Below are 175,067 nucleotides of genomic sequence, written 5' to 3'. Positions count from 1 at the left end.
CATCACCGCCTTGCTCTCTTCGTTGATGATGCGCGGGCCGGTCACGTACTCGCCGTATTCGGCGTTGTTCGAGATCGAGTAGTTCATGTTGGCGATGCCGCCTTCGTAGATCAGGTCGACGATCAGCTTCAGTTCGTGCAGGCACTCGAAGTAGGCCATTTCCGGCGCGTAGCCGGCTTCCACCAGGGTTTCGAAACCGGCCTTGATCAGTTCGACGGTACCGCCGCACAGCACGGCCTGTTCGCCGAACAGGTCGGTTTCGGTTTCTTCACGGAAGTTGGTTTCGATGATGCCGGCGCGACCGCCGCCGTTGGCGGTGGCGTACGACAGGGCCACGTCACGGGCGCTGCCGGACTTGTCCTGGTACACGGCGATCAGGTGCGGCACGCCGCCACCCTGGCTGTAGGTCGAACGCACGGTGTGGCCCGGCGCCTTCGGCGCGATCATGATCACGTCCAGGTCGGCGCGCGGCACCACCTGGCCATAGTGAATGTTGAAGCCGTGCGCAAACGCCACGGTGGCGCCCTGCTTGGCGTACGGCGCCACGTTCTCGGCATACACCTGGCCGATGTTTTCATCCGGCAGCAGGATCATGATGACGTCGGCTTCCTTGACCGCGTCGTTGACTTCGGCAACCTTCAGGCCGGCCTTCTCGGCCTTGCTCCACGATGCGCCGCCCTTACGCAGGCCAACGGTCACCTTGCAGCCCGAATCCTTCAGGTTCAGCGCGTGCGCGTGACCTTGCGAACCGTAACCGACGATGGTCACGTTCTTGTTCTTGATCAGGGACAGGTCTGCGTCTTTGTCGTAAAAAACTTTCATGATTTTTCCTATGTTCCGAATAACTTGATTTGAATGTGTGTGATTGCGTTGCTTGCTGCGGCCGTTCAGATCTTCAGGATCCGTTCGCCGCGGCCGATGCCGGAGCCGCCGGTACGTACCGTTTCCAGGATCGCCGTGCGATCCATGGCGTCGATGAATGCGTCCAGCTTGCTCTTGTTGCCGGTCAGTTCGATCGTGTAGGTCTTCTCGGTGACGTCGATGATGCGGCCGCGGAAAATGTCCGCGGTACGCTTCATCTCTTCACGCTCCTTGCCCACTGCGCGCACCTTGATCAGCATCAGTTCGCGCTCGATATGCGCGCCTTCCGTCAGATCGACGACCTTCACCACCTCGATCAAGCGGTTCAGGTGTTTGGTGATCTGTTCGATCACATCGTCCGAGCCGGAAGTCACGATGGTCATGCGCGACAGGGTCGGGTCTTCGGTGGGTGCAACGGTGAGCGTTTCGATGTTGTAGCCGCGTGCGGAGAACAGGCCCACGACGCGGGACAATGCGCCGGCTTCGTTTTCCAGCAGCACAGAAATGATATGGCGCATGATTACAGATCCTCCGAACCCAACAGCATCTCAGTCAACCCCTTGCCCGCCTTGACCATCGGCCAGACGTTCTCGGTTTGATCGGTGATGAAGTTCATGAAGACCAGCCTGTCTTTCATTGCAAAGGCTTCGCGCAGGGCGCCATCGACGTCGCCCGGCTTCTCGATTTTCATGCCGACGTGGCCATAGGACTCCGCCAGCTTGTTGAAGTCGGGCAGCGAATCCATGTAGGACTCGGAATAACGGGAGCCGTAGTCGATCTGCTGCCACTGGCGCACCATGCCCAGGAAGCGGTTGTTGAGCAGAATGATCTTGGGCGTCAGGTGATACTGCTTGCAGGTCGCCAGCTCCTGGATGCACATCTGGATCGAGGCTTCACCCGTAATGCAGGCCACGGTGGCGTCGGGATTGGCCTTCTGCACGCCCATGGCGTACGGCAGGCCCACACCCATGGTGCCCAGGCCGCCGGAGTTGATCCAGCGGCGCGGCTTGTCGAAACCGTAGTATTGCGCGGCCCACATCTGGTGCTGGCCGACGTCGGAGGTGATGAAGGCGTCGCCCTTGGTGACTTCCCAGACCTTCTGAACCACCGCCTGCGGCTTGATGAATTCATCGGACGTAGCGAACTTCAGGCAGTCGCGCTTGCGCCATTCGTTGATCTGCTTCCACCAGTTGTCCAGCGCGGCGCCGTTCTGTTTGGTTTCCGCGGAATCCAGCTGGGCCAGCAGCTCTTGCAGCACGTCCTTGACGTTGCCCACGATGGGGATGTCGACCTTCACGCGCTTCGAGATCGACGAGGGGTCGATGTCGATGTGGATGATCTTGCGGGCGGTGGAGGCGAAGTGCTTGGGGTTACCGATCACGCGGTCGTCGAAGCGCGCGCCGATGGCGATGAGCACGTCGCAGTGCTGCATGGCCATGTTGGCTTCGTAAGTGCCGTGCATGCCGGGCATGCCGACGAACTTGTCGCTCGAGGCGCGATAGGCGCCCAGGCCCATCAGCGTATTGGTACAGGGATAACCCAGGCGGTCGACCAGCTTGTTGAGCTCAGGCGCCGCATTGGCCAGGATGATGCCGCCGCCGGTGTAGATCATCGGGCGCTCGGCCGCCAGCAACAGCTGCAGCGCCTTGCGGATCTGGCCCGAGTGGCCCTTGTCGACCGGCTTGTACGAACGCATCTCGACGCTCTTCGGATACTCGAAGGCGCAGGTATGCATCGTGATGTCTTTGGGGATGTCCACCAGCACCGGACCCGGACGACCTGTCGTGGCGATGTAGAACGCCTTCTTGATCGTTTCCGCCAGGTCCTTCACATCCTTCACCAGGAAGTTGTGCTTGACGCAGGGACGGGTGATGCCGACGGTGTCGCACTCCTGGAACGCATCCTGGCCGATGGCGGTCGACGGCACCTGGCCGGAGATCACCACCATCGGGATGGAATCCATATAGGCTGTCGCCAGGCCGGTCACCGCATTGGTGACGCCGGGGCCGGAGGTGACGATGCACACGCCGACCTTTTCCGAGCTGCGCGAATATGCGTCCGCAGCATGCACGGCAGCCTGTTCGTGACGAACCAGGATGTGCTGGAATTTGTCTTGTTTGAAGATTGCGTCGTAGATATAGAGGACGGCGCCACCAGGATAGCCGAAGACGTGTTCAACACCTTCTTCAGCCAGGCAACGGACGAGTATATCCGCGCCGGTGATTTGCTCAGCACTCATGCTGCTTCCTTTCAAGGTCCATTGGAAATTGATCGGATGTTCTCTCCTGACGGAATCGTATTGGTCGTCTTGCCGGCGGCGTCCCTTTTTTGTGCGGTCACGTCATTTCTGCGCCTCAACCGTAGTGAGGTTCGAAATGCCGCTCAACGCGACTCGTTCAGCCTTGGTACAAGATGGACTACTACTGATTCCTCGCGCTTGTGGCACGGGTTAGAACAAACAAGCTTTAAATCTTAAAGCGGCGTCTCCGGACCGGCACGACCTTATGTGAAGCACCGGCGAAGAACATAAACGCCCCAAGTGTGGGAGGCGGGAGATAGGACAGTAATGCGTTGCATCATTTTGGTCAAGCGAAATCCTTCGAAGGTCGCCCCGCCACTCGCGTTTTATGCGGCGTTTCGGGATAAACACCACGACAAGCATGGCCATTTTTGCTAGGATTCGGTCTGCTTTTTGAAGAATTTTTGCATTTTTCTGCACTTCCCAGCCGGATCGCGGCTCTCACGAGCCCACCGATGTCCGACTGCCCCATCCGGCAACCTCAATGCATGGCAACTGACAAAGAACTCTCCGATTTTCTTGAAAGTGTCGAACGCCGCGCCTTCAAACAGGCGGTGTATGCCGTACGCAAGGACGAGGCCGCGCTGGACATTGTTCAAGATGCCATGATCAAGCTCGCCGAGAAATACGGCGACAAACCGGTGGACGAACTGCCGATGCTGTTCCAGCGCATCCTGCAGAACACCATCCACGATTTCTTCCGGCGCGAAAAGGTGCGCAACACCTGGGTCAGCCTGTTCTCCAGCTTCGGCGACGGCGAGGGCCAGGAGGATTTCGACGTGCTGGAAAGCCTCGAGTCCGAGGACGGCTCCCAGGCCGCCGAGTCCAGCGCCGACAAGGTCGAGCGCGAGCAGACGCTGATGCTGATCGACGCTGAAATACAAAAGCTTCCGACGCGTCAACGGGAAGCCTTCCTGATGCGTTACTGGCAGGACATGGACGTGGCGGAAACGGCCGCCGCCATGGGTTGCTCCGAAGGAAGCGTCAAGACCCATTGCTCCCGTGCAACTCATGCGCTGGCTCAAGCCCTCAGAGCCAAAGGAATCACATTATGAACAACAAGGAACTGCAATTCGCCTATAAGGTGAAGCTGGCGCTCGACGCCAACCTGGACAACCTGTCCGACGACACCCTGCAAAACCTGGCGGCTGCCCGCCGGGTGGCGTTGGCTCGCAAAAAACACGTGCCGATGACGGTGCGCGTCGAGCAGCCGGTCTTCGCGGGCGCCTTCGGCGGCACGATGTCGTCCGACAAGAGCTCCTGGCTCGGACGCCTGGGCGTGATGCTGCCGCTGCTGGCGGGCATCATCCTCTTCGCCGGCATCTACCAGCACGAAAACGCCAAGCGCGTGGACGACCTCGCCGAGATCGACGCGGCCGTGCTGTCCGACGAACTCCCGCTGTCCGCTTACCTGGACCACGGCTTCAACGCTTTCCTTGCTGAAAAGGGCGAATAACACGATGCGCAACACCACCGGCTCCAAGACTCAGGTTTCCGTCCGCCTTTCGCGTATTGCGTTGGCGATGGCAATGCTGGCCGGTGGCTTGACCTGCGCATGGTCGCTGGCGCAGAACGCGCCCGCCGCCGCCCCTGCTCCCGCCGCGGCACAGCCGGCTGCGGCAGCGCCGGCCGCTGCACAGACGCCGGCCAAGGCCGGCGCCAGCGCCAAGGCCATCGCAAAGAAACCGGACAACAAGCTGGCTTGGCCCAGCCTGTCGGCGCCACAACAACAGGCGCTGGAGCCGCTGTCGGGCGAATGGGCCAAGATGAGCGACCTGCAGAAGGAAAAATGGCTGGTCATCAGCAAGAAGTACGCGCACATGAAGCCCGAGGAACAGCAGCGCCTGCATGACCGCATGCGCGACTGGGTCAAGCTGACGCCGGCACAGCGCAGCGCGGCGCGCACCAACTACGCGCGCGCCAAGAAGCTCGATACCGAAGAAAAGAACGAGCAGTGGAACAAGTACCAGCAGCTGTCCGCCGAGCAGAAGAAGAAACTGGCCCAGGCCAAGCTGCCCAAGCGCGTGGCCAAGCTGCCGTCCACGCCGGGCAATGCCGCGCCCACCATCCAGTTACCGGCTGAAGCACTGGATCGCCCGCTGCCTCCCGCCCCCGCTCCGGCGCCGGTGATCGCTCCTGCCGTCGCCCCCGGCTCCCAGGCCGCTCCGCAGCCCGCAGTTGCGACGCCGGCTCCGGCTACCGCGGTCGCGCTGGGCGGCGTCATTCCGGCATCGGCCGCGGTCGCCGACAGCAAGTAAGCGAGTCGCCAGCTTCTCGCCTCGCCGGCCGGCGCATCTGCCGCCGCCCGCCCCTCTCCCCCGATCAAACCGTACAACCGCACAACCGCGCGATCGCATGCCGCATCCGCGGATAGCATGCTTTGCCATCCCTCCTCGCCTTGCGCTCGGTCAATCCATGCCATAGGCAAGTCCCGCCGATTGCTTTACCATCTGCAAGCCCGATGGGGAGCCACATCGCCTGCCGGGAACCACCACCACACCACCGCGAGACTCCATGCAGGACATGACCACGCCTTCGCTGCGCCGCCGCCTCAGCAGCATGCTCTACGAATCCATGCTGCTGTTCGGCGTCCTGTTCATGTCCGGCTGGCTGTTTTCCACGCTGCTGCAGCAACGCCATGCGCTCTACCTGCGCCACGCGATGGAGGCCTGGCTGTTCCTGGTGCTGGCGGCGTATTTCATCTGGTTCTGGACCCATGGCGGGCAGACGCTGGCGATGAAGACCTGGCGCTTCAGGCTGGTCGATACGGCCGGCAACCCGGTCGGGTTGTGGCGCGCGACCTTCCGCTTCCTGCTGGCCTGGCTGTGGGTGCTGCCCGGACTGGCACTGGCCTCGGCCGTGCACGGCAGGCAATGGGCGCTGGTGCTGATTCCGGCCGCCAATGTGCTGCTGTGGGCGCTGGCCATCCGGCTCGACCCGCAACGCCAGTTCCTGCACGACCGCATCGCCGGCACCCGCCTGGTCAACGCGGCGCTGCCGGCCAAGCCGCAAAAGCCGGAATCCGCGCCGGCCGGCACGCCCGGGAAGGGCGAAATCCCGCCGGAAATGTCTTCATAAAAATGTCTTCATAAGACGGTCACAGGGCTCTGCTATGCTCCCCGGCAACCGCATGCTTCGGCATGTCCGCCCACCTGATCGCATCGGACCCGGCCACGCATGATTTCGCGCATCTCCAGAACCCTGCTCCTGATCCAGCTCGGTATTGCGGTCCTGTTCTACTTCCTGCTGCGGCATTTCGACTGGCCCATCGTCGTGGCGGCGCTGGGCGGCATCTGCATCGTGCTGCTGCTGCGCGCGCAGATCACCGCCAACAGCTTTTTCCTCACCTGGCCCTATCGCGGCCGCACCGCCAACCCGGTCGAGATCACCTGGCTGCAGATCAGCCGGCTGTTCCTGCGCGAATTCCGCGCGACCATGTTGTGCTCGTCCTGGGCCATGCCCTTCCTGCGCTTCGACCAGTTCACCTACCCCGACACCACCTCGCTGCCGGTGCTGCTGATCCACGGCTACGGCTGCAACAGCGGCTACTGGCGCTGGATGAGCCTGGAGCTGCGTGAAGCGCACATCACGCACTATGCGCTGGACATGGAACCCGTGTTCGGCAGCATCGACGGCTATGCCCCGCTGGTCGACGCGGCAGTGCGGCGCGTGCTGGAAGAAACCGGGCAGAAGAAGATCGTCATCCTCGCCCACAGCATGGGCGGCCTGGCCGCACGCGCCTATCTGCGCGACCACGGCGGCGACCGGGTGGCCAAGGTGATCACCCTGGGCTCACCGCACCACGGCACGGCGATCGCCAACTTCGGCATCGGCATCAACTGCGGTGAAATGAACTGGCTGGGCCGCTACGAGGAAGGCCAGAGCAGCCCGTGGCTGCAGAACCTGGCGGCCACGGAAGACGCCGATGGGCTGGCCTCCATCGTTTCCATCTACTCCCAGCACGACAACATCATCTCGCCGCAGAGCTCGGCCCACCTGGAAGGCGCCTGGAACATCCCGGTCATCGGCATCGGCCATGTGGCGCTGGCGCTGGAGCCGTCAATCCAGAAGATGGTCATCGAAATCATCCACAACACGCGCGACTGAATGCCGAATGCCGGCCCGATACGGCGCCCCAAAAGAAAAAGCCTCCTGACGGAGGCTTTTTTTCATCGCCGGCGCGCAGCGCAATCGGCACAATCGGCACAATCGGCGCAGCTTACTTCTTGGACGCGTCCTGGATCTTCTGGCCCGCTTCTTCCATCTTCTCGCCGGCCTTCTGGGTCAGCTCCTTGGCGCCTTCCTTGGTTTTCTCATAGGCGCTCTGGGCGTCGGCCTTGGCCTTGTCCATCGCCTCGCCCAGCTTGCTGCCGGTATCCGAGGACTGTTCCCTGGCCTTGCCGGTCGCCTCTTCGATCTGCTTGCCGGCTTCCTGCACGGCGCCGTCGATCTTCTTGCCCAGCGCCTCGGCCGGGCCGGGTTCTTCCTTCTTCTGGCAGGCGGCCAGCAAGGTGGCCGCGGCGCCGACCATGGCGATGCCGATCAGCAGCTTGGATATTTTCTTCATCTTGTCATCCTTTCCTGGAAAAACGGCCCTTGTGGACCGCAAACCCGGCGACGATAGCACAGCCTTGCAAGCTGCTTGGCCCCAAAAATGAAACACCGGTGTAAAAACAGCAGCTTTCCATTTCACACCTGAAACCCTTTGAATAAAGCCGGAGAGCGGCGGCCCGATCAGCCCGTCACATCCTTGAACATCAGCAGCTCCTCCTCCGAAAACCCGGCCGCCTTGCGCGCCTCCAGGTTGAACGGACCGCGCAATGGCGGCGCCTTGTACTTCACGCACATGGCGGCGAAGGTCGCGATAGGATCGAGCCCGCGCTGCTCGCACAGCCAGTTGAACCAGCGGTTGCCGATCAGCACATGGCCGATCTCGTCGCGCATGATGATGTCCAGGATGTCGGCAGCCGCCACGTCGCCCGCCTGCGCCAGCTTGGCGCGCACCGGGGGCGCCGCGTCCAGCCCGCGCGCTTCCAGCGTGCGCGGCACCAGGGCGATGCGGGCCAGCACGTCGGCGCCGGTCTTCTCGGCCATTTCCCACAGACTGTTGTGGGCGCTGAAGTCGCCATAGGCGTAGCCCAGCGCCTGCAAGTGGCCGGCCAGCAATGAATAGTGATAGGCCTCTTCGGCCGCCACCTGCAGCCAGTCGGCGTAAAAATCGCGCGGCATGCCGGGGAAGCGCCAGACCGCATCCAAGGCAAGGTTGATGGCGTTGAACTCGATGTGGGCCAATGCGTGGATCAGCGCCGCGCGGCCTTCGGGCGTGGCCATGGAACGCAGCTTCACCTGCAGCGGCGGCACCAGCTCGGGTTTTTCAGGCCGGCCGGGAATGCCCTTGCCCGATTCGGCCGCCGCCAGATCCGCCTCTTCCAGCGCCAGGGCGCCGCCGTGCCAGGCCGCATGCAAGGCCTGCACGGCGGCGCATTTCACGGCCGGCGTAATTTCCTTCAGGCAATACAAGGCGCCGGCGCGCAGGCCGGTGAATGAAAAGTCTTCAACTGGGGATGAGGCGTGATCCAAGGATGCTTCTTTCAAGGGACGGTAAAATATGCGGTTGATGACGCCGGCATTGCCACCATATGAGGTGGCAAGCGACAGAGGCGGGTTCGCAACAGGCTGCACAAAGGAGACAATTTTATTATGGCCATCTATCAGTTGGAGCAGGACATCCCCGAAATCCACGAAACCGCTTTCGTGGCCGAATCGTCGACCGTGGTCGGCAAGGTCAAGATGGAACCGCACTCCAGCGTCTGGTTCAACGTCGCCATCCGCGGCGACAATGAACTGATCACCATCGGTGAAAACAGCAACGTGCAGGAAGGCGCGGTGCTGCACACCGATATCGGTTATCCGATGGTCATCGGCAAGAATGTGACAGTCGGCCACCAGGCCATGCTGCACGGCTGCACCGTCGGCGACGGCGCGCTGATCGGCATCCAGGCCGTGGTGTTGAACGGCGCAAAGATCGGCAAGAACTGCCTGGTCGGCGCCGGCGCGCTGGTGACCGAAGGCAAGGAGTTTCCGGACAACTCGCTGATCATCGGCGCCCCGGCCAAGGCCGTGCGCCAACTGTCCGAAGAAGATATCGCGCGCATGCATGCCGGCACCGACAGCTACGTGCTGCGCGCGCAACAGTTCAAGGCCAAGCTCAAGCGCATTGCTTGAATGGCAACCCAGAAGGAAACGATGAAAGACACGCTGCAAAAATTCCTGGTCGACAACGCCCCCATCCGCGGCGAACTGGTCGAGATCTCCGACACCTGGCGCCAGGTGCAGGCCCGCCGCGAGTATCCGCCGGCGGTGAAGACCCTGCTGGGCGAGATGCTGGCGGCGGCCGCCCTGCTCTCGGCCAACCTGAAGTTCAACGGCATGATCGTCATGCAGATCCATGGCGACGGCCCGGTCAAGCTGCTGGTGGTGGAGTGCGACTCCGAGCTGCACCTGCGCGCCACCGCCAAGCTGGCCGACGGCGCGCAGATCGCCGATGACGCCTCGCTGGGCGACCTGATCAACGCCGGCGGCAACGGCCGCTTCGTGATCACGCTCGATCCCAAGGACAAGCTGCCCGGCCAGCAGCCCTACCAGGGCATCGTGCCGCTGGACGGCGAGAGCGTGGCCACCGTGATCGAAAACTACATGCTGCGCTCCGAGCAGCTCGACACCAAGCTGTGGCTGGCCGCCGACAGCCAGGTCTCGCGCGGCCTGCTGCTGCAAAAACTGCCCAGCGAAGGCGGCGTCAACGCCCCGACCGCCAAGGCCGAAGGCAGCGAGCACGACGCCTGGGAGCACTTCGTCATGCTGGGCAATACGCTGCGCCGCGAAGAGCTGCTCTCCACCGACATCGCCACGCTGATGCATCGCCTGTTCTGGGAAGAGACCATCCGCGTGTTCGACCCCGCGCATCCCGGCTTCCATTGTTCCTGCTCGCGCGAGAAGGTCGGCAACATGCTCAAGATGCTGGGCCGCGAAGAGGTGGAAGACGCGCTCACGCAGATGGACAAGCTGGGCATCGACTGCGATTTCTGCGGCCAGCACTATGAGTTCGACGCCGTGGACTGCGCCCTGCTGTTCGCCAGCGATGTCGCCGGCAGCACCGAGGCGGGCCAGGCGCGTCACTGATTCGCCGCTCCCGGAAAACAAAAACGCCATCGTGAACACGATGGCGTTTTTTATGGCCGGCGAACCGTCGACGAACGACGCTGAACCCGGATCAGTCCGGCACCAGCAAGGCCATCTGCGCCTCATCCAGGAAGATCCACTCGCCCTCTTCCAGCTCCAGCGCCTCCAGCTTCAGCCCACCGATGGCGGTGCGGCACAGCGCGCTGCAATGGTTGCCGGCGGCGGCCAGCATGCGTTTGACCTGGTGGTACTTGCCCTGCTCCAGCACGATCTCCAGCAGGTTCTCGCCCAGCTTGCGGCAGCGCGTGGCGGCCAGCGGCGCGGGCTCGTCGTGCAGTTGCACGCCGCCGAGCAGCTGGGCGACCAGGGCGTCGGTCACCGGTTCGGCGGTGGTGGCCGCGTAGACCTTGGGCACGTGGCGCTTGGGCGAGGACTGCGCATGGATGAAGGCGCCGTCGTCGGACATCAGCAACAACCCGGTGGTGTCGTGGTCAAGCCGGCCCACCGGCTGCACGTCGCGCCAGGTGAACTGCTCCGGCAATATCGTCAGCACGCCGGGATGGTGGCTGGGCTTGCGCGAGCATTCGATGTTTGGCGGCTTGTTGATGGCGATGTAGACGTGTTCGCGGTACGCCCACTCCTCCTCGAAGATGGTCAGCACCAGGCCCTTGGTGTCGGGCGTGGCGCGGTAGTCGTCCACCACCTCGCCGTTGACGGCGACTTCGCCGTCGTCGATCAGCTCGCGGCAGTACTTGCGGGAACCGAAGCCCTGCGATTGCAGGATGCGGTCCAGGGTCAGCTTAGCCATGTTCAGGCCCTCCTTCTTCGTTCTTGCGGGCCTTCGCTTGCTTGGGCTCCAGGATCTGGCGGGCGATGCCGCGCAGGATGTTGACTTCCTCGGTTTCCAGCTGGGCGCGCGCGAACATGCGCTTCAAGCGCGGCATCAGCTTCTTCGGGTTGTCGGGGTTGAGGAAATCGATCGCCACCAGCGCTTCTTCCAGGTGCGCGAACATGCCTTCGATCTCGGCGACGCCGGCGCTGCTGCCCTGGAAACCGACCTCGCCCGGCGCGCGCGCGTCGCCGCTGGTGCGCATCGGACCGCCGCGCAGTTCCAGCTCGGTCATGCGGCACTCATAGGCCAGCACCTGCACCGCCTGCGACAGGTTCAGCGAGGAGTAATCGGGATTGGCCGGGATGTTGATGAGCGCCTGGCATTTCTGCACCACCTCGTTGGGCAGGCCGAAACGTTCGTTGCCGAACAGCAGCGCCGCGTTCAGGCCGGTGTCCTGCGACAGCTGGCCGGCCAGCTCGCGCGGGGTGACCACCGGCGGCGAAAATTCGCGCAGGCGGGCGCTGACGGCGGCGGCGAAGTTGCAACCTTGCAACGCTTCTTCCACGCTGCCCACCACGCGCGCATTCTGCAACACGTCCAGTGCGCCGCTGGCGAAAGCCACGGCCTCGTCCTCCCGGACCGCGTCCGGAAAGCGCGGATTGACCAGCACCAGCTCGGAAAAGCCCATGGTCTTGATGGCCCGCGCGGCCGAGCCGATGTTGCCCGGACTGCTGGTATTGACCAACACAAAGCGCAGGCGAGTGAAAAGAGAGTGTTCGGATTCTTGCTTGTTCATTTAAAATAGCGGGATTCGCGCCCGGAAAGCCGAAGTTGGCAAAGCGCCAACCAAGCCATTTTCCGGCAAGCCCGCAAGCATACAGCCTGCGGATGGCGCATCGCTCATTAATTTCATTGTCGCAAGGTCGCAAAGTCGTTTGCAACTGCTGTGCTTTCTTTCGCACGCATGCCGGCGCCGTGGTTTCACGGCAACGCATTCGCGAAAGGGAGACGGGGTCGACGGTCAGCAACGCAGTCACCGGGGACGGTGACGCAATTTTAACGGAACCATCGGAATGATCATCCCACCCATGCTCAATACGGCGATCAAGGCAGCTCGCCGCGCCGCAACCATCATCAACCGGGCGTCCTTCGACGTTTCCCTGTTGAAAGTCTCCAAGAAATCGCACAACGACTTCGTCACCGAAGTCGACAAGGCTGCAGAAGACGCGATCATCGAAGTGCTGAAGAACGCCTACCCTGACCACGCCATCCTGGCCGAAGAGTCCGGCGCGTCCGACAACCTTCACGACGAGAATGAAAACGTCTGGATCATCGATCCGCTGGACGGCACCACCAACTTCATCCACGGCTTCCCGCAATACTGCGTCTCGATCGCGCTGCAGCAGCGCGGCATCATCACGCAGGCCGTAGTCTACGACCCCACCCGCAACGACCTGTTCACCGCCTCCAAGGGCGCCGGCGCCTACCTGAACGAAAAGCGCATCCGCGTGGGCAAGCGCGACAAGATCGCCGACGCCCTGATCGGCACCGGTTTCCCCTTCCGTGACCTGGACGGCCTGAACGAATACGTCAAGATGTTCAAGGTCATGACCGAGCACAGCGCCGGCCTGCGCCGCCCGGGCGCCGCCGCGCTGGACCTGGCTTACGTCGCCGCCGGCCGCCTGGACGGCTTCTTCGAGAAGGGCCTGAAGCCCTGGGACATCGCCGCAGGCTCGCTGCTGGTGACCGAAGCCGGCGGCATCGTCGGCACCTTCGAAGGTGAATCGGACTACCTCTACAAGGGCGACGTCATCGCCGGCAGCCCGAAGATTTTCGCTCAGCAAGTGAATCTGCTGTCCGAATTCGCCTAATTTGCATACACTGCTCTCCTGATCATTCGCCGGCAGGCCCCTGCGACAAGATGGGCCACCGGCGATGACCGAGGAGACGACATGCCCATCCAGCCTATCCAGCCTGTTGCGCCCGCCGGCGCCAGCCAGACCTCCCCGCCCTCCCCCGACGCTTCCTGCGTCCTGCCGCCCGGCTACCATAGCGTCACCCCTTATCTGATCGTCAACGGCACCGCTGCGGCCATGGACTTCTACCGTCGCGCCTTCGGCGCCGAGGAAATCATGCGCCTGGACGGTCCGCACGGAAAGATCTGGCATGCCGAAATCCAGATCGGCAATGCGCGCGTGATGCTGGCCGACGAATATCCGGAAATGGGCTTTGTCAGTCCGCAGACGCTGGGCGGCGCGGGCGTGAGCCTGCTGGTCTATGTGGCCGACGTCGACGCCGTGTTCGCCCAGGCCGTCGAGGCCGGCGCGGTGCAGCTGCGCGCCGTGCAGAACCAGTTCTACGGCGACCGCTCCGGCATGCTGCGCGATCCCTACGGCCACGTCTGGTCGATCGCCACCCACGTGGAAGACCTGAGCACCGAAGAAATCTGCGCGCGCTCGCGCGAACTGCTGGCGCGGCGCTGCAAGAAGAGCGCCGAAAGCGCCTGACCGGCAGAAGGACGACGATGCCATTTGCGCTGAGCGACGGACGCAGGATTCACTATCAGGTCGAAGGCGAAGGTCCGCCGCTGCTGCTGCACCACGGCTTCACCAGCAGCCTGGAGGCGTGGCGCTTCTTCGGCTTCGCCTCTGCCCTGCGCGAGCGTTACCAGGTCATCATGTTCGACGCGCTGGGCCACGGACTAAGCGACAAACCCCACGACACCGCCGCCTACAGCCAGCCGCAGCGCTGCCGCGACGCGCTGGCGGTGCTCGATGCGCTGGGCATCGCGCGCGCCCATTTCTTCGGTTATTCGCTGGGCGGCTGGGTCGGCTACGGCCTGGTGCGGCACGCACCCGAGCGCCTGGCCAGCCTCATCCTGGGCGCCGCCCATCCCTATGAAGACCGCAGCTGGGGCGGCTTCGCCGGCATCGACGGACGCGATCCGGAGCAGTTCATCTCCACCTTCGAAACCCTGCTCAATGAAGCCATCTCGCCGCAGGTGAAGATGCTCATCCGCGGCAACGACCTGGTGGCGCTGGCCGCCGCCGCCCAGCAGCCGCGCCCTTCGCAGGAAGACCTGCTGGCGCGCATGGCGCTGCCCTGCCTGCTGTTCTGCGGCGACGCCGACGCCCGCCATGGCGCCGTGCAGCGCACCGCGGCCTTGCTGGCGCAGGGAGAGTTCGTCAGCCTGCCGGGCGTGACGCACTTCGGCGGCCTGATGCAAAGCGAGCTGGTCCTGCCGCCGGTGATGGATTTCCTGGCGCGCCGGCGCTGATTCAGCGCAGCCGGTGCACGAGGCGCCCGGCAGTCTCCTGCGCCGGCGACTGCGCGTCGAAGCGCTCGCGCGCCGCCTGCAGGTCGCCGTGATGGCGTTCGGCCCAGTTGTCGAGGGCGATGAGGGTTTCCGACAGGGACTGGCCCAGCGGCGTCAGTTCGTACTCCACATGCAGGGGAGACCGGCCCGTCCCCTTCAGCTCGCAACGCAGCACCAAGCCGTTGCGCTCCAGCTCCTTGAGCGTGTGCGTCAGCACCTTTTGCGAAATGCCTTCTATCCTGCGCAACAGCTCGCCGTTGCGCGCGGGTCCCGCGGCCAGGGCCGGAAAGATCAGCAGCTGCCACTTGCCCGCCACCAGCTCCAGCGCGCGACGCGAGGGGCAGGCCTCGGCGAAGACGCTGGCCGGCGCGCCGGTGGCGGCTTCAGGGGTGGCGTCGGGGACGGCGATCGGCTCGTTGGAATTCATGGTCGCTCATGGTTACCAAAAGGTGCGTCATTGCGGGGCTGGCGGCCGTCGCCTAAGCTGGCCGCCTGTTCAATCATGCATCGGAGGAATCGATGGCCTGGATCTACCTGGCACTGGCAAGTGTAGTGGAAATCATCATGGCGATCTCGCTGAAGTACGCGCTGGGCTGGACGCGCCTCGTGCCCAGCATGGTCGGCGTGGCGGCCGCGGCCGGCAGCGTACTGTTCCTGACGCTGGCCATGCGCAGCCTGCCGGCCGGCACCGCCTACGCGATCTGGACCGGCACCGGCTCGGTGGGCGTGGCGGTGCTGGGCATCTGGCTCTTCAACGACGCGCTGTCGCCGCTGCGCATCCTGTGCATCGGCCTGATCGTGGCCGGCACCATCGGGCTGAGGATGCTGGACGCCTGAGTGGCCGGACGCGTGCGGGCTCGTGCGGAACCAGGCGCCAGGGTCGCAGACGGCCGGACGGTTGAGCTGGAGAAAATAATTCCCTGCCGATGCGGTGACGGCTGTTATACTGCGGCCTGCGCGGCACACCACCAGTCAAGTCCGCCGTCCTCTCCAAGTTTCAACCCCGTCTGCCTGCGACTGGCGCCCATTGCGGCGACAGGCCGAACCCATTTTCAGAGTCTCATGTCATTTTCCGCGCTCGGCTTGTCCGACGAAATCGTTCGTGCCGTTTCCGAACAAGGCTATACCTCCCCCACCCCGATTCAAGCCCAGGCCGTCCCTGCCGTGCTCACCGGCGGCGACCTGCTGGCCGGCGCCCAGACCGGCACCGGCAAGACCGCGGGCTTCACCCTGCCGTTGCTGCAGCGCCTGTCGTCCATGCCGCGCAACAAGGTCAACGGCCAGATTCCCATCCGCGCGCTGATCCTGGCGCCCACCCGCGAACTGGCGGCCCAGGTTGAAGAAAGCGTGCGCCAGTACGGCAAGTACCTGCCGCTGACCTCGGCCTGCATCTTCGGCGGCGTCGGCATCAACCCGCAGATCGCGCTGCTGAAGCGCGGCGTCGACATCCTGGTCGCCACGCCGGGCCGCCTGCTGGACCACATGCAGCAAGGCACCGTGAACCTGCAGCACATCCAGATCCTGGTGCTGGACGAAGCCGACCGCATGCTGGACATGGGCTTCATCCGCGACATCCGCAAGGTGCTGGCCGCGCTGCCGCCCAAGCGCCAGAACCTGCTGTTCTCGGCCACCTTCGCCGACGAAATCAAGAAACTGGCCGACAGCCTGCTGTCGAACCCGGCCCTGATCGAAGTGGCGCGCCGCAACTCCACCGTCGAAGTCATCGCGCAGAAGCTGCACCCGGTCGACCGCGACAAGAAGCACCCGATGCTGGCGCACCTGATCAAGACCCACCAATGGAAGCAGGTGCTGGTCTTCACCCGCACCAAGCACGGCGCCAACAAGCTGGTCGAGCAACTGGGCCGCGACGGCATCACCGCCATGGCGATCCACGGCAACAAGAGCCAGTCGGCGCGCACCAAGGCGCTGGCCGAGTTCAAGGACGGCAAGCTGACCGCCCTGATCGCCACCGACATCGCCGCCCGCGGCATCGACATCGACCAGTTGCCGCACGTGGTCAACTATGACCTGCCCAACGTGCCGGAAGACTACGTCCACCGCATCGGCCGTACCGGCCGCGCCGGCGCAACCGGCGAAGCCGTGTCGCTGGTGTGCATCGACGAACGCGACATGCTCTACGACATCGAGCGCTTCATCAAGCGCGAGATCCCGGTGGAAGTGATCCCCGGTTTCGAACCCGACCCGACCGCCAAGCCGCAGCCCATCCAGCTGCGCAGCGGCGGTGGTCGCCACCAGAACGGCGGCGGTCGCGGCGGCCAGCGCAATGCGCCGCGCGCCGGCGGCCAGCCGGCCAAGCCGGCCCAGGGCCAGGCGCCGCGCAATGCCGGCGGCAACGGTAACGGCAATGGCAATGGCGGCGGCAATCGCAACGGCAGCGGCCAGCAGGCCAAGCCGCGCGCTCCCGGCAACGGCGGCCCGAACGCTGGCAACCAGCAACGCAAGCCGGCGCGTGCGCCGGGTGCGCACTCGGCCTCCGGCAATGGTGGCGGCAGCGGCGGCGGCAATCATGGCGGCGGTCAACAGCGCAGCCACGGCCAGCAGCAACGCCAGGGCGGCGCCAAGCCGTCGGCATTGACGCACGGCGGTCCGCGCAAGTAACCTGCTTCGTCTTAAGCAAATACGAAGAAGGGAAGACATGGGTATCGACATCGTGAAGGCAGATCTGGGCAATCCGGCGCACGCCGAGGCCCTGTTCGAAACGCTCAACGCCTACGCGTCCGACGCCATGGGCGGCGGCAAGCAACTGACTGATTTCGTGCGGGCCAACCTCGCCGCGGAACTGAAGAAGCGCCCCACCGCCCACGTCTTCCTGGCCTTCGACGGTGCGACGCCGGCCGGCCTTGCGACCTGCATCGAGGGTTTCTCGACCTTTGCCTGCAAGCCCCTGCTCAACATCCACGACCTCGCCGTCATGCCGCAGTACCGCGGCCAGGGCATCGCCCGCCGCCTGCTGGCCCGCGTCGAGGACGAGGCCCGCGCGCTGGGCTGCTGCAAGGTCACGCTGGAAGTCCTGGAAGGCAATGCCGTGGCGCGTTCGCTGTATCGCTCCTGCGGCTTCGACGGTTACGAGCTCAAGCCCGAAACCGGCAAGGCGATGTTCATGCACAAGCCGCTGGCCTGACCGATCCCCGCGCAAGAAAAAACGCCCGCATCAGCCGATGCGGGCGTTTGTTTTTGCGCGACCGGCATTCAGCAGCGATACGTCGCGCCCTCGGTCTCGATCAACCGCAGCGCAGCCTGCCACGCCAGGTCGATGATGCCGCTGGCGTTGTCGTTGCCGAACTGCCCCGCCGTGCGCAGGCGCACCGCCTCCGGCGGCAGGTTCAGCTCCTGCCCGCCCGCCAGCGCCGCCACCTGCGCCTGGCAGGCGCGTTCCAGGAAATAGATCTCATGGAAGGCCTCGGCCACCGTCGCGCCCGCGGCCAGCAGGCCGTGGTTGCGCAGGATCATCGCCTTGTGCGCGCCCAGCGCCGCCACCAGCCGTTCGCGCTCCTCCAGGTCGAGCGCGATCCCTTCGTAGTCGTGATAGCCCAGCTTGCCGTAGAACTTCAGCGCGTGCTGGCTGATCGGCAATAGCCCCTGCCGTTGCGCCGCGACCGCGATGCCGGCCGTGGTGTGGGTGTGGATCACGCAATGCAGGTCGGGACGCGCCTTGTGCACCGCCGAGTGGATCGTGAAGCCGGCCTTGTTGACGCGCTGCGCGGGTGTCGCCCCGGGACCGGTCTGCAACGCGCGGCCGTCCTCGTCGACCTTGACCAGGTCGGACGCGCGCATCTCATGAAACAGCACGCCGTAGCGGTTGATCAGGAACTGCCCGCCCTGGCCCGGCACGCGCGCCGAGACATGGGTGTCGATCAGGTCGGTCATGCGGAAATGCGCCAGCAGCCGGTACAGCGCGGCCAGCTCGCAACGCGCCAACCATTCCGCGTCGCCCGCGCCTCCCAGGCCCAGCGCGCGGGCAGCCGCGTCTTCTGCGCGCAATGCGTCCATGGGCTTATTTCCCCTGGTTCAGCGCGGCCGGCATGGCGCTGCTCTGCAGCTTGTACTTGGCCAGCAGCTTGTCGTAGGTGCCATTGGCCTGCAGGCGCTTCAAGGCCGCCAGCACCGCGTCGCGCAGCGCCGGTTCGTTCTTGGAAACGGGGATGCCGGTTTCCTGGGCGAACAGCGGCTGGCCCAGCACCACGTAGGTGTTGGCTTCCATGGTCTGGAAGTACGGCAGGGTCTCGCTGCCCTGGACGGCGACGTCGATGCGACCGGTCTTCAACTGGGTGCGAGCATCCACCGAGCCTTCGGTGCCGATCACGGTGATGGCCGGCTTGCCCTTGGCTTCGCAGTTGTCCTTGCTCCAGCCGGCGATCTGGCCCGGCCAGTTGGTGTTGCGGCTGGCGCCGACCTTGGTGCCGCAGACGTCGGCGACGCCCTTGATCTTGCCGGCGTTGGCCTGCAGCGTGAAGAACTGCGGGCCGGTCTTCATGTAGTCGATGAAATCGGCGACCTTCTGGCGTTCGGCGGTGTCGCTGATGGCGACCATGGCGATGTCGACGCGGCCGGTGGCCAGCGAGCTGAACACCTGGGCGAACGCGGTTTCCTGGTATTCCACCTTCAGGCCCAGCTCCTTGGCGATGGCCGCGCCCAGTTCGATGTCCAGGCCCATCAGCTCGCCGGTGGCCGGGTCCTTGTAGGCGATGGGCGGGTAGTTGGCCTGCGATGCGATGACCAGCTTGCCCGCTTTCTTGATGCGATCCGGCAGGTCGGCGGCGTGGGCGGCGACGGATGCGGCAGCCATGGCGAAAGCGGCGAGGCCGAACAAGGTCTTGTTCTTCAGATTCACGGGATTCCCCTTCAGGTTAATAAGGACGGCAACAGACGGTTCAAGACAATACGATCAACAGGCTCACGCCAGGATGGCCGCGATGAATTCCTGCGTGCGGCGATGCTGCGGCCGCGCCAGCACTTCGGAGGGCGTGCCCGATTCCAGCACCTGGCCGCCGTCCATGAACACCACCCGGTTCGAGACCTCGCGGGCAAACCCCAGCTCGTGCGTCACCACGATCATGGTCATGCCGCTCTTTGCGAGGTCCTTCATCACCGCCAGCACTTCGCCGACCAGCTCCGGGTCGAGCGCCGAGGTCGGCTCGTCGAACAGCATCAGCTTGGGCTTCATGGCCAGCGCGCGGGCGATCGCCACGCGCTGCTGCTGGCCGCCCGAGAGCTCCGAGGGATAGGCGTCGGCCTTGCCGGCCAACCCCACCCGCGCCAGCAGCGCCAGCGCCTCTTCCTTCACATCTGCGCGGCGGCGCTTCTGGACCACCACCGGGCCTTCCATGATGTTCTGCAACGCGGTCATGTGGGCGAACAGGTTGAAGCGCTGGAACACCATGCCGCTGGCCAGGCGCTGGCGGGCGATCTCGGTGTCGGACAGCTCGACCAGCTGCTCGCCGCGGCGGCGATAGCCCAGCAGCTCGCCGCCGACCCAGATGGCGCCGCCGTCGGTTTTCTCCAGCTGGTTGATGCAGCGCAGGAAGGTGCTCTTGCCCGAGCCCGAGGGCCCGACGATACAGGTCACCGCGCCGGCCTCCACCTGCAGGTTCACACCCTTGAGCGCGTGGAAGGCGCCGTAATACTTTTGCACTTCGTGTGCGACGATCATCGGTTCGCTCATGCCTGTTCTCCCTTGGCGGCATCGGCTTTCCTGAGCGCGGAGCGGGGCCGCACCACGCGGCGCTGTTCGCGCGAGAAGGCCTTTTCCAGGAAATGCTGGCCGATCGAGAAGATGGTCACCACCGCCAGGTACCAGACGGTGGCCACGATCAGCAGCTCGATCACGCGCGCGTTGGCGAAGTAGATGGTCTGGGCGTTGTGCAGGATCTCCGAAAACTGGATCACGCTGGCCACCGAGGTCAGCTTGATCATGCTGATGACTTCGTTGCCCACCGGCGGAATGATCACGCGCATGGCCTGCGGCAGCACGATGCGGCGCAGCGCGGTCAGGCGCGTCATGCCGATGGCCTTGGCCGCTTCGGTCTGGCCGTTGTCCACCGCCAGGATGCCGCCGCGCACCACTTCCGCGGTATAGGCGCCCTGCCCGATTCCCAGGCCCAGCAGGCTGGCGATGAAGGGTGTGATGACGTCCACCGTGCGCGCCTCGAACAGGCCGGGGATGCCCATGGTCGGGAACACCAGCGCCAGGTTGAACCACAACAGCATCTGCAGCAGCAGCGGCGTGCCGCGGAAGAACCAGATGTAGAACGCCGCCACCGCGCGCAGCAAGCGGTTGGGCGACATCACCATCACCGCGAACACCACGCCCAGCACGATGCCCACCACCATGGCATAGATCGTCATCAGGATGGTGTTGAGCAGGCCGTGCATGATCACCTTGGCGGTCATGAACTGCGCCACCACCTTCCACTCGATCTGGCCGTGCACGAAGGCGTTGGCGATGAAGCCCAGGCACAGCAGGATCACCAGCGCCGAGAACCAGCGGCCGTAGAAGCGCCGCGGCACCACCTTCAGGTGGTCGATCGCGTACGGCGACGGGGAAGATGTGGTGCTCATGCTGCCTCTCCTGCGGGTGGCATTGGGGATTTCTCGGTCCAGGCGCGCTGCAGGATGACGGTCGCGGCCAGCCGTTCGAGCTGGGCCTGCACCTGCTGCGGCGCGGTGCCGCCGTAGCCGCTGCGGGCGTTGACCGCCGCTTCTGGCGTCAGGACCTCGCGCACGGCGGGCTTGAGATGTTCGCTGATGGCGCTCATGTCGGCGTCCGACAGCTGGTGCAATTCGACGCCCAGGTCTTCGCAGCGGCGCACCATCTCGCCGGTGATCTCGTGCGCCTGGGCGAACGGCACGCCGCGGCGCGACAGCCAGTCCGCCACTTCGGTGGCCAGCGTGAAGCCCTGGGTGGCGTCGGCGCGCATGCGCTCTTCGTTCACGCGCAGGGTGCGCATCATCCCGGCCATGGCCGGCAGCACCATGTGCAGCACGTCGATGGCTTCGAAGGCGGAATACTTGTCTTCCGACAGGTCGCGGTTGTAGGAGAACGGCAGCCCCTTCAGCGCCACCAGCATGTCCATCATCAGCGCGATCAGGCGCGCCGAGCGGCCGCGCGTGAGTTCGGCGATGTCCGGGTTCTTCTTCTGCGGCATGATGGAGCTGCCGGTGGAGAACGCATCGTCCAGTTCCACCCAGCGGAACTGGCGCGAGGTCCACAGCGTGACTTCTTCCGCCAGGCGCGACATGTGTGTGCCCAGCATGGCGCAGACGAACAGGAATTCGGCCACGTGGTCGCGGCTGCCGACGGCGTCGATGGAGTTTTCACAGGGCGCGTCGTAGCCCAGTTCGGCCGCCGATATCTCCGGATGCAGCGCGATCGCCGAACCGGCCATGGCGGCCGCGCCCAGCGGCGAGCGCGCGCTGCGGCGGTCCCAGTCGGCCAGGCGCGAAAAGTCGCGGCTGAAGGTCTGCGCATGCGCCAGCAACTGGTGGGCGAACACGATGGGCTGCGCCGCCTGCAGATGGGTGAAGCCCGGCGCCAGCGTCTGCGTATGGCGCCCGGCCTGCTCCATCAGCGCATCCTGCAGGTCCAGCAGCATGGCGCCGATCACGCGGCTTTGCTCGCGTAGGTAGAGCTTGAGGTTGTTGGCGGCCTGGTCGTTGCGCGAGCGGCCGGCGCGCAGCTTGGCGCCGGTGGCGCCCAGCGCCTCCACCAGCACGCGCTCCATGAAGGTATGCACGTCCTCGTCGGAGGGCTTGGGCTGGACCTCGCCGCTGGCGATGGCGGCGTCCAGTTCGGCCAGCTTGGCCACGATGGCGGCGCACTCGGCGTCGTCGAGCACGCCGGCGCGCAGCAGCTCGCGCGCGTGGGATTGCGAGGAAACGATATCAAAACGGGTCAGGCGGAAATGATCCAGCCCGCCGCGCGACAGCCTCATCAGGGCTTCAGCGGGCGGCGAACGGAAACGCGCTCCCCACAGCCGGGTCTCACTCATTCTGTATTCCTTGTCATCTGGTCGTGGCGGATGTTGCGAAACGATCTATCCGGCGTGCGTTCTGTGGACGCATCCTGCGGCAGTGACGGTGCCGTTCTGCGGCGGCATTCACGCACGGTACTTCACTCCGGGGAAAATGCACAGCATTTCGTATGCCAGGTTGGCCGCCACCAGCGCGGTGGTGCCGGCCTGGTCGTACGGAGGCGACACTTCGACCACATCGGCCGACACGATGTCCAGCCCCTTGCAGCCACGGATGATCTCCATGCCCTGCTGCACCGTCAGGCCGCCGATCTCGGGCGTGCCGGTTCCGGGCGCGAAGGCCGGGTCGAGGCCATCGATGTCGAAGGTCAGGTAGACCGGGCCGTCGCCCATCTGCGCGCGCACTTCTTCCATCAGCGGCGCCAGCGAGCGGTTCCAGCACTCCTCGGCCTGCACCACGCGAAAGCCCTGGGCGCGGCACCAGTCGAAATCGTCGGCGTGGTAGCCGGTGCCGCGCAGGCCGATCTGCACCACGCGCCCGGCGTCGAGCAGGCCTTCTTCGAAGGCGCGGCGAAACGGCGTGCCGTGGGCGATCTTCTCGCCGTTCATGGTGTCGTTGACGTCGGCGTGGGCGTCGACGTGGATCAGGCCGACCCGGCCGTACTTCTTGTGGATGGCGCGCAGGATGGGCAGCGTCATGGTGTGGTCGCCGCCCAGGCTGATGGTCTTGCAGCCGCCGGCGTAGATGCGGTCGTAGCCTTCCTCGATCATGCGCACCGAATCCAGCAGGCTGTACGGGTTCAGCGCCACGTCGCCGAGGTCGGCCACCTTCAGCGAATCGAAGGGCGCGGCGCGGGTGGCCATGTTGTAGGGGCGCAGCAGCACCGATTCGGTGCGAATCTGGCGCGGGCCGAAACGCGTGCCGGACCGGTTGGAGGTGCCGATATCCAGCGGCACGCCGACGAATCCGACGTCCAGGCCGGCCGGTTCTTCCACGTAGGGAAGGCGCATCATGGTGGCAATCCCCCCAAAACGGGGCATCACATTGCCGCCGAGTGGCTGATACAGTGCATGTTCCATCGATCTCCATCCTTGTATGGCTGCTAGGGTTGAATGCATTCTAGCGAGCCGGGATTGACGAAAATATATCGATGTCGCGACGTTTACATCGATTTCCGTCAATGTAAAAATCAGGCTGGAAATCCATCCTGCCCCCTCGCCAGCCGCCGCCATGCTCAACAACGTCTTCGATCTCGACCTGCGCCTGATCCGCGTCTTTCTCGCCGTGGCCGACTCGCACGGCGTTTCCGCCGCGCAAGCCAAGCTCAACGTCGGCCAGTCCACCATCAGCGCGCAGTTGAACACGCTGGAGACGCGCCTGGGCTTTCGCCTGTGCGAACGCGGGCGCGCCGGCTTCCGGCTGACCGCCAAGGGCGAGAAGTTCGCCGACTCGGCGCGGCGCATGATGGATGCCTTGTCGGAGTTCGGCATGGAAGCCCGCAACCTCGACAAGCGGCTGGTCGGCACGCTCTCCATCGGCCTGATCGGCCACACGCCGGCGCATCACAACACGCGCCTGTCGGAGGTGATCCGGCGCTTCCGACAGCGCGACGAAGCGGTGCGCATCGAGCTCCTGGTGCGCACGCCCAGCGAACTGGAGGAGATGCTGTTGAACGGCAGCATCCAGGTCGCCATCGGCTATTTCTGGCGCCGCGTGACCGCACTGCAATACACGCAGCTGATGCTGGAACGGCAGGTCGCCTACTGCGCCCCGCCCCATCCGCTGTTCGACAAGCCAGGCGACATCGAGCCGGAAGAAGCCGCCGGCCACGCCTGGGCCTGGCGCGACTACCCGGTGCCACCCGGCCACGTGCCCATCCACCGCCGCAACATCATGGCCGTGACCGGCAACATGGAAGCCATGTCCATCCTCATCCTCTCGGGCCAGCACCTGGGCTACCTGCCCGACGAGATGGGCCGCGAGTACGTGGCGCGCGGCCAGATGCGCGCGCTGAACCGGGCCAAGCTGTCCTATGAGGTGGGCATCAGCGTGGTGACCAACCGCCAGCATGCCGACGAGCCCATCGTCGCGGCGTTCCTCGAGGACTTGAAGTCGATGCAGCTGTAGCTGCCGACCGCGGCGCGCCAGGCGCAAAAAGAAAGAGGGACGATGCAATGCATCGTCCCTCTTTCCTCTTGCCGTTCTCGCGCTTCACGCGCTGTGCCGCGCTGCGGCATCAGACATCAAATATCTTCTGTCTTATATCGGTGTGTCGCGCATCACGCCGCCAGCGCCATGCCGCGCGACTTGCCCGAACTCAGGTAGCTGGCGATGGAGTCCTGCGTGACCTCGCCGACATAGCTGCCGTCGTTGTCGATCACCGGCATCCAGCTGGTGCTGTGCTTGTACATCTTGGAGAGCACCACGCGCAGGTTTTCGTCGGGGGCGGCGTTCATGGTGAACGGGCGCACCTTCTCCTCGGCCACGCCGGCGCTGCCGCGCACGTCGCGGCGGGTCAGGTAGCCGAGCGCGCGGTTGTCGGCGTCGGTGATGGTCAGGTAGCGCGAATCCTGGTCGTCCATCAGCGCCAGCGCCTGGTCGCAGGAGACGTCCGGACGCGCGGTGGCCGGGGTGGTCGCGGCTTCGCCGGCGCGCACCAGCAGCAGGCGCTTGAGGGTGTGATCCTGGCCGACGAAGGCGCCCACGAAATCATCCTTGGGGCGCGCCAGCAAGGTGTCCGGATTGTCGAACTGCACCAGCTTGCCGGCGCGGAACACGGCGACCTTGTCGCCCAGCTTGATGGCCTCGTCGATGTCGTGGCTGACCATGATCACGGTCTTGTTCAACTGGCGCTGCATCTGGAAGAACTCGTTCTGGATCGACTCGCGGTTGATCGGGTCGACCGCGCCAAAGGGCTCGTCCATCAGCAGCACCGGCGCATCCGCCGCCAGTGCGCGGATCACGCCGATGCGCTGCTGCTGGCCGCCGGACAATTCGCGCGGATAGCGCTTGAGGAATTTCTTCGGATCCAGCGCGACCATCGCCATGAGCTCTGTGGCGCGCTCCTGGCAGCGTTTCTTTTCCCAGCCCAACAGGCGCGGGACGATGGTGATGTTTTCCTCGATGGTCATGTTGGGGAACAGGCCGATCTGCTGGATCACGTAGCCGATGTGGCGGCGCAGTTCGACCTCGTCGATGCCGGAGGTGTCTTCACCGTTCAACAGCACGCGACCGGAGGTCGGGCGGATCAGGCGATTGATCATCTTCAGGGTGGTGGTCTTGCCGCAGCCCGAAGGGCCGAGGAAGACGCAGATCTCGCCTTCGGCCACCTTCAGGCTGACCGAGTCCACCGCCTTGACCGGCGTGCCGTCCTTCTGGTTGTAGGTTTTGCTGAGTTGGTCGAGTTCGATCATTTTTGCACTCCTTTAGGTGTCAGGATTTTCTGCAGTCGTTGCAGCAGGGTGTCGGCGATGATCGCGAGTACGCTGATCATCACGGCGCCGACCACGAGTTTTTGCATGTTGCTCTGGCTGATGGCGTGCAGGATCAGCACGCCCAGGCCGCCGGCGCCGATCACGGCGGCAATGGCCATGACGCCGATGTTCATCACCACGGCGGTACGCACGCCGCCCAGGATCACCGGCACCGCCAGCGGCAGGTCCACCATGCGCAGGCGCTGCCAGAAGGTCATGCCGATGCCGATGCCGGCCTCCTTGATGCCGGCTTCGATGTTGTCCAGCGCGAGATAGGTGTTGCGCATGATGGGCAGCAGCGAATAGAGGAACACCGCGGTGATCGCCGGCAAGGGGCCGATGCCGGCGCCGAACTTGGAAAACACCGGGATCATCAGCCCGAACAGCGCGATCGACGGCACCGTCAGCACCACCGTGGCCAGGCCCATCAGCGGGCCGGCCAGCCAGCGCAGGCGCACGATCAGGATGCCCAGCGGCACGCCGATGACGATCGCCAGGCTCACCGCGATGCCCACCAGCTTCAGATGCTGCAGCGTCAGTTCAAGGATGTTGTGCCAGTCGGACTGGAGGTATTGGAAGATGTCCATGTGCGCCTCCTCAGATCAGGCCGGATTCTTTGAGGAAGTCGGCGGCGACCTTGCCCACCGGTTCCTGGTCGATATCCACGCGCTTGTTCAACTCGGTCATCTTGGCGGTGTCGATCTTGGCCGCCAGCTCGTTGAGCTGCCCGGCCAGCTTGGGGTTCTTGTCCAGGATGTCCTGGCGCACCACCGGCGTGGCCTTGTAGGCGGCGAAGTAGCCCTTGTCATCATCCAGCAGCTTCAGGTCGAAACCCTTGATGCGGCCGTCCGACGCATAGGTCAGGCCGACGAACAGCTGCTCGTTCTTCAGCGCCGTGTAGACCAGGCCCGGGTCCATCTGCTTGACCTCGCCGCGTTCCAGCTTGAAGCCGTACAGCTCCTGCATCGGACCCAGGCCGTCGGGGCGCGAGGCGAACTCGTAGTCCACCCCCATCAGGTGCGGCTTGCCGCCTTCCTTGTCGTCGGCGTTGATGCGGTTGGCCAGGTCCTGCAGCGAATTGATGCCGTATTGGTCGGCCAGCTTCTTGGGCATGGCGAAGGCATAGGTGTTGTTCAGCTCCGACTCGTTCAGCCACGCCAGGCCGCGCGGGGCGTCGAGCTCCTTGACCTTGTCGTAAATCTGCTCGGGGTCGAGCTTGTCTTCGATGTGGTTGTAGACGATCAGCGCAGTGCCGGTGTAGTCCCAGACGATGTCGAGCTGGCCGCTTTCCAGCGCCGAGCGCATCAGCGTGGTGCCCAGGCCGTTCTTGAGCTCGGTGTCGTAGCCCTTGGCGCGCAAGTACTGCGCGGTCATGTCCGACAGGATCAACTGTTCGGTGAAGTTCTTGCCGCCGATGACCAGGTTCTGGGCACGGGCGTTGGCCGCGCCGAACATGGCCAGCGCCATGGCCAGCGCACAGGCGGCGTATTTCGCGATGCTTGGGTTGTTCATGCTTGTCCTCTCTGCCGCTTCGCCTCGTGGGCGGCGGCCATTCTTGTGATGGAAGAAGCTGCGGCCGCGCTTATGCGCGCAGGCCGCGGCGGGCGAGGTAAATGCCGGAGAGCGTCGTCACCAGCGCATCCAGCACCAGCGCCAACAGCGCCGTGGCGGCCGCGCCCAGCAGCAGCTGGCCGTGGTTGTTCAGGTAGATGCCGGGGAAGATCAGGCCGCCCAGGCTCTCGCCGCCGATCAGCATCGACAGCGGCGCGGTGCCGACGTTGATCGCCAGCGCCGTGCGCACGCCGCCGACGATGATGGGCAACGCGTTGGGCAGCTCCACCCTGAACAGGATCTGGTGCGGCTTCATGCCGATGCCGCGCGCGGCTTCCTTGAGCGAGGCCGGCACGTTCTTCAGGCCCTCGTAGGTGTTGCGCACGATGGGCAGCAGCGAGGCCAGCCACAGCGCCAGGATCGTCGGCCAGTTGCCGATGCCGAAGAAGGCCAGCGCCAATGCCAGCACTGCAATCGAGGGGATGGTGTTGCCGATGTTGAAGACCTGGATGAAGGACTCCGCGGTGCGCTGGGCCGAAGGCCTGGAGAGCGCGATGCCGGCCGGAATGCCGGTGGCAAGCGCCAGCGCCATCGAACAGAACACCAGCTCGAGATGCTTGCCGGTGTAGTAGGCCAGGTCGCCCCGGTACTTGTGGATGACGTCGGGACCGATCCACCAGACCAGGCCCGCGATGACCAGCGCGAATGCAGCTGCGCCGGCGAAGACGTGACGAACACGTGTCATGTTACCCCCTGTTGTTGGTATAGCCGGCACGACATGACGCCGCGACGACGGGTTCTGAGATTAAGTTTTAAAAGGTTCGCTTGCCCTCGAGTGGGCCAATCGTTTGGATGCGAACCGAAAGCTGCAGGGCAGCGATGAAACCGAAAAAAGCTTCGGCGATGATGCATACCGGACAGGGATGGGTTCGTCGTGATGACGATCGCGCTGCCAGCCGGAAATTTTGGACAACCCGCTAACGGGTCTGGAACTGCTGAGAGTCGTTGTTGAACAAATAATGTCGCTAGGACAAACGATAGTTTAACGCAATCGCTTAATGAAGTCCAGCAATGTAGGAATTTGAATCCATAACCAACTGATCTTAAGGCACGAAATTAGTTCCCAGAAACAATGAAAACGATATAAATCAATCAAGCCTCCGGGCCCGCCGGCGCCTGCGCAATCCCTTGCGCCAGGCGGCCAGCGTCGGGCTTGGCAAGCATCGGCGAGGGCAAAAAAAATCGCCGGCGCGTTGACGCAGCCGGCGATACGTATCGTGTCGAATGGGCCGGATGTTCGCGCATCCGGCCGGCGCGTCATTTGATCGCGCCGAACACCTTGCCGATGATGGCGCTGCCGCTGCCGACCGGATCCTTGCGGATCGCCTTTTCTTCTTCGCCGATCATCAGGAACAGCCCGTCCAGCGCGCGCTGGGTGACGTAGCCTTCGACCGTGCTCTGGTCGCCCGATACCAGGCCGGTCTTGGCGACCTGGCCCATGGTGGCGTTGTAGCGTGCCGAGAGACCGTTCTTGTCGGTGATCTTCTTGACGATGGGCAGGAACTTGGCGGCCAGGTCGCCCGAGGTCTTCTGTCGGAAGAAATCGGTCACCGAGGTATCGCCGCCGGAGAGGATGTTCTTGGCGTCGGACACCGACATCGATTTGACGGCATTGACCAGCAAGGGCTTGGCCATCGGCACCGCGGCCTCGGCGGCGTGGTTCATGTCGACCACCAGGTCGTCCACCTTCTGCCCCTGGCCGGTCATGCGGATGATGGGCATGGCCTGCTCCAGCGCGCCGGGCAGCTTGATCTTGACCTTGTCGTTGTTCAGGAAACCGTTCTGCTGGCCCAGCTTCTCGACGGCCACGTTGGCGCCCTTCTCCAGCGCCGCCTTCAGGCCGCTGGTGGCGTCCTGGTTGCTGAGGTCGGACAGGGAAAAGGCGAAGGCGGAACAGCTCGCCAGCATGAGCGCGCCCAGGGCGATGCGGCGCATCGGGGAAGAAATCGTTGGCATGTGAACTCCGGTCGATGAAGAAACGGCGCCGTCAATCTTGCGGCACCGCTGCGATGATACCGGGCTTGACGCCGCCCATGCGCGATTTCATCGCCCCTGCGACAGCTCCAGGCCGGCATTGCGCGGCAGCTTGCCGCTGACCGGCACCGAGGCGATCGAGAACAGCCCGATCACCAGGAAGGCCGGCCAGAAGTCCGCCTCGACGATGGTGGCGTGGCCCTGCAGGTGACTCGACAGTTGCAGCACGATGCCGGCGATGGTCACGCCCATGCCCAGCGAGAGCTGCTGGATCACGCTGGCCAGGCTGGTGACGCGGCCGGCGTCGCGGTTGTCGATGTCGGCGTAGGCGATCGAGTTCAGGCAGGTGAACTGCAGCGCCGGGAACACGCCGCCCATCAGCACGATCAGCGCGATCAGCAGGTACGGCGTATGGATGCTGAACACGCCGTAGGCCGCCAGCGCGATGCCGGCGAACACGGCGTTGACCATCAGCACCGTGCGAAAGCCGTAACGGCGCAGCACCTTGGTGGCGATCAGGCGCATGAACAGCGAGCCGAAGGCCGATGCGCAGGTGATCGTGCCGGCCTGGAACGCGCTCATGCCCAGGCCTTCCTGCAGCGCCAGCGGCAGCAGGAAAGGCACCGCGCCCAGCCCGATGCGAAACAGCGAGCCGCCCACCACGCTGGCGTGCAGCGTCGGAATGCGCAGCAGCCGGAAGTCCAGCAGCGGGAATGCGATCTGGGTCGAGTGGCGGTAGTACATCGCCAGCGCGATGGCGCCGATGGCGCACATGGCGATCGGCGTGGCGCCGTCGACCAGGTGATTGCCGAACAGCGACAGGCCCAGCATGATCATCGCCGCGCCCACCGAGGTCAGCACGAAGCCCTTCACGTCCAGCGGCGCCGGATCGTCTTCGGTGAAATTCTGGATATAGCGACCGGCCAGGTACAGGCCCAGGAAGCAGATCGGGATGTTGATCAGGAACACCCAGCGCCAGTGGAAGTAGGTGGTGATGAAGCCGCCCAGCAAGGGACCGACCACCGGCCCCAGCAAGGCCGGCATCGTCAGGTAGCTGACCGCCTTGACCAGCTCGGACTTGTCGACCGAACGCGCGATGATCACCCGCCCCACCGGCACCATCATGGCGCCGCCGATGCCCTGCAGGAAGCGCGCCGCCACGAAGGTCACCAGCGAGCCCGAGACCGCGCACAGGATGGAGCCGGTCATGAACACGATCATGGCCGCGCGAAACACCTTGCGCGCGCCCAGCTTGTCAGCCATCCAGCCCGAGATCGGGATGAACACGCCCAGCGCCGCGACGTAGGCGGTAATGGCCAGCTTCAGCGTGACGGGGTCTTGGTTGAGGTCGCGCGCGAGCGCGGGAAGCGCGGTTGCCAGCACCGTGGCGTCCATGTTCTCCATGAACAGGGAACAGCCCACGATCAGCGGAATGAGCAGCGAAGGTCGCACGATTGCAACGTAGTGGAAGTGGATGAAGCGGAGGTTCTGCGCCTCCGACAAGCCGACAGTTTACACCAGCTGGCGTTTCCTTGCGGGAAGCCCGGCCGTTTGGCGCACACAGCGTGGCGTGCGCGCATCGCCCGCTCTCAGTGGCCGGGAAGGCTGCCGTTGCTGAAGAAGCGGCTGGGCACGCTGCCGAAATGCTTGCGAAACATCGCCGCGAAGGCGCTCTGGCTGGTGTAGCCGTGGGCCAGCGCGACGTCGATCACCTTGTCGCCGCGCGCCAGCTGCTCCAGCGCCAGCAGCAGCCGCGCCTGCTGGCGCCAGTGGCCGAAGCGCATGCCGGTGCCGGACAGGAAACGCCGGTGGAAGGTGCGGGTGGCGATGTCCAGCCGGGCCGCCAGTTGCTCCACCGTGACCAGTTGGTCGGGCTCGCGCATCAGGTCTTCGCAGATCGCCCGCAGGCCGGCATCGGCCGGCAGCGGCAGGTACAGCGGCAGCACCGGCACCGTGCGCAGCTCCAGCACCAGCAGCCGCAGCAGGTGCCAGGCGCGCGAATCGGGCGCCAGCTGCGCGCCCAGCCCCAGGCCGACGGCCGAGACGATCAGCTCGCGCAGCAGCGGCGGAATATCCAGCACGCAGCTCTGTTGCGGCAGGTTGGGCAGCTCCGGCGTGTTGATGAAGACGGTGCGCATCTTGACGTCGCCGCGCATGCGCACCTGGTGCTCCACCTCCGGCTGCAGCCACACGCCGCGGGTCGGTGGCACCACCCAGCGCCCGTCGGCGGTCTCCACGCACAGCACGCCTTCGATCGCATACAGCAGCTGGGCATGCGGATGGCGGTGCGGCGCGATCACATGGCCGTGCGGATAGTCGATCGCCAGCGCGCCGCAGGGGGCGTTGGCGGCGATCAGGTCCTGGTAATGGTCGTCGTTGTCCACGCGATGTTGGCGTTTGCGCCGGGATATGTCACTTTTGAGACAAGAACCGGCATCTTAGCACGCGAACGACTCATCAAAGCCGGGCAGGATGACACTGGTCGGGCGGCATCCTGCCGCATCCGGCACTTCATCCATCGTTCTTTTTCATTGACCGCCATGCCATTGACCTCCTATCTCTATCCCTTCCTCGCCATCGTGCTGTGGGCCGGCAACGTGATCGTCTCCAAACTGGCCGCCTCGGCCATCTCGCCGGTGGCGATCACCTTTTACCGCCTGATCCTGCTGCTGGTGCTGATGAGCCCCTTCGTGCTCAAGCCGCTGTGGAACAACCGCGCCCTGATCCGCCGCCACTGGTGGAAGCTCGCCCTGTCGGGCCTGCTGGCGATGGCCTTCTTCCAGAGCCTGTCCTACCGCGCCGCGGAGAGCACCACGGCCACCAACATGGCCATCGTCACCGCGCTGATCCCGCTGCTGACCGCCCTGCTGTCGGTGCTGGTCCTGGGCGAGGCGGTGACGCTGGGCATGGCCGGCGGCGGCGTGCTGTCCTTTCTCGGCCTGCTCTATCTGGTCGGCCAGGGCGACATCTCGCAGGCGCTGCGCGGCGGCGTGCATATCGGCGACGCGCTGATGCTGCTGGCCGCGCTGTCGTACTCCCTCTACGGCGTGCTGCTCAGGCACTGGAAGCTGACGGTGCCGGCCTGGCAGGCGATCTACGTGCAGGCCATCGCCGGCCTGGTGTTCATGCTGCCGCAGTTCCTGCTGCTGGCGCCGGGCACGGCGGCGCTGGATGCGCGCACGCTGCCGCTGATCGGCTACTCCGGCATCGGCTCGTCTATCCTGCTGTCCTACCTGTGGATCGAGGGCGTCAAGCGCCTCGGCCCCAGCCGCTGCAGCATCTTCATCAACCTGCTGCCGGTGATGACGGCGGGCCTGGCCATCCTCTGGCTGCATGAGGAGATGCACGCCTACCACCTGATCGGCGGCGGCGTGAGCCTGGTGGGCGTGCTGCTCACGCAGATGGTGCAAAAGCCGCTGCTGGGCGCGCGCCGCCTGCCGGCCAACCGCGCCTGACAGGAACCAAGCGCGCAATCCCGGCTCTAGAACGTGTCACGGCATCGCGCGATGCCGGCGCTTCCGGGCAGGCACTACAATGCAAGGCCTGCCCGCCAAAACACACACATCACATATGGAGCCTGGATGACCAACGATACCCACAGCAAAACCCTGGGCTACCTGCTCTGGATCTTCGGATTCACAGGTGCGCACCGCTTCTACTACGGCCGTCCGGTGACGGGCACGATCTGGTTCTTCACCTTCGGCCTGCTGGGCATAGGCTGGATCGTCGACCTGTTCCTGATCCCCTCGATGGACCGCGACGCCGACCGGCGCTTCGTCGGCGGCGACAGCAATTACTCGGTGGCCTGGCTGCTGCTGACCTTCCTCGGCCTCTTCGGCGCGCATCGCATGTACATCGGCAAATGGCTCACCGGCATCCTGTACCTGCTCACCGGCGGCGTGTTCCTGCTGGGCGTGCTGTACGACTTCTGGACGCTGAACTCGCAGATCTCGGAACGCAATTTCGGCGACCGGAAACCGGCCTGAGGCCGCGCCGCAAACGGGCGCAAAGAACAAACGCAAAAACCGGACGCGAAAACAAGCGAAAAAAAAAGCCCGCATCCTTGCGGATGCGGGCTCCCCACTCCATTAACAACGTACTTCAGTCGCCGGCTTCCCCCACGAGTGTTTCCAGCTCAAAAGCAGGCGACCGATGCAAGTATGCTTGCCGCCCCCTCGTTTGGACATAAGAAAAGTCTCAAAATAATTCCGTTTTTAACGAGTATTTGATCTGCCCCTCTATTCGTTCCGCTGCCGCAGCAAGGCGGCAAAGCGCGGCTTGCCGCTGCCATGCAGGCCACGGTAGCGATAAGTGACGATACTGCCGACCGGCGGCGGATCGCGGCGCTGGGCGTCGGACAGGCCGCTGCCGATGCTGAAGCGCAGGCCCTGCGGCGTCTCCACCACCAGCGCGCCGACCATGCCCTGGTACTTGCCCTTGCCGGCCAGGTAGTCGACCACCCGGGCCTCGGCGTCTTCCATGGACTTGAACTTGAGCAGGTCGTCGTTGCGTTCAGGCTTGTAGAGCGATGCGCCCCGATGCAGCACCAGTCCTTCGCCGCCCTGATGCTCCACGTCTTCCAGGAGCTGCTGCAGGGCCTGATGGCTGGCCACCTTGCGCTGGCGCACCGCCTCGACCCACGGCTGGCGCAGCGACGCCACCAGCGGCCCCAGCGCCGCCAGGCGCCGGTCGAAGCTGCCCGGTTCGCGCGGCAGGTCGAACACCATGAAGCTGATCGCGCGCCATGCCGCCTCATCGGGCGTCTGCTGGCGCACGGTGGACACCGTCTCTTCGAAACGGCCGCGGCCGCCCCACAGCTCACCGTCCATGGCCTGCGCCGGCCAGCCGCGCACGAACCATGACGGCGCCTGGATCACCTCGCCGCCGCGCGTGAGCAGCCGGGCGCCGTCCCAGAAGGCGCGGATGCCGTCGTATTTTTCGCTGACCCAGTAGTCCTGCAGCAGCACGCCTTCGCGGTAGGAATTGGCCAGCATCAGCGGCGGCTTGCCGGCGACAGCCAGCGCGCCGGGAAACAATGCGGCCACCGGCAGCAGGCGCAGCCAGGCGCGCCTGCCGGCGTCATGGCCGCGGCGTCGCGAGGGAAAATCGAAGAAGGGAAAATTGCGGGAGATATCCATGCGGGGCTCCGTGAAGCATCGGGGTTCCCGCCCTGAAGCCGCGCCGCACCGGGCTGCGCGCTCCCGCCTTGTGTTGTCTTGTTCTGTGTGGCTTTGTCTTGTCGCCGGCCGGTCGGTGATTGCCGGCCTTTTCCGCGATGCTACTTGACGACCGCCGATTCGCCCTTGTCCTGCTTGAAGCGGGTCACCAGCAGCTGGTTGATTCTATTGCCCTCGATGTCGACCACCTCGAACTTGAAATCGGAAAAGAGCACAAAGTCGGTTTTCTTCGGGATCTTGCGCAGCATGTACATGATGAAGCCGGCCAGGGTCTCGTAACCCACGGGGTTCGGATACTCCTCGATGTCGAGCTCGTTCATCACGTCGTTCAAGGGCGTCAGGCCATCCATCAGCCACGAGTTCTCGTCGCGCCGGACGATCTGCTGCTCCTCCTCGGCCATCGCCAGCAGGTTGCCCATCAGCACGCTGGTGACGTCGGTGATGCTGATGATGCCCACCACCAGCGCATATTCGTTGACCACGATGGCCAGGTCCTCGTCCATCGCCTTCATGCGCTCCAGCACTTCCCACAGGTTCAGGCTGTCGGGAATCGACAGCGGGCTGTGCACCAGGCCCTTGTCGGCCAGCGAGAACTGCTCGCCCTTGAGCAGGCGCTTCAACACGTCCTTGCTGTCGATGTAGCCCAGCACGGCGTCGATGTGGCCGTCGCACACCAGAAAGCGCGAATGCGGATGGTCGATGATCTTCTGGCGGATGGTCTCTTCGCCGTCGTTGAGCAGGAAATAGACGATGCTGTCGCGCGGCGTCATGGCCGACGGCACGTAGCGGCTTTCCAGCTCGAACACGTTTTCGATCAGGTGATGCTCCTGCGTCAGCAGCACGCCGGCCTGGGCGCCGGCGTCGACGATGGCGTGGATCTCGTTGGGCGTCATCACCTCCTGGCGCACCTGCGGCAGGCCGAACAGCGTGAAGATCCACTTCGACAGATTGTTGAAGAACCACACCAGCGGCCTGAACAGCGTTTCCAGCAGCAGCATGGGCTTGACCAGCACCACCGCCGCGCGCTCGGGCGCGACCATGGCCAGCCGCTTGGGCATCAGGTCGGCGAACAGGATGAAGAAGGACGTCACCACCATGAAGGACATGGCGAAGCTGATGTTCTCCAGCCACGGCCCCTGGTAGAACGGCGAAATAAGCTCGCGCATGTGCGGCGTCAGGGCCGGCTCGCCCACCACGCCGCCGAGAATGGCGACCGCGTTCAGGCCGATCTGCACCACCGTGAAGAAGTTGCCGGGCTGGGCTTGCAGCGACAGCACGCGGTCGGCGTTGCCGTCGCCCTCCTTGGACATCATCTCGAGGCGGATCTTGCGCGAGGCGGCAATGGAAATCTCGGCGCAGGAAAGGAAAGCGCTGACCACGACCAGCAACAGGATCAGCAACAGGCTGGTAAATATGCTCATTTTGTTCTTATCTCTTTGATTTGATGCCCTATTTTCTCGCGCAACGGGGAGAAAACGCAAATCAGCGACAAGAACGGCCTGCAAATCCGCGCAATCGTCGATCAGTAGACATCGCGGCGGTAGCGTCCCTGCTCGGCCAGCGCGATCAGCATGTCTTCGCCCAGCACCTCGCGCAGCGCATCGGCCACGCCTGCCGCCATGCCCTGCAGGCTGCCGCAGACGTAGAGGGCGGCGCCCTGCCCGACCCACGCGCGCAGGTCATCGGCGGCCTCGCGCAGCTTGTCCTGCACGTAGACGCGCTGCGCCTGGTCGCGCGAGAACGCCAGGTCCAGCCGCTCCAGCACGCCCTGGGCCTGCCAGGCCTGGATCTCGTCGCGGTGGAAGAAATCATGCGCGCGCGAACGCTCGCCGAACACCAGCCAGTTGCGACGATGCCCGGCCGCCGCCCGCGCGCGCAGGTGGGCGCGCAGGCCGGCCAGGCCGGTGCCGTTGCCGATCAGGATCATGGGGCGCGGATCATGCGGCGCATGGAAGCCGCTGTTGCTGCGCACGCGCAGCGCGAGCTCGCCGCCTTCCGGCGCGTGCAGCGTCAGCCAGCCCGAGCCGATGCCGGGGCGGCCGTCGGCCTGCGTCATGCGCCGTACCAGCAGGTCGAGCGAACCGTCCTGCGGCAGCGAGGCAATGGAGTATTCGCGGTGCGGCAAGGGTTTCAGGCGCGCCAGCAATTCGTCCGTCGGTAGTGCGCGCAGGGCCGCGATATCGGATGGCGCCGACGGCAGCAGGCGCGCTTGCAATGTCGCCGCCAGCGCCTCGTCCTCCAGCGACAGCGCCTGCATGAAGCGCCTGACTTCCCCGGCATCGTTGCGCGGTCCGATCTCGGCGATGTCGCCGGCCTGCCATGTCGGCGCGGGCAGGTCCAGCGGCGTGAGCGCCAGGTGGAACGCCGGATCGCCGGCGCTGCCGGCATTGAGCAGCACGCGTCGCGCCAGCCGCCAGCGGCCATAGCTGGGGGCGCTCCAGTCGGCGTCATCGGTGTGGCCGCTGAGCACGCCCAACTGGTGTTGCCAATGACGCAAGGCGCCCTCGTCGCCGTTGTCCACCTCGATCAGGTCGAACAGCGGCTGCGCGTGGCGACGCTGCAACCAGCCGTCCAGCGCATGGCCGAAGGCGCAGTATTGCGCATAGCTGCGGTCGCCCAGCGCCAGCATGCCGTAGCGCAGCCCGGACAACGAAGCCGCCGCATCGGCCGCCATGCGTCGCGCGAACGCAGCCGCGCCATCCGGCGCATCGCCTTCGCCGCTGGTGCTGGCGATGAACAAGGCCTGGCGCGCGTCGGCCAGGTCAGCCTCGGTCACGCGCGCCAGCGGCAGGATGCGCACCGCCATCCCGCCCCGGCGCAGGCTCTGCGCCGACTGCAGCGCAAGCTGTTCGGCAAAGCCGGTCTGGCTGGCAAACACCACCAGCACCGCGGGCCGGCCGGCCTCGACGGTCGCCGCGCCGGTGTCCGCCGCCCAGCGCTGCTCCTGCTCGCGCTGCAGCCGCCGGTGCTTCAGCGCAGTGGTCACGCAAAACACCAGGTAGGCCAGCGCGACCAGCGCCGCCAGCAGCCAGCGCCCGTGTTCGCTGTCGGTCAGGTGCGCGCGCGCGGCGGCCCAGGTCGCCAGGATCGCGGCCGCCGGCATGGCCGCCGCGCGCAGCTTGTTCGCAAAGATCAGCTTGCCCATGTCGACCTCAGTCCAACATGGCGGCAAACGCCGGCGTCATGCTCTCGACGAACCGGCGGCGCCCGGCTTGCAGGGCGCCGCGGACGAACAGCGCGGCGATGTTGCGCTCGCGCGCGAAGGCCATGCCCTCCTGCTCGCCCAGCACCGTCAGCACCGTGGCCAGCGCATCGGCCACCATGCATTGCGGGTGCAGCACCGTCACCTGCGCCAGGTCGTGGCGCACCGGCCGGCCGCTGCGCGGATCGATGGTGTGGGCGTAGCGGCGGCCGTCGCGTTCGAAGTAGCGGCGATAGTCGCCCGAGGTGGCGATCGCCAGTCCGTGCAGCGCCACCAGCGTAGCGTGCGCGCCGTCGTCGCCGGGCGGCCGTTCCAGCGCCACCCACCAGGGCTGGCCATCGGGCTTGGCGCCGTAACCGGACAACTCGCCGCCGACCTCGGCCAGCCACGATACGCAACCCAGCTCGCGCAAGGCCTGCGCCACCTGGTCGACCGCATAGCCTTTGGCGATGCCGGAAAAATCGAGATACGCCCCGCCCGGCTGGCGTACCCGGCGCGCCGCACGGTCGACCTCGATGCGCTGCCAGCCGCAACGGCTGCGCGCCTGGTCCAGCGCCTGCTGCGGCGGCATCTCGCCGGCGCGCCCACCGTGCGGGCCGAAACCCCACAGGTTGACCAGCGGACCGACGCTGGGATCGAAGGCGCCGTCGCTGTCGGCCGCCATGGTCAGCGCGGCGTCCAGCACCGCCATGAAGCCTGGCGCGCACGCATGCCAGCTGCCGGCCGGCGCGTCGTTGTAGCGTGACAGGTCGGAGTCGGCCTGCCAGGTGCTCATCTCGCGGATCACGCCGTCCAGCCGCGCCTGCACCGCCGCCTCGATGGCCGTCGGCGGCAACGTCGCCGGCGCGATCGCCAGCACACTCCAGGACGTGCCCATGGTGGGGCCGCCGAGACGATGCGACACCGCCCCGGGCGGCGCAGACGGCGGCTGCGCCATGTGCAGGGGGATCAGGACGCGGGTTGGCGGCGAATCGGGCATCGGCATTGGTGCGGCATCAGAAACAAAAACGGCACCCGGTTGCGCGGGTGCCTGTGAGACTCTTTGCGCTGCGCTTATGGCAGCACTTCCACGGTGGCCACGTAGGAGGCCCGGCGTTGCGAGGCTTGCGGCAGCGTGGTCTTCTTGTCCTCGGTGGAGGCGCCCAGCCAGTAAATGCCCGGGCCCGGCCACTTCACGCTGAACTTGCCGTCGGCATCGGTCTTCGCCTTGAACTCGCCGGTGGTGTCGCGATAGCGCGAGCCGTCCGGCGCCATGGTCACCTCGACGTCGCCGGCCGGCTTGCCGTCGAGCAGCAGCTGGAAGGTCGCGGGTTCATCGGCCACCAGGTCGTTGGGATGGGTCACCGGCACCATTTCCAGGCCGGCGCCGCTGGCGGCCAGCGCGGTCTTGTTCGGCTTGCCGGAGGTCACGAAGGTTTCCACGCGGCCGCTCATCTCGCTGACCTTGAGGTCGGCGGCATTGGCCGGCACATCCTTGGCGAACGCCTCGGCGCTGCCGCGCCAGCGTTTCTGCTGGCCGTCCACCTTGTAGCTGGCGACGACCGCGCTGGTCAGCACCGAGAGCTTGTAGGTGCCGGCTTCAGGCAGCTGCAGGTCGAAGCTGCTGCGGTGTTTGCCGGTGTTGGCGTTCTCCACCTTGACGGGCTTGCCGTCCGGGCCGGTCACGGCCAGGCCGTCCAGGCGCAGCGGAAAATCGTCGAAATAGAACACCTTGGTCGACACCGCGGCATCGACGGTCACCCAGGAATTGGCGCCCGAAAAGACGGTGGCCGACGGCAGCAGCCATTGGCGGTGGGCATGGGCCGACAGCGGCAGGCTGATTGCCAGGGCCAGGGCGGCGACCTTCATGGAGGCGCGCATGCCGCGCGAGAGGGGAAAATTCATATTGGCTCCAACGGATGATGGGAATGAAAGCGGGGACAACGCTGGTCGGTCAGGGCTTCAGTTCCAGCGCCACCGCGCCCAGCTCGTTGCTGCCTTGCGCCTTGGCGGTCTGGGCCGACTTCGGCGGCCACTGGAACGGCACCTTCACCAGCTCGCGGCCGCCCGATTCGCGCGCGGCTTCCACCATCAGCACGTAGTCGCCCGCCGCCAGGCCCGTCAGCGACGACTTGCCGGCGCCGAGGTTGATCTTCTGCTCGCCTGCCGCGCGGGTCGCGCCGGAGACGCCGTCGACCGGCATCTGCAGTTCGCGGCCGCCGCGGCGCCACCATTGGCGCAGGTCCTTGAGCCACTTCTCGCCTTCCTTGTCGCGCTTCTTCTGGTCGTACCAGACCAGCAGGTTGGCCGCCACGCTCTGGTCGGCGCGCTCGATCCAGGCCGCCACGTAGGGGCGGTGATACTCGGCCACGTTGAGCGTGGGCAGCTCGATCTTCAGGCTGGCGTCGGCCGCGCCGGCGGGAGCGGCGGCGGCAAACAGCGCCGCCGCGGCCAGGGCCAGGACGGTCGGTTGCAATGCGGATGTTGTTCTCGTCGGGACGTGCTTGTGCGCCATGGGACTGACCTCGCTAAAGAAGATGCAAAACAAAAGAGGAAATTCGAACTGCCGAAACGAATGCTTGTTGATTCCGTATGCTGCCGGCCGTCGCCTCGCCGCCGGGCACGCCGGCGCTGTCAATGAATGAACAGGATCGCCAGCAGCAGCGGCGCCACCAGTCCCAGCGCCACCAGCGGCCAAGTCGCCGGACGCTTGCCCGCATGCATCTGCAGCAGGAACAGGCCGGTGATGGCGAACACCAGGCAGGCCAGCGCGAACACGTCGATGAACCAGCTCCATGCGGCGCCGGCGTTGCGTCCCTTGTGCAGGTCGTTGAAGTAGGAGATCCAGCCGCGGTCGGTCTTCTCGTACTCGACCTTGCCGCCTTCCAGTTCCACCCGCAGCCAGGCGTCGCCGCCCGGGCGCGGCAGCGAGACATAGACCTCGTCGGCCGACCATTCCGCCGCCTGCGCGCCCACCGTCACCGACATGCGCCGCGCGATCCAGTCGCGCAGCGGCGCCGGCAACGGGTCCTTCACCCCGCTCTTGCCGTCGGCCGCTTCGGCCTGCTTTTGCAGCGGGCCGAGCAGTTCCTGCGGCAGCTGCGCGTCGAGCCGGCTGACCTGCGGCCGGGCCTCGATCTGGGCGGCGTGGTTGAGCGTGAAGCCGGTCACGGCGAAAGCCATCATCGCCACCAGGCAGATGCCCGAGCTGATCCAGTGCCACTGGTGCAGGTGCTTGAGCCAGAACGCGCGGCGTTTCTGGTCGGGAAGTTGGCTGGCGGTGTTGACGTCCTTCATGGCGTGGCGATGGCGCCCGGCCACCCGCTACAAATAATAATAATTCTCAATTATAGCTCTGCCGCGACTGAAAAGCACAGCCGCTCCGGCTCTTTTACTTTGCGATACATAAGGATACAAAGCCGCTCCACAGGCGGCTTTGCGAGCACCTCGCCCATCAGGGATACGGCGCCAGGCCGGCCGCGATGCGCAGCGCCGGCTCCAGCGAAGCCGGCAGCATCGGGCCGTGCGCCATGCCGGCGAACATGCGCAGCGAGGCGTCCAGCCCCTGCCCTTTCAGGCGCTCGACCAGGTCGGGCAGCGCCTGCGGCGGCATCGCCGCGCGCGAGGCCAGCATGGCTTGCGCGCGCGGGTCGGGCGCGGCGTCGCCCGACGGCCTGCGCTCGCGCCGCTCGGCGTCGCCGGCCATCACGCGCACCCGCACGCCGGCAGCCCTGGCCTGTACGGCGTCGAAGCGCTTCTCCTCATCCAGGATCACGCCCTGTTGCCACCACAGCGACGGGCTGGCGGCGAGGTAAGTGGAAAACAGGCGCGTGCGGGTGAACAAGGTATGCAGCGTGAACAGGCCGCCGTAGGAATGCCCCCACAGCGAGAAGCGGGCGGCGTCCAGCGGCGCCAGCGTACGCACGCGCGGCATGATCCGCTGTTCGATCAGGTCCAGGAACACATCCGCCCCGCCGCCCTGGCGGCCGCGCGCGGCCTCTTCGTCGGGCCTGTCGGCCGGGAACGGCGGCGTGTAGTCGTAGGCGCGCGCCTTGACGTCGAAGCGCAGCTCGGTGTCGTAGCCGATGGCCACGATCACCGGCGGCTGCGCCCCGTCCAGCGCCTGCAGCTGTCGCTCGTCGGTGGCGGCCAGCGCGGCGTTGCCGTCGAGCAGGAAGATCGCGGGATAGCCGGCGGCGGGCGCCGGCCTGCGCGGGATACCCACGCTCACCCGGTAGCCGCGTTCGCCGTCGGCCGAGCGCAGCGAAAAACGTTCGAAGCGATAAAAGGCCGAACCGGTGTCGGCGATGGTCGGCCCGAGCTTCTGGGATAAATCGGGCTGGGCGTGCGCCGGCGCGGCAAGCACGGCGCACAGCACGGCCGCCGCCATCAGGCGACGGCGCGGAAGGGAAAAGTCGGTCACAGGCATTCCGTCGGCAAAGGGAAGACAAGGCTCGGCGCCACTGCTGCGGCGCCGGGCCGGCTCAGGCGAGCCGGATCAGCGATGCGCCATCAGAAGCGCTGGGTCAGGCTCACCCACAGGCGGCGGCCGTCGCCGACGGTGTTGAAGCTCTGCTCGTCCAGGCGCTTGTCGGTGATGTTGTAGATCGCCGCGCTGACCGAGGTCAGCTTGTTGATGTTGTAGCTGGTGCCGATATCGGCCAGCGCATAGCCCTTGTACTCCTTCACGCCCGACGACGAGATGGTGGTGCCGGCGGTACCCACGCGGGCGGCGGCGTTGACTTCCTTGCCGTGGTAGTTCATCGCCGCCCACAGGGTCCAGGCGTCCGACTGCTGCCAGTCGGCGCGCAGGTTGAACATGTGCTTGGGCGTGCGCGCCAGCGCATAGCCGTCATAGTTGCCGCCCTTCTGGCGCGAGTCGGTATAGGTGTAGTTCGACTTCAGCGCCAGGCGGCCGGTGGCCTGCCAGCGGCCGGTCAGCTCGATGCCCTTGATGGTGGCGCGGTCGACGTTGTAGCTGTACCAGAGGCGGTAGTTGCTGTTCTCCGCCCAGCGCGCGATCGAGCCGTCGGCGTTGTAGACCAGGGCGTTGCTGACCTTGTCCTTCAGGTCGGTGTAGAACACCGTGGCGCCGCCGGACAGGCCGGCCTTGTTGTCCCACAGCGCGCCCAGTTCCCAGCTGGTGCTGGTTTCAGGCTTGAGGTTGGGATCGCCGATGATCACGCCGCAGGTGCCGGTGGGACCCACGGTACAACCGGCGCCGCCGGTGGTGTAGGCATAGCCCGGCGCGATGGTGCGGATCTCGGGCGCGCGGAAGCCGCGCGAGACGCCGCCCTTGATCGTCAGGTTGTCGGTGCCGTGCCACACCGCGTACAGGCGAGGGCTCCAGTGGTTGCCGTAGATCTCGTGGTTGTCCAGGCGCAGGCCGCCGGTCAGCGCCAGCGCGTCGGTCAGCTTCCACTCGTCTTCCACGAACAGCGCCTTCTGGTCGATCTTGAACTGGCGCACGATGGTCGAGCTCACGCCCGGGTTGACGTCGGTCAGCTTGGCCTCGTTCCATTGCCCGCCCATCACCAGCCAGTGCGAGCCCAGCGGCATGGAGAGCTTGCCGTCCAGCACCATGTTCTCGATCTTGGGCGAGCGCGCGGCCTGGGTATAGCGGTCGCTGCCCACCGGGCTTTCGGTGTAGCTCTTGCGCTGCGCCTTTTCATAAGAGAACGACACGTCCGAGGTCGCCCAGCCGTAGCGGCCGGTGTGCGACAGCGACATGTGGTCGCGCGGGTTCTCGGTGTAGGTGTCGGCGGTGGTCGCGGCGGCGGCCAGCGTATGGTAGTTGGAGCCGTCGCGGCGCACCTGGGTGGTGCCGATCTCGGCCAGGATGTCGTGGTCCTTGTTCGGCGTGAGCGACAGGCGCGCGGTGAAGTCGGTATCCAGCGCCTTGGTATTGCCGTTGAGGATGCGGTCTTCCTGGCGCTTGTAGACCTTGCCCCACATCTGCAGGCCCAGCACGTCGGTGGCGATCGGGCCGTTGACGTAGAACTGGCCCTGGTAGGAGTCGCCGGAGTTGTCGTGCTGCTGCAGCGTGGTGTCGAAGGTGACGGCGCCGCCCCATTTGGCCGCGACCTTCTTGGTGATGATGTTGATCACGCCGCCCATGGCATCGGAACCGTAGAGCGAAGACATCGGGCCGCGCACGACTTCGATGCGCTCGATCGCCTCCAGCGGCGGAATGTAGCTCTGCTCGAAACCGGCGTTGCCGTTGGTGCGGGCGTCGCGCGTGCTCTGGCGCTTGCCGTCCACCAGGATCAGCGTGTAGGCGCCGGGCATGCCGCGGATGAAGATGTCCTTCTCGCTGGAGGTGCCGGTCACGGTCACGCCTTCCACTTCGGACAAGGCGTCGGTCAGGTCGCGGAATTGCTTCTTCTTCAACTGCTCCGGCGTGATCACGGTGATGCTGGCCGGCGCGTCGGCCACCGCCTGTTCGAAGCCGGTGGCGGTCACTACCACTTCCTTCAAGCCTTGTGTCGATTGCGCGCATACGCCGCCGGCCAGCATGGCCATTGCGGCGGCGACCGCGATCGCCGCGCGGGTCGGCATGAGTTGATGTTTCGATTGCATGATGCTGTTCCCCATCGTGTTGGTGTGATCATCCCCGCTGCCGGCCAGCCCGTTTTTTCGGCGCAAGCGCACCCCCACGGGACGAGAACGTCGTCCGCAAAGCCGCGCCGGTATTGGGTTGGAAGCAGGAAAGAATTTTCCTGAAATTTGCAAATGAGAATTATATTCATTTAAAATTGGCAAAAGTTTGTCAAAGTGTGGCAGCCGGCCCAACGCCTTCGCCAGCCACCGACGCGATCCGACGCGACCGCGAAGGACCCAGGGAAGGAACAACAACATGCACCCGCAACGCCACATCCTCGTGGTCGACGACCACCTCGACATCTGTGAACCGCTGTCGGCCTATCTGCGCCGCCAGGGCATGCAGGTCAGCATGGCGTTCAACGCCGCCCAGGCGCGCCGCCTGCTCAACAAGCAGGCGTTCGACCTGGCCGTGCTGGACGTGATGATGCCGGGCGAGGACGGCCTCTCGCTGTGTCGCCATATCGGCGAGCAATACGGCACGCCGGTGATCCTGCTCACCGCGATGTCGTCCTGCGCCGACCGCGTCAACGGACTGGAAACCGGCGCCGACGACTACGTCGTCAAACCCTTCGACCCGCAGGAGCTGGTGGCGCGCATACGGACCGTGCTGCGCCGCTTCACGCGCGCCGCGCCGCCCGTGCCGGCAACAAGCTCGGCGCAGGAAGACGGCGGCGACGGCGGCATCCGCCGCTATGTGTTCGATGAATGGACGCTGGATGTGGAGCGCCGCGAACTGCGCGACCGCGAAGGCGTGGCCGTGACGCTCTCCAGCGTCGAATACCGGCTGCTGCGCGCGCTGGTGGAGCATCCCAACACCGTGCTCTCGCGCGACAAGCTGATGGACCTCACCGCCGGCGCCGACGCGCAAGCCTTCGACCGCAGCATCGACAGCCAGGTCAGCCGCCTGCGCAAGAAGCTCGAGCCCGATCCGCGCCACCCCAACCTGCTCAAGACCGTGTGGGGCAACGGCTACCTGTTCGCCGCCCAGGTCAGCGCCGAACCGTCCGCATCATGAGGCTGTGGCCGCGCACCATGGCCGGCCAGCTGATCGGCCTGCTGCTGCTGGGTCTGGTGGCCGCGCACGCCATCGGCCTGTCGGTGGTGCTGACCAACGGCGAGACCATCCACTCGATCTCGCGCGACCAGATGGTCGAGCATGCCGCCGTCGCCTGGCGCCTGGGCAGCCTGCCCGAAGCGCAAGCGCGCCGCGCGCTGGAAGCCGCGCGCGACGGCAATGCCGCCTACGCGCTCGGCCCCGGCGCCGAGATCACCGAAGGATCCGAACAGGGCTACGACCAGGACGCCATCTCGGCCAAACTGCAGAAATTGCTGGCGCTGCCGCCGGACGCCATCCGCATCAGCCTGCTGCGCCACGACGCCCGCAACGCCGACCTGCGCATCGCGCTGCGCACGCCGGCGGGCTTGTGGATCAACACACTGCAGCAGCCGGTGATGTCGCAGGCGTGGATGCGGCCGCTGCGCTTTTCGGTGCCGGTCAGCACGCTGCCGGTGCTGGTGATCGTGTTCCTGTTCGTGCGTCGCATCCTGCGCCCCATCAAGGCATTGGCGCATGCGGCCGAGCGCGTCAGCCGCGGCGAGCAGGTGGAGCCGCTGCCGGTGACCGGCCCCGCCGAGGCGCGCGAGGTGACCACCGCCTTCAACCTGATGCAGGAGCGCCTGCGCCGCTTCGTCGAAGACCGCACGCGCATGCTGGGCGCGATCAGCCACGACCTGCGCACGCCGATCACCTCCTTGCGCCTGCGCGCCGAACTGGTCGACGATCCCCGGCTGAAGGCGGCCATGATCCGCACGCTGGAAGAAATGCGCGTGATGGTGGAGGAGACGCTGCGCTTCGCGCGCGACGATGCCCGCAGCGAAGACACCCGCGAGATTGACCTGCGGGCGCTGCTGCGCGAAGTGGTGGAAGAACAATTGGCCCAGGGCCGCGACGTGCAGCTGCGCAGCGACGCCGCCGGCGCCCTGCCCTATCGCTGCCGGCCGGTGAACCTCAAACGCGCGCTGTCCAACCTGGTCGACAATGCGGTGCGCTACGGCCAGCGCGCCCGGCTGGCGTTGTCAACCGGCGCCGGCGGCGCGCTGCAGATCCTGGTGGACGACGACGGCCCCGGCATCGCCGCCGACAAGCTGCAGGAGGTGTTCAAGCCCTTCGTGCGCCTGGATCCTTCGCGCAGCCGCAGCCGCAGCCGCGGCCAGGATCAGGGCAACGGCAACGTCGGCCTGGGCCTGGCCATCGCGCGCTCCTGCGTCGAGGCCCACGGCGGCCGCCTGGCGCTGGAAAACCGCGACGGCCAGGAGCGTCCGGCCGGGCTGCGCGCCGTCATCTGCCTGCCGGCCTGAGAGCCCCTCAGCGCAGCAGCTCGTAGGGGCCGCCGCGCTCCAGCGCGCGCCCATAGGCCGGGCGCGCGTGGATCGCCTCCAGGTACTTCAGCAGGTTGGGATAACGGCCGTCCAGTCCGCCGCGCGAGCGCAACCCCTCGACCGGGAAACTCATCTGGATGTCGGCGGCGGTGAAGGTGCCGCCCGCGAACCAGCCGTCACGGCCCAGTTCCTGTTCCATGTAGCGCAGGTGGCGCTCCAGCTGCGGCGCGATGAAGCGGCTCCGGAAGCCGCCCGCGATCAGCTTGGCCACCGGCCGGATCAGCGCCGGCACCGCCTTGGGCAGGCGGCCGAAGATCAGTTGCAGCAACAGCAGCGGCATGGCCGAGCCTTCGGCGTAGTGCAGCCAGTAGCGGTAGCGCAGGCGCTGCGGCGTGCCCGCCGCCGGCAGCAGGCCGCTGGCGGCGCCGTAGCGCTCCAGCAGGTATTCGACGATGGCGCCGGACTCGGCGACGGTGGTCTCACCATCGGTGATCACCGGCGACTTGCCCAGCGGATGCACCGCCATCAGCTCCTTCGGCGCCAGCATCGTCTTGGGGTCGCGCTGGTAGAACCTGATCTCGTATTCCAGGCCCAACTCCTCCAGCAACCAGAGCACGCGCTGGGAGCGCGAATTGTTCAGGTGATGCACGGTGATCATGGCCGGCGTCCTTTTTTGTAGAATGTGGGGCTACAACTCTAACACCCGATGGCTGCGCCCCAGCCCCGCACATTCCCATGGCCGTCACGCCCCTGTACAAACTCTTCGCCGACCAGCTGGCCGCCTCGATCCGGGACGGCGTGCTGCGCCCGGGCGAGCGCATCGCCTCGGTGCGCATCGCCAGCCAGCAGCACAAGGTCAGCGTGACCACCGTGGTGCGCGCCTACGAGCTGCTGGAAAGCCGCGGCATCATCGAGAGCCATCCGCAGTCGGGCTACTTCGTGCGGGAACAGGCGCAGCCGGCCGAGAAGCCCGCCCCGCGCACCGCGCGGCAGGACAACCCGGCCTGGCAGCAATCCACCGAGGTCGACGTCAGCCGCCTGGTGCTGGCCACCCTGAAGACCATCCAGCAGGACGGCACGGTGCCGCTGGGCTCGCCCTACCCCAATCCGGCGCTGTTTCCCTCGCAGCGGGTGGCGCAGTACGCCGGCAAGATCACCCGCAACGCCAGCCAGTCCAGCGTGTTCGACGACCTGCCGCCGGGCCACCCCGACCTGCTGCGCCAGATCGCGCGGCGCTATCTGGAGAACGGCCTGAAGGTCGACCCGGAGGAAATCGTCATCACCGTGGGCGCCACCGAAGCCATCAACCTGTGCCTGCAGGCGGTGGCCAAGCCGGGCGACACCATCGCCGTCGAGACCCCGACCTTCTACGCCATGCTGCACGCGATCGAACGCCTGGGCATGCGGGCGCTGGAGATTCCCACCGATCCGGAACGCGGCATCGACGTCGGCGCGCTTGAAGAGATGATGAAGACGCAGCCGGTGGCGGCCTGCATGGTGATGCCGAACTTCCAGAACCCGCTGGGGTTCCAGATGCCCGACGCCGAGAAGGAAAGGCTGGTGCGCCTGGCCGAGCGGCATGAGATGCCGGTGATCGAAAACGCCGTCTACGGCGAGCTGTACTACGGCAACGCCCATCCGTCGTCGCTGAAGAACTATGACCGCGAAGGCCTGGTGCTGCATTGCTCCTCGTTCTCCAAGAGTCTGACCTCGGCCTATCGCATCGGCTGGGCCATGCCAGGCCGCTACCGCGCGCAGGTGGAAAAGCTCAAGTTCCTCAATACCCTGGCCACGCCCACCGTCCCGCAGCGGGCCATCGCCGAGTACCTCACGCAGGGCGGCTTCGAACGCCACCTGCGCCGCGTGCGCCGGGCCTTCGCCCAGCAGCGCGACCTGATGCGCCATTTCGTGCTGCGCTTCTTCCCCGAAGGCACGCGCGTGTCCGAGCCGCAAGGCGGTTATGTGCTGTGGGTGGAGTTGCCGTCGGCAGTGGACGCGATGGAGCTGTATCGCCGCTGCCTGGCGCTGGGCATCACGGTGGCGCCGGGGCGCATCTTCGCGGCGACCAACCGGTATGGACATTTCATCCGGCTGAACTACAGCTATCCATGGTCGCGCGAGATCGAGCAGGCCTTGAAGCTGGTGGGGAAACTGGTGGAGGAATTGGCGAGCTGAACATCGGGCGCGGCGGGATGGTGCCCTGGTATCGACCTGCAGCGGCGCGCCCCGCGCAGGCCGGTTCGAATCGGCTGCGCCTGACGCCGTTCATGGTCGCTCCGTATCCTCCGGAGCACCCATCCTGAGCACCGTCAGGATGACAGCAGATGCCCGACCGGCGCCCTGCGTATCAAGTATCAAGCCGCCGGCGGCAACAGCAATTGCACGCTGCCCGTGCCGTCCTCGTTCAACTCAACCTTCACCACGCCCGCCTCTTCCAGCGCGGACAGAAAGCGCCGCAGCGTGCTCATGCGCAACTGCGTGCGCTTGGATAGCCGCGCCAGCGACAGCGGTGCGCCGCCGCTGCGGTCAAAGTCGGCCTGCAGTTCATTGATGATGGCCATGACCTCGGGCGGCAGGCCCAGCCCCGCCGGCTCCTCGCCGCCGTCGGCGGGAGGATGCAGCGGATGGACGTCGCCCGGCTCCATCATCGCAGGCCCCTCAGGCCGCAGCCTGCTGGACCGCCGAGCGCGACAGCAGCACCGGAATCGACTTCGAGGTCGGGGTGCGCGCGCCGTCGGCGAAGCTCTCCAACGGCACCAGCGGATTGGTTTCCGGATAGTAGCTGCCGATGCAGCCGCGCGGGATGTCGTACTCGACCAGCAGGAAGCCGTCGGCGCGGCGCTCGATGCCGTCGTCCCAGACGCTGACCATGTCGACCCATTCGCCGGTCTTCAGGCCCAGCAGCTTCAGGTCTTCGGGATGGATGAAGACCACGCGGCGCTGGCCGAACACGCCGCGGTAGCGGTCGTCCATGCCGTAGATGGTGGTGTTGTACTGGTCGTGCGAACGCGTGGTCATCAGCGTCATCAGCTTCTCGCCGTGGATGGCGCGGGCGCGATGGATGGGCGTGTCCTTGGGAATGGCGTGGGCGATGAAGTTGGCCTTGCCCGAGGCCGTCTTCCACACGCGGTCGCGCGAGGCGACGCCCAGGTGGAAGCCGCCCGGCTTGGCGATGCGTTCGTTGTAGCCCTTGAAGGCGTCATACACCTTCTCGATGGCGTCGCGGATGCGCGAGTAGTCTTCGGCGTACCACAGCCAGTCGATCTTCTTGCCGTTGTTGCGCGACTTCATGGTGGCTTCGGCCATGTGGGCGACGATGGCGGTTTCCGACATCAGTTGCTCCGAGGCCGGCTTGTTGATGCCGTAGGAGACGTGCACCATGCTCATCGAATCTTCCACCGTCACGCCCTGCGGACCGGACTTCTGCACGTCGATCTCGGTGCGGCCCATGGTCGGCAGGATCAGCGCATCTTTGCCGTGCACCAGGTGGCTGCGGTTCAACTTGGTGGTGATGTGCACGGTGAGGTTGCAGGAACGCATGGCCTCGAAGGTGCGATAGGTGTCGGGCGTGGCCATGGCGAAGTTGCCGCCCAGGCCGATGAAGACCTTGGTCTTGCCTTCCAGCATGGCCATCACCGAACCGACGGTGTCGTTGCCGTGGTGGCGCGGCGCCTTGAATTCGAAGACCTGCTCCAGGCGGTCGAGGAAGGCCGGGGTCGGCTTCTCATCGATGCCGACCGTGCGGTCGCCCTGCACGTTGGAGTGGCCGCGCACCGGGCACAGGCCGGCGCCGGGACGGCCGATGTTCCCGCGCAGCATCATCATGTTCGACAGCAGCTGGATGGTGGCCACCGCATGCTTGTGCTGGGTCAGGCCCATGCCCCAGGTGGCGATGACCGCCTTACCCTTGACGTAGACCTGGGCCAGCTTCTCGATGTCCTCGCGCGAGACGCCGGACTCGCCGATGATGTCGTCCCAGCTCTCGGCGCGCACTTCGGCGGCGAACTCGGGGAAGCCCGAGGTGTGTTCGTCGATGAACTTCACGTCCAGCACGCGCTCGGCGCCGGTGAAGACGGCCATGTCGTCCATCTCGATGGTGCGCTTGATGACGCCCTTGATCAGCGCCAGGTCGCCGCCCAGTTTCGGGTGGATGAACATGGAGCTGATCTGGGTGCTGCCCAGGGTCAGCATCTCGACCTTGCTTTGCGGGTCGGCGAAGCGCTGCAGGCCGCGCTCCTTCAGCGGATTGATGGCGACAATGGTGGCGCCGCGCTTGGAGGCGTGGCGCAGCTCGCCCATCATGCGCGGGTGGTTGGTGGCCGGGTTCTGGCCGAACAGCAGCAGCGTGTCGCACAGGTCGAAGTCGTCCAGCAGCACGGTGCCCTTGCCGATGCCGACAGTGCCGGGCAGGCCGACGCTGGTCGGCTCGTGGCACATGTTGGAGCAGTCGGGGAAGTTGTTGGTGCCGTACTGGCGCACGAACAGCTGGAACAGGAAGGCGGCTTCGTTGCTGGCGCGGCCGGAGACGTAGAAGTCGGCCATGTCCGGATCGGGCAAGGCGTTCAGGTGCTTGGCGATCAGGTCGAAGGCGCCTTGCCAGTCGATGGTCCTGTACTTGTCGGTGGCGGCGTCGTAGACCATCGGATGGGTCAGGCGGCCGTGCTCTTCGAGCTCGTAGTCCGACTGTTCCATCAGTTCGGCGACGGTGTGCCGCTCGAAGAATTCGGGGGTGACGCGCTTCTTGGTCGCTTCGGCGGCGACGGCCTTGACGCCGTTCTCGCAGAATTCAAAGGTGGAGGTGTGCTCGCGGTCCGGCCATGCGCAACCGGGGCAGTCGAACCCGTCCGGCTGGTTCTGCGACAACAGGGTGCGGATGCCCTTGCCGTCGGCAACGTGTTCCTTGACCAGGTTCAGCGCCACGTATTTCAGCGCGCCCCAGCCGCCTGCGGGTTGGTTGTACTGCTCGATTCTCGGTTTAGAAGACATGATCTCGGTACGGATTGATTCCAGACTGCAAGTCTAGGGCAGGCCGCGATGCCGGGGCATGTACAGGAAGCCGGAGGCAAACAGAGTACAGTCCAGCGCAAGCGCCCTGCTCAACTGTACTTTCACTTTAGTTCATTTTCCCGCCGGGCGAGGAATCCCCTCGCCAGCCTCCCGCCGCCTCACTCGTCCAGCGGCAGGGCCAGCGTTTCCTTGATCTCTTCCATCACCACATAGCTCTTGGACTGCGCCGCCCCGGGCAACTGCAGCAGGATGTCGCCCAGCAGCTTGCGGTACTCCGCCATGCCGCGGATGCGCGCCTTGATCAGGTAGTCGAAGTCGCCCGACACCAGGTGGCACTCCTGCACCTCGGGGATGCGCAGCACCTCGCGCCGGAACTGTTCGAACATGTTGCCGGACTTGTGGTTCAGTGTGATTTCGACGAACACCAGCAGCGTCGCCCCCAGCGACTCCGGATTGACGCGCGCGTAGTAGCCGGTGATCACGCCGTCGCGCTCCATGCGGCGCACCCGCTCGATGCAGGGCGTGACCGACAGGCCGACCTGCTCGCCCAGCTCCTTCATGGAGATGCGGCCATCCTTTTGCAAGGCGGCGAGGATGCGGTGATCTAGCTTGTCCAGGGTGCGGACGGACTGTTGCTGGGTTCTCATGTCTTTTTCTCGTTTAAAGCGATTTAACCTGAACAACACCTGAAACACAGGATAAATACGCGAACAAACACTATTTATTCCCCAATATCATAGCTGAATCTTCTATTCAACCAATAGCCATCCCACAGCGGTTCGGCGCATCAACAATCAACGGGGGTCAGCCATGCGTGTCGTCATTCTTGGAAGCGGTGTGATCGGCGTCACCAGCGCCTGGTATCTGGCCCGCGCCGGCCATGAAGTCACGGTGCTGGACCGCCAGGACGGCCCCGCGCTGGAAACCTCCTTCGGCAACGCCGGCCAGATCTCGCCGGGTTATGCCTCGCCCTGGGCCGCGCCCGGCATTCCGCTGAAGGCCATCAAGTGGATGTTCCAGGAACACGCCCCGCTGGCGATCCGCCCCGACGGCACGCTGCGTCAGCTGCGCTGGATGTGGCAGATGCTGCGCAACTGCAATGCCGCCAGCTACGCCGTGAACAAGGAGCGCATGGTGCGCCTGGCCGAGTACAGCCGCGACTGCTTCCGCGACCTGCGCGCCGACACCGGCATCCCCTATGAAGGCCGCCAGCAAGGCACGCTGCAGCTGTTCCGCACCCAGGAGCAACTGGATGGCGCCGCCAAGGACATCGCCGTGCTGGAAGAAGCCGGCGTACCGTATGAACTGCTGACCTCGGCGCAACTGGGCCGCGCCGAACCCGCGCTGGCCAAGGCCGGCGACAAGCTGGCCGGCGGCCTGCGCCTGCCCAACGACGAAACCGGCGACTGCCAGCTCTTCACCACCCGCCTGGCGCAGATGGCCGAGGCGCTGGGCGTGAAGTTCCGCTACGGCGTTTCCATCGACGCGCTGGCCATGGCCGGCGGCAAGGTGGCCGGCGTGGTGTGCGGCAGCGAGCTGGTGCAGGCCGACAGCTACGTGGTGGCGCTGGGTTCCTACTCGCCGCAGCTGCTGCGCGATGTGCCCGCCCTGCCGGAGATCCCGGTCTACCCGCTGAAGGGCTATTCGATCACCGTGCCCATCACCGATGCCGCCGCCGCGCCCGTCTCCACCATCCTGGACGAGACCTACAAGATCGCCGTCACCCGCTTCGACGGCCGCATCCGCGTGGGCGGCATGGCCGAGATCGTGGGCTACGACAAGACCTTGAAGGCCAAGCGCCGCGCCACCCTGGAGCTGGTGGTCAACGACCTGTTCCCGGGCGCCGGCGACACCGCCCAGGCCAGCTTCTGGACCGGCCTGCGTCCGATGACGCCGGACGGCACGCCGGTGGTCGGCGCCACCCCGGTGTCGAACCTGTACGTCAACACCGGCCATGGCACGCTGGGCTGGACCATGTCCTGCGGCTCCGGCAAGCTGCTGTCCGACTTGATCTCGGGCCGCCGCCCGGCGATCGCCCATGAGGACCTCTCGGTGGCGCGCTACATGGACGGCTTCAGCCACGGCCATTCGCCGCGCCTGGCCGGAGCCTGACCGGCTTTACCGCTCATCTCTTCTGCTTCCCTCGCAGAATGGTTGGCCGGAGTGCAATGCACTCCGGCCTTTTTTCGTTGAAGCGCCCGCCGCATCCAGCCGTCCCACCCACTTTCAGTTCAGATCCGCCCCGATGTGGAAAGAGAGGAAATCAGGCGCGCCCCGCAGGAGGTCTTGTGTCCATCGAAAGCCACCGCGCGACCGTTGACCGTCACGCCGCTGTCCCCCTCGACGATGACGCAGTCATCGTGCCCGCGCTGCGGACAGCTGCAAGCGTCGCCGACGCATGCCACGGCCAAACCCATGATCTCGGACGCAGGAGACGTCGCAATCACCTGACCACCATGGGAGGTCCTGTCGCCATATCGAATCACACCTCGTATCATGTTCAGTTCCTTTTCCCGCTTTCCAATATGCGCCACCCAACGCGCCGACCGCTGGCGAATCGGCCCCTGATCTGTGCATGGCCCCGCATCGGCTCGGGACTTTCAATTCGCCCCGAACGCCTGCATCATCGATTTCTTGCGCTCCGGTTCGGGCGGGCTGACCATCACGATGCTGGCCCGACCGCCCGGTCGCAGGTTGACCGTCGCGCTGGCAGCCCCATCCTCATAACCCGCCACGATCGCCAGTCCGACTTGGATCAGCGGTGAGCTGACGCCGGTTTTGCCGATGCGGTAGCCGATGTCATAGCCTTCCTTGAGTTCACCTGGTCGCGGCGCGTCGTCGCCGGATTGCGCCAGTGCTTGCGTCAGTGGAATCACCCAATGTTTGTCGGCGGAAGTGTCGTAGAACACACGTCGAGGTTGACGCTGCCCTTCCAGCCCCTCGACTGCGCGCGCCCAACCTTCCTTCAGTGCCTGCACCTGATACGGGACGCGCAATGGCTTGCCATGCTCGTCGCTCAGATTAACGTCCACCGGGCGATGCAGGTAGCCCAGCAGGGGCATGGCGTCGAATTGCCTGACTTGCCAATCGGTCCAGCGAATCGGCAGGTAAGGCGAAGGATTGAATTGCCCCGGGCCTTTGTTGCTGATGGTTTTCCAGAGCTCGGGGAGTTGGCTGTGCCAGTAGGTGGACGATACGATTCCCGAGAACATGGGGAAGAGAACGCCTCGCGCTTTTTCCTCGCGTTCATATTGCGCCTCAAAGCTGTCTGGGCCACGATCCTCGCTCTTCTTCCAATAGAAGTTCCACTGCTTGATCAGATCGTATTCGGTATCGGTCTTATTCACGCCTCGCGGAATATGTACCGCAAACGGCCGTACCAGCTGATCCACACGGTCTGACCGCGTCACCATCAGGGCGCCCATGCTGTCCGGCATCTCCACCTTGCCCGCGCCCAACTGGATCCGACCGCTGCCCGGTGCTTGTCGCAACAAGCGATCATAAGTGCCGTCCCGTGAGATCACCATCGCAGCCGGCACATCCGGATTGCGATCAAAGAAGGAGAATAGTTTTTCCAACGACTCGGCTCCGTCTTCGGTATTGGCATCGTCCTCCCATAAGAACAGGGCGACGCCGAGGCCTGCCGCGGAGCGCCCGCTACTAATGCTCTTGCCAGCGCGGTTTCCATTGGATTGGTGCTTGGGTGGTCCGTAGGCAATGGCTGGCATCGGCCATTGGTCGACGATGCCGCGAGCACCATGTTCGAAGCTCAGCCCGATGCTCATCCCGTATATGTGCTCCCGTTTGAAGTCATTGTCTGGATAGGCACTTGGATCGGTCGGTAAAAACGTCATATGCGTTTCGCCCTTCTTTTCGATGCCCTTCCAAATCTCATCGTTGACTATCGCATCTACAGCCGCGCCAATTGCTCTCACTTCGAGAACGAAGTCACGCCCCGCCTGCCGCATCAGCGGCGATGGGTTGCTCCATTTGACCGTAGGGCTCGCCAGGCCAGCCGATGAACCATCGGCGGCGCCGGCATCAGTTGCGGCCACTGCGGCACGGTTCAGCCATGCGGCATGGCCGCCGAAGACAGCCAACCCGATTACACCCAAAGCCAGCATACCTGCCGCCCATTGCTTGCCCATCATGCCCAGCTCCTGTCCTGTCGCTACGTAATAGTGGTAATGCTGGTACCAGATCCAGCCCAGCCAACACAGCCCTGCCAACAACAACCCCACCACATAGGGCCACAACTTCGGCGTCATGTATTACCTCCGGACCTCTCCTCGCTGGTCACCAACGGTGGGATCTGCAATGAAATGTGCTCGTAAGGGAATTCTCCCTTTTGGTAATAATCAGCGCATGCATCAATCAGATCCTTTGTCTTCCGATCCAGACGATCGTAGTTATCGTTTCTTTTCAATCGCCTTAGAGCACTTTTATGCAACCTCCAATCCGCCATCCACATCAACAACTCCCGCCAATCCGGATCATCCATCGTCACCGCCTGGCCGATGGCCACGTCCATGGCCGTCACCCAGCGATGGTTGCCCGCGCTCCGTAGAATCGCCGAGTGATAATTGTTGTCCTCCAGACCGGCATCGGTACTGCCAAAGCGCGTCCGCATTTCGTTGGGCGTTTCTTCCCGGCTGATCGCCGCCCTATTGCTGCCATCCTTGATCTCGCTCCAGCGCCAGTTGGCCGATTGGTCGTCTACCCGCTTACCCTGGTTGAAGGCCGCCTTGCGCTCTTCGCACTCCGCCTGGCAGGCCGCCGACGATGCCGGCTGGGGAATGGTGTCGACCAGGATCCAGCGCAGGCGCGCGTTCTGGTTTCCCAGTGCGATGTTTTGCGAAACATCGTCCATGCGCTGCTTGCCCGCGGTATGCGGGTTTCCCTTGATTTCTTCGCCGCCGTACAGGTCCGGCAGGCATGGGGGATTGAGCGCCTCGCCGTTGATGAAGCGCATATTGTCCCTGGCGAAGCCGGCGTGCAGGGCGACATTGACCAGCCGATCGGCGCCCGTGTCGGGGCCTGCGGCCAGGCGTTCTCCGGGCAGGCGTACCGGCATGCTGGCCGGCGGCTGCCCCACCGCCACCCGCGTGGGCGCCGCTCCCGGTTGGGACGGCCGTTCCATGCGCGTCCACATCCGCTGATAAAAGCGCATCTCGCTGAGCGCATTCATGGCCGGCAACGACGTTGCGCGCGCGATCGCTTCAAAGTCCGGATGGCGCGCGTGCAGTGATGCCGCCCCCGGCCTCTTCAAGGCATTGGCCACTGCCTCCTTGCGCCTGGCCACGGCTGCCGCACTGTCGTCGGCCACCTCATCGGGCACGCCGAATGTGCCGATGCCCCGCACATCCCTCATCGACACCACCACATCCTCCGGACAAAAGTAGAGATACACCTTGCCGCGATTGTCGCGCTCGGTAAAGCGTATCCACTCGCGCCCATCCTGCGCCGGTCGTTGCCCACCATCCGCCCGCCAGCGTTTGCCGGTGCGTCCGCCATGGCGTTCGTGCGTCACCAGCAATTCGGCAAGTTCCGGAATCCGGTACGGGTGCTGCGTCACGGCGTTGACGATGTCCACCAGCGTCTTCAGGCGGGCCGTGCCGGTCTGTCTGCTGGCGCCGGTGGCATGCACGCTGTAGGGGGTGTCGACCATGATGAGGCAATCGGCGCAGCGTTGCCCCTGCTGTTTGAGCAATGCCATGGCCAGCAGCGCGATGATGGTGCCCTGGCTGTGGCCCATGATGGTGATGGTGTCGTGCTGCGGATCCAGGCCGGCGGCAGCCGCCGCCGGGCACGGCACGATGGTGCGGATGGTGCGAATCAGGTCGGCCAGCCGGGTGGCGGCCAGGATGAAGTAATGGCGATCCGGGCTGTCGCTCATGTACACCGTGGGCCCGCCGGCCGCCACCGCCGTCACGCCCTTGGCTGCGCGACCGGCCCGGAACCCTGCGCCGTACATGTCCGGAATGTTGTTGGTGGCGTTGGCGAAGTAACCGCCACCCTTGCCGAAATTCCGGTCGAGGCGGTTGCCCCGGATGTCCTGGTATTGCCCGCGCGTCATCAGGTTGCCTTCGGCATCGGCTTCACGGCTCTTGACGACGCCGGCATTGTCGACCCGGGCGATGTCGGCGCTGGCGGCCCGATAGCCCCAGTAGAACGGCAGGAAGAAACTGCGCGACCTGTTGTTCGGGTCGCGCTGGTAGAGGTAGGTGTCGGGGTCTTCTATGCATCGCCAGTCTTTGCGCTGCCTTTCTTCCGGGTGCATGGACTGGGCCGCGCGATATTCCACACCATACCTGGCCGCCGTCAGATCCGAACGCGACAAGCGCTCGTTCAATCCCTGACACAAGCCTTCTTCGACGACCGGATAGGCCGCCCCGGTGTCATTGACGCCATGGATGAAGATCACTATCCCCGGCATGCATGCCGGCACCTCGAAGCACTTGTTGCCGGCCCGATTGGCATAGGTCAGCGCATGGCCGAGATGCGTGACGTGCTCCTTGTCGCCAAGGACGGTCTGAACTTGATCGCTCATGTCAGACTCCCGAACCAAGCAGGTCGATGCTGAGAATGCGCATTGCCGGGTCCTTGACGATATCGCTCATTCCATCGGCATCGCTGGTTCCTTCAAGAACCCGGCCATCGTCCAGGGTCACCCGATACTTCTGGTTCGCGGCTACTTGCGTCTCGCCTTCGCGGGAAGGGAAGTGAAGCTGTATCCGCTGATCGGTAGGCAGCTTGTCGAACGCAGGCCTGACGACGCCGTCCCTGGCGGGCCCTCCCCACTGGTGCGATGCCGAAAGCAGGCGGATGTCACCCTGCGTGCCAAGAGTGATGCCGCCGCCGATCTTGATGTAGCTGCCGTCATCGGCCACGAGCCTGATGCTGGGAGCGCTGACCAGCACTTCGTTCTCGTTGCTGGCCAGGTGCATACCCTGTTGCGCCACGGCATTCAGGGTTCCCGCCTGCGCCTGCAGCAGCAACGGGCCTTCGCCGGCGATGGCCTGAACGCCGTTACCCCGGGCAAACAAATACAGTCCCTTGCCTGCCGTCGCGCTGAAGCGTTGCCCGCTCATCAGCTGCAGGTGTTGTCCGGCGACTTGATCGATGTTCATTCCGGCGTAGGTCACCTGCGTCTGCGGGGTCAGGTGCATGGCGCCGGCCTGCGCGCCGAAAGCCATGATCGCCTCCCTCCCTGGCGAAAATGCCCGGTCGGATTCCTTCGTGTTGTGCCGCCAGCCCTCCATCAGCGCCTTCAAACGACGCAGCGGTCCGGTGTCCGTCACATGCCCGCCGTGTCCAGCGGCATAGTCCCCCAACGCCGTGAACAGGTCGGCGCAATCGGCCATCAACTCCACCAGCTCCTGGCGATCCAGCTGCTCGCCGCCGGCCTGCTCGCGAGCATAGGTTGTCAGCAGCAGGCCCTGCGCGGCGCGCAAGGCGGCCGAGGCGTCGGTGCGCAATTCTGCCCCGGCGCCGCGATCGGCCCCTTCGCCCTCCACGCGCGGCTGGGTCAGGTAACCGAGGTTCAATTGCGTGTGCGCGTGCTCGCTTGCCAGCTGCACGCTGATCTGCCCGGGCGTGTCGTCGAACCGCAGCTGGTTGCAGCGCGTCCCGTTGATCTCCCTGGTCTTGGTTCCCGACAGATACCGGTTGCCGGGCAGCGCGCCGGCATGGCTGAAGGTCGCCGGGGTGTTACGACCGTTGGCGAGCACGCCGACTACCACCAGACGATCGGGGTCTCCCGCGATACAGCTGAGCAAGACCTCCATGCCGGCGCGCGGCAGGTCGTGGTTTCCGTAGCCCGGTCCGGCCAGGCCCCACAGCACCCGAACCGGCGCGCTGTCGCATGGCCGGCCGTTGGTGCCGGCGCCTTGCGCATGCGCATGATGCCTGGCGTCCAGGCCCTGCAGCTGGACATGAATACGCCCCAGCTCATCGCAGAAGACTTCTTCCCCCTCGGGGCAAACCACCAGGCCGGTGACGGTATGCGCCGCAGGCAGATCGATCAGCGGATCATAGGAGGGCGTCAGTGCAACGCCCCGTTGCACGCAGGTGAATTGATTTTCGTAACGCATGTCGTCGGAGGACGTGCCCGCCAGGGAAAGTGCCTGCGCTGCGCCGGCGAAGGAGGGAGCGCTGGCCGCCAGCAGCCGCAGGATGTGCGCTTCGATGTCGGCGGGAAGATTGTTCCAGGCGCAGTGATGCAACGAAGTGACGACGAACTCGCGCTGCTGCCGAGCGGCCGCGGCATACAGGGGATGGTCGCTGAGCTCGAACCAGTGTCCCACCCTCATGTCGCGCACCGCGCCCGCACCGTCCACCTGGCTGGACCGCAGTTCGTGGGCAAGCACCCGGTCGCGTACGATGCGGTCGTGATCCGAGATGCTGTCTCCCAGATGGGGGATATCGATGACGCTGTCGACCAGCAATTGCGATGACAGGTCGTTACCCGCCTCGCCCTGCTGCAGCAAGGCGGCGTGTTCGGCCTGATCCACCTGGGCCGTCTTGTAATCCCATGACGCGCGCATCGCGGCGCCTGAGACCAGCCGCTGGCGCGAAGCGAACAGCGTGATGCTGTCGCGCTCGAACGCACCGCCGTTGGACTGGTGATAACGCAGCACCCCGGCAGGCATCATCTCGATCGCGGCGGGAGTGTCGTTGAAGACGAGCGTGTGAACAGGATGTTCGTCGTCGCCGTCGACATGCGGTTTCCGCTCGGCGCTTCGGGCACCGCCGTCGCGCACGAAGACCGTCACACCTTCCTTGCGCAGCAGGCGGCGAATGAAATGGGCATCCGACTCATTGACCTGCCTGGTGAACTCGCGGACCGGATAACGCCGTGCGTCCAGCCCGCCGAGGTCGAAGTCAAACGCATGCGCCATGGCCGGGCTGCATTGTTGCCATTCGCGCATCACTACATCGAGGATCTCGGGCAGGCTTTTTCCGATGAACACGCGCGAGTTTCGCCGGCGTTCACACAAGCTCAGCGCGTCGCATACCTGCAGCTGGTAACAGCTCAGCGCGCCGTCCGACTGGCCGGCCACGAATCCGCAGACGATCGCATTGATCCGATGCTGCTGACCGCGATCGCTCGTCATCCGAATCGATACCGGCCTGCCGAGAAAGAGCGCGCCTGTTAAGCCTGGATCAGGGGAAACGCAAGTCAGCGTTCCCGCGATCCCTTCCAGCAAGCCCTCGCGCACATCCAGATGCTGTAACGCCAGGACATCGCGCAACCTGTCGTTGGCGCGTCCCCAGTGCAGATCCATGGCGCGGTTGCCCTGAAAATTCCATGGCGCGACTACCCGCATGTGTTCAACAACTTTCACCCGGCACCTCGATCAGTCAGTCATCAAAGCGCATCAATGGCTGACGCGGCAAGATTCATGTCGCAGGCGGCAGACCCACATGCCCGCCCTGACGCGACGCAAGATGTCGAAGCTAATGAGCCCTCATACTGCAGTCAACGAAGCGACCGCACACATCGCAAAAGACCAAAATGGTTCAGCACAGGAGCAGAACAATTTCACATCGGCTCAAAAGCTCGCTCCCGATAGGCATGACAGGGCGTAGGAAAAATCCTACAAAAACTTCCCTGCACGGCTGACTCCCTGCGTGGCCTGATTTGTCAATAATCGGCTTAATCAATAATCAAAATACAAACGTAACCTCATGCATGAGCGCGATGGCCGGCATGCATGCAGCCGCATCGCTCCAAGACCCAGACTCAGCACCATTGTTCGCTCTGCCTGTCCGACGCATCAAAAAATTCACAACACGACGCCGACGGGATTTACAAGGAGAACGACCAGCATGGAACACCCCGCCAGCGAGCGCGACAGTTATTTCGACGAAGCCGCGGACGTCGCACGCCAGAACGGCTTGCGCTACATGAGCGACGACATGCCGGGCATCAGCCGGCGCCGCCACGGCAAAGGCTTTGCCTACCATGATGCAAAGGGTCGCCTGATCGACGACAAAGAGGAGATCGCGCGGCTGCACGCGCTGGCCATTCCGCCGGCCTGGGAAGAAGTCTGGATCAGTCCCAGCGCCAACGGCCACATCCTGGCCACCGGGCGCGATGCCCGCGGGCGCAAGCAGTATCGCTACCATCCGCACTGGCGCCTGGTGCGCGACGACGCCAAGTACGAACGCATCATCAGCTTCGCGCAGGCGCTGCCGGCGATCCGCCGCGCGGTGCATGAAGACCTGCACCGCCCCGGCCTGCACCGGCAGAAGGTGGTGGCGTCCATCGTGCACCTGCTGCAGGCCACGCTGATGCGGGTGGGCAACGACGAATACGCGCGCGAGAACAAGTCCTTCGGCCTGACGACCTTGCGCAACCGCCATGTGCGCATCGACGGCAGCGACGTGATGTTCCGCTTTCGCGGCAAGAGCGGGGTGCAGCACGAGATCAAGCTGCACGACCCCTATGTGGTGCGCCTGATCCGCAAGATGCGCGACCTGCCCGGCCAGGAGCTGTTCCAGTACGTCGACGACGACGGCCAGGCGCACAGCATCGACTCGGGCGACGTCAACGCCTATCTGCGCGAGGTGAGCGGGGAAGATTTCAGCGCCAAGGATTTCCGCACCTGGGCCGGCACGGTGCTGGCGACGCTGGCGCTGCAGGCCTTCGAGAGCGTGGACTCGCAGGCGCAGGCCAAGAAGAACGTGGTGCGCGCCATCGAGAACGTGGCCAAGAAGCTGGGCAACACGCCATCGATCTGCCGCAAGTGCTATGTGCACCCGGCCATCGTGGAAAGCTATCTCGAAGGCAGCTTCGCCGAGCTGCTGGAAGAACGCGTGCAGACCGAGCTGGTGGAAGAGCTGCATGCGCTGACGCCGGAAGAGGCGGCGGTGCTGGCCTTGCTGCAGCAGCGCCTGCGCGAGGCCGATGAAGACGCCGGTCGCGCCGGCCAGCGCAAGCCTGCCGCACGCAAGAACAGCACGACCGGCGAAAGAAAGCACCACGCCCCTGCCCGCCCGGCGGTGCACCGCACCCACGCCTGATCAGGGGCGCCGTATCGTCGCTCAACGGTAAACGACACCGGGCCCCGGCCAGCGCCGGGACGACAGATCGGGAGCAGCAACCAGCCCGGGTGCGGACTGTCTCCTTCGTGTCGTCCCGGCGCAGTGCGGGACCCGGCAATGTCCGCCGCGCCTCGACGGCCGGCGAACGGCAAGCTCAGGCGCCGGCCGGCGCCGCCTCCACCTTTTGCATCTTCGGCAAGAACGCCGCCAGCAGGCCGATCAGCGGCAGGAAGGCGCATACCTGGTAGACGAAATAGATATCGGTCAGGTCGGCCAGCTTGCCCAAGAGCGCCGCGCCGATGCCGCCCATGCCGAAGGCGAAGCCGAAGAACAGCCCCGACACCGTGCCGATCTTGCCCGGCATCAGTTCCTGCGCGAACACCAGGATCGCCGAGAAGGCCGAGGCCAGGATCAGGCCGATGATCACCGACAGCACGCCGGTCCAGAACAGGTTGGCGTAAGGCAGCATCAGCGTGAACGGCGCCACGCCCAGGATCGAGGTCCAGATCACCGCCTTGCGGCCGATGCGGTCGCCAATCGGGCCGCCGGCCACCGTGCCCACGGCCACGGCAAAGAGGAAGGCGAACAGGTGCAGCTGCGCATCCTGCACCGAGAGCTGGAACTTGCTGATCAGGTAGAAGGTGAAGTAGCTCGACAGGCTGGCCATGTAGAAGTACTTGGAGAAGATCAGCAGCAGCAGGATGCACACCGCCTGCGTCACCTTGGACTTGGGCAGTTGCACGTAGCCCGGCCCCTTCTTCTTTCCCTTGCCCTTGGCCGCGCTTTGCTGGCGCGCGTACCAGTGGCCGATCTGGCGCAGCACGAACATCGCGACCAGCGCCGCGATGGCGAACCAGGCCACGCTGCGCTGGCCGCCGGGGATGATGATCCATGCCGCCAGCAGCGGCCCCATGGCGCTGCCGGCATTGCCGCCAACCTGGAACAGCGATTGCGCCAGTCCATGGCGCCCGCCGGAGGCCATGCGCGCCACGCGCGAGGCCTCGGGGTGGAACACCGAGGAGCCGGTGCCGACCAGGGCCGCGGCCACCAGCAGCACGCCGAAGTTGGGCGCCACCGACAGCAGCAGCAGGCCGCACAGCGTCGAGCCCATGCCCACGGCCAGCGAATACGGCTTGGGATGCTTGTCGGTGTACAGGCCCACCAGCGGCTGCAGCAGCGAAGCGGTGACCTGGAAGGTCAGCGTGATCAGGCCGACCTGGGCGAAGCTCAGGTGGAAGTTGCCCTTCAACAGCGGATAGATGGCCAGCAGCAGCGACTGGATCATGTCGTTGAGGAAGTGCGAAAAGCTGATCGCGCCGAGCACGCGAAAGCCGGTCTTCTCGGCGGGCTGCGAAGAAAGCGGCGATTGCGGTGGTTGCGGCGGCGTGGACGGGCTGTCCGGCACGTTGTCGAGTGCTGTCTCCATGGTCTTTATTGGTCGTGTGGCAGGTGGGATGAATTCCGTCGCGGGCTGCATGGGCCGTGGATCGGAGAGAAGCCGCCATTTTAAGCCGCCGGACGCGGCTTGTCTTTGGACGGCCCTTTTCGGCGCCCGGGCTCAGCGCGCGCGGCGCAAGGTCAGGTTGTAGCGGCAGCGCCCGGTGAGCGGATGGTCGCCGTCCGGCAAGGTGTCGACGCCATGGAACAGCAGCCGCGCCGGGCCGCCCCACACCACCACGTCGCCGCTTTCCAGGCGCATGCGCAGGGGCTTGTCGGCGCGCTCCATGCCGCCGAAGAGAAAGGTCGCCGGCAGGCCCAGCGAGACCGAGACGATGGGCTGGGCCATGTCCTGCTCGTTCTTGTCCTGGTGCAGCGACATGCGGGCGCCGGGTTCGTAGCGATTGACCAGGCAGGCGTCGGGATCGAAACCGTCGAAGCCGGCCTCGCGCGCGGCGCGCACGGCCAGCTCGCGAAACGCCTGCGGCATCTCCGGCCACGGCCGGCCCGACAGCGGGTCCTCAGGCTGGTAGCGGTAGCCGCGCCGGTCGGTCACCCAGCCGTAGCGTCCGCAATTGCTCATGGCCACCGACATGCGAAAACCGCCCGGCGTGTGCATGTGGCGCAGCGGCGACTGCGCAGTCACCTGCTCCACCGCGCGCACCAACTGCGCCGCCTGGCCGGCGGCGAAGGCGCGCAGCAGCACCGCGCCCTGCGTGATGGGCTCGCGCGAAGGCTGCGGTTCCAGTGCGGCGAAGAGGTCGAGGGTCATGGCGTGGCGTCAGGCCTTGCGGCGCTCCTTGTCCAGCAAGGCCTGCTTGCGCTCCACGCCCCAGCGGTAGCCGGAGGGCGAGCCGTCCAGCCGGACGATGCGATGGCAGGGAATCAGCAGTGCGATGTTGTTGTTGGCGCAAGCGCTGGCCACCGCCCGCACTGCCGCCGGACTGCCGACGCGCTCGGCCAGTTCGGAATAACTCAGCGTGACGCCCGGCGGCACCCCGCGCAACGCCTGCCACACGCGCTGCTGGAACGCGGTGCCGCGCACGTCCAGCGGCAGCTCGGCGCCGCGCCCTGGATCGTCGATGGCGCCCAGCACCTGCGCCACGGTCTGCTCGAATCCGGCATCCCCGCCCACCAGCTCGGCCTTGGGAAAGCGATCCTGCAGCTCCTTGACCAGGGCCTCGGCATCGTCGCCCAGCGCGACCGCGCAGATGCCCTTGTCGGTGGCCGCCACCAGCAGCTCGCCCAGCCAGCACTGCGCCACCGCGAAGCGGATGCGCTCGCCGCCGCCGCCGCTGCGGTAGGCGCCGGGCTTCATGCCCAGTTGCCCGGCGCTCTGCTCGTAGAAGCGGCCGCTGGAGCTGAAGCCGGCGTCGTACATGGCCTCGGTCACGCTGGCGCTGCCGGGCAGCCGGCTGCGCATGCGCTCGGCGCGGCGGCCGTCGGCGTAGGCCTTGGGCGTGAGGCCGGTGTGCTGCTTGAAGATGCGGTGGAAGTGATAGCGGCTGATGCCCACGGCCTCGGCCAGCGTCGCCAGGTCGGGAGCGCCGTCGCCGCGCTCGTCGGCCTCGGCGATCAGGCGGCAGGCCTGCTCCACCGCCAGCGCCTGGCGTTCTTCCAGCGGCGGCTGGTCGGGCTTGCAACGCTTGCAGGCACGGAAACCGGCGGCCTCGGCGGCGGCGCAGCTGTCGTGGAAGGCCACGTTCTTGCGCAGCGCCGGACGCGCCGCGCACGAGGGACGGCAATACACGCCGGTGCTGCTGACCGAATAGTAGAAACTGCCGTCGGCGGCCTTGTCGCGCTGCTGCACGGCGGCCCAGCGCGCGTCGTCGCCGACATAGGCGACGGCGGGCGGCACGGGCAGACGGGCGGGACGGCGTGAAATCGGGGTAGTCATGGTTTGCATGATGCGCTCCTTTTGATTGACGTAGCCAGTCTACGAATCGCAGGGAGGCGCCGCACTCCGGCGCTTGCTTTCAAATCCGGACGAACCGGCTTATTGGGAGAAACGGATGCGCTGGCGCGATTTGACCGGCTGCATCACGTGCTCCAGCGGCAGCTCGTGCGACTGCTTGACCTTCTTGAGGGTGATGTTGGATTTCACGTTGGTCACGCCCGGCAGGCGCAGCAGCTGGGTCATCATGAACTCGGAGAAGGTGGCCAGGTCGGGCGCCACGATGCGCAGGATATAATCAGCCTCCCCGGTGATCGAGAAGCACTCGGTCACCTCCGGCATGGCCTCCACCGCCTTCTCGAACAGCTCGCCGCGGGTCTCGCCCTGGCGGTCCAGCGTCACGGTGGTGAAAGCGGTCACGCCCAGGCCTACCACCGCCGGGTCCAGCACGGCGGTGTAGCGCTCGATCACGTGGGCCTCTTCCAGGCGCTGCACGCGGCGGCTGATCTGCGAGGTCGACAGGTGCACCTTCTGCCCGAGGGCGCTGTTGGTGATGTGGCCGTCGCGCTGCAGCTCGGTCAGCAGGGCCAGGTCGAAGCGGTCGACATTGATGATGCTCATTTATCTCTCCAATTTCCCTATTTAAGAATTATTTGTGCATATTATCGATGATATCGCGCAAAAAACAATCACATATTGCACGTTCGGCACAATAAACTCTTCCCATGAGCCGGCAATTGCACGGTTCCCCTTTAAAAGAAGCAGGGATCAGCTCGCAGCGCACGCCAGTCCATGCCCAAAAGGCAAGTTCTGCGCCCGCTGCGCGGCGGCGATCCTTCCCATCGACGCGACGAGGAGACACTCATGGGCCACGCAGAAACCAATTTCACCCCCGCCAACGGCCGGGACCTGTTCGACAACCCCATGGGAACCGACGGCTTCGAGTTCGTCGAATACGCCGCCAAGGATCCGACCGCCATCGCCGCCGTGCTGGAACTGATGGGCTTTGTCGCGGTGGCGCGCCATCGTTCCAAGAACGTGACGCTGTATCGCCAGGGGCAGATCAATTTCATCCTCAACGCCGAACCCGACAGCAATGCCTCGGCCTTCGCCCAGGTGCACGGTGCCTCGGTCAACGCCATGGCCTTCCGCGTCAAGGACGCGGCCTTCGTCTACAAGCGCGCGCTGGAGCTGGGCGCCGAGGGCGTGGCCGCCAAGCTGGGCCCGATGGAACTGAACATCCCGGCCATCCGCGGCATCGGCGGCTCGCTGTTGTATCTGGTGGACCGCTACGGCGACAACGGTTCGATCTATGACGTCGACTTCCAGTTCTTGCCGGACGTCGAGCGCAATCCCAAGGGCGTGGGGCTGACCTATATCGACCACCTGACCCACAACGTGGTGCGCGGTGCAATGGACACCTGGTCTTCGTTCTACACCCGCCTCTTCAACTTCCGCGAGATCAAGTATTTCGACATCGAAGGCAAGGTCACCGGCCTGAAGTCGCGCGCCATGACCAGCCCCTGCGGCAAGATCCGCATCCCGATCAACGAGAGCGCGGACGACAAGTCGCAGATCGAGGAATTCATCAAGCAGTACAACGGCGAAGGCATCCAGCACATCGCGCTGGGCACCGACGACATCTACGCCACCGTGCGTGCCCTGTATGCGCGCGGCGTGCCGTTGCAGGACACCATCGCCACCTACTACGACCTGGTCGATCGCCGCATCCCCGGCCACGGCGAAGACCTGGCCGCGCTGCGCGAGCTGAAGATCCTGATCGACGGCGCCCCCACCGACGGCCAGGGCCTGCTGCTGCAGATCTTCACCCAGAACGTGATCGGTCCGGTGTTCTACGAGATCATCCAGCGCAAGGGCAACGACGGCTTCGGCGAAGGCAACTTCAAGGCGCTGTTCGAATCGATCGAGCTGGACCAGATGCGCCGCGGCGTGATCTGAGGACCTCAGCGGCGCACGATGCGCCGCCCACTCATCGGGGCGAAACGGCGCAAACGTTTCGCCCTTTTCATTTGCCGCGCCGCACGCGGGGACGGCGCGAAATTGCAACGTATCTGGAAATTTTTCTAGACCGATCTGGCTGCGCGCGCAAAAACCTGCGCCATCTTCGCCGGCCGGCGCAAGAAAGGCTTCGTCGCCGCCGCGCTGGGAGAGGACCCGTATCGCTGGCTGTCGGTCAGCTTCACTGCGGATCCGGCCTGGATCCCGGCGTTCAGGGACAGCACGGCCTCTGCACCGGCGGCCCGCCAGAAGGATTGCCTTAATTGAAACTTTCGATGAAATTCAAGAATTCCCCGCCCCCGCCGTAAAAGAACCCAGGACTTCAAGACAACCTGCGCCTCCCCGGGGGCTGGAGCTTTTATGGCAGTCATTTCCGAATTCGCGGAAAACGAAACGGCAGTGGAACATCCGGTCACCGACACGCTGGACACCGATCCTTCCGAACTGATCGCGCAACTGAGCAACCGCATCGTCATCCTGCAGCAGCAGGCCCAGTCTCTGTCCCGCTTCCCGGCCAACAAGGATGGCCGGCAGCAGCGCACCCTGCTGCAGCAGCAGATCCGCACGCTGTACCAGCAGATCTTCCTGCTCGAGCAGCAGCACGCGCGCAGCCGCCAGCACGGCGACAACTACCTGAGCATGGCGTTGTCGGTCGCGGCGCACGCGGCCCACGCCTATAGCCGCGACGTATTCCCGGCCGGCTGACGCAGCCCTGCTGTCGAAAAAAAAACGATCCGTCTGGATCGCTTTTTTTATTCGGGCGCCGCGCCGCCCGTTACTGCTCGCGGTGGAAACGCAGCCGCGACAGGCTGACCAGGCAAGCCGCTCCCGCCAGCGCCGCCGCGCACCACAACACCTGGGCATAGGGCGCGGCGTACAGCGTGAGCATCATCGCCACCACCGAGGCGCCCAGGGTCTGCCCGGTCAGGCGGGCGGTGCCCAGCATGCCGCTGGCGCCGCCGGTGCGCGAACGCGGCGCCGAACTGATCAGCGTGCGGTTGTTGGGCGACTGGAACAGGCCGAAACCGAAACCGCAGATCGCGAACATCAGCACGATCACGCCATCCGGCGTGCCCTGCCCCACCAGCAGCAGCGACAGCAGGCCCACGCACATGATGGCCAGCCCGATCCCGCCCAGGAGCCCGGCCGACATGCGGTCCGACAGCTTGCCCGCGATCACGCCGGTCAGCGCCACCGCAATCGGCCAGGCCGTCAGCAGCAGGCCGGCGCGCGCGGCGCTCATGCCGAGATGGTTCTGCAGCATGAAGGGCAGCATCACGAAGGTCGCCATCTGCGCCGCGAAGGAGCAAAACGACGTGCCAATCGACAGCGCGAACAGGCGGATGCGCAGCAGGTCCAGCGGCAACATGGGCGCGGTGGCCGACTGCACCTTCAGCAATACGACCAGGCTCACTGCCGTCAGCAGCGCGCACACCAGCACCACGTCCCAGCCCTGCAGGTGGCCGATGGCGTCCACCGTGTAGAGCAGCAGGCCGATGAAGAGCATGCATACCACCGCGCTCTTGAGGTCGTACTTGCGGTCCGACAGCGGGTTGTAGGGCAGCGCCTTCCAGCCGATCAGCAGCGACAGCAGGCCCAGCGGGATATTGATCAGGAACAGCCAGTGCCAGGACGCGAAGTGCAGGATGAAGCCCGCCACCGTCGGCCCCAGCGCCGTCGAGGTGCCCGCCACCAGTGCGTTGTAGCCGATGGCCCGGCCCAGCAGCCGGCTGGGATAGATGAAGCGGATCAGCGCGGTATTGACCGACAGGATCCCGGCCGCGCCCAGTCCCTGCAACACGCGCGCCAGGCTCAGCTGCAGCATGTCGGCACTGAGCGCGCAAGCCAGCGAGGAAATCGTGAACAGCACCAGGCCGGTCAGGTAGACGCGGCGGTAGCCGACCACCTCGCCCAGCGAAGCCAGCGGCAGCAGGCACACCGCCATGGCGATCTGGTAGCTGTTGATGATCCAGATGGCGTCGGCGTCGGTGGCCTTGAGGTCGGCCGCGATGGACGGCAGCGCCAGGTTGGCGATGGAGCCGTCCATCACGGCGATGGCCACGGCCAGCACCACGGTGGCGATGGCCAGTATGCGTTGGTCCTTGGGCAGGCCGTCGGCGTCTTCGTGGGCGCCGTTTGTCGTCTGAACTTGCACTGTCAGCTTTCCGGAACGTGTAACTGAAAATGGGCGCATCGCGCGCCCAGTAAGACCGTTATGCTACCACTGGCCGCCTTCCCGCAGGCGGTAGACCTCGCGCGCCGTGCCGCTGAAAAGCGAGCCGCGCTCGTCGGGCGACATGCCCGCCGTCAGGCGCTTGAAGGCGTTCCACAGGCTGCCGTAGCCGAACATGCCCTTGTCCACCGGGAAATTGCTCTCGAACATGCAGCGCGCAGGACCGAAGAGCTCGATGCAGGTCTCGATGTAAGGCTGCCACGCGGCGGCCAACTGCGCCGACGCCGGCGGCGCTTCCTGTAGGTGGAAGTCCCAGCCGCCCACCGGCATGCCCAGCCCGCCCAGCTTGAGGCTGACATTGGGCATGGCGGCGATGTCGCGCATGGCGGTCCGCCACTGGCGCATCACTTCGTCGCGCCTGCCGGCATACGGCCCGGCCCCCAGCGGCCCGCCGCAATGGTCCAGCACTAGGCGCGTATCGGGACAGGCCCGCGCCAGCGCCAGCACTTCGTCGAGCTGGGTGTGATAGGCCCAGATATCCAGCGCAAGATCATGCTTGGCCAGCAGCCGTGCGCCGGCGCGAAAGCGCGCGTCGAGCAGCAGGCCGGGCGGCGGCGGCAGCGGATTGCTGCGGATGGCCGGATCGGCATGCCAGGCGGTGGTGTTGCGGATGCCGCGCAGGCGTCCGTTGCCGGCCTGCTGCAGCGCCTCGATCACCGGCGCCGCGTCTTCGCCCAGCATCAGGTCGGCAAAGCCGACGATGGCCGCGCAGGCGCGCGCCGGGCCGTACTGGCCCGAGGCCGATTGCGCCGCCAGGCCGTTGATGAACTCCACCTCGCCGACCGGCTTCATGGCTTCCTGCCCCTGCTCCCGGTACATCGAGCGGCATTGCACGAACACCGTCGCCACTATGTTATGACCGGTGCCGATGTCGTCCATCAGCTCATCGAACAGGTAACGGCCGGTGGCGCGGTCCCAGACGTGGTGATGGGCGTCGACGATGGGCAGCCCGGGCTCGAGCACGTCCTCGCGCGTCAACGCCAGCCAGTCCGGGCGCACCTGCAGGTGCGGCGACGCCGAAGCGGCGGGCTGGTCAGCCATGGCCCCGGCCGGCGCCAGCCAGTTCGCAATTGAGTTTCCTGAGCGCGGCGTCGACCCAGCCGCGGTCGTTGCGGCCGGCGGCGATCGCCGCCATCTGCCCGGCCTCGGCATCGTTCTTGGCCTTGGCCGCGGCGTAGACCTCCGCCAGGTCTTCGAAGGGCACGCACAGCAGGCCGTCGCTGTCGCCCACCATCAGGTCGCCGGGGCGGATCACCATGCCGTCGATGGCGATGGGCACGTTGATCTCGCCCGGGCCATCCTTGTACGGTCCGCGGTGCGTGACGCCGGCGGCGAACACCGGGAAGCTGCCGGCGGCGATGGCGTCGAGGTCGCGCACCGCGCCGTTGATCACGATGCCGCCCAGCTGGCGCTGAATGGCGTGGGCCACCATCAGTTCGCCAATGATGGCGTTGGACAGGTCCCCGCCCGCGTCCACCACCACGATGTCACCCGGCTCGGCCATGTCCAGCGCCTTGTGCACCATCAGGTTGTCGCCCGGGCGCGATTTCACGGTGATGGCCGCGCCGGCCAGCTTGCCGCCGCGATGCAGCGGACGCAGCCGGGTGCCGGCCGCGGTCATGCGCGACATCGAGTCGCTGATATTGGCCACCGGAATGGCGGCGAAGTCGGTGACTTCCTGCGCGCTCACCTTGCGGCGGCGCTCGAAGATGCGAAATCCTGCAGTCATGTTGTTCTCCTCTTTCCTGATCAGCGCAGCGTGGCGCAGAAAGCTTGCACGCGGCTGCACGCCTCGCGCAGGCGCTCGGTCGAATCCGCATACGACAGGCGGAAGTTCGGGCCCTGCCCGAAGGCGCTGCCATGCACCAGCGCCACGCCCTCGGCCTGCAGCAGCGCGGCGACGAAGTCTTCGTCGGTGGCGATGACCTGGCCGTCTTCGGTGCGCTTGCCGATGATGCGTTCGCACGAGGGGAAGACATAGAAGGCGCCTTCCGGCACCGGGCACTCCACGCCTTCGGCGTCGTTGAGCATCGACACCACCAGGTCGCGCCGCTCCTGGAACACCTTGCGGCTGGTGTGGATGTAGTCCTGCGGGCCGGTCAGCGCTTCCAGCGCCGCCCATTGCGAGACCGAGCTGGCGCCCGAGGTCATCTGGCCCTGGATCTTCTCCATCGCCTTGATCAGCGGCTGCGGGCCGCCGGCGTAACCGATGCGCCAGCCGGTCATGGCATAGGCCTTGGAGACGCCGTTCATGGTCAGTGTGCGCTCGTACAGCTCGGGCGCGATCTGCGCCGGCGTGGTGAACGCGAAGTCGCCGTAGGTCAGGTGCTCGTAGATGTCGTCCGACAGGATCCACACATGCGGGTGGCGCTTGAGCACCTCGGCCAGCGCCTCCAGCTCGGCGCGCGTGTACGCCGCGCCGCTGGGGTTGCAGGGCGAATTGAACATCAGCCACTTGGTGCGCGGCGTGATGGCCGCCTCCAGCTCCTCGGCGCGCAGCTTGTAGCCGGCCGCGCGCGTGGTGCGTGCATACACCACCACGCCGCCGCACAGCGCCACCAGCTCGGGATAGGAAACCCAGTACGGCGCCGGCACGATCACCTCGTCGCCGGGATTGACGGTGGCCATCAGCGCGTTGGCGATGACCTGCTTGCCGCCGTTGCTGACGATGGTCTGCGCCACGCTGTAGTCGAGGCCGTTCTCGCGCTTGAACTTGGCCACCACGGCCTCGCGCAGCTCGGTGATGCCGGCCACCGGCGTGTAGCGCGTCTCGCCGCGGGCGATGGCGGCGTAGGCGGCCTGCTTGATGTTGTCGGGGGTGTCGAAGTCGGGCTGGCCCGAGCTCAGCGCGATGACGTTGCGGCCCTGCGCCGCCAGGTCGCGCGCCTTCTGGCTGATGGCGATGGTGGCCGAAGCCTTGATGCGTGAAAGTGAATCGGAAATGAATGCCATGTCGGTCTCGCTGTGGATGTGCGGGCGCTGGCGCGCCCTGTCATTGGTCAGATTGGTCAGGCGTGGCGGATGTCGGCCACGAATTTCTGCGCCCGCGGATGCTGCGCATGTTCAAAGAAATCTTGCGGACTGGCGCGCTCGAGCACCTCGCCGTCGGCCATGAAGATGATGCGGTCGGCTACTTCGCGCGCGAACCCCATCTCGTGCGTGACGCACACCATGGTCATGCCCTCGGCCGCCAGCTGCTTCATCACCTGCAGCACCTCGCCCACCATCTCGGGATCCAGCGCCGAGGTCGGCTCGTCGAACAGCATCACCGGCGGCTTCATCGCCAGCGCGCGGGCGATCGCCACGCGCTGCTGCTGGCCGCCCGACAGCTGGCCCGGGTAGGACTCGGCCTTGCCGGCCAGGCCGACCTTGTCCAAGAGGCCCATGGCGGTTGCGCGGGCCTCCTTCTCGGACAGCTTGAGCACGCGCATGGTAGCCAGCATCACGTTACGCGCCACGCTCATGTGCGGAAACAGGTTGAAGGACTGGAACACGAAGCCGATGCGGCTGCGCAGCTTGTTGATGTCCACCCCGTTGCCGTGGATGTCCTGGCCGTCGACGTAGATCTGGCCGTCGTTGACCGGCTCGAGCCGGTTGATGGTGCGGATCAGCGTCGACTTGCCCGAGCCCGAGGGTCCGCACACGATGACGACCTCGCCGCGCTTGATCTCTTCGTTGACGTTGCGCAGGGCGTGATAGTCGCCATACCACTTGTTCACATTGTTGAAACGGATCATCAGACGCTCCTGAATTGACGTTTGTGCTTGATGCGGCGCTCGACCAGCCCCACCAGCGAGCTCAGCGCATAGCAGATGGCGAAGTAGGTCATGGCCAGCAGGAAGTAGACCTGGAAGGGCTTGGTCAGCAACTGCGCATTGACCTGGTAGGCCGCGTAGGTAAGTTCGTTGACGCTGATGATGTAGGCCAGCGAGGTGTTCTTGATCAGCGAGATCAGCTGGTTGAGGATGCTCGGGATCATGTTGAACAGCGCCTGCGGCAGCACCACCTCGCGCAGCGTGCGGAAGTAGCCCATGCCCAGCGAGCGCGAAGCCTCGACCTGCCCCTGCGGAATGGACTGGATGCCGGCCTTGATCACCTCGCCCAGGAAGGCGGTCTCGTAGGCCACCAGCGCGCTGATCACGGTGGTGGTACCGGAGATCGACTTGCCGGTCAGCAGCGGCACGATGAAGTAGGCCCAGAAGATCAGCATCAGCACCGGCAGGCCGCGCAGCGTATGCACCACGGCGCCGGCCGGCAAGGCGATCCAGCCGATGGTGCTGGTGCGGGCGATGCCGAACATGACCGCCAGCGGGAAGGCGCACACCAGGCCCGAGACCGCCAGGATCAGGGTCAGCGCGAGCCCGCCCAGCGGCCCGTGCGGGAACTCGCCGATCAGCAGCTGCACGCCGTAGGTTTGGATGATGTCGAGCATGTCAGCGCCCCTTCACTTTCAGGTGCCTGCCGTTGTACCAGCCGCCCACGGCCATGATGGTCCACGACATGACGAGGTAGAACGCGGACGCCAGCGCGAAGGTCTCGAAGGTGCGGTAGGTCTCGTTCTCGATCTGGCGGCTGGCGTAGGTCATTTCCGCCACGCCGATGGCCATGGCCAGGCTGGTGGACTTGAACAGCGACAGCGCCTGGTTCACCAGCGGCGGCACCGAGACGCGGATGGCCTGCGGCAGCAACACGTCGCGCATGGCCTGCACGTAGTTCAGGCCGAGCGCGCGCGCCGCCTCCATCTGGGTGGCCGCCACCGAGCGCAGGCCGCTGCGCAGGTCCTCGGACATGTAGGCGGCCGAGTTCAGCGACAGCGCGATGAGCGCGAAGATGAATTCGCCGTTGTGGTCGTTGATGAAACCGGTGATGGACGCCGGCAGCAGCTCGGGGATACCGAAGTACCACACGAAGATCTGCACCAGGCCGGGCACGTTGCGGTGGTAGTTGACGTAGGCGGCGATGAGCCACTCCAGCGGCGGCAGCGCCAGCGCCCGCAGGGCCACCAGCAGGACGGCCAGCACGAAGGCGCAGACCCAGGCCGCGGCGAACAGCCACAGCGTGGTGAATGCGCCGCCGATCAGCCAGTCGAGGTACTGGCCTTGCAGCACCGCGCCGAAATCGAGATTGAGCATGTGGTCGCTTTCTTGCTAGTACTGACCGTGGGACGCGACCGCGCCGGAAATCGGCGCAGCCGGTCCCGCACAGGCCCCGCGAGGGAGCCTGCGTGGTCATTCACGCAATACGGTGGTGCTTACTGGAAGGCGGAGATCGGCGTGAGCTTCTTCTCGCGCGGGATGTTGAACTTGGTGCTGGGACCGAACCACTTGGTCCACAGGGCATCGGTCTCGCCGGACTTTTCCAGCTTGTCGAGCGCGTCGTTGACGGCCGCCAGCAGCGCCGGCTCGCCCTTCTTCACGCCCATCGCGGTCGGCTCCCAGGCCAGCGCGCCTTCGAGGAATTTGTACTTGCCCTCGGACTCATTGACGAAGCGGATGCCGGAAGGCTGCGACAGCGCCAGGCCCTGCACCTTGTTCTGCGCCAGCGCCAGGAAGGCCGCCGGCGTGTCCTGGAAGGTCAGGATGGTGGCCTTGGGGAACATGCGGCGGGCGTACAGCTCGGGCGTGGATCCCTTGTTGGCGCTGATGCGCTTTTCGGCGAGGTCGTCGATCTTGTTGAAAGCGCCGCCGCTGTGGGCGATCAGCTTGATCGGGGTCTGGTAGTGCGCCGAGGTGAAGTCGATCTGCTGCGCGCGCTCCTTGGTGTAGCCCAGCGCGGCCACCACCAGGTCGACGCGGCCCAGGGTCAGCTCGGGAATGCGCGCCTCGACCGAGACGCCCTTGTGCTCCAGCTTCACGCCCAGTTGCTTGGCCACGGCGCCGCACATGTCGACGTCGAAGCCGACCACCTGACGGGTGGCGGGATCGGGATAGCCCAGCGGCTCGCTGCTGGTCAGCGTGGCGCAGATGAGCGAACCGCGCGCCTTGATGTCGGCCAGGCGGTCAGCATGCGCGGCGGTGGAAAAAACCAGCGAAACGGCCGCAGCCGACATTGCCAGACAGGTCTTCTTGATGCGCCCCAAAGTCATTTTCTATCCTTTCCCAGGTTGGACAACGAACATAGCGTGAATAAATCATAATTGCATTATGATTTTTAAACAAGCACAATTTCCCTATATTTTTCAGTCACTTACAACACGCATCGCGGCGGTGCAAAAACCGTTGCAACGCACGGGAGAATCCCATCGGGGGTGCAGAAAAGCACGGGAACGGTTATTTTTTGGTGCGCCGCGCCAACCCCTGAAAAGGTGATACGCTCGCCGAATTCCGAAATTCGAAATCGATTTATGAAAAAAGAGAAAGAGACGTCAAAAAGGGAGAAAGACGCCGCGCCGGACCGCACCGTGCTCGGCGCCGAACGCAGCCTGGCGATCCTGAGCGCCTTCATCGACGCCCCCGAGCCCTTCGGCCTGACCGAGCTCGAAGAACGCACCGGCCTGTTCAAGAGCGTGATCCATCGCTACATGATGTCCTTCATCAAGGAAGGCTATGTGGTGCAGCGCGCCGACAGCTCGTACCAGCTCGGTCCGCGCGCCTTCCAGCTGGGCAAGGCGTTCGAGGCGAAGTTCGACTACGCCGATTTCATCCTGCCCGCGCTGGAGCAGCTGGTGCGCGAGACCGGCGAGAGCACCGCCTTCTATATCCGCCAGCAGGACCAGCGCTTGTGCCTGTATGCCGCCGAGTCACCGGAGTCGGTCAAGGCCACGGTCAAGGCGGGTTCGCTGTTCGCCATCGACCAGACCTCCAGCGCGCAGGTGCTGCGCTTCTTCTCGGTTCCCGGCAATGCGGCGCGTTCGGGCGGGCGCTATGTCTGCATCTCGGTGGGCATCAACAATCCGCTCTCGTCCTCGATGTCGGTGCCGGTGTTCGGGCCGGGCAACGCGCTGGTGGGAGCGATGACGATCTTCGGGCTGTCGCTGCGCTTCGACCCGGCCGCCAGCGAGGTGCTGCGCGGCAAGCTGCTGGGACTGGCGCAGGACCTGTCGCTGCGGCTGGGCGCAACATCCCAGGCCTACCGCAATCCGTCGGCCGAGGTGTTCGACGAGACCGCGCTGCAGGAGACGTCGTCGCCGGAATAAGGCCGCCGGAGATTCGCGCGCCCAACAAAAAAGCGATCCGCCGGGATCGCTTTTTTCATTTCCGGCCCGCCGCCGTTTCAGCGGAAACTGGCGATGGGCGTGAGCTTCTTGTCGCGCGGAATGTTGAACTTGGTCTTGGGGCCGAACCACTTCTGCCAGAGCTCGTCGATCTCGCCGGCCTTCTCCATCGACGCCAGCGCCCGGTTCACTTCGGCCAGCAAGGCGCGCTCGCCCTTCTGCACGCCCATCGCGGTCGGTTCCCAGGCCAGTGCGCCTTCGACGAACTTGAAGCGGCCGGCCGACTCGTTGACGAAGCGGATGCCAGAAGGCATCGACAGCGCCAGTCCGTCCGCCTTGCCCTGGGCCAGCGCCAGGAAGGCCGCCGGCGTATCCGGGAAGGTCAGCAAGGTGGCCTTGGGCAATACCCGCCGCACCGATTGCTCGGGCGTGGAATTGCGGTTGGCGCTGATGCGCTTGTCGGCCAGGTCGGTCATCAGGTTGTAGCCCGAGTCCGACTGCACGATCAGCTTGATCGGGTTCTGGTAGTGCGAAGCGGTGAAGTCGATCTGCTGGGCGCGCTCCCGGGTGTATCCCAATGCCGCCGACACCAGGTCGACCTTGCCGTCGACGAGTTCGGGAATGCGCGCCTCCACCGTCACGCTGCGGTGCTCCATCTTCACGCCCAGCTCGCGCGCCACGGCGGCGCACATGTCGACGTCGAAACCGACGATCTGGCGCGTCTGCGGGTCCGAGAATCCCAGCGGTTCGTTGCTGGCCAGGGTGGCGCAGATCAATGCACCGCGCGCCTTGATATCGGCCAGGCGATCGGCATGCGCGGCGGGAGAAAGGAGCAGCAAGGCGCTGGCGAAGGCAGCTCCCGCGTAAATCCTCGTGATGCGGCGCAAAATCATTTTCATCCTTTTACTCGTTTAATTGCGAGCATATCTTGAAACAAAGCGGAATGTCATTTTTTCGGCAACGCCCCGAACTTCGGCCATACCTGCCACGACGCCCCCATTCTGGACAGCACCGACTGCATACCCCGTATTGATTCGATATACCCCCAATACATTCCCCAAATTCCTTCATTGCACTCCACGATTGCGGATACTCGACGGCCCATCCGGACGAGGAGAATGCCATGTATATGAATCTGCCCACGCGCGCGCCCTCCGGCTCGGCCCCACGCAGGGGGCCCAAGGCCGTCAAGAACCCGGCCCAACAAGAGGCGCGCACACCCGTATTCCAGGCCGACAAGATTCCCAAGGGCAGCAGTGAGTTCAAGCTGCATCTGCAGCGCATCGACACCTTCGAGCGCATCCGCGTCCAGGGCACCCAGCCGGCCAGGTCGCAATTCTCTTCGCTTCTGCAATGGGTCGCGGCCATCAGGCAAAAGCCGGCCGTCACTCCCACGACGCCCACGACCCCGACCACGCCCACGCTCCCGGCGACATCCGCCGCCGGCGCAGGTGCGGCGCGTCCGGCGCGCGACGACCTGGCCGAGACCCGCTACACGCCCTCCCCCGCGGCCGCAGCGCCGGGACTCTACGACGGCACCGGCAAAAGCCCTCCAAGCAGCTAAGCGGCCAAACAGTCCTGGCCGCCATACGCCCGCGCATGTCGCCAACGCCCAAAAAAAAGCGCATCGAAGATGCGCTTTTTTCCTTGCCGGCAGGATTTCCCTGCCTGTTCCCTGCCCTGCAACTCAGCCGTGCCCGAGGTAAGCCTTGCGCACGTCGCTGTTGGCCAGCAGGTTGGCGCCGGTGTCGGACAGCACCACATGGCCGTTCTCCAGCACATAGCCGCGGTCGGCCACGCCCAGCGCCTTGTTGGCGTTCTGCTCTACCAGGAACACCGTCACGCCGCTCTCGCGGATGGTGCGGATGATCTCGAAGATCTGCGCGATCACCAGCGGCGCCAGACCCAGGGTCGGCTCGTCCAGCAGCAACAGGCGCGGACGGCTCATCAGCGCGCGGCCGATGGCCAGCATCTGCTGCTCGCCGCCGGACATGGTGCCGGCGCGCTGGGCGGCCCGCTCCTTCAGCCGCGGGAACAGGCCGAAGACGTACTCGACGCCCTCTTCGATCTCCTTGTCCTTGGCGAAGAAGGCGCCCATCTTCAGGTTCTCCAGCACCGTCAGGCTGGGGAAGACGCGGCGGCCTTCCGGCGAGATCGCCAGGCCCTTGCGCATGATTTCATGCGTGGGCAGCTGGGTGATGTCCTGGCCTTCGAACACGATGCGTCCGCTGGTGGCGCGCGGGCGGCCGCACAGGGTCATCAGCAGCGTGGTCTTGCCGGCGCCGTTGGCGCCGATCAGCGTAACGATCTCGCCCTTCTCCACATTCAGGGACACGCCGTGCAGCGCCTCGATGGCGCCGTAGTGGGTATGCACCTTGTCAAACTGCAGCATCATTCTTCTCCCAGGTAAGCCTTGATCACGCGCTCGTCGCTGCGCACCTGCTCCGGCGTGCCGGTGACGATGGGCTTGCCGTGCTCCATCACCAGGATGCGGTCGGAGATGCCCATGATCAGGCTCATGTCGTGTTCGATCAGCAGCACCGACACGCCGTGCTCGCGGCGCAGGCGGTCGATCAGCTGCGACAGTTCCTGCTTTTCCTGCGGGTTCAGGCCGGCGGCCGGCTCGTCCAGCAGCAGCAGGCGCGGCTTGGTGATCATGCAGCGCGCGATCTCCACGCGCCGCTGCAGGCCATAAGACAGCGTGCCCGCCTCGCGGTTGGCCAGCGCGGTCAGGCCCAGCTGGTCCAGCCAGAAGGCGGCGCGCTGCAGCGCTTCCTTCTCGGAGCGGCGATACGCCGGCGTCTTCAGCAGGCCCGACAGCAGGTTGGTGTTGACCTGGCGGTGTTGCGCCACCAGCAGGTTCTCCACCACCGTCATCGACTTGAACAGGCGGATGTTCTGGAAGGTGCGCACCAGCCCGTACTGGGCCACTTCATGGCTGGGGCGGCGCGCGATGGAGGCGCCGTCCAGGCTGATGTCGCCGGTGGTGGGCTGGTAGAAGCCGCTGATGCAGTTGAAGACCGTGGTCTTGCCGGCGCCGTTGGGGCCGATGATGGCGAACACTTCGCCCTCCTGCACCGACAGCGACACGCCGTCCACCGCCAGCAGGCCGCCGAAACGCATCGACAGGCCGGACACTTCCAGCAGGGTTTTCATGGGTTGGCTCATTGCCTGATTCATGGCCTGATTCATTGCGGTAACTCCACGTGCGGACGAGTGGCCGGCAGCAGTCCTTGCGGACGCCACATCATCATCAGCACCATCACCAGGCCGAAGACCAGCATGCGGTACTCGGCGAAGCTGCGCGCCACCTCGGGCAGCACGGTCAGCAGGATGGCGGCCAGGATCACGCCCAGCTGCGAACCCATGCCGCCCAGCACCACGATGGCCAGGATCAGCGCCGACTCGATGAAGGTGAACGACTCCGGCGTCACCAGGCCCTGGCGGGCGGCGAAGAAGGAACCGGCCAGGCCGGCGAAGGCCGCGCCCAACGTGAAGGCGGACAGCTTGACCTTGGTCGGGTTGATGCCCAGCGAGCGGCAGGCGATCTCGTCCTCGCGCAGCGCTTCCCAGGCGCGGCCCATGGGCATGCGCAGCAGGCGGCTGGTGACGAAGTAGGTAAACAGCACCATCAGCAGGGCCAGGAAGTACAGGAAGATCACCATGTGCCCGCCCTGATATTCCAGGCCCAGCAGCTGGTGGAAGGTGGTGCCGCCCTCGGTCAGCGGATTGCGCGCCATCACCACGCCGAACACGGTCGGCTTGGGGATGCCGGAGACGCCGTCGGGGCCGCCGGTCAAGCTGGTCATGTTGTTCAGCAGCAGGCGGATGATTTCGCCGAAGCCCAGCGTCACGATGGCCAGATAGTCGCCGCGCAAGCGCAGCACCGGGAAGCCCAGCAGGAAGCCGAACAGCGCCGAGGCGGCGGCCGCCAGCGGCACGCATTCCCAGAAGCTCAGGCCGAAGTACTGGTTCAGCAGCGCATAGGTATAGGCGCCCACCGCGTAGAAGCCGACATAGCCCAGGTCAAGCAGGCCGGCGAAACCGACCACGATGTTCAGGCCCAGGCCCAGCACCACGTAGATCAGCGCCAGCGTCATCACGTCGACGTAGCCGCGCGAGCCGAAGAACGGCCACACCAGCGCCACCACCAGCAACAGCAGCACGGCCACGCGCTGCTGGCCCGGCTGCATGCGCGGCATGGCCGGCAGCTTGATGCCCACCGCCGTGCGCGACAGCGCCGGCTTGGCCAGCTGGAACAGGAACACGGCGGCCATCGCCACCAGCACCGGCGTCCAGTGCGTATTGAGAACCACCCGGTAGCCTTCGAGCTGCAGCTGCATGCCCAACAGCGGGATGGTCAGTATGGCGGTCACCAATGCCGCCGCCACGGCGTTTTTGAAAGTCACAGGCATCACGCCTCCTTGAATATATCGTTGTCCCGTCGGCCCGTCGCGCGAGGTCAGACCTTCTCGACGTCAGGCTTGCCCAGGAGGCCGGTCGGACGGAACAGCAGGATCAGCACCAGCAGGCCGAACGACACCACGTCCTTGTACTCCGACGGCAGGTAGCCCGAGGCGAAGGTCTCGGCCAGGCCCAGCAGCACGCCGCCCAGCATCGCGCCGGGGATGCTGCCGATGCCGCCCAGCACCGCCGCCGTGAAGGCCTTGATGCCGGCGATGAAGCCGATGTAGGGATTCAACTTGCCGATGGTCAGCGCGATCAACACACCGCCCACCGCCGCCAGCATCGCGCCCAGCACGAAGGTGAAGGAGATCACGCGGTTGGTGTCGATGCCCAGCAGGTTGGCCATGCCCATGTCCTCGGCGCAGGCGCGGCAGGCGCGGCCCATGCGCGAGCGGGCGATGAACAGCGTCAGCGCCACCATCAGCACCAGCGTGACGCCCACGATCACCATGCGCGAGTACGGCACGGTCACGGTGAAGTCGCTGCCCATGGTGAACTCGAAGGCGCCCGAGATCAGCACCGGCACCGACATGTCGCGCGCGCCCTGGCCGATCTGCACGTAGTTCTGCAGGAAGATGGACATGCCGATGGCCGAGATCAGCGGCACCAGGCGCGGCCCGCCGCGCAGCGGCCGGTAGGCCACCCGCTCGACGGTCCAGCCGTACAGGCCCGTGACCAGCACCGAGACGACCAGCGCGCCGCCCAGCAGCAGCGGCAGCGGATAACCGGACTGCACGCCGATGGCCGTCAGCGTGACCAGGCCCACGTAGGAGGCGATCATGTAGATCTCGCCGTGGGCGAAGTTGATCATGCCGATGATGCCGTAGACCATCGTGTAACCGATGGCGATCAGCGCATAGATCGCGCCCAATGAGAGCCCGTTGACGAGCTGCTGGGTCAGTTGTGGGAGTAATTCATTCATAGGAAGGGACTGAATGTGGAAATGCCCCATTCATACTGCAATGGGGCATTTCGCGGGTTGACGTCAGGTCAGGACAATCACGCCAGCGAGACTGGCACGACTTACTTGGCCTCGGTCTTGGTAGCGTCCTTGTGCCAGGTGTAGACGACGAAGTTGAACGACTTCAGGTCGCCCTTCTTGTCGTACTCGACGTTGCCGATCGGCGTCTTGAAGCTGTTGGCATGGATATAGGCAGCCACCTTGGTCGGGTCGGTCGACTTGGAACCGGCGATGGCGTCGGCGATGATCTTCACGCCCGAGTAGGCCGGCATCTGGAACGGACCGTTCGGGTCGCGCTTCTGTGCCTGGAAGGCCTTCACCAGCGCGGCGTTGGCCGGATCGGCGGCGAAGTCGGCCGGCAGGGTCACCAGCATGCCTTCCGAAGCCGGACCGGCGATGGCGGTGATGTCCTTGTTGCCCACGCCTTCAGGGCCCATGAACACGGCCTTGACGCCCTGTTCGCGCGCCTGGCGCATGATCAGACCCATTTCCGGGTGGTAGCCGCCGAAGTAGACGAAGTCCACGCCCTGCGACTTCAGCTTGGTGATGATGGCGGAGTAGTCGCTGTCGCCGGCGTTGATGCCTTCAAACAGCACGACCGGCACCTTGGCCGCGTCCAGCGCCGACTTCACCGAGGAAGCCACGCCCTGGCCGTAGGACTGCTTGTCGTGCAGCACGGCGACCTTCTTGGGCTTGAGCTTCTCGATCACGTAACGGGCGGCGGCAGGACCTTGCTGGTCGTCGCGGCCGATGGTGCGGAAGATGTACTTGTGCGGCTTGGCTTCGGTCAGCTGGGGAGCGGTGGCCGACGGGGTGATCATCACCACGCCTTCGTTCTCATAGATGTCCGAGGCCGGGATGGTGGAACCCGAGCACACGTGACCGATCACGTACTTGATGCCCTGGCTGACGATCTTGTTGGCCACGGCCACGGCTTGCTTCGGTTCGCAGGCGTCGTCCATCAGGACCACTTCGAACTTGTTGCCATTGGCGCCGCCGGCGGCGTTGATCTGTTCCACGGCGGTCAGTGCACCGGCCTTGACCATGTCGCCATACTGGGCGACGGCGCCGGTCATCGGGCCGGCGATCGCGATCTTGACGGTTTCGGCGTGTGCGGCGCCCGCGAAGGCGGCAACTGCGGCGGTGGCCAGAGCGATCTTGGTCAGACGGTTTGCGGATTTCATTGACGTTTCCTCCATGATGTATTCGTTTCAAGGAGCGCCGGGAAAGCGGGAAAACGACCCGGCGCACATTGGGCGCCGGTTCTCTGACCCCGTTTAATTTCGGGCCCGGCCGACGCATGGGGGCAGAGTGTAACACCACCGTCATATACGACAACTTTTTTTTGAGAATTCGGCATACCCCGTCATTTCCGCGCCGTTAAATTCGATTTCCCACACATTTTGTGCCGTTTTTCTTTGGTTTTGAAAATTTGATGCCGCTTCGCAGTGCACAAACGACGATTTTTCCACATCGCCCGCAAACGCCCGCTGCATGCCGCTTTGCGCCAATCAGGCGGTTTTCGGTGGCAAGCCGCCCCCGCCCCCATTTACAATGAATGACCGCCGACGGACGCTACCCTCGCCCATCCGGCACGCTCCCGCAGAACAAGAAATCCTTTCGATGCCCTTTTCGTCTTTCCTTCCCCGCCGCCTCTTCCCAGCTTTCCGCGCGCCCGATGGCATGCGCCGCGTCCTGTGCGCGGCCCTGGCGCTGGCCGCCGCCGAGCCATGGCAATCCGGACAGGCGGCCGAACTGAAGCAATACCAATACCGCCAGGTATCGATCAGCGCCTGCCGCGCCGATCCGCGCACCGACACCATCCGCACTTACTGGAAGGACGCCGCCGGCCAGCCGCTGGCGACCTTCGCGCGGCTGGATGCGATGCTGCGCGCCCAGGGCCAGGAGATGCTGTGCGCCACCAACGCCGGCATCTACGACAAGCAGTTGCAACCGCTGGGGCTCTATGTGGAACGCGGCAGCGTGCTGCGCAAGCTCAACACGCGCAAGAACGCCTACGGCAACTTCTATATGCAGCCCAACGGCGTGTTCGTGCTGGGCGAGCGCCAGGCCTATATCGTGGAGACGTCCGACTACGCCGCGCAAAGCACGCTGTGGGACGCCACCGCGCGCTACGCCACCCAGTCCGGGCCGCTGATGATCGTCGCCGGCAAGATCAATGCGCGCTTCGATCCGGATTCGATGAACGCCGTGGTGCGCAACGCCGTCTGCCTGGATAGCGCCGGCATGGTCACGCTGGCCATCGCGCGCAACCCGATCAGCTTCCACGACTTCGCCAGCTTCCTGCGCGACGAACTCAAATGCACGGATGCCCTGTATCTCGACGGCAGCATCTCGCGCATCTATCCGTCGCTGGAGGCCAACATGGGTCCGGCGTTCGGAGCGATGATCGCGGTGGTGAAGAACGCGGGCGGAAAATAAGGCAGCAGGAAATGAGAACCGCGCCGCTCGCGCCGCCGCCGAGACGATCTGGCGCGACTTCAGGGAAACGGGCGTGGATCTGTAGTTCGCATAAAAAAAAAGCCCGCAGCCAATAAACCGCGGGCAAGTTCCCTATCACAAGGGAGGTTGAAGGAACAGTTCAACCACCTGTAGGAGTCGGGCCTCCAAAAAAAAGTTCGGAAAGATTTTCCGGGCGCGTCAGCCTGACGTTTCGCCTTGCTGCAGCCTCGCTGCATCTGGCCGATACGGTCACATCTCTCTGCCCTTCGTTCAGACGAACCATGAAAAACGCCGCGGCGGTTTCCCGTCGCGGCGCATGCAGTGCTGTTCCCACTGCGGTGTTGCTGTGCGGCTTTCGCCGTTCTTTTGAAAAGCTGTGCGGTAACGCTTGCTGGTGCTGATGACCGCTTAAGGCTTCTTCTCGCCACCGGCGGTGTCACCGGATGCCGGCGGAGTAGCCGGGGTCGACGAATCGGCCGGCGGCGCTGCCGAAGGTGCAGCCGGCGCGGCCGTGGAGCCCGAATCGGCCGGGGCCGGAGTCGGCGGCGTTGCAGCCGGAGCGGCAGGCGATGCTGCCGGCGGAGTGGCGGCCGGTGCGGCCGGGGCTTCGTCGCGCTTGTTGCAGCCTGCGAGGACGGCGGTGAATACGGCGGCAGCCAAGAGGGTGTGGCGAATCTGCATGTTTTGCCTCCAAAAGTTGTTGATGGGATTTGCCGAAGTTCATGGGGTTGCCGAAGTTCGACTACTTCTGTAGCCAGATTATTCCCGTTTCGCTTGGCCGGGACTGTCAGAAAACGACGCATATTCATGTCAGCGATTCGCGGCAACATTGCTTCGCTGGCAACTCTTTTGCACGGGAAAAGCCGTATCATCGCGGGCTATGACCTCTTTCACCGCCCGCTGCGCCGGCAAAGCCGCCGGTCCCTTCCTGGCCATGCTGGCCGCTCTCGCCTGGTGCCTGCCGGCCCATGCCGACATCGTCCCGGTCTCGGCCGCCCAATGCGCCGACATGAAGGAGCGCCATGTGATCACGCCCGCCAATCCCGTGCCCTGCGCGCGCCTGGCCAGCGTCAGCTTCGACTACACCGATTTCGACGGCGTCACCCGCAACGGCTCGGTGGTGGTGCTCGACGCCGTGGCGCCGCAGGTGGAGTCGCTGTTCGGCGAACTGCTGCTGCGCTCGGTACCGATCGCCGGCGCCAGGCCGCTGGAACATTTCGACGGCGACGACGCAGCGTCGATGGCAGCCAACAATACCTCCGCCTTCAACGGCCGGCCGATGACCGGCGGCGGCTCCTGGTCCAAGCACGCCTACGGCGCGGCGATCGACATCAATCCCCTGCAAAACCCGTATGTCACCCAGGCCGGCACCGCCCGCCAGGAAGTGCTGCCGCCGGCGGCGACGGCCGACTATCTGCAGCGCGCGCCGGTGAAGGCGGGCATGGCCGAGGATGTAGTCAGCGTGTTCTACGACCACGGCTTCCTGATCTGGGGCGGCAACTGGAAGCAACCGATCGATTACCAGCATTTCGAAATCGGCAGTCGCGACTTCATCCGCAAACTGGCCACGCTGCCCAAGCCGCAGGCGCGCGCCGAGTTCGAGCGCTATGTGGCGCGCTACCGCAGCTGCGCCCACAAGGCCGAACCGGCGACGCCCGCCGCCGACGACGATGCGCCCGAAGATACGGCGCTGCGCGACAGCTGCGCGGCGCGCCTGCGCAGGTAGGTCATCTGCGCGTCATCGATCACCAGTCGGCGTAAAGACCTGTAAGTTTCGGTTAAAAAGCACGGTGAGGGTGTAACGCCCCCCTATACTGGCCCGGCAACACAAGTCTGGGCCCCAGCTGCCCGGTGGCACACGCTTTCTTGAGGATGAACACCATGGCGATCAACAACGTCTCTTCCAGCCACAACGCAGCCGCGCATGCGCACAACGCGCCGCCGGCGAAGAAATCGAACGTGAATTTCAGCGACCTGATGAATGCCGGCATGGCTGCGCAGCCGCAGGCCACCACGCCCGCCGCCGCGACCACCAGCGCCGCGACCGGCACCAGCACCCAGACCACCACCAAGGCCTGAGCGCAAGAGAAGACAGAGAATTCCGTCCGGCTTGCGCCGGACAATGAACAAGCCCGGCAGCGTCGATGACGCTCCGGGCTTTTTTATCGCCGGCGGCAGCCTGTATATACTGTGCGCTCCACAGGAGGAACGCATGAACGCGCATGGCAACGAGGTCGTCGTCAGAACGGCGAAGCGGGAAGACTTCCCACAATGGAAGGTGCTTTGGGACGATTACAACGCCTTCTACGGGCGCGCCGGCGCCACCGCCCTGCCGCTGGAGATCACCAATGCCACCTGGTCGCGCATCCACGACGCCGATGAACCTGTGCATGCGCTGGTGGCCGAGAGCGAAGGCCGGCTGCTGGGCATCGCGCACTACCTCTATCACCGCAACACCATCCTGATCGGTCCGGCCTGCTACCTGCAGGACCTGTACACCGTCCAAGCCGCGCGCGGCAAGGGCGTGGGGCGCGCCCTGATCGAGGAACTGTACCGTCGCGCCGCCGCCGACGGCGCCGAGCGGGTCTACTGGCATACCCACCATACCAACGCCACCGCGCGCCGCCTTTACGACAGCGTGGCGATGGACTCGGGCTTCATCGTCTACCGCAAACCGCTCTGAGCCGCTTTACTGCGGCTGCGCGTTGGCTTCGTTCAGGGCGTTGACGATGTCGGCGCGCTTGAGGTCCGGTGCGAACTGCAGGATGAAGTCGTAGGCGTAGCCGCGCAGGTAGGCGCCGCGGCGCACCGCCAGCCGGGCGATGTTGGGCTTGAAGAGATGGGCCGCGCTGATCGCCACCAGGTCCTGGTGCTGCCCCTGCTCCACCGCCATCGACGCCACCAGCCCCACGCCCATGCCCAGCGCCACGTACTGCTGGATCACGTCGGAGTCCATCGCGGTGAGCACGATGTCGGGTTCGATGCCGGCCAGGCGGAAGGCTTCGTCGATGTGGCCGCGGCCGGTGAAGCCGACGTCATAGGTGATCAGCGGCCAGGTCGCGAGGTCTTCCAGGCTGACCTGCTCCAGGCCCAGCAGCGGATGGCCTTGCGGCACCACCAGCACGTGGCTCCAGGTATAACAGGGGAAGGACACCAGCTCCTTGAACTGCGACAGGCCTTCGGTGGCGATGCCTATGTCGGCCTTGCCCGAAATCACCCATTCGGCGATGTGTTCCGGCGCGCTCTGCTGCAGGGCGATGCGCACCTGCGGGAAGGCGTCGCGGAACGCCTGCACCACGCGCGGCAGCACATAGCGCGCCTGGGTGTGGGTGGTGGCAATCGACAGCGTGCCGCTTTGCTCGCCGGAATATTCCTTGCTGGCGCGGCGCAGGTTCTCGGCCTCCAGCAGCAGGCGTTCGACGATGCCGAGGATGCCCTTGCCGGGCTCGGTCAGGCCGGTCAGCCGCTTGCCGTTGCGCTCGAATATCTCCACGCCCAGCTCCTCCTCCAGCTCGCGGATCTGGCGCGACACGCCGGGCTGGGAGGTGAACAGCACATTGGCCACTTCGGTCAGGTTGAAGCCGCAGCGCGCGGCTTCGCGGATGGATCGCAGTTGCTGGAAGTTCATCGCGCGGCTCCTCCCTCGCGACCGGCATGGCCCGCCTGGTCGGCGAACACCTGCAGGCGGCGCGGCTTGACCACCAGGGTTTCGCCGGTCTTCAGGTTCAGTTGCGAGAAGCGCTCGTTGGAGATCACCGCCTCGATCAGTTGTTCGTTGTCGTCGCGCTCCAGCTCCAGCTGGGCCAGCGGCCCGATGGCGTGCGAGCGGCGCAGCTGCACCACGATGCCCTCCGCTCCCGGCGAATAGCGCTCCACGTCGAGGTCGTGCGGACGCACGAAACCGATGCCGGCCGCGTCCTGCGCGTCGTCGTGGCCGGGCGCGGCGAACTGCGCGCCGCCGGCGTCGAGCACGCCTTCATGCAGGCGACCGTGGAACAGGTTGACGTTGCCGAGGAAGCCGTAGACGAAAGGCGAAGCGGGATGGTTGTAGACCTCCTGCGGCGCGCCGATCTGCTCGACATGACCTTTGTTCATCAGCACCACCTGGTCGGCCACTTCCAGCGCCTCTTCCTGGTCGTGCGTGACGAAGATGCTGGTGACGTGCAGCTCGTCATGCAGGCGGCGCAACCAGCGGCGCAGTTCCTTGCGCACCTTGGCGTCGAGCGCGCCGAACGGCTCGTCCAGCAGCAGCACGCGCGGCTCCACCGCCAGCGCGCGCGCCAGGGCGATACGCTGGCGCTGGCCGCCGGAGAGTTGCGGCGGATAGCGGTCGGCCAGCCAGTCCAGCTGCACCAGCTCCAGCAGGCTCTTGACCTTCTCGCGGATCACCGCTTCCGACGGCCGCTGGCTGCGCGGCTTCACGCGCAGGCCGAAGGCGATGTTGTCGAACACCGTCATATGCTTGAACAGTGCGTAATGCTGGAACACGAACCCCACCTGACGCTCGCGCACGTGGCGCGCCGACGCGTCTTCGCCGTCCAGCAGCACCTGGCCGGAGTCGGGCGACTCCAGTCCGGCGATGATGCGCAACAGCGTGGTCTTGCCGCAGCCCGAGGGCCCCAGGAGCGCGGTCAGCTCGCCGGCCGGGAACTCCAGCGAGACGTTGTCCAGCGCGGTGAAGCTGCCGAAGCGCTTGTTGATCTGTTTGACTTCGATGCTCATGGTGCTGCTCCCTTTATTCGTTCTCGGCGATGGCGTGCTGCTTGTGCAGGCGCCACTCGATGATGCTCTTGACCGCCAGCGTGACCAGGGCCAGGAAGGCCAGCAGGGACGCCACGGCGAAAGCGCCGGTGATGTTGAATTCGTTGTAGAGGATCTCGACCTGCAGCGGGATGGTGTTGGTCTCGCCGCGGATGTGGCCGGACACCACCGACACCGCGCCGAACTCGCCCATGGCGCGGGCGTTGCACAGGATCACGCCGTACAGCAGGCCCCACTTGATGTTGGGCAGGGTCACGTGCCAGAAGGTGCGCCAGCCGGAAGCGCCCAGCACCAGCGCGGCCTCTTCTTCCTCGCTGCCTTGCGACTGCATCAGCGGGATCAGCTCGCGCGCCACGAACGGGAAGGTCACGAACACGGTGGCCAGCACGATGCCCGGCACGGCGAACAGGATCTTGATGTCGTGCTCGCGCAGCCAGGGGCCGAAGTAGCCCTGCATGCCGAACAGCAGCACGTAGATCAGGCCGGAGATCACCGGCGAGACCGAGAACGGCAGGTCGATCAGGGTCAGCAGCAGGTTCTTGCCGCGGAACTCGAACTTGGCGATGGCCCAGGCCGCCGCCACGCCGAACACCAGGTTCAGCGGCACGGCGATGGCCGCGGTCAGAAGCGTGAGCTTGATGGCGGACCAGGCGTCGGGTTCGACGATGGACGCCACATACACGTCCCAGCCCTTCTTCAGCGCTTCGTAGAACACCGCCACCAGCGGCACGAACAGGAACAGCGTCAGGAAGGCCAGCGCGATGCCCACCAGCGCCACGCGCACCCAGATGGGTTCAAGCGTGGCCGACGGGGTCAGCGCAGGTTCGCCGCGGGCGGCGAGGGAAGTTGTCGGTGCGCCGCTCATGTCAGACCCTTTCCGCCCGGCCGCGCTTGCGGGTCCAGGCTTGCAGCAGATTGATCGCCAGCAGCAGGATGAAGGATACGATCAGCATCACCATCGCGATGGCGGTAGCGCCGGCGTAGTCGTACTGCTCCAGCTTGGTCACGATGAACAGCGGCGTGATCTCGGAAACCATCGGCATGTTGCCGGCGATGAAGACCACCGAGCCGTATTCGCCGGCGGCGCGCGCGAACGACAGCGCGAAACCGGTCAGCAGCGCCGGCAGCACCGTGGGAAAAATCACATAGGAGAAGGTTTGCCAGCGGTTGGCGCCCAGGCTGGCCGCGGCCTCTTCCAGCTCGCGCTCGGCGTCTTCCAGCACCGGCTGCACCGTGCGCACGACGAACGGCAGGCCGATGAAGGTCAGCGCCACCAGCACGCCCAGCGGCGTGAAGGCGACCTTGATGTCGATCTTGGCCAGGAGACTGCCGATCCAGCCGTTCTGCGAATACAGCGTGGTCAGCGCGATGCCGGCGACCGCCGTGGGCAGCGCGAACGGCAGGTCGACCAGGGCGTCGACGATGCGCTTGCCGGGGAAGCGGTAGCGCACCAGCACCCAGGCCACGATGCCGCCGAAGAACACATTGAGCAAGGCCGCGATCAGCGACGCGCCGAAGGTCAGCCGGTAAGAGGCCATCACGCGCGGCGAGGTCACGGCCTCGACGAAGCCTTCCCAGGTCAGGGTGAAGGTCTTCAGGAAGATCGCCGACAGCGGGATCAACACGATCAGCGCCAGGTAGAAGATGGTGAAGCCCAGCGACAGGTGAAACCCGGGCAGCACCCGCTTGCCGCGGCCGGCCGCCGGGGCCGGGCTGGCGGCCTGCGGGGCCGCGATCGATACGGCGGATGAAGATGAAACGGACATGGAAGCGTTCTCTTTTTATTACAAATGCGACTATAGGTGACCGATATTCGCACCCGATAGTTATAAAGAGAACGAAATTTTTCGCATTCCTTTAGACGAAAACCGCATAACGACGATGGACGTAAGCCGTATTTCCGTTCGGAATCTACGCCCGGAAAATTGCCTTCAGGACAACGCCGACGGTTGGCCGGCCCGCTCCAGCAGGCCCAGCAGCAAGCCCTGCCCCGCCGTCCAGTCGCCCAGGCCGGATTCGGCATTGATATGTCCCAAGGCCCCGGCGCTGATGAAGTCCGCGCCCCAGGCGTCGGCCCACAGGCGCGCGCGCGGGGCGCTCATCCATGGGTCGTCCTCGCTGCCCACCACCAGCGCCGGGAACGGCAGGCGATGGCCGACCTCGGCCGCGACCCCAAACTTGTCGGGATCGGCCGGCGCCACCAGCAAGGCGGCTACAATCGGAAAGGCCGACCCGGTGTCGGCCGCCAGTGCGGCCGCGCGATGCACGGTGGTGAGGCAGCCGAAGCTGTGCGCCACGATCACCGTCGGGCGCGAAGACCCGGCCAGCATCTCGCCCAGGCGGGCCGACCAGCACGGAAGTTCGGCGCGGCTCCAGTCGGTTTGCTCGACGCGCTCGAAGGCGGGATAGAGGCGCTGCCAGCGCGACTGCCAATGCTCCGGACCGCTGCCGTGCAAACCCGGCGCGACCAGCACGCGATAGTCGGCCAGGCGCGCCTGCTGGGCAGGTGCGCCTGACAGGCTGGAGATGGCGGGTCGGACGGATGTGGCATTCATGGCTTCCTCGCGCGCAAAGACGGACATGGGAGACAACGCAGGCGCATCGTCCCTCCCTTCACTATAAGCCGCTGTCGACCTGCACAGGCGAAGCGGCGTCAGGCTGCCGCCTGCGAACCCGATGCGGCCGCGCCCGGCAGGGCCGCCGCCGGGGTGTCCCACAGGTAGCCCTGGGCGTAGATGGGTTGCGCCAGCGCGCTGCCGTATTGCTCCAGCTTGTCGAACACCTCGCGGCTCTCGACGCGCTTGAAGAAGACGCGCACGCCCTGCTCGCCTGCGCGCAGGAGCAGCAAGGCCACGCTGTCCGGATCGGCCAGCTCGCGCGCGTCGACCTTGATCAGGTCGGGACGCACCTTGTCCAGCAGGCCCAGCGCCTCCAGCGGGCTGTTGGCCGACACGCCCAGGCGGAAACCGTTGCGCCGGTAGTTGTCCAGCACGTAGTTCAACAGCCAGCGCTGGTTGGGCGTGACCACCGGCAGTTGCAGCACGATGCGCTCGTGCGGCAGCTCCAGCGCCGAGAGGATGCGGCGATAAGCCACGCCGTGGTTGTTGTTGACCGCGGCCAACAGGCGCGCATGCACCGACAGGTGCAGCTCGGGCGCCTGTCCGGGCGCGAACGCGCCGGCCTGGCGGTAGTAATTGATCGCATGCAGCATGCGGCACAGCCGGTCCAGCTCGACCGACTCGTCGTCGCTGGCCGCCTGGTCCAGCAGCTTCCAGAGATGCAGTCCGTCGTCGATCTCGGAATAGCTGCGGGCGAAGGCTTCGTTGGCAATCACGCTGCCGTCGCCGAAACTGCGCACCGGCTGGAAGGCCGACGTCAGCGAAGTATTGAAGAAGCGCCCGATGGCGCGGCCCTGCTCGTCGAGCCAGACCTTCGAGGATGAGTGGGCCGCGCCGGCGTTGCCGATGCTGCCGTTGAGGCGCTCCAGATAAGCGTCCAGTGCCTGATAAGCCATCCGGCCTGCTCCATGAAAAAAAGCGCCGCTCCGGTGCGGGAGCGGCATGCGGCGGCAGCGTCGCCCGCCGCCCGTTGCACGCTTACAGCTTGGCGATCGACACTTCGGTCGCCTTCACCAGCGCCACCACTTCGCTGCCGATGGTCAGGCCCAGGTCCTTCACCGAACGGGTGGTGATGACCGAGGTGACGATGCCGGCCGGCGTCTCGACGTCGACTTCGGATACCACCGAGCCTTCGATGATGGCCTTGACCTTGCCCTTGAACTGGTTACGTACGTTGATTGCCTGGATAGTCATGCTCTCTGCTCCTTGATGATGCGACGCCGGCCCCTGCCGCGCCGCGATGGTTGAAATACGAAACTGCCGATACTGCTCAAATGGCCCACTGCACCTGCTGCACGCCGCGCGGCGTGAACAGGCGCGGATCTTCTTCGACCGCCGCTTGCTCGCTGCCGGGATGGCGCAGCACGCGCGCCAGGATCGCCTCTTCCAGCGCCGCGAACTGCGCCTGGCCGCGCGAACGCGGTCGCGGCAAGGCGATGCGCTGGTCCAGCGCGACGTGACCGTCTTCGATCAGCAGCACGCGGTCGGCCAGGGCGATGGCTTCCTGGACGTCGTGCGTGACCAGCAAGGCGGTGAAGCCGCGCTCCTGCCACAAGGACTCGATCAGCGCCTGCATCTCGATGCGGGTCAGCGCGTCGAGCGCGCCCAGCGGCTCGTCCAGCAACAGCAGCTGCGGGTCGTGCACCAGTGCGCGCGCCAATGCCACGCGCTGGCGCTGGCCGCCCGAGAGCACCGCCGGCCATTCGCCGGCACGCTGCTCCAGCCCGACATGGCGCAGCGCCTGCAGGGCTTGCGGCGCGGCCTGCTTCGGCAAGCCGAGCGCGACGTTGGCCAGCACCCGCTTCCACGGCAACAGGCGCGAGTCCTGGAACATGATGCGGATCTCCGGTTCGCCGGCGGCCGCCCCGCCCTGCTCGAAAATGACCTTGCCTTCGGTGGCGCCGTCCAGCTGCGCCACCAGGCGCAGCAGCGTGCTCTTGCCGCAACCGCTGCGGCCGACGATGGCGACGAACTCGCCCGGCTCCACTTCCAGGTCGATGCCGTGCAGGACCTCGCGTCCGGCGAAGGACTTGGACAAGGCCTGCAGGCGGATGCCGACCCCGCGGCCGGCGGCGCGGCCCAGTTGGCGGTTCTCTTGTGCGTCGATGCGCATTGCGTTCTCCGATGTGCTGTGCGGATTCATTGATAGCCGGGATGCCAGCGCAGCCAGAAGCGTTCCAGCGCGCGCGCCGCGGTGTCGGCCAGCTTGCCCAGCAGCGCGTAGAGCAGGATGCCTACCAGCACCACGTCGGTCTGCAGGAACTCGCGGGCGTTCATGGTCATGTAGCCGATGCCGGCCTGCGCCGAGATGGTCTCGGCCACGATCAGCAGCACCCACACCAGGCCCAGCGCGAAGCGCAGGCCGACCAGGATGGACGGCAAGGCGCCCGGCAGGATCACGTCGCGGTACAGGGCCCAGCCGGACAGGCCGTAGCTCCTGGCCATCTCGATCAGGCCCTTGTCGACCGAACGGATGCCGTGGAAGGTGTTGAGGTAGACCGGGAAGAACACGCCCACCGACACCAGGAACAGCTTGGCCGTCTCGTCGATGCCGAACCACAGGATCACCAGCGGAATCAGCGCCAGCGCCGGAATGTTGCGCACCATCTGCAGCGTGGTGTCGAGCAGCAGCTCGGCCGAGCGCAGGCTGCCCGAGAGCAGGCCGAGGATCAGGCCCAGCCCGGCGCCGACGGCGAAACCGGAAGCCGCGCGGCCGCTGGACACCGCCAGGTGGCGCCACAGCTCGCCCGAGGCCGACAGGTTCCACACGGCTTTGAGCACAGCCCATGGTTCGGGCAGGATGCGGCTGGACAACCAGCCGGCCTGCGCGGCGATCTCCCACCAGGCCAGCAGCGCCAGCGGCAAGAGCCAGCCTATCCAGGCGCCGCGCCCTGGAGACTTCACGCGGGCGGCGGACTTCGCCTTGGCTGCCGTGGCCGGCACGCCGGCGGCGTCCACCGGGGGATTGGTCGTTGCGGTCGTCATGGTCGCCTCAGCTTGCCGATGCCGTCGACACCCGCACCGGCGCGGATTTGGGCACCTCGGTGTTGCCGACGATCTCGCCGAACGGGCCGGTCAGGTTGTGCCCGCTCAGGCCTTCGCGCTGCGCGCGCGGCAGCAGCGGGAACACGTGTTCGGCAAAGCGATAGGACTCCTCCAGGTGCGGATAGCCGGACAGGATGAAGGTGTCGATGCCCAGTTCGGCATATTCCTTGATGCGCGCGGCCACCGTCGGGCCGTCGCCCACCAGCGCGGTACCGGCGCCGCCGCGCACCAGGCCGACGCCGGCCCACAGGTTGGGGCTGACTTCCAGCTTGTCGCGACGGCCGCCGTGCAGCGCCGCCATGCGGCGCTGCCCTTCGGAATCCATGCGGGCGAAATTGGCCTGGGCCTTGGCAATGGTCTCGTCGTCGAGACGGCTGATCAGTTCATCGGCGGCGCGCCAGGCGGCCTCGTTGGTCTCGCGCACGATCACGTGCAGGCGGATGCCGAAACGCAGCGTGCGGCCGGCCCTGGCGGCGCGCTCGCGCACGCGGGCGATCTTCTCGGCCACCGCCGCAGGCGGCTCGCCCCAGGTCAGGTAGACGTCGACCTGCTCGGCGGCGAGGTCGATGGCCTCGTCGGAAGAGCCGCCGAAGTACAGCGGCGGATACGGCTTTTGCACCGGCGGATACAGCGCCTTGGCGCCCTTGACCTTGAGGTGCTTGCCGTCGAAATCGGTGTCGCCGCCGGTATGGGTCTTGGCCAGCACCTCGCGCCAGATCTTCAGGAATTCGTCGGATATCTCGTAGCGCTCGGCATGGGTGCCGAACACGCCGTCGCTCTCCTGCTCCACCGGATCGCCGCCGGTGACGACGTTGATCAGCAGGCGGCCGTTGGAGAGGCGGTCGAAGGTCGCCGCCATGCGCGCCGACAGCGTGGGCGCGGTCAGGCCGGGGCGCACCGCCACCAGGAATTTGAGCCGGCGGGTGGCGTCGATCAGGCTGGCCGCGGCGACCCACGCGTCCTCGCAGGACCGGCCGGTGGGCAGCAGCACGCCGTCATAGCCCAGCGTATCGGCCGCCACGGCGACCTGCTTCATGTAGTCGTGGCTGACCGGGCGCGCACCTTCGGAGGTGCCGAGATAGCGGCTGTCGCCGTGGGTGGGGATAAACCAGAAAACGTTCATGCGTGACTCCTGTTATGCGTGTGCCGCCGTCGATGCCGTCACTTCAGGACGGCGTCGCTGACCTTGAGCTGCCTGGGGATCAGCTTGAGCTCGAAGAAGGCGTCGGCGATCTTCTGCTGCTCGGCCAGCACGCCGGCGTCGACCGGCTTGTAGACATGCGCGTAACGCTTCAAGCCGGTTTCGATGATGTCGGCGTCCAGCCCCTGGATCGGCGCCAGCTGGGCCGCCGCTTGCGCGGTATTGGCGCGCACCCACTGGCCTTCACGGGTGATTTCTTCCAGCAGGATCTTTTCGACCTGCGGGTTCTTGGCGGCGAAGGGACGCGCGCTCAGGAAGAACTGGTGGTGGTTCACCGCACCCACGCCGCTTGCCAGGCGACGCGCGCCGATCTGTTTTTCAGCCGCCGCCTGGAACGGATCCCAGATCGCCCAGGCGTCGACGGCGCCCTTTTCGAACGCCGCGCGGGCGTCGGCCGGCGCCAGGTAGACCGGCTGGATGTCGCTGTAGGACAGGCCGGCCTTCTTCAGCAGGGCGACCACCAGCCAGTGCACGTCGGAGCCCTTGTTGAAGGCGACCTTCTTGCCCTTGAGCTCGGCCACGCTGTTGAGCGGCGAGTTCTTCGGCACCAGCAGGCCTTCGGCGTCCGGGGTCGGGATTTCATAGGCGGTGTAGACGAAGTCGGCGCCCGCAGCCTGCGCGAACACCGGCGGCGCTTCACCGACATAGCCGAAGTCGACCGAGCCGACGTTCAAGGCCTCCAGCAATTGCGGGCCGGCGGAGAATTCCGCCCATTTCACTTCCACGCCCAGCGGCTGCAGGCGTTTTTCCAGCGCGCCGTGCGCCTTGAGCAGCACCAGCGTGTTGGCGGCTTTCTGGTAACCGATGCGCAGCACCCTGGCTTCCTGCGCCTGGGCGGTGGGGACGACGCCAATCGTCAACGCAGCCAGCGCGCCCAGCGCAATGGCGGACAGGCCGGCGACGGCGCGGCGGCGGGTGTTGTTCTTGTTTGGCTTGGGCGAATTCACGTTGCTTCTCCGTTTCGTTGGCGTGCAGCGGGCCTTCCGCTGCACCAGCCGGTTGTCTTGTCGGTCTTTGCTTGCCGGCGCGCGGCCGGCGATCAGGCATCAGCTAATGGTCGTACGCTCAGACGCTACAGCGCACCTGCGAGAACGGCACTTCGCGGAACTCTTCCGGCGCCGCCTTGTGCAGCGCCAGCAGGCTGGCGGAGAGCTGCGCCACGCCTTCTTCCACGCGGGCGGCGATGGGAGCATCGAGCTGCAGGCCGGCCTCTTCGCTCCAGGTCACCTGGGCCTCGGTGGCGTAGATGCTGGGCAGCACGTGCTTGGGGTTGAGCGAAGACAGCACCGGGCGCAGCGCGTAATCCAGCGCCAGCATGTGCGACTGGCTGCCGCCGGTGGCCAGCGGCAGCACCAGCTTGTCGGTCAGGCCGAACTGCGGCAGCAGGTCGAGGAAGGCTTTCAGGATGCCGCTGTAGGCCGCCTTGTAGACGGGCGTGGCGATCACCACGGCCGAGGCCTCTTCCACGGTGGAAAGCGCGGCCTTGATCTGGGCATCGTTCCAGTCGGCGCGCAGGATCGCCTGGCCCGGCAGGTCGCGCACTTCGAGGCGCGCATAACGGTGGCCGAGCTGAACCAGCTTGTCGCCGACGTGGTTCAACAGGCGGGTGGAACGGGAGGGCGCCGAGGGGCTGCCGGCCAGCAACAGGATGGTCATGTCAGTCTGCTTCGTTTGCTTCTGGGAACAGGCGCGCATCGCCTGCCTGGGTTGGCTGCGGACCGGAACTCGTTGATTCCGGTCCGAGCGGCTTGGAACCGATTACTTCTTGTTAGGCACGTACAGCTGGTCGAAGCTGCCGCCGTCGGAGAAGTGGGCCTTCTGGGCCTTTTGCCAGCCGCCGAAGTCCTTGTCGATGGTCACCAGGTTCACCTTGGGGAACTGCGAGGCGTACTTGGCGGCGATCTTCGGATCGATCGGGCGGTAGTAGTTCTTGGCGATGATTTCCTGCCCCTCATCCGAGTACAGGTGCTTCAGGTATTCCTCGGCCACCTTGCGGGTGCCGCGGCGGTCCGCCACCTTGTCGACCAGCGCCACCGGCGGTTCGGCCAGGATGGAGATGGACGGCACGACGATGTCGAACTTGTCCGGGCCCCATTCCTTCAGGGAGATCAGAGCTTCGTTTTCCCAGGCCAGCAGGACGTCGCCGATGCCGCGCTCGACGAAGGTGATGGTCGCGCCGCGCGCGCCGGAATCCAGCACCGGCACGTTCTTGAACAGCTTGGAGATGTAGTCGCGGGCGTCGGCTTCATTGCCGCCCTTCTTCTGGCCGTAGGCCCAGGCCGCCAGGTAGTTCCAACGTGCGCCGCCGGAGGTCTTGGGGTTGGGGGTGATCACGGACACGCCCGGCTTGATCAGATCGTCCCAGTCCTTGATCTGCTTGGGATTGCCCTTGCGCACCAGGAACACGATGGTCGAGGTGTAGGGCGAGCTGTTGTGCGGCAGGCGCTTTTGCCAGTCGGCCGGCAGCAGCTTGGCCTTCTCGGAGATCTCGTCGATGTCGTAGGCCAGCGCCAGGGTGACCACGTCGGCATCGATGCCGTCGATCACCGAGCGGCCCTGCTTGCCGGAACCGCCGTGCGAAGCCTTGATGGTGAGGTTGTCGCCGGACTTTTCCTTCCAGTACTTGGAGAAGGCCTTGTTGTAGTCGGCGTAGAGTTCGCGCGTCGGGTCGTAGGAGACATTGAGCAGCGAAATATCGGCCGCGTGGGCCACGTGGGCGGCTTGCGCCAGCACCAGCGCGGCGGCGACCGATTTGATGATCTTCTTCAGCATATCCGTTCTTCCCAGGAGTGTTCTGTTGTTTTGGAGAACACAGGTTAATGAGCATGCTTGCGAAAAAGAACGAATACTTTCTTCTCTGGTTATGCGAAAAACAGATATGCAAGATCAGGCGCATGGAATAAGGCGCCGCGTCTTTATAACCAATCAGCTAGATTGCCGTCGTCCGCAGTCATATTGACCGGACGGCAACGATCGCCGCGATTTCGCTTACGGCCGTGCTGAAATCGGGATGACGATACGCGCATGGCGGCGCTGGTCGGACCGAAGGCCCTCGGGAGGAACTCGCCAGAACAAAAAGCACGGTCGAACTTTTTCTTCTTTTCACAATGTGGTATAACACCGCTATTGCAATGCACCAGGCCGCGCCATGAAAAAAGAAGCTGCAGGCGAGACAGAAAACATATCCATCCAGGTCATCGAGCGCATGGTGTCGCTGCTCGACGCCCTGGCCGCCTACCCGGACCCGGTCAGCCTGAAAGAGCTGTCCGCGGCGACCGACCTGCATCCCTCCACCGCCCACCGCATCCTCAACGACCTGGTGGTCAAGCGTTTTGTCGACCGCGTGGAGCCCGGCACCTATCGCCTGGGCATGCGCCTGCTGGAGCTGGGCAACATCGTCAAGAGCCGCCTGTCGGTGCGCGAGGCCGCGCTGGACTTCATGCGCGCCCTGCATCGCAAGACCCACCAGACCATCAACCTGTCGGTGCGCCAGGCCGACGAGATCGTCTATATCGACCGCTCCTTCTCCGAACGTTCGGGCATGCAGGTGGTGCGCGCCATCGGCGGCCGCGCGCCGCTGCACCTGACCTCCACCGGCAAGCTGTTCCTCTCCGTGGACGACCCCAAGGCGGTGCGCGCCTATGCCACCCGCACCGGACTGGCGGGCCACAACAAGAACTCCATCACCGACCTGACCAAGCTGGAGCGCGAACTTTCCATGGTGCGCGCCCTGGGCTACGCGCGCGACAACGAAGAGCTGGAACTGGGCGTGCGCTGCATGGCCGCCGGCATCTGCGACGACAGCGGCAAGCTGGTGGCCGGCCTGTCGATCTCGGCGCCGGCCGATCGCCTGCAGGAAGAATGGGTGGAAGACCTGGTCAGCACCGCCAACCAGATTTCCTCTGCATTGGGATTCGACCGCGGCCGGGCCTGAGCGACGGTCCGCGCACGCGCCGCGCAGCGGCGTCGCACGTCAGGCGTCCCGCGCGGACATAAAAAAAGCGAACCCGAAGGTTCGCTTTTTTCATTGTGGCGGATGCCTGCGCGATCAGCCCTGATCGGCGCGCACCATCTTCACGCGGGTCAGGTTCTTGGGCTGGTCTTCGACCAGCCACTTGCGCATGCGGGTGGCATCGCCCACGTGCGACAGGCGGCCCTTGGAATCCAGGAACACCATCACCACCGGACGGCCTTCGATGCGGGTGTACATCACCAGGCAGTGGCCCGCTTCGTTGATGAAGCCGGTCTTCTGCAGGCCGATGTCCCACTCCTTGTTGGAGGTCAGACGGTTGGAGCTGTTGTACTGCAAGGCGTGGCCGCTGGGTTCGACCATGTACTTCGGATCGGTCGAGTACTGGCGGATGATCGGGTAGTTGTAGGCCGCCACCACCAGCTTGGCCAGGTCGCGCGCGCTGGCGACGTTCTGGCTGGACAGGCCGGTCGAATCGACGTAGTGGGTTTCCATCATGCCCAGCGAGCGCGCCTTGGCGTTCATCGCGGCGACGAAGGCCGGCAGGCCGCCCGGATAGTTGCGGCCCAGCGCGGAGGCGGCGCGGTTTTCCGAGCTCATCAGCGCGATGTGCAGCATGTCGTCGCGCGACAGCGTGGCGCCTACGCGCAGGCGCGAGCTGCTGTGCTTCTCGCGGTCGACGTCGTCGTCGGTGACGGTCAGCGTCTCTTCCATGTTCATGCGCGCTTCCACCACCACCAGCGCGGTCATCAGCTTGGTGACGGAGGCGATGGGCAAGGCCACGGCGGAATTCTTTTCAAACAGGACCTGGGAGTTGGCCGGGTCGACCACCAGCGCGACATTGGAGCGCAGCGCCAACGGATCCGGGGTCATGTTCAGGCCGGCGATATCGCCCGCGGTCATGACCGGCGGCACCGGCGACACGGACGGCGCGGCGGAGACGCGCTGGTAGCTCACATGACGCTTGCCCTTGACCACGGAGACCTTGCGCACCAGCTTCTCGCGATTGTTCAGCGATCCGCGGGCAACGGTCTTGGTGGTGGTGACGGTACGCTTGGCGACGACTTTCTTGGCAACCGGCTTCTTGACGATGGTCTTTTTGGCGGTCGTGGTCGTCTGGGCGTTGGCGGGCGCCAAACCAGCGTGGATGAATAGTAGCGTTGTAAAGATGGCCAGCGCTGATTTGATCATAGGTGGATCTCCCCCATTTAACCCGGATAGTACATAAGAGAAACGTTGGCAGTGTAGCAAAAAGCAGAAATTTCGCAAGAGAATTAAGTAGTTAGCGCGCTTAATTAAACGACTTTCTACTTGGCGCCCTGCCCCGCTCCCCCGAGCGGCTTCGTATTTTTATTATGTAAACGGCGATTTATTGCTTGATTCACATCTATTTGCCGCCGGCCCTCCCGGCCGGCTCCAACACAAAAACCCAACGCATGATACCAGCGAGTCTAAACACGCGCCCGGCATCGCCATTGATATAACAGAGGCGAATATCCGGGCCAGATGCATGCTTTTGGGAAATCCCCTGCGCGGTGCGGCAATGCGTGGGAATTGGAGAGGATAACGGCGCGAGGGCGCGCGCCGTTGACGGGAAAATCCTGAGGAGGGAAATCCTGATGCGACCGCGGCGGGCGCTCAGGCCTTGCGGGCGTCGAGCATGGCCACGTCGATGGAGAAGGAGTACTTGTCGTCCAGCGCAAAGTACTCCTTCACCTCCTGCGGCGCGCTGTTCCACAGCGCCTTGATCGCCGTGATGTTGTCGCCCGGCGTGCGCATGCGCGCAACCCAGGAGTCGAACTCCAGGCGCAGCTTCCAGGTCTTGTCGGCGGCGATGGAAAAGCCGGCCTGCGCCAGCAGCTTGCGCCAGGAGTTCAGGCTGATGTTGCGCACGTGCGAGGTGTCGCGCAGGAGCTCGATGGCCTGCACATAGGTGTCAGCCAGCACGTCGGCCGGCGCCGCCGTGTCGATGGCGATGAAGCGGCCGCCCGGCTTGAGCACGCGCAGCACCTCGCGCAAGGCCTGCGGCACGTTGCGCCAATGATGCACGCTGAAGCGGGTGCACACCAGGTCGAAACTGGCGTCGGGGAAGTCCAGCTTGTCCGCGCTGCCCTGGCGCACGACCAGGTTGTCGAAGCCGCGCTCCCTGGCCGCGGTGGCGACCACATCGAGCATCTGCGCCGACAGGTCGTAGGCGATCACTTTCTGCACCACCGGCGCCACCGCGAAACTGGCATGGCCGCCGCCGCACCCCAGGTCCAGTACGCGCGCCTCGGGAATGGACGCGGCGATTTGCGCCAGCTCCTGCAAGTCCTCGCCCTGCGCATGGACGGCGCTGGTGAGGTAGGCGGCGGCGGTGGTTCCGAATTGTTCTGTCACGACCTGTTGGTGGCTGCGCATTTTGCTTTGGCTCCTGTTGTTGTGAGGTGAAACGAAGGGATGAGGAAGCCCAGTCTAGCGTTTTTTTATCCTGTTACAAGTTAGCCATTTATACTATTACCCAAAGCAACAGCCAACGACCTCAACTCCCCTTCCCCATGGACACCGATCTCGCCCGCCGCCGCGCCCTCGGCGAATTCATCAAGACCCAGCGCGAGCAGACGCCGCCATCCCAGGCCGGCCTGCCGCACCTCGCGCTGGGCGGCCGGCGCCGCACGCCCGGGCTGCGGCGCGAAGAAGTCGCGCAGTTGTGCGGCATCAGCGTGACCTGGTACACCTGGATAGAACAGGGCCGCACCGACTCGGTCTCGCCGCAGGCGCTCTCGCGCATCGCCGAGGCGCTGCACCTGCCGCGCGCCAAGCGCGCCTACCTGTTCGAACTGGCGGGCAAGAAGGATCCGGTGCTGCCGGAGCACGACGAGGAGTCGGCGATCGCGCCCGAGATACTGGAGGTGGTGCGCAACTTCCGCGCCCCTGCCTACCTGATGGATCGCTACTGGAATGCGGTGGCCTGGAACACGGCCGCGCGCAAGCTCTTCGGCGGCTGGCTGGATGCGCGCGCGGCCAGCCGCAACCTGCTCGACTTCATGTTCTGCACGGAAGAGGCGCAAGCGCTGACGGTGGATTGGGAGCAGCGCGCGCGGCGCGTGGTGGCCGAGTTTCGCGCCGATTGCGCGCAGCTGCTGGACGATCCGCAGGTGGCGTCGATGGTGGAAGAACTGTCGGCGCGCAATGCGCTCTTCAAGCGCGCGTGGCGACTGCAGGATGTGGTCGAACGCGAAGGCGGCGAGCGCCGCTTCCGTCATCCGCAGCTGGGCGAGCTGCGCTATCGCCAGGTGAATTTCCGCGTCGCCAACCGGCCCGACCTGAAGCTGGTCACGCTGATGCCGGATACGAACGGCGACGAGGATTGAAGGACTGGCTGGTGAAGGACAAGCCTACTTGCGCACCACGAAAGCCACGCCGATCACGCCGATCAGCATGCCCAACGCGCCGATCAGACTGAAGGCCTCGCCGAACATCAGCCACGCCATCACCGCGGTGGTCGGCGGCGTCAGGTACAACAGGCTGGTGACGCTGGTGGCGGCGCTCCTGCGAATGAGCGCGAACAGCAGGAAGATGGCGCCGATCGACAGCGCCAGCACCGACCACAGCAAGGCGCCGACGAACTGCGGCGTCCACGACACATGGCTGAGCTTCCAGTCCAGCCCCTCGATGGCGACCGCGAACGGCAGCACCACGATCGCCGAGGCCAGGAACTGGATCACGGTGCCGGTGCGCAAATCGAAATGGGCGCAATAGCGTTTCTGGTAAAGCGTGCCGGCGGTGATGCACAACAGCGCGAACACGCACAGCGCGATGCTGGCCGTCGACAGACCGATCAGCGAAATCTTGTTGGCCACCACCAGCCCCACGCCGCACAGGCCCAGCAGCAAACCCAGCCATTGCCTGCCGCGCACCGATTCGCCCAGGAGCGGCGCGGCGAAGGCGGTGAGGATGGGCTGCAGGCCGACGATCAGCGCCGACAGGCCGGCCGGCATGCCGATCTTGATGGCGCACCACACGCCGGCCAGGTATCCCGCCTGCAGCAACACGCCGGCCACCGCCACATGGCGGATCCGGCCGTGCGGCCACGGCGCGCGAAACAGCAGCACCAGCGGCAGCAGCACCACCAGCACGCCGGCGAAACGCAGCAGCAGGAAGGTCAGCGGCGGCGCGTACGGCAGACCGAACTTGGCGACGATGAAGCCGGTGCTCCAGATCAGCACAAACACGAAGGGAACCAGGCTCACCATGAGCTGGCGTTGCCGGCTGCTGCCGGCGGCGGATTGCATCATTTCTTCTTCCAGGGGTCGGCCGCGCGCGGCGGCCAGGTCATCTAATTGTTGTTCCAGCCTGCGGCGTGGAGGCTGGCCAGTCTTATCGTTTGTATGTGGACGGCGACGGTCTGTTCGATGTCCCGTCCGTAGCCGCCCGCCATCGTAACCGCAACCGGGATTTTGTGCAGGCGGGCGAAGGAGAAAACCGCCTGGTCGCGCGCGGCCAGGCCTTGCATACTCAGCTTCATCTTGCCCAGCCGGTCGCCTTCGTGCGGGTCGGCGCCGGCCAGAAAGATCAGCAGCTGCGGCGCGAAGCGCGCCTGCAGCGTGGCCAGCGCATCCTGCAACGCCGCCAGGTATGCCTCATCTCCCACGCCGTCGGGCAACGCCACGTCGAGGTCGCTGCGTTCCTTTTCGAAGGGATAGTTGTTCTCGCCGTGCAGCGACAGCGTGAAGACCGAATCGTCCCGCGCCAGGATCGAGGCCGTGCCGTTGCCCTGGTGCACGTCGAGGTCGACGATGGCCACGCGCGATGCGCGGCGCTCGGCCTGCATCAGCCGGGCGGCGATCGCCGAGTCGTTGAAGACGCAAAAACCCGCGCCCCGGTCGGCATAGGCATGATGGGTGCCGCCGGCCAGGTTGACCGCCACGCCCTCACTGAAGGCGGCGCGACAGGCGGCGATGGTGGCGCCCGAAGAACGGCGCGAGCGCTCTATCATCTGCGGCGTCCAGGGAAAGCCGATCTCGCGCTGCTCGGCGGCGCTCAGTTCGCCGGCGGCGGCGCGCGCGATGTAGCCGGGATGATGCGCCAGCGCCAGCTCGCCGTCCGAAGCCGGCATCGCCTCATGAAAATCCAGGCCGGCTACGGCCGCAGCCGCGCCCTCGCGGATCATGCGGTATTTGATCATCGGAAAACGGTGGCCGGGCGGCAGCGGCAGCACGAAATGGTCGCTGTAAAAGGCTTTCAATCTGGACTTTCAATAAGGCAATGTTCGGACGACGCGCCGGGGAACGATGCCCGCGGCGATGATGCGACGCAGGATATCAGCATCGTGAAAACGGAACGTTTGCTTGCCCGGCGAGCAGAAACTCAAGATCAGTTACGTAACTTTTCAAGCCTGAGCACAAGCTGGTTTCAAACTAATTCGACTTTGATCACCAGTGGTAACACCACTTAAGCAACATGAGTCAGCTTGCATTAAAAATTACGCTTCTCATGGCATGGAAACCATTGACTTTATGTCTTTTTAAACTAGAATCGTTTTGTGCAACGCATCATATTCCAATAAGAAATTACATCGGAGATCCCCTCATCAGTTCAGATCGGCCCGTAAGCAATCACCCGTAGTCACAGTCCTTGTTCATCAACCTATCAAAGCAAAGGATGTTTCAACATGACGACCTACACCGAGCAATTTTCCGCCGCAGCCAAGGCCAACGCTGAAGCCCAGATCGCGCTGTTCAGCCAGCTGGCCAGCAAGACCTTTGAAGGCGTGGAAAAACTGGTCGACCTGAACCTGAAGGCTGCCAAGTCTTCGCTGGAAGAAAGCCATGCCGCTGCGCAGAAGCTGTTTTCCGCCAAGGACCCGCAGGAATTCTTCTCGCTGACCTCGGCCCAGGCCCAGCCGGCGCTGGAAAAGTCCGTGGCCTACGGCCGCCACCTCAGCGGCATCTTCTCCAGCACCCAGGCCGAACTGACCAAGACCGCCGAAGCCCAGATCGCCGAAGTCAACCGCAAGGTGATCTCGATGATCGACGAAGCCTCCAAGAACGCTCCCGCCGGCTCCGAGCAGGCCATTTCGCTGCTGAAGTCGACCTTCGGCAACCTCAACGCCGGCTACGAGCAATTCACCAAGAGCGCCAAGCAGGCCGCCGAAGTGCTGGAAGCCAATGTGACCAATGCCGTCGACCAGCTTTCGCAGGCCTCGACCAAGGTCACCAAGGCCGCCCGGAAATAACCGGCGGCAACGCACGGTGGTGCTAAAACACCGTGTTTGTGCTGTTGCATCAAAAATGCGAGCCGGGTCCGAAATTTTTGTCTATGATGAAGTTTCACCCGGTTCGCTTTTTCTGCTTCGTCGCCAGCGATCCCGTTTGAGTTTTCATGATTTTTGCAGCGGCGCCGCGATGAACCTCATCGCTTGTGCAGCCGCCGCACGCCGCGGCCAGGGGATGGCCTGAACGGCAAACCAATCGATTCCGCATGCATTGCCGCGCATCCGGCAATGGCAGTGTCAGCCATTGCCCGTGACTGCGGGCCTGCGTGAAAAGATTGTCTCCTCGGTATCCGACTCCTCCTACGATACCGTTAAATGCCTCGGCAACGCCGAGGCATTTTTTTATCCGGCATCAAGCCGGCGCAGCGCCGGCGGCGGCCGGCTCAGCCGTTGATCTGGAATTCCGCCTTCAGCTGGCGCAGGCCTTCCTGCATCTTCTCGAAGGCCGGGCCGACCTGGTCCGGATCACCCTTCACGCCCAGGTCGATGTGGCGGCGCGTCTTCTCGTCGCCCACATGCGGCAGGCTGAACACCTTCACCAGCGGGAATTCGGCCTCGATCAGCTCCATCAGCGGCGTCAGCGTCGATTCCGCCGCCTCGAACACCAGCATCGACCTTTCCGCCCAGGCGCGACGATGGAAGAGTTCGCTGTAATTGGTCTCCAGCACCCACTCGAACATCGGCCAGGCCATCACCGGGAAACCCGGCGCAAAATAATGCGCGCCCTCGCCGCTGGTGTTGCGCACGGAGAAACCGGGAATCTTGTTATAGGGATTGGGGATGATGGAGGCGCCCTGGGGGAATTCGCCCATCTTCAGGCGATGCAGGTTTTCCGGCGCATCGTAGTTGGGTTCGATGCCGGCTTCGCGCGAGGTATCGGCGATGCGCTCGCGGATCTTTTCCTTCGCTTCCGGGTGCAGGGCCAGCGGCACGCCCAGCGCGGCCGCCGCGCACTGGCGCGTATGGTCGTCCGGCGTGGCGCCGATGCCGCCGGTGCAGAAGACGATGTCGCCGCCCGACAGCGTACGCTTCAAGGTGGCCGTGATCTGCTCGGGTTCGTCGCCCAGGTAGTGCGCCCACGAAAGCTGCAGGCCGCGTTGCGACAGGAGTTCGAGCACCTTGGGAAAATGCTTGTCGATGCGGCGACCGGAGAGGATCTCGTCGCCGATGATGATGAGTCCGAATGCCATGAGTCTGCTCTGCCAAAAGGGTTGGTCAAACTCTGGGGATTATGCCCGATTCCCCCCTGCCCCGCCGACGATTGCGGGATGAATGCAAATGCCGGGCTCAGCGCGGTCCGGCGTCGATCACATCCGTTGCCGGCTTCAGGGACGCATCGCCCGGCATCGGCGCATCGGGCGGCTGCCCGCTGCGGTGGCGCAGCAGCGCTTCGAGGCAGTAGTACTGGAACCACAGCCCGGTGAACACAAACACCAGCACGTAGAGCCAGATCGCGCCGGCGGCCAGCACCGGGAAGAAGATCACCGACAAGGCCCCGCCCAGCCACAGCAGCGTCGGCGCCGCGCCCATGGCGCCGGCGATGGTGCCGATCGCCAGCAACGGCCAGCGGTGCAGGCGCAGCACGATGCGCCGTTCCTCCGGGCTGGCGTAGTCGGCCAGGGTGTCATACGCCATCACGCGATAGGTCAGCCAGCCCCACAGCAGCGGGTGGACGATGAAGCTCAGCGGTGGAATCAGCGACACCGGCAGCGTGGCGAGCCACAGCACGGTAAAGACGCCGAAGCACCACAGCGAGGTCCACAGGCTGCCCCAGACGCTGCCGCCGTGGCGCTTGGCCAGCATCGGATAGTGGCGCGCGCCGATATGGCGGGCGACGGCGGGAATGGTGAACAGGCCGACGAACACCAGCGCCGTCAGGATCATCAGCGGCAGCAGCGCCCACATCGCCAGCATCGGCACGATCACGGTCTTGAGCGCGCCCATGCCGAACCAGCCGAGCACCGTGCCGGCAATGCCGAACACGCTGTGGACGATGAAATAGTCCTGCAGCCAGTCGATCATCGGCTGCAGTCCCAGCCACAGGCAGATCGCCCAGATGCCGACCGAGAACACGAACGGCAGCAACGTCAGCAACAGCATGCGCACATGCAGCTGCGACAGCAGCGCACGTCCGAAGGAGGCCAGGAACAGGCGCATCAGCGCGGCTTCCTGCGGGTGAACTCGACCAGGCGCTTGAGGCCCAGCCACTGCTGCATCCAGAACCCGCGGCCGTAGTCGCGGCCCTTTCCGGCCGGCGGCGGCAGCTGGTCGCGCACGCCGGTCATGGCGAAGCCCTGGCTGAAGTGGGCGGTGCGAAACAGCACGTCCCAGACCGGGAACAGCACCGCGAAGTTGTGCCCGCCCAGCGAGTTGCGGCCGCGGCTCTCATGGCCGATGCCGATGGCGTGGTGGGTGCGGTGGAAGCGCGGCGACACCAGCAGGTATTCGCCGATGCGGCCGAAGTGGATGCGCACGTTGGCGTGCTGCAGGCTTTGCAGCATGCGCGACAGCGAGACCAAGAGGATGTATTGCGAGGGCTCGACGCCGATCAGGATCGCCACCAGGCCCAGGAACATGTCGTGCACCAGGTCGTCCAGCACGTGGTTGCGGTCGTCGCTCCACAGGTTCATGTTTTCCTGGCTGTGGTGCAGGCTGTGCAGCGCCCACATCCAGCGCACGTTGTGCTGGGCCCAGTGGTACCAGTATTCGCACAGGTCCAGCACCACCAGGTAGAGGAAGAAGCTGACCAGCGCCAGATCGGTCACGCCCGGCCAGACCTGGTCGAGGTTCCAGGTGCCCCAGCCTTCGAGGTGCAGCGCCTCCAGCACGTAAGACAGCGCCGGGTCGAGCAGCAGGAAGGCCAGGATGGGAATCACGCCCAGCCGCTGCAGCACGGTGTAGATGAAATCGTTCCAGCGCGCGCGCGGGTCGGTAAAACGGTGGACCGGGATCATCGCCTCCAGCGGACGCAGGATGATGAACAGGATCACCAGCTCGCACAGGCCCACCAGCACCCATTCGGTACCGGTGAAGGCTTCTTCGATGAACTCCCCCATGCCGATGAAAAACACCAGCGGCTGCACGATGGTTTCGAACAGCCAGCCCTGGACGGCGGCAAAGAGGTCGGAAATGGTCTGGATCATGGGTCAAATCTTGTTCTGGTCTTGCTCACGGCCCCGCCCCTCCGGCGACGGCCGCCCCGCTTCGACTGGTGTCGCTCTTCAGCGTTCCTTGGCGCCGGCAAACAAATGCCGGTAAGCCGGATGCTCGCGCAAGGTGGCGAAGCAGAAGCCCTTCTGCTCCAGTCCGCTGATCAACGGCTCCAGCACCGCCGGCGCCCATGGGTCCTTGCGCGACCAGATGCCCATGTGCGCGAGGAAAATGTCGCCGTCCTTCAGGCCGTTCAGCGCCTTCTTCAGCAATGCGTCATTGGGGAATTTATCACTGGGCAGCTCGTCGCCCGAAAAACCCGCCGGCGCCCAGGCCACGTGGGCATAACCGCAGGCCTCGCCGGCCTTGAGCAGGTTGGGCGTCAGCTTGCCGCCGGGAGCGCGCCACAGCGGGTCGAGCTTGCGCCCGGTCAGCTCCTGGAAACGCTTGTCCACGCGCGTCATTTCCTCGCAGTATTGCGCCGGCGTCCACTGCTGCTTGCTGCCGGCCTGCGCGCCGAACTGCGGACGCACCTCGATCTTGCCATCGGGCAAATCGCGCACGACGTAGACGTGGTCGAAGGTGTGGGTGCCGAAGGCGTGCCCTTCTTCAGCCAGGCGTTTCCACAGCGGCTGCCAGCCGGGATCGAGCGAATAGTCGCCGTGGATGGTCTTCTCGTTGGCCAGGAAGAAGGTGGCCTTGATATGGTGGCGCAGCAGCGTCTGCTCGATCAGCTCGGCCTGGGACTGGCTGCCGGTGTCGAAACTCAGGTAGATCGTGCCCTTGCACTGCGCCTGTGATGACGGCGCTGACGCCGGTTGCGCCGCGGCCTGACCGGCCGCCAGAATGGCGCACAGGGTCAGGCCGCGAAGTTGCTTGCTTGAAAGCCGGTAGCTCATCGCCTCTCAGACGTCGGGAGCGCGGTTGTAGAGATAGATGCCGTGAGGCGAACGGCCCACCGGAATCACCTTGCTGACCGAGCGGCTGGCCAGGTCGATCACGGCCACCTTCTTGATCCAGCGCAGCGTCACCCACATGGTCTTGCCGTCCTCGGTCACTTCCATGCAGTCCGGACCGCCCGGCACCTTGATGGTTCCGACGTTCTCCAGCGTCTGCATGTCGACCACGCTGATGGTGTTGGCCACGCGGTTGGAAACATAGACGAAGCGCTTGTCGCCCTGGGCGCGGAAGTTGTGGGCGCCGTTGCCGGTCTTGATCTGCTTGACCAGCTTCTGGGTGCGCCAGTCGATGACCTGCACATAGTCGCTGCCCATGATGCCCACCAGCAGGTACTTGTTGTCGGGCGTCATCATGATGCCGGCCGGCAGCTTGCCCACCGGCAGGGTCCACTTCACCTGCTGGGTGGCCAGGTCGATGGCGCTGACCTGGTCGCTGCCCTGCTGGGTGATGAAGGCGGTGGTGCTGCCGTTGTCGAAGGCGATGTGGCTGGGCGTCCTGGCCAGCGGGATGCGCTTGGACAACTTGAGGTCGGTGCCGTCGTAGCTGTAGACGTCGACGCGGTCCAGGCGCAGGCCGGTGGCGACGAACCACTTCTGGTTGGGGGTGAAGCCGATCTGGTAGGGATCGATGATGTCGCGCAGGCGGCGCTGGACTTCACCGGTCTTGGGATCGAGGAACAGCAACTGGTTGCCGGTGGCGCTGGCCACGATCAGGGACTTGTTGTCCGGCGTGGCCATCAGGTGGTGCGGCTCCTTGCCGACCGAGAACGTGGAAATTTCCTTGTGGTTGGACTGGTCCAGCAGCGACACCGAGGCATCGCCGGAATTGAGCACCACCACCACGTTGGCCTGGGCCGATGCTGCCAGGACGGCCGATACGCATGCTGCGCGGAGAGAAACGGAAAAAAGTTGACTGAATCGACGCAACATGACGAACTTTACACAAAAGGGCCTGCTCTCACCGTGCGGAAGGCACGTCTTGGCACCTTAACGCATGTCAATGCGATCCCGCTGACAAGGCGCTGACGCATTCTGCAAAAATTCCGCCGTTTTGGTTTACACTGCCAGCCGTCCCGGTCGCATCCCGCAGCCGGGGCGGCCTGCAGCCCCACCAGACCAAGGAAAAAGGGCTGCATCGTCCACCGAAAAAGTTTCCCGAAAGCATGTGCGTCGGTCCTCCCGAAAAGCACAGGCCAGAATCCTTTTCGCCGGGACGGCCGCCGGCTGCGACGACCGCACATTATCCCCATCTGAAAGGAACACGATGTCCACGATCACCACAGCTTCCGGGCTGCAATATGAAGAAGTCAACGTCGGCTCGGGCGACGAAGCCAAGGCCGGCAGCCATGTCACGGTGCATTACACCGGCTGGCTGCAGAATGCGGACGGCAGCGCCGGCAGCAAGTTCGACTCCAGCAAGGACCGCAACGACCCGTTCGCCTTCCCGCTGGGCGCCGGCCACGTGATCAAGGGCTGGGACGAAGGCGTGCAAGGCATGAAGGTGGGCGGCGTGCGCAAGCTCATCATTCCGGCCGGCCTGGGCTACGGAGCGCGCGGCGCGGGCGGCGTGATTCCGCCGAACGCCACGCTGATCTTCGAAGTCGAACTGCTGGCCGTCTGAGCGGCCGGAGGAGACGAGCATGAGCACCCTGCAAGAGCAATTCGAAGCCGCCGTGGCGGAGTCCAAGACCCTGCCCGAGCGTCCCGACAACATGACGCTGCTGAAGATGTACGGCCTGTACAAGCAAGGCAGCAGCGGCGACGTGCAGGGCGAGCGCCCCGGCATGACCGACTTCGTGGCGCGCGCCAAGTACGATGCCTGGGCCGCCAACAAGGGCACCGCGCAAGCCGATGCGCAGCAGCAGTACATCGACCTGTTCAACGACCTGAAGGGTTGACCGCGCCCTTGCGCCCTCGCGGCGCAGGCGTGAAAGACAAACGGGCGCGCTTGCCTCAAGCGCGCCCGTTTTTCATTGCGATGGCCGGATGTCAGGCCTTGACGACGTCCGGATTGAGCAGGTTGGGCGGCGTCTGTCCCGACAGGGCGGCGATCAGGTTGTCGGCCGCGCAGTTGGCCATGGCCAGGCGCGTCGGGGTGGACGCGCTGGCGATGTGGGGCGTCAACACCACATTGGTCAGCGACAGGAATTCCGGCTTGAAGGCCGGCTCGTTCTCGAACACGTCCACGCCGGCGGCGGCGATGCGGCCGGCGCGCAGGTGCTCGATCAGCGCCGCATCGTCGACGATGCCGCCGCGCGCGATGTTGGTCAGCGTCGCGGTCGGCTTCATCAGCGCCAGCTCGGCGGCGCCGATGGTATGGTGGGTTTCCTTCGAATACGGCAGCACCAGCACCACGTGGTCGGCGCGCTTCAGCAGTTCTTCCTTGCTGACATATTGCGCATTGTTGGCGCGCGCTTCCTGTTCGGGCTTCAGGCGCGAGCGGTTGTGGTACAGCACCTGCATGTCGAAGCCCAGCGAGCGGCGGGCGATGGCCTGGCCGATGCGGCCCATGCCGATGATGCCCAGCGTGGCGCCGTGCACGTCGGGTCCCACGAAGCTGTCGTAGCTCCACTTCTTCCATTTGCCGGCGCGCAGGAAATGCTCGGACTCGGTGATGCGGCGCGCGGTGGCCATCATCAGCGCCCAGCCGAAGTCGGCGGTGGTTTCGTTCAACACGTCGGGCGTGTTGGTGGCCATCACGCCGGCGGCGGTGGCGGCCGCGACGTCGATGTTGTTGTAGCCCACCGCCATGTTGCACACCGCCTTCAACTGCGGGTTGGCGGCGAACAGCGCGGCCGTCACCGGCTCGCTGGGCGTGGTGAACAGGCCGTCCCGGCCCTTGGCCGCGGCCAGCAGCTCGTCGGCCGAATAGATGCGGTCTTCCTGGTTGGACTGGACCTCGAAATGCTGCTCCAGGCGCGCCAGCACCTCGGGGAAGATGGCGCGGGATACGAAGATCTTTTGTTTCATGGCTGTCTCTTTGCGTTGTTTTCGAATGGACGGATAGGACGATTCTGCCCTACTTGAAGAAGATGAAGGTCATGACGATGAACAGCGGCACCAGCACGGCGCCGGACCATGCCATGTAGCCGAAGAACGAAGGCATGCGGATGCCGCGCTCCTCGGCGATGGCCTTGACCATCATGTTGGGCGCGTTGCCGATGTAGCTGTTGGCGCCCATGAATACGGCGCCGGCGGAAATCGCCGCCAGCGTCGACGCCAGCGGCCCCATCAGCTCGGCCGCATCGCCGGAAGCGGTGTTGAAGAACACCAGGTAGGTCGGCGCATTGTCGAGGAAGGACGACAGCAGGCCCGTCATCCAGAAATACATGGCGTCGTCCGGCCGGCCGTCGGGTCCGGTCACCGCGCGCACCACGGCGGCGAAGGCGCCCTCCTCGCCGGCGCGCAGCATGGCGATCACCGGCACGATGGTCAGGAAGATGGCGGCGAACAGCTTGGCCACCTCCAGCATCGGCCCCCAGCCAAAATCGTTGCCCTCGCGCGCCGCCGCCGGCGTCAGCTGCAACGACAACAGGATGATCGCGACCAGCCCCAGGTCCCGCGCCAGGCTCTGCCACTCCAGCGGGATGCCCATGATCTCGCCGGCGATGCCCGGTTTCCATACCCCGCTCATCAGCACCAGCGCGACCACCGCCGCCAGCAGCAGGAAGTTGATGCCGCCGTCGAAGTGCAGCGGCGCATCCGGCGTCGGGTCGAGCGGCTTGATTTCTTCGCGGTTCAGGTAGTAATGGCGGTCCAGCAGGTAGAAGATCGCCAGCAGCGAAGCGCACAGGAACAGCATCGGCAGCAGCACATGGCGCGCGGTCCAGAAGAAGTCCACGCCCTTGAGGAAGCCGAGGAAGAGCGGCGGATCGCCCAGCGGCGTGAGCGAGCCGCCGGCATTGGCCACCAGGAAGATGAAGAACACCACCACATGCGCCACATGCCGGCGGTCGTCATTGGCCCGGATCAGCGGGCGGATCAGCAGCATGGCCGCGCCGGTGGTGCCCATGACGCTGGCCAGCAGCGTGCCCAGCGCCAGCAGCCCGGTATTGAGCGCCGGGGTGCCGCGCAGGTTGCCGCGCACGCAGATGCCGCCGGCCACGGTGAACAAGGCGGTCAGCAGGATGATGAAGGGAAGGTATTCGGCCAGCAGCGCATGCAGGGTCACCGCCAGCGCCGCGTGTGCCCCCTGCGCGACGCCGAACGGCAGCAGGAAAGCCAGCGCCCACGCCGCGGCGATCTTGCCGAAATGGTGGTGCCACAGCGAAGGCGCCAGCAACGGCAGCAAGGCAATCGAAAGCAATACGCCGGCGAACGGCACCGCCCATGCCACGGACAGACCCGCTCCGTCGAGTTCGGCAGCCAGTCCCGGCAAGGGAAAGGCGAAGCCCAGGGAGGCAATGGCGGTAGTAAAGGCGGCTCTGGTCTGCAATGTCGTCCCGGCTAGAAGGCAAAGAGTGGCGAAGAGGTGCCACACTATAGCAGCCGGGCCGCGCGCCACGGACGCAAACGGGCCGGCGGCAAAAACTTTCAACTGTGCGCCGGGCATCTCTGCCCGGCGCCCGCCTCAGCCCTTGATCTGGAACACCTGGCGCAGGTAATTCACGTAGGCCAGGTCGTCGCACATGTTCTTGGACGGGGTGTCCGAGAGCTTGGCCACCGGCTGGCCGTTGCAGCGGATCATCTTCATGACCACCTGCAGCGGCGTGTAGCCGAGGTCGTTGGTGAGGTTGGTGCCGACGCCGAAGGCGACCTTGGCGCGGTCCTTGAAGCGCAGGTACAGCGCGCGCACCTTGTCGAAGTCCAGGCTGTCGGAAAACACCAGCACCTTGGAGGACGGGTCGACGCGGTTGTCGCGGTAGTGCTGGATCAGGCGCTCGCCCCATTCGAACGGGTCGCCGGAATCGTGGCGGGCGCCGTCGAAGAGCTTGCAGAAATACATGTCGTAGTCGCGCAGGAAGGCGTCCATGCCGTAGACGTCGGACAGCGTGATGCCGAGGTCGCCGCGGTATTCGCGCGCCCACATCTCGAAGGCGAAGGTCTGCGAGTCGCGCAGGCGCGGGCCCAGCGCCTGGCAGGCCTGCAGGTATTCGTGCGCCATCGTGCCCAGCGGCGTCAGGCCGTGCTGCATGGCGTACATGACGTTGGAGGTGCCGGCGAAATGCGTGCCCATGCGCTGCTTCATCTCGTCGATGACTTCGGCATGCCAGCTGCGCGAGAAGCGGCGGCGCGTGCCGTAGTCGGCGATGTTGCAGCCGGCCAGCTCGGCATCGTCGGTGATCACCGAGATCTTTTCGCGCAGGCGCTTGCGTCCTTCTTCCAGGTCGGGCGAACGCTGGGTGTCGCGGAAGTAGACTTCGTTGACGATGGCCAGCACCGGCACTTCGAACATGATGGTGTGCAGCCAGGGGCCCTTGACGCTGATCTCGATCTCGCCGTTGCCCGCGGGCGCGGGCTGCACCGTGATGTACTTCTCGTTCAGGTGGAACAGGTCGAGGAAATCGACGAAATCGCTCTTGATGAAGCGCAGGCTGCTCAGGTAGCGCAGTTCGTCTTCCTTGAAGCGCAGGCGGCACATGGCCGCGATCTCGGCGCGGATCTCGTCCACGTAGGGAGTGAGGTCGACGCCTTCGTTGCGGCACTTGAACTTGTATTCGACCTGGGCGCCGGGGAAATGATGCAGCACCACCTGCATCATCGTGAATTTGTACAGATCGGTGTCGAGTAAGGATGTGATGATCATGAAATCCGGATGCGGCCGGGCCGCATGCTGCCATGTTGATAGGCCGGCCGATGAAGGCCGCCCGAACGGCGCCGGTGCGCCGCGCCCGCTATCTTAACCCGGATCGAAAAAAGCAAAGCCCCCTGCTTCGAGGGGGCTTTGTCCGCCATGGCCTGCCTGGCGCCACAGCCGGCGGCCGCGCTCACTTCATCGCCGAGGCCGGACGACGCCCGCGCACGTAGGTGACGTTGGGCAGGTAGGCCGCGCCGTCCAGGTAGCGCCAGTTGCTCATGCTGCTGCGGCCGTCCTTTTGCGACACCTGGCCGACGAAGGCGCCCATCGAGGCCTGCTGGTCCAGCGCGCGGAACGCGATCGGGCCCAGCGGGGAATCCAGCTGCAGGCCGCGCAGCGCATCCACCAGGGCCTCGCCGTCGGCGCCGTCGGCCTTCTTCAGTCCGGCGGCGATGGCCATCATGGTGGTGTAGCCGAATACCGCCGAGAGCTGCGGACGCTGGCTGAATTTCTTCAGATAGGCCTCGAGGAAGCGCTGGTGCTCGGGCGTGGCGATCTGGTCCCAGGGGTAGCCGATGGCGATCCAGTCGCGGATCGCCTCGCTCTGGGCCGGATCCAGGCTCTGCGCGCCGGCCGAGGCCATGGACACCACCCGCACGCCGGAAAACAGCTGCTGGCGGTTGCCGGCCTGCACGAACTTCTGCAGGTCGTCGCCGAAGGTGGCGTTGAAGATGCCGTCCGGGCGCGCCTGGCGCATCGTGCGCACCACATCGTCGGCCTTGATCTTGCCCAGCGCCGGCCATTGGTCGGAGACGAATTCCACGTCCGGGCGCGCTTGCTTGAGCAACAGCTTGAAGCTGGCCACGGCGCTCTGGCCGTATTCATAGTTGGGCGCCACCACCGCCCAGCGGCGGCCGGGCATGCGCGCCGCCTGCTCGGCCAGCATGGCGGCCTGCATGTAGGTCGAAGGCCGTACCCGGAAGGTATAGCGATTGCCCTTGTCCAGCGTGATCGCATCCGACAACGCGTCACCCACGACAAAGACGGTCTTGCCCCTGGCGGCCTCGCGCGCAACCGCCAGCGCCACGTTGGAGAGCATGGTGCCGGTCAGCACCTCGACATGCTCCTTGCCGACCAGCTCGCGGGCGTTGCGGGCGGCCTGCTCGGCGTCGCCGTCGTCGTCGCGCGCGACCAGCTCCAGCGGGCGGCCGCGCACGCCGCCGGCGGCGTTGATCTCTTCCAGCGCCAGCGCCAGGCCGTTGCGGTAGGCCTGGCCCACCGGCGAGAGGCTGTTGTGGCTGTTGATCTCCCCGATGCGGATGGCCTCGGCGGCGCCGGCGGCAGGCGCCAGGCCGATTGCCGTGACCAAGCCGAAGCCGGCCAGCAGGGAGCGAAGGGGGAAACGATATGCTTGTTTGGGCTGTTCAGCGTTCACGCCGGGACATCCTTTTCTTGATTCGGGCGGTTCCTCAGCGGGTGGCTGCGCCCCGCCCCGTGCGCGTTTGCGGCATTCCGGAAGGCATCGGCGGCGGCGCGTCCTATCGCTGAGTTATTTATTTACTTATACGTAATCTGTATAAGCCTCATTTGTGGGAAAAATCGAATTACCTTAAAATACAAGGCTTTGCAGCGGGTTGCGCAGCGTGTTTCCGGGGTCGCCGAAAGGCGGGGAAAGACGGCCGGAAATGGCTTGAACAGTGACGCAAACCGGCTGTGAAATGATTTTAACCGTGCCATATTGCCATCAATTGCGGCGCAGTTAGCCATCGGTTTTAAGAAAATTTACAGATAGGACAGTTATGACCCACGTTGTCACCGATTCCTGCGTCCGTTGCCGCTATACGGATTGCGTGGATGTTTGCCCGGTGGATTGTTTCCGCGAAGGCCCGAATTTCCTGGCGATCGATCCGGACGAATGCATCGACTGCGCGGTGTGCGTCGCGGAATGCCCGGTCAACGCCATCTACGCGGAAGAAGACGTGCCGGCTGACCAGCAGCAATACATTGACCTGAACGCGCAACTGGCCCGCAACTGGCCTTCGATCACCAAGACCAAGGCCCCGCTGGCCGAGGCCGAAGAGTGGAAGGACAAGACCGACAAGCTGCAGTACCTGCAGCGCTGATCGCTGCGGCACATCAAGCGTCGTCACAGGCAATACCCTCAGAATTACGGTTGCGCATCACGCCAGGCAGCAGCACCGTCCAGCCAGATGCGCAGCCGTTTGCGTTTTACCGTCAGGTAAGACCATGCGGAAGACGAGGTCTTCCCGACTTTTCACCGTCGCGGCACGCCTGCCTTCACGGCCCGGGCAGCCCGCAGACTGATCTCACAGCAAACCGGCGTCCGCCTCTAGCCAATTGAGTGTGAAAAAGCCTCTCAACTGAACTGAAACAGGAATATCAAGAAAATCATGGAAAACAACGTCAAGAGCGCTGCCGTCGACGGCATCATCGAAGCCGATGCCGTCATCATCGGCGCCGGCCCGGTCGGTCTCTTTCAGGTGTTCGAACTCGGTTTGCTGGAGATCAAGGCGCACGTGATCGACTCGCTGCCGGTGGTCGGCGGCCAGTGCGTCGAGCTGTACCCGGACAAGCCCATCTATGACATCCCCGCCGTGCCGGTGTGCACCGGCCAGGAACTGACCGACAACCTGCTGAAGCAGATCGAGCCCTTCTCGCCGACCTTCCACCTGGGCCAGGAAGTGACCGTGGTGCAAAAGCGCGAAGACGGCCGTTTTGACGTCGAGACCTCCACCGGCACCAGGTTCATCACCAAGACCATCTTCATCGCCGCCGGCGTGGGCTCGTTCCAGCCGCGCACGCTGAAGGTCGACGGCATCGAGCAATTCGAGAACTCGCAGGTGTTCTACCGCGTCAAGGATCCGGCCAAGTTCGAAGGCAAGAACATCGTCATCTGCGGCGGCGGCGACTCCGCGCTGGACTGGGCGCTGAACTTCGTCGGCAAGGCCGAATCGGTGATCCTGCTGCACCGTCGCGAAGAATTCCGCGCCGCGCCGGCATCGGTGGCCAAGATGAAGGAACTGTGCGAACAGTATGAAATGCAATTCCTGGTCGGCCAGGTCACCGGCACCGAAATCGCCGACGGCAAGCTCAAGGAAGTCAAGGTCACCGGCGCCGACGGCGTCACCCGCCGCCTGCCGCTGGACATGCTGCTGGTGTTCTTCGGCCTGTCGCCGAAGCTGGGCCCGATCGCCGAATGGGGCCTGGACATCGAGCGCAAGCAGCTGAAGGTGATGGACACCGAGAAGTTCGAGACCAACGTCCCGGGCATCTTCGCCGTGGGCGACATCAACACCTATCCGGGCAAGAAGAAGCTGATCCTGTCGGGCTTCCACGAAGCCGCGCTGGCCGCCTTCGGCGCCGCGCCCTATATCTTCCCGGAAAAGAAGATCCACATGCAGTACACCACCACCTCGCCCAAGCTGCACAAGATCCTGGGCGTCGAGACCCCGGTGTTCGACTGATCCATGGCGCGATGCCGGGCGGTTTTCCGCACGGCATCATCCCACCGGACGGTAAAAAGCCCCTGTACGCAGGGGCTTTTTTATTGCCTTGCGATAAACATGTCGCAATGCCGCAAACTTTCCTCGGGATTTTCTGTCTTTGGTCTTACCAACGCCGGGAAGTCCCGGACAAGCGTGCTATCCTACTGCGTCGCAACACGGACAATATTGACACAGTCGCAACTTAATGATTGACGCGGCCGTGTCAGCGCAAAATCACCGCCAAACGTTTGTTGCACAAGCTTGCTCGCCGCCGACCTGAAGCCGGGGCCATGAACCCCGCCGGACGATACGGCCGCCAGCCAGCGCTTGTATAAAGGTCAGCTATGCTTTATCAACTGCATGAACTCAACCGCGCGTTTCTGAACCCGATGATGCAATGGGCGGAAACCTCTGCCAAGCTGTTTTCCGATCCGGTTTCCCCGCTTGCCCACACTCCCTTCTCCCAGCGTATCGCCGCCGGCTACGAGCTGCTGTACCGCCTGTCCAAGGAATACGAAAAGCCGCAGTTCAACATCCACGAAGTGGAAGTCGACGGCAAGCCCACCGGCATCGTGGAAGAAGTCGTCGAGACCAAGCCGTTCTGTCGCCTGATCCATTTCAAGAAGGACCTGTCGGCGCGCCAGATCTCCGCCCTCGGGCAGCCCACCGTGCTGGTGGTCGCGCCGCTGTCGGGCCACCACTCGACGCTGCTGCGCGAGACCGTGCGCGCGCTGCTGCAGGAGCATGACGTCTTCATCACCGACTGGACCGACGCCCGCATGGTGCCGGTCGAGCAAGGCGACTTCCACCTGCACGACTACGTCTACTACGTGCAGGACTTCATCCGCACGCTGGGCCCGGACGTGCACGTGATCTCGGTGTGCCAGCCGACCGTGCCGGTGCTGGCCGCCATCGCGCTCATGGCCAGCGCCAACGATCCCAAGCTGCCCAAGACCATGACCATGATGGGCGGCCCGATCGACGCCCGCAAGTCGCCCACGTCGGTCAACGACCTGGCCACCGAAAAGCCCTACTCCTGGTTCGAGAACACCGTGATCTACAGCGTGCCGGCCAACTACCCCGGCTTCGGCCGCAAGGTGTATCCGGGCTTCCTGCAGCACGCCGGCTTCGTGGCGATGAACCCGCGCCGCCACGCGCAGAGCCACTGGGACTTCTACATGCACCTGCGCGACGGCGACGATGCCTCGGCCGAAGACCACCGCAAGTTCTACGACGAGTACAACGCCGTGCTGGACATGCCGGCCGAGTTCTACCTCGAGACCATCAAGATCGTGTTCCAGGACTTTGACCTGGCGCGCGGCACCTGGAAGATCGAGGGCAAGCCGGTGCGCCCGCAGGACATCAAGTCGGTGGCGCTGTTTACCATCGAGGGCGAGTTGGACGACATCTCCGGCTCCGGCCAGACCGAAGCGGCGCAGAACCTGTGCAGCGGCATCCCCAAGACCCGCAAGCAGCACTTCACGGTGCCCAAGGCCGGCCACTACGGGATCTTCTCGGGCCGCCGCTGGCGCGAGATCGTCTGTCCCAAGATCGGCGCCTTCATCCGCGAAAACGCCTGACGCGATCGCGGCGAGGCAAACAGAAATCCGGCGCCCCACCGATGTGCGGCGCCGGATTTTTTTGTCCGCGCACGATCAATGCGCATGCGCGGCGTGCGCGCGCTCCCGCTTGCTGCGCTTGCGATAGTCCTTCCAGGCCTGCGCGGCCACGCCGATGGCCAGCATCGACGCGATGGCGGACATGTCGGCCACCAGGCCCTGCCAGTTGCGCGGGCTGCCGTCGGTGGCAAGGTAGAGCAGGATGTCGGCCAGCAGCGAAATCATCGTCCCCGAGACGAAGCACACCAGCCCGTTGCGCCCCACCGTCACCACCAGCGGCAACCTGTCGGCCAGTTCGCGGATCCAGCCCTGGCGCACCATCATCGCCACCAGCCACAGCACGGCCATGAAGCTGCCCACGCGCAGCGAGGACAGGTTCTGCTTGAACACCGGGCCGGGATCGAATTCGACGAACATGCGCATGCAGAGAAAACCGATCGCCACCGCCGCCGCCGCGCGGGTGAGCTTGCGACGGCGCAGGACGGCGTCCGCGTCCTCGCGCTGATAGCTCTTGAGCGGATGCAGGCGGCACACCACGCCGATGACGAACAGCAGCTGCCAGGCAAAGGGGTTGAAGGTCCAGCCGTTGGGCGTCACCGCCGGCAGGAACCGGGCCAGCAGCGGCGCCACGCCCCACATGGCCAGGCTGCAGGCCACCGTTACCCAAGGGCGGCGGCGCACCGACGGCACGATCACCGGCGAAGCCAGGGCAAACAGCATGTACATCGGCAGGATGCTCGACAGGTAGGGCTGGCGCGCCAGCCGCAGCATCTCGCTGCCGATCTGCAGCGGCTCGTCGATGAAGGTGCCGATGTCGGTGTAGTCCAGCGTCGGCGTATGCAGGCGCAGGGCCGTAAACAGCAGGCCCAACGCCAGCATCAGCGCCACCGTCAGCAAAAAGGAACGGTAGAGCTGCCAGCCGCGCCGCAGGAAACGCCAGCGCGCCGCCTCGTTGCCGCTGCGCTCGGCAATCGAGGTGTAGGCGGCGGCCGTGGCATAGCCGGCGAGGAAGACGAACACCTCGGTGGCGTCGAAGATGGCGAAGCGCTGCAAGGTGAACTGCCCCAGCATGCTGCCCGAGATGTGGTCCACCACGATCATCAGCAGCACCACGCCGCGGAAGAAGTCGACTTCGAGGGAGCGCCCGCCGCCGGCGGTGCCTGGGAACTTGATCATGATGCGCCTTCGCCGATGCCGGTTCGGATCCGGATGCGAGACATCCGGTGCTCTGGAAATGGATGTCCGGAAAAGTGCGAAGTTCAGCCAGATTGCCCTTCATAACGAGTCGTTCTAAGGACGATGCCTTGCGCCGGCGCATCCGGCCGCTGTCGGACGGCATGACTTCGGGCCGATTTCCCCGGATAATGTCGCCTTTGCGTTGTTGAACCGCCCTACCGACGTGTCGCCATCCGCCACCACATCGTCCATGCCGTCGCCGTCCTCCGCCCCGTCCCTGGCGGACCGGATCGAAGACCTGCTGCCGCAGACCCAGTGCACCAAATGCGGCTACCCGGCCTGCCGCCCCTATGCGCAGGCCATCGCCGACGGCAGCGCCCCTCATAACCAGTGCCCGCCCGGCGGCGCCGAGGGCATCGCGCGCCTGTCCCAACTGCTGGGCCGGCCGGTGATCCCGCTGAACCCGGCCAACGGCGTGGAACAGCCGCGCCTGCTGGCGGTGATCGACGAACAGGCTTGCATCGGCTGCACGCTGTGCATCCAGGCCTGCCCGGTGGATGCCATCGCCGGCGCGGCCAAGCAGATGCATACCGTCATCGATGAGCTGTGCACCGGCTGCGAGCTGTGCGTGGCGCCCTGCCCGGTGGACTGCATCGCCATGGAAACCGCCACGCCCGGCCGCACCGGCTGGCAGGCCTGGTCGCAAGAGGCGGCCGACGCCGCGCGCGCCCGCCACGACTGGCGCAGCGTGCGGCTCAAGCGCGACAAGCAGGAGAACGACGCGCGCCTGGCCGCCAAGGCTGCCGCCAAGCTCAAGGAAGTGGAAGCCGCCGAAGCCGGTACGCCCGAGCAGCAAGCCGAACAGGCCCGCAAGAAAGCCATCATCCAGGCCGCGATGGAACGCGCGCGCCTGAAGAAGCTGCAAGCTGAACAGGACAGCGCGCCCAAGGCGTCCTGACCGACCACGACACAAGAAAAAGCCGTCCATGAACCCGACCAAACGCCGCGAAATCTTCGAACGCCTGCGCAAGTCCAATCCCACGCCCACCACCGAGCTGGAATACACCACGCCGTTCGAACTGCTGATCGCGGTGCTGCTGTCGGCGCAGGCCACCGACGTCTCGGTCAACAAGGCCACGCGCAAGCTCTACCCGGTGGCCAATACGCCCGAAAAGATCTTCAAACTGGGCGTGGACGGCCTGATCCCTTACATCCAGACCATCGGCCTGTTCCGCACCAAGGCCAAGAACACCATCGAGACCTGCCGCATCCTGATCGAGCGTCACGACGGCCAGGTGCCGGAGTCGCGTGAAGAGTTGGAAGCCCTGCCGGGCGTGGGCCGCAAGACCGCCAACGTGGTCCTGAACACCGCCTTCGGCCATCCCACGATCGCGGTGGACACGCACATCTTCCGCGTCTCCAACCGCACCGGCATCGCGCCGGGAAAGGACGTGGATGAGGTGGAGCGCAAGCTGATGAAGTTCGTCGCGCCCGAATTCCGCCAGGACGCCCATCACTGGCTGATCCTGCACGGCCGCTACACCTGCATCGCGCGCAAGCCCCAGTGCTGGAACTGCGTGATCGCCGACCTGTGCGAATTCAGGCAGAAGACCCCGCTGCCGCAAAAGGGCGTGTAAGCCCTTCCCGCCCTTCTTTTCCCTTGCGCCGCGATCTCAGCGCGGCGTGCCGCCGCCGACCTGGAACAGCGGCACCCAGCGCTGGTCCTGTACCTCATACATGGTGAAGGTCGGATGCAGCAGATCGCCTTCGTCGTTGAAGGCGATGGTGCCGCTCACGCCGGCAAAGCGCAGCTTGTGCATCTCCAGCGCGATGGCCGCGCCGTCCGTGCCGCCGGCCTGGCGCATGGCATTGATGAGCGCTTGCGCGGCGTCGTAGGCGAAGGTGGCGTAGAGGTCGATATTGGTGTCGAAGCTCTGCCCGTAGCGCTGCCGGAAGGATTTCCAGCCCGGCATCTTTTCCGGCGCAGGGCCCGGCTCCAGCACCAGCGCGCCATTGCCGTCGGCCCCCGCCTGCATCAGGAAGGGCAGGCCCACGGTGCCGGCCGAGCCCATCAGGCGCGAGTCGATCTTCAGCCGCTTGATGGCCTTGGCCAGCAGGCCCGCCTGCCAGTCCAGGCCGCCGAAGAAGATCATGTCGGGCGCGCGCTTGCGGATGGCCAGCAGCGGCCCGTTGAAGTCCGAGGTCTTGTCGCTGACCGAATAGCTGCCGATCACTTCCACGCCGAGCTCGCGCGCGGTGCGCGCCACCTGCTCGGCCAGGCCCTGGCCGAACGGAGTCCGGTCGTCGATGGTGGCCAGCGTCTTCACGCCCAGCTTGCGTACCGCGTACTCGGCCGCGAACTGGCCCACGCTGTCGTTGTTGGGGATGGTGCGAAATACCGCCGGATAGGCCTGCGCCGTGAATTTGCGGCTCATGGTTGCGGGCGACACCTGGATCACGCCCGCGGCATGGTAGATCGGCGCGGCAGCCAGGCTGGCGCCGCTGTTCCAGTGGCCGACCACGCCGACCACGCGCTGGCTGACCAGGTAGCGCGCCACGTATTCCGCGGTGGCGGGGTCGGCGCGGTCGTCCTGCGCCGTCATCTTGAGCCGGTAGCTCTTGCCCGCGATGCGCAGGCCCTTGCGGTTGGCCTCGTCCACCGCCAGTTGCACCGCGTTCTGCATGCTCTTGCCCACCCCCGCGGAGGGTCCGGTGAGCGGACCGGCAAAGCCGATCAGCAAGGTGGCGTCGTCATCGGCTTGCGCTGCCGCCGCGGCCGGAACGGCATCGGCGGCCGGGCGACCGACCAGCGGGCGCGCCTGTGCGCCGACCGCGCAGCTGGCCGCCAACAACAGGCCGACGGCGGCCAGGCGCCGGCGCAAACGGCAGGACATCAGGTGTGGCAACCAGCCTCCTGCAAGACGCATGCGATCTCCCCTCTTGGTGCCCGGCCTTCATCGGCGGCGGATCGAGCTGATCCGGACCGGCCGGGTTTTGCGACGTCGATTTCTGCGAATCTTGACTTCCGGCAAGAATATTACTGCAAGACAAACCGGCCGGGGCCGGCCGTGAAGACTTTTTGCGAGTTTCGACGCCGGCCCTGAAGCGAGGGCCGATGCGGCGTAAAATAGAGGCTTCGCGCATTTCCGAATCACCGTCCCGCAGCATCATGATCTTCAATCCGTCCCAGCACGATGTCCGCCGCTTCTTCTGCGAAGCTTACCGCAAGCACCGGCACCATGAAGTCCTGACCCCGATCGAGGCCATCGCGCGCGACTGGATCATGCAGCATCCCGAATACCAGGACGACCTGGGCGACGTCGAACAGGCGCTGGCCGCCGACTACTCCGTCGAGCGCGGCCAGACCAATCCTTTCCTGCACCTCTCGATGCACCTGTCGATCACCGAGCAGATCTCGATCGACCAGCCGCCCGGCATCCGCGCGGCCTTCCAGATGCTGGCCCAGCGCCGCGGCTCGGAGCACGACGCCCACCACGAAATCATGGAATGCCTGGGCCAGATGATCTGGAACGCGCAGCGCAGCGGCGTGCCGCCCGACGGCGCGGCCTACATTGAAAGCATCAGGCGGCGCGCCCAGGGCTGAGCGCCGGCGCGGCGCGCCGTGCCTCCCGCTCTTGGGATGGGATCGCCAGAAAAAAAGCCACGCGACTGCGTGGCTTTTTTCATTGGCGCGGAAGACGGCCGCAATGCGCTTACTTCTCCAGCACCAGGGAACCCGGCAGGCTGTGCAGGTAGGCAGCGATGTTGTTGATGTCCTTGTCGGTCAGCGGCTTGGCCTGGGCCGACATGATGGCGTTGGTGCGGCCGTTCATGGCGGTATCGCCGCGGCGATAAGCCGTCAGCGCGTGCTTGAGGTAGTCGGCATGCTGGCCGGCCAGCTTGGGATAGGACGGGTCGATCGGCGAGTTGTAGTCCTTGCCGTGGCAGGACGCGCAATTGTATTTCTCGACCAGCGCGCGGCCGGCGGCGATGTCGGCGGCATGCGCCTGCAGCGCCAGGGCCGACAGGACGGCCAGCAGCGCCGACGAACGGTTCAGAATCTTTTTCATCTTGTGCGTCCCCTCACTTCTGCTGCGAATAGTAGGCGGCCAGGTCGGCGATATCCTGGTCCGACAGGCTGGCGGCGATCCCCATCATCGACGGATGCTTGCGCTCGCCCTTCTGGTAGGCGCGCAAGGCGTTTTCGATGTACTTGGGAGACTGGCCGCCCAGCATGGGAACCTGGTAGACCTCGGGGAAGGTGGCCTTGTAGCCGGGGATGCCATGGCAGCCGATGCACATGGAGACTTTGTTTTCGGCGGCCTTGGCATTGCCGACGATGTCCGCCGCGGACGCGCAGCCGATGACGCCAGCCAATGCAAGAAACACAAGGTGTTTTTTCATGTTAGCAGGGTAGGTAAATTGGACTTAAACGAAACGAATCTTGTTGCTACCGGAGCAAACTGCAGTCGCGCTCGTTGGCTTGCTTCTGGTTCGGCAGGTTTGGCTGTTCTGCTATGGCTCAACCGTTGTTTCGGCTTAAGCTTGTCTCTCCACTCCCCCTGCTTACGCAAAAAACCGTTTGATTCTAACCCAATAAACCCGGCATGGTCATCCCCGCCGGAAAGCCCTGCGAATCGGCCGCAACAGCCCGCCGGAAGCGGGCTACAGGGTGTTTTGACAAATATATGCGCTGCAATATTACAGGTATTGCATTGGCATTAATTCAACAGTCATGCATGGCGACGCAAGGCCTCGGGAAGCGCCTCCCGCTCGCGCCCCGCGCGCACGCCGGCGGCGTACGCGCCGGGCTCGCCGGGATGTTCTGCGGAGTCGCCGCGGCGCTCGTCGTCGTCGTCATCGTCCTCCCCATCCTCGTCATCGGCATCATCCTGCGCTGCCGCATCGGCGCGTTCGGGCAGGATGAAAAACGCCGGCGCGACGACGAAACGGCGCAACACCGCACGCATGGCGAAGCGCCGCATGCGGCGCGGAAGGTCGCGCGAACGCAGGGCCAACCCCAGCGCGCAGGCAAACGCCACGGCCACCGACAGCAGCGCGGTGATCGCTACCCCGCCCGCGGCCAGCCAGAACTCCGGCGTGGCCAGCGTTTGCCAGCCCAGGCTGAATACGGCCGCCGCCAGCGTGCCGGCCGCCAGCGTCACCTGGCGGATGTCCAGCGGCAGGCTGAAGAAGGCCGCCAGCACCGGCGCCATGCCCAGCAGCAGCGCCAGCGTCAGGCTGCCGGCGATGGTGGCGACATTGCGCTCCAGCCAGGCCGCGCAGCGCTCGGCGCGCTTGGCGCCCAGGCCATGCACCAGGCGGCGATGGTTGGACACCACCTCGCGCACGCGGCGCAGCGCGAACCAGTTGTCGGCGAAGCCCGAGGCCAGGCTAGCCAGCCATAGCAGCAAGCCGGTCAGCGCCGCGTACAGCGGCGTGGGGCCGACCAGCGACAGCGAGGCGATCGCGCCGCGCGCCTGCTCGGCCGTCATCGGCATCGCGCCGAAACCGAACCAGCCCAGCGCGCACAAGGCCGCCGTCACCGGAATCACCGTCAGCAGGTTGCCGAAGATGCCGGCCGACTGCGAACGCAGCAGCCGGCACGATTCGGCCTGCAGGTCGCGCATGCCTTCGGCGTCGAGCTCTCCCATCCGGGAGGCCAGCGCCGGCGCGGTTACGGCCGGCTGGCGCGTGGCCAGCACGCCGCCCACGGCGGCGATCAGCAAGAAGCTCACCGCGTAGTTCAGCGAAGCGGCGGCGCCTTCGAAGAAATGCACCATGCCCAGCTTGGCCAGCGTGATCTTCAGCAATGCCGTGCCGGCGATGACCACGCCGCCCAGCAAGCCGCCCTTGAGCACCTTGGCGTAACCGGCGCGGTCGCGCGCGATGGTGTGCTCGCCGTGATCGGCGTTGCGCTCCACCATCTTGCGCGCCAGCAGCGCGAAGCTGCGTCGCATCAGGCCGCGCACCGATCCGCGGTTGTGGTGCGCCGAGATCAGATCGGCCAGCAGCAACTGCACCCGCCCTGCCCCCGTCTCGCCGGGCGCGGTGGCGCGCACGTCGATCAGGCGGCCGATGCGCTGCAGGTGCGCGCGCATGCGCTCGACCCGGTACACCAGGCTGACCGAGACGCCGTATTCGTCGAGGTGGGCATAGATGCGGTCGGTCTGCGCATGGCACACCGCCACCAGCATGCGCACGCTGCGCAGCGCGCCCTGGTCGTAGGGATTGGCGCGCAGCCAGGACTCCATCTCGCGCCGCAGCGCCAGGAAAGGCGTGGCGCGCATCGGCGTCTTGGGTTCCAGGCGTTGGCGGAAAGCCGGGCTGATGCCGTCGGCGATCACGGTGGTGGTGAGGTAGGTGATGGCCTCCTCGATCTGCTGCCAGTACATGTGCGAAATGCCGTCGTCGGCCATCAGCTTCCACAGCCGCGCCAGCAGTTCATTGTCCAGCTCCAGCAGCCAGGCGGCATCGTCCGGATCGGGGAACATCGCCGTAAACAGCGAGGACAGGTCGGTCGGGGAAAGATGGCGCGGCAGCACCATGCGCGCAAGCCGCTCGGCCAGTTCACCGAAAAAGCCGGGCTCGTGCGGCAGGCCGGTGGTGGAAAAGAGTTCGGGGCCGGTGGCTTCGCGCAGCGTCTTTTGCAGCGCGTTCTGCACGGTGCGACGCACATCGCGGTGCTGGTCCAGCCAGTCGAGCAGGATCTCCAGCCGCTGGCGCCGCACCTGGTGCCAGGCCTGGCGGTCCAGCAGCGACACCGCGGGGCGGTGGCGCAGCCATTCGGCGACGTCGATCATCCAGTTGGCGCGCTCATGCCAGCTCGCGCCCGGATCGATCCGGCCCATCAGGACCTCGAGTTGCCGGCCGACATCATGGCGGTCGATGTAACGCGCCTGCATGCCGTGCCGCATTCGTCTCCACACCACCAGCATCTTGAAGAACAGATATTTCATGTCTCTTGTAAGCGTTATGCATGCGGAATCCCATATATACGGGCGACTCCGCAAATTTCAACCACCGTCTCGAAAACCCTTCGGACCTGCCCTGAGGCAAGACGGGTTTTCCCTTATACTCGATGAAATTGACAAGCCTGTGTCTTGCGCTGCAACACCGGCCTGTCGCGCAAAAAACAAGATCCGCCGCAGCCGTTCCGCACTGCGGAACATGCAGGCCTCCCGCATCGAGACATCACCAAGGACCGCGCCCATGCCCGATCATTCCGCACGCCCCGAACGTTTCAACGGTTCCGAGAACTACGTCGCCACCGACGACCTCAAGCTGGCCGTCAACGCCGCGCTCACGCTGCAGCGTCCGCTGCTGATCAAGGGCGAGCCCGGCACCGGCAAGACCATGCTGGCCGAGGAAGTGGCCAGCGCGCTCGGCCGGCCGCTGCTGCAATGGCACATCAAGTCGACCACCAAGGCGCAGCAGGGCCTCTACGAATACGACGCCGTCTCGCGCCTGCGCGACTCGCAGCTGGGCGACGAGCGCGTCAAGGACATCCACAACTACATCGTCAAGGGCGTGCTGTGGCAGGCCTTCACCGCGGACGAACCGGTGGTGCTGCTGATCGACGAGATCGACAAGGCCGACATCGAGTTCCCCAACGACCTGCTGCGCGAGATCGATCGCATGGAGTTCTACGTCTACGAGACGCGCGAAATGGTCAAGGCCAGGCATCGCCCGCTGGTGGTGATTACCTCCAACAACGAGAAGGAATTGCCGGACGCCTTCCTGCGCCGCTGCTTCTTCCACTACATCCGCTTCCCGGACAAGGACACCATGCAGCAGATCGTCGACGTGCACTTCCCGCACATCAAGCGCGACCTGCTGGCCCAGGCGCTCCAGACCTTCTACGAGGTGCGCGACGTCGCCGGCCTCAAGAAGAAGCCCTCGACCTCGGAGCTGATCGACTGGCTCAAGCTGCTCATGGCCGAAGACATCCCGCCCGAGGCGCTGCACAGCAAGGACAACAAGGCCGTGGTGCCGCCGCTGCACGGCGCGCTGCTCAAGAACGAGCAGGACGTGCACCTGTTCGAGCGCCTGGTATTCATGTCGCGCAACAATCGCTGATCCGCTGACCACACAACCGCCGCGCCCCGGGGAGACCGCCATGCAATTCCTGTCACCGATCACGCTCAAAGGCCAGTTCGCCAATGTCGAGCCGCTGCATCCCGAGCATCACGATGCGCTGATCGCCGCGGTCTCCGACGGCAAGCTGTGGAAGCTCTGGTACACCGCCATCCCCAAGCCGGAAAACATGCGCGCCGAGATCGAGCGACGCCTGAGTCTCCAGCAGCAGGGCAGCATGCTGCCCTTCGTGATAAGGCGCCTCGACACCGGCGCGCTGTGCGGCATGACCACCTACATGAACGCCGACCCGGCCAACCGCCGCGTGGAGATCGGCTCCACCTGGTATGCCGCCAGCGCCCAGCGCACCGGCATCAACACCGAATGCAAGCTGATGATGCTCACGCATGCCTTCGAAGACATGCACTGCATCGCCGTCGAGTTCCGCACCCACTGGATGAATCAGCAGTCGCGCGCGGCCATCGCCCGGCTGGGCGCCAAGCAGGACGGCATATTGCGCTCCCACCAGCGCATGCCCGACGGCTCGCTGCGCGACACCGTGGTGTTTTCCATCATCGAATCCGAATGGCCGTCGGTGCGCCGGCATCTCCAGTTCAAGCTGGGACGCTGACGACCGGCCGCAGACGCTTATGCTGATCGACTTCTTCTTCACCGTGAAAGACGCCGGCGTGCCGGCGTCGATCAAGGAATTCCTGACCTTGCTGGAGGCGATGGACCGGCAGGTCATCGCCCCTTCGGTCGACGAGTTCTACTTCCTCTCGCGCCTGACGCTGGTCAAGGACGAGGCCAACTTCGACAAGTTCGACCGTGCCTTCGGCGCCTACTTCAAGGGCATCGAAGCCATCTTCGAAAAGAAGCCCGAGATCCCGCTGGAATGGCTGCTCAAGAAGCTGGAGCGCGAACTCACGCCGGAGCAGAAGGCGGCCATCGAAAAGTTCGGCTACGACAAGCTGATGGACCGCCTCAAAGAATTGCTGGAAGAGCAGAAGGAGCGCCACGAGGGCGGCAGCAAATGGATCGGCACCGGCGGCGTCTCGCCTTTCGGCCATGGCGGCTACAACCCCGAGGGCATCCGCATCGGCGGCAAAGGCGGCAACCGCAGCGCAGTCAAGGTGTGGGATGCGCGCGAATATAAAGACTACGACAGCGAACGCGAACTGGGCACGCGCAACATCAAGGTCGCGTTGCGCCGCCTGCGCCGCTTCGCGCGCGAAGGCCTGGAAGAAGAACTGGCGCTGGACGACACCATCCGCGCCACCGCCAGCAATGCCGGCTACCTCGACATCCGCATGCAGCCCGAGCGCAAGAACAACATCAAGGTGCTGATGCTGTTCGACGTCGGCGGCTCGATGGACGACCACATCGCGCGCACCGAAGAATTGTTTTCAGCCTCGCGCACCGAGTTCAAGAACATGGAGTTCTTCTACTTCCACAACTGCGTCTACGACTACCTGTGGAAGAACAACCGCCGTCGCCACGCCGAGCGCTTCCCGACCTGGGACGTGCTGCGCAAGTACACGCCGGACACCAAGCTGATCTTCGTCGGCGACGCCACCATGAGCCCCTACGAGATCGTGCAGCCCGGCGGCTCGGTGGAATACAACAACGCCGAGGCCGGCGCGGCATGGCTGCAGCGTTTCACCTCGGCCTTTCCGCATTTCGCATGGCTCAATCCCGAGCCGGAAGGCCTGTGGCAATACCGGCAGTCGATCGCCCTGATCCGGCAGTTGATGAACGACCGGATGTTCCCGCTCACCATCGACGGGCTGGAACGGGCGATGCGCTTGTTGAGCAAGTGAGCTGACCGCGGCGCGGCAAAAGTCGCCGGATCCCGGCCTTCGCCGGGATGACGGAGGTGGTGGCAAGCGTTGGCGGTGGGAGGAATATCGATGGTCTTGCTAAGTTCATCGATCGCAGATGAAGCCTGTGAGACCCGACAGCCAATCTTCCTTCTCCGTCATCCTGACGAAAGTCAGGATCCAGCGTCGTTCAACGGCCGTCGAAGCACAACGAAAGCCACGCGATCCCCTCTCGTCGGGACGACAGTGTTTCTCAGGCGGCCACCGGCGTATAACCCGCTTCCGCAATCGCCTCCGCAAACTCCTGCGCCGCTACCGGGCTGTCGATCACCACGCGCTTGTCGGCCACGGCAATGTCGACCTTGGCGTTGGCATCCACATCCTTGACGGCCTTGGTGATGACGCCCGCGCAATGGTTGCAGGTCATGTCGCTGACGGTGAAGGTGGTGCTCATGACGGTTCCTTTCAGGAATGGATTGAGATGACGCAAGCTTAAACCTTCCCATTGTGGCAAGGTCAAGCGCCCCGTTGTCGCATCCGTGCGAAAATGTGCCTTGACCTTACCATCATGGGAAGGATGATGATGGCCTCATGACCTTCATCCTTCCGGAGCGTTTTCCATGACTTCCGCATCCACACCGACTCCCCGCGAGTTCAGCCTCGACATCGAAGGCATGAGCTGCGCCTCCTGCGTGAACCGCGTCGAAAAAGCGCTGCGCGCCGTACCGGGCGTGGCCGACGCCAGCGTCAACCTGGCGACCGAACGCGCCACCGCGCATGCCGCCGCCACCGTCGAGGCGGCTCAGTTGGCGGCCGCCATTGAGAAGGCCGGCTATCGCGTCAAGGCCGGCCATGTCGAGCTCGATATCGCCGGCATGAGCTGCGCCTCCTGCGTCACGCGGGTCGAGAAGGCGCTCAGGAAAGTGCCCGGGGTGTCGGAGGTCAGCGTCAATCTCGCCACCGAGCGCGCCAGCATCGCCACGCTGGGCGAGATCGCCGCGCCGCAATTGATCGCCGCCGTCGAAAAGGCCGGTTACCAGGCCACACCGCATGTGGCGGCCGGCGTCGCTGCCCAAGCCAGGGGCGCGAGTGCCCTGCCCTCCTGGTGGCCGGTCGCGCTGGCGGGCGCCTTGTCGCTGCCGCTGGTGTTGCCGATGCTGCTCATGCCCCTGGGCCTCAGGCTGGAGCTGCCGCCGCTGTGGCAATGGCTGCTGGCCACGCCGGTGCAGTTCTGGCTGGGCTGGCGCTTCTATCGCGCCGGCTGGGGCGCGGCGCGCGCGCTGTCGGGCAACATGGACCTGCTGGTGGCGCTGGGCACCAGCGCCGCCTACGGGCTGTCGCTATACCAATGGCTGGGCGCGCCCGCGATGAACGGCCATGAGATGGCCGCGCCCCACCTCTACTTCGAAAGCTCGGCCGTGGTGATCACGCTGGTGCTGCTGGGGAAATGGCTGGAGACGCGCGCCAAGCGCCAGACCGCCGACGCCATCGCGGCCCTCAATGCGCTGCGCCCCGATCGCGCCCGCGTGCGCCGCGAAGGCCGGGACATCGACGTGGCGCTGGCCGAAGTACGCGTGGGCGACCTGGTGGTGCTGCGCGCCGGCGAGCGCGTGCCGGTCGACGGCGTGGTGCGCGAGGGCCGCAGCCACCTGGACGAGGCCATGCTGACCGGCGAAAGCCGCGCGCAGGCCAGGGAGCCCGGCGACAAGGTGGCCGCCGGCGCCATCAATGCCGAAGGCGTGCTGCTGATCGAAACCACCGCCATCGGCGCCGAGACCGTACTGGCGCAGATCGTGCGCATGGTGGAACAGGCCCAGGCCGCCAAGGCGCCGATCCAGCGCCTGGTCGACCGCGTCAGCGCCGTGTTCGTGCCGGCCGTGCTGGCGCTGGCGCTGCTCACCCTGCTGGGCTGGGGCCTGTATGTCGGCAACTGGGAACAGGCGCTGCTCAACGCGGTGGCGGTGATGGTGATTGCCTGCCCCTGCGCGCTGGGCCTGGCCACGCCGACGGCCATCATGGCCGGCACCGGCGTGGCGGCGCGCCACGGCATCCTGATCAAGGATGCGCAGGCGCTGGAGATCGCCCATCGCATCGAGGTGATCGCCTTCGACAAGACCGGCACCCTGACCGTGGGCCGTCCGCGCCTGGCCGAACTGCTGGCCGTCGACGGGGAGCCTGGGCGCCTGCTGGCGCTGGCCGCCGCGCTGCAGGCCAGCAGCGAACATCCGCTGGGGCGTGCGGTGACCGATGCCGCCGCGCAGCGCGAGGATGTGCAGGCGCTGCAGGCGAGCGAGGTGCGCAGCGTCGCCGGACGCGGCATCGAAGGCGTGGTCGACGACCGCCGGCTGCTGCTGGGCAGCGGACGCTGGATGCGCGAACTGCAGGCCGACATGCAGCAACTGCAGGCGCGCGCCGCCGAACTGGAGGCGCAGGGCCACACCCTGTCATGGCTGGCGCAACAGGACGGCGCACGCACCGACATCCTCGGCCTGCTGGCCTTCGGCGACGAAGTGAAGCCGGGCGCGAAACAGGCCATGGCCGCGCTGCGCAGGCTGGGCATCGCCACCGTCATGCTGACCGGCGACAATCGCGGCGCGGCGCAGCAGGTGGCGCAGGCGCTGGGCATCTCCGACTTTCGCGCGGAAGTGCTGCCGGCCGACAAGGCCAAGGCCGTCGAAGCGCTGCGCAACGGTGACGGCGATGGCAACGGCAAGGACGGCAAGCGCGCCGTGGTGGCGATGGTCGGCGACGGCATCAACGACGCCCCGGCGCTGGCCGCGGCCGACGTGGGCATCGCCATGTCCACCGGCACCGATGTGGCCATGCAGGCAGCCGGCATCACGCTGATGCACGGCGACCCGGGCCTGGCGGCGGACGCGGTGGACATCTCGCGCCGCACCTATGGCAAGATCCGCCAGAACCTGTTCTGGGCCTTCATCTACAACCTGGTCGGCATCCCGCTGGCGGCCTTCGGCCTGCTCAATCCGATGCTGGCCGGCGCGGCGATGGCCTTCTCCAGCGTCAGCGTGGTCGGCAACGCCCTGCTGCTGCGCCGCTGGCAAGCGCACACCCCTGCGAAGGAGCAAGCATGAACATCGGAGAAGCGGCCGCCGCCTCGGGCGTCTCGGCCAAGATGATCCGCCATTACGAAGAGACCGGACTGATCCCCCGGGCCGGTCGCACCGACGCCGGCTACCGCGTCTACAGCGAACGCGACGTGCACCTGCTGCGCTTCATCCGCCAGGCGCGCCAGCTGGGCTTTTCAATGAAGCAGATCGCCGACCTGATCGGTCTGTGGCTGGACCAGTCGCGCTCCAGCCGCAAGGTCAAGCAGCTGGCCGAGAGCCACATCGGCGAACTCGACCAGCGCATCCGCGAGCTGCAGGCCATGAAAACGACGCTGGAAAAGCTGGCCCACGACTGCCACGGCGACAACCGCCCCGACTGCCCCATCCTCGACGCGCTGGGCAGCGCACACGACTGCTGCGGCATCGCCGGGGAACACGCATGAGCGCGCTGCGCTGGGGCATCATCGGCTGCGGCGCCGTCACCGAGCGCAAGAGCGGCCCGGCCTACCAGCAGACGCCCGGCTTCGAACTGGCCGCGGTGATGCGGCGCGACGCCGCGCTGGCGGCCGACTACGCGCAGCGCCATGGCGTGCCGCGCTGGTTCGACGACGCCGAGGCGCTCATCCGTGACCCCGGCATCGACGCCGTCTACATCGCCACTCCGCCCGACAGCCACCTGCATTACGCGCTCAAGGTCGCCGCCGCCGGCAAACCCTGCTGCGTGGAAAAGCCGATGGCGCCCAGCCACGCCGAATGCCTGGCAATGCTCGACGCCTTCGACAAGGCCGGCCTGCCGCTGTTCGTGGCCTACTATCGCCGCTCGCTGCCGCGCTTCGAGCAGGTGCGCGCCTGGCTGGCCGAGGGCCGCATCGGCGCGCCGCGCCACATCCACTGGCAACTGGCGCGCACGCCCGGCCCCGACGACCTGGCCGGGCATTACCGCTGGCGCACCGACGCGCGCATCGCGCCGGGCGGCTACTTCGACGACCTCGCCAGCCACGGCCTGAACCTGTTCTCGCACTTCTTCGGCGAGGTGGCGCAGGCCGACGGCAGCAGCGCCAACCAGCAAGGCCTCTATACCGCATGCGACGCGGTGAGCGCGGCCTGGCGCTATCGCAGCGGCGTCACCGGCAGCGGCAGCTGGCACTTCGGCAGCTTCGAGCGCGCCGATCGCGTCGAGATCACCGGCAGCGCCGGCAAGATCACGTTTTCGGTCTTCGACGAGCATGCGCTGCAGCTGAGCACCGCCGACGGCGGCGAACGCCTGGAGATTCCCCATCCGCAGCACATCCAGCAGCACCACGTGGCCAACATGCGCACGCATCTGCAAGGCGGCGCGCGCCATCCCTCCTGCGGCGACAGCGCCGCGCATACCGCGTGGATGATGGATCGCATCCTCGGCAAGACCGGCGCCTGAAGCGCTCCCGGCAAGGATGCGCGGAAGGCGCTATGCTGCGGTGGACATGAGTAAATTTCATCGCAGCCTGTTCTTTTGCCATTGCGGGCCAGTGGCGCTGCTGCCATGATGGTTACCAGGAAAAGGTAATTTTCCCGCAAGCCACACCGCATCCACCGGAGACCGCCTGCCATGCCCCAGACCAATCATCTGAGTTTCATCGACACCGACAAGCTGCGCATCGGCTATGAGGAAAGCGGGCCGGCCGACGCCCCGCCGGTGGTGCTGGCACATGGCTGGCCGGATGACGTGCGCACCTGGGATTACTTCCTCAAGCCGCTGCGCGCGGCCGGCTATCGCGTCATCCGCCCCTACCTGCGCGGCTACGGGCCGACCCGGTTCCTGTCCGACACCACCCCGCGCAGCGGCCAGCTGGCCGCGCTGGGGGCCGACCTGATGTCCTTCGTCGACGCCCTCGGCCTGCAGCGCTACTCGCTGATCGGCCACGACTGGGGCGCGCGCGCCGCCTACATCGCGGCCTCGCAGACGCCGGAGCGCATCGCGCACTGCATCACGCTCTCGGTCGGCTGGGGCACCAATACGCCGGACCAGCAACTCTCGTTGCAGCAGTCGCGCAATTACTGGTACCACTGGTTCTTCGCCACCGGGCGCGGCGAGGACGAGCTGGTGCGCGACCGCCGCGCCTTCGCCCGCTTCATGTGGAATACCTGGTCGCCGTCCTGGAGTTTCGCCGAGAGCGAGTTCACCAATACCGCCGCCTCCTTCGACAATCCCGACTGGGTCGATATCTGCCTGCACTCCTATCGCCACCGCTGGGGCTTCGCCGAGGGCGACCCGGCCTATGCGGCGCTGGACGCGAAACTGGCGCAGACGCCGCGCATCATGGTGCCGACGCTGATGCTGCACGGCGCCGAAGACGGCGCCAATCATCCGGTGACCTCGGAGGGCAAGGAAAAACTGTTCGGCGACGCCTACAGGCGCGTGCTGATCCCGGGGGCGGGACATTTCCCGCAACGGGAAAAACCGGACGAAGTGATCGGCGAAGTGATGGCCTGGCTGGCGCGCTGACGTCGCCTGCGCGGGCGCCGCGTCTGAGCGCGGGGCGCCGGCGGTGTTGCGCCCTGCCTCAACGGGAGCGCGGCTGCGTATCGACGAATCGGCTCAGCGCGGGCTCAGCGCATCGTCATTGTTCAATGACAGCCGCCGCCATGGCTGCCGAGGTTGGCGGGCTTGACGTCATCGGGCAGGTTGGCCAGCCCCTGCAGGATCCCGCAATCGCGCGCCGGCTGGTCGGCGTCGCACTGTGCGCGCAAGGCGTGCAGTTGCTGTTGCAAGCCCTTCAACTGTTCGATGCGCTGGGCCACGTGGCCGATATGCTTGTCCAGCAGCGCGTTGACTTCGCCGCAGTTCTGCTCGGGCGCGTCGCGCAGGCGCAGCAGCTCGCGCACCTCGTCCAGCGTCATGTCCAGCGAGCGGCAATGGCGGATGAACTGCAGGCGCTCCACATGGCGCTCGCCATACAGCCGGTAATTGGCCTGGGAACGCGTGGGCTCGGGCAGCAGCGCTTCTTTCTCGTAATACCGTATGGTTTCCACCGGGCAATCGGCCCGGCCGGCCAGTTCACCGATCTTCAGTGTGTCCATCTCGAACTCCTTCGCTTGACCTTGTAGCTACTCCAGGGTTTTTAATATACCCCGGATACAGATCTGATGCATCGAAGGAGAAAAACGATGGCCGAACACAAGCATGGACATTCGCACAGCCACGACCATGATCACCACGATCATGGCCACAGCCATGCCCACGACCACCCGCATTCCGATCACGCCGGCCATGCGCACAGCCACGCGCCGGCGCCGGTCGACAGTTGCTGCAGCCACGGCTGCGGCAGCGCCAGCCTGCCGGAAGCAACCATGCCGGCGGCGCGCCGCCTGGCCGGCGACAGCGAGCAGGCGGTGTTCTTCATCCAGAAGATGGATTGCCCCACCGAGGAAAAGCTGATCCGCGAACGCCTGGCGCAGATGGACGGCGTCGGCGCGCTGGAATTCAACCTGATCCAGCGCGAGCTGACGGTGCAGCACCAGCTGCCGTCCATCGCCCCCATCGTCGCCACCCTGAAGGCGCTGGACATGCTCCCGGCCGTCAAGTCCGACTCGCTCGACGCCGCCGCCGGCGCCGATGCGCCCGACCAGGCCGCGGCTTACCGCATTCCGACCAGGCGCTGGGTGCTGCTGGGACTGGCCGGCCTGGCCGCGCTGGGCTCCGAGATCGTGGCCTGGACCAGCGGCGACGAGCGTTCGCTGCCGGTGATCGCGCTGGCGCTGCTGGGCATCGCGCTGGGCGGACTGGGCACGCTCAAGAAAGGCTGGATCGCGCTGCGCAATTTCTCGCTGAACATGAACTTCCTGATGTCGCTGGCCGTCATCGGCGCGGCCATCATCGGCCAGTGGCCGGAGGCGGCGGTGGTGATCGTGCTGTTTACGCTGGCCGAGATGATCGAGGCGCTGTCGCTGGACCGCGCGCGCAACGCCATCGCCGGGCTGATGGCGATGTCGCCCGATGTGGCCACGGTGCGCAACGCCGACGGCGCCTGGAGCAGCGTCCCCGCGCGCGAGGTGACGGTGGACGCGGTCGTGCGCGTGGCGCCGGGCGAACGCGTGCCGCTGGACGGCGTGGTCACCGCCGGCAGCACCAGCATCAACCAGGCGCCGATCACCGGCGAGAGCATCCCGGTGGCCAAGCAGGCCGGCGACGCCGTGTTCGCCGGCACCATCAACGAACATGGCGCCATCGAAGTGCGCGTCACCGCGGCCCAGGGCGACTCGACGCTCTCGCGCATCGTCAAGAGCGTGCAGCAGGCCCAGGGCCAGCGCGCGCCGACCCAGCGTTTCGTCGACGGCTTCGCGCGCTGGTACATCCCGGCCGTGGTGATCATGGCGGTGCTGGTGGCGGCATTGCCGCCGCTGCTGCTGGGCGCGCCGTTCTATCCATGGCTCTACAAGGCGCTGGTGCTGCTGGTGATCGCCTGCCCCTGCGCGCTGGTGATTTCCACGCCGGTGACCATCGTCAGCGGCCTGGCCTCGGCTGCGCGCCACGGCATCCTGGTCAAGGGCGGCGTCTATCTGGAACAGGGCCGCAAGCTGCGCGCGCTGGCGCTGGACAAGACCGGCACCATCACCTTCGGCAAGCCGGTGGTGACCGATGTGGTCTCGCTGGACGCCGCCGCCGACCAGGACGTCCTGCTGCGGCTGGCGGTGTCGCTGGCGGCGCGCTCCGACCACCCTGTCTCGCGCGCCATCGCCGCCCAGGAAGGCGCCGCGCCGCAGGAGGTGGAAGACTTCGAAGCGCTGGCCGGACGCGGCGTGAAAGGCCGCATCGGCGGCCAGCGCTATCACCTCGGCAACCATCGCCTGGTGCACGAGCTGGGCAGGTGCAGCCCCGAGCTGGAGGCGCGCCTGCAGGGCTTTGAAAAGCAAGGCAAGACCACCACCCTGCTGTGCCGCGACGCGCAACCCCAGCTGCTGGTGGCGGTGGCCGACACGGTGCGCCCGACCAGCCGCGAGGCGGTGGCCGAGCTGAAGGGACTGGGCGTGAACGTGGTCATGCTGACCGGCGACAACGCCCACACCGCGCAGGCCATCGCCGCCCAGACCGGCATCGCCGACGCCCGCGGCGACCAGCTGCCGGAAGACAAACTCAAGGCGGTCGAGGAGCTCGGCGAGCGCCACGGCGAGGTCGGCATGGTCGGCGACGGCATCAACGACGCCCCGGCGCTGGCGCGCGCGCAGATCGGTTTCGCCATGGGCGCGGCCGGCACCGACACGGCGCTGGAAACCGCCGACGTCGCGCTGATGGACGACGACCTGCGCAAGATTCCCGACTTCATCCGCCTGAGCCGCAAGACGCATGCGGTGCTGGTGCAGAACATCAGCATCGCGCTGGGCATCAAGGCGGTGTTCCTGGTGCTCGCGCTGGCCGGCATGAGCTCGCTGTGGATGGCGGTGTTCGCCGACATGGGCGCAAGCCTGATCGTGGTCTTCAACGGCCTGCGGCTGGTGCGCGGCGTGCCGTCGCGAGGCTGAGCGGCCGCCGATGCTATACTTGCCGGCATGATCCTGCGCGCGAAAATCTTCCTGCTGTGGCTGCTGGCGCTGGCGATTCCCGTGCAGGGTTTCGCCGCGGCGCTGCAGGCCTGCGCGCCGGCCATGACGCAGGTCGCGACACAGGCCATGACTCAAGCCACAACTCAAGCCATCACGCAGACCACCGCGCCGGCGCAGCAGGACGTCCACGCCATGCATGGCGCGCAACATGGCCAGCACATGCAGGCCGCGATGCATGCGCATGAGCACCAGGCCGCCCACGACATGCAGGCCGCCGACACGGCGAACGCATCCCCCGCACACGACCTGTCGCACCACGCCCAGCACAAGTCCGCTTCCTGCAGCTACTGCGCCGCCTGCACCACCGGCGCGGTGCTGCCGCTGGCGCTGAACGCGCCGCCCGCACCTGACTTCCCCTCGCGCGAATTCATCGCGCTGCCGGCCTCCGGCTTCGTCGGCTACCTGCCGGAAAATCCCGACCGCCCGCCTGCCTTCGTCTGATCGTCAACGCGCACCTTCGCGTGCGCCTGCCCCGTCGCGCCATCGCCTGATGCGCGGCGGATGACCATCATCATCAGACGAGGATTTCATGATCCCCATTGTTTCACGCCCATTGCGGGCGAGCGCGCTGGCCGCCTGCGCGCTGCTGGCCGGCTGCGCGCAGCTGTCGGAGGACGGCGGTTTCGGCGGCGTCCAGGATATCTCCGCAGCCAGGCTCGGCGCCGCTCCCGCCTGGAACCGCACGCCCGAAGAAACCCGCCGCAGCCAGGCGCGCGTGGCGCAACTGCTGCCGGACAGACGACTGGGCAGCGCCGATGACGCGGTCCGGATCGCGCTCATCAACAATCCCGAACTGCAGGCCGCGTTCGCCGAGCTCGGCGTGGCCGAGGCCGACCTGGTGCAGGCCGGACGCTTGCCGAACCCCGGCTTTTCCTTCGCCCGCACCCATTCCGGCGACGACATTAAGATCGAACGCAGCCTCTCGCTGGGGCTGATGAGACTAGTCACGATGCCGGCCGCCGCGCGCATCGAGGCGCGCCGCTTCGAGCAGGTCAAGCTGCAGCTGGCCGCGCGCGTGCTGGCCACGGCGGCGCAGACGCGCCAGGCCTGGTACCGGGCGGTCGCCTCGCAGCAGGGGCTGGCCTATCAGGAGCAGGTCGGGCAAGCCGCCGAGGCGGCGCACGAGCTGGCCGCGAAGATGGCCGAGCGCGGCAACACCAGCCGCCTGGACGCCGCGCGCGAACACTTGTTCTACGCCGAGACGCAGGCCCGCCTGCAGCGCGTGCGCCGGGAGGCGTCGCAAGACCAGGAGGCGCTGGCGCGACTGCTGGGCGTGGCGCCCACGCTCAGGCTGCCGGAACGACTGCCCGAGCTGCCCGCGCAGATCGAGCCGGCCGCCGACGTCGAACGCCTCGCCATGCAGCAGCGGCTCGACGTGCAGGCCGCGCGCACCGAGCTCGACGGCCTGCGCGACTCGCTGGGCCTGGTGCGCGCCACCCGCTTCGTCAACGTGCTGGACCTGGGCGCGCTGCGCACCTCGGAGAGCGGCAAGGCGCCCGAGATCGGCTACCAGGTCGACATCGAGATCCCGCTGTTCGACTGGGGCCAGGCGCGCGTGGCCAAGGCCGAGGCGATCTACCTGCAAAGCGCCAACCGGCTCGCCGCCGCCGCGCTGGACGCGCGTTCGCAAGCGCGCCTGGCCTGGCGCGAGCGGCAGGATGCCTGGCAGGTCGCGCGCAGCTACCGCGACGACATCGTGCCGCTGCGCCGCCGCATGTCCGAAGAAAACCTGCTGCGCTACAACGGCATGCTCATCAGCGTGTTCGAACTGCTTACCGATGCCCGCGAACAAGCGGCCGCCGTCAACGCCGCCATCGAGGCCGAGCGCAACTTCTGGATCGCCGACGCCGGCCTGCAGCTGGCGCTGGGCGGCCCGGTGAGCGCTGCCACCCCACAAGGAACCCGACCATGAGCGACACCAACATCAGCCGCCGCGCCTTCCTGCAAGGCTCGGCGCTGGCCGTGACGGCCGGCGCCGTCTCCCGCGCCGGCGCCGCCGGCCTGCCCGAGGCGCCGCTGCAGCAAAGCCCGCTGACCCAGCCGCCGCTGTCCCCGGCCAATGGCCGCCCCTACCAGCCGGTGGTCACGCTCAACGGCTGGACGCTGCCCTGGCGCATGAAGAACGGCGTCAAGGAGTTCCACCTGGTGGCCGAGCCGGTGGTGCGCGAGATCGCGCCCGGCATGAAGGCCAACCTCTGGGGCTACAACGGCCAGAGCCCCGGGCCCACCATCGAGGTGGTCGAGGGCGACCGCGTGCGCATCTTTGTCACCAACAAGCTGCCCGAGGCGACCTCGGTGCACTGGCACGGCCAGCGCCTGCCCAACGGCATGGACGGCGTGGCCGGCCTGACCCAGCCGGGCATCCCGCCGGGCAAGACCTTCGTCTATGAGTTCACCGCGCGCCGCGCCGGCACCTTCATGTACCACCCGCATGCCGACGAGATGGTGCAGATGGCCATGGGCATGATGGGCTTCTGGGTGACGCATCCGAAAGACCCGAGCTTCATGCGGGTGGACCGCGACTTCGTGTTCCTGCTCAACGCCTACGACATCGAACCCGGCGCGGCCGTGCCCAAGGTCAACACCATGCTGGACTTCAACCTGTGGACCTGGAACAGCCGCGCCTTCCCCGGCATCGATCCGCTGGTGGTGCGGCAGAACGACCGGGTGCGCATCCGCATCGGCAACCTGACCATGACCAACCACCCGATCCACCTGCACGGGCATGAATTCACCGTGACCGGCACCGACGGCGGCTGGACGCCGCCGGCCTCGCGCTGGCCCGAGGTCTCGGCCGACATCGCGGTGGGCCAGATGCGCGCCATCGAGTTCGACGCCACCGAGGAGGGCGACTGGGCCCTGCACTGCCACAAGGCGCACCACACGATGAACGCCATGGGCCACGGCGTGCCGACCATGATAGGCGTGGACCAGTCGGCGGTGGCCGGCAAGATCGCGCGGCTGATCCCCGACTACATGGTCATGGGCGACAAGGGCGGCTCCATGGATGGCATGGAGATGCCGCTGCCCGAGAACACGCTGCCGATGATGACCGGCGACGGCCCCTACGGCGCCATCGAGATGGGCGGCATGTTCAGCACCGTGAAGGTGCGCAGGAACCTGGCGCGCAACGACTACCGCGATCCCGGCTGGTACCGCGCACCGGCCGGCAGCGTGGCGCATGAATGGAAAGGCGGCGATGCGCCGGCCCCGCAGGCGGCGCCCGCGATGCGTCCGGGCCACCCGGGCCATGGACATGACCAGCACTGATATTGAATCGACACCACTGAAAGGACACACCATGACACTGATGAAAACCACCCTCGGCCTGCTGGCCGCCACGCTGCTGGCAAGCGCCGCGCTCCCCGCCTGCGCCGCCGGCATGGTGGGCATGGAGCACGGCGCCCATTCGCATGGCGCCGACGCCGGCGACGCCAGCGCCATCGGGCGGCCCGGCAAGGCCGGGCAGGCCGCGCGCACCGTCCGGGTCGACATGAGCGACGGCATGCGCTTTTCGCCCGCCAGCGTACAGGTCAGGCAAGGCGAGACCATCCGCTTTGTCGTCACCAACAGCGGCAAGCTGCGTCACGAGCTGGTGCTGGGCAGCGCCGACGAGCTCAAGGCCCACTATGCGGCGATGCTGAAGAACCCCGACATGGAACACGCCGACGCCAACCAGATCACGCTGGACGGCGGCAAGCGCGGCGAACTGCTGTGGCAGTTCGACCAGGCCGGCACGGTGCAATTCGGCTGCCTGCAGCCCGGCCACTACGACGCCGGCATGAAGGGCAGCGTGACCGTCGCCTCGGCCAATTCGCGCCAATCGCACTGATCGCACTGATCGCCCTCAAGGAGAAAGACATGCAACGACGACGCTTCACCCTCGCCGCGCTGGCGGCCTTCGCCCTGCCCGCGCTGGCGCGCGCGCAAAACGCGCGACCGCGCATCGCCGTCTACAAGGACGCCAATTGCGGCTGTTGCAGCCAGTGGGTGGCCCATCTGCAGGCAAGCGGCTTCGAGGTCGCGGCCACCGACGTCGACGACACCGGCGCCTGGCGCCGCCGCTTCGGCATGCCCGAGCGGTTCGCCTCCTGCCACAGCGCGCAGGTCGGCGGCTATGCCGTCGAGGGCCACGTGCCGGCGACCGACATCCTGCGCCTGCTCAAGGACAAGCCCGCCGCCGTCGGCCTGGCGGTGGCGGGCATGCCGGCAGGCTCGCCCGGCATGGAGGATCCGCGCCATCCACACGCGCGCGCCGCCTATGACGTGCAGCTCATCGGCAAGGACGGCAAGGCCTCCGTCTATCGCCATTACCAGGCCGTCGCCGCCTGAGCGGGCGGCCCTCACTGACATGATCGAAAGGACAACATGAATACCCGCACCGCAATCAACCGCTGCCTCTCCTGCGCCCTGCTGGCGCTGTCGGCGCTGGGCGCAGCAAACGCTGTGGCGGAAGACGCGCTTCCCAAGGTCGACGGCGAAATCCGCAAGGTCGACGCCGCCGCCGGCAAGCTGACCATCCGCCACGGCGAAATCCCCAACCTGCAGATGCCCGGCATGACCATGGTGTTTCGCGCCGCGCCGGCGCTGCTGGAGCGCGCCAGGGAAGGCGAAAAGATCAGCTTCACCGTCGACCGCGTCGACGGCGCGCTGACGGTGCTGTCGCTGGAAGAACGCCAGTAGCCGTCCCGGGGGCGACAAATTGCCGCAGTTGCCGTATGTAAATTTCGTCGCCTCCAAGACAATTTGGAGCTACCGTTAGCGTTATCATCTGACGCTTATTCCTATAACAGGCGTCACACGATGGCGTCGCCACAGAGGAGAGAAAACGGTATGCCCCAGCTCATCAACACCACCCCTTCGGCCTATGGCTATCCCCTGCTGATCAAGCAGCTGCTGCACAGCGCGCTGGCCACCGCCCCCGACCAGGAAATCGTCTACGGCGACCGCCGCCACAGCTACACCGAGTTCTACCGCCGCGTACAGCGCCTGGCCAACGCGCTGCGCGAAATGGGCCTGCAACCCGGCAACACCGTCGCGGTGATGGACTGGGACAGCCACCGTTATCTCGAATGCTTCTTCGCCGTGCCGATGATGGGCTGCGTGCTGCAGACGGTGAACGTGCGCCTTTCTCCCGAACAGATCGCCTACACGCTGAACCACGCGCAGGCCGACGTGCTGCTGGTGAACTCCGACTTCATGCCGGTGTTGAAACAGATCCGCGGCGAGCTCAACACCCTCACGCGCTGCGTGCTGCTGACCGACGACGCCACGCCCTGCCCCAAGGGCCCGGGCTTCGCCGGCGAGTACGAGGAACTGCTGGCGCAGGCCGACGCCGTCTACGACTTCCCCGACTTCGACGAGAACGCGCGCGCCACCACCTTCTACACCACCGGCACCACCGGCCTGCCCAAGGGCGTCTACTTCAGCCACCGCCAGCTGGTGCTGCACACGCTGGGCGCCACCGCCGGCCTGGCGCTGGCGCCGCAGCAGGGCCGCCTGCATCGCGACGACGTCTACATGCCGCTCACGCCCATGTTCCACGTGCACGCCTGGGGCCTGCCCTACGTGGCCACCATGGCCGGGCTCAAGCAGGTCTACCCGGGCCGCTACGTGCCCGACACCATCTGCAAGCTCATCGTGCGCGAGAAGGTCACCTTCTCCCACTGCGTACCGACCATCCTGCAAATGGTGCTGGGCTGCGAAGCGGCCAGGGAGGCCGACCTGTCGGGCTGGAAGATGATCATCGGCGGCTCGGCCATGACCGGCAGCCTGGCCAAGGCGGCGCGCGAGCGCGGCATCGACGTCTTCACCGGCTACGGCATGTCCGAGACCTGCCCGATCCTGACGCTGGCGCACGTGCCCACCGAAGAGCTGGGCGGCGACCAGGAGGCCGCCATCCGCGTCAAGACCGGACGCCCGCTGCCGCTGGTGGCCATCCGCACGGTCGACGAAGAAATGAACGACTGCCCGCGCGACGGCAAGAGCACCGGCGAAGTCGTGGTGCGCGCGCCCTGGCTCACGCAGGGCTACCTGCATCAGGCCCAGGCCTCGGAAGAATTGTGGCGCGGCGGCTGGCTGCACACCCAGGACATCGGCAACATCGACGAACGCGGCTACCTGCAGGTCACCGACCGCATCAAGGACGTGATCAAGACCGGCGGCGAATGGGTTTCCTCGCTGCAGATCGAAGACATCATCGCGCGCCACCCGGCCGTCGCCGAAACGGCCGTGATCGGCATCGCCGACGGAAAATGGGGCGAACGTCCGCTTGCGCTGGTGGTGCTGAAGAAAGATGCCGCTGGCGTTGCCGAAGAAGACATCCGCCAGCACGTGCTGGCGGCGGCGGAAAACGGCCAGATCTCGCGCTACGGCGTGCCCGACCGGGTGCAGTTCGTGGCCGAACTGGCGCGCACCAGCGTGGGCAAGCTCAACAAGCGGGTGATGCGGGAGCAGTATCCCAAGCCGTGAATGTGGTTGGAGGACGGTCTTTTCAGCGATGCCGGCAGGACTCGGAACGCCTCCAATCGCACTGCCCGGTCTGTACGAAGTTCATTGATGCACGACGAACGACACTGGATCCCGGCCTTCGCCGGGATGACGGATTTCATCGGATAGCGGGCCGGTACATCGAAGCCGACAATCGCACTGCCCGGCCTGTACGAAGTTCATTGATGTGCGACGAACGACACTGGATCCCGGCCTTCGCCGGGATGACGGATTACATGGAATAGCGAGCCGATACATCGAGGCCGACAATCGTACTGCCCCGCCTGTACCAAGTTCATTGATGCGCGACGAACGACGCTGGATCCCGGCCTTCGCCGGGATGACGGATTACATGGGATAGCGAGCCGGTACATCGAGGCCGGCAATCGCACTGCCCGGCCTGTACGAAATTCATTGATGCGCGACGAACGACACTGGATCCCGGCCTTCGCCGGGATGACGGATTACATGGGATAGCGAGCCGGTACATCGAGGCCGACAATCGCACTGCCGGGCCTGTACGAAGTTCATTGATGCGCGACGAACGACGCTGGATCCCGGCCTTCGCCGGGATGACGGATTACATGGAGGATAGCGAGTCGGTACATCGAGGCCGACAATCGCACTGCCCCGCCTGTACGAAGTTCATTGATGCGCGACGAACGACACTGGATCCCGGCCTTCGCCGGGATGACGGATTACATGAGACAGCGAGCCGGTACATCGAAGCCGCAGACGAGGTGCAAACAGCGCGAGGCCGAAGGCGAGCAAGAAGCAAGGCAAAGCCGCAGGCGAGCCGGCAACGCTGTCCCCTTGGGGGCCAGCCGCCGGAGCGCGGGGGAAAATGGATCAGAAAGGAGGCCGGAGCGCAGCGACTTGCCTCCTTTCCCATTTTTCCCCGCGCTCCGGCGGGAACCCCGAAGGGGCTGGCACTTAGGGGCCGCCTTCTTTTGCTTACTTTTCTTGGCGGAGCAAGAAAAGTAAGCGGCTGCCGGGCCGCCCCCGGCGCTCCCTTCCGACCGGAGAAAGATCAGCATCAAGCCAGCGCGCAGGAAAGCAGCAAGACCAGACTACCCAGCCCCGCCATCCAGATATCCCACTTAGTCACCACCAAAAGAAAAACGCCACCAAACCCAACAAGGCCCAGCGGCGTTCTCCGTAACAACAAAAAAACAGGATCAGTTGAAGATCACCGTCTTGTGTCCATTCAACAGGATGCGATGCTCGGTGAACCACTTCACCGCGCGCGCCAGCACCACGCACTCGATGTCGCGACCGATCGCGGTCAAGGTATCCGGCCCCATGGAATGATCGACGCGCTCGACGCCCTGCTCGATGATCGGACCTTCATCCAGATCGCCGGTCACGAAGTGCGCGGTGGCGCCGATCAGCTTCACGCCGCGGTCATGCGCCTGGTAATAAGGCTTGGCGCCCTTGAAGCTGGGCAGGAAGGAATGGTGGATGTTGATCGCCCGGCCGCGCAACGCCTCGCACATCTCCGGCGAGAGAATCTGCATGTAGCGCGCCAGCACCACCAGGTCGATCTGGTTGGCGTCGACGATTTCCATGATGCGCTGCTCCTGCACGCGCTTGACTTCGGCAGGCGCGCCGGTGGCCAGCGGCAGGTGATGGAACGGAATGTTGTAGCTCGCGGCCAGCTGGTAGAAATCGGTGTGGTTGGACACGATGGCCGGAATCTCCACCGGCAGCAGGCCGCTCTTGTAGCGGAACAGCAGGTCGTTGAGGCAGTGGCCGATCTTGGACACCATCAGCATCACGCGCGGCTTCTTGATGGCGTCATGCAGCTGCCAGTTCATCTGCAGCGAATCGCCCAGCACGCCGAAGTCGGCGCGCAGCTGCGCATCGGAGACGCCCGCGTCCTCGGACGAGAAATGCACGCGCATGAAGAACAGCTTGGACTGGCCGTCGCCGAACTGTGCCGAGTCGATGATGTTGCAGCCGTGGTCGGCCAGGAAGCCCGAGACGCGATGCACGATGCCGCGCTGATCCAGGCAGGACAGAGTAAGAATGTATTCCGGGTGAGTCATGAAATGAACCGAGTAACGCCAGCGTCTGCGGCGCGGAGGGATCCGGCTGGCCGCCGCCGGCGCGACCCGGCCGGCGAAAGACGAAAGGCGCTATTGTCGCACGGCAGAGCCATGCGGACAAACCCGGCCCGCTTTTTCAGGGCGATTGGGCGCCGTTGGCACGCCTTTGCATGCCAATCCGGCCACACATTTCATTCAAGCAATATTGCAGGCAATGGCAACCCGCGCGGCCCTAGGCCGCACACACTTGCCGTCGTCCTGCCGGGCGAGCCCGGCCGCACAGTCCGGTGCGGCCGCGCCCTGCCCCTTGCCTCAGGCGGTCTTGTGCAGCAGTTCCTTCTGTTCGTGGCCGCCGCCGACCTGCAGGTCGCCCGAGAGCTGGCCGCCCTCTTCGATCACCAGCTTGCCGTAGCGGATCTTGCCGGTCACCTTGCCGCTGGAATAGATCACCAGCTTCTGGCGCACGGTGAGGTCGCCGTCGAACTCGCCGCGGATCTCGGCCAGGTCGATCTCGGCCGATCCCTTGAAGGCGCCGCGTTCGGCGATCTGCACCACGCGGCAGTTGATGGTGGCCTGGACCTTGCCTTCGACCACCAGGGTGTCGCAGTCTTCGATCTCGCCCTTGACCTTGATGTTGGGGCCGACGGTGAGCTTGCTGCCGGTCTCTTCGCCGGCCGCCGGCGCCGTGGTCGGCACCGAGGAAGGATACTGGGTGGGTTTTTGCACGCTGGTCACGCTGCCTCCGCCGGTGGATTGAGAAACGCCATTGTTTGCGCTGAAGGGGGAATTGGTCGAACTGGTTTCACGTTTGCCGAAGAGGGATTCTGAGCGAAGCATGTGATCTCCTGAAATTGATAGGGGGCGTGCAAAACGGGAAGCACGAAAAAACAAGGCGGTGCGCATATGAATCAAACAGGCAGCGGACAAGGTGCCGTGCAAATTCGAAGGACCTTCTGGGCGGGTCCGACTATTCAGATGCGCGTCGCGCGTCGACAGGTTTTCAGGGTCTGCTCACATTGGATCTGCGATGCGCGGGCAAAAAAATCCTGCATATCCAATGTGAACAGACCCTGATCTTCCCGGCGCCGGCAATGCGCCGGAAAAGCTTGCCAGGCAAGAAACCTGTGCGATTCGGCAGGACACCTATTCGAAAGTTCACGAGAATTTTGTAACAGCGAAAATGCAATTTCACGCGCTTCGCATCGTCTTCGCGCGCAGTCTCCTCGCTGATGTTTCGCGATGAACGAACGGGATGAAATGGAGTGAAGGACGATGCTTCACGAAGGTGTCCGCAACCAGGATCGCACGATGAATTCGTGCATGAACCGCAGCACAAATTATTTATATTTCCGCAGGCCTTGTAACTAAAAAAGATGTAACAGTTGACGTAGCGAACGCGTCGCCTGCAGGCGACATGCGCTGGCCGGAGAAGCGCACGGGCTGTGCTTCGCAGACGCACAGCCGATTTTCGTCAGACGATTGCGATGCATTCTTTTGGATGCATTTCCACTCTGCGTTTTCTGCGGGCCGCATGCGATCGAGAACATGCGTCGGGCCCGCGATCGGCGATGGCGATGATCGCGACGATGTGCGCCGGATGACCTTGCGCGGGCGAGGTCGTGCGCGTGAAGACGAGCGCCCGCTCATGCGCCGGTAGATGCGTCGGTGCATGCCTCAATTCATGCGTCATTTCATCCCCCCGGTTCACGCCCCGACTTGTGACGCGATGTAAGCGGTGAAAATGAATGTCATCGCGGCAGCGCCTGCGCGCGAACCGATTTATCATGCAGTCAGGCCGCAACGGCGCCCTGCCGTGACGCGCTGCCCGCCGAAGAACTGTCGGCCGGGCCGCCACCTACTCCTGAATACGCCATGAGCAACGACCAGATCCCTTCGCCGGAATCGCTGGATTCCTTCGGCTCCAACATCTTTCCCGCGCAGCGCGGCTCCAACGCCTCGCGCGTACTGGCCGCGCTGATCGCAATGATCAGCTGGTTCGCCTTCGTCGCCCAGACCGACATCACCGTCAATCGCCTGCTGGCGCGCGGCGGCGGGGTACTGGCCGGGCTTGACCGGCTCTCCATGTACCTCACCAACCTGACCATCCTGATGGGGGCGCTGTGCTTCACTTCGCTGGCGCTGTCGCTGAAGACGCCCATCAGCCGCTTCTTCCGCCAGCCCTCGGTCATCTCGGCCGTGGTGGCCTACCTGGCCTTCGTGGGCATCGCCTACAACCTGCTGCTGCGCCAGCTATGGGCGCCCACGGGCTTTCGTTCGCTGGTCAATGAGAGCCTGCACACGGTGGTGCCGCTGCTGGCCATGGTGTACTGGATATTTTTCGTGCCGGTGTTCCTGCACTCGGTGAGGAAGTCGCTGCTATGGCTGGCGTACCCGTTGGGCTACCTGTTCATCACGCTGTGGCGCGGGGCGCTGTCGGGCTTCTATCCCTATCCGTTCATCGATGTGAACTCGCTGGGATACCCGCGCGTGATCCTCAACTCCAGCCTGCTGTTCGCAGGTTTCCTGGCGTTGATGGCCTTGTTCGTGGTGGTCAATCATTCCGGCAAACCGGCCTTCCTGCGCAGATGACGAGGAAGACGCGCCCGATCCCCCGGTATCAGGCGAGCGGTTCGGTCACGGCCAGCAGCAGCATGAACAACATGCAGATGCCGAAACCGGCGGCGATGATCGTATATTGAAAAGTCTTGAGCAGCATGGATTTCCTGACAATCGATGCTTGCCATCGGTAGCGGGCCTCTTCGGCAAGCGCCGCGGGCCCCTCAGCCGCACGGTCTCACCTGTTTCGGCGGCCTTCGATGCCTATGCAAGTCGCGGGATTTTACCCGGCGCCGGCGTCAAAATTGTGTCAAACGCGAATGCTTTACATTCTTTTTCGCCGCCGGCGCGCGCTTTTCGCGCCCCCGCCTTCGTGATAAAAGACACATTCTTGTCATACGGCGGCGCTATCCTCCAGCAGTTCCGCGCCTTTCACCCACAACAATATCCGACAGGAAACATCCATGAGCATCCACGACGAATCCGCCGGTGGCGGCAAGCCCGCACCTGCGTCAAATGAACAGGACGCCAGCCCGGCCACGGCGCCGCAAAGCAACAGCCGCCGCCGCTTCCTCGGCAGCATGGGCGGCGTCGCCGCGCTGGGCGCCGGCGGCACGCTGACCGCCTGCGCCACCGACGGCCAGGGCAGCGTGCAGTATCCGCTCGGCGACCCGGCCGACGCGGCGGCGCTGGACCGCGCGCTGCGCGACAACGTCAAGACCATCGTGGTCATCTATGCGGAAAACCGCAGCTTCAACAACCTGTTCGCCGATTTCCCGGGACTCGAGAAGCCCCTGGCCAAGCTCGCGCCCGAGCAGTACCAGCAGCGCGACCGCGACGGCAGCCTGCTCAAGCAGTTGCCGCCGACCTGGAGCGGCGTGGTCGGCCAGGAGCAGATCATCGAAGGCGTCACCTACGAGGCCGGCAAGCAATACCAGACCAACCTGCCCAACGCGCCGTTCGCGCTCAAGGGCCCGCAAGGCGAAGCCCTGCCGCTGGGCCTGGTCACCCGCGACCTGTGGCACGTGTTCTACCAGAACCAGATGCAGATCAACGGCGGCAAGAACGACAAGTTCGTCGCCTGGGCCGACTCCGGCGGCCTGGTGATGGGCTACTACTCGGACACGAAGTACAACCTGCGCCTGTGGGACCTGGCCCACGAGTACGTCCTGTGCGACAACTTCTTCCAGGGTGCCTTCGGCGGTTCGTTCATGAACCACCATTATCTGATCGCCGCCACGCCGGGCTATTACCCCAACGTGATGAGCTCGGTCTCGCGCACCCAGGTGGCCAAGACCGTGAACAACGACCCGCTGTCGCCGGAACTGGTGCCGGCCGAAAACAGCCCGGCCAGCGCCATGCAGGGCGCGCCCAAGTTCGGCCCCAGCGCGCTCACGCCGGACGGCTATGCGGTCAATACCATGGCCCCGCCGTACTGGCCGACCTGGGCCCGCGACAAGAACAACCCGGCCTACTCCGAACCCAACCAGCCCAGCGTGCTGGTGCCGCAGACCCACGAACACATCGGCGACAAGCTCAACAAGAAGGGCGTCGAATGGGCCTGGTACGCCGGCGCCTGGCAAGCCACGCTGGACGAGTTCAAGGACTCCAAGGGCATCCCCAAGATCCCCAACTTCCAGTACCACCACCAGCCGTTCAACTACTTCAAGAGCCTGGGTCCGGAAAATCCGTCCGAGCGCAACAAGCGCCTGCGCGACGGCGGCCTGGGCGACGAAGCGCGCACCAACCGCTTCCTGGCCGACGCCGAGGCCGGCCGCCTGCCGGCGGTGACCTTCTACAAGCCGCAGGGCAACCTCAACATGCACGCCGGCTACGCCGACGTCACCTCGGGCGACCGCCACATCGGCCACATCGTCAAGAGCCTGCAATCCAGCCCGCAGTGGAAGAACATGGTCGTCATCATCACCGTCGATGAAAACGGCGGCTGGTGGGACCACGTGGCGCCGCCCAAGGGCGACCGCTGGGGTCCGGGCACGCGCATTCCCGCCGTCGTGGTCTCGCCGTTCGCGCGCAAGGGCACGGTGGACCACACGGTGTACGACACCGCCTCCATCCTGCGCCTGATCACCCGCACCTTCGGGCTGGAGAAGCTGGACGGCATCAAGTCGCGTGACGACGCCATGGTCGCCCGCGGGCAAAAGCCGATGGGCGACCTGACCAACGCGCTGCAGTTCAAGGCCTGAGGCCTCTGCGTTACAGGAGCCTGAATGAAAACGCCGCCGCGAGTTGATCGCGGCGGCGTTTTTGTTTTGGCGTCAATGCTGTGCGTGTTGCCGCGCGCAGGAGAACAGAGTTTGCTCTCCCTGTCGTCCTGACGAAAGTCAGGACCCGGCGTCGTTGCGCTGACATCGAAACATCCTGAAAGCCGCGACAAGCCCCGCCGCGCTTATGCCAGCCAGGGCGGCGCCGTCTCCTTCAGGCTGATCTTCTTCGGCAACAGCTTCAGTTCGAGGAAGGCGTCGGCAATCTGCTGCTGCTCGTCGAGGATGGCGTGCGTGATCGGCACGGTACCGAAGTTGTAGCGGCCCACGGCGACCTCCAGCACGCTTTTCGGCAGGCCCAGTATCGTGGCCAGCTCGCCGGCGTAGTCCGACGGCCTGGCCTTGGCCCACTCGTCGATCTTGCCGAGCTCTTCCAGCGCGATCCTGATCAGGTCGGCATTGTTTCGGGCGAAGTCGCGCGACGAAAAATAATAGGCGCGATTCTTCACCACGCCGTCGGCGTCGGCCAGGATGCGCGCCTGCAAGCTCTGCTGGGCCGCCGCCAGATAGGGCTCCCAGATCGCCCACGCATCCACCGCGCCACGCTCGAAGGCGGCGCGCGCGTCGGCCGGCGCCAGCCAGACCGGGGTGACGTCGCCGTACTTCAAGCCGTGTTTTTCCAGCAGCCGGACCAGGAAGTAATGCACGTTCGATCCCTTGTTAAGGGCGATGCGCTTGCCCTTCAGGTCGGCCGGCTTGTTCAGCGCCGAATCCTTCGGCACCAGCACCGCCTCCACATAAGGCCGCGGCACCGTGGCCGCCACGTAGACCAGCGGCGTGCCCGCGGCCTGCGAAAAGATGGGCGGCGCCTCGCCCACATCGCCGAAGTCGATCGATCCCGCGCCCAGCGCCTCCAGCTGCACCGGGCCGGCGGTGAATTCGACCCACTTCACCGATGCGCCCAGGGGCGCCAGCCGCTGCTCCAGCACGCCGCGCGCGCGGATGATGCTCAGCGCGCCCTTCTGGTACCCCACGCGCAGCTCGCGCGTGGCGGCGCGCGCCAGCCTGGGGGCAAACGCGCCGGCCAAGCCGGCAATGCCCAGGCCGATGCCGCCGGCCACCAGGCGGCGGCGCCTGCTGCTCTTTTCAACGTGGTGGATGGCTTGGTTTCTCTTGTTGTCGGCCTGTGGCATGCCCGCTCCGTGAATGACGATGGAAAAAATCCGAGCGTATCCAGCACGACGGCAAATGCGAACGAATACTTCCACCGCTGCTTAGACGGAAAGCGGATAAGCCCCGGGCGGCAAACCGCAACAGTCGATTCCGGGCAATCTCAATTTATATCACGTTATGATATATTTACCCTCTTTCCCTTTACGCAGGCCAATCTCTCCTTCATTCAAGCAAGCAGAGCCGCCGATCCCGAGCCAAGATGAAACACAAACGCGACTATACGGCCGACGGCCGATTGCCCTTTCTCGCCGCCATGGCGCTGCTTATCGGGGCGCTCGCCACCGGCGCGGCGTGGGTGCTGCTCAAACTGATCGCGCTGTTCACCAACCTGTTCTACTTCCAGCGCCTGTCGGTCGAAGCGGTCTCGCCCGCGACCCACACGCTGGGCTGGATCGCCGCGCTGCTGCCGGTCGCCGGCGGCCTCGTGGTCGGCCTGATGGCACGCTATGGCAGCGACAAGATCCGCGGCCACGGCATTCCCGAAGCGATCGAAGCCATCCTGTTCGGCAAGAGCCGCATGTCGCCCAGGGTGGCGGTGCTCAAGCCGCTGTCGTCGGGCATCGTGATCGGCAGCGGCGGGCCGTTCGGCGCCGAGGGGCCGATCATCATGACCGGCGGCTCGGTCGGTTCGCTGATCGCGCAGTGCCTGCACCTGACCGCCGCCGAGCGCAAGACGCTGCTGGTGGCCGGCGCATGCGCCGGCATGACGGCGGTGTTCGGCACGCCGGTGGCGGCGGTGCTGCTGGCGGTGGAGCTGCTGTTGTTCGAACTCAAGCCGCGCAGCCTGCTGCCGGTGGCGCTGGCCTGCGCGGTGGCCGGGTTCCTGCGGCCGCTGGCCATCGACGCCGGTCCGCTGTTTGCGCTGCAGGTCGCCGCGCCCGGCACGACCGCCCTGCTCTCCTGCCTGGCGGCGGGACTGGCCAGCGGCGCGCTGGCCGCGGTGCTGACGCTGGCGCTGTATCGCGTGGAAGACTGGTTCCACCGGCTGCCGCTGCATTGGATGTGGTGGCCCGCCATCGGCGGCGTGGTGGTCGGCCTCGGCGGCTTGCTGCAACCGCGCGCGCTGGGCGTCGGCTATGACGTCATCGGCGACCTGCTGCACCATCACTTCGCGCTGTCGGCGGCGCTGGCGCTGCTGGCGGTGAAAGCGGTGATCTGGCTGGCGGCGCTGGGCTCGGGCACCTCCGGCGGCGTACTGGCGCCGCTGCTGATGATGGGGGCGGGGTTGGGGCTGGTCCTGTCGCCGCTGCTGCCGGGCGCCTCGCCCGAACTGTGGGCGCTGGTGTGCATGGCCGGCGTACTGGGCAGCGTGCTGGGCGCGCCGCTGACGGCGATCGTGTTCGCCTTCGGCCTGACCCATGCGGGCGAGGCGCTGCTGCCGCTGACGGCGACCGTCGCCATCGCGCACGGGGTCAACGTGCTGCTGATGAAGCGCTCCATCATGACCGAGAAGATCGCGCGCCGCGGCCTGCACGTGCATCGCGAGTACGGCGTCGACCCGCTCGAGCGCCTGCATGTGGAAGACCTGATGACGCCCGCGCCGCACGCCCTCGATGCCGCGCTCGGCGCCGGCGAGGCGCTGGCGGCCTGCCGCGCGGCCGGCCATGTCCATCGCTATTACCCGGTGCTCGCGCATGGCCGGCTGGCCGGCATGCTGTCATTGCGCAAGCTGGAGCAGGCCGATCCCGCGCAAGCTTGCGGCGCGCTGCTGGCCGATGCCGGCGAGGCCGCGCCGGCCATCGCGCTGCCGCAGATGAACGCGCGCGCCGCGGCCGGGCTGATGGCGCAGCTGCGCAGCGCACGCCTGCCGGTGGTGGCGGACCGTCATCACATGAAGCTGGTCGGCATGCTTTCGCTGTCGGACCTGGCCCGCGCCAGCGCCGCGCATGCGGAAGAAGAGTCGGTGCGCGAACGGCTCCTGGGATGGTAGGCGCCGTTCACCCGCGCGCGCCGCGCATGCTCAATGCATGCTGCCGTCGATGAAGTCCTTGGACCAGAGCAGGCCTGCGGTGCGTACGCAATTGAAGTCGGGATAGAGATTGTCGCGGTCGCGCCACAGCGCCATCGGCGGGCGGCCCCATTTGTTGATCTGCACGGACAAGCGCCAGCCGTCGGCCATCTGTAGGCCCACGATGCTGATATCGAAGTTTCGATACTGCGCTGCGTAGGTAAGCGAATGTATTTTCTTGTTTTCCATGGGCAACTTTCGCGACCAGGCATTATACGGCGCGAAAAACCCGCGGAAGCGGCAAAAGGCGGTGCCGCGCAAGATAAATCGGCGGGACTTGCCAGGCCGACATCAAAACCGCCCAAAAGCTTGTCAGGACGTCAGCGGCCCGGGTTCAGGTTCCGCCCGTCAGGCGGCATACCAGGTTGTCCTTGGACACCAGCACCACGTTTACGCCGGCGGTGCCGTTGTCCATCCTGAACTCGGTATTGCCGTTGCTCAGCGAAATGATGCGCACCGCGCGCGCCGCCTGCTCGGTCAGGATCGATTGTCCCTGCTGGTTCATGCAGGCGAGCACGCAGCCGCCGGCGGCGGTACAGGTCCGCGTGAGGTCGCTGGCCACCGGCGTAGGCGGCGGATTGGCGGGAGTCTGGGCCATGGCCGGCAAGAGCGGCACGAGGCTGGCGAACAGGATGGGCAGGACGATTCGGGTAATCACGCTTCCTCCGGTGTTGGAATAATTCTCGGATGGCAAGTAGCCGCGGATGAGAGGCAAATCCTCCGTTCAGACCGCGAGCGCCGCGAATCATTCCCGTGCGTAGCCACGAAAAAAAGCGGCGCACCTCTTAACGAAATGCGCCGCATCCCCCCTCCGGGAAAAAACCCCCAACTACAGTCTTGCATCCCGAACCCCTTCGGGATTTACTGCCGGCGGCCGTGGCCGCCGTTCACTCATTCAATCAGTAGGTCAGCGTGACGGTCACGGTGTCCGAGTAGGCGCCGGCCAGCGGAGTTTGCGAAGCCGGGATCTGGCCGTACACGGTCAGCGTTTGCAGCAGACCGGTGCCGGTGCCGGCCTGGGTGTCGGTGCCGATGGTCGAACCCCAGTTGTTGGTGCGGCCCGAATCGCGGTACAGCGCGTAGTTCAGGGTGCCGCCGCCGGTGGCGCTCATCTTGCGGGTGGTCACGCTGGAGCCGCTGCCGGTGCCGGCGTCAAGACCGACGTTGTAGGTGGTGCCGTTGGTGCACAGCACGGTGATGCTGCCACTCTGGTTCACCACTGTTTGCGTGTAGGCGCCGAAGGCGATGGCCGAGCCGACCACCGTGCAGGCTGCAACCACCGATGCGCTGATGGTCAGCGAGCTGGTGGCGGTCGCGGCGAAGGATGCGGGAGCGCTGGAAGCCAGGACGACGGCGGCGATGGAAGCGCAGACGAAGCGATTTTTCTTGGCAAAAAACATGTTCTTTCTCCTGTGGATCCCTGCCACTGCCCTCGCCCTGTGCGAGAACTTCTGTGTGCAGCGGGTATGGGTGTACTTTAGTTTTTTGCCGTTGCGCCAAGTATCGGGAGCTTCCTGAGACATCGTCCATAAGTCGTCAGGAAATTCCCTAGTTACGCTTAAATGCAACAACAAGCGTAAGTATCAAATTCCGTCCAATTTCGGCTCAAGCCCATATGCAGCAAGGCTTTCCGGCTATTTTTCGCTTTCTCATATCGATATTTCCAAAGAGCATTGGCGTAACTTTCCATCCACGGTTACAGTCCTCGCCAGAGCTGATTCACTGCGCGGCGCCACTTTTCAGATAGAACTGGGCGCCGCGAATCGCTCTGTCCCGCCCGTTGCCCCCCGCCCGCATACGCCCAAAGAAAAGCGGTGCCGGAACAAGGTCCCGGCACCGCCGACTTCAGACTCCCCCCAGAGACGACTTGCGCCGTCCCGTGACGCGCGCTTACGCCAGCTCCGCCATCGCATCCTGCCGCGCCCTGACCTCGCGCACCATCGCTTGCGGCGGACGGCCGAAGGCGCGCAGGAAGGCGCGCCGCATGCGCTCCTCGTCGCCGAACCCGGTCTCGCCGGCGATCGAGGCGATGCCGCTGTGACCGCCCTCGATCAGCGCCTTGGCCGCCTCAAGGCGCAGCTTCTCCACCGCCTTGGCGGGCGAATAGCCGGTCTGCAGCAGGAAGGCGCGGCTGAAGTGGCGCGGGCTCCAGTGCACGTGCGCGGCCAGTTGCTCGATGGTGAGCGGCTCGCGCAGGTTTTCCTTGGCGAAGGCCAGCGCGTCGCGGATGCGGTCCGAAGCCGGTTCCAGCTCCGAGAGCGTGGAAAACTGCGACTGCCCGCCGGTGCGCCGGTGGTAGACCACCATCTTGCGCGATACCGCCTTGGCCACCTCGGCGCCGAGATCGGCGTCCACCAGCGCCAGCGCCAGGTCGATGCAGGCCGTCATGCCGGCCGAGGTCCAGACGCCGCCGTCGCTGACGTAGATCTTGTCCTCGTCCACCTGCACCAGGGGATGACGATTCTGCAACTCCAGCGCGTGCGCCCAGTGCGTGGTCGCACGCCGCCCGTCCAGCAGCCCGGCCTCGGCCAGCAGGAAGGCGCCGGTGCAGATGCTGGCGGTACGCCGCGCCTGTCCGGCTGCCCGGCGCAATTGCTCGGTCAACTCCGGCATGCCGCCGGGAATGTTCAGGGCCCCGCCCACCATCAGCGTATCGAACTGGCGCCGCGCCATCGGCTGCGCCTCCACCCGCACGCCTGAGGAAGACGCCACCATGCCGCCCTCCAGCGCAACCAGCTCGGTCTGGTAGTACGCCCGGGCGCTCTCCAGGTTGGCCATCTCGAACACCGTCATGGCGGCCAGGTCGAGGATCTGGAAACCGGGAAAAACCACGAATCCGATGTGCTTGGCCATGTCAGGCTCCTGTCTTTTTCAGAGGGTTGTTGGCTAATTGAGACACTGTGCACGCCTGACTTGCAGGATGCAAGCGGCTTTCGGACATGATGGCACAAAACGAGGGAAATTGGTCATTTCAGATATCAGGCGGCATCCCCAGAATGAGTTTCAAGGCCACACCGCAACACCTTTCGCGGAGCCGGAACGCCATTGGCGCCACCGCTGCAGCGCTTCGTCGCATGCCGCTGGCGCGCAGGGACACGACAGCCAACACTGAGCAAAGGAACAGACCATGAACATGACCGACAACACCATCTTCATCACCGGCGGCACCTCCGGCATCGGCCGCGGCCTGGCGCAAGCCTTCCACCGGCTGGGCAACCGCGTGATCATCGCCGGCCGCCGCAAGGCGCTGCTCGATGAGATCACCGCCGCCCATCCCGGCATGCGCAGCGTGGAACTGGACATCAACGATCCGGAAGACATCCGCGCCGTGGGCGAATGGCTGGCCAAGGAATTCCCGACGCTCAACGTGCTGGTGAACAACGCCGGCATCATGCCCTTCGACAACGCCGCCGGCGCCATCGACGACGCGGTGATGCAGTCCATCATCACCACCAACCTCTACGGCCCGATCCGCATGACCGCGGCGCTGGTCGAGCACCTGAAGAAGCAGCCGCGCGCACTGATCCTGAACAACACCTCGGTGCTGGCCTTCACACCGCTGGCGATGTCGGCGGTGTACTCGGCCAGCAAGGCGGCGCTGCACTCCTACTCGCTGTCGCAGCGCTTCATGCTGCGCGACACCTCGGTGAAGGTGCAGGAAATCGCCCCGCCCTGGGTCAACACCGACCTGGTCGGCAAGACCGACGACCCGCGCGCCATGCCGCTGGACGCCTTCATCGAACAGACCATCGCCGCGCTGGCTTCCGACGCGCCCGAGGTCGTGGTCGAAGCCGCGCGCCAGTTCCGCGACAACGCCGGCCCCAATGAGCACGGTTTCGTGCACGGCTTCAACCAGATGCTGGTCGACGATCCGCTGCCGCTTTGATCTTTGATTCCGCGCCGGGGCCCGCGGGCGCCGGCGCATTTTCGCCACGCCCGACAAGGAGCACATCATGAACGCCATCAACACCCGTCATATCGCCGCCGCTGCCGTCGCCATCGCCTTGAGCCTGGCCGCGCTGGCCGCCCATGCCACCGACGCCACGCAGCCGGCCGGCAAGACCCGCGCCGAGGTCATCGCCGAGATGCAGGCCGCGCGCGCCGCCGGCCAGTTGAACAAGCCGGATTACTACCCGGTCTTCGAGCGCAGCTGGAACGAAGGCCGACAAGTGCCCGCCAAGGACGCCGCGAAGTAAGCAGGAGAAGCAGGAAGGAATGTCGCCGGAAAGTTGCCTAAATGCACTTTGGCGCCGGCCGACGCCGCCCGCGCATTTTTGATAGCATGCCGGCATGGATACCTCGAACACCCCCGAACTGAGCGCCCTGGCCGACACGGCAGGGCTGGGCCTGTCCGCCGTCGTGGCCGGCCTGCGCACCTCGCGTGAAGTCACCAACAAGATCCGCTATCGCGGCGAGATCCGCGAACTGCCTTCGCGCGAGGCGATGCAAAAGCTGCTGCAGAACCTGCAGGCGGCGTTGTTCCCGACGCATTACGGCCACACCGACCTGTCCGACGAGACCATCGACTACTTCGTCGGCAGCCAGCTGAACGCCGCGCTGTGCGTGCTCAAGGAGCAGGTGCGGCGCGGGCTGTACTTCGCCTCCGACGAGCCGCAGGACGAGGAAGAGCTGCGCATGCGCGCCGCCGTCATCACGCGCGACTTCGCGCACCAGCTGCCGGCCGTGCGCGATGTGCTGGTCAGCGATATCCAGGCCGCCTACCACGGCGACCCGGCGGCCTCCAGCATCTCGGAGATCCTGCTGTGCTATCCCGGCACCACGGCCATCATCTATCACCGCCTGGCGCATGCGCTGCACAAGCTGGGCGCGTCGCTGCTGGCGCGGCTGGTGGCCGACATCGCGCACTCGGCCACCGGCATCGACATCCACCCGGCGGCGCAGATCGGCCCCAGCTTCTTCATCGACCACGGCACCGGCGTGGTGATCGGCGAGACCACCATCATCGGTCGCAACGTGCGCCTGTACCAGGCCGTGACGCTGGGCGCCAAGCGCTTCCCGACCGATCCGGACGGCTCGCTGGTCAAGGGGATTCCGCGCCATCCCATCGTCGAGGACGATGTGGTGGTCTACGCCGGCGCGACGGTCCTGGGCCGCATCACCATCGGCCAGGGTTCGGTCATCGGCGGCAACGTGTGGCTCACGCACAGCGTGCCGCCGGGCAGCAATGTCTCGCAAGCCGAAATGCTCAGCGAGTGCAAGAAGCTGTAAGAGGAAAGAAAGACAGAAGGCCGGCGCTCAGCCGGCCAGTTTCACCAGCGGGATGTAGCGCTGCAGGAAGAACAGCGCGCCCAGCAGCGCCAGGCCGATGAAGAAGACGGCGCCGATCAGCTTCTTCTCGGTGGGCTGCATCGGCTCCAGCGCCGGCGTGCCGAGTTCCTGGAAGAGATGGGGATCGTTCATGCGGGCTCCACGGATGATGTGCAATGCCCCATCCTAGCCAACTCCCGCCGCGCCGTGAACGAAGCGATATGCGCATGCATATCCGCCCCGCGCATATGCCCCCTACACCTCCCTCCACTACTGCTTGACCGCCGCCTGCGCCGCCGCAGGATGGACGGGCTCGCGCCCGCATGCCGCCGCGGCGACGGCCAGCGCGGCGGCGGCCACGCTGTAGAGCCACAAGGAAGACATCACCGGCAGCAGCAGGCCGGCCAGCATCGGCCCCATGCCGGCGCCGATGTCGCGCCAGATCGCGCGTCCGGCCAGCGCATGCACGCGCTCGGCCGGCGGCGTGCGGGCCGCGACGATGGGCGGCAGCAGCGGCAGCTGCAAGGCGCGCAGGATCACGATCAGCCCGGCGAACAGCCACAACGCGCCGCCGCCGAAACCCACCAGCGCCACGCAGGTCGCCAGCGACAGCGTCACCAGCACCTTCACCGCGCCGAAACGCTCGGCCAGCCAGCCGCCCAGCGGACTCAACACGATCTCGCCGAAATAGCGCAGCGCCATCAGCACGCCGGCGATCAGCTCCGCATGCTCGGAAAAGCTCTGCTTGCTCATGTACGACAGGCCGACGATGAATAGCCCGTCCAGCGTCAGGCCCTCGAGGAAGGACCACCAGTCCAGCGCATTGGGCATCTTCCAGCGGCGCGCCGGTTGCGGCGGATAGGCGTGCTGCGGCAGGCGGCGCGCGGCCAGCAGGCCCAGCACGGCGGTCAGCGCCACCAGCGCGAACACCGGACGCGGGCCGTAGTGCGCGGCCAGCAGCGCCGCCAGCGGCAGCCACAGCATCGGCCCGACGGCGATCACGCCGCGCGAGCGGCCGGAGCGGCGAGCGGCGCCCACCGGGTTGGCAGTCGACATCGCCTGGGTGGAGAGATTGAGGCCGGCGAAAGCCATGCCCCACAACAGGCGCAGCGGCAGCAGCGCCCAGAAGCCGCTGGCCACCGTATAGCCCAGCGCGCAGACGATGGCTGCGCACACCGCGTAGAAGCAGGTCGGCCGGTCGCCGCGTGCGGAGTAGAAACGCGCCACCCAGCGATAGCCGGCGATGCGCACCAGCCGGTTGGCAGCCAGCAGGATGCCGGCCTGCGCCAGCGTCACGTTGAACTGCTCCGCGTACATCGGCAGCAGCAGGTAGAGCACGATATCGCAGGGCAAGGCGGCCGACAGCGACATCGCGGCGTGGCGCGAATCGAGGTCCGCGCGGCGTAGGTCTGGGGTGGTCATGTGCGCCATCATGCGGGGCCAGCGACGGCCGTGACAAACGATATTAATTCCGCCCATGCGTGATAAAATCTGACGCATGGCCGACCACACCCTTCCGCTCAACGCCATCCGCGCCTTCCTCGCGGCCGCGCGCCACCAGAGTTTCACGCTGGCCGCGCAGGAGCTCAACGTCACCCACGGCGCCGTCAGCCGCCAGATCAAGAATCTCGAAGACTATCTCGGCATGCCGCTGTTCGAGCGCCGCATCCGCCAGGTGCTGCTGACCGAACGCGGCCGCCAGTTCTTCGAGGAAGCCGGTCCGGCGCTGGACATGCTGGCCGGCGCCGCGCGCCGCGTGATGAAAGATGCGCCCACGCGGCAGGTGACGATCAACGTGCGCCCCTCGTTCGCGGTGCGCTGGCTGATTCCGCACCTGTCGGGATTTGTCGAGCGCTATCCCGGCATCGAGCCGCATGTGGTGACCAGCACCGCCACCGTGGGCCGCGCGCCGGGACCGTTCGACATCGCGATCCGGCGCGGCGAGACCAACTGGCCCGAGACCCTGAAGGTGCAGCGCTTCCTGGAAGACGAACTGCTGCTGGTGGCTTCGCCGGCGCTGTTGAAGAACACGCCGCTGCCGGACGTGAAGGCCATCGCGCAACACACCCTGCTGCTCTCGCGCAGCCGTCGCAGCGACTGGGACGACTGGAAGAAGGCGGCCGGGCTGAAGCGCTCGCGCGTGCAGCCCACGCTGCATTTCGACCACCTGCATTTCGTGCTGCAGGCGGCGGTGGACGGCCTGGGCCTGGCGCTGTCGCCGCTCTCGCTGGCCGACAACGACCTGCGCTCGGGACGCCTGGTGGACGCCCTGCCCGAGCTGCGCCAGCCGCTGGCGCCCTACTACCTCGGCATCTCCCCGCAGGCCGGCGCCGAGGCGCAGCTGTTCGCCAAGTGGCTGGGCGAGAACCGCATGCTCTGAGCGGTGCGCCGGGCCGCGCTCAGCGGTGCGCGCGCCACGGCGTCAGCGCATCGGCCAACCGCCGCATCGCGAGGTCGAACAGGTAAGCGATCAGGCCGATCAGCACGATCCCCATCACCACCACGTCGGTGCGCAGGAAGTTCGACGCATTGAGCACCAGCTGCCCCAACCCGGCCGTGGCCGCGACCATCTCGGCCGCCACCAGCGTGGTCCAGCCGAAGCCGATGGCGATGCGCAGGCCGGTCAGGATGTCCGGCAGCGCCGACGGCAATATCACGTGCCGCAGCAGCTGCCAGCGCGTGGCGCCCATCGACTGCGCCGCGTGCAATTGCTCGGCCTGCACGCCGGCCACGCCGGCGCGGGTGGAGACCGCGATCGGCGCGAAGCAGGCCAGCCAGATCAGCAGCAGCTTGGCGGTCTCGTCGATGCCGAACCAGATCACGATCAGCGGCAGGTAAGCCAGCGGCGGCAGCGGCCGATAGAACTCCAGCAAGGGATCGGCGATGCCGCGCGCGATGCGGCTGGTGCCCATCAGCAGGCCCACCGGCACCGCCGTCGCCGCCGCCAGCAGAAAAGCGCCGAACACGCGCAGCAGGCTCCATCCGATGTGCTGCAGCAACGGCAGGCCGCCCTGCACATTGCCGTCCCAGGCCTGCACCGCGGCCTGCCACACCGCCTTGGGCGGCGGCAGGAACAACGGCGCGATCCAGCCGGCGGCGGTCGCGCCCCACCACAGCAGCAGCAGGAGCGCGACGGTGACGGCGGCGATGCCGGTCGACGACCCGCTGCCGGGCCGCGGATGCACGCGCGCCGGCGGCAGCTGCGACGACGCGTGGGGCGGCGCCGGATGCCCGGCGGCGGTTGCCGGCGGCGCCGAGGCAACAGCCGAAGCGGATGACATGGAAGGGGTGTTGCTCATGCCGCTCCTCCATGTCCATGGACCAGTTGCAGCAGCCGCTCGCGCCAGGCGATGAAATCCGGCGCGGACTTCACCGCGCGCGCGTCGCCCGACTCCACATAGCGGCGCAGGAAAGGCAGTGCGAAATCATGCTCGATGCGCCCCGGTCGCGGCGACATCACGATCACGCGACTGCCCAGGAACAGCGCCTCCTCGACGCTGTGGGTGATGAAGAAGATGGTCTTGCCGGTGCGCGCCCAGACCTGTGCCAGCAGCTCCTGCACGCTCTCGCGCGTCAGCGCGTCGAGCGCGCCCATGGGCTCGTCCATCAGCAGCACGCGCGGATCGTTGGCCAGCGCGCGGGCGATCCCCACGCGCTGCTGCATGCCGCCGGAGAGCTGGTACACCGGCGACTTCGCCTGCCGCTCCAGCCCCACCAGCTTCAGTTTCGCGTGCGCCAGCGCCAGCCGTTCGGCGCGCGCCAACCCACGAAAGCGCAGGCCCAGCGCGACGTTGTCTTCCACGTTCAGCCACGGCATCAGCGCGTGCTTCTGGAACACCACGCCCAGCGCCGGACCGGGCCCGGATACCGGCTCGCCGTCCAGCAGCACCTCGCCCTGCGAAGGCCCGATGAAGCCGGCCAGGCAATTCAACAAGGTGGTCTTGCCGCAACCCGACGGCCCCAGCGCCACCACGAATTCGCCGGGCGCAATGGACAGGTCCACGCCGGCCAGCGCCAGCGCCAGCGGCTCGTCGGCGCGCGAAGACGCAAAACGCACCGACAGGCGGTGCGCTTGGATGCGTCCGCCGGCTGGCTGGCCGGCGTGCGATGGAAGGGCTTGGCTCACTGCCCCGCCTTCGCCTTGTTCACCCACGTCGCATTCACGCCGGCCGCATAATCCGGCAGTACGTTCTGGATGGTGCCCTGGCTCTTCAGGAAAGCCGCAGTCGCCGCCAGCGACTTGGCCGCGCCGCCGCCGAGCCACTCGGCCGAGGCTTGTTGCTGCAGCGTGGGGAACTCATACAACGCCAGGCTGGCCGGCACCTCCGCCGCTTCCGCGCCGGACCACTTGGCCACGGCCTTCACCTGCGCCGAGTCGGCGTTCCAGGCGGCCTTGTTCTTGCGATAGCTGTCGTCGGTCTCGGCCAGCACCTTGACCAGGTCGGTCAGGAAGGCGTCATTGTCCCTGGCGAAGGCCTTGGTGACGACGATGCCGTCGAAGGTGGCCTTGCCGGTTTCGCGGGCGATCCTGCCGGAAGTCGTCAGCACCGTGCCGCTCTTCTTGGCCTTGGCCAGCACCGGATCCCAGATGAAGGTGGCGTCGATGTCGCCGCGCTCCCAGGCCGCCGCGATCTCCGGCGGACGCAGGTTGACGATCTTCACGCCGCGCGGGTCGACCTTGGCGTTTTCCAGCGCCAGCAGGGTGTGGAAGTGCGACGTCGAGACGAACGGCACGGCCAGGCGCTTGCCCTTGAGGTCGGCCAGCGAGGCGACGCCGCTGCCGTTGCGGGCGACCAGGGCTTCGGCGTCATTGATGTTGTCGAGGATCCAGAACAGCTGGATGTCCAGCCCTTGCGACAGGCCGGAGGCGATCGGGGCCGAGCCGGCCTCGCCGATCTGCACCGAGCCGGAGGCCAGCGCGCGGATGACGTCGGCGCCGCTGGCCAGCTTGCGGAAGCTGACCTTGTAGCCGGTCTTCTTCTCCAGCGCCTGGGCGTCCTGGGCGTAACGCCAGGGAACCACCATGTCCTGGTAGGCGATCACGACTTCCTTCGCTTGCGCCATGGCGTTGCCCGCGGCCAGCAGGATGGTGGACAGGGCCAGGGTCTTCAGGAGTTTTTTCATCGGTTTTCTTGTTCTGGAATAGGGGCGTTCCAGTATAGGAACGCGCGTTTTTCCAGGACACGAATATTTCCGCGTTTGCTTATGCGATTGCGTTTGCAGGCGCAAGGCAGAACGCTCACCGCAGCGCCGGCATCCGGATCGGGATCGGGGTGGCTTACGGCGTATCGAAACCGGCAGATGTCTGCGGGTGCGAGTGCGCTTCGCTGGCGCCGGCGACGCTGTCGTCGTCATGCAATATCCTCAGCGCCGGCCCTTCGAGGTCGTCGAACTGCCCGCCGTCGCTGGCGCGGAAGAACACCCAGATGGCCACGAACACCAGCAAGGTGCTCAGGGGAATCAGCAGGTAGAGCGCTTCCATCAGGCTTCTCCCGCCAACACCGGTTTCAGCGGCGCCGGGGCGGCCTTTGCCGCTGCCGGCCGGCTCAGGCGCAAGGCATTGCCCACCACCAGCAATGAGCTCAGGGACATGCCCACCGCCGACATCCAGGGCGTGAGCAGGCCAAACGCCGCCGCCGGAATCGCCAGGAAGTTGTAGGCCGCCGCCCACGCCAGGTTCTGCCGCACCACGCGCATCGCGCGTCCCGCCATGCGCGCGCAGTCGGCGATGGATGACAACCGGTCGCCCATCACGACCGCATCCGCGCTGACCTGCGCCAGCGCCGCGCCGCGACCCATGGCAAACGATACATCTCCGGCGCGCAGCATGGCGGCATCGTTGATGCCGTCGCCGACGATGGCCACCACCGCGCCCTGGCGCTGCAGCGCGCGCACATGGTCCAGCTTCTGCTGCGGCGAGCACTCGGCGATCACCTCGGCGATGCCCACGGCGGCCGCCGCCTGCTCACAGACGTCGCGCTGGTCGCCGCTCAGCAGCACCGTGCGCAGACCCAGTGCGCGGAAGGCTGCGACGGTGGCGGCGGCGTCGTCGCGCAAGGCGTCGGCCAGGTCGAAACGCGCCAGCCAGCCGTGCTCGTCGCCCAGATACACCGAGCCGGCCCCGGCTACCGCACGGCCCGGCCATTCGCCCGGCAAGGCGTCGCCGCACAGCGCGGCGACGAAGGCGCGCGAGCCGATGCGATGCCGCCTGCCGCCGATCTTGCACTGCATGCCGGCGCCGGTGACCGACTGCAGGCAATCGACCTGGGCCGCGGCGATGCCGCGCGCCTGCGCCTCTTGCAGCAGCGCGCGCGCCAGCGGATGCAGGCTGCCGCGCTCCATCGCCGCGGCGATCGCCAGCGCCTGTTGTCCGTCACCCGGGCCGGCGCTCCAGAGCCCGGCTAGGCGCGGCCGGCCCTGGGTCAGGGTGCCGGTCTTGTCGAACACGATGGTATCGGCGCGGCGCAGGGTTTCCAGCACGTTGCCGCGCACCACCAGCGTGCCCTCGCGCAGCAGGCGATCGGTGGCGGCGGCCAGCGCCGACGGTGTGGCCAGCGACAGCGCGCACGGGCAGGACACCACCAGCACCGCGATCGCCGTCGGCCAGGCCTGCCCCGGATCAATGAAGTGCCAGGCCAGGAACGTGGCCGCCGCCAACATCAGCAGCGCCACCACGAAGCGCGATGCCACGATGTCGGCCCATTGCGCCAGCGCCGGCTTGCCGGAGCCGGCCTGCTCAGCCAGCCGCGTGAGCGCGGCCAGCGTACTGTCGCCGGTGGCGCGCGTCACCCGCAGCAGCACCGGCTGGCTCAGGTTCACGGCGCCGCCCGGCACCTCCTGTCCCGGCCGGAATTGCTGCGCCCTGCTCTCGCCGGACAGCAGCGACAGGTCGAGCTCGGCGCTGCCTTCGATCAGCTGCGCGTCGGCCGCGATGGTGTCGCCCGGGCGCGCCAGGATGACGTCGCCGGCCTTGAGCTGCGCGGCGCCGACCAGGGTGGCGTCACGGTTTTCCGGATAGGCCGCCAGCAGCAGCACGCCGGCGGGAAAAGCCTGTTGCATGCGCTCCAGCGCCGCCGCCGATTTGCGCCGCGCGGCCGCCTCGAGGTAACGGCTGGCCAGCAGCAGGAAGATGAACATGCTGACGCTGTCGAACCAGATCTCGCCCTCGCCGCGCCAGGTGGCGACCGCGCTGGCGGCGAACGCGGCGCCGATGCCGATGGCCACCGGCACGTCCATGCCCGGCGCGCGGGCGCGCAGGCCGGCCCAGGCGCCGGAGAAGAACGGCAAGGCCGAATAGAACACCGCCGGCACGGTCAGCAACAGGCTGGCCCAGCGCATCAGCGACATCATGTCGGGCTCGATGCCGTCCGGGCTCATGTACGCGGGCACGGCGTACATCATCACCTGCATCATCGACAGGCCGGCGATGAAAAGCTGGCGAAACAGGCGGCGCGAGGCGCGCCGCGCCTGCTCGCCCTGGCGCAGCGGATCGAAGGGATAGGCGGTATATCCGAGGCCGCGCAACCCGCGCAGGATGGACGAGGCCGCGCACAGCGCCGGATCGCGCTTCACATGCAGGCGACCGGTGGCCACGTTCATTTCCGCCGAGCGCACGCCGCGCTGGCGCGCCAGGTATTTCTCGATCAGCCAGACGCAGGCCGAGCAGCGCAGGCCGTCCACCGACAGCACCAGGTCCTCGCTGCCATGGCTGCCGTCGTTGCCCTCGCCACCGGCCGGCAAATCGGCCAGCGCCAGCTCCGGCGGCAGCAGCTGTTCGGCATCGACGCGCGCCGAGGGCGCGCTGCGGCGCAAATAGAAATCCTCGCAGCCGCTGTCGACGATCAGTTGCGCCACGCTGGCGCAGCCGACGCAGCACATCTCGCGCTCGGCGCCGCCGATGGCAAGCCTCAGCCGCTCGCCGGCCGGCACCGGCTGGCCGCAGTGAAAGCACAAGCGGTCGTCATGTATCGCATCCGCGCTCATCTCATCCTCCATGCGCCGGGGTTACGCACAATACGTCGATCCAGCCGTGCGCGATGCCCATCCCGCCGAACCCGGCGGCGCGCAGCACACCCAGGATCCCGAACCCCAGCACCACGATGCCGGCAGCGCGGCGCCAAGCCGGACGCGCCGCCAGCTCGCGCAGGCGCGCGCCCGACAGGCCGGCCGCCAGCAGCACCGGCAACGTGCCCGCGCCGAAGGCCAGCATGGTCAGCGCGCCGTCGGCGGCGCTGCCGGCCATCAGGGCATTGAGCAAGGCGCCGTACACCATGCCGCACGGCAGCCAGCCCCACAGTGCGCCCAACGCCAGCGCCTTGCCGGGCGTATCGACCGGAACGAAGCGCGCGGCCAGCGGCCGCAGGACCTGCCAGAGACGATGGCCGGCGCGCTCGACGCGCGCCAGTGCGCTCCACCATTGCGTCAGGTAGAGCCCCAGCATCACCAGCACCAGATTGGCCAACACATAGGCGATGCGCTGGGCCGGCGCCAGCCAGCCCAGCACGTCGGCCCCGCGCAGCAGGCCGGCCGCGATGCCGCCGGCCAGCGCGCCGGCGGCGGCATAGCTGGACAAGCGGCCAAGGTTGTAGCACAGCACACGGATGAGATCGCCGGCGATGGCGCGCGCCGGCATCGATGATGCGGCGCGGATGACGATGACGCGGCCCGCGGCGGCCAGCCCGGCGGCGGGCGCATGACGCAGGAGGGAAGAAGCGCCGGTGCGCGCGGGCGCGGCCGAGCTCAGCGCGCCGACGATGCCGCCGCACATGCCGATACAGTGGACGCTCCCCATGAGCCCCACCAGGAAGACAGGCAGCAGGTTCATGCCGCCTCCGTCAGACCGTCTGCGAGTAGCGCTGCGGCGCGTCCTTGTTGTCGCGCGCAGCCTTGTCGCGGTCTGCGGCCAGATAGCGGTCGAACACCATGCAGATGTTGCGGATCAGCAGACGTCCCTTGGGCTCGACGGTGATCCATTCGGGCTCGATCTTGATCAGGCCGTCCTCTTCCAGCGCCTTGAGTTTCTCCATCTCGGCGGCGAAGTATTCGCGAAAGACGATGGGATAGGCGATTTCCAGCGAGTTGATCGACAGTTCGAAGTTGCACATCAGGCGCTGGATGATCAGGCGCCGCAGCACGTCGTCCATGCCCAGCTGAATGCCGCGGGCGATCGGCAGGGTCGAGTTTTCCAGCCGCGCGTAGTAGCCGTCCAGGGTCTTCTCGTTCTGGCTGTAGCTGCCGCCGACGGCGCTGATGGCCGACACGCCGCAGGCCACCAGGTCGGTCTCCGAATGCGTGGAGTAGCCCTGGAAATTGCGGTGCAGGCGCCCCTGCTGCTGGGCGATGGCCAGGTCGTCGGTGGGCTTGGCGAAATGGTCCATGCCGATGTAGACGTAGCCGGCCGCGGTCAGCTGGCGGATGCACAGCGACAGCATGTCGAGCTTGCTGTCGGCGCTGGGCAGGTCTTCTTCATTGATCTGGCGCTGCGTCTTGAACAGCTGCGGCATGTGCGCATAGTTGTAGACCGCGATGCGGTCGGGGCTGGCGGCGATCACCTTGGCCAGCGTGCGCGACATCGACATCACGTTCTGCCTGGGCAGGCCGTAGATCAGGTCGATGCTGACCGAGCGGAAACCCGTCTCGCGCGCGGCGCGGATGATCTCCAGCGTCTGCTCCTCGGACTGCACGCGATTGACGGCGCGCTGCACGTCAGGATCGAAGTCCTGCACCCCTAGGCTGATGCGGTTGAAGCCCTGCGCGCGCAGCGACTGCACGCGCTCCACCGACACCGTGCGCGGATCGATCTCGATGGAGTATTCGCCGACATGGTCGGGCGCCAGCGTGAAGCTCTTGCGGATGTGGGCCATCAGGTCGCCCATCTGCTCGTCGGACAGGTAGGTCGGCGTGCCGCCGCCGAAGTGCAGCTGCTCGACCTGGTTCATGCCGGAGAACAGCGAGCCCTGCATGCTGATCTCGCGCTTGAGGTAGCTCAGGTAGAGCGATGCCTTGGCGCGGTTCTTGGTGACGATCTTGTTGCAAGCGCAGTAGTAGCAGATGGTGTCGCAGAACGGGATGTGCAGGTACAGCGACAGCGCGCGCCAGGCGCTCATGCTGCGGCGGTCGGACACCGCGTGCAGGTAGTCGGTGACGGCGAAGTCGCTCGAGAAGCGGTCGGCGGTCGGATAGGAGGTATAGCGCGGGCCGCGCTGGTCCATCTTGCGCAGTACGGCCTTGTTCATGCCGGCCAGGCTGGCGGCGTTGTGCAGGGTGGACGGATGGGCGACTTGCATGTGTGCTCCTGGCCGGCCGCGCGGCGCGCGACATGATGCCGGCGCCGGGCGAACGGGGATTGGGTGGAGATTGCAGGATAGGCCCGGCGCGACCGGCTTGCCTTGATGTGCATCAAGCGGCCGGCGCGTGCTACCAGCCGGCGACGGCGCGGGCCGCGCGCAGGCCGTCGCAAGGGCGCTGCGGGATGCGACTGCGGGCGATGCCGGCGCCGGTTGGCGAGGCGCGGCCAGTAGCTCGACCGGGGCCGTGCTTGGGCCAGGGGCAGCCACAGGTGCCGGTTCGAAATGATGCGAGCAGGCACTCGACCTTCTGATCGAAAGTTGCAGAATTTGAATTCAAGTTACGCAACTTGGCGCGCAAGCTCATCCATAACCCATTGATGAGCCTGACTTTTCTTTACAAATACAGAATGTGGTCTTACCAGTTGACATCTTTTTTTGCCGTCCCTATGATAAAAAATGTCATACAACTTGACCGGCTGCCGCCACAAGTCGCCGCCGGGCCAAGAGTCCACAAGAAATCGAACAAGAAGAAGAATGCGGGATGGTCAGACCTCCCGCATTGATCAACAACAACGGAGACAATATGAACGCATCTGTACGGCGCCGCGGCGCCGCGCTGGCCATCGCCGCCACTTCCGCAACCCTGCTCTTCTCCTCCGGCGCCGCCGTCGCCCAGGTCGCCACCGGCGACACCTCGTCGGCCAAGATCGCCCTGTCCAACAACTACGCCGCCAACGCCTGGCGCCAGTCCATGCTCAAGACCTGGGCCTCGACCGCCGACGACGCGGTCAAGCGCAAGCTGGTGGCCGCCGCACCGGCCTTCACCACCTCCGAGAACCAGCCCACCGAACA

Annotated in this window: 169 protein-coding genes (1 of these 169 cut by a window edge); 64 read left to right on the top strand and 105 right to left on the bottom strand. The window is 65.7% G+C overall.

Annotated elements, in window-relative coordinates; genetic code table 11:
• The 3 genes from ilvC to CEJ42_RS06745 form a co-directional block, all read right to left on the bottom strand.
• A partial coding sequence (ilvC, locus tag CEJ42_RS06755) for a ketol-acid reductoisomerase (RefSeq protein ID WP_088750428.1) occupies nucleotides 1–822 on the bottom strand: 822 nt, incomplete at its 3' end.
• Nucleotides 823–887: 65 nt separating this feature from the next.
• Nucleotides 888–1,379 (bottom strand): acetolactate synthase small subunit, encoded by a 492-nt coding sequence (ilvN, locus tag CEJ42_RS06750; RefSeq protein ID WP_079214366.1) that lies wholly within the window; start codon nucleotides 1,377–1,379, stop codon nucleotides 888–890.
• 2 nt (nucleotides 1,380–1,381) lie between these two features.
• Complete coding sequence (locus tag CEJ42_RS06745) at nucleotides 1,382–3,100, bottom strand: acetolactate synthase 3 catalytic subunit (RefSeq protein WP_079214365.1); 1,719 nt, start codon at nucleotides 3,098–3,100, stop codon at nucleotides 1,382–1,384.
• Nucleotides 3,101–3,648: 548 nt separating this feature from the next.
• Between CEJ42_RS06745 and CEJ42_RS06740 the strand changes: the two genes are divergently transcribed.
• The 5 genes from CEJ42_RS06740 (at nucleotide 3,649) to CEJ42_RS06720 (ending at nucleotide 7,267) form a co-directional block, all read left to right on the top strand.
• Nucleotides 3,649–4,215: an RNA polymerase sigma factor gene (locus CEJ42_RS06740; RefSeq protein WP_079214364.1), complete on the top strand. Its 567-nt coding sequence runs from the start codon at nucleotides 3,649–3,651 to the stop codon at nucleotides 4,213–4,215.
• Nucleotides 4,212–4,616, top strand: a complete 405-nt coding sequence (locus tag CEJ42_RS06735; protein ID WP_079214363.1) for a DUF3619 family protein — start codon at nucleotides 4,212–4,214, stop codon at nucleotides 4,614–4,616. The genes CEJ42_RS06740 and CEJ42_RS06735 overlap by 4 nt, the downstream gene beginning before the upstream one ends.
• A 73-nt stretch (nucleotides 4,617–4,689) precedes the next feature.
• On the top strand, nucleotides 4,690–5,418 hold the full coding sequence (locus tag CEJ42_RS06730; RefSeq protein ID WP_420840748.1) for a DUF3106 domain-containing protein: 729 nt from the start codon (nucleotides 4,690–4,692) through the stop codon (nucleotides 5,416–5,418).
• 256 nt (nucleotides 5,419–5,674) lie between these two features.
• Complete coding sequence (locus CEJ42_RS06725) at nucleotides 5,675–6,238, top strand: RDD family protein (protein ID WP_088750426.1); 564 nt, start codon at nucleotides 5,675–5,677, stop codon at nucleotides 6,236–6,238.
• A 99-nt stretch (nucleotides 6,239–6,337) separates the two neighbouring features.
• Nucleotides 6,338–7,267, top strand: coding sequence for an esterase/lipase family protein (locus tag CEJ42_RS06720; protein ID WP_088750425.1), 930 nt, complete (start codon nucleotides 6,338–6,340; stop codon nucleotides 7,265–7,267).
• A 112-nt stretch (nucleotides 7,268–7,379) separates the two neighbouring features.
• On the opposite strand, the gene CEJ42_RS06715 is transcribed toward CEJ42_RS06720, so the two are convergent.
• Entirely contained in the window at nucleotides 7,380–7,727 is a 348-nt protein-coding gene (locus tag CEJ42_RS06715; protein WP_088750424.1) for a hypothetical protein, read from the bottom strand.
• A gap of 167 nt (nucleotides 7,728–7,894) precedes the next feature.
• The gene (locus tag CEJ42_RS06710) at nucleotides 7,895–8,740 is read right to left on the bottom strand and encodes a ferritin-like domain-containing protein (protein ID WP_088750423.1); all 846 of its coding nucleotides are present in this window, start codon (nucleotides 8,738–8,740) and stop codon (nucleotides 7,895–7,897) included.
• Nucleotides 8,741–8,860: 120 nt separating this feature from the next.
• Here CEJ42_RS06710 and CEJ42_RS06705 point away from each other — a divergent pair, with 120 nt between their 5' ends.
• Nucleotides 8,861–9,385, top strand: coding sequence for a gamma carbonic anhydrase family protein (locus CEJ42_RS06705; RefSeq protein WP_079214357.1), 525 nt, complete (start codon nucleotides 8,861–8,863; stop codon nucleotides 9,383–9,385).
• 21 nt (nucleotides 9,386–9,406) lie between these two features.
• Complete coding sequence (gene hslO, locus CEJ42_RS06700; RefSeq protein WP_079219026.1) at nucleotides 9,407–10,339, top strand: Hsp33 family molecular chaperone HslO; 933 nt, start codon at nucleotides 9,407–9,409, stop codon at nucleotides 10,337–10,339.
• Between the two features lie 91 nt (nucleotides 10,340–10,430).
• Here hslO and CEJ42_RS06695 read toward each other — a convergent pair whose 3' ends face one another.
• Complete coding sequence (locus CEJ42_RS06695; RefSeq protein WP_079214356.1) at nucleotides 10,431–11,147, bottom strand: pseudouridine synthase; 717 nt, start codon at nucleotides 11,145–11,147, stop codon at nucleotides 10,431–10,433.
• Nucleotides 11,140–11,967, bottom strand: a complete 828-nt coding sequence (locus CEJ42_RS06690) for an RNA methyltransferase (protein ID WP_079214355.1) — start codon at nucleotides 11,965–11,967, stop codon at nucleotides 11,140–11,142. Before CEJ42_RS06690 ends, CEJ42_RS06695 begins: the two co-directional genes overlap by 8 nt.
• 277 nt (nucleotides 11,968–12,244) lie before the next feature.
• Here CEJ42_RS06690 and CEJ42_RS06685 point away from each other — a divergent pair, with 277 nt between their 5' ends.
• The 3 genes from CEJ42_RS06685 (at nucleotide 12,245) to CEJ42_RS06675 (ending at nucleotide 14,448) form a co-directional block, all read left to right on the top strand.
• Nucleotides 12,245–13,042, top strand: coding sequence for an inositol monophosphatase family protein (locus CEJ42_RS06685; protein WP_079214354.1), 798 nt, complete (start codon nucleotides 12,245–12,247; stop codon nucleotides 13,040–13,042).
• Between the two features lie 81 nt (nucleotides 13,043–13,123).
• Nucleotides 13,124–13,678, top strand: a complete 555-nt coding sequence (locus CEJ42_RS06680; RefSeq protein WP_079214353.1) for a VOC family protein — start codon at nucleotides 13,124–13,126, stop codon at nucleotides 13,676–13,678.
• A gap of 17 nt (nucleotides 13,679–13,695) precedes the next feature.
• Nucleotides 13,696–14,448 carry an alpha/beta fold hydrolase gene (locus CEJ42_RS06675; RefSeq protein WP_088750422.1) on the top strand — a complete coding sequence of 251 codons (753 nt, stop codon included), beginning with the start codon at nucleotides 13,696–13,698 and terminating at the stop codon, nucleotides 14,446–14,448.
• Between the two features lies 1 nt (nucleotide 14,449).
• Here CEJ42_RS06675 and CEJ42_RS06670 read toward each other — a convergent pair whose 3' ends face one another.
• Nucleotides 14,450–14,914, bottom strand: a complete 465-nt coding sequence (locus CEJ42_RS06670; protein ID WP_088750421.1) for a winged helix-turn-helix transcriptional regulator — start codon at nucleotides 14,912–14,914, stop codon at nucleotides 14,450–14,452.
• 92 nt (nucleotides 14,915–15,006) lie between these two features.
• Between CEJ42_RS06670 and CEJ42_RS06665 the strand changes: the two genes are divergently transcribed.
• The 3 genes from CEJ42_RS06665 (at nucleotide 15,007) to CEJ42_RS06655 (ending at nucleotide 17,629) form a co-directional block, all read left to right on the top strand.
• The gene (locus tag CEJ42_RS06665; RefSeq protein WP_088750420.1) at nucleotides 15,007–15,324 is read left to right on the top strand and encodes a DMT family transporter; all 318 of its coding nucleotides are present in this window, start codon (nucleotides 15,007–15,009) and stop codon (nucleotides 15,322–15,324) included.
• Nucleotides 15,325–15,549: 225 nt separating this feature from the next.
• Nucleotides 15,550–17,106, top strand: coding sequence for a DEAD/DEAH box helicase (locus tag CEJ42_RS06660; protein WP_088750419.1), 1,557 nt, complete (start codon nucleotides 15,550–15,552; stop codon nucleotides 17,104–17,106).
• 37 nt (nucleotides 17,107–17,143) lie between these two features.
• A complete protein-coding gene (locus tag CEJ42_RS06655; RefSeq protein ID WP_088750418.1) occupies nucleotides 17,144–17,629 on the top strand; it encodes a GNAT family N-acetyltransferase in 486 nt (161 codons plus the stop codon).
• 68 nt (nucleotides 17,630–17,697) lie between these two features.
• Here CEJ42_RS06655 and CEJ42_RS06650 read toward each other — a convergent pair whose 3' ends face one another.
• From CEJ42_RS06650 to speB, 6 genes are all read right to left on the bottom strand, one after another.
• Entirely contained in the window at nucleotides 17,698–18,498 is an 801-nt protein-coding gene (locus CEJ42_RS06650) for a class II aldolase/adducin family protein (protein WP_088750417.1), read from the bottom strand.
• A gap of 4 nt (nucleotides 18,499–18,502) precedes the next feature.
• Nucleotides 18,503–19,339, bottom strand: coding sequence for an ABC transporter substrate-binding protein (locus CEJ42_RS06645; protein ID WP_079214346.1), 837 nt, complete (start codon nucleotides 19,337–19,339; stop codon nucleotides 18,503–18,505).
• Between the two features lie 63 nt (nucleotides 19,340–19,402).
• Nucleotides 19,403–20,170 (bottom strand): amino acid ABC transporter ATP-binding protein, encoded by a 768-nt coding sequence (locus CEJ42_RS06640; RefSeq protein WP_088750416.1) that lies wholly within the window; start codon nucleotides 20,168–20,170, stop codon nucleotides 19,403–19,405.
• Nucleotides 20,167–21,066, bottom strand: coding sequence for an amino acid ABC transporter permease (locus CEJ42_RS06635; protein ID WP_079214344.1), 900 nt, complete (start codon nucleotides 21,064–21,066; stop codon nucleotides 20,167–20,169). The genes CEJ42_RS06640 and CEJ42_RS06635 overlap by 4 nt, the downstream gene beginning before the upstream one ends.
• Nucleotides 21,063–22,496 carry an argininosuccinate lyase gene (gene argH / locus CEJ42_RS06630; protein ID WP_079214343.1) on the bottom strand — a complete coding sequence of 478 codons (1,434 nt, stop codon included), beginning with the start codon at nucleotides 22,494–22,496 and terminating at the stop codon, nucleotides 21,063–21,065. Before argH ends, CEJ42_RS06635 begins: the two co-directional genes overlap by 4 nt.
• Nucleotides 22,497–22,604: 108 nt before the next feature.
• On the bottom strand, nucleotides 22,605–23,558 hold the full coding sequence (gene speB / locus CEJ42_RS06625; protein ID WP_079214342.1) for an agmatinase: 954 nt from the start codon (nucleotides 23,556–23,558) through the stop codon (nucleotides 22,605–22,607).
• A gap of 151 nt (nucleotides 23,559–23,709) precedes the next feature.
• On the opposite strand from speB, the gene CEJ42_RS06620 reads away from it, so the two are divergent.
• Nucleotides 23,710–24,606 (top strand): LysR family transcriptional regulator, encoded by an 897-nt coding sequence (locus tag CEJ42_RS06620; RefSeq protein WP_079214341.1) that lies wholly within the window; start codon nucleotides 23,710–23,712, stop codon nucleotides 24,604–24,606.
• A 152-nt stretch (nucleotides 24,607–24,758) separates the two neighbouring features.
• On the opposite strand, the gene CEJ42_RS06615 is transcribed toward CEJ42_RS06620, so the two are convergent.
• From CEJ42_RS06615 to CEJ42_RS06585, 7 genes are all read right to left on the bottom strand, one after another.
• Nucleotides 24,759–25,892 carry an osmoprotectant ABC transporter ATP-binding protein OsmV gene (locus CEJ42_RS06615; protein WP_079214340.1) on the bottom strand — a complete coding sequence of 378 codons (1,134 nt, stop codon included), beginning with the start codon at nucleotides 25,890–25,892 and terminating at the stop codon, nucleotides 24,759–24,761.
• The gene (locus CEJ42_RS06610; RefSeq protein ID WP_079214339.1) at nucleotides 25,889–26,539 is read right to left on the bottom strand and encodes an ABC transporter permease; all 651 of its coding nucleotides are present in this window, start codon (nucleotides 26,537–26,539) and stop codon (nucleotides 25,889–25,891) included. Before CEJ42_RS06610 ends, CEJ42_RS06615 begins: the two co-directional genes overlap by 4 nt.
• 10 nt (nucleotides 26,540–26,549) lie before the next feature.
• Nucleotides 26,550–27,464, bottom strand: coding sequence for a glycine betaine ABC transporter substrate-binding protein (locus tag CEJ42_RS06605; protein ID WP_088750415.1), 915 nt, complete (start codon nucleotides 27,462–27,464; stop codon nucleotides 26,550–26,552).
• Between the two features lie 70 nt (nucleotides 27,465–27,534).
• Nucleotides 27,535–28,248, bottom strand: a complete 714-nt coding sequence (locus tag CEJ42_RS06600) for an ABC transporter permease (protein ID WP_079214337.1) — start codon at nucleotides 28,246–28,248, stop codon at nucleotides 27,535–27,537.
• Between the two features lie 572 nt (nucleotides 28,249–28,820).
• Complete coding sequence (locus tag CEJ42_RS06595; protein ID WP_079214336.1) at nucleotides 28,821–29,519, bottom strand: DUF4197 domain-containing protein; 699 nt, start codon at nucleotides 29,517–29,519, stop codon at nucleotides 28,821–28,823.
• A gap of 87 nt (nucleotides 29,520–29,606) precedes the next feature.
• Entirely contained in the window at nucleotides 29,607–30,941 is a 1,335-nt protein-coding gene (locus CEJ42_RS06590) for an MFS transporter (RefSeq protein ID WP_079219025.1), read from the bottom strand.
• Nucleotides 30,942–31,126: 185 nt separating this feature from the next.
• Nucleotides 31,127–31,921 (bottom strand): AraC family transcriptional regulator, encoded by a 795-nt coding sequence (locus tag CEJ42_RS06585; RefSeq protein ID WP_088750414.1) that lies wholly within the window; start codon nucleotides 31,919–31,921, stop codon nucleotides 31,127–31,129.
• A 156-nt stretch (nucleotides 31,922–32,077) separates the two neighbouring features.
• Here CEJ42_RS06585 and CEJ42_RS06580 point away from each other — a divergent pair, with 156 nt between their 5' ends.
• The gene (locus CEJ42_RS06580; protein WP_079219024.1) at nucleotides 32,078–32,992 is read left to right on the top strand and encodes a DMT family transporter; all 915 of its coding nucleotides are present in this window, start codon (nucleotides 32,078–32,080) and stop codon (nucleotides 32,990–32,992) included.
• 126 nt (nucleotides 32,993–33,118) lie between these two features.
• Nucleotides 33,119–33,523 carry an NINE protein gene (locus CEJ42_RS06575; RefSeq protein ID WP_079214334.1) on the top strand — a complete coding sequence of 135 codons (405 nt, stop codon included), beginning with the start codon at nucleotides 33,119–33,121 and terminating at the stop codon, nucleotides 33,521–33,523.
• Between the two features lie 252 nt (nucleotides 33,524–33,775).
• Here CEJ42_RS06575 and CEJ42_RS06570 read toward each other — a convergent pair whose 3' ends face one another.
• The 9 genes from CEJ42_RS06570 to CEJ42_RS06530 all read right to left on the bottom strand — a co-directional run bounded on the left by CEJ42_RS06570 (nucleotide 33,776) and on the right by CEJ42_RS06530 (nucleotide 44,474).
• Nucleotides 33,776–34,675: a DNA ligase gene (locus CEJ42_RS06570; RefSeq protein WP_088750413.1), complete on the bottom strand. Its 900-nt coding sequence runs from the start codon at nucleotides 34,673–34,675 to the stop codon at nucleotides 33,776–33,778.
• A 140-nt stretch (nucleotides 34,676–34,815) separates the two neighbouring features.
• Nucleotides 34,816–36,135: a polyamine export protein PaeA gene (paeA, locus tag CEJ42_RS06565; protein WP_088750412.1), complete on the bottom strand. Its 1,320-nt coding sequence runs from the start codon at nucleotides 36,133–36,135 to the stop codon at nucleotides 34,816–34,818.
• A 101-nt stretch (nucleotides 36,136–36,236) separates the two neighbouring features.
• Nucleotides 36,237–37,859: a sulfite reductase subunit alpha gene (locus tag CEJ42_RS06560; protein WP_243397804.1), complete on the bottom strand. Its 1,623-nt coding sequence runs from the start codon at nucleotides 37,857–37,859 to the stop codon at nucleotides 36,237–36,239.
• 7 nt (nucleotides 37,860–37,866) lie between these two features.
• The gene (locus tag CEJ42_RS06555; RefSeq protein WP_243397803.1) at nucleotides 37,867–38,901 is read right to left on the bottom strand and encodes an FAD:protein FMN transferase; all 1,035 of its coding nucleotides are present in this window, start codon (nucleotides 38,899–38,901) and stop codon (nucleotides 37,867–37,869) included.
• 68 nt (nucleotides 38,902–38,969) lie between these two features.
• Nucleotides 38,970–39,800 (bottom strand): DUF4198 domain-containing protein, encoded by an 831-nt coding sequence (locus tag CEJ42_RS06550; protein ID WP_088750411.1) that lies wholly within the window; start codon nucleotides 39,798–39,800, stop codon nucleotides 38,970–38,972.
• 49 nt (nucleotides 39,801–39,849) lie between these two features.
• A complete protein-coding gene (locus CEJ42_RS06545; RefSeq protein WP_088750410.1) occupies nucleotides 39,850–40,410 on the bottom strand; it encodes a DUF2271 domain-containing protein in 561 nt (186 codons plus the stop codon).
• 119 nt (nucleotides 40,411–40,529) lie between these two features.
• Nucleotides 40,530–41,192: a PepSY-associated TM helix domain-containing protein gene (locus tag CEJ42_RS06540; protein WP_088750409.1), complete on the bottom strand. Its 663-nt coding sequence runs from the start codon at nucleotides 41,190–41,192 to the stop codon at nucleotides 40,530–40,532.
• Between the two features lie 157 nt (nucleotides 41,193–41,349).
• Nucleotides 41,350–42,318, bottom strand: coding sequence for an alpha/beta hydrolase (locus CEJ42_RS06535; RefSeq protein WP_243397802.1), 969 nt, complete (start codon nucleotides 42,316–42,318; stop codon nucleotides 41,350–41,352).
• Between the two features lie 89 nt (nucleotides 42,319–42,407).
• On the bottom strand, nucleotides 42,408–44,474 hold the full coding sequence (locus CEJ42_RS06530) for a TonB-dependent receptor domain-containing protein (RefSeq protein WP_088750408.1): 2,067 nt from the start codon (nucleotides 44,472–44,474) through the stop codon (nucleotides 42,408–42,410).
• A gap of 277 nt (nucleotides 44,475–44,751) precedes the next feature.
• On the opposite strand from CEJ42_RS06530, the gene CEJ42_RS06525 reads away from it, so the two are divergent.
• Both CEJ42_RS06525 and CEJ42_RS06520 read left to right on the top strand, forming a co-directional pair.
• Entirely contained in the window at nucleotides 44,752–45,513 is a 762-nt protein-coding gene (locus CEJ42_RS06525; protein WP_079214327.1) for a response regulator, read from the top strand.
• Complete coding sequence (locus CEJ42_RS06520; protein WP_243397800.1) at nucleotides 45,510–46,856, top strand: ATP-binding protein; 1,347 nt, start codon at nucleotides 45,510–45,512, stop codon at nucleotides 46,854–46,856. Before CEJ42_RS06525 ends, CEJ42_RS06520 begins: the two co-directional genes overlap by 4 nt.
• A 7-nt stretch (nucleotides 46,857–46,863) precedes the next feature.
• Here the strand turns inward: CEJ42_RS06520 and CEJ42_RS06515 are convergent, their stop codons facing one another.
• A complete protein-coding gene (locus tag CEJ42_RS06515; RefSeq protein WP_079214326.1) occupies nucleotides 46,864–47,535 on the bottom strand; it encodes a glutathione S-transferase in 672 nt (223 codons plus the stop codon).
• Nucleotides 47,536–47,612: 77 nt separating this feature from the next.
• Between CEJ42_RS06515 and CEJ42_RS06510 the strand changes: the two genes are divergently transcribed.
• Complete coding sequence (locus CEJ42_RS06510; protein ID WP_079214325.1) at nucleotides 47,613–49,052, top strand: aminotransferase-like domain-containing protein; 1,440 nt, start codon at nucleotides 47,613–47,615, stop codon at nucleotides 49,050–49,052.
• 179 nt (nucleotides 49,053–49,231) lie between these two features.
• Here CEJ42_RS06510 and CEJ42_RS06505 read toward each other — a convergent pair whose 3' ends face one another.
• The 3 genes from CEJ42_RS06505 to CEJ42_RS06495 all read right to left on the bottom strand — a co-directional run bounded on the left by CEJ42_RS06505 (nucleotide 49,232) and on the right by CEJ42_RS06495 (nucleotide 52,531).
• Entirely contained in the window at nucleotides 49,232–49,525 is a 294-nt protein-coding gene (locus CEJ42_RS06505) for a helix-turn-helix domain-containing protein (RefSeq protein ID WP_129587682.1), read from the bottom strand.
• Nucleotides 49,526–49,535: 10 nt separating this feature from the next.
• On the bottom strand, nucleotides 49,536–51,863 hold the full coding sequence (locus tag CEJ42_RS06500; RefSeq protein ID WP_079214324.1) for an FdhF/YdeP family oxidoreductase: 2,328 nt from the start codon (nucleotides 51,861–51,863) through the stop codon (nucleotides 49,536–49,538).
• Between the two features lie 179 nt (nucleotides 51,864–52,042).
• The gene (locus tag CEJ42_RS06495; RefSeq protein WP_079214323.1) at nucleotides 52,043–52,531 is read right to left on the bottom strand and encodes an Lrp/AsnC ligand binding domain-containing protein; all 489 of its coding nucleotides are present in this window, start codon (nucleotides 52,529–52,531) and stop codon (nucleotides 52,043–52,045) included.
• Between the two features lie 139 nt (nucleotides 52,532–52,670).
• On the opposite strand from CEJ42_RS06495, the gene CEJ42_RS06490 reads away from it, so the two are divergent.
• A complete protein-coding gene (locus tag CEJ42_RS06490) occupies nucleotides 52,671–53,996 on the top strand; it encodes a D-amino acid dehydrogenase (protein ID WP_338064250.1) in 1,326 nt (441 codons plus the stop codon).
• 119 nt (nucleotides 53,997–54,115) lie between these two features.
• Here CEJ42_RS06490 and CEJ42_RS06485 read toward each other — a convergent pair whose 3' ends face one another.
• The 4 genes from CEJ42_RS06485 to CEJ42_RS06470 form a co-directional block, all read right to left on the bottom strand.
• Nucleotides 54,116–54,379 carry a PAAR domain-containing protein gene (locus CEJ42_RS06485; protein ID WP_088750440.1) on the bottom strand — a complete coding sequence of 88 codons (264 nt, stop codon included), beginning with the start codon at nucleotides 54,377–54,379 and terminating at the stop codon, nucleotides 54,116–54,118.
• Nucleotides 54,380–54,484: 105 nt separating this feature from the next.
• Nucleotides 54,485–56,152: a type VI lipase adapter Tla3 domain-containing protein gene (locus CEJ42_RS06480; protein WP_088750406.1), complete on the bottom strand. Its 1,668-nt coding sequence runs from the start codon at nucleotides 56,150–56,152 to the stop codon at nucleotides 54,485–54,487.
• The gene (locus CEJ42_RS06475) at nucleotides 56,149–58,434 is read right to left on the bottom strand and encodes a T6SS effector phospholipase Tle3 domain-containing protein (RefSeq protein WP_088750405.1); all 2,286 of its coding nucleotides are present in this window, start codon (nucleotides 58,432–58,434) and stop codon (nucleotides 56,149–56,151) included. The genes CEJ42_RS06480 and CEJ42_RS06475 overlap by 4 nt, the downstream gene beginning before the upstream one ends.
• 1 nt (nucleotide 58,435) lies before the next feature.
• Entirely contained in the window at nucleotides 58,436–61,171 is a 2,736-nt protein-coding gene (locus CEJ42_RS06470; protein WP_243397799.1) for a type VI secretion system Vgr family protein, read from the bottom strand.
• Between the two features lie 544 nt (nucleotides 61,172–61,715).
• On the opposite strand from CEJ42_RS06470, the gene CEJ42_RS06465 reads away from it, so the two are divergent.
• The gene (locus CEJ42_RS06465) at nucleotides 61,716–62,912 is read left to right on the top strand and encodes a DNA topoisomerase IB (RefSeq protein ID WP_079214321.1); all 1,197 of its coding nucleotides are present in this window, start codon (nucleotides 61,716–61,718) and stop codon (nucleotides 62,910–62,912) included.
• Between the two features lie 175 nt (nucleotides 62,913–63,087).
• Here CEJ42_RS06465 and CEJ42_RS06460 read toward each other — a convergent pair whose 3' ends face one another.
• From CEJ42_RS06460 to CEJ42_RS06445, 4 genes are all read right to left on the bottom strand, one after another.
• A complete protein-coding gene (locus tag CEJ42_RS06460; RefSeq protein WP_088750403.1) occupies nucleotides 63,088–64,359 on the bottom strand; it encodes an MFS transporter in 1,272 nt (423 codons plus the stop codon).
• A 132-nt stretch (nucleotides 64,360–64,491) separates the two neighbouring features.
• Nucleotides 64,492–65,142, bottom strand: coding sequence for a DNA oxidative demethylase AlkB (alkB, locus tag CEJ42_RS06455; protein WP_088750402.1), 651 nt, complete (start codon nucleotides 65,140–65,142; stop codon nucleotides 64,492–64,494).
• 9 nt (nucleotides 65,143–65,151) lie between these two features.
• Nucleotides 65,152–66,276 (bottom strand): bifunctional DNA-binding transcriptional regulator/O6-methylguanine-DNA methyltransferase Ada, encoded by a 1,125-nt coding sequence (ada, locus tag CEJ42_RS06450; protein WP_420840747.1) that lies wholly within the window; start codon nucleotides 66,274–66,276, stop codon nucleotides 65,152–65,154.
• A 90-nt stretch (nucleotides 66,277–66,366) separates the two neighbouring features.
• Complete coding sequence (locus CEJ42_RS06445; RefSeq protein WP_079214318.1) at nucleotides 66,367–66,885, bottom strand: Lrp/AsnC family transcriptional regulator; 519 nt, start codon at nucleotides 66,883–66,885, stop codon at nucleotides 66,367–66,369.
• 243 nt (nucleotides 66,886–67,128) lie between these two features.
• Between CEJ42_RS06445 and hppD the strand changes: the two genes are divergently transcribed.
• Both hppD and CEJ42_RS06435 read left to right on the top strand, forming a co-directional pair.
• Nucleotides 67,129–68,223 carry a 4-hydroxyphenylpyruvate dioxygenase gene (gene hppD, locus CEJ42_RS06440; RefSeq protein WP_088750401.1) on the top strand — a complete coding sequence of 365 codons (1,095 nt, stop codon included), beginning with the start codon at nucleotides 67,129–67,131 and terminating at the stop codon, nucleotides 68,221–68,223.
• A 420-nt stretch (nucleotides 68,224–68,643) separates the two neighbouring features.
• Complete coding sequence (locus CEJ42_RS06435) at nucleotides 68,644–68,988, top strand: FlxA-like family protein (RefSeq protein WP_079214315.1); 345 nt, start codon at nucleotides 68,644–68,646, stop codon at nucleotides 68,986–68,988.
• Between the two features lie 70 nt (nucleotides 68,989–69,058).
• Here CEJ42_RS06435 and CEJ42_RS06430 read toward each other — a convergent pair whose 3' ends face one another.
• The 8 genes from CEJ42_RS06430 to CEJ42_RS06395 all read right to left on the bottom strand — a co-directional run bounded on the left by CEJ42_RS06430 (nucleotide 69,059) and on the right by CEJ42_RS06395 (nucleotide 76,601).
• Nucleotides 69,059–70,438 carry an MFS transporter gene (locus CEJ42_RS06430; RefSeq protein ID WP_243397798.1) on the bottom strand — a complete coding sequence of 460 codons (1,380 nt, stop codon included), beginning with the start codon at nucleotides 70,436–70,438 and terminating at the stop codon, nucleotides 69,059–69,061.
• Between the two features lie 63 nt (nucleotides 70,439–70,501).
• A complete protein-coding gene (locus CEJ42_RS06425; RefSeq protein WP_088750399.1) occupies nucleotides 70,502–71,557 on the bottom strand; it encodes an amidohydrolase family protein in 1,056 nt (351 codons plus the stop codon).
• Nucleotides 71,550–72,245, bottom strand: a complete 696-nt coding sequence (locus CEJ42_RS06420; protein ID WP_088750398.1) for an RraA family protein — start codon at nucleotides 72,243–72,245, stop codon at nucleotides 71,550–71,552. The genes CEJ42_RS06425 and CEJ42_RS06420 overlap by 8 nt, the downstream gene beginning before the upstream one ends.
• A gap of 20 nt (nucleotides 72,246–72,265) precedes the next feature.
• The gene (locus tag CEJ42_RS06415; protein ID WP_088750397.1) at nucleotides 72,266–73,468 is read right to left on the bottom strand and encodes a pyridoxal phosphate-dependent aminotransferase; all 1,203 of its coding nucleotides are present in this window, start codon (nucleotides 73,466–73,468) and stop codon (nucleotides 72,266–72,268) included.
• Nucleotides 73,469–73,524: 56 nt separating this feature from the next.
• Nucleotides 73,525–74,253 (bottom strand): amino acid ABC transporter ATP-binding protein, encoded by a 729-nt coding sequence (locus tag CEJ42_RS06410; protein ID WP_079214310.1) that lies wholly within the window; start codon nucleotides 74,251–74,253, stop codon nucleotides 73,525–73,527.
• The gene (locus CEJ42_RS06405) at nucleotides 74,253–74,948 is read right to left on the bottom strand and encodes an amino acid ABC transporter permease (protein ID WP_088750396.1); all 696 of its coding nucleotides are present in this window, start codon (nucleotides 74,946–74,948) and stop codon (nucleotides 74,253–74,255) included. The genes CEJ42_RS06410 and CEJ42_RS06405 overlap by 1 nt, the downstream gene beginning before the upstream one ends.
• A gap of 1 nt (nucleotide 74,949) precedes the next feature.
• Nucleotides 74,950–75,648: an amino acid ABC transporter permease gene (locus CEJ42_RS06400; protein ID WP_079214308.1), complete on the bottom strand. Its 699-nt coding sequence runs from the start codon at nucleotides 75,646–75,648 to the stop codon at nucleotides 74,950–74,952.
• 119 nt (nucleotides 75,649–75,767) lie between these two features.
• Entirely contained in the window at nucleotides 75,768–76,601 is an 834-nt protein-coding gene (locus CEJ42_RS06395) for an ABC transporter substrate-binding protein (RefSeq protein ID WP_207760393.1), read from the bottom strand.
• Nucleotides 76,602–76,859: 258 nt separating this feature from the next.
• Here CEJ42_RS06395 and CEJ42_RS06390 point away from each other — a divergent pair, with 258 nt between their 5' ends.
• Nucleotides 76,860–77,651: an IclR family transcriptional regulator gene (locus CEJ42_RS06390; protein WP_088750395.1), complete on the top strand. Its 792-nt coding sequence runs from the start codon at nucleotides 76,860–76,862 to the stop codon at nucleotides 77,649–77,651.
• Between the two features lie 77 nt (nucleotides 77,652–77,728).
• Here CEJ42_RS06390 and CEJ42_RS06385 read toward each other — a convergent pair whose 3' ends face one another.
• Nucleotides 77,729–78,568, bottom strand: coding sequence for an ABC transporter substrate-binding protein (locus tag CEJ42_RS06385; RefSeq protein ID WP_079214306.1), 840 nt, complete (start codon nucleotides 78,566–78,568; stop codon nucleotides 77,729–77,731).
• Between the two features lie 224 nt (nucleotides 78,569–78,792).
• On the opposite strand from CEJ42_RS06385, the gene CEJ42_RS06380 reads away from it, so the two are divergent.
• Nucleotides 78,793–79,233, top strand: coding sequence for a hypothetical protein (locus CEJ42_RS06380; RefSeq protein WP_088750394.1), 441 nt, complete (start codon nucleotides 78,793–78,795; stop codon nucleotides 79,231–79,233).
• Nucleotides 79,234–79,356: 123 nt separating this feature from the next.
• Here the strand turns inward: CEJ42_RS06380 and CEJ42_RS06375 are convergent, their stop codons facing one another.
• From CEJ42_RS06375 to CEJ42_RS06355, 5 genes are all read right to left on the bottom strand, one after another.
• A complete protein-coding gene (locus CEJ42_RS06375) occupies nucleotides 79,357–80,061 on the bottom strand; it encodes an ABC transporter ATP-binding protein (RefSeq protein WP_079214304.1) in 705 nt (234 codons plus the stop codon).
• Nucleotides 80,061–80,837, bottom strand: coding sequence for a high-affinity branched-chain amino acid ABC transporter ATP-binding protein LivG (livG, locus tag CEJ42_RS06370; RefSeq protein WP_079219016.1), 777 nt, complete (start codon nucleotides 80,835–80,837; stop codon nucleotides 80,061–80,063). The genes CEJ42_RS06375 and livG overlap by 1 nt, the downstream gene beginning before the upstream one ends.
• Nucleotides 80,838–80,857: 20 nt before the next feature.
• Entirely contained in the window at nucleotides 80,858–82,084 is a 1,227-nt protein-coding gene (locus CEJ42_RS06365) for a high-affinity branched-chain amino acid ABC transporter permease LivM (protein ID WP_088750393.1), read from the bottom strand.
• A gap of 47 nt (nucleotides 82,085–82,131) precedes the next feature.
• Nucleotides 82,132–83,058 carry a high-affinity branched-chain amino acid ABC transporter permease LivH gene (livH, locus tag CEJ42_RS06360; protein WP_079214302.1) on the bottom strand — a complete coding sequence of 309 codons (927 nt, stop codon included), beginning with the start codon at nucleotides 83,056–83,058 and terminating at the stop codon, nucleotides 82,132–82,134.
• 101 nt (nucleotides 83,059–83,159) lie between these two features.
• The gene (locus CEJ42_RS06355; RefSeq protein ID WP_088750392.1) at nucleotides 83,160–84,281 is read right to left on the bottom strand and encodes a branched-chain amino acid ABC transporter substrate-binding protein; all 1,122 of its coding nucleotides are present in this window, start codon (nucleotides 84,279–84,281) and stop codon (nucleotides 83,160–83,162) included.
• Nucleotides 84,282–84,780: 499 nt separating this feature from the next.
• Here CEJ42_RS06355 and CEJ42_RS06350 point away from each other — a divergent pair, with 499 nt between their 5' ends.
• From CEJ42_RS06350 to CEJ42_RS06330, 4 genes are all read left to right on the top strand, one after another.
• A complete protein-coding gene (locus CEJ42_RS06350; protein ID WP_088750391.1) occupies nucleotides 84,781–85,539 on the top strand; it encodes a phosphodiester glycosidase family protein in 759 nt (252 codons plus the stop codon).
• Between the two features lie 901 nt (nucleotides 85,540–86,440).
• Complete coding sequence (locus CEJ42_RS06340) at nucleotides 86,441–87,286, top strand: M15 family metallopeptidase (RefSeq protein WP_243397797.1); 846 nt, start codon at nucleotides 86,441–86,443, stop codon at nucleotides 87,284–87,286.
• Nucleotides 87,287–87,441: 155 nt separating this feature from the next.
• Nucleotides 87,442–87,639, top strand: a complete 198-nt coding sequence (locus tag CEJ42_RS25150) for a hypothetical protein (RefSeq protein ID WP_158522487.1) — start codon at nucleotides 87,442–87,444, stop codon at nucleotides 87,637–87,639.
• Nucleotides 87,640–87,772: 133 nt separating this feature from the next.
• Nucleotides 87,773–88,243 (top strand): GNAT family N-acetyltransferase, encoded by a 471-nt coding sequence (locus CEJ42_RS06330; protein ID WP_088750437.1) that lies wholly within the window; start codon nucleotides 87,773–87,775, stop codon nucleotides 88,241–88,243.
• A 6-nt stretch (nucleotides 88,244–88,249) separates the two neighbouring features.
• Here CEJ42_RS06330 and CEJ42_RS06325 read toward each other — a convergent pair whose 3' ends face one another.
• The 13 genes from CEJ42_RS06325 to CEJ42_RS06265 form a co-directional block, all read right to left on the bottom strand.
• Entirely contained in the window at nucleotides 88,250–89,188 is a 939-nt protein-coding gene (locus CEJ42_RS06325; protein WP_088750390.1) for a CysB family HTH-type transcriptional regulator, read from the bottom strand.
• Complete coding sequence (locus tag CEJ42_RS06320) at nucleotides 89,185–90,282, bottom strand: sulfate/molybdate ABC transporter ATP-binding protein (protein ID WP_079214295.1); 1,098 nt, start codon at nucleotides 90,280–90,282, stop codon at nucleotides 89,185–89,187. The genes CEJ42_RS06325 and CEJ42_RS06320 overlap by 4 nt, the downstream gene beginning before the upstream one ends.
• 13 nt (nucleotides 90,283–90,295) lie before the next feature.
• Nucleotides 90,296–91,186 (bottom strand): sulfate ABC transporter permease subunit CysW, encoded by an 891-nt coding sequence (gene cysW, locus CEJ42_RS06315; protein ID WP_088750389.1) that lies wholly within the window; start codon nucleotides 91,184–91,186, stop codon nucleotides 90,296–90,298.
• A gap of 1 nt (nucleotide 91,187) precedes the next feature.
• Nucleotides 91,188–92,087 (bottom strand): sulfate ABC transporter permease subunit CysT, encoded by a 900-nt coding sequence (gene cysT / locus CEJ42_RS06310; protein WP_088750388.1) that lies wholly within the window; start codon nucleotides 92,085–92,087, stop codon nucleotides 91,188–91,190.
• Nucleotides 92,088–92,252: 165 nt separating this feature from the next.
• Nucleotides 92,253–92,876, bottom strand: a complete 624-nt coding sequence (locus tag CEJ42_RS06305) for an RBBP9/YdeN family alpha/beta hydrolase (RefSeq protein ID WP_088750436.1) — start codon at nucleotides 92,874–92,876, stop codon at nucleotides 92,253–92,255.
• A gap of 98 nt (nucleotides 92,877–92,974) precedes the next feature.
• Nucleotides 92,975–93,835 carry an EAL domain-containing protein gene (locus tag CEJ42_RS06300; RefSeq protein WP_079214291.1) on the bottom strand — a complete coding sequence of 287 codons (861 nt, stop codon included), beginning with the start codon at nucleotides 93,833–93,835 and terminating at the stop codon, nucleotides 92,975–92,977.
• An 82-nt stretch (nucleotides 93,836–93,917) separates the two neighbouring features.
• Entirely contained in the window at nucleotides 93,918–94,133 is a 216-nt protein-coding gene (locus CEJ42_RS06295; RefSeq protein WP_006464491.1) for a TOBE domain-containing protein, read from the bottom strand.
• Between the two features lie 76 nt (nucleotides 94,134–94,209).
• The gene (locus CEJ42_RS06290) at nucleotides 94,210–95,052 is read right to left on the bottom strand and encodes an ATP-binding cassette domain-containing protein (protein WP_088750387.1); all 843 of its coding nucleotides are present in this window, start codon (nucleotides 95,050–95,052) and stop codon (nucleotides 94,210–94,212) included.
• A gap of 26 nt (nucleotides 95,053–95,078) precedes the next feature.
• The gene (gene ssuC / locus CEJ42_RS06285) at nucleotides 95,079–95,924 is read right to left on the bottom strand and encodes an aliphatic sulfonate ABC transporter permease SsuC (protein ID WP_088750386.1); all 846 of its coding nucleotides are present in this window, start codon (nucleotides 95,922–95,924) and stop codon (nucleotides 95,079–95,081) included.
• 7 nt (nucleotides 95,925–95,931) lie between these two features.
• A complete protein-coding gene (ssuD, locus tag CEJ42_RS06280) occupies nucleotides 95,932–97,107 on the bottom strand; it encodes an FMNH2-dependent alkanesulfonate monooxygenase (RefSeq protein ID WP_088750385.1) in 1,176 nt (391 codons plus the stop codon).
• 38 nt (nucleotides 97,108–97,145) lie between these two features.
• The gene (locus CEJ42_RS06275) at nucleotides 97,146–98,132 is read right to left on the bottom strand and encodes a sulfonate ABC transporter substrate-binding protein (protein ID WP_088750384.1); all 987 of its coding nucleotides are present in this window, start codon (nucleotides 98,130–98,132) and stop codon (nucleotides 97,146–97,148) included.
• A 118-nt stretch (nucleotides 98,133–98,250) separates the two neighbouring features.
• Nucleotides 98,251–98,841 carry an NADPH-dependent FMN reductase gene (gene ssuE / locus CEJ42_RS06270; protein WP_079214286.1) on the bottom strand — a complete coding sequence of 197 codons (591 nt, stop codon included), beginning with the start codon at nucleotides 98,839–98,841 and terminating at the stop codon, nucleotides 98,251–98,253.
• A 102-nt stretch (nucleotides 98,842–98,943) separates the two neighbouring features.
• Nucleotides 98,944–99,957 carry a sulfate ABC transporter substrate-binding protein gene (locus CEJ42_RS06265; RefSeq protein WP_088750383.1) on the bottom strand — a complete coding sequence of 338 codons (1,014 nt, stop codon included), beginning with the start codon at nucleotides 99,955–99,957 and terminating at the stop codon, nucleotides 98,944–98,946.
• Between the two features lie 376 nt (nucleotides 99,958–100,333).
• On the opposite strand from CEJ42_RS06265, the gene CEJ42_RS06260 reads away from it, so the two are divergent.
• Nucleotides 100,334–101,119 carry an IclR family transcriptional regulator gene (locus CEJ42_RS06260; RefSeq protein ID WP_079214284.1) on the top strand — a complete coding sequence of 262 codons (786 nt, stop codon included), beginning with the start codon at nucleotides 100,334–100,336 and terminating at the stop codon, nucleotides 101,117–101,119.
• Between the two features lie 114 nt (nucleotides 101,120–101,233).
• On the opposite strand, the gene pbpG is transcribed toward CEJ42_RS06260, so the two are convergent.
• Together pbpG and CEJ42_RS06250 are read right to left on the bottom strand one after the other, a co-directional pair.
• Nucleotides 101,234–102,346 carry a D-alanyl-D-alanine endopeptidase gene (gene pbpG, locus CEJ42_RS06255; RefSeq protein WP_079214283.1) on the bottom strand — a complete coding sequence of 371 codons (1,113 nt, stop codon included), beginning with the start codon at nucleotides 102,344–102,346 and terminating at the stop codon, nucleotides 101,234–101,236.
• Nucleotides 102,347–102,793: 447 nt separating this feature from the next.
• Nucleotides 102,794–103,555 (bottom strand): class I SAM-dependent methyltransferase, encoded by a 762-nt coding sequence (locus CEJ42_RS06250; RefSeq protein ID WP_088750382.1) that lies wholly within the window; start codon nucleotides 103,553–103,555, stop codon nucleotides 102,794–102,796.
• Nucleotides 103,556–103,692: 137 nt separating this feature from the next.
• Here CEJ42_RS06250 and CEJ42_RS06245 point away from each other — a divergent pair, with 137 nt between their 5' ends.
• A complete protein-coding gene (locus CEJ42_RS06245; RefSeq protein ID WP_088750381.1) occupies nucleotides 103,693–104,508 on the top strand; it encodes a helix-turn-helix transcriptional regulator in 816 nt (271 codons plus the stop codon).
• A 24-nt stretch (nucleotides 104,509–104,532) separates the two neighbouring features.
• On the opposite strand, the gene CEJ42_RS06240 is transcribed toward CEJ42_RS06245, so the two are convergent.
• Nucleotides 104,533–105,432: a DMT family transporter gene (locus CEJ42_RS06240; RefSeq protein WP_079214280.1), complete on the bottom strand. Its 900-nt coding sequence runs from the start codon at nucleotides 105,430–105,432 to the stop codon at nucleotides 104,533–104,535.
• Nucleotides 105,433–105,473: 41 nt separating this feature from the next.
• The gene (locus tag CEJ42_RS06235) at nucleotides 105,474–106,322 is read right to left on the bottom strand and encodes a histone deacetylase family protein (protein WP_165774398.1); all 849 of its coding nucleotides are present in this window, start codon (nucleotides 106,320–106,322) and stop codon (nucleotides 105,474–105,476) included.
• Between CEJ42_RS06235 and CEJ42_RS24965 the strand changes: the two genes are divergently transcribed.
• Both CEJ42_RS24965 and CEJ42_RS06230 read left to right on the top strand, forming a co-directional pair.
• Nucleotides 106,260–106,592, top strand: coding sequence for a hypothetical protein (locus CEJ42_RS24965; RefSeq protein ID WP_165774391.1), 333 nt, complete (start codon nucleotides 106,260–106,262; stop codon nucleotides 106,590–106,592). The two genes, CEJ42_RS06235 and CEJ42_RS24965, sit on opposite strands and share 63 nt — an antisense overlap.
• A 216-nt stretch (nucleotides 106,593–106,808) precedes the next feature.
• Nucleotides 106,809–107,372 (top strand): phasin family protein, encoded by a 564-nt coding sequence (locus CEJ42_RS06230; RefSeq protein ID WP_079214278.1) that lies wholly within the window; start codon nucleotides 106,809–106,811, stop codon nucleotides 107,370–107,372.
• 422 nt (nucleotides 107,373–107,794) lie between these two features.
• Here CEJ42_RS06230 and CEJ42_RS06225 read toward each other — a convergent pair whose 3' ends face one another.
• The 5 genes from CEJ42_RS06225 to CEJ42_RS06205 form a co-directional block, all read right to left on the bottom strand.
• On the bottom strand, nucleotides 107,795–108,601 hold the full coding sequence (locus CEJ42_RS06225; protein WP_079214277.1) for a competence/damage-inducible protein A: 807 nt from the start codon (nucleotides 108,599–108,601) through the stop codon (nucleotides 107,795–107,797).
• 97 nt (nucleotides 108,602–108,698) lie between these two features.
• Entirely contained in the window at nucleotides 108,699–109,568 is an 870-nt protein-coding gene (locus CEJ42_RS06220) for an EI24 domain-containing protein (protein ID WP_079214276.1), read from the bottom strand.
• A complete protein-coding gene (locus CEJ42_RS06215; protein WP_088750380.1) occupies nucleotides 109,568–110,554 on the bottom strand; it encodes a sterol desaturase family protein in 987 nt (328 codons plus the stop codon). Before CEJ42_RS06215 ends, CEJ42_RS06220 begins: the two co-directional genes overlap by 1 nt.
• Before the next feature lie 78 nt (nucleotides 110,555–110,632).
• Nucleotides 110,633–111,460: a polysaccharide deacetylase family protein gene (locus CEJ42_RS06210; RefSeq protein ID WP_088750379.1), complete on the bottom strand. Its 828-nt coding sequence runs from the start codon at nucleotides 111,458–111,460 to the stop codon at nucleotides 110,633–110,635.
• Nucleotides 111,461–111,466: 6 nt separating this feature from the next.
• Nucleotides 111,467–112,450 carry a YncE family protein gene (locus CEJ42_RS06205; RefSeq protein WP_079214273.1) on the bottom strand — a complete coding sequence of 328 codons (984 nt, stop codon included), beginning with the start codon at nucleotides 112,448–112,450 and terminating at the stop codon, nucleotides 111,467–111,469.
• Between the two features lie 334 nt (nucleotides 112,451–112,784).
• On the opposite strand from CEJ42_RS06205, the gene CEJ42_RS06200 reads away from it, so the two are divergent.
• Both CEJ42_RS06200 and CEJ42_RS06195 read left to right on the top strand, forming a co-directional pair.
• Entirely contained in the window at nucleotides 112,785–113,141 is a 357-nt protein-coding gene (locus CEJ42_RS06200) for an FKBP-type peptidyl-prolyl cis-trans isomerase (RefSeq protein ID WP_079214272.1), read from the top strand.
• 19 nt (nucleotides 113,142–113,160) lie between these two features.
• Nucleotides 113,161–113,418, top strand: a complete 258-nt coding sequence (locus CEJ42_RS06195; protein ID WP_079214271.1) for an acyl-CoA-binding protein — start codon at nucleotides 113,161–113,163, stop codon at nucleotides 113,416–113,418.
• A gap of 91 nt (nucleotides 113,419–113,509) precedes the next feature.
• Here the strand turns inward: CEJ42_RS06195 and CEJ42_RS06190 are convergent, their stop codons facing one another.
• The 4 genes from CEJ42_RS06190 to CEJ42_RS06175 form a co-directional block, all read right to left on the bottom strand.
• Complete coding sequence (locus CEJ42_RS06190; RefSeq protein ID WP_088750378.1) at nucleotides 113,510–114,490, bottom strand: 2-hydroxyacid dehydrogenase; 981 nt, start codon at nucleotides 114,488–114,490, stop codon at nucleotides 113,510–113,512.
• A gap of 49 nt (nucleotides 114,491–114,539) precedes the next feature.
• The gene (locus tag CEJ42_RS06185) at nucleotides 114,540–115,955 is read right to left on the bottom strand and encodes a sodium:proton antiporter (protein ID WP_088750377.1); all 1,416 of its coding nucleotides are present in this window, start codon (nucleotides 115,953–115,955) and stop codon (nucleotides 114,540–114,542) included.
• 135 nt (nucleotides 115,956–116,090) lie between these two features.
• Nucleotides 116,091–117,266 carry a nicotinate phosphoribosyltransferase gene (gene pncB / locus CEJ42_RS06180; protein ID WP_088750376.1) on the bottom strand — a complete coding sequence of 392 codons (1,176 nt, stop codon included), beginning with the start codon at nucleotides 117,264–117,266 and terminating at the stop codon, nucleotides 116,091–116,093.
• Between the two features lie 181 nt (nucleotides 117,267–117,447).
• Nucleotides 117,448–118,692: an ABC transporter substrate-binding protein gene (locus tag CEJ42_RS06175; protein ID WP_088750375.1), complete on the bottom strand. Its 1,245-nt coding sequence runs from the start codon at nucleotides 118,690–118,692 to the stop codon at nucleotides 117,448–117,450.
• 364 nt (nucleotides 118,693–119,056) lie between these two features.
• Between CEJ42_RS06175 and fdxA the strand changes: the two genes are divergently transcribed.
• From fdxA to CEJ42_RS06160, 3 genes are all read left to right on the top strand, one after another.
• Complete coding sequence (gene fdxA / locus CEJ42_RS06170; RefSeq protein WP_079214266.1) at nucleotides 119,057–119,380, top strand: ferredoxin FdxA; 324 nt, start codon at nucleotides 119,057–119,059, stop codon at nucleotides 119,378–119,380.
• A 288-nt stretch (nucleotides 119,381–119,668) separates the two neighbouring features.
• A complete protein-coding gene (locus CEJ42_RS06165) occupies nucleotides 119,669–120,742 on the top strand; it encodes an NAD(P)/FAD-dependent oxidoreductase (RefSeq protein WP_079214265.1) in 1,074 nt (357 codons plus the stop codon).
• Between the two features lie 365 nt (nucleotides 120,743–121,107).
• The gene (locus CEJ42_RS06160; RefSeq protein WP_079214264.1) at nucleotides 121,108–122,343 is read left to right on the top strand and encodes a polyhydroxyalkanoate depolymerase; all 1,236 of its coding nucleotides are present in this window, start codon (nucleotides 121,108–121,110) and stop codon (nucleotides 122,341–122,343) included.
• A gap of 75 nt (nucleotides 122,344–122,418) precedes the next feature.
• Here CEJ42_RS06160 and CEJ42_RS06155 read toward each other — a convergent pair whose 3' ends face one another.
• Nucleotides 122,419–123,558, bottom strand: a complete 1,140-nt coding sequence (locus CEJ42_RS06155) for an OpgC domain-containing protein (RefSeq protein ID WP_088750374.1) — start codon at nucleotides 123,556–123,558, stop codon at nucleotides 122,419–122,421.
• Nucleotides 123,559–123,808: 250 nt separating this feature from the next.
• On the opposite strand from CEJ42_RS06155, the gene rsxB reads away from it, so the two are divergent.
• Both rsxB and nth read left to right on the top strand, forming a co-directional pair.
• On the top strand, nucleotides 123,809–124,516 hold the full coding sequence (gene rsxB / locus CEJ42_RS06150; protein WP_175354683.1) for an electron transport complex subunit RsxB: 708 nt from the start codon (nucleotides 123,809–123,811) through the stop codon (nucleotides 124,514–124,516).
• Between the two features lie 28 nt (nucleotides 124,517–124,544).
• Complete coding sequence (gene nth, locus CEJ42_RS06145; RefSeq protein ID WP_088750373.1) at nucleotides 124,545–125,195, top strand: endonuclease III; 651 nt, start codon at nucleotides 124,545–124,547, stop codon at nucleotides 125,193–125,195.
• A gap of 36 nt (nucleotides 125,196–125,231) precedes the next feature.
• Here the strand turns inward: nth and CEJ42_RS06140 are convergent, their stop codons facing one another.
• Nucleotides 125,232–126,485, bottom strand: a complete 1,254-nt coding sequence (locus tag CEJ42_RS06140; RefSeq protein ID WP_243397796.1) for a branched-chain amino acid ABC transporter substrate-binding protein — start codon at nucleotides 126,483–126,485, stop codon at nucleotides 125,232–125,234.
• 245 nt (nucleotides 126,486–126,730) lie between these two features.
• Between CEJ42_RS06140 and CEJ42_RS06135 the strand changes: the two genes are divergently transcribed.
• Nucleotides 126,731–127,162, top strand: coding sequence for a DUF1841 family protein (locus CEJ42_RS06135; protein WP_088750435.1), 432 nt, complete (start codon nucleotides 126,731–126,733; stop codon nucleotides 127,160–127,162).
• 109 nt (nucleotides 127,163–127,271) lie between these two features.
• Here CEJ42_RS06135 and CEJ42_RS06130 read toward each other — a convergent pair whose 3' ends face one another.
• The 3 genes from CEJ42_RS06130 to CEJ42_RS06120 all read right to left on the bottom strand — a co-directional run bounded on the left by CEJ42_RS06130 (nucleotide 127,272) and on the right by CEJ42_RS06120 (nucleotide 130,517).
• Entirely contained in the window at nucleotides 127,272–127,628 is a 357-nt protein-coding gene (locus tag CEJ42_RS06130) for a c-type cytochrome (RefSeq protein WP_079214260.1), read from the bottom strand.
• 13 nt (nucleotides 127,629–127,641) lie between these two features.
• Entirely contained in the window at nucleotides 127,642–127,962 is a 321-nt protein-coding gene (locus CEJ42_RS06125; RefSeq protein WP_079214259.1) for a c-type cytochrome, read from the bottom strand.
• Between the two features lie 329 nt (nucleotides 127,963–128,291).
• Nucleotides 128,292–130,517, bottom strand: a complete 2,226-nt coding sequence (locus CEJ42_RS06120; RefSeq protein WP_088750371.1) for a preprotein translocase subunit TatB — start codon at nucleotides 130,515–130,517, stop codon at nucleotides 128,292–128,294.
• Nucleotides 130,518–130,770: 253 nt separating this feature from the next.
• Between CEJ42_RS06120 and CEJ42_RS06115 the strand changes: the two genes are divergently transcribed.
• The 3 genes from CEJ42_RS06115 to CEJ42_RS06105 are packed head-to-tail and all read left to right on the top strand — an operon-like array spanning nucleotide 130,771 to nucleotide 133,454.
• Nucleotides 130,771–131,637, top strand: coding sequence for an AAA family ATPase (locus tag CEJ42_RS06115; protein ID WP_088750370.1), 867 nt, complete (start codon nucleotides 130,771–130,773; stop codon nucleotides 131,635–131,637).
• 40 nt (nucleotides 131,638–131,677) lie between these two features.
• Nucleotides 131,678–132,265: a GNAT family N-acetyltransferase gene (locus CEJ42_RS06110; RefSeq protein WP_079214256.1), complete on the top strand. Its 588-nt coding sequence runs from the start codon at nucleotides 131,678–131,680 to the stop codon at nucleotides 132,263–132,265.
• A 19-nt stretch (nucleotides 132,266–132,284) separates the two neighbouring features.
• A complete protein-coding gene (locus CEJ42_RS06105) occupies nucleotides 132,285–133,454 on the top strand; it encodes a vWA domain-containing protein (RefSeq protein ID WP_088750369.1) in 1,170 nt (389 codons plus the stop codon).
• Between the two features lie 253 nt (nucleotides 133,455–133,707).
• Here CEJ42_RS06105 and CEJ42_RS06100 read toward each other — a convergent pair whose 3' ends face one another.
• Entirely contained in the window at nucleotides 133,708–133,908 is a 201-nt protein-coding gene (locus CEJ42_RS06100) for a heavy-metal-associated domain-containing protein (protein ID WP_079214254.1), read from the bottom strand.
• A 166-nt stretch (nucleotides 133,909–134,074) separates the two neighbouring features.
• On the opposite strand from CEJ42_RS06100, the gene CEJ42_RS06095 reads away from it, so the two are divergent.
• The 4 genes from CEJ42_RS06095 (at nucleotide 134,075) to CEJ42_RS06080 (ending at nucleotide 139,007) form a co-directional block, all read left to right on the top strand.
• Nucleotides 134,075–136,546, top strand: a complete 2,472-nt coding sequence (locus tag CEJ42_RS06095; RefSeq protein WP_165774395.1) for a heavy metal translocating P-type ATPase — start codon at nucleotides 134,075–134,077, stop codon at nucleotides 136,544–136,546.
• Complete coding sequence (cueR, locus tag CEJ42_RS06090) at nucleotides 136,543–136,965, top strand: Cu(I)-responsive transcriptional regulator (protein WP_079214252.1); 423 nt, start codon at nucleotides 136,543–136,545, stop codon at nucleotides 136,963–136,965. The genes CEJ42_RS06095 and cueR overlap by 4 nt, the downstream gene beginning before the upstream one ends.
• The gene (locus CEJ42_RS06085) at nucleotides 136,962–137,939 is read left to right on the top strand and encodes a Gfo/Idh/MocA family protein (RefSeq protein WP_088750367.1); all 978 of its coding nucleotides are present in this window, start codon (nucleotides 136,962–136,964) and stop codon (nucleotides 137,937–137,939) included. Before cueR ends, CEJ42_RS06085 begins: the two co-directional genes overlap by 4 nt.
• 171 nt (nucleotides 137,940–138,110) lie before the next feature.
• Nucleotides 138,111–139,007, top strand: a complete 897-nt coding sequence (locus CEJ42_RS06080; protein WP_088750366.1) for an alpha/beta fold hydrolase — start codon at nucleotides 138,111–138,113, stop codon at nucleotides 139,005–139,007.
• Between the two features lie 122 nt (nucleotides 139,008–139,129).
• Here the strand turns inward: CEJ42_RS06080 and cadR are convergent, their stop codons facing one another.
• Nucleotides 139,130–139,582, bottom strand: coding sequence for a Cd(II)/Pb(II)-responsive transcriptional regulator (cadR, locus tag CEJ42_RS06075; RefSeq protein ID WP_079214249.1), 453 nt, complete (start codon nucleotides 139,580–139,582; stop codon nucleotides 139,130–139,132).
• Nucleotides 139,583–139,669: 87 nt separating this feature from the next.
• Between cadR and CEJ42_RS06070 the strand changes: the two genes are divergently transcribed.
• From CEJ42_RS06070 to CEJ42_RS06035, 8 genes are all read left to right on the top strand, one after another.
• Nucleotides 139,670–142,021: a heavy metal translocating P-type ATPase gene (locus CEJ42_RS06070; RefSeq protein ID WP_088750365.1), complete on the top strand. Its 2,352-nt coding sequence runs from the start codon at nucleotides 139,670–139,672 to the stop codon at nucleotides 142,019–142,021.
• Between the two features lie 27 nt (nucleotides 142,022–142,048).
• Nucleotides 142,049–142,543, top strand: coding sequence for a hypothetical protein (locus CEJ42_RS06065; RefSeq protein ID WP_088750364.1), 495 nt, complete (start codon nucleotides 142,049–142,051; stop codon nucleotides 142,541–142,543).
• A gap of 88 nt (nucleotides 142,544–142,631) precedes the next feature.
• Nucleotides 142,632–144,014 (top strand): TolC family protein, encoded by a 1,383-nt coding sequence (locus CEJ42_RS06060; protein WP_088750363.1) that lies wholly within the window; start codon nucleotides 142,632–142,634, stop codon nucleotides 144,012–144,014.
• A complete protein-coding gene (locus CEJ42_RS06055; RefSeq protein WP_088750362.1) occupies nucleotides 144,011–145,372 on the top strand; it encodes a multicopper oxidase family protein in 1,362 nt (453 codons plus the stop codon). The genes CEJ42_RS06060 and CEJ42_RS06055 overlap by 4 nt, the downstream gene beginning before the upstream one ends.
• 31 nt (nucleotides 145,373–145,403) lie before the next feature.
• Nucleotides 145,404–145,934, top strand: coding sequence for a cupredoxin domain-containing protein (locus tag CEJ42_RS06050; RefSeq protein ID WP_420840745.1), 531 nt, complete (start codon nucleotides 145,404–145,406; stop codon nucleotides 145,932–145,934).
• Nucleotides 145,935–145,963: 29 nt separating this feature from the next.
• The gene (locus CEJ42_RS06045; protein ID WP_088750360.1) at nucleotides 145,964–146,434 is read left to right on the top strand and encodes a DUF411 domain-containing protein; all 471 of its coding nucleotides are present in this window, start codon (nucleotides 145,964–145,966) and stop codon (nucleotides 146,432–146,434) included.
• A gap of 36 nt (nucleotides 146,435–146,470) precedes the next feature.
• Nucleotides 146,471–146,785: a copper-binding protein gene (locus CEJ42_RS06040; protein ID WP_079214243.1), complete on the top strand. Its 315-nt coding sequence runs from the start codon at nucleotides 146,471–146,473 to the stop codon at nucleotides 146,783–146,785.
• 150 nt (nucleotides 146,786–146,935) lie between these two features.
• Complete coding sequence (locus CEJ42_RS06035; RefSeq protein WP_088750359.1) at nucleotides 146,936–148,573, top strand: fatty acid--CoA ligase; 1,638 nt, start codon at nucleotides 146,936–146,938, stop codon at nucleotides 148,571–148,573.
• Between the two features lie 1,196 nt (nucleotides 148,574–149,769).
• On the opposite strand, the gene purU is transcribed toward CEJ42_RS06035, so the two are convergent.
• Nucleotides 149,770–150,639: a formyltetrahydrofolate deformylase gene (gene purU / locus CEJ42_RS06030; protein WP_088750358.1), complete on the bottom strand. Its 870-nt coding sequence runs from the start codon at nucleotides 150,637–150,639 to the stop codon at nucleotides 149,770–149,772.
• A 312-nt stretch (nucleotides 150,640–150,951) separates the two neighbouring features.
• Complete coding sequence (locus tag CEJ42_RS06025) at nucleotides 150,952–151,476, bottom strand: bactofilin family protein (protein ID WP_079214240.1); 525 nt, start codon at nucleotides 151,474–151,476, stop codon at nucleotides 150,952–150,954.
• Between the two features lie 1,035 nt (nucleotides 151,477–152,511).
• On the opposite strand from CEJ42_RS06025, the gene CEJ42_RS06020 reads away from it, so the two are divergent.
• Both CEJ42_RS06020 and CEJ42_RS06015 read left to right on the top strand, forming a co-directional pair.
• Nucleotides 152,512–153,228: a Pr6Pr family membrane protein gene (locus CEJ42_RS06020; protein WP_088750357.1), complete on the top strand. Its 717-nt coding sequence runs from the start codon at nucleotides 152,512–152,514 to the stop codon at nucleotides 153,226–153,228.
• Nucleotides 153,229–153,659: 431 nt separating this feature from the next.
• Nucleotides 153,660–155,399, top strand: a complete 1,740-nt coding sequence (locus tag CEJ42_RS06015; RefSeq protein WP_079214238.1) for an acid phosphatase — start codon at nucleotides 153,660–153,662, stop codon at nucleotides 155,397–155,399.
• 203 nt (nucleotides 155,400–155,602) lie between these two features.
• Here the strand turns inward: CEJ42_RS06015 and CEJ42_RS06010 are convergent, their stop codons facing one another.
• On the bottom strand, nucleotides 155,603–156,610 hold the full coding sequence (locus CEJ42_RS06010; protein WP_088750356.1) for a sulfonate ABC transporter substrate-binding protein: 1,008 nt from the start codon (nucleotides 156,608–156,610) through the stop codon (nucleotides 155,603–155,605).
• 239 nt (nucleotides 156,611–156,849) lie between these two features.
• On the opposite strand from CEJ42_RS06010, the gene CEJ42_RS06005 reads away from it, so the two are divergent.
• Nucleotides 156,850–158,580 (top strand): chloride channel protein, encoded by a 1,731-nt coding sequence (locus tag CEJ42_RS06005; RefSeq protein WP_079214236.1) that lies wholly within the window; start codon nucleotides 156,850–156,852, stop codon nucleotides 158,578–158,580.
• Nucleotides 158,581–158,610: 30 nt separating this feature from the next.
• Here the strand turns inward: CEJ42_RS06005 and CEJ42_RS06000 are convergent, their stop codons facing one another.
• From CEJ42_RS06000 to CEJ42_RS05985, 4 genes are all read right to left on the bottom strand, one after another.
• Complete coding sequence (locus CEJ42_RS06000) at nucleotides 158,611–158,847, bottom strand: hypothetical protein (RefSeq protein WP_079214235.1); 237 nt, start codon at nucleotides 158,845–158,847, stop codon at nucleotides 158,611–158,613.
• A 145-nt stretch (nucleotides 158,848–158,992) separates the two neighbouring features.
• Nucleotides 158,993–159,316 (bottom strand): hypothetical protein, encoded by a 324-nt coding sequence (locus CEJ42_RS05995; RefSeq protein ID WP_243397795.1) that lies wholly within the window; start codon nucleotides 159,314–159,316, stop codon nucleotides 158,993–158,995.
• 241 nt (nucleotides 159,317–159,557) lie between these two features.
• On the bottom strand, nucleotides 159,558–160,058 hold the full coding sequence (locus CEJ42_RS05990) for a Csu type fimbrial protein (protein ID WP_079214233.1): 501 nt from the start codon (nucleotides 160,056–160,058) through the stop codon (nucleotides 159,558–159,560).
• A gap of 490 nt (nucleotides 160,059–160,548) precedes the next feature.
• Nucleotides 160,549–161,511, bottom strand: a complete 963-nt coding sequence (locus CEJ42_RS05985; protein ID WP_088750354.1) for a GlxA family transcriptional regulator — start codon at nucleotides 161,509–161,511, stop codon at nucleotides 160,549–160,551.
• Nucleotides 161,512–161,785: 274 nt separating this feature from the next.
• Here CEJ42_RS05985 and CEJ42_RS05980 point away from each other — a divergent pair, with 274 nt between their 5' ends.
• The 3 genes from CEJ42_RS05980 to epsC all read left to right on the top strand — a co-directional run bounded on the left by CEJ42_RS05980 (nucleotide 161,786) and on the right by epsC (nucleotide 163,887).
• Entirely contained in the window at nucleotides 161,786–162,544 is a 759-nt protein-coding gene (locus CEJ42_RS05980; RefSeq protein ID WP_079214231.1) for an SDR family oxidoreductase, read from the top strand.
• Nucleotides 162,545–162,611: 67 nt separating this feature from the next.
• Nucleotides 162,612–162,854: a DUF4148 domain-containing protein gene (locus CEJ42_RS05975; RefSeq protein WP_088750353.1), complete on the top strand. Its 243-nt coding sequence runs from the start codon at nucleotides 162,612–162,614 to the stop codon at nucleotides 162,852–162,854.
• Between the two features lie 94 nt (nucleotides 162,855–162,948).
• Entirely contained in the window at nucleotides 162,949–163,887 is a 939-nt protein-coding gene (epsC, locus tag CEJ42_RS05970) for a serine O-acetyltransferase EpsC (protein WP_079214229.1), read from the top strand.
• 27 nt (nucleotides 163,888–163,914) lie between these two features.
• Here the strand turns inward: epsC and CEJ42_RS24960 are convergent, their stop codons facing one another.
• Both CEJ42_RS24960 and CEJ42_RS05965 read right to left on the bottom strand, forming a co-directional pair.
• Complete coding sequence (locus tag CEJ42_RS24960; RefSeq protein ID WP_165774394.1) at nucleotides 163,915–164,079, bottom strand: hypothetical protein; 165 nt, start codon at nucleotides 164,077–164,079, stop codon at nucleotides 163,915–163,917.
• A gap of 117 nt (nucleotides 164,080–164,196) precedes the next feature.
• A complete protein-coding gene (locus CEJ42_RS05965) occupies nucleotides 164,197–165,348 on the bottom strand; it encodes an MFS transporter (protein WP_079219011.1) in 1,152 nt (383 codons plus the stop codon).
• 76 nt (nucleotides 165,349–165,424) lie between these two features.
• Here CEJ42_RS05965 and CEJ42_RS05960 point away from each other — a divergent pair, with 76 nt between their 5' ends.
• Complete coding sequence (locus tag CEJ42_RS05960) at nucleotides 165,425–166,306, top strand: LysR substrate-binding domain-containing protein (RefSeq protein ID WP_079214228.1); 882 nt, start codon at nucleotides 165,425–165,427, stop codon at nucleotides 166,304–166,306.
• A gap of 19 nt (nucleotides 166,307–166,325) precedes the next feature.
• On the opposite strand, the gene CEJ42_RS05955 is transcribed toward CEJ42_RS05960, so the two are convergent.
• The 7 genes from CEJ42_RS05955 to hemN all read right to left on the bottom strand — a co-directional run bounded on the left by CEJ42_RS05955 (nucleotide 166,326) and on the right by hemN (nucleotide 174,212).
• On the bottom strand, nucleotides 166,326–167,225 hold the full coding sequence (locus CEJ42_RS05955; protein ID WP_243397794.1) for an ABC transporter permease subunit: 900 nt from the start codon (nucleotides 167,223–167,225) through the stop codon (nucleotides 166,326–166,328).
• Nucleotides 167,222–168,004, bottom strand: a complete 783-nt coding sequence (locus tag CEJ42_RS05950; RefSeq protein WP_088750433.1) for a taurine ABC transporter ATP-binding protein — start codon at nucleotides 168,002–168,004, stop codon at nucleotides 167,222–167,224. Before CEJ42_RS05950 ends, CEJ42_RS05955 begins: the two co-directional genes overlap by 4 nt.
• 44 nt (nucleotides 168,005–168,048) lie before the next feature.
• Complete coding sequence (tauA, locus tag CEJ42_RS05945; protein ID WP_079214227.1) at nucleotides 168,049–169,050, bottom strand: taurine ABC transporter substrate-binding protein; 1,002 nt, start codon at nucleotides 169,048–169,050, stop codon at nucleotides 168,049–168,051.
• 154 nt (nucleotides 169,051–169,204) lie between these two features.
• Entirely contained in the window at nucleotides 169,205–169,408 is a 204-nt protein-coding gene (gene ccoS / locus CEJ42_RS05940; protein WP_088750352.1) for a cbb3-type cytochrome oxidase assembly protein CcoS, read from the bottom strand.
• Nucleotides 169,408–171,909, bottom strand: a complete 2,502-nt coding sequence (locus CEJ42_RS05935) for a heavy metal translocating P-type ATPase (RefSeq protein WP_088750351.1) — start codon at nucleotides 171,907–171,909, stop codon at nucleotides 169,408–169,410. The genes ccoS and CEJ42_RS05935 overlap by 1 nt, the downstream gene beginning before the upstream one ends.
• A 1-nt stretch (nucleotide 171,910) precedes the next feature.
• Nucleotides 171,911–172,750, bottom strand: coding sequence for a sulfite exporter TauE/SafE family protein (locus CEJ42_RS05930; protein WP_088750350.1), 840 nt, complete (start codon nucleotides 172,748–172,750; stop codon nucleotides 171,911–171,913).
• 10 nt (nucleotides 172,751–172,760) lie between these two features.
• The gene (gene hemN, locus CEJ42_RS05925; RefSeq protein ID WP_088750349.1) at nucleotides 172,761–174,212 is read right to left on the bottom strand and encodes an oxygen-independent coproporphyrinogen III oxidase; all 1,452 of its coding nucleotides are present in this window, start codon (nucleotides 174,210–174,212) and stop codon (nucleotides 172,761–172,763) included.
• Between the two features lie 586 nt (nucleotides 174,213–174,798).
• Here hemN and CEJ42_RS05920 point away from each other — a divergent pair.
• On the top strand, nucleotides 174,799–175,067 hold the 5' end (the start) of the coding sequence (locus CEJ42_RS05920) for an ABC transporter substrate-binding protein (RefSeq protein ID WP_165774393.1). Its footprint extends 796 nt past the window's final position; the window shows 269 of its 1,065 coding nt (coding positions 1–269); the start codon lies at nucleotides 174,799–174,801; the stop codon falls past the right edge of the window.

The sequence above is a fragment of the Herbaspirillum robiniae genome (assembly GCF_002213415.1).
Classification (GTDB): domain Bacteria; phylum Pseudomonadota; class Gammaproteobacteria; order Burkholderiales; family Burkholderiaceae_D; genus Herbaspirillum; species Herbaspirillum robiniae.
Note: the sequence above shows the minus strand (reverse complement) of the source record. Positions and strands in the feature narration are given on the sequence as shown.

Coding starts and splice junctions, on each gene's coding strand:
- ilvN (WP_079214366.1), bottom strand. CDS start 1,379: ATGCGCCATATCATTTCTGTGCTGCTGGAAAACGAAGCCGGCGCATTG.
- CEJ42_RS06745 (WP_079214365.1), bottom strand. CDS start 3,100: ATGAGTGCTGAGCAAATCACCGGCGCGGATATACTCGTCCGTTGCCTG.
- CEJ42_RS06740 (WP_079214364.1), top strand. CDS start 3,649: ATGGCAACTGACAAAGAACTCTCCGATTTTCTTGAAAGTGTCGAACGC.
- CEJ42_RS06735 (WP_079214363.1), top strand. CDS start 4,212: ATGAACAACAAGGAACTGCAATTCGCCTATAAGGTGAAGCTGGCGCTC.
- CEJ42_RS06730 (WP_420840748.1), top strand. CDS start 4,690: ATGCTGGCCGGTGGCTTGACCTGCGCATGGTCGCTGGCGCAGAACGCG.
- CEJ42_RS06725 (WP_088750426.1), top strand. CDS start 5,675: ATGCAGGACATGACCACGCCTTCGCTGCGCCGCCGCCTCAGCAGCATG.
- CEJ42_RS06720 (WP_088750425.1), top strand. CDS start 6,338: ATGATTTCGCGCATCTCCAGAACCCTGCTCCTGATCCAGCTCGGTATT.
- CEJ42_RS06715 (WP_088750424.1), bottom strand. CDS start 7,727: ATGAAGAAAATATCCAAGCTGCTGATCGGCATCGCCATGGTCGGCGCC.
- CEJ42_RS06705 (WP_079214357.1), top strand. CDS start 8,861: ATGGCCATCTATCAGTTGGAGCAGGACATCCCCGAAATCCACGAAACC.
- hslO (WP_079219026.1), top strand. CDS start 9,407: ATGAAAGACACGCTGCAAAAATTCCTGGTCGACAACGCCCCCATCCGC.
- CEJ42_RS06695 (WP_079214356.1), bottom strand. CDS start 11,147: ATGGCTAAGCTGACCCTGGACCGCATCCTGCAATCGCAGGGCTTCGGT.
- CEJ42_RS06690 (WP_079214355.1), bottom strand. CDS start 11,967: ATGAACAAGCAAGAATCCGAACACTCTCTTTTCACTCGCCTGCGCTTT.
- CEJ42_RS06685 (WP_079214354.1), top strand. CDS start 12,245: ATGATCATCCCACCCATGCTCAATACGGCGATCAAGGCAGCTCGCCGC.
- CEJ42_RS06680 (WP_079214353.1), top strand. CDS start 13,124: ATGCCCATCCAGCCTATCCAGCCTGTTGCGCCCGCCGGCGCCAGCCAG.
- CEJ42_RS06675 (WP_088750422.1), top strand. CDS start 13,696: ATGCCATTTGCGCTGAGCGACGGACGCAGGATTCACTATCAGGTCGAA.
- CEJ42_RS06670 (WP_088750421.1), bottom strand. CDS start 14,914: ATGAATTCCAACGAGCCGATCGCCGTCCCCGACGCCACCCCTGAAGCC.
- CEJ42_RS06665 (WP_088750420.1), top strand. CDS start 15,007: ATGGCCTGGATCTACCTGGCACTGGCAAGTGTAGTGGAAATCATCATG.
- CEJ42_RS06660 (WP_088750419.1), top strand. CDS start 15,550: ATGTCATTTTCCGCGCTCGGCTTGTCCGACGAAATCGTTCGTGCCGTT.
- CEJ42_RS06655 (WP_088750418.1), top strand. CDS start 17,144: ATGGGTATCGACATCGTGAAGGCAGATCTGGGCAATCCGGCGCACGCC.
- CEJ42_RS06650 (WP_088750417.1), bottom strand. CDS start 18,498: ATGGACGCATTGCGCGCAGAAGACGCGGCTGCCCGCGCGCTGGGCCTG.
- CEJ42_RS06640 (WP_088750416.1), bottom strand. CDS start 20,170: ATGAGCGAACCGATGATCGTCGCACACGAAGTGCAAAAGTATTACGGC.
- CEJ42_RS06635 (WP_079214344.1), bottom strand. CDS start 21,066: ATGAGCACCACATCTTCCCCGTCGCCGTACGCGATCGACCACCTGAAG.
- argH (WP_079214343.1), bottom strand. CDS start 22,496: ATGAGTGAGACCCGGCTGTGGGGAGCGCGTTTCCGTTCGCCGCCCGCT.
- speB (WP_079214342.1), bottom strand. CDS start 23,558: ATGGAACATGCACTGTATCAGCCACTCGGCGGCAATGTGATGCCCCGT.
- CEJ42_RS06620 (WP_079214341.1), top strand. CDS start 23,710: ATGCTCAACAACGTCTTCGATCTCGACCTGCGCCTGATCCGCGTCTTT.
- CEJ42_RS06615 (WP_079214340.1), bottom strand. CDS start 25,892: ATGATCGAACTCGACCAACTCAGCAAAACCTACAACCAGAAGGACGGC.
- CEJ42_RS06610 (WP_079214339.1), bottom strand. CDS start 26,539: ATGGACATCTTCCAATACCTCCAGTCCGACTGGCACAACATCCTTGAA.
- CEJ42_RS06605 (WP_088750415.1), bottom strand. CDS start 27,464: ATGAACAACCCAAGCATCGCGAAATACGCCGCCTGTGCGCTGGCCATG.
- CEJ42_RS06600 (WP_079214337.1), bottom strand. CDS start 28,248: ATGACACGTGTTCGTCACGTCTTCGCCGGCGCAGCTGCATTCGCGCTG.
- CEJ42_RS06595 (WP_079214336.1), bottom strand. CDS start 29,519: ATGCCAACGATTTCTTCCCCGATGCGCCGCATCGCCCTGGGCGCGCTC.
- CEJ42_RS06590 (WP_079219025.1), bottom strand. CDS start 30,941: ATGGAGAACATGGACGCCACGGTGCTGGCAACCGCGCTTCCCGCGCTC.
- CEJ42_RS06580 (WP_079219024.1), top strand. CDS start 32,078: ATGCCATTGACCTCCTATCTCTATCCCTTCCTCGCCATCGTGCTGTGG.
- CEJ42_RS06575 (WP_079214334.1), top strand. CDS start 33,119: ATGACCAACGATACCCACAGCAAAACCCTGGGCTACCTGCTCTGGATC.
- CEJ42_RS06570 (WP_088750413.1), bottom strand. CDS start 34,675: ATGGATATCTCCCGCAATTTTCCCTTCTTCGATTTTCCCTCGCGACGC.
- paeA (WP_088750412.1), bottom strand. CDS start 36,135: ATGAGCATATTTACCAGCCTGTTGCTGATCCTGTTGCTGGTCGTGGTC.
- CEJ42_RS06560 (WP_243397804.1), bottom strand. CDS start 37,859: ATGGGCAAGCTGATCTTTGCGAACAAGCTGCGCGCGGCGGCCATGCCG.
- CEJ42_RS06555 (WP_243397803.1), bottom strand. CDS start 38,901: ATGCCGATGCCCGATTCGCCGCCAACCCGCGTCCTGATCCCCCTGCAC.
- CEJ42_RS06550 (WP_088750411.1), bottom strand. CDS start 39,800: ATGAATTTTCCCCTCTCGCGCGGCATGCGCGCCTCCATGAAGGTCGCC.
- CEJ42_RS06545 (WP_088750410.1), bottom strand. CDS start 40,410: ATGGCGCACAAGCACGTCCCGACGAGAACAACATCCGCATTGCAACCG.
- CEJ42_RS06540 (WP_088750409.1), bottom strand. CDS start 41,192: ATGAAGGACGTCAACACCGCCAGCCAACTTCCCGACCAGAAACGCCGC.
- CEJ42_RS06530 (WP_088750408.1), bottom strand. CDS start 44,474: ATGCAATCGAAACATCAACTCATGCCGACCCGCGCGGCGATCGCGGTC.
- CEJ42_RS06525 (WP_079214327.1), top strand. CDS start 44,752: ATGCACCCGCAACGCCACATCCTCGTGGTCGACGACCACCTCGACATC.
- CEJ42_RS06520 (WP_243397800.1), top strand. CDS start 45,510: ATGAGGCTGTGGCCGCGCACCATGGCCGGCCAGCTGATCGGCCTGCTG.
- CEJ42_RS06515 (WP_079214326.1), bottom strand. CDS start 47,535: ATGATCACCGTGCATCACCTGAACAATTCGCGCTCCCAGCGCGTGCTC.
- CEJ42_RS06510 (WP_079214325.1), top strand. CDS start 47,613: ATGGCCGTCACGCCCCTGTACAAACTCTTCGCCGACCAGCTGGCCGCC.
- CEJ42_RS06505 (WP_129587682.1), bottom strand. CDS start 49,525: ATGATGGAGCCGGGCGACGTCCATCCGCTGCATCCTCCCGCCGACGGC.
- CEJ42_RS06500 (WP_079214324.1), bottom strand. CDS start 51,863: ATGTCTTCTAAACCGAGAATCGAGCAGTACAACCAACCCGCAGGCGGC.
- CEJ42_RS06495 (WP_079214323.1), bottom strand. CDS start 52,531: ATGAGAACCCAGCAACAGTCCGTCCGCACCCTGGACAAGCTAGATCAC.
- CEJ42_RS06480 (WP_088750406.1), bottom strand. CDS start 56,152: ATGACGCCGAAGTTGTGGCCCTATGTGGTGGGGTTGTTGTTGGCAGGG.
- CEJ42_RS06475 (WP_088750405.1), bottom strand. CDS start 58,434: ATGAGCGATCAAGTTCAGACCGTCCTTGGCGACAAGGAGCACGTCACG.
- CEJ42_RS06470 (WP_243397799.1), bottom strand. CDS start 61,171: ATGGATCTGCACTGGGGACGCGCCAACGACAGGTTGCGCGATGTCCTG.
- CEJ42_RS06465 (WP_079214321.1), top strand. CDS start 61,716: ATGGAACACCCCGCCAGCGAGCGCGACAGTTATTTCGACGAAGCCGCG.
- CEJ42_RS06460 (WP_088750403.1), bottom strand. CDS start 64,359: ATGGAGACAGCACTCGACAACGTGCCGGACAGCCCGTCCACGCCGCCG.
- alkB (WP_088750402.1), bottom strand. CDS start 65,142: ATGACCCTCGACCTCTTCGCCGCACTGGAACCGCAGCCTTCGCGCGAG.
- ada (WP_420840747.1), bottom strand. CDS start 66,276: ATGCAAACCATGACTACCCCGATTTCACGCCGTCCCGCCCGTCTGCCC.
- CEJ42_RS06445 (WP_079214318.1), bottom strand. CDS start 66,885: ATGAGCATCATCAATGTCGACCGCTTCGACCTGGCCCTGCTGACCGAG.
- hppD (WP_088750401.1), top strand. CDS start 67,129: ATGGGCCACGCAGAAACCAATTTCACCCCCGCCAACGGCCGGGACCTG.
- CEJ42_RS06435 (WP_079214315.1), top strand. CDS start 68,644: ATGGCAGTCATTTCCGAATTCGCGGAAAACGAAACGGCAGTGGAACAT.
- CEJ42_RS06425 (WP_088750399.1), bottom strand. CDS start 71,557: ATGGCTGACCAGCCCGCCGCTTCGGCGTCGCCGCACCTGCAGGTGCGC.
- CEJ42_RS06420 (WP_088750398.1), bottom strand. CDS start 72,245: ATGACTGCAGGATTTCGCATCTTCGAGCGCCGCCGCAAGGTGAGCGCG.
- CEJ42_RS06415 (WP_088750397.1), bottom strand. CDS start 73,468: ATGGCATTCATTTCCGATTCACTTTCACGCATCAAGGCTTCGGCCACC.
- CEJ42_RS06410 (WP_079214310.1), bottom strand. CDS start 74,253: ATGATCCGTTTCAACAATGTGAACAAGTGGTATGGCGACTATCACGCC.
- CEJ42_RS06405 (WP_088750396.1), bottom strand. CDS start 74,948: ATGCTCGACATCATCCAAACCTACGGCGTGCAGCTGCTGATCGGCGAG.
- CEJ42_RS06400 (WP_079214308.1), bottom strand. CDS start 75,648: ATGCTCAATCTCGATTTCGGCGCGGTGCTGCAAGGCCAGTACCTCGAC.
- CEJ42_RS06395 (WP_207760393.1), bottom strand. CDS start 76,601: ATGACTTTGGGGCGCATCAAGAAGACCTGTCTGGCAATGTCGGCTGCG.
- CEJ42_RS06390 (WP_088750395.1), top strand. CDS start 76,860: ATGAAAAAAGAGAAAGAGACGTCAAAAAGGGAGAAAGACGCCGCGCCG.
- CEJ42_RS06385 (WP_079214306.1), bottom strand. CDS start 78,568: ATGAAAATGATTTTGCGCCGCATCACGAGGATTTACGCGGGAGCTGCC.
- CEJ42_RS06380 (WP_088750394.1), top strand. CDS start 78,793: ATGTATATGAATCTGCCCACGCGCGCGCCCTCCGGCTCGGCCCCACGC.
- CEJ42_RS06375 (WP_079214304.1), bottom strand. CDS start 80,061: ATGCTGCAGTTTGACAAGGTGCATACCCACTACGGCGCCATCGAGGCG.
- livG (WP_079219016.1), bottom strand. CDS start 80,837: ATGAGCCAACCCATGAAAACCCTGCTGGAAGTGTCCGGCCTGTCGATG.
- CEJ42_RS06365 (WP_088750393.1), bottom strand. CDS start 82,084: ATGCCTGTGACTTTCAAAAACGCCGTGGCGGCGGCATTGGTGACCGCC.
- livH (WP_079214302.1), bottom strand. CDS start 83,058: ATGAATGAATTACTCCCACAACTGACCCAGCAGCTCGTCAACGGGCTC.
- CEJ42_RS06355 (WP_088750392.1), bottom strand. CDS start 84,281: ATGAAATCCGCAAACCGTCTGACCAAGATCGCTCTGGCCACCGCCGCA.
- CEJ42_RS06350 (WP_088750391.1), top strand. CDS start 84,781: ATGCGCCGCGTCCTGTGCGCGGCCCTGGCGCTGGCCGCCGCCGAGCCA.
- CEJ42_RS06340 (WP_243397797.1), top strand. CDS start 86,441: ATGACCTCTTTCACCGCCCGCTGCGCCGGCAAAGCCGCCGGTCCCTTC.
- CEJ42_RS25150 (WP_158522487.1), top strand. CDS start 87,442: ATGGCGATCAACAACGTCTCTTCCAGCCACAACGCAGCCGCGCATGCG.
- CEJ42_RS06330 (WP_088750437.1), top strand. CDS start 87,773: ATGAACGCGCATGGCAACGAGGTCGTCGTCAGAACGGCGAAGCGGGAA.
- CEJ42_RS06325 (WP_088750390.1), bottom strand. CDS start 89,188: ATGAACTTCCAGCAACTGCGATCCATCCGCGAAGCCGCGCGCTGCGGC.
- CEJ42_RS06320 (WP_079214295.1), bottom strand. CDS start 90,282: ATGAGCATCGAAGTCAAACAGATCAACAAGCGCTTCGGCAGCTTCACC.
- cysW (WP_088750389.1), bottom strand. CDS start 91,186: ATGAGCGGCGCACCGACAACTTCCCTCGCCGCCCGCGGCGAACCTGCG.
- cysT (WP_088750388.1), bottom strand. CDS start 92,087: ATGTCCGTTTCATCTTCATCCGCCGTATCGATCGCGGCCCCGCAGGCC.
- CEJ42_RS06305 (WP_088750436.1), bottom strand. CDS start 92,876: ATGAATGCCACATCCGTCCGACCCGCCATCTCCAGCCTGTCAGGCGCA.
- CEJ42_RS06300 (WP_079214291.1), bottom strand. CDS start 93,835: ATGGCTTATCAGGCACTGGACGCTTATCTGGAGCGCCTCAACGGCAGC.
- CEJ42_RS06295 (WP_006464491.1), bottom strand. CDS start 94,133: ATGACTATCCAGGCAATCAACGTACGTAACCAGTTCAAGGGCAAGGTC.
- CEJ42_RS06290 (WP_088750387.1), bottom strand. CDS start 95,052: ATGCGCATCGACGCACAAGAGAACCGCCAACTGGGCCGCGCCGCCGGC.
- ssuC (WP_088750386.1), bottom strand. CDS start 95,924: ATGACGACCGCAACGACCAATCCCCCGGTGGACGCCGCCGGCGTGCCG.
- ssuD (WP_088750385.1), bottom strand. CDS start 97,107: ATGAACGTTTTCTGGTTTATCCCCACCCACGGCGACAGCCGCTATCTC.
- ssuE (WP_079214286.1), bottom strand. CDS start 98,841: ATGACCATCCTGTTGCTGGCCGGCAGCCCCTCGGCGCCCTCCCGTTCC.
- CEJ42_RS06265 (WP_088750383.1), bottom strand. CDS start 99,957: ATGCTGAAGAAGATCATCAAATCGGTCGCCGCCGCGCTGGTGCTGGCG.
- CEJ42_RS06260 (WP_079214284.1), top strand. CDS start 100,334: ATGAAAAAAGAAGCTGCAGGCGAGACAGAAAACATATCCATCCAGGTC.
- pbpG (WP_079214283.1), bottom strand. CDS start 102,346: ATGATCAAATCAGCGCTGGCCATCTTTACAACGCTACTATTCATCCAC.
- CEJ42_RS06250 (WP_088750382.1), bottom strand. CDS start 103,555: ATGCGCAGCCACCAACAGGTCGTGACAGAACAATTCGGAACCACCGCC.
- CEJ42_RS06245 (WP_088750381.1), top strand. CDS start 103,693: ATGGACACCGATCTCGCCCGCCGCCGCGCCCTCGGCGAATTCATCAAG.
- CEJ42_RS06240 (WP_079214280.1), bottom strand. CDS start 105,432: ATGATGCAATCCGCCGCCGGCAGCAGCCGGCAACGCCAGCTCATGGTG.
- CEJ42_RS24965 (WP_165774391.1), top strand. CDS start 106,260: ATGAAAATCCAGGCCGGCTACGGCCGCAGCCGCGCCCTCGCGGATCAT.
- CEJ42_RS06235 (WP_165774398.1), bottom strand. CDS start 106,322: ATGATCAAATACCGCATGATCCGCGAGGGCGCGGCTGCGGCCGTAGCC.
- CEJ42_RS06230 (WP_079214278.1), top strand. CDS start 106,809: ATGACGACCTACACCGAGCAATTTTCCGCCGCAGCCAAGGCCAACGCT.
- CEJ42_RS06225 (WP_079214277.1), bottom strand. CDS start 108,601: ATGGCATTCGGACTCATCATCATCGGCGACGAGATCCTCTCCGGTCGC.
- CEJ42_RS06220 (WP_079214276.1), bottom strand. CDS start 109,568: ATGCGCCTGTTCCTGGCCTCCTTCGGACGTGCGCTGCTGTCGCAGCTG.
- CEJ42_RS06215 (WP_088750380.1), bottom strand. CDS start 110,554: ATGATCCAGACCATTTCCGACCTCTTTGCCGCCGTCCAGGGCTGGCTG.
- CEJ42_RS06210 (WP_088750379.1), bottom strand. CDS start 111,460: ATGAGCTACCGGCTTTCAAGCAAGCAACTTCGCGGCCTGACCCTGTGC.
- CEJ42_RS06205 (WP_079214273.1), bottom strand. CDS start 112,450: ATGTTGCGTCGATTCAGTCAACTTTTTTCCGTTTCTCTCCGCGCAGCA.
- CEJ42_RS06200 (WP_079214272.1), top strand. CDS start 112,785: ATGTCCACGATCACCACAGCTTCCGGGCTGCAATATGAAGAAGTCAAC.
- CEJ42_RS06195 (WP_079214271.1), top strand. CDS start 113,161: ATGAGCACCCTGCAAGAGCAATTCGAAGCCGCCGTGGCGGAGTCCAAG.
- CEJ42_RS06190 (WP_088750378.1), bottom strand. CDS start 114,490: ATGAAACAAAAGATCTTCGTATCCCGCGCCATCTTCCCCGAGGTGCTG.
- pncB (WP_088750376.1), bottom strand. CDS start 117,266: ATGATCATCACATCCTTACTCGACACCGATCTGTACAAATTCACGATG.
- fdxA (WP_079214266.1), top strand. CDS start 119,057: ATGACCCACGTTGTCACCGATTCCTGCGTCCGTTGCCGCTATACGGAT.
- CEJ42_RS06165 (WP_079214265.1), top strand. CDS start 119,669: ATGGAAAACAACGTCAAGAGCGCTGCCGTCGACGGCATCATCGAAGCC.
- CEJ42_RS06160 (WP_079214264.1), top strand. CDS start 121,108: ATGCTTTATCAACTGCATGAACTCAACCGCGCGTTTCTGAACCCGATG.
- CEJ42_RS06155 (WP_088750374.1), bottom strand. CDS start 123,558: ATGATCAAGTTCCCAGGCACCGCCGGCGGCGGGCGCTCCCTCGAAGTC.
- rsxB (WP_175354683.1), top strand. CDS start 123,809: ATGCCGTCGCCGTCCTCCGCCCCGTCCCTGGCGGACCGGATCGAAGAC.
- nth (WP_088750373.1), top strand. CDS start 124,545: ATGAACCCGACCAAACGCCGCGAAATCTTCGAACGCCTGCGCAAGTCC.
- CEJ42_RS06140 (WP_243397796.1), bottom strand. CDS start 126,485: ATGCGTCTTGCAGGAGGCTGGTTGCCACACCTGATGTCCTGCCGTTTG.
- CEJ42_RS06130 (WP_079214260.1), bottom strand. CDS start 127,628: ATGAAAAAGATTCTGAACCGTTCGTCGGCGCTGCTGGCCGTCCTGTCG.
- CEJ42_RS06125 (WP_079214259.1), bottom strand. CDS start 127,962: ATGAAAAAACACCTTGTGTTTCTTGCATTGGCTGGCGTCATCGGCTGC.
- CEJ42_RS06120 (WP_088750371.1), bottom strand. CDS start 130,517: ATGAAATATCTGTTCTTCAAGATGCTGGTGGTGTGGAGACGAATGCGG.
- CEJ42_RS06115 (WP_088750370.1), top strand. CDS start 130,771: ATGCCCGATCATTCCGCACGCCCCGAACGTTTCAACGGTTCCGAGAAC.
- CEJ42_RS06110 (WP_079214256.1), top strand. CDS start 131,678: ATGCAATTCCTGTCACCGATCACGCTCAAAGGCCAGTTCGCCAATGTC.
- CEJ42_RS06105 (WP_088750369.1), top strand. CDS start 132,285: ATGCTGATCGACTTCTTCTTCACCGTGAAAGACGCCGGCGTGCCGGCG.
- CEJ42_RS06100 (WP_079214254.1), bottom strand. CDS start 133,908: ATGAGCACCACCTTCACCGTCAGCGACATGACCTGCAACCATTGCGCG.
- CEJ42_RS06095 (WP_165774395.1), top strand. CDS start 134,075: ATGACTTCCGCATCCACACCGACTCCCCGCGAGTTCAGCCTCGACATC.
- cueR (WP_079214252.1), top strand. CDS start 136,543: ATGAACATCGGAGAAGCGGCCGCCGCCTCGGGCGTCTCGGCCAAGATG.
- CEJ42_RS06085 (WP_088750367.1), top strand. CDS start 136,962: ATGAGCGCGCTGCGCTGGGGCATCATCGGCTGCGGCGCCGTCACCGAG.
- CEJ42_RS06080 (WP_088750366.1), top strand. CDS start 138,111: ATGCCCCAGACCAATCATCTGAGTTTCATCGACACCGACAAGCTGCGC.
- cadR (WP_079214249.1), bottom strand. CDS start 139,582: ATGGACACACTGAAGATCGGTGAACTGGCCGGCCGGGCCGATTGCCCG.
- CEJ42_RS06070 (WP_088750365.1), top strand. CDS start 139,670: ATGGCCGAACACAAGCATGGACATTCGCACAGCCACGACCATGATCAC.
- CEJ42_RS06065 (WP_088750364.1), top strand. CDS start 142,049: ATGATCCTGCGCGCGAAAATCTTCCTGCTGTGGCTGCTGGCGCTGGCG.
- CEJ42_RS06060 (WP_088750363.1), top strand. CDS start 142,632: ATGATCCCCATTGTTTCACGCCCATTGCGGGCGAGCGCGCTGGCCGCC.
- CEJ42_RS06055 (WP_088750362.1), top strand. CDS start 144,011: ATGAGCGACACCAACATCAGCCGCCGCGCCTTCCTGCAAGGCTCGGCG.
- CEJ42_RS06050 (WP_420840745.1), top strand. CDS start 145,404: ATGACACTGATGAAAACCACCCTCGGCCTGCTGGCCGCCACGCTGCTG.
- CEJ42_RS06045 (WP_088750360.1), top strand. CDS start 145,964: ATGCAACGACGACGCTTCACCCTCGCCGCGCTGGCGGCCTTCGCCCTG.
- CEJ42_RS06040 (WP_079214243.1), top strand. CDS start 146,471: ATGAATACCCGCACCGCAATCAACCGCTGCCTCTCCTGCGCCCTGCTG.
- CEJ42_RS06035 (WP_088750359.1), top strand. CDS start 146,936: ATGCCCCAGCTCATCAACACCACCCCTTCGGCCTATGGCTATCCCCTG.
- purU (WP_088750358.1), bottom strand. CDS start 150,639: ATGACTCACCCGGAATACATTCTTACTCTGTCCTGCCTGGATCAGCGC.
- CEJ42_RS06025 (WP_079214240.1), bottom strand. CDS start 151,476: ATGCTTCGCTCAGAATCCCTCTTCGGCAAACGTGAAACCAGTTCGACC.
- CEJ42_RS06020 (WP_088750357.1), top strand. CDS start 152,512: ATGAGCAACGACCAGATCCCTTCGCCGGAATCGCTGGATTCCTTCGGC.
- CEJ42_RS06015 (WP_079214238.1), top strand. CDS start 153,660: ATGAGCATCCACGACGAATCCGCCGGTGGCGGCAAGCCCGCACCTGCG.
- CEJ42_RS06010 (WP_088750356.1), bottom strand. CDS start 156,610: ATGCCACAGGCCGACAACAAGAGAAACCAAGCCATCCACCACGTTGAA.
- CEJ42_RS06005 (WP_079214236.1), top strand. CDS start 156,850: ATGAAACACAAACGCGACTATACGGCCGACGGCCGATTGCCCTTTCTC.
- CEJ42_RS06000 (WP_079214235.1), bottom strand. CDS start 158,847: ATGGAAAACAAGAAAATACATTCGCTTACCTACGCAGCGCAGTATCGA.
- CEJ42_RS05990 (WP_079214233.1), bottom strand. CDS start 160,058: ATGTTTTTTGCCAAGAAAAATCGCTTCGTCTGCGCTTCCATCGCCGCC.
- CEJ42_RS05985 (WP_088750354.1), bottom strand. CDS start 161,511: ATGGCCAAGCACATCGGATTCGTGGTTTTTCCCGGTTTCCAGATCCTC.
- CEJ42_RS05980 (WP_079214231.1), top strand. CDS start 161,786: ATGAACATGACCGACAACACCATCTTCATCACCGGCGGCACCTCCGGC.
- CEJ42_RS05975 (WP_088750353.1), top strand. CDS start 162,612: ATGAACGCCATCAACACCCGTCATATCGCCGCCGCTGCCGTCGCCATC.
- epsC (WP_079214229.1), top strand. CDS start 162,949: ATGGATACCTCGAACACCCCCGAACTGAGCGCCCTGGCCGACACGGCA.
- CEJ42_RS24960 (WP_165774394.1), bottom strand. CDS start 164,079: ATGAACGATCCCCATCTCTTCCAGGAACTCGGCACGCCGGCGCTGGAG.
- CEJ42_RS05965 (WP_079219011.1), bottom strand. CDS start 165,348: ATGACCACCCCAGACCTACGCCGCGCGGACCTCGATTCGCGCCACGCC.
- CEJ42_RS05960 (WP_079214228.1), top strand. CDS start 165,425: ATGGCCGACCACACCCTTCCGCTCAACGCCATCCGCGCCTTCCTCGCG.
- CEJ42_RS05955 (WP_243397794.1), bottom strand. CDS start 167,225: ATGAGCAACACCCCTTCCATGTCATCCGCTTCGGCTGTTGCCTCGGCG.
- tauA (WP_079214227.1), bottom strand. CDS start 169,050: ATGAAAAAACTCCTGAAGACCCTGGCCCTGTCCACCATCCTGCTGGCC.
- ccoS (WP_088750352.1), bottom strand. CDS start 169,408: ATGGAAGCGCTCTACCTGCTGATTCCCCTGAGCACCTTGCTGGTGTTC.
- CEJ42_RS05935 (WP_088750351.1), bottom strand. CDS start 171,909: ATGAGCGCGGATGCGATACATGACGACCGCTTGTGCTTTCACTGCGGC.
- CEJ42_RS05930 (WP_088750350.1), bottom strand. CDS start 172,750: ATGAACCTGCTGCCTGTCTTCCTGGTGGGGCTCATGGGGAGCGTCCAC.
- hemN (WP_088750349.1), bottom strand. CDS start 174,212: ATGCAAGTCGCCCATCCGTCCACCCTGCACAACGCCGCCAGCCTGGCC.